Source organism: Paraburkholderia kirstenboschensis (assembly GCF_032806925.1).
GTDB classification, from domain to species: domain Bacteria; phylum Pseudomonadota; class Gammaproteobacteria; order Burkholderiales; family Burkholderiaceae; genus Paraburkholderia; species Paraburkholderia kirstenboschensis.
Map to the genome: position 1 here is coordinate 1,783,410 of NZ_CP136513.1, position 230,686 is coordinate 2,014,095.

Annotated in this window: 204 protein-coding genes, 3 tRNA genes and 5 pseudogenes (1 of these 212 running past the window's edge); 102 read left to right on the top strand and 110 right to left on the bottom strand. The window is 62.0% G+C overall.

Annotated features, from left to right (window positions below; translation table 11 throughout):
- The 3 genes from uvrA to RW095_RS30565 all read right to left on the bottom strand — a co-directional run.
- Positions 1-1,006 carry the start of an excinuclease ABC subunit UvrA gene (gene uvrA, locus RW095_RS30555; RefSeq protein WP_317022436.1) on the bottom strand. It extends 4,910 nt beyond the left edge of the window, so only the first 1,006 of its 5,916 coding nucleotides appear in the window; the start codon lies at positions 1,004-1,006; its stop codon lies beyond the left edge, outside the window.
- A 226-nt stretch (positions 1,007-1,232) separates the two neighbouring features.
- On the bottom strand, positions 1,233-1,550 hold the full coding sequence (locus RW095_RS30560) for a single-stranded DNA-binding protein (protein ID WP_317022437.1): 318 nt from the start codon (positions 1,548-1,550) through the stop codon (positions 1,233-1,235).
- A 78-nt stretch (positions 1,551-1,628) separates the two neighbouring features.
- On the bottom strand, positions 1,629-2,525 hold the full coding sequence (locus RW095_RS30565; protein WP_317022438.1) for a LysR family transcriptional regulator: 897 nt from the start codon (positions 2,523-2,525) through the stop codon (positions 1,629-1,631).
- A 115-nt stretch (positions 2,526-2,640) separates the two neighbouring features.
- On the opposite strand from RW095_RS30565, the gene RW095_RS30570 reads away from it, so the two are divergent.
- Entirely contained in the window at positions 2,641-3,384 is a 744-nt protein-coding gene (locus tag RW095_RS30570; protein ID WP_317022439.1) for an SDR family oxidoreductase, read from the top strand.
- Positions 3,385-3,519: 135 nt separating this feature from the next.
- Here RW095_RS30570 and RW095_RS30575 read toward each other — a convergent pair whose 3' ends face one another.
- From RW095_RS30575 to RW095_RS30585, 3 genes are all read right to left on the bottom strand, one after another.
- Positions 3,520-4,545, bottom strand: a complete 1,026-nt coding sequence (locus tag RW095_RS30575; RefSeq protein WP_317022440.1) for an aldo/keto reductase — start codon at positions 4,543-4,545, stop codon at positions 3,520-3,522.
- 40 nt (positions 4,546-4,585) lie between these two features.
- Positions 4,586-6,310 (bottom strand): tetratricopeptide repeat-containing glycosyltransferase family protein, encoded by a 1,725-nt coding sequence (locus RW095_RS30580; protein ID WP_317022441.1) that lies wholly within the window; start codon positions 6,308-6,310, stop codon positions 4,586-4,588.
- Positions 6,311-6,378: 68 nt separating this feature from the next.
- Positions 6,379-6,939: a DUF4142 domain-containing protein gene (locus RW095_RS30585; protein ID WP_317022442.1), complete on the bottom strand. Its 561-nt coding sequence runs from the start codon at positions 6,937-6,939 to the stop codon at positions 6,379-6,381.
- A 313-nt stretch (positions 6,940-7,252) separates the two neighbouring features.
- On the opposite strand from RW095_RS30585, the gene RW095_RS30590 reads away from it, so the two are divergent.
- Complete coding sequence (locus RW095_RS30590) at positions 7,253-8,227, top strand: chemotaxis protein CheV (RefSeq protein ID WP_128589974.1); 975 nt, start codon at positions 7,253-7,255, stop codon at positions 8,225-8,227.
- Positions 8,228-8,266: 39 nt separating this feature from the next.
- On the opposite strand, the gene RW095_RS30595 is transcribed toward RW095_RS30590, so the two are convergent.
- The 6 genes from RW095_RS30595 to RW095_RS30620 form a co-directional block, all read right to left on the bottom strand.
- Complete coding sequence (locus tag RW095_RS30595; protein ID WP_317022443.1) at positions 8,267-9,355, bottom strand: asparaginase; 1,089 nt, start codon at positions 9,353-9,355, stop codon at positions 8,267-8,269.
- A gap of 122 nt (positions 9,356-9,477) precedes the next feature.
- The gene (locus RW095_RS30600) at positions 9,478-10,725 is read right to left on the bottom strand and encodes a metal-dependent hydrolase family protein (RefSeq protein WP_317022444.1); all 1,248 of its coding nucleotides are present in this window, start codon (positions 10,723-10,725) and stop codon (positions 9,478-9,480) included.
- 73 nt (positions 10,726-10,798) lie between these two features.
- Entirely contained in the window at positions 10,799-12,100 is a 1,302-nt protein-coding gene (locus RW095_RS30605) for an MFS transporter (RefSeq protein WP_317022445.1), read from the bottom strand.
- A 163-nt stretch (positions 12,101-12,263) separates the two neighbouring features.
- A complete protein-coding gene (locus tag RW095_RS30610) occupies positions 12,264-13,181 on the bottom strand; it encodes a LysR substrate-binding domain-containing protein (protein WP_317022446.1) in 918 nt (305 codons plus the stop codon).
- Positions 13,182-13,269: 88 nt separating this feature from the next.
- Positions 13,270-13,914: a pyridoxamine 5'-phosphate oxidase family protein gene (locus RW095_RS30615; protein WP_317022447.1), complete on the bottom strand. Its 645-nt coding sequence runs from the start codon at positions 13,912-13,914 to the stop codon at positions 13,270-13,272.
- A 120-nt stretch (positions 13,915-14,034) separates the two neighbouring features.
- Complete coding sequence (locus RW095_RS30620) at positions 14,035-15,306, bottom strand: MFS transporter (RefSeq protein ID WP_317022448.1); 1,272 nt, start codon at positions 15,304-15,306, stop codon at positions 14,035-14,037.
- Between the two features lie 366 nt (positions 15,307-15,672).
- Here RW095_RS30620 and RW095_RS30625 point away from each other — a divergent pair, with 366 nt between their 5' ends.
- Positions 15,673-17,733 carry a TonB-dependent siderophore receptor gene (locus tag RW095_RS30625; RefSeq protein ID WP_394365225.1) on the top strand — a complete coding sequence of 687 codons (2,061 nt, stop codon included), beginning with the start codon at positions 15,673-15,675 and terminating at the stop codon, positions 17,731-17,733.
- A 127-nt stretch (positions 17,734-17,860) separates the two neighbouring features.
- On the opposite strand, the gene RW095_RS30630 is transcribed toward RW095_RS30625, so the two are convergent.
- On the bottom strand, positions 17,861-18,496 hold the full coding sequence (locus RW095_RS30630; RefSeq protein WP_317022449.1) for an iron chelate uptake ABC transporter family permease subunit: 636 nt from the start codon (positions 18,494-18,496) through the stop codon (positions 17,861-17,863).
- Between the two features lie 88 nt (positions 18,497-18,584).
- On the opposite strand from RW095_RS30630, the gene RW095_RS30635 reads away from it, so the two are divergent.
- Positions 18,585-19,100, top strand: coding sequence for a BLUF domain-containing protein (locus RW095_RS30635; protein ID WP_317022450.1), 516 nt, complete (start codon positions 18,585-18,587; stop codon positions 19,098-19,100).
- 53 nt (positions 19,101-19,153) lie between these two features.
- Here RW095_RS30635 and RW095_RS30640 read toward each other — a convergent pair whose 3' ends face one another.
- From RW095_RS30640 to RW095_RS30655, 4 genes are all read right to left on the bottom strand, one after another.
- Positions 19,154-20,806: a D-alanyl-D-alanine carboxypeptidase/D-alanyl-D-alanine-endopeptidase gene (locus RW095_RS30640; RefSeq protein WP_394365209.1), complete on the bottom strand. Its 1,653-nt coding sequence runs from the start codon at positions 20,804-20,806 to the stop codon at positions 19,154-19,156.
- A 312-nt stretch (positions 20,807-21,118) separates the two neighbouring features.
- Positions 21,119-22,594, bottom strand: a complete 1,476-nt coding sequence (locus RW095_RS30645; RefSeq protein ID WP_317022451.1) for an efflux transporter outer membrane subunit — start codon at positions 22,592-22,594, stop codon at positions 21,119-21,121.
- A 16-nt stretch (positions 22,595-22,610) separates the two neighbouring features.
- The gene (locus tag RW095_RS30650; protein ID WP_394365210.1) at positions 22,611-24,203 is read right to left on the bottom strand and encodes an MDR family MFS transporter; all 1,593 of its coding nucleotides are present in this window, start codon (positions 24,201-24,203) and stop codon (positions 22,611-22,613) included.
- Positions 24,196-25,338: an HlyD family secretion protein gene (locus tag RW095_RS30655; RefSeq protein WP_317022453.1), complete on the bottom strand. Its 1,143-nt coding sequence runs from the start codon at positions 25,336-25,338 to the stop codon at positions 24,196-24,198. Before RW095_RS30655 ends, RW095_RS30650 begins: the two co-directional genes overlap by 8 nt.
- Before the next feature lie 95 nt (positions 25,339-25,433).
- Here RW095_RS30655 and RW095_RS30660 point away from each other — a divergent pair, with 95 nt between their 5' ends.
- Positions 25,434-26,195 (top strand): CerR family C-terminal domain-containing protein, encoded by a 762-nt coding sequence (locus tag RW095_RS30660; RefSeq protein WP_317022454.1) that lies wholly within the window; start codon positions 25,434-25,436, stop codon positions 26,193-26,195.
- Positions 26,196-26,353: 158 nt separating this feature from the next.
- Here RW095_RS30660 and argE read toward each other — a convergent pair whose 3' ends face one another.
- The 4 genes from argE to RW095_RS30680 are packed head-to-tail and all read right to left on the bottom strand — an operon-like array spanning position 26,354 to position 30,058.
- Positions 26,354-27,517 (bottom strand): acetylornithine deacetylase, encoded by a 1,164-nt coding sequence (gene argE, locus RW095_RS30665; protein ID WP_317022455.1) that lies wholly within the window; start codon positions 27,515-27,517, stop codon positions 26,354-26,356.
- On the bottom strand, positions 27,510-28,187 hold the full coding sequence (locus RW095_RS30670; RefSeq protein ID WP_317022456.1) for a DUF1028 domain-containing protein: 678 nt from the start codon (positions 28,185-28,187) through the stop codon (positions 27,510-27,512). Before RW095_RS30670 ends, argE begins: the two co-directional genes overlap by 8 nt.
- Before the next feature lie 10 nt (positions 28,188-28,197).
- Positions 28,198-28,635, bottom strand: coding sequence for a RidA family protein (locus tag RW095_RS30675; RefSeq protein ID WP_128595269.1), 438 nt, complete (start codon positions 28,633-28,635; stop codon positions 28,198-28,200).
- A gap of 55 nt (positions 28,636-28,690) precedes the next feature.
- The gene (locus tag RW095_RS30680; protein WP_317022457.1) at positions 28,691-30,058 is read right to left on the bottom strand and encodes a flavin-containing monooxygenase; all 1,368 of its coding nucleotides are present in this window, start codon (positions 30,056-30,058) and stop codon (positions 28,691-28,693) included.
- A gap of 208 nt (positions 30,059-30,266) precedes the next feature.
- Between RW095_RS30680 and RW095_RS30685 the strand changes: the two genes are divergently transcribed.
- From RW095_RS30685 to RW095_RS30710, 6 genes are all read left to right on the top strand, one after another.
- Positions 30,267-31,193, top strand: a complete 927-nt coding sequence (locus tag RW095_RS30685; protein WP_128595268.1) for a LysR family transcriptional regulator — start codon at positions 30,267-30,269, stop codon at positions 31,191-31,193.
- 181 nt (positions 31,194-31,374) lie between these two features.
- Positions 31,375-32,538, top strand: a complete 1,164-nt coding sequence (locus tag RW095_RS30690; RefSeq protein ID WP_317022458.1) for an SRPBCC family protein — start codon at positions 31,375-31,377, stop codon at positions 32,536-32,538.
- Between the two features lie 32 nt (positions 32,539-32,570).
- A complete protein-coding gene (locus tag RW095_RS30695) occupies positions 32,571-33,752 on the top strand; it encodes an ABC transporter ATP-binding protein (protein ID WP_317022459.1) in 1,182 nt (393 codons plus the stop codon).
- 1 nt (position 33,753) lies between these two features.
- On the top strand, positions 33,754-34,800 hold the full coding sequence (locus RW095_RS30700) for an ABC transporter substrate-binding protein (protein ID WP_317022460.1): 1,047 nt from the start codon (positions 33,754-33,756) through the stop codon (positions 34,798-34,800).
- 37 nt (positions 34,801-34,837) lie between these two features.
- The gene (locus RW095_RS30705; RefSeq protein WP_317022737.1) at positions 34,838-36,091 is read left to right on the top strand and encodes an ABC transporter permease; all 1,254 of its coding nucleotides are present in this window, start codon (positions 34,838-34,840) and stop codon (positions 36,089-36,091) included.
- A gap of 58 nt (positions 36,092-36,149) precedes the next feature.
- On the top strand, positions 36,150-36,977 hold the full coding sequence (locus RW095_RS30710) for an ABC transporter permease (RefSeq protein WP_317022461.1): 828 nt from the start codon (positions 36,150-36,152) through the stop codon (positions 36,975-36,977).
- 533 nt (positions 36,978-37,510) lie between these two features.
- On the opposite strand, the gene RW095_RS30715 is transcribed toward RW095_RS30710, so the two are convergent.
- The 11 genes and pseudogenes from RW095_RS30715 to RW095_RS30765 all read right to left on the bottom strand — a co-directional run bounded on the left by RW095_RS30715 (position 37,511) and on the right by RW095_RS30765 (position 47,676).
- Entirely contained in the window at positions 37,511-38,023 is a 513-nt protein-coding gene (locus RW095_RS30715) for an antimicrobial peptide resistance and lipid A acylation PagP (RefSeq protein ID WP_317022462.1), read from the bottom strand.
- Positions 38,024-38,088: 65 nt separating this feature from the next.
- A pseudogene (locus tag RW095_RS30720) lies at positions 38,089-38,837 on the bottom strand (carbonic anhydrase family protein).
- A 106-nt stretch (positions 38,838-38,943) separates the two neighbouring features.
- Complete coding sequence (locus RW095_RS30725; protein ID WP_317022463.1) at positions 38,944-39,333, bottom strand: BON domain-containing protein; 390 nt, start codon at positions 39,331-39,333, stop codon at positions 38,944-38,946.
- A gap of 28 nt (positions 39,334-39,361) precedes the next feature.
- A complete protein-coding gene (locus RW095_RS30730) occupies positions 39,362-40,507 on the bottom strand; it encodes a porin (protein WP_317022464.1) in 1,146 nt (381 codons plus the stop codon).
- A gap of 85 nt (positions 40,508-40,592) precedes the next feature.
- Positions 40,593-42,221, bottom strand: a complete 1,629-nt coding sequence (locus RW095_RS30735) for a 3-(methylthio)propionyl-CoA ligase (protein ID WP_317022465.1) — start codon at positions 42,219-42,221, stop codon at positions 40,593-40,595.
- Between the two features lie 59 nt (positions 42,222-42,280).
- On the bottom strand, positions 42,281-42,673 hold the full coding sequence (locus tag RW095_RS30740; RefSeq protein ID WP_394365211.1) for a Rieske (2Fe-2S) protein: 393 nt from the start codon (positions 42,671-42,673) through the stop codon (positions 42,281-42,283).
- Positions 42,660-43,220: an RBBP9/YdeN family alpha/beta hydrolase gene (locus tag RW095_RS30745; protein ID WP_317022466.1), complete on the bottom strand. Its 561-nt coding sequence runs from the start codon at positions 43,218-43,220 to the stop codon at positions 42,660-42,662. Before RW095_RS30745 ends, RW095_RS30740 begins: the two co-directional genes overlap by 14 nt.
- A 17-nt stretch (positions 43,221-43,237) precedes the next feature.
- A complete protein-coding gene (locus RW095_RS30750) occupies positions 43,238-44,086 on the bottom strand; it encodes a TauD/TfdA dioxygenase family protein (RefSeq protein WP_317022467.1) in 849 nt (282 codons plus the stop codon).
- 10 nt (positions 44,087-44,096) lie between these two features.
- Positions 44,097-45,077, bottom strand: coding sequence for a quinone oxidoreductase family protein (locus tag RW095_RS30755; RefSeq protein ID WP_317022468.1), 981 nt, complete (start codon positions 45,075-45,077; stop codon positions 44,097-44,099).
- A gap of 68 nt (positions 45,078-45,145) precedes the next feature.
- On the bottom strand, positions 45,146-46,468 hold the full coding sequence (locus RW095_RS30760) for an MFS transporter (RefSeq protein ID WP_317022469.1): 1,323 nt from the start codon (positions 46,466-46,468) through the stop codon (positions 45,146-45,148).
- Between the two features lie 152 nt (positions 46,469-46,620).
- Positions 46,621-47,676: a BKACE family enzyme gene (locus RW095_RS30765; RefSeq protein ID WP_317022470.1), complete on the bottom strand. Its 1,056-nt coding sequence runs from the start codon at positions 47,674-47,676 to the stop codon at positions 46,621-46,623.
- A gap of 234 nt (positions 47,677-47,910) precedes the next feature.
- Between RW095_RS30765 and RW095_RS30770 the strand changes: the two genes are divergently transcribed.
- The 7 genes from RW095_RS30770 to RW095_RS30800 all read left to right on the top strand — a co-directional run bounded on the left by RW095_RS30770 (position 47,911) and on the right by RW095_RS30800 (position 55,910).
- Positions 47,911-48,921, top strand: coding sequence for an AraC family transcriptional regulator (locus RW095_RS30770; protein WP_128584396.1), 1,011 nt, complete (start codon positions 47,911-47,913; stop codon positions 48,919-48,921).
- A gap of 299 nt (positions 48,922-49,220) precedes the next feature.
- The gene (locus RW095_RS30775; RefSeq protein WP_317022471.1) at positions 49,221-50,156 is read left to right on the top strand and encodes a methyltransferase domain-containing protein; all 936 of its coding nucleotides are present in this window, start codon (positions 49,221-49,223) and stop codon (positions 50,154-50,156) included.
- 268 nt (positions 50,157-50,424) lie between these two features.
- Entirely contained in the window at positions 50,425-51,717 is a 1,293-nt protein-coding gene (locus RW095_RS30780; protein WP_317022472.1) for a DUF2142 domain-containing protein, read from the top strand.
- A gap of 991 nt (positions 51,718-52,708) precedes the next feature.
- A complete protein-coding gene (locus tag RW095_RS30785) occupies positions 52,709-53,782 on the top strand; it encodes a phytanoyl-CoA dioxygenase family protein (RefSeq protein ID WP_317022473.1) in 1,074 nt (357 codons plus the stop codon).
- Between the two features lie 100 nt (positions 53,783-53,882).
- Positions 53,883-54,167: a hypothetical protein gene (locus RW095_RS30790; RefSeq protein ID WP_317022474.1), complete on the top strand. Its 285-nt coding sequence runs from the start codon at positions 53,883-53,885 to the stop codon at positions 54,165-54,167.
- Positions 54,168-54,206: 39 nt separating this feature from the next.
- A complete protein-coding gene (locus RW095_RS30795; protein ID WP_317022475.1) occupies positions 54,207-55,316 on the top strand; it encodes a class I SAM-dependent methyltransferase in 1,110 nt (369 codons plus the stop codon).
- A 420-nt stretch (positions 55,317-55,736) separates the two neighbouring features.
- A complete protein-coding gene (locus RW095_RS30800) occupies positions 55,737-55,910 on the top strand; it encodes a hypothetical protein (protein ID WP_317022476.1) in 174 nt (57 codons plus the stop codon).
- Positions 55,911-56,000: 90 nt separating this feature from the next.
- On the opposite strand, the gene RW095_RS30805 is transcribed toward RW095_RS30800, so the two are convergent.
- From RW095_RS30805 to acs, 4 genes are all read right to left on the bottom strand, one after another.
- Positions 56,001-56,091: transfer RNA gene (locus tag RW095_RS30805), tRNA-Ser, on the bottom strand.
- Positions 56,092-56,151: 60 nt separating this feature from the next.
- Entirely contained in the window at positions 56,152-58,170 is a 2,019-nt protein-coding gene (locus tag RW095_RS30810; RefSeq protein WP_317022477.1) for a sodium:solute symporter family protein, read from the bottom strand.
- Positions 58,171-58,174: 4 nt separating this feature from the next.
- Complete coding sequence (locus RW095_RS30815; protein WP_317022478.1) at positions 58,175-58,594, bottom strand: DUF4212 domain-containing protein; 420 nt, start codon at positions 58,592-58,594, stop codon at positions 58,175-58,177.
- A 138-nt stretch (positions 58,595-58,732) separates the two neighbouring features.
- The gene (gene acs / locus RW095_RS30820) at positions 58,733-60,715 is read right to left on the bottom strand and encodes an acetate--CoA ligase (protein WP_317022479.1); all 1,983 of its coding nucleotides are present in this window, start codon (positions 60,713-60,715) and stop codon (positions 58,733-58,735) included.
- A gap of 434 nt (positions 60,716-61,149) precedes the next feature.
- On the opposite strand from acs, the gene RW095_RS30825 reads away from it, so the two are divergent.
- The 9 genes from RW095_RS30825 to RW095_RS30865 all read left to right on the top strand — a co-directional run bounded on the left by RW095_RS30825 (position 61,150) and on the right by RW095_RS30865 (position 68,986).
- On the top strand, positions 61,150-62,043 hold the full coding sequence (locus RW095_RS30825; protein ID WP_317022480.1) for a DMT family transporter: 894 nt from the start codon (positions 61,150-61,152) through the stop codon (positions 62,041-62,043).
- Between the two features lie 402 nt (positions 62,044-62,445).
- Positions 62,446-63,054, top strand: a complete 609-nt coding sequence (locus tag RW095_RS30830; RefSeq protein ID WP_317022481.1) for a TIGR00645 family protein — start codon at positions 62,446-62,448, stop codon at positions 63,052-63,054.
- Positions 63,055-63,106: 52 nt separating this feature from the next.
- A complete protein-coding gene (locus RW095_RS30835; protein ID WP_128584388.1) occupies positions 63,107-64,630 on the top strand; it encodes a fumarate hydratase in 1,524 nt (507 codons plus the stop codon).
- Between the two features lie 183 nt (positions 64,631-64,813).
- Positions 64,814-65,293, top strand: coding sequence for a bacterioferritin (gene bfr, locus RW095_RS30840; RefSeq protein WP_020069969.1), 480 nt, complete (start codon positions 64,814-64,816; stop codon positions 65,291-65,293).
- 137 nt (positions 65,294-65,430) lie between these two features.
- Positions 65,431-66,318 (top strand): glutamate racemase, encoded by an 888-nt coding sequence (gene murI, locus RW095_RS30845; RefSeq protein WP_317022482.1) that lies wholly within the window; start codon positions 65,431-65,433, stop codon positions 66,316-66,318.
- A gap of 217 nt (positions 66,319-66,535) precedes the next feature.
- Positions 66,536-66,772, top strand: a complete 237-nt coding sequence (locus tag RW095_RS30850) for a (2Fe-2S)-binding protein (RefSeq protein WP_128584386.1) — start codon at positions 66,536-66,538, stop codon at positions 66,770-66,772.
- A 282-nt stretch (positions 66,773-67,054) separates the two neighbouring features.
- Positions 67,055-67,783, top strand: coding sequence for an energy transducer TonB (locus RW095_RS30855; protein WP_317022483.1), 729 nt, complete (start codon positions 67,055-67,057; stop codon positions 67,781-67,783).
- Positions 67,784-67,809: 26 nt separating this feature from the next.
- Positions 67,810-68,541: a MotA/TolQ/ExbB proton channel family protein gene (locus tag RW095_RS30860; RefSeq protein ID WP_027779251.1), complete on the top strand. Its 732-nt coding sequence runs from the start codon at positions 67,810-67,812 to the stop codon at positions 68,539-68,541.
- Between the two features lie 25 nt (positions 68,542-68,566).
- The gene (locus tag RW095_RS30865; RefSeq protein ID WP_020069974.1) at positions 68,567-68,986 is read left to right on the top strand and encodes an ExbD/TolR family protein; all 420 of its coding nucleotides are present in this window, start codon (positions 68,567-68,569) and stop codon (positions 68,984-68,986) included.
- A 384-nt stretch (positions 68,987-69,370) separates the two neighbouring features.
- Here the strand turns inward: RW095_RS30865 and RW095_RS30870 are convergent, their stop codons facing one another.
- The gene (locus RW095_RS30870; protein ID WP_317022484.1) at positions 69,371-70,366 is read right to left on the bottom strand and encodes a LysR family transcriptional regulator; all 996 of its coding nucleotides are present in this window, start codon (positions 70,364-70,366) and stop codon (positions 69,371-69,373) included.
- Between the two features lie 122 nt (positions 70,367-70,488).
- Between RW095_RS30870 and RW095_RS30875 the strand changes: the two genes are divergently transcribed.
- The 4 genes from RW095_RS30875 to hemP all read left to right on the top strand — a co-directional run bounded on the left by RW095_RS30875 (position 70,489) and on the right by hemP (position 73,025).
- A complete protein-coding gene (locus RW095_RS30875; RefSeq protein WP_317022485.1) occupies positions 70,489-71,367 on the top strand; it encodes a pirin family protein in 879 nt (292 codons plus the stop codon).
- A 202-nt stretch (positions 71,368-71,569) separates the two neighbouring features.
- Positions 71,570-71,968 (top strand): OsmC family protein, encoded by a 399-nt coding sequence (locus RW095_RS30880; RefSeq protein ID WP_128585443.1) that lies wholly within the window; start codon positions 71,570-71,572, stop codon positions 71,966-71,968.
- An 85-nt stretch (positions 71,969-72,053) separates the two neighbouring features.
- Positions 72,054-72,536 carry an SRPBCC family protein gene (locus RW095_RS30885; RefSeq protein ID WP_317022486.1) on the top strand — a complete coding sequence of 161 codons (483 nt, stop codon included), beginning with the start codon at positions 72,054-72,056 and terminating at the stop codon, positions 72,534-72,536.
- A 219-nt stretch (positions 72,537-72,755) separates the two neighbouring features.
- The gene (hemP, locus tag RW095_RS30890) at positions 72,756-73,025 is read left to right on the top strand and encodes a hemin uptake protein HemP (RefSeq protein WP_317022487.1); all 270 of its coding nucleotides are present in this window, start codon (positions 72,756-72,758) and stop codon (positions 73,023-73,025) included.
- Positions 73,026-73,335: 310 nt separating this feature from the next.
- Here hemP and RW095_RS30895 read toward each other — a convergent pair whose 3' ends face one another.
- From RW095_RS30895 to uvrB, 5 genes are all read right to left on the bottom strand, one after another.
- A complete protein-coding gene (locus RW095_RS30895) occupies positions 73,336-74,742 on the bottom strand; it encodes a 4Fe-4S binding protein (RefSeq protein ID WP_317022488.1) in 1,407 nt (468 codons plus the stop codon).
- On the bottom strand, positions 74,739-75,584 hold the full coding sequence (locus RW095_RS30900) for an FTR1 family iron permease (RefSeq protein WP_317022489.1): 846 nt from the start codon (positions 75,582-75,584) through the stop codon (positions 74,739-74,741). The genes RW095_RS30895 and RW095_RS30900 overlap by 4 nt, the downstream gene beginning before the upstream one ends.
- Before the next feature lie 80 nt (positions 75,585-75,664).
- A complete protein-coding gene (locus RW095_RS30905; protein ID WP_128585438.1) occupies positions 75,665-75,997 on the bottom strand; it encodes a cupredoxin domain-containing protein in 333 nt (110 codons plus the stop codon).
- 118 nt (positions 75,998-76,115) lie between these two features.
- Complete coding sequence (locus RW095_RS30910; RefSeq protein WP_317022490.1) at positions 76,116-76,664, bottom strand: iron transporter; 549 nt, start codon at positions 76,662-76,664, stop codon at positions 76,116-76,118.
- 355 nt (positions 76,665-77,019) lie between these two features.
- A complete protein-coding gene (uvrB, locus tag RW095_RS30915; RefSeq protein ID WP_317022491.1) occupies positions 77,020-79,113 on the bottom strand; it encodes an excinuclease ABC subunit UvrB in 2,094 nt (697 codons plus the stop codon).
- A 335-nt stretch (positions 79,114-79,448) separates the two neighbouring features.
- Between uvrB and RW095_RS30920 the strand changes: the two genes are divergently transcribed.
- A complete protein-coding gene (locus tag RW095_RS30920) occupies positions 79,449-80,648 on the top strand; it encodes an amino acid aminotransferase (protein WP_317022492.1) in 1,200 nt (399 codons plus the stop codon).
- 120 nt (positions 80,649-80,768) lie between these two features.
- On the opposite strand, the gene RW095_RS30925 is transcribed toward RW095_RS30920, so the two are convergent.
- Together RW095_RS30925 and RW095_RS30930 are read right to left on the bottom strand one after the other, a co-directional pair.
- Positions 80,769-82,007: a patatin-like phospholipase family protein gene (locus RW095_RS30925; RefSeq protein ID WP_317022493.1), complete on the bottom strand. Its 1,239-nt coding sequence runs from the start codon at positions 82,005-82,007 to the stop codon at positions 80,769-80,771.
- A 10-nt stretch (positions 82,008-82,017) separates the two neighbouring features.
- Complete coding sequence (locus RW095_RS30930) at positions 82,018-82,815, bottom strand: 3-hydroxybutyrate dehydrogenase (protein WP_317022494.1); 798 nt, start codon at positions 82,813-82,815, stop codon at positions 82,018-82,020.
- A 243-nt stretch (positions 82,816-83,058) separates the two neighbouring features.
- Between RW095_RS30930 and RW095_RS30935 the strand changes: the two genes are divergently transcribed.
- Positions 83,059-84,030 (top strand): potassium channel beta subunit family protein, encoded by a 972-nt coding sequence (locus RW095_RS30935; RefSeq protein WP_317022495.1) that lies wholly within the window; start codon positions 83,059-83,061, stop codon positions 84,028-84,030.
- Positions 84,031-84,265: 235 nt separating this feature from the next.
- Positions 84,266-85,111, top strand: a complete 846-nt coding sequence (locus RW095_RS30940; protein WP_128585432.1) for a 23S rRNA (adenine(2030)-N(6))-methyltransferase RlmJ — start codon at positions 84,266-84,268, stop codon at positions 85,109-85,111.
- Positions 85,112-85,159: 48 nt separating this feature from the next.
- Here the strand turns inward: RW095_RS30940 and RW095_RS30945 are convergent, their stop codons facing one another.
- The 4 genes from RW095_RS30945 to cueR all read right to left on the bottom strand — a co-directional run bounded on the left by RW095_RS30945 (position 85,160) and on the right by cueR (position 87,870).
- Entirely contained in the window at positions 85,160-86,197 is a 1,038-nt protein-coding gene (locus RW095_RS30945; protein WP_317022496.1) for an ABC transporter substrate-binding protein, read from the bottom strand.
- 223 nt (positions 86,198-86,420) lie between these two features.
- On the bottom strand, positions 86,421-86,780 hold the full coding sequence (locus tag RW095_RS30950) for a hypothetical protein (RefSeq protein WP_317022497.1): 360 nt from the start codon (positions 86,778-86,780) through the stop codon (positions 86,421-86,423).
- Positions 86,781-86,998: 218 nt separating this feature from the next.
- The gene (locus RW095_RS30955) at positions 86,999-87,145 is read right to left on the bottom strand and encodes a DUF3563 family protein (protein WP_020069992.1); all 147 of its coding nucleotides are present in this window, start codon (positions 87,143-87,145) and stop codon (positions 86,999-87,001) included.
- Between the two features lie 272 nt (positions 87,146-87,417).
- Positions 87,418-87,870, bottom strand: coding sequence for a Cu(I)-responsive transcriptional regulator (gene cueR / locus RW095_RS30960; RefSeq protein ID WP_317022498.1), 453 nt, complete (start codon positions 87,868-87,870; stop codon positions 87,418-87,420).
- 123 nt (positions 87,871-87,993) lie between these two features.
- Between cueR and RW095_RS30965 the strand changes: the two genes are divergently transcribed.
- Both RW095_RS30965 and RW095_RS30970 read left to right on the top strand, forming a co-directional pair.
- Positions 87,994-88,212: a heavy-metal-associated domain-containing protein gene (locus RW095_RS30965; RefSeq protein WP_317022499.1), complete on the top strand. Its 219-nt coding sequence runs from the start codon at positions 87,994-87,996 to the stop codon at positions 88,210-88,212.
- Positions 88,213-88,226: 14 nt separating this feature from the next.
- Positions 88,227-89,147, top strand: coding sequence for a dTDP-4-dehydrorhamnose reductase family protein (locus RW095_RS30970; protein ID WP_317022500.1), 921 nt, complete (start codon positions 88,227-88,229; stop codon positions 89,145-89,147).
- A 70-nt stretch (positions 89,148-89,217) separates the two neighbouring features.
- On the opposite strand, the gene RW095_RS30975 is transcribed toward RW095_RS30970, so the two are convergent.
- The 7 genes and pseudogenes from RW095_RS30975 to RW095_RS31005 all read right to left on the bottom strand — a co-directional run bounded on the left by RW095_RS30975 (position 89,218) and on the right by RW095_RS31005 (position 100,289).
- Complete coding sequence (locus RW095_RS30975) at positions 89,218-92,367, bottom strand: error-prone DNA polymerase (protein WP_317022501.1); 3,150 nt, start codon at positions 92,365-92,367, stop codon at positions 89,218-89,220.
- A gap of 6 nt (positions 92,368-92,373) precedes the next feature.
- On the bottom strand, positions 92,374-93,855 hold the full coding sequence (locus tag RW095_RS30980; protein ID WP_317022502.1) for a Y-family DNA polymerase: 1,482 nt from the start codon (positions 93,853-93,855) through the stop codon (positions 92,374-92,376).
- A complete protein-coding gene (imuA, locus tag RW095_RS30985) occupies positions 93,785-94,492 on the bottom strand; it encodes a translesion DNA synthesis-associated protein ImuA (RefSeq protein ID WP_128590946.1) in 708 nt (235 codons plus the stop codon). Before imuA ends, RW095_RS30980 begins: the two co-directional genes overlap by 71 nt.
- A gap of 322 nt (positions 94,493-94,814) precedes the next feature.
- A complete protein-coding gene (locus RW095_RS30990) occupies positions 94,815-95,726 on the bottom strand; it encodes a ketopantoate reductase family protein (protein ID WP_317022503.1) in 912 nt (303 codons plus the stop codon).
- A 142-nt stretch (positions 95,727-95,868) separates the two neighbouring features.
- Positions 95,869-96,851: pseudogene (locus RW095_RS30995) on the bottom strand (sensor histidine kinase).
- A 522-nt stretch (positions 96,852-97,373) separates the two neighbouring features.
- Positions 97,374-98,882 (bottom strand): M81 family metallopeptidase, encoded by a 1,509-nt coding sequence (locus RW095_RS31000; RefSeq protein ID WP_317022504.1) that lies wholly within the window; start codon positions 98,880-98,882, stop codon positions 97,374-97,376.
- 117 nt (positions 98,883-98,999) lie between these two features.
- Complete coding sequence (locus tag RW095_RS31005; protein ID WP_317022505.1) at positions 99,000-100,289, bottom strand: MFS transporter; 1,290 nt, start codon at positions 100,287-100,289, stop codon at positions 99,000-99,002.
- Positions 100,290-100,442: 153 nt separating this feature from the next.
- Between RW095_RS31005 and RW095_RS31010 the strand changes: the two genes are divergently transcribed.
- Both RW095_RS31010 and RW095_RS31015 read left to right on the top strand, forming a co-directional pair.
- The gene (locus RW095_RS31010) at positions 100,443-101,411 is read left to right on the top strand and encodes a LysR family transcriptional regulator (RefSeq protein ID WP_317022506.1); all 969 of its coding nucleotides are present in this window, start codon (positions 100,443-100,445) and stop codon (positions 101,409-101,411) included.
- 63 nt (positions 101,412-101,474) lie between these two features.
- Positions 101,475-102,062, top strand: coding sequence for a TetR/AcrR family transcriptional regulator (locus RW095_RS31015; RefSeq protein ID WP_317022507.1), 588 nt, complete (start codon positions 101,475-101,477; stop codon positions 102,060-102,062).
- Positions 102,063-102,304: 242 nt separating this feature from the next.
- On the opposite strand, the gene RW095_RS31020 is transcribed toward RW095_RS31015, so the two are convergent.
- The 4 genes from RW095_RS31020 to RW095_RS31035 all read right to left on the bottom strand — a co-directional run bounded on the left by RW095_RS31020 (position 102,305) and on the right by RW095_RS31035 (position 104,861).
- Positions 102,305-102,814, bottom strand: a complete 510-nt coding sequence (locus RW095_RS31020) for a cytochrome P460 family protein (protein WP_317022508.1) — start codon at positions 102,812-102,814, stop codon at positions 102,305-102,307.
- Between the two features lie 397 nt (positions 102,815-103,211).
- Positions 103,212-103,538, bottom strand: coding sequence for a flagellar transcriptional regulator FlhD (locus RW095_RS31025; RefSeq protein ID WP_317022509.1), 327 nt, complete (start codon positions 103,536-103,538; stop codon positions 103,212-103,214).
- Between the two features lie 205 nt (positions 103,539-103,743).
- Positions 103,744-104,013 (bottom strand): hypothetical protein, encoded by a 270-nt coding sequence (locus RW095_RS31030; protein ID WP_317022510.1) that lies wholly within the window; start codon positions 104,011-104,013, stop codon positions 103,744-103,746.
- Between the two features lie 581 nt (positions 104,014-104,594).
- Positions 104,595-104,861 (bottom strand): hypothetical protein, encoded by a 267-nt coding sequence (locus RW095_RS31035; RefSeq protein WP_317022511.1) that lies wholly within the window; start codon positions 104,859-104,861, stop codon positions 104,595-104,597.
- Between the two features lie 22 nt (positions 104,862-104,883).
- Here RW095_RS31035 and RW095_RS31040 point away from each other — a divergent pair, with 22 nt between their 5' ends.
- The 6 genes from RW095_RS31040 to RW095_RS31065 all read left to right on the top strand — a co-directional run bounded on the left by RW095_RS31040 (position 104,884) and on the right by RW095_RS31065 (position 110,388).
- Positions 104,884-105,432 carry a hypothetical protein gene (locus tag RW095_RS31040; protein WP_317022512.1) on the top strand — a complete coding sequence of 183 codons (549 nt, stop codon included), beginning with the start codon at positions 104,884-104,886 and terminating at the stop codon, positions 105,430-105,432.
- Positions 105,433-105,486: 54 nt separating this feature from the next.
- Complete coding sequence (locus RW095_RS31045) at positions 105,487-106,398, top strand: hypothetical protein (protein ID WP_317022513.1); 912 nt, start codon at positions 105,487-105,489, stop codon at positions 106,396-106,398.
- A 499-nt stretch (positions 106,399-106,897) separates the two neighbouring features.
- On the top strand, positions 106,898-108,034 hold the full coding sequence (gene ribBA / locus RW095_RS31050) for a bifunctional 3,4-dihydroxy-2-butanone-4-phosphate synthase/GTP cyclohydrolase II (RefSeq protein ID WP_317022514.1): 1,137 nt from the start codon (positions 106,898-106,900) through the stop codon (positions 108,032-108,034).
- A gap of 51 nt (positions 108,035-108,085) precedes the next feature.
- Positions 108,086-108,589, top strand: coding sequence for a 6,7-dimethyl-8-ribityllumazine synthase (ribH, locus tag RW095_RS31055; protein ID WP_020069066.1), 504 nt, complete (start codon positions 108,086-108,088; stop codon positions 108,587-108,589).
- Positions 108,586-109,020, top strand: coding sequence for a transcription antitermination factor NusB (nusB, locus tag RW095_RS31060; protein ID WP_128585888.1), 435 nt, complete (start codon positions 108,586-108,588; stop codon positions 109,018-109,020). The genes ribH and nusB overlap by 4 nt, the downstream gene beginning before the upstream one ends.
- Before the next feature lie 168 nt (positions 109,021-109,188).
- Positions 109,189-110,388 (top strand): pyridoxal phosphate-dependent aminotransferase, encoded by a 1,200-nt coding sequence (locus RW095_RS31065; RefSeq protein WP_317022515.1) that lies wholly within the window; start codon positions 109,189-109,191, stop codon positions 110,386-110,388.
- 198 nt (positions 110,389-110,586) lie between these two features.
- On the opposite strand, the gene RW095_RS31070 is transcribed toward RW095_RS31065, so the two are convergent.
- Positions 110,587-111,789, bottom strand: a complete 1,203-nt coding sequence (locus RW095_RS31070) for a lytic transglycosylase domain-containing protein (RefSeq protein WP_317022516.1) — start codon at positions 111,787-111,789, stop codon at positions 110,587-110,589.
- 604 nt (positions 111,790-112,393) lie between these two features.
- Between RW095_RS31070 and RW095_RS31075 the strand changes: the two genes are divergently transcribed.
- Together RW095_RS31075 and RW095_RS31080 are read left to right on the top strand one after the other, a co-directional pair.
- Entirely contained in the window at positions 112,394-113,962 is a 1,569-nt protein-coding gene (locus tag RW095_RS31075) for a UbiD family decarboxylase (protein WP_317022517.1), read from the top strand.
- 49 nt (positions 113,963-114,011) lie between these two features.
- Positions 114,012-114,707 carry a LysE family translocator gene (locus RW095_RS31080; RefSeq protein WP_317022518.1) on the top strand — a complete coding sequence of 232 codons (696 nt, stop codon included), beginning with the start codon at positions 114,012-114,014 and terminating at the stop codon, positions 114,705-114,707.
- A 73-nt stretch (positions 114,708-114,780) separates the two neighbouring features.
- On the opposite strand, the gene RW095_RS31085 is transcribed toward RW095_RS31080, so the two are convergent.
- From RW095_RS31085 to RW095_RS31095, 3 genes are all read right to left on the bottom strand, one after another.
- A complete protein-coding gene (locus RW095_RS31085; RefSeq protein WP_128585901.1) occupies positions 114,781-115,746 on the bottom strand; it encodes a threo-3-hydroxy-L-aspartate ammonia-lyase in 966 nt (321 codons plus the stop codon).
- A gap of 194 nt (positions 115,747-115,940) precedes the next feature.
- Positions 115,941-116,261 (bottom strand): hypothetical protein, encoded by a 321-nt coding sequence (locus RW095_RS31090; protein ID WP_317022519.1) that lies wholly within the window; start codon positions 116,259-116,261, stop codon positions 115,941-115,943.
- A 369-nt stretch (positions 116,262-116,630) separates the two neighbouring features.
- On the bottom strand, positions 116,631-116,792 hold the full coding sequence (locus RW095_RS31095; protein ID WP_164701921.1) for a hypothetical protein: 162 nt from the start codon (positions 116,790-116,792) through the stop codon (positions 116,631-116,633).
- A 246-nt stretch (positions 116,793-117,038) separates the two neighbouring features.
- Between RW095_RS31095 and RW095_RS31100 the strand changes: the two genes are divergently transcribed.
- The 3 genes from RW095_RS31100 to RW095_RS31110 all read left to right on the top strand — a co-directional run bounded on the left by RW095_RS31100 (position 117,039) and on the right by RW095_RS31110 (position 119,152).
- Positions 117,039-117,968, top strand: a complete 930-nt coding sequence (locus RW095_RS31100; RefSeq protein WP_317022520.1) for a Rossmann-like and DUF2520 domain-containing protein — start codon at positions 117,039-117,041, stop codon at positions 117,966-117,968.
- 77 nt (positions 117,969-118,045) lie between these two features.
- Positions 118,046-118,366: an EthD family reductase gene (locus tag RW095_RS31105; protein WP_020069078.1), complete on the top strand. Its 321-nt coding sequence runs from the start codon at positions 118,046-118,048 to the stop codon at positions 118,364-118,366.
- Positions 118,367-118,588: 222 nt separating this feature from the next.
- Positions 118,589-119,152, top strand: coding sequence for a YggT family protein (locus tag RW095_RS31110; protein WP_027776334.1), 564 nt, complete (start codon positions 118,589-118,591; stop codon positions 119,150-119,152).
- 329 nt (positions 119,153-119,481) lie between these two features.
- Here the strand turns inward: RW095_RS31110 and RW095_RS31115 are convergent, their stop codons facing one another.
- The gene (locus RW095_RS31115; protein ID WP_317022521.1) at positions 119,482-120,678 is read right to left on the bottom strand and encodes a reverse transcriptase domain-containing protein; all 1,197 of its coding nucleotides are present in this window, start codon (positions 120,676-120,678) and stop codon (positions 119,482-119,484) included.
- Positions 120,679-121,655: 977 nt separating this feature from the next.
- Between RW095_RS31115 and RW095_RS31120 the strand changes: the two genes are divergently transcribed.
- Positions 121,656-122,051 (top strand): hypothetical protein, encoded by a 396-nt coding sequence (locus RW095_RS31120; protein ID WP_317022522.1) that lies wholly within the window; start codon positions 121,656-121,658, stop codon positions 122,049-122,051.
- Positions 122,052-122,695: 644 nt separating this feature from the next.
- Here RW095_RS31120 and RW095_RS31125 read toward each other — a convergent pair.
- Positions 122,696-122,902 (bottom strand): annotated as a pseudogene (locus tag RW095_RS31125) (hypothetical protein); the annotation flags it as partial.
- A 23-nt stretch (positions 122,903-122,925) separates the two neighbouring features.
- On the opposite strand from RW095_RS31125, the gene RW095_RS31130 reads away from it, so the two are divergent.
- Positions 122,926-123,423, top strand: coding sequence for a hypothetical protein (locus tag RW095_RS31130; protein ID WP_317022870.1), 498 nt, complete (start codon positions 122,926-122,928; stop codon positions 123,421-123,423).
- 44 nt (positions 123,424-123,467) lie between these two features.
- On the opposite strand, the gene RW095_RS31135 is transcribed toward RW095_RS31130, so the two are convergent.
- A complete protein-coding gene (locus tag RW095_RS31135) occupies positions 123,468-124,259 on the bottom strand; it encodes a hypothetical protein (RefSeq protein WP_317022523.1) in 792 nt (263 codons plus the stop codon).
- A 506-nt stretch (positions 124,260-124,765) separates the two neighbouring features.
- Here RW095_RS31135 and RW095_RS31140 point away from each other — a divergent pair.
- Positions 124,766-124,839, top strand: a tRNA-Gly gene (locus RW095_RS31140).
- Between the two features lie 121 nt (positions 124,840-124,960).
- Here RW095_RS31140 and RW095_RS31145 read toward each other — a convergent pair.
- Positions 124,961-125,233: an aggregation-promoting factor C-terminal-like domain-containing protein gene (locus tag RW095_RS31145; RefSeq protein ID WP_317022524.1), complete on the bottom strand. Its 273-nt coding sequence runs from the start codon at positions 125,231-125,233 to the stop codon at positions 124,961-124,963.
- Positions 125,234-125,742: 509 nt separating this feature from the next.
- Here RW095_RS31145 and trmB point away from each other — a divergent pair.
- Complete coding sequence (gene trmB / locus RW095_RS31150; RefSeq protein WP_317022525.1) at positions 125,743-126,525, top strand: tRNA (guanosine(46)-N7)-methyltransferase TrmB; 783 nt, start codon at positions 125,743-125,745, stop codon at positions 126,523-126,525.
- Between the two features lie 103 nt (positions 126,526-126,628).
- Here trmB and RW095_RS31155 read toward each other — a convergent pair whose 3' ends face one another.
- The 3 genes from RW095_RS31155 to RW095_RS31165 all read right to left on the bottom strand — a co-directional run bounded on the left by RW095_RS31155 (position 126,629) and on the right by RW095_RS31165 (position 128,535).
- The gene (locus tag RW095_RS31155; protein WP_128595695.1) at positions 126,629-127,480 is read right to left on the bottom strand and encodes an undecaprenyl-diphosphate phosphatase; all 852 of its coding nucleotides are present in this window, start codon (positions 127,478-127,480) and stop codon (positions 126,629-126,631) included.
- 87 nt (positions 127,481-127,567) lie between these two features.
- Positions 127,568-128,158, bottom strand: coding sequence for a DUF1439 domain-containing protein (locus RW095_RS31160; RefSeq protein ID WP_317022526.1), 591 nt, complete (start codon positions 128,156-128,158; stop codon positions 127,568-127,570).
- A gap of 56 nt (positions 128,159-128,214) precedes the next feature.
- Positions 128,215-128,535, bottom strand: coding sequence for a YkgJ family cysteine cluster protein (locus RW095_RS31165; protein ID WP_317022527.1), 321 nt, complete (start codon positions 128,533-128,535; stop codon positions 128,215-128,217).
- Between the two features lie 220 nt (positions 128,536-128,755).
- Here RW095_RS31165 and hemN point away from each other — a divergent pair, with 220 nt between their 5' ends.
- Complete coding sequence (hemN, locus tag RW095_RS31170; protein ID WP_317022528.1) at positions 128,756-130,141, top strand: oxygen-independent coproporphyrinogen III oxidase; 1,386 nt, start codon at positions 128,756-128,758, stop codon at positions 130,139-130,141.
- A 106-nt stretch (positions 130,142-130,247) separates the two neighbouring features.
- Positions 130,248-130,332, top strand: a tRNA-Leu gene (locus RW095_RS31175).
- 153 nt (positions 130,333-130,485) lie between these two features.
- On the opposite strand, the gene RW095_RS31180 is transcribed toward RW095_RS31175, so the two are convergent.
- Positions 130,486-131,871, bottom strand: coding sequence for an amino acid permease (locus RW095_RS31180; RefSeq protein WP_317022529.1), 1,386 nt, complete (start codon positions 131,869-131,871; stop codon positions 130,486-130,488).
- A 213-nt stretch (positions 131,872-132,084) separates the two neighbouring features.
- Here RW095_RS31180 and RW095_RS31185 point away from each other — a divergent pair, with 213 nt between their 5' ends.
- Positions 132,085-133,062: an alpha/beta fold hydrolase gene (locus RW095_RS31185; protein ID WP_317022530.1), complete on the top strand. Its 978-nt coding sequence runs from the start codon at positions 132,085-132,087 to the stop codon at positions 133,060-133,062.
- 74 nt (positions 133,063-133,136) lie between these two features.
- Here the strand turns inward: RW095_RS31185 and RW095_RS31190 are convergent, their stop codons facing one another.
- The 9 genes from RW095_RS31190 to RW095_RS31230 all read right to left on the bottom strand — a co-directional run bounded on the left by RW095_RS31190 (position 133,137) and on the right by RW095_RS31230 (position 144,178).
- Positions 133,137-133,970: a M55 family metallopeptidase gene (locus tag RW095_RS31190; protein WP_317022531.1), complete on the bottom strand. Its 834-nt coding sequence runs from the start codon at positions 133,968-133,970 to the stop codon at positions 133,137-133,139.
- On the bottom strand, positions 133,970-135,082 hold the full coding sequence (locus RW095_RS31195; protein ID WP_317022532.1) for a DmpA family aminopeptidase: 1,113 nt from the start codon (positions 135,080-135,082) through the stop codon (positions 133,970-133,972). The genes RW095_RS31190 and RW095_RS31195 overlap by 1 nt, the downstream gene beginning before the upstream one ends.
- Positions 135,079-135,984, bottom strand: a complete 906-nt coding sequence (gene gsiD / locus RW095_RS31200) for a glutathione ABC transporter permease GsiD (protein WP_317022533.1) — start codon at positions 135,982-135,984, stop codon at positions 135,079-135,081. The genes RW095_RS31195 and gsiD overlap by 4 nt, the downstream gene beginning before the upstream one ends.
- A 7-nt stretch (positions 135,985-135,991) precedes the next feature.
- Positions 135,992-136,912, bottom strand: coding sequence for a glutathione ABC transporter permease GsiC (gene gsiC / locus RW095_RS31205; protein WP_317022534.1), 921 nt, complete (start codon positions 136,910-136,912; stop codon positions 135,992-135,994).
- 111 nt (positions 136,913-137,023) lie between these two features.
- The gene (gene gsiB / locus RW095_RS31210) at positions 137,024-138,586 is read right to left on the bottom strand and encodes a glutathione ABC transporter substrate-binding protein GsiB (protein WP_317022535.1); all 1,563 of its coding nucleotides are present in this window, start codon (positions 138,584-138,586) and stop codon (positions 137,024-137,026) included.
- A gap of 119 nt (positions 138,587-138,705) precedes the next feature.
- Complete coding sequence (locus RW095_RS31215; protein WP_317022536.1) at positions 138,706-140,628, bottom strand: dipeptide ABC transporter ATP-binding protein; 1,923 nt, start codon at positions 140,626-140,628, stop codon at positions 138,706-138,708.
- A 58-nt stretch (positions 140,629-140,686) separates the two neighbouring features.
- Positions 140,687-141,682: an isoaspartyl peptidase/L-asparaginase family protein gene (locus RW095_RS31220; protein ID WP_317022537.1), complete on the bottom strand. Its 996-nt coding sequence runs from the start codon at positions 141,680-141,682 to the stop codon at positions 140,687-140,689.
- Positions 141,679-142,761: a MurR/RpiR family transcriptional regulator gene (locus RW095_RS31225; RefSeq protein WP_317022538.1), complete on the bottom strand. Its 1,083-nt coding sequence runs from the start codon at positions 142,759-142,761 to the stop codon at positions 141,679-141,681. The genes RW095_RS31220 and RW095_RS31225 overlap by 4 nt, the downstream gene beginning before the upstream one ends.
- A gap of 166 nt (positions 142,762-142,927) precedes the next feature.
- Positions 142,928-144,178, bottom strand: coding sequence for an MFS transporter (locus RW095_RS31230; protein WP_317022539.1), 1,251 nt, complete (start codon positions 144,176-144,178; stop codon positions 142,928-142,930).
- 92 nt (positions 144,179-144,270) lie between these two features.
- On the opposite strand from RW095_RS31230, the gene RW095_RS31235 reads away from it, so the two are divergent.
- Together RW095_RS31235 and RW095_RS31240 are read left to right on the top strand one after the other, a co-directional pair.
- The gene (locus RW095_RS31235) at positions 144,271-144,981 is read left to right on the top strand and encodes a pseudouridine synthase (RefSeq protein WP_317022540.1); all 711 of its coding nucleotides are present in this window, start codon (positions 144,271-144,273) and stop codon (positions 144,979-144,981) included.
- Between the two features lie 164 nt (positions 144,982-145,145).
- Positions 145,146-145,334 (top strand): hypothetical protein, encoded by a 189-nt coding sequence (locus RW095_RS31240; protein WP_027776314.1) that lies wholly within the window; start codon positions 145,146-145,148, stop codon positions 145,332-145,334.
- Between the two features lie 130 nt (positions 145,335-145,464).
- Here RW095_RS31240 and RW095_RS31245 read toward each other — a convergent pair whose 3' ends face one another.
- Positions 145,465-146,553, bottom strand: a complete 1,089-nt coding sequence (locus tag RW095_RS31245; RefSeq protein ID WP_317022541.1) for an NAD-dependent epimerase/dehydratase family protein — start codon at positions 146,551-146,553, stop codon at positions 145,465-145,467.
- A 126-nt stretch (positions 146,554-146,679) separates the two neighbouring features.
- Here RW095_RS31245 and RW095_RS31250 point away from each other — a divergent pair, with 126 nt between their 5' ends.
- The 3 genes from RW095_RS31250 to RW095_RS31260 all read left to right on the top strand — a co-directional run bounded on the left by RW095_RS31250 (position 146,680) and on the right by RW095_RS31260 (position 149,779).
- Positions 146,680-147,711, top strand: coding sequence for a CDP-6-deoxy-delta-3,4-glucoseen reductase (locus tag RW095_RS31250; RefSeq protein ID WP_317022542.1), 1,032 nt, complete (start codon positions 146,680-146,682; stop codon positions 147,709-147,711).
- Between the two features lie 391 nt (positions 147,712-148,102).
- Entirely contained in the window at positions 148,103-149,290 is a 1,188-nt protein-coding gene (locus RW095_RS31255) for an acetylornithine transaminase (protein WP_317022543.1), read from the top strand.
- Positions 149,291-149,302: 12 nt separating this feature from the next.
- Positions 149,303-149,779 carry a GNAT family acetyltransferase gene (locus RW095_RS31260; RefSeq protein WP_317022544.1) on the top strand — a complete coding sequence of 159 codons (477 nt, stop codon included), beginning with the start codon at positions 149,303-149,305 and terminating at the stop codon, positions 149,777-149,779.
- Positions 149,780-149,897: 118 nt separating this feature from the next.
- Here the strand turns inward: RW095_RS31260 and RW095_RS31265 are convergent, their stop codons facing one another.
- The 7 genes from RW095_RS31265 to RW095_RS31295 all read right to left on the bottom strand — a co-directional run bounded on the left by RW095_RS31265 (position 149,898) and on the right by RW095_RS31295 (position 156,943).
- Positions 149,898-150,602 (bottom strand): ABC transporter ATP-binding protein, encoded by a 705-nt coding sequence (locus tag RW095_RS31265; RefSeq protein ID WP_128595715.1) that lies wholly within the window; start codon positions 150,600-150,602, stop codon positions 149,898-149,900.
- Between the two features lie 17 nt (positions 150,603-150,619).
- Positions 150,620-151,393, bottom strand: a complete 774-nt coding sequence (locus tag RW095_RS31270; protein ID WP_128595707.1) for an ABC transporter ATP-binding protein — start codon at positions 151,391-151,393, stop codon at positions 150,620-150,622.
- 18 nt (positions 151,394-151,411) lie between these two features.
- Positions 151,412-152,581 carry an ABC transporter permease subunit gene (locus tag RW095_RS31275; RefSeq protein ID WP_128585761.1) on the bottom strand — a complete coding sequence of 390 codons (1,170 nt, stop codon included), beginning with the start codon at positions 152,579-152,581 and terminating at the stop codon, positions 151,412-151,414.
- 22 nt (positions 152,582-152,603) lie between these two features.
- Positions 152,604-153,554, bottom strand: coding sequence for a branched-chain amino acid ABC transporter permease (locus RW095_RS31280; protein ID WP_013340266.1), 951 nt, complete (start codon positions 153,552-153,554; stop codon positions 152,604-152,606).
- 229 nt (positions 153,555-153,783) lie between these two features.
- Positions 153,784-154,986 carry a branched-chain amino acid ABC transporter substrate-binding protein gene (locus tag RW095_RS31285; protein WP_020069106.1) on the bottom strand — a complete coding sequence of 401 codons (1,203 nt, stop codon included), beginning with the start codon at positions 154,984-154,986 and terminating at the stop codon, positions 153,784-153,786.
- Positions 154,987-155,525: 539 nt separating this feature from the next.
- Positions 155,526-156,485, bottom strand: a complete 960-nt coding sequence (gene ispH / locus RW095_RS31290) for a 4-hydroxy-3-methylbut-2-enyl diphosphate reductase (RefSeq protein ID WP_317022545.1) — start codon at positions 156,483-156,485, stop codon at positions 155,526-155,528.
- Between the two features lie 2 nt (positions 156,486-156,487).
- The gene (locus RW095_RS31295) at positions 156,488-156,943 is read right to left on the bottom strand and encodes an FKBP-type peptidyl-prolyl cis-trans isomerase (protein WP_128585763.1); all 456 of its coding nucleotides are present in this window, start codon (positions 156,941-156,943) and stop codon (positions 156,488-156,490) included.
- A 178-nt stretch (positions 156,944-157,121) separates the two neighbouring features.
- Here RW095_RS31295 and radC point away from each other — a divergent pair, with 178 nt between their 5' ends.
- From radC to nadB, 4 genes are all read left to right on the top strand, one after another.
- Positions 157,122-157,886: a RadC family protein gene (gene radC / locus RW095_RS31300; RefSeq protein WP_317022546.1), complete on the top strand. Its 765-nt coding sequence runs from the start codon at positions 157,122-157,124 to the stop codon at positions 157,884-157,886.
- Between the two features lie 276 nt (positions 157,887-158,162).
- Positions 158,163-158,396 carry a 50S ribosomal protein L28 gene (gene rpmB / locus RW095_RS31305; protein WP_006050117.1) on the top strand — a complete coding sequence of 78 codons (234 nt, stop codon included), beginning with the start codon at positions 158,163-158,165 and terminating at the stop codon, positions 158,394-158,396.
- Between the two features lie 10 nt (positions 158,397-158,406).
- Positions 158,407-158,574, top strand: a complete 168-nt coding sequence (gene rpmG / locus RW095_RS31310; protein ID WP_007180630.1) for a 50S ribosomal protein L33 — start codon at positions 158,407-158,409, stop codon at positions 158,572-158,574.
- A gap of 239 nt (positions 158,575-158,813) precedes the next feature.
- On the top strand, positions 158,814-160,412 hold the full coding sequence (gene nadB / locus RW095_RS31315; RefSeq protein WP_317022547.1) for an L-aspartate oxidase: 1,599 nt from the start codon (positions 158,814-158,816) through the stop codon (positions 160,410-160,412).
- A gap of 73 nt (positions 160,413-160,485) precedes the next feature.
- On the opposite strand, the gene nadC is transcribed toward nadB, so the two are convergent.
- The 6 genes from nadC to purN form a co-directional block, all read right to left on the bottom strand.
- Entirely contained in the window at positions 160,486-161,415 is a 930-nt protein-coding gene (gene nadC / locus RW095_RS31320; RefSeq protein ID WP_317022548.1) for a carboxylating nicotinate-nucleotide diphosphorylase, read from the bottom strand.
- Positions 161,415-162,554, bottom strand: coding sequence for a quinolinate synthase NadA (gene nadA / locus RW095_RS31325; protein WP_317022741.1), 1,140 nt, complete (start codon positions 162,552-162,554; stop codon positions 161,415-161,417). The genes nadC and nadA overlap by 1 nt, the downstream gene beginning before the upstream one ends.
- Positions 162,555-162,681: 127 nt before the next feature.
- Positions 162,682-163,878, bottom strand: coding sequence for a DesA family fatty acid desaturase (locus tag RW095_RS31330; protein WP_027778980.1), 1,197 nt, complete (start codon positions 163,876-163,878; stop codon positions 162,682-162,684).
- Positions 163,879-164,079: 201 nt separating this feature from the next.
- Positions 164,080-165,453, bottom strand: coding sequence for a mechanosensitive ion channel family protein (locus RW095_RS31335; RefSeq protein ID WP_317022549.1), 1,374 nt, complete (start codon positions 165,451-165,453; stop codon positions 164,080-164,082).
- An 80-nt stretch (positions 165,454-165,533) separates the two neighbouring features.
- Positions 165,534-166,793, bottom strand: coding sequence for an RsmB/NOP family class I SAM-dependent RNA methyltransferase (locus RW095_RS31340; RefSeq protein ID WP_317022550.1), 1,260 nt, complete (start codon positions 166,791-166,793; stop codon positions 165,534-165,536).
- Complete coding sequence (gene purN, locus RW095_RS31345) at positions 166,790-167,443, bottom strand: phosphoribosylglycinamide formyltransferase (protein ID WP_317022551.1); 654 nt, start codon at positions 167,441-167,443, stop codon at positions 166,790-166,792. Before purN ends, RW095_RS31340 begins: the two co-directional genes overlap by 4 nt.
- Before the next feature lie 116 nt (positions 167,444-167,559).
- On the opposite strand from purN, the gene RW095_RS31350 reads away from it, so the two are divergent.
- The 6 genes from RW095_RS31350 to dut all read left to right on the top strand — a co-directional run bounded on the left by RW095_RS31350 (position 167,560) and on the right by dut (position 175,012).
- Positions 167,560-168,555 carry a bifunctional riboflavin kinase/FAD synthetase gene (locus tag RW095_RS31350; protein WP_317022552.1) on the top strand — a complete coding sequence of 332 codons (996 nt, stop codon included), beginning with the start codon at positions 167,560-167,562 and terminating at the stop codon, positions 168,553-168,555.
- Between the two features lie 165 nt (positions 168,556-168,720).
- Positions 168,721-171,558: an isoleucine--tRNA ligase gene (ileS, locus tag RW095_RS31355; protein WP_317022553.1), complete on the top strand. Its 2,838-nt coding sequence runs from the start codon at positions 168,721-168,723 to the stop codon at positions 171,556-171,558.
- Between the two features lie 11 nt (positions 171,559-171,569).
- A complete protein-coding gene (lspA, locus tag RW095_RS31360) occupies positions 171,570-172,076 on the top strand; it encodes a signal peptidase II (protein ID WP_128585872.1) in 507 nt (168 codons plus the stop codon).
- Positions 172,077-172,238: 162 nt separating this feature from the next.
- Positions 172,239-173,444: a bifunctional phosphopantothenoylcysteine decarboxylase/phosphopantothenate--cysteine ligase CoaBC gene (gene coaBC / locus RW095_RS31365; RefSeq protein ID WP_317022554.1), complete on the top strand. Its 1,206-nt coding sequence runs from the start codon at positions 172,239-172,241 to the stop codon at positions 173,442-173,444.
- Positions 173,445-173,531: 87 nt separating this feature from the next.
- Positions 173,532-174,551, top strand: coding sequence for an LLM class flavin-dependent oxidoreductase (locus tag RW095_RS31370; RefSeq protein ID WP_317022555.1), 1,020 nt, complete (start codon positions 173,532-173,534; stop codon positions 174,549-174,551).
- Positions 174,552-174,565: 14 nt separating this feature from the next.
- On the top strand, positions 174,566-175,012 hold the full coding sequence (gene dut, locus RW095_RS31375; RefSeq protein WP_317022556.1) for a dUTP diphosphatase: 447 nt from the start codon (positions 174,566-174,568) through the stop codon (positions 175,010-175,012).
- Between the two features lie 73 nt (positions 175,013-175,085).
- Here the strand turns inward: dut and clpA are convergent, their stop codons facing one another.
- Positions 175,086-177,383, bottom strand: a complete 2,298-nt coding sequence (gene clpA, locus RW095_RS31380; protein WP_317022557.1) for an ATP-dependent Clp protease ATP-binding subunit ClpA — start codon at positions 177,381-177,383, stop codon at positions 175,086-175,088.
- A complete protein-coding gene (gene clpS, locus RW095_RS31385) occupies positions 177,380-177,694 on the bottom strand; it encodes an ATP-dependent Clp protease adapter ClpS (protein WP_006050100.1) in 315 nt (104 codons plus the stop codon). The genes clpA and clpS overlap by 4 nt, the downstream gene beginning before the upstream one ends.
- Before the next feature lie 550 nt (positions 177,695-178,244).
- Here clpS and RW095_RS31390 point away from each other — a divergent pair.
- Positions 178,245-178,451 carry a cold-shock protein gene (locus tag RW095_RS31390; protein ID WP_007180614.1) on the top strand — a complete coding sequence of 69 codons (207 nt, stop codon included), beginning with the start codon at positions 178,245-178,247 and terminating at the stop codon, positions 178,449-178,451.
- Positions 178,452-178,679: 228 nt separating this feature from the next.
- On the opposite strand, the gene icd is transcribed toward RW095_RS31390, so the two are convergent.
- Positions 178,680-179,936, bottom strand: a complete 1,257-nt coding sequence (gene icd, locus RW095_RS31395; RefSeq protein WP_317022558.1) for an NADP-dependent isocitrate dehydrogenase — start codon at positions 179,934-179,936, stop codon at positions 178,680-178,682.
- A gap of 328 nt (positions 179,937-180,264) precedes the next feature.
- Between icd and RW095_RS31400 the strand changes: the two genes are divergently transcribed.
- The 11 genes from RW095_RS31400 (at position 180,265) to RW095_RS31450 (ending at position 193,198) form a co-directional block, all read left to right on the top strand.
- Positions 180,265-180,834: a pseudouridine synthase gene (locus RW095_RS31400; protein WP_317022559.1), complete on the top strand. Its 570-nt coding sequence runs from the start codon at positions 180,265-180,267 to the stop codon at positions 180,832-180,834.
- Between the two features lie 387 nt (positions 180,835-181,221).
- A complete protein-coding gene (locus tag RW095_RS31405) occupies positions 181,222-181,416 on the top strand; it encodes a hypothetical protein (protein WP_011489640.1) in 195 nt (64 codons plus the stop codon).
- Positions 181,417-181,560: 144 nt separating this feature from the next.
- A complete protein-coding gene (locus RW095_RS31410; protein ID WP_317022560.1) occupies positions 181,561-182,067 on the top strand; it encodes a DUF192 domain-containing protein in 507 nt (168 codons plus the stop codon).
- 365 nt (positions 182,068-182,432) lie between these two features.
- A complete protein-coding gene (gene fusA, locus RW095_RS31415) occupies positions 182,433-184,538 on the top strand; it encodes an elongation factor G (protein WP_317022561.1) in 2,106 nt (701 codons plus the stop codon).
- Between the two features lie 214 nt (positions 184,539-184,752).
- Positions 184,753-185,277, top strand: coding sequence for a cupin domain-containing protein (locus tag RW095_RS31420; RefSeq protein ID WP_128595724.1), 525 nt, complete (start codon positions 184,753-184,755; stop codon positions 185,275-185,277).
- A gap of 17 nt (positions 185,278-185,294) precedes the next feature.
- On the top strand, positions 185,295-186,323 hold the full coding sequence (locus tag RW095_RS31425) for a HoxN/HupN/NixA family nickel/cobalt transporter (RefSeq protein WP_317022562.1): 1,029 nt from the start codon (positions 185,295-185,297) through the stop codon (positions 186,321-186,323).
- Between the two features lie 351 nt (positions 186,324-186,674).
- Positions 186,675-188,348 carry an ABC transporter substrate-binding protein gene (locus RW095_RS31430; protein WP_317022563.1) on the top strand — a complete coding sequence of 558 codons (1,674 nt, stop codon included), beginning with the start codon at positions 186,675-186,677 and terminating at the stop codon, positions 188,346-188,348.
- A 41-nt stretch (positions 188,349-188,389) separates the two neighbouring features.
- Complete coding sequence (locus RW095_RS31435; protein WP_201701306.1) at positions 188,390-189,397, top strand: ABC transporter permease; 1,008 nt, start codon at positions 188,390-188,392, stop codon at positions 189,395-189,397.
- On the top strand, positions 189,394-190,263 hold the full coding sequence (locus RW095_RS31440) for an ABC transporter permease (protein ID WP_317022565.1): 870 nt from the start codon (positions 189,394-189,396) through the stop codon (positions 190,261-190,263). Before RW095_RS31435 ends, RW095_RS31440 begins: the two co-directional genes overlap by 4 nt.
- Positions 190,260-192,470, top strand: coding sequence for an ABC transporter ATP-binding protein (locus RW095_RS31445; RefSeq protein ID WP_317022566.1), 2,211 nt, complete (start codon positions 190,260-190,262; stop codon positions 192,468-192,470). Before RW095_RS31440 ends, RW095_RS31445 begins: the two co-directional genes overlap by 4 nt.
- A gap of 245 nt (positions 192,471-192,715) precedes the next feature.
- On the top strand, positions 192,716-193,198 hold the full coding sequence (locus RW095_RS31450; protein WP_317022567.1) for a hypothetical protein: 483 nt from the start codon (positions 192,716-192,718) through the stop codon (positions 193,196-193,198).
- Between the two features lie 159 nt (positions 193,199-193,357).
- Here the strand turns inward: RW095_RS31450 and RW095_RS31455 are convergent, their stop codons facing one another.
- Positions 193,358-194,203, bottom strand: a complete 846-nt coding sequence (locus RW095_RS31455; RefSeq protein ID WP_317022568.1) for an aldo/keto reductase — start codon at positions 194,201-194,203, stop codon at positions 193,358-193,360.
- Between the two features lie 207 nt (positions 194,204-194,410).
- Here RW095_RS31455 and RW095_RS31460 point away from each other — a divergent pair, with 207 nt between their 5' ends.
- The gene (locus tag RW095_RS31460) at positions 194,411-195,157 is read left to right on the top strand and encodes a GntR family transcriptional regulator (RefSeq protein ID WP_128590219.1); all 747 of its coding nucleotides are present in this window, start codon (positions 194,411-194,413) and stop codon (positions 195,155-195,157) included.
- A 42-nt stretch (positions 195,158-195,199) separates the two neighbouring features.
- On the opposite strand, the gene RW095_RS31465 is transcribed toward RW095_RS31460, so the two are convergent.
- On the bottom strand, positions 195,200-196,618 hold the full coding sequence (locus tag RW095_RS31465; RefSeq protein WP_317022569.1) for a CoA transferase: 1,419 nt from the start codon (positions 196,616-196,618) through the stop codon (positions 195,200-195,202).
- Between the two features lie 127 nt (positions 196,619-196,745).
- On the opposite strand from RW095_RS31465, the gene RW095_RS31470 reads away from it, so the two are divergent.
- A complete protein-coding gene (locus tag RW095_RS31470; protein WP_317022570.1) occupies positions 196,746-197,975 on the top strand; it encodes a citrate synthase family protein in 1,230 nt (409 codons plus the stop codon).
- Positions 197,976-198,023: 48 nt separating this feature from the next.
- On the opposite strand, the gene RW095_RS31475 is transcribed toward RW095_RS31470, so the two are convergent.
- Positions 198,024-198,329, bottom strand: coding sequence for a DUF2917 domain-containing protein (locus RW095_RS31475; RefSeq protein ID WP_317022571.1), 306 nt, complete (start codon positions 198,327-198,329; stop codon positions 198,024-198,026).
- Positions 198,330-198,499: 170 nt separating this feature from the next.
- Here RW095_RS31475 and RW095_RS31480 point away from each other — a divergent pair, with 170 nt between their 5' ends.
- The 3 genes from RW095_RS31480 (at position 198,500) to RW095_RS31490 (ending at position 203,500) form a co-directional block, all read left to right on the top strand.
- Positions 198,500-199,912 carry an aminotransferase-like domain-containing protein gene (locus RW095_RS31480; RefSeq protein WP_317022572.1) on the top strand — a complete coding sequence of 471 codons (1,413 nt, stop codon included), beginning with the start codon at positions 198,500-198,502 and terminating at the stop codon, positions 199,910-199,912.
- A 390-nt stretch (positions 199,913-200,302) separates the two neighbouring features.
- A complete protein-coding gene (gene mdtD, locus RW095_RS31485; protein WP_317022573.1) occupies positions 200,303-201,763 on the top strand; it encodes a multidrug transporter subunit MdtD in 1,461 nt (486 codons plus the stop codon).
- A 462-nt stretch (positions 201,764-202,225) separates the two neighbouring features.
- Positions 202,226-203,500, top strand: coding sequence for an EAL domain-containing protein (locus tag RW095_RS31490; RefSeq protein WP_317022743.1), 1,275 nt, complete (start codon positions 202,226-202,228; stop codon positions 203,498-203,500).
- Here RW095_RS31490 and RW095_RS31495 read toward each other — a convergent pair.
- Positions 203,456-204,631, bottom strand: a complete 1,176-nt coding sequence (locus RW095_RS31495; RefSeq protein WP_317022574.1) for a sigma-70 family RNA polymerase sigma factor — start codon at positions 204,629-204,631, stop codon at positions 203,456-203,458. The genes RW095_RS31490 and RW095_RS31495 overlap by 45 nt on opposite strands.
- Before the next feature lie 201 nt (positions 204,632-204,832).
- Here RW095_RS31495 and clpP point away from each other — a divergent pair, with 201 nt between their 5' ends.
- Together clpP and RW095_RS31505 are read left to right on the top strand one after the other, a co-directional pair.
- Positions 204,833-205,492, top strand: a complete 660-nt coding sequence (gene clpP / locus RW095_RS31500) for an ATP-dependent Clp endopeptidase proteolytic subunit ClpP (RefSeq protein WP_317022744.1) — start codon at positions 204,833-204,835, stop codon at positions 205,490-205,492.
- A gap of 105 nt (positions 205,493-205,597) precedes the next feature.
- On the top strand, positions 205,598-207,088 hold the full coding sequence (locus tag RW095_RS31505; RefSeq protein WP_317022575.1) for an NYN domain-containing protein: 1,491 nt from the start codon (positions 205,598-205,600) through the stop codon (positions 207,086-207,088).
- 73 nt (positions 207,089-207,161) lie between these two features.
- Here the strand turns inward: RW095_RS31505 and RW095_RS31510 are convergent, their stop codons facing one another.
- Positions 207,162-207,737, bottom strand: a complete 576-nt coding sequence (locus RW095_RS31510; RefSeq protein WP_317022577.1) for a glycine zipper family protein — start codon at positions 207,735-207,737, stop codon at positions 207,162-207,164.
- Between the two features lie 692 nt (positions 207,738-208,429).
- Complete coding sequence (locus tag RW095_RS31515; protein ID WP_317022578.1) at positions 208,430-210,064, bottom strand: hypothetical protein; 1,635 nt, start codon at positions 210,062-210,064, stop codon at positions 208,430-208,432.
- 1,023 nt (positions 210,065-211,087) lie between these two features.
- On the opposite strand from RW095_RS31515, the gene RW095_RS31520 reads away from it, so the two are divergent.
- The 4 genes and pseudogenes from RW095_RS31520 to RW095_RS31535 all read left to right on the top strand — a co-directional run bounded on the left by RW095_RS31520 (position 211,088) and on the right by RW095_RS31535 (position 215,421).
- A complete protein-coding gene (locus tag RW095_RS31520; RefSeq protein ID WP_317022580.1) occupies positions 211,088-212,107 on the top strand; it encodes a glycosyltransferase in 1,020 nt (339 codons plus the stop codon).
- A gap of 47 nt (positions 212,108-212,154) precedes the next feature.
- Positions 212,155-213,118: pseudogene (locus RW095_RS31525) on the top strand (glycosyltransferase family 2 protein).
- A gap of 142 nt (positions 213,119-213,260) precedes the next feature.
- Positions 213,261-214,337 (top strand): glycosyltransferase family 2 protein, encoded by a 1,077-nt coding sequence (locus tag RW095_RS31530; RefSeq protein ID WP_317022581.1) that lies wholly within the window; start codon positions 213,261-213,263, stop codon positions 214,335-214,337.
- A gap of 277 nt (positions 214,338-214,614) precedes the next feature.
- Entirely contained in the window at positions 214,615-215,421 is an 807-nt protein-coding gene (locus RW095_RS31535; RefSeq protein ID WP_317022582.1) for an FkbM family methyltransferase, read from the top strand.
- A gap of 757 nt (positions 215,422-216,178) precedes the next feature.
- Here RW095_RS31535 and RW095_RS31540 read toward each other — a convergent pair.
- Together RW095_RS31540 and RW095_RS31545 are read right to left on the bottom strand one after the other, a co-directional pair.
- Positions 216,179-216,882, bottom strand: a pseudogene (locus tag RW095_RS31540) (chemotaxis protein CheB); the annotation flags it as partial.
- A 71-nt stretch (positions 216,883-216,953) separates the two neighbouring features.
- Positions 216,954-217,142 (bottom strand): chemotaxis protein CheB, encoded by a 189-nt coding sequence (locus RW095_RS31545; RefSeq protein ID WP_317022746.1) that lies wholly within the window; start codon positions 217,140-217,142, stop codon positions 216,954-216,956.
- A gap of 363 nt (positions 217,143-217,505) precedes the next feature.
- Here RW095_RS31545 and RW095_RS31550 point away from each other — a divergent pair, with 363 nt between their 5' ends.
- Complete coding sequence (locus RW095_RS31550) at positions 217,506-217,925, top strand: ester cyclase (protein WP_317022583.1); 420 nt, start codon at positions 217,506-217,508, stop codon at positions 217,923-217,925.
- A 623-nt stretch (positions 217,926-218,548) separates the two neighbouring features.
- Here the strand turns inward: RW095_RS31550 and sodB are convergent.
- Both sodB and xseA read right to left on the bottom strand, forming a co-directional pair.
- A complete protein-coding gene (gene sodB / locus RW095_RS31555; protein WP_128592567.1) occupies positions 218,549-219,127 on the bottom strand; it encodes a superoxide dismutase [Fe] in 579 nt (192 codons plus the stop codon).
- 218 nt (positions 219,128-219,345) lie between these two features.
- Positions 219,346-220,725, bottom strand: coding sequence for an exodeoxyribonuclease VII large subunit (gene xseA, locus RW095_RS31560; RefSeq protein WP_317022584.1), 1,380 nt, complete (start codon positions 220,723-220,725; stop codon positions 219,346-219,348).
- Positions 220,726-221,272: 547 nt separating this feature from the next.
- Here xseA and lpxK point away from each other — a divergent pair.
- The 5 genes from lpxK (at position 221,273) to RW095_RS31585 (ending at position 225,375) form a co-directional block, all read left to right on the top strand.
- The gene (gene lpxK / locus RW095_RS31565; RefSeq protein ID WP_317022585.1) at positions 221,273-222,289 is read left to right on the top strand and encodes a tetraacyldisaccharide 4'-kinase; all 1,017 of its coding nucleotides are present in this window, start codon (positions 221,273-221,275) and stop codon (positions 222,287-222,289) included.
- Positions 222,270-222,473, top strand: a complete 204-nt coding sequence (locus RW095_RS31570) for a Trm112 family protein (protein ID WP_007180583.1) — start codon at positions 222,270-222,272, stop codon at positions 222,471-222,473. The genes lpxK and RW095_RS31570 overlap by 20 nt, the downstream gene beginning before the upstream one ends.
- Before the next feature lie 297 nt (positions 222,474-222,770).
- Entirely contained in the window at positions 222,771-223,571 is an 801-nt protein-coding gene (kdsB, locus tag RW095_RS31575) for a 3-deoxy-manno-octulosonate cytidylyltransferase (protein ID WP_317022591.1), read from the top strand.
- Positions 223,572-223,778: 207 nt separating this feature from the next.
- On the top strand, positions 223,779-224,444 hold the full coding sequence (adk, locus tag RW095_RS31580) for an adenylate kinase (protein ID WP_317022593.1): 666 nt from the start codon (positions 223,779-223,781) through the stop codon (positions 224,442-224,444).
- Between the two features lie 172 nt (positions 224,445-224,616).
- On the top strand, positions 224,617-225,375 hold the full coding sequence (locus tag RW095_RS31585) for a 3-hydroxyacyl-CoA dehydrogenase (RefSeq protein WP_317022594.1): 759 nt from the start codon (positions 224,617-224,619) through the stop codon (positions 225,373-225,375).
- Positions 225,376-225,529: 154 nt separating this feature from the next.
- On the opposite strand, the gene RW095_RS31590 is transcribed toward RW095_RS31585, so the two are convergent.
- Together RW095_RS31590 and murJ are read right to left on the bottom strand one after the other, a co-directional pair.
- Positions 225,530-226,372 (bottom strand): SirB1 family protein, encoded by an 843-nt coding sequence (locus tag RW095_RS31590; protein ID WP_128595743.1) that lies wholly within the window; start codon positions 226,370-226,372, stop codon positions 225,530-225,532.
- A 5-nt stretch (positions 226,373-226,377) separates the two neighbouring features.
- On the bottom strand, positions 226,378-227,928 hold the full coding sequence (gene murJ, locus RW095_RS31595) for a murein biosynthesis integral membrane protein MurJ (RefSeq protein ID WP_317022595.1): 1,551 nt from the start codon (positions 227,926-227,928) through the stop codon (positions 226,378-226,380).
- A gap of 503 nt (positions 227,929-228,431) precedes the next feature.
- Here murJ and rpsT point away from each other — a divergent pair.
- Positions 228,432-228,710 (top strand): 30S ribosomal protein S20, encoded by a 279-nt coding sequence (rpsT, locus tag RW095_RS31600; protein WP_020069158.1) that lies wholly within the window; start codon positions 228,432-228,434, stop codon positions 228,708-228,710.
- 181 nt (positions 228,711-228,891) lie between these two features.
- On the opposite strand, the gene RW095_RS31605 is transcribed toward rpsT, so the two are convergent.
- Positions 228,892-229,239, bottom strand: a complete 348-nt coding sequence (locus RW095_RS31605) for a DUF3579 domain-containing protein (RefSeq protein WP_128585165.1) — start codon at positions 229,237-229,239, stop codon at positions 228,892-228,894.
- A gap of 449 nt (positions 229,240-229,688) precedes the next feature.
- Between RW095_RS31605 and argF the strand changes: the two genes are divergently transcribed.
- Complete coding sequence (gene argF / locus RW095_RS31610; protein WP_128585164.1) at positions 229,689-230,618, top strand: ornithine carbamoyltransferase; 930 nt, start codon at positions 229,689-229,691, stop codon at positions 230,616-230,618.
- Positions 230,619-230,686 lie beyond the last annotated feature (68 nt).

The window sequence follows — 230,686 nt, forward strand, 5'->3', positions numbered from 1 at the left end:
CGTAGCGCATCAGATCGTCCTGACACTCCTTCCACGCCGGTGTTTGCATGGGCTTGATCGCGCCGTCGCGCAGCGTCTTGCGCGCGTCTGGAATCACGAGACCCAGGTCGACGCCGATCACGCGGCCGAATCCGCGGCAGACCTCGCACGCGCCGTAGGCCGAGTTGAACGAGAACAGCGCCGGTTGCGGGTCAGCGTAGCGCAGATCGCTCTCCGGACTATGCAGGCCCGTGGAGAAGCGCCAGATTCGCGGCTCGGGCTGCTGCGCCTCGGGCGCCTGCTGGACTTCGGGAGCCGGCGGCAGCACGTAAATATTCACGCGCCCGCCGCCGCGCTTGAGCGACGCCTCGATCGCCTCGACTACGCGCTGCTTGTCCGCCTGGCGGAGCCGGAAGCGGTCCGCGACGACATCCAGCAGTTTGCGCTTACCGGTAGGCGAATCGACCTCGCGCTGCGCCTGCACGCGCGTGTAGCCGCTTGCCGACAGCCATTGCTCCACTTCTTGCTCAGACGCCGACTCCGGCAACTCGACCGGAAACGTGACGACGAGCCGCGGATCGTCCTGCTCCGTGCGTTCGAGCAGATCGGCGTAGATCGTTTCGGGCGTGTCGTGACGCACCTGATGCGCCGTCTTGCGGTCGAACAGTTCGGCCGCGCGCGCGTAGAGCAGCTTCAGGTGGTCGTTGAGCTCCGTCATGGTGCCGACGGTGGAGCGCGAACTACGCACCGGATTGGTCTGGTCGATCGCGATGGCGGGCGGCACGCCGTCGACCCGGTCGACTTGCGGCCGGTCCATGCGATCGAGGAACTGCCGCGCGTAGGCGCTAAACGTTTCGACGTAGCGCCGCTGCCCTTCCGCGTAAAGCGTGTCGAACACGAGGCTCGACTTGCCAGACCCGGACGGGCCGGTAACGACCGTCATTTCGCCGGTTTTCACGTCGAGATCGACGTTTTTGAGGTTGTGCTGGCGCGCGCCGCGAATCTTGATGATGCCGTTGGATGACAATTTTCCGACCGTCTGAATGAGTGGGCCACCTCTTACGGACGCCTCGCGACCGCGCAAGTTCAGTGCAAGCGGGCGCTAAGGCGCTAATGCCGCGCCCCGCTTGCAGTTGAACACTATACTGTATATTTATACAGTTTTCCACGAGGCGCACCGGCCGTGTTTGTCGCACGTCGGGTCGGGGCGCCGCGCCGCCGTCAGCGCCACGCCGTGTCATGCCGGCGCAGTGTCAGGCGTCGCCGTCCTTGCGCCCTTCATAGGCCGTCAGGAGCTTGTGAGCGACCATGTCCACGGCCGGCTTGACCAGGCCGTTCTTGTCGGTCCAAACCTTGGGCGTGAGCGCCCCGCTCAGCGCGACGCTGTCCGCGTCGCTCAACGCGAGCAGCGCGGTTTGCACGCCGTTATCGAACGCAATCACGTTGACGAAAATCGTGTCGCCGTCATTGGTGACCGCGCGCACCTTGCAGGTCACGAAGCGCGTACCGTTTTGCCCCGTGCGAAGCTGCGCCTCGCCATACAGACGCCCGCTCACCAGTCCATCGATCATCTTGCTGCTCCCTTGTTTGCAGGTCCCGCACCCGATGTGCGGCGCACATCATCCCACGAGACCCGCGCCGGCGCGCGCTTACGCCGTGCCCGCCGCCTCGAAGATATCGCGCAGCCACGTCGCAAACACGCGCACCCGCGACGACAGTTGCCGACTCTGCGGATACAGCACGGACACCGGCATCGGCGGCGGCGGAAAATCCGCGAGAATGATCTTCAGACGCCCGCTTGCGAGTTCATCCGACACCCGATAGCGCGGCACCTGGACGATGCCGAGCCCCGCCACCGCCGAGCCCGTATGGAGTTCGACGCCCGTCACCGACACCGCGCCGGGCAATAGCATCGGCGTATTGCGGCCCTCGATGTCGAACTCGAGCGGCACCGGCTTGCCCGTTGCGCTCGACACGTAGTTGACCGCGCGGTGTGTGGCGAGCACCGACGGATCGGCGGGCTCCCCATACTTCTCCAGATAGGCCGGGCTGGCCACCGTCACTTGCTGCAGTTGCGCGACGCGCCGCCCGACCATCGACGAATCCTGCAGCGTGCCGGCCCGCAGCACGCAGTCGATGCCCTCGCGCACCAGGTCGACCAGGCGGTCGTCTTCGCCGATTGTCAGTTCGATATCGGGGTAGCGTGCAAGGAACGCCGGCAGCGTCGGCACGACGAAGTGCCGTGCAAGCGTGCCTTGCAGATTCACGCGCAACAGGCCTTTCGGCGCCAGGTTCGAGAACGAGCCCTCGGCCTCTTCCATATCGGCGATCAGCCGCACACAGCGGCCGTAATACGCCTGCCCGTCGGGCGTCAGGCGAACCGTTCGCGTGGTGCGCTCCAGCAGTCGCGCGCGGAGCCGCTCCTCCATGCGCTTGATGAGGTTCGTGACAGTGGCGCGCGGTATCTGCAAGTCGTCGGACGCACGCGTGAAGCTTTGCCGCTCGGCGACCCGCACGAACACCCGCATTTCTTCGAAACGGTCCATATAGCCGAGATTGTTAAAGAGAATCGAATGATGATAGCGAGTTTAACCCGATTATATCGAAGCGCAAAGCGTCCATCATTCACCCACCAACCCAATACCGAAAAGGAAACGCACCATGAACACGATCAGAAACGCACAAGTCGCTATCGTTACCGGGGCATCGCGCGGCATTGGCGCCGCCATTGCGCGACGGCTCTCGACCGATGGTCTTGCGGTCGTCGTCAACTACGCGTCCAGTTCCAGCGAGGCCGACGCGCTCGTCGCCGAACTCAACGCGGCCGGTGGGCGGGCGGTCGCCGTGAAGGCCGATGTGTCGAAGGCTGCGGACGTGCGCCGCATGTTCGAAACCGCCGAGCAGCAACTGGGCAAAGTGGACGTGCTGATCAACAACGCAGGCGTGATCAAGCCGACGCCGCTCGCAGACACGAGCGACGAGTTGTACGACCGCACGTTCGACATCAACGTGCGGGGCACCTTTAATACGTTGCGCGAAGCGGCGGGCCGCATGAACGACGGTGGACGCATCATCAACTTTTCGAGCACGACCGTCGCGCTGAACATGCCCGGCTACGCGATCTACAGCGGGAGCAAGGCAGCGGTGGAAACGTTCACGCACGTGTTCGCGAAGGAATTGCGCGGGCGCAACATCACCGTGAACGCGGTGGCGCCGGGACCGGTTGCGACTGCGCTGTTCTTCGACGGCAAGACCGACGAGCAGATTCAACACTTTGCAAAGATGCCGCCGCTGGAGCGCCTCGGGCAACCGGAAGACATTGCGTCTGTGGTGGCGTTCCTCGTGAGCCGGGAAGCCGGGTGGGTCAACGGCCAGGTGCTGCGGGCGAACGGCGGATTGGCTTGAGGTGGGCCGGGCGCGGCTCCAGCGGCCTGAAGCGGCTCAGACCAGCGGCCTGAACGGATTTGCGGCGCGCGTTAGTCCGGGCACTCGTAACGAGCCGCCGAACTAACGCGCTAGAACGCGCAGCGAACGGTCCGCCTAAACCGCTTTCGGATTGCGCTCGGCGAATCCTTCCTGATGCCAGTACGGATAAGCCGGCCGCACGGCGCTCGCCGCATCGAGCCGTGCAACCTGCTCCGGCGTCAGGTTCCAGCCGATCGCGCCCAGGTTCTGCCGCAACTGCTCTTCATTGCGTGCGCCGATCAGCACCGTCGACACCGTCGGACGCTGCAACAGCCAGTTCAGCGCGATCTGCGGCACGGTCTTGCCGGTTTCCACGGCGATCTCGTCGATTGCGTCGAGCACGCGGTACAAGTACTCGTCCGGCACTGGCGGCCCCATGTCGGCGGTCTTATGCAAACGGCTCGTATCGGGCAACGGCTGACCGCGCTTGATCTTGCCGGTCAGACGTCCCCAGCCGAGCGGGCTCCACACCACGGCGCCCACGCCCTGATCGACGCCGAGCGGCATCAGTTCCCACTCGTAATCGCGCCCCACGAGCGAGTAGTACGTCTGGTTCGCGACATAACGCGGATAGCCATAGCGGTCCGCCGTGTCCAGCGACTTCATCAGATGCCAGCCGGAAAAGTTCGACACACCCGTGTAGCGGATCTTGCCTGCGCGCACCAGGTCGTCGAGCGTGGACAGCACTTCCGCGACCGGCGTTCTGGCGTCGAAACCATGCAACTGGAAGAGGTCGATGTAATCGGTTTGCAAGCGCTTGAGCGCTGCGTCCACTGCCTGAATCAGATGAAAGCGCGATGAGCCGACGTTGTTCGGACCGTCGTCGAAACGGAAGGTCGCCTTGGTCGAGATGATCGCCTTGTCGCGCTTGCCCTTCAGTGCTTCGCCGAGCACCGACTCGGAAGCGCCGCGCGAATAGATGTCGGCAGTGTCGAACATCGTCACGCCCGCATCGAGGCAGATGTCGATCAGACGCCGTGCTTCATCGACGTCGGTCGAGCCCCACGCCTGAAAAAAATCGCCCTTGCCGCCGAACGTGCCCGTGCCGAAACTCAGCACCGGCACCTTGAAACCGGATGCACCCAGATGTCTGTATTCCATTGATGAATCTCCGTGGCATAGCCGTCGTTTAAACGGAGGTTCAGTCTACGCCGGTCCGCGCGAGCGCGTGGTCGGCGAGCGCTGCGCGCACGGTTTCCATCACGCTGTCCCAATCGCCCAGCGAGGGTTGCCTGAAGAGCCTTGCGCGCGGATACCAGGGCGCGTCGCTGCGTTCGAGCATCCAGCGCCAGCAGGTGTCGAAGCGGTTCAGGATCCACACCGGCTTGTCGAGTGCGCCGGCGAGATGCGCGGTGGACGTGTCGACGGAAATGACCAGATCCAGGTTCGCGACGAGCGCTGCAGTGTCGGCGAAATCGTGCAGCTCGCCGGTGTGGTCCACGACATGCGCGGCCCATTCGCTCGCAGACAATTGTTGCGCCGCCGGTCCTTTTTGCAGACTGAAGAACTGCACGTTGGGCACATCGAGAAGCGGCGCGAAGCGCGCGAATGTGAGCGAACGGCGCGCGTCGTTCTTGCGAAGCTCCGCCACGTGCGGGCGGCTTCCGCCGGCCCACACGAGGCCGACCTTGAGGCGGCCTTGTGCGTCGGCGTCGACACGCTCACCCCATGCGCGCGCCGCAGCGGGCTCCGCAAAAAGATAAGGTGTGGACGATGGAATGGTGCCGGGCGACGTGCCGAGCGCGAGCGGCAAGCTCAACAGAGGACAGTGGCAATCGAACGGCGGCAGCGGCTCGCCGGCTTCGACGATCTGATCGGCGCCGTCGAGCGTGGACATTAGCCGTCGCAACTCGGGCTGCACTTCGAGTATGACCTTCGCGCCAAGCTTCGCCACCATTCCCGCATAGCGGCAGAACTGCAGCGTGTCGCCAAGCCCCTGCTCGGCGTGCAACAGAATCGTCTTGCCCGCGAGCGAGAAGTCGCCGAGCCAAAGCGGTTGCGCCATGACGCGCCGGCTCGCCTTGATACGGCTACGCTCCCAGCGCCATTCATACTTCCGCCAGCCCGCTTCGAGCTGCCCCAGTTGCAGCAGACACAGCGCTTCGTTCCAATGGGTCTCGGCGGCCTCGGGATCGAGCGCGAGCGCGCGCTGATAGCTGGCAAGCGCCTGCGCATGGCGGCCCTGATCGATCTGCGTAAGGCCGAGGTTGTTCCATGCGTCGACGAAGCCCGGCGCAAGTTCAAGCGCGCGCTGGTAGCTGCGCTCGGCTTCCTGCGGCTCGTTCATGTCGGACAGCGCATTGCCGCGATTGCTCCATGCTTCGGCGTAACCCGGCTGCAACGCTAGCGCGCGATCGCAGCTAGCCAGTGCATCTTCAGGACGGCCCAGATCGCGCAGCACGCATGCGCGGTTGTTCCAGGCCTGTGCGAAATCGGCGGCAAGCGCGATCGCCCGGTCGAAACTCGCCAGCGCGTCGAGCGGCTGATCGAGGCCCGCCTGCGCGTTGCCGCGATTGTTCAGCGCGTCGGGAAATTGCGGCTGCAAGGCGAGCGCGCGGTTGGCACTGGCCAACGCTTCATCGAAACGATGCAGCGCGTTTAGCGCGTACGCCAGATTGGAATGAACCGCGGCCTGTTTGGAATTGACCGCAAGCGCCTTGGAGAGCAGATCGACGCCCTCTTCGATGCGGCCGCCCTGCAACGCCAACGCGCCCAGCAGTTGCAGCGCGTCGACATGACGAGGCTTGAGTTCGAGAATCTCGCGATAGAGTTCCTGCGCCTCGGCGAATGCGCCGTTCTGTTGAAGCGCGACGGCTTGCCTAAGCATATGGTCCAGCTGTTGCGCCAGATTGGCAGGTTTCTTCATGCGATGAATCCGGAAAAAACGCGTGCCGCGCCGCTTTTCCTCCAGCGAGGCGGCACGCGTGCAGTGCTTTACTGGGCCGCCGCCGACAGATGCTTGCGTTTGGCCAGTTCCTGCGCCATCGCGTAATGCTCCTGAATGGTCGGTAGCGCCTTTTTCGCCGCATCCTTCAACTGCGGATCGCGGCCCGAAGCGATTTCGGCCTGGAACGCCGACAGCGCCTTCCGCTCGCCGGCGAGCGCGACCTGCTCGATATAAGCCTTGTCGAACTCGGCGCCACGCAGATTGTTGATGCTCGCGAGCATGGCCGTGTCAGGGTCGTTCTTCGGCACGTCGACGCCGCGCGGGCTCGCCGCGCGAAGCGCGTCCGAGATCTTAGCGTTATCGGTCGAGACGCGCTCGGCGAATGCCTTGACGTCGCGGTCCGTGGAACGCGAGTTGGCGATGCGCGCGGCATCGCGTTGGGTGGCGACGGCCTTGGTGCCGTCGGCGATGAACGTCTGGTCGGCGGCATGCAGACGGCCCGCGTCCGGCGCGGCGGCCGGCGCCGTCTGGGCGCTGGCTGCCGTGGCGACGGCCAGCAGGCTCGCCATAGCGGCGCTGACGATAGTGGCGAGAGGCAAGCGGATCATACGTTCTCCTTGGATTGAAAGCGAAACGGCAACGAAGCGCGGCGCCGCGCGGCACCGCCGTTCATCGCGGGGAGATTCTAGAAGCGGGACCCAGCGCCGTGTGATACGACGCTGTGGCTTGTGTAACCTTAGGTAACCTTCACACGAATGACGCCGTCTCGTGAATGAGATGGAGCGGCCCACCCAGGGATTGCCAGCAGAAATCCGGCAAAGCGCTGAATTTTTCGGCAACTGCGCCGATAACAAAAAGTAAGAGGCGCGTCGGCATCGATCCACGCGAGCGCGCCACGCACCGCAATCCTGGAGAGATTCGATGGCAGCAGATAACCGCGCGCACGACGAACGCAGCAACCTGACGAGTTCCAACAAATTCGAACTGCTGCTGTATCGGCTGGGCTCCGTCCCCGGCAGTGACGCGCATGAGCTTTACGGCATCAACGTGTTCAAGGTCCGGGAAATTTCGACGATGCCTCCGGTCACGCCGATCGCCGGTTCGTCTCCGTTCGTGATGGGCGCCGTCGACATTCGCGGGCAGATCATTCCCGTGATCGACTTGCCGCGGCTGATGGGCTGCGAGCCCACGCGCGGCCTGAATATCCTGCTCGTCACCGAATTCGCGCGCTCCACCCAGGCGTTCGCGGTCGAGGAAGTGGACGACATCGTGCGCCTCGAGTGGAATCAGGTGCTCTCCGCGGAAGGCGCGGCAGGCGGCAATCTGGTGACGAGCATTGCGCGGATCGACGGCAATACGGGCGATTCGCGGCTCGCGCAGGTGATCGACGTCGAGCAGGTGTTGCGCGACGTGTTCCCCTCGCAGCATCCGAGCGTGGACCCGACCTCCGTGGGCGACGCACTCGGCATTCGCCCGGGCGCGAAGATTCTTGCCGCCGACGACTCCGGCTTCGCCCGCAAGCTGATCGAGCAGGCATTGACCGCGATCGGCGCCGAATACGTGATGACCAAGACCGGCGAAGAGGCGTGGCAGACCTTGCAGCAAGTCGCCGACGAAGCACAGAGCAACGGCGCGCGCGTCAAGGACAGCATCGCGCTCGTCCTGACCGACCTTGAAATGCCCGAGATGGACGGCTTCATGCTGACTCGCCAGATCAAGGCCGACGAGCGGACCCGCGACATTCCGGTGATCATCCATTCGTCATTGACCGGCGCAGCCAACGAGGCGCATGTGAAGAACGCCGGCGCAAACGGCTATGTCGCGAAGTTTCAGGCCAGTGAACTGGCGAGCGCGATACGTAGCGCGTTGATGTCCGCCGCAGAAGCCGCGGCCTGACGAAATCGCGTGAGCGCCGGGCGCTGCCCGGCACGCGTCCTATCGGGACGCGGCGAGCGCAACGGAGAAGACCCGCCGGCTCGTTGCGACGCCCATGGTGTTGAGCATCCTGGGCGCATGGAAAGAGTCGAGCTTCGCGCGCTGTTCGGCGGTCCCAATGTCGAGTAGCGCCAGCACTTCGGCAACCACCGCGTACAGCACGCCGACATTGCCGTCCTCGATTTTCACGGCGATGCCGAGCGCGCCTTGTACGCCCGCTTTGGCCGTGTGCGCGGCAGTCTGACTTGATGCGCGCACGCCGATCCCATAACTGCCGTCTGCACCGAGCTTGCCGACGAGCGCGCCGTCGAACGCGTTCATCAACATCGTGCAGAAGCGGCCCTCGCCCCCGACCAGCTCCGGATAAGCCGTCATCGCGCGATAGATGCGCGCGAGCGCCGCTGTCCGCGCAGTGGGCGCTGCCACGGACGACGAGACCTCGTCCTGCGCGGCGGCCAGCTTCGCAAATAGGCGTGCGAGACGATCGAGCGGAAACGCCGGCGTGGGCAGATTGCAACCATCAGTGGCCCATTGCACGCCGTCGTCCGGTAGATCGCAGACGTCGGCGACCGTGTGCTTCACGCGGATCTGCAACGGATGCTCGGGCTGTTCATAACCGCTCAGCGCCGCGCCGATCGAACGCGCGCCGGCGAGCATGCCCGCATGCTTGCCCGAACAATTGCTGCATACGGCGCCCGGTTTGAAATCGCGCTTGATCCAGTCGACATACACCGCATCGGACAGCGGCGGGTGCCCACCGCAGCGCAGGTCGGTTTCGCTCGCCTGCACTTTGGCGAGCATCTGTCGCGCACGTTCGATATGACGCGGCTCGCTGCTATGCGAGGCGCACATCAGCGCGAGGTCCGCTTCGTCGAAACCGAAGCGCTCGAGCGCCCCCGTTTCGAGCACGGCCAGCGCTTGCGCGGGCTTGGCGGCGGAGCGCGCCAGCGTCACGCGCGACGGGTCGCCGAACGAATACAACAGGCGGCCATTCGAATCGACGACCGCAACATGCGCGCGGTGCGTGTTTTCTACCGAACCGCCGCGATAGACGGTCGCCGCAATCGGCCCGGCCGTGTGCAAAGTCATGCCCGTTCTCCTCGTGATCGCGCAAGTGGTTGCGCTGGCAATCAAGCGTTGTGCGCCACGATTCTACGTAACGAGCGCACGGGCATCAATTGCACGGATCGGGCAGACATCGGCACGCTGCCTCAGCGCGAGACGACCACGCCGCGCTCGCTCACTACTTCACCGCGCTGCAACACATACGCGAGACGCTCGCCCTGCCCGGTCAGCGCGCCGATATCGTCGAGCGGATTGCCGTCGACCACCAGTACATCGGCGATTGCGCCCGCGTCGATCGCGCCGAGCTTGCCCTTCTGCGCAACGATCTCAGCGGCGATCGTGGTTGCCGAGCGCAGCGCTTCGAGATTGCCGAGCACTTCCGCGCGAATGCGCAGCTCGTCGCTCTGGAACGTGTGCATTTCGCCGAGCAGGTCGGAGCCGAAACCCATCGGCACGCCGGCGTTCGCGTAGATCTGCAGCGAATCGCGTCCTGCTTGACGGACCGTTTCGACCTTCGCGATGGAATCGGGCGGCAACCCGTAGTCGGCACCGTGCTTCGCGAGCGCGTCGTAGGTGACGAGCGTCGGCACGACGAACGCGCCGTGCTCGTGCATCAGTTTCGCGGCGGCTTCGTCGACGAGATTGCCGTGCTCGATAGTCCGCACGCCGCAGCGAATCGCCCGCGAAATCGCGCGGCCGGTGTACGCATGCGCCATCACATAGGTGTTCGCTGCTTGCGCTTCGGCGACGATCGCGCGGATCTCGTCCTCGGAATACTGCGTGTTGCCGATCGGATCGGTTGGCGATGCCACGCCGCCCGAGGCCATGATCTTGATCTGCGTCGCGCCCTTCTGGATTTCTTCTCGCACGGCGAGACGCACGGCATCCACGCCGTCGACCACGCGTGCAATTGCGCCGGCCCGGAAACAGCACGAGCACGGCTCCAGCATATCGCCCCGCGGACGGAAATCGCCGTGGCCGCCCGTCTGCGAAAGCGCCTTGCCCGACGGAAAAATGCGCGGCCCCGGAATCAGGCCGTTTTCGAGTGCCTGCGTCAAACCCCAATCCGCGCCGCCCGCATCGCGCACGGTCGTGAAGCCGCGGCCTAGCATCGCCTTGAGGATCGGCAGCGCGCGGATCGCTGTGAGGATGTTCGGCTGCGTTGCGTTCGTACCGAGGTTCGCACGCGAAGCGAGCACGTGTACGTGACAATCGATCAAACCGGGCATCACCGTCTTGCCGCGCGCGTCGATCACGCGTGCGTTCGGCAGATCGACGGGAAGATCGGTGACTTCGACGATATGGCCGTCTTCGATCACGACATGGTGATGTTCGAGCAGAATGCCCTGCTTCAGATCGAGTACGTTGCCGCCATTGATTACCGTAATGCTCATGGAGATAGTCCTGACTTGCTGACTTGATGAGAATTCCGTGCGGCCGCAAGCGCACCGCACGCGCTACCCGGATTCAGTGCCGCTGCGGATCGCGCACGAAGAACGTGCCCGTCAGACTGATTGCGGCGGCGATCATCACGTAGAACGCGGGTGCCATATTGCTGCCGGTCGACGCAATCAGCCATGTAATGAAGAACGGTGCGAAGCCGCCGAAAATCGTCACGGCGAAGTTGTAGGCGACCGACAGTCCCGTTGACAGCACCTTGGTCGGAAACAGCTCGGAGAAGGCCGCGAGAATGGGGCCGGTGTATGCGGCGATCAGCAGACCGAACACGCCTTGAAAAACTATCAGCGAAGCAAGGCCCGGCGCCCGGTTGATGTAGGCGAACATCGGCCACGCCAGCAGGAGAATCAGCGCGGCAGCGCCCGACAGAAAACGGCGGCGCCCATAGCCGTCGGCGAGTTTGCCGACCACCGGAGCAAAACACATGATCATCGAGCCGCCGAACATGCCCGCGAGAAATCCGGTGGATTGCGGCAGATGCAACGTGCGGACCGAATACGTCGGCATGTAGAACAGCAGCACGTAGGTGCAAACGGTCCACAGAATCACCATCGAAAAGCTCGCGAAGGTTTCGCGCGGGAAGCGCCGGAACACCTCGGCGAGCGGTGAATCCTGCTTCGCTTCTTCGGCCACTGCGCTGAAGGCGGGCGTTTCGTCCATGCGGCTGCGAATGAAATAGCCGACAGGTCCGATCAGAATGCCGATCAGGAACGGCATTCTCCAGCCCCACGAATGAAGCGCTTCGGTGCTCAGACTGCTGGTCACGAACGTGCCGACCGCTGCGCCCAATAACACCGCAAAGCCGATGCTCGACTGAATCCAGCTCGAGTAGTACGCGCGCTTGTCAGCGGGTGCGTACTCGGTGAGGAACGCCGTCGCGCTGCCCATCTCGCCGCCCGCCGAAAAACCTTGCAGCAATCGCGCGATCACGATCAGCACGGGCGCCCACAGGCCGATCTGCTCATAAGTCGGCGCGATGCCGATGAGCGCCGTGCCGCCCGCCATCAGCAGAATGGTCAGCGACAGGGCGGCCTTGCGCCCGACCTTGTCGGCATACACGCCGAGCACGATGCCGCCCACCGGACGCATGAAAAAGCCGACGCCGAACGTGGCGACGGCAAGCAGGAGCGAGCTCAGGTCATTGCCGGTCGGAAAGAACAGCTTCGCGATAATGACCGCGAAAAAGCTGTAGACGGTGAAGTCGAACCATTCGAGTCCGTTGCCGAGCACGGTCGCGATAATGGCGTGCCGCCGCTGACGCGCGAGCGTGTCCACGGAGAGCGGGACGTTGGATGAAAGCGTTCCTTGCATGGTCTCTTTCCTCATCTGGCTGCCTGTCAGGCAAAGTGTCGGCAATGCGCCACGCCGTCGTCGCGGCGCTTTCGCATGCATAACGCCGATCGTAGAGAGACCTGAATTGTTTTCGAAACGAAAGATTCGCATGCACGCATGCGTGCAGCGCATGCGAACCCATTCAGGCCGCCGCCCTGCCCGTCTGCGCTTCAGCCTGCTCGAAGAGCCACCGCGTGAACACGCGCGCGGCCTGGTTCTGTGAGCGGTCGTTCGGCGACACCACGTAATAGCCGCCGCCGTGACTTGCGGATGCGTGCGTAGCGCGCACCAGCAGCCCTTCTTCGAGACATCGGTCGATCATGTGCCGCCAGCCGAGCACCACGCCCTGGCCGAGAATCGCCATTTGCACGAGCTGCGGATAGTGATTGACCATGACTGCCTGCGGTGCGGCAGGCATTTGCACGCCGTTGATGCGAAACCATTCCGGCCACGACATCCATTGACGCTGGCCGTCTTCCTGAATCAGCAGTGTTTCCTGCGCAAGATCGGCGGGCTCCAGCACGCGGCCGGCGAGATAGGCGGGCGAGCAAACCGGGTACACCTCCTCGTCGAAAATGCGGCGGGCGGTGTAATGCGGCTCGGCATGCTGGCGTATGTAGTACAGGCCCACGTCGAATTCGGCGGGCGACATCGAGGCGAGTCCGTCGCGCACGATCATTCTGATTTTCACGTTCGGGTAAGCGGCACGAAACGCACCGAGCCGCGGTGTCAACCACAACACCGCGACGCCCGACGAACACGCGATCGTCAACTCCTGGTCGCCGTAACGTTTCATGACGTCGAGCGTCGCTTCGGAACAGTTCGCGAGCAGCCATTGGACGCGCTTTGCGTAACCCTCGCCGGCGATGGTCAGACGCAACGCGCGATGCTCGCGCACGAACAGCGACCGGCCGAGAAATTCCTCGAGTTGCTGGATTTGCCGGCTGACCGCGCTTTGCGTCAGATGCAATTCCGCGGCGGCCTTGGTGAAGCTTGCATGCCGCACGGCCGATTCGAACGCGACCAGACATTGGAGCGGTGGTAAGGGAGCAATGCGCATGATGAAATGAGCCGAGTCGCGATCGCACCATGATAGCGGGTGCCGCTCGGGCTCAGATCACCCTCAGATCACCACCCGCCATCCGCTATCAAGCGCCAGACGCACCTGAAAGGCGCTTGAGTTCCGCCACTTGCGCTTCCAGTTCCTTGATGCGCTCGTCGCGCTCCTCCAACGCGGCAGCCACGTCCGCAGCCTCGAAACGCTGCGGAATATGCTTAGGGCAATTGACGTCCCACGCATGCACGCTCATCACGACCACGCGTTCTCCGCGTGCCTTGTAACCCTGCGGCATCAGCTTCGCGAGCAGCGCGGGATCGTCGTCGATCACGCGCGCCTCGCCCCATATCTTGATGCGCCGGCGATGCGCATAGTCGACGAGAAAGAGATGCGCTTTCGGGTTGTCCGCCAGATTGCCCGCCGTAAGGTACTGACGATTGCCCGCGAAGTCGGCGAAGGCAATGGTGTGGTCGTCGAGCATGTGCAGGAAACCCGCAGGACCGCCGCGATGCTGGATGTACGGCTGACCTTGCGCGCTTGCGGTCGCGAAGAACACACTGGTCTGCTGCTCGATGAAACGGGCGACGTCCGGCGTCAGGCGCGTTTGCCAGCCGTGCTCTTCTTCCATGCGCGCATACGCGTCGCGCGAACCGTTGCGGCTTTGCAATGCCTTGACGGTGGGCGTGAAAGCAATGTCGCTCGGATAAGTGTGCGGTTGCGACTCGAGGCGTGTCATGAAGCGGCTCCTTCGCGGGCTGTCCCGCAGGTGACGCGTCAACCTTAACCGTTAAAGCCTTTCTGGAGAACCCGGCCGGATCGAGAACCGGGTTTCCATCAATTGAGAATAGCGCGCCGCTCAGGTGCTCGGCACCAGTTCCTCTTCGCGTTCGAGCGAACGCGTGTTCCTCAGTTCCGGGAAGAGCTTCATCCACAGCAAGGCAACCGTGATCGTTGCGATGCCGCCTACCAGTACAGCCGTTCGCGCGCCCCACCAGCCGGCCGTCACGCCGGATTCGAATTCGCCCAATTGATTCGACGTCCCAATGAAAAGCGAGTTGACGGCGCTCACGCGTCCGAGCATTTCATCCGGCGTGCGAAGCTGCACGAGCGACAGACGCACGACCACGCTGATGGTGTCGGACGCGCCCAGGGCCATCAACGCAAGCAGCGAAACGATGAACTGATGCGACATGCCGAACACGAGCGTGGCGATGCCGAACGCGATCACGCCGCCGAACATGGCCGCGCCGGGCCGGTTGCGCAGCGGGAAATGCGCCAGCCAGATGGTCCCGGCGAGCGCGCCGATGGCCGTGCCCGAGCGCAACAGGCCGAGCCCGAGCGGCCCCGTATGCAGAACGTCCCGCGCGAACACCGGCAGCAACGCGGTAGCGCCGCCGAATAGCACCGCGAACAGATCGAGCGACAGCGCGCCCAGTATGACCGGCTCCTTGCGAATGAACGCAATGCCGGAGAACACCGATTCGAGCGTGACAGGCGCGCGGCTCGCCGGCTTCGCGCGTAGCGGAATGCTCCACACGGCTGTGGCTGCGGCAGCGAACGACAGCATGCATGCGAGATAAGCGGCGCCCGGCCCGATGCCGTAAAGCAGGCCGCCGAGCGCGGGACCGGCGATCTGCGCGGTCTGGTTCGCAGAAGTGGCCCATGCCGTCGCTTTCGGCAACTGCGCGCGCGGCACGACGCCCGGCAGCAGCGAAGCAACGGCCGGCGATTCGAACGCGCGCGCCGCGCCCACGCATGCGGCCAGCGCATAGATGACCGGGGCGCTGATCCATCCGCCAAAGGTGCCGCACGCGAACAGCAATGCGGCGACGCTTTCGAGGCTCTGGCAGATGGCCGCGATGCGCCGACGATCGTAGCGGTCCGCAAAATGGCCGACCACGAGCGTGAGCAGGAACATCGGCAGGAATTGCGCGAGACCGACGAGGCCGAGCGCGAAGGCGCTGTGCGTCAGCGCATAGATGTGCCAACCCATCGCGACCGCGAGCATCTGGAAGGACAGCGACGAAAGAATGCGCGTGCACCAGAAGCGTTGAAACGCCGGTTGCTTCGGCAGGCTGACGGTCGGGGAATCGTTGGATTCTTTGGAATCGGCGGGGACTGGAGGCATCGAGGTCGCAGTGTCTGATTGGGCTGGGCGCGGGCGGCAGCTAGTTTAGAGCAAGCATGCTGGCTTTGCTGGCGCGTGCCTTCGACGCCGCCGCGCAAGCAAGGCCGGCCCATTGGCCCTTCCACCGTTGTCTTGACGTTTTCATGCTTTTCATTTGATAACAATTCTCATTTACATTATCCTCTCGCATCCTTAATAAAAACTGACGCCGCCGGGCATTCTCGACCGCTTCGGTGCGGGCGTGCCGCGTCGGCCGGACCATCCATGCGCTTCGTAAAAACTTCCGCACCACCCGGCCGCTATCGCCGTTCCGGCATCGGCCTGCCTCTTTCGATGTTGATGTACATGGCGGCCGCGCCCGCCGCGATGGCCGCCGCTTCCTCCGACGCCGCGAGCGCCCAGCCCACCGCTTCGACCGAATTGCCGGCGGTCGCCGTGCAAGGCACAGCGCTCGCTGATCCGACCGTCGGTTATCGTCCGCGCACGAGCGAAACGGCGAGCGGCATCGCGACAAAGATCGGCGACATCCCGCAGTCCGTCGCGGTGGTCAGTTCGAGCGTGATGCAGGACCAGCAGGCCCGCACACTCGACGACGTACTAAGTAACGTAAGCGGGATCACGCAGACCAACACGCTTGGCGGCACGCGCGACGCGTTCATCAAACGCGGCTTCGGCTCGAACGACGACGGCTCGATCCTCGTCGACGGAATCCGCTCGCCGGTCCCGCACAACTATCTGGCGACGATTGACCGCGTCGAAGTTCTCAAAGGCCCCGCCTCGCTGCTCTACGGCATTCAGGAACCGGGCGGCGTGATCAACCTGATCACGCGCAAACCGGAAGACACATTCCACGGCTCGGTGTCGGCTAACTATACGAGCCACCACGGCAGCGGCACGGGCTTCGACCTGACCGGGCCCATCGGCCAGCCGGGACAGGTCGCGGGCGGTACGCTTGCCTTTCGCCTGACCGGCGAGTACAACACGGCGCGCTACTGGCGCAGCTTCGGACGTCAGCGCGATTCGCTGATCGCACCGTCGCTGTCATGGCACGACGCCAATACGTCGATCGACGTGAGCTACCAGTACGTCGATTACACGACGCCCTTCGACCGAGGCACCGTGCTCGTCAACGGCCATCTCGACGATGCGTTGCGCTACACGCGCTACGAGGAACCTTGGGCGCAAAGCTCGGGCGAGCAGGAAACGCTACGGGCCAAGATCGAACATCGCTTCTCCGACGAATGGCGCGTGCGCGCGACTTACGGATGGAGCCGCGACCGCTACGACCAGTACATTACGCGCGCGACGGCGTTCAACAGCAGGACCGGCATCATGAGCCGCTCGTCGGATGCGAACCTGCAGCGCAACGACTCGGACGAGATCGCGACCGTGGGCGCGATCGGCGATCTGAATCTCGCGGGCATGCGTCACGAGCTGTATGTGGGCGGCGAGTACGAACGCCAGCGCAGCTTTCGCGGCGACACGATTCGCGGCAAGGCAGTGTCCGGCTTCGATCTGTACGAACCCGTCTATGGAACGCTGTCTCCGGGCGGCACGCCGAGCGCGACGCAAAGCGACAGCTTGTCGAAGGTCCACACCTACTCGGTCGTCACGCAGGACACCGTTCATCTGACCGACAGGCTGATCGCTGTCGGCGGCGTGCGCTGGGAGAACTGGCAGCAACTGTCGGGCATGGGCCGTCCGTTCGTGATCGCCGATCACTCGCATGGACAGGTATGGCTTCCGCAATTCGGCCTTGCGTACCGGCTGACGCCGGCGCTTTCCGCGTATGCCAACTTCAGCAAGTCGTTCGTGCCGAACGTCGCCACGCAAGTGAACGAGCCGCTCGCGCCGGAGCGTGGGCGCGTCTTCGAGACGGGCCTGAAATTCGACGCGCACGGTATCACCGGCACGCTTGCGGTTTATCAGATCGACAAGCAGAACGTCGCGGTAACCGTCGGCGATACGACCGAGACAGTGGGCAGCGCCAGGTCGCGCGGGATCGAACTCGACGTTGCCGGACGGCTCACGCAGCACGTGAGCGTGATCGGCAGCTATGCGTATACGAACGCGACGGACCGCGACGACGGCACGCGTCTCGCGAACGCGGCACGTCATACGGGCAGTCTCTTCGCCGTCTACGACACGATGCTGCCGTACCTGCCGGGGCAATGGCGCTTTGGCGGCGGCGCACGGCTCGTGAGCAAGCGGCCGGGCGATACGGCGAACAGCTTCACGCTGCCGGGATATGTGGTTGCGGACCTGTTTGCCGCGTACGACACGAAGATCGGCAAGATTCCCACGCATGTGCAACTGAACGTGAAGAACGTGTTCGACAAGACGTACTACCCGTCGAGCAACAGCAATCTGATCATCGCCGTCGGCGAGTCGCGGCTCGTGATGCTGAATACGACGTTTTCGTTCTAAGGCGGCATTCGTCGCGATTCACGAGGCCGCACAATGGCGTGCGGCCGGCGTGCAAAAAGTCAGGGAGTCATCGGCTCCCTGACTTCTTCCCGGTTTTCGTCGGGATCGGCCCGACCGAACCGATGCATCAACGACGCAACAGCCACATCAGATATGGCCCGCCCAGAAGCGTCGCAATCACGCCGGCCGGCATCTGTTGCGGGAAGATCATGTTGCGCCCGAGCCAGTCCGACAGCACCATCAGCAAGGCGCCAATGAGCGCCGCGACGAGCATCTGCGAACGTGCGCGCGGAAAGCCGAGCAGCCGCGCGAGATGCGGCGCCATCAAGCCGACGAACGACATCGGGCCGATCACGACCGTCGCTCCCGCCGTGAGCATCGCGGCGACCGCGAGCAGCAGCAGCCGCGCGCGCTGTGCGCCGACGCCGAGCGCATTCGCGACGTTGGCGCCGAGCGGCAGAATCTCCAGCCAACGCGCGCCGGGATACGCGACGAGCACGGCGGCGACCGTGCACACGCCGACGGCGACAGCGGTCGCGGGCACGATCAGGTAGGTCGAACCGTACTGCAGCGGACGCAGCAGGGGGCGCGCATCGGTGTGAAGATCTCGACAGCGATTGAACCTACCGCCCTGCTTCACCAGCAACTCAGCGAAACGCGACAGCAAGTGCAATTCCTCAGCAAGCTTTGAAGCACGCGACGCGATCGGCGCCTGCACGATTCGGACAAACGCATAACGTATGCCGTCAATTTCCGCCCGCATGGGCGCAGCCGGCTAATGTTGGTCGATCTTGGACAGCCGGCCCTGTACTAAAGTGGGAAACGCGCAATGTCTTTGCAGAGGTCTCGCTATGTTCTCAGACGAATCCGGACGTCTCGAAACGCGGGACAAGGACGAGACGTTATTCGGCGCGGTATATATCAGCAATGTCGCGTCGGGCGTAGGCATATCGGACGTGGAAGCTATTGTGTCGGTGTCTCGCGTTCTCAATCGCGCCGATGCGCTGACCGGCTTTCTCGTGCACGCGGGCCGCAATTTTGTCCAGTACCTCGAAGGCGATCCGGTGGCAGTGAGGGAATGCCTGCGCCGCATCGGCAACGACAGCCGTCACTACGACATGAGGATCGTCGCAATCGGTTCGCTGGAGAACAGGCATTTTGCCGAGTGGTCGATGGGATATTTCACCGGCGACATTCACGGCTCCGAGCGCATTGAGAATGTGCTGACGAGCTGGTCAGGTACGGATCGCTCGCTTCTCGAGGAAGTCTGGCGCATCACCCAGGCTGCGAAAACGTTGCCGGAAGTGAGCGAATCGCATCTCGTAGCAGGCCGGTTCGACGTTCTGCTGCGGCGCGGCGCGAAATGAACGGCGCCTGCTTTACGCCTGGCATTGTCTGTTCGAAGTACTGACAAGCTCCGTCATTGCATTTTCCATAGCATGGCAGCGATCGTGCCCTCGTCCTGGAACGCGGTCAGCACGTCAGGAATGCCCGTGATCGGCACATTGTTGACCGTCAGGAAGAATACGATGCGGCGGCCGCTCTTTGCGTAGATATAGCCGGCGAGCGCCTGCCCTTTCAGGAGCGGCATGCCCGGCGCGGCCGGATTTTCGGCGACGTACGTGCCCGTCTTCGCGTGCACCTGGCCTTTCGCTCCCGCTAATGTCGAGTCGGCTTCGAAGTTTGTGATGGTGGCGAGCGATCCGTCCACGCCGAGCACCGGCATCGAATCGAAGTACGGCACAAACGCAGGCTTCACGCTCATACCGCGCAGCATCGCGATGACGGCTTTGCCGTTGGCCGTGGTCTCGCCCCCGCCGCTGCCGTCGATGAAACGATATTGGGCCGGCGAAATGTTGAACGCGGTGGACAGCTCGCTCTGTTCCGCCGCAAGCGAACCGGCCATGGTGGTCGATCCGTTGTGCGCGAGGCCGAACTGCATCAGCGTCACGTCAGCGCCAATGTTGTAGCTGATTTTATTGACGTATCGGACGTGCTGCGCATACGGCGCCGATGTCAGTTGCGCCACCTGTTGCGCGCTCGAATACGAGCCCTTCGCGGGCAGCAACTGCACAGGATTCACCGCGACAGGCGCAGCCGTTACCGTCACGCCCGAGCGCGCGAGTGCTTCGATAAAGATCGTGCGCGCGTAGTTCGAAGGCTCGCTCACGCGGAACGTGCGGATCAGCGGATACGCGTTGGTCAGAATGGGCACGTAAGCCGCCGGCACGGTCCCGCTGACAATGCCCACACAATTAGCCGCGCCGATGCACTGCGGCGGCTCGGGTCGGAGCCCGATGGCGAGCGTCGACGTCGCGCTGCCGGTCTTCAGCGTCGATTGCACGGAGAACGCCGCCGACTTCGGCCGCCAGTCGAATGGAACGGCGGCGCCTTCCGCGCTCTGCGAAAGAGTGACGTCGACGAGGTCGTCATTGACGAAGATCGGCCGCACGTCGAATTCACCGCGGAAATTAAACGGCTCGAAAAGACGGTCGTCGATCACGACATTGCCATTGACCGCAGTGATGCCGGCGGCCGCTACCTGCGCCGCCAGCGCGTTGTATCCCGCGAGCGGGTCCGGCGCCGACAGCACTGCATTGCCGAGCGAGTTCGCTTCGTTGTGGTCGAAGTCGGTGAGCGCTATCGTTCCATCGGGATTGGCGCGCCCGCCCATCGTCAGATCGCCGCTCGCAACCAGGATCAGATTGCCGTTGAGCGTGCCGTTCGGCGCGACAGTGCCCTGCCGATAGACTGGCGTGACGAACTTGTGTTGTGCGCCGAGAGCGTTGAGCGCGTTGCCGGTCGAGAAGACTTTACGCACCGAGGCAATGAACATCTGCGAGTTGGAGTCGAGGTCGTAGATGACTTGCCCGGACTCGAGATCGACCACCAGCATCGACCAGCTCGCACTTTTATAGGCGGGCTTTTGCATCACCTGCATGATGGACGCAGGCACAGCCGTATTCGACTCGATAGACCCGCCGCACGAGGCCAGCAAAAATGCACCCGCAATCACGGCGCAGCGTTTGGACGCTCCACGGATTGTCCCCATTGTTGCGATCGTCGCGTTCATCGCAGGTCTCCAGATTCGATTTGTCTTTGCGAACTGAATGGCTCGGATCAACGCATTGCGCGCCGATGACGACGATTGTTCGCGCCGACAGACCCAAGACCCTGCCCACTATATTCCGCCGATAGCAGGCGCATTCGTCTTTTTGCAGCCAAAATCCAGAAAGCCGGCCCGGTCCGGCGTGAGGCGCTGCCGCTCGCGCGCGAACTGGGAAGCCAGGCAGCGCATCGCCCAACAGTGACGCACCGCAATAAAGACTCGTGCTTTGCGCCACTATGAAAGCCCCGCACCAACCAGGCGAGTCGCGCGGCCGCGCTACCCCTGCGGCGCTCGCCACCCAATGCCAAGGCTCTTCTGCAAAGACACGAAGTCCTTCAGCAACTCGGCTTGCCCTGCCACGACATTCTGCTGCGCGCTGAATTCCTGGCGCTGCGTGTCGAGCAAATCGATCAACGTCGCGACACCCGCCGAGTAGCGCTGCCGCATCAGCGTGGCTGAGTGGGTCGCGGACGCCTCCACTTTCAGCAACGTCACGACATGCTCACGCTGATGCCCATAACGCGATAACGAAGAGTTCGCGTCCTGTAGCGCGCCGAGCACCGTCTTCGTGTAACGAGCCTCGGCTTCGTCTCGCGACGCCTCCGCTGCGTGTACGCTGCCGAGCGTGCGACCAAAATCGAATGCGTTCCATTGCAGATACGGTGCAGTAATCCAGCTGAAGTTGCTCTTGCGTATGAGATGGCCCGGATCGCTCGCGCTGAAGCCGATATCGCCGAACAACGTCACTTTCGGGAAAAAATCCGCCACGTGTTCGCCGATTTGCGCGTTGCTCGATGCAAGGCGCCGCTCCGCGGCTCGAATGTCCGGACGCCGCTGCAACATCGTGGAGGGATCGCCAATGGGCACCGTCTCAGGCATAGCCGGCAGCGGCCGGGCGGGCGCCAGTTGCTGATCCAGCGCGCCGGGTGCGCGCCCGGTCAACACCGCGAGGCGGTCGAGCGAATCGCTCATTTGCGCGTCGAGCGGAATCAGCGTCGAACGCGTGTTTTCGACCTGCGTGGTTAGACGTTCGACATCGATATCCGCAGCCGTGCCGCGCTCACGCCGCTGCTGCGTCAGCGCCAACATTTTTTGTTCGGTGTCCGCCTGGCGCCGCGCGAGTTCAAGCCGCGTCTGCTGGTCGCGCAGATCGATGTACGTTTGCGCCACTTCCGCGGCAAGCGACACCTGGGTGTCGGCGAGATCCGCGTCGACAGCTTCAGTATTGGCCGATGCCGCTTCGATCGCGCGCCGCGTGCCGCCGAACAGGTCGATTTCCCATGTGGCGTCGAAACCCGCCGTGTAAAGCTGCAGCGGCCCCCTTCCCGACGACGCCGAACTGCTACCGGACGAGCCTGCCGAATTGAGTGCGGTCAGATCGGGTTCGCGCATGCGCAGCGCAGCCGCGTTGGCCGAAACCTTCGGCAGAGCGTCTGCGCGCTGCGACTGCAGCTGCGCGCGCGACTCGCGCAGGCGCGCCTGCGCAATATGCACGTCCGGGCTATGTGCGAGCGCGGCGGCGATCAGATCGTTCAGTTGCGGGTCGTTCAGTGCGCGCCACCATTCACGAGGCGCCGGCGTCGCGGTCGTGCCGGCCGTAGGCGTGCGCACGAACGCGGCGCCGCGAGCATCCTCCGCGAGCGGCGGCGCACCGTGATAGTCGGGACCGACTGTGCAGCCCGGCAAGACGGAGAACGAAGATAGAAGCGCCGCGGCGGCCAGGGCGAAACTCGAGGGACGGTCGAACATCATGTGAGATCAGAAAACATTAGTGTCCGGCGGACGGAGGCGCCGGCGCGTTCCTGCGGGGCGTCTTCAGAAGCAACGCAAGCGGAATGCAGGCGACGAGCGCGATGGCGAGCAGATAGAAAGTTTCCGAATAGGTCATCACGATCGCCTGCTGCTGGATCTGCACGCCGAGCTGCCCGAGCGCGCGCATCCGCGAGTACGCCATGTCCCCGGTATGGGTGAACCAGTTCGCCGCATTGGCCGCAATGCTGTCCTGACCGATCAGTGAATTCGCGCTGACCGATTCACGCATCATTGCCGTATGAAACGTCGTGCGCCGGTCGATCACGGTGCCGATGATCGCAAGACCGATCGACCCGCCGAGATTGCGTGCCATGTTGTAGAGCCCCGCGGCGTCGCCGGAATCTTCACGCGACACGGCAGCCATGGACGCCTGATTGAGCGGCATCATCGCAAGCATCTGTGCGGTGCCGCGTATCAGTTGCGACCAGACGAAATCGTGCCCGACGCTTTGCGCGGTCAGGCTGATGTCGAGCATGCAACTGATCGCATACAACACGAGCCCGGTGATGACCAGAAGACGGAAATCGAATTTGCCAAGCAGGCGCGGCAGCACCGGCATGATCAGAAAAGCCGGCAGCCCCGAGAGCAGCATGATCGCGCCGGACTGCTCCGCGTTATAGCCCGCGACCACGCCAAGAAACTGCGGCAGCAGATACGACACGCCATAGAGCGCGGCGCCGACCGCCGACACGATCACGATCACGCTCGCATAGTTAGGATTGCGCATCAGACCGAGGCGCACGATCGGCTTCTTTGCCGTCATTTGCGAAGCTGCGATCAGGATCATGCCCAGAACCGATACACAGGTGAGCGCGACGATTGTCGACGACTCGAACCAGCGCTCACGCTGCCCTTCCTCCAGCACCACCGTGAGCGAACTGAGCCCGATCGCGAGCCCGACGATGCCGAGCCAGTCCGCCTTGAAAAAAGCGTCCCAGTGCGGCTTGTCCGACGGCAGGCCGACGATCAGCAGGGTCATCAGCGCAAGGCAGATCGGCAGGTTCATGAAGAAGCACCAGCTCCAGCTGACGTTCTCCGCGAGCCAGCCGCCGACCACCGGACCCAGCAGCGGCCCGAGCAGCACGATCAGGCCGAACATCGTCATGCCTACCGGCAACTGCGAAAGCGGCAGCCGCGTGCGGATGATGGTCTGAGCAGTGGGAATCAGCGCGCCGCCGGTGAAGCCCTGGCCGATGCGGCCGGCGGTCATCATGGGCAGCGTGTGCGACCAGCCGCACATCATCGAAAATGCAATGAAGAGCGCTGAGTTGGTGAGCAGGAAGTTGCGCAGGCCGAAGACGCGCGTGAGCCACGCCGCGAGCGGAATCATTACGATCTCGGACATCAGGTAGCCGGTGGAAATCCACGTGCCCTCCGTTCCCGTCGCGCCGATTTCGCCCTGGATTTGCGGCAGCGCGGAGTTGGTGATGGAGATGTCGAGCGTCGCCATCAATGCGCCGAGCGCGCCGGCGGCGACGGCGATCCAGTCGCCGACGCTAGCCCGCTCTTCACCGTGCGATGCGGCAGGCGCCGCAGTCGAGTCAGCCACGATGGTTCTCGGCATCGATGCGTGCATCGCGCTCACGCGCAGACCGCGTGTCGACATCGGCCGTCACGGACAGGCCGGGCAACAACACGCTGCGCGTCTCCGCCCCCGTGTCGATACGAATCCGCACGGGCACACGCTGCACGATCTTCGTGAAGTTGCCGGTCGCATTCTCCGGCGGCAGCAATGCGAACTGTGAGCCGGTGCCCGGCGAAAAACTGTCGATCACACCATGCAGCGTATGGCCGGGCAACGCGTCGACATGCATTTCCACGGGCTGGCCGACGCGCATCCGGCCCACCTGCGTTTCCTTGAAATTGGCCAGCAAATAGGTGCTTTGTACGGGAACGACCGTCAGCATCCGCGTGCCCGGTTGCACGTATTGACCGACGCGCACGGTGCGGTCCCCGACCTTGCCGCCCAGCGCGCTGCGCACCACCGTGTTCTCGAGATCGAGCCGCGATTGTTGTGCGCTTGCCTCGGCGGCTTCGAGTTGCGCGCGCGCCTGTGCGAGCTGCGCGGTGGCAGAACCGATCTGCGAACGTGCGGCGTCGACCGCGGCTGCGTTTGCGGCAAGCGTGGCATTCGCCTGATCGCGCGTGCTGGTCAGCTCGGCCATGCGTTCACTGCTTTCAGCGCCGGTCGCGATGAGCGGAGCGTAACGCCGCACTTCGTCGCTCGCATGCTGTGCACTCACGCGAGCCACCCGCTCTTGCGCCTGTGCCTGCGCAATGTTGGACTGCTGCTGTTTGATCTCGGCTTGTGCGCGTTCTATGTCCGCCTTGCGTGCGTCGATGGTGGCAAGCGCCTGGTCGAGCGCAACCTGGTACTGGCGCACGTCGAGATGCACGAGCGGGTCTCCCGGCTTCACCATCTGATTGTCCGCGACATAAACTTCCGTCACATAGCCGGACACCTTGGGAGCGACCGTGACGCTGTCGGCCTGCAGATAGGCGTCGTCGGTGCTTTCGATAAAGCGGCCCACGGTCCACCAGCGCGCGAGCCAGAGACCTCCGGCAAGCAGCGCGACGATGCCGAGCGCGATCAATACCGTGCGCCTGCTGGGACGGCGCGTGCCTGAAGGCTGCGACTCTTCAGCGGGTCGGGGACGGGAGGGGGAACCTGCGGTCGTTGACATCTCAATGGTCCAATTATTTCCAGTTGGCAGAATTATTCCAGTCGATAGAATTGTGTCAAGTGATATATTTGTGTGGAAGTAATGGAGAGAAATGCATGAACCCCGCACAGAAAGTGCGTCGGTCGCCGGAAGGCGGCTACGCGCGCGGTGACGAGACGCGTCAGCGAATCATCGAAGCAGCGATCCAGCTGTTCGGCGAACACGGATTCGAGGGCGCGTCGACGCGCGAGATCGCGGCTTGCGCCGGCGTCAACGCGCCCGCGCTGCAGTACTACTTCGAGAACAAGGAAGGGCTGTATCGCGCGTGCGTCGAAGCACTCGCCGACGACGCATGGAGCACCTTCGGCCCGGCCATCGAACATGCACAAGCCGTGTTGCGCGAAAACGCCGAGACCGCAGTGTTGATCGACGCTTTCATCCGCATTCAGGAAGCAACGGCGGACGGCGCGTTCACGAAAGCAAGCAAACCAGGCCGGCGGATGTTCTTTGCACGCGAGCAGGCCGGCTACGAGCCCGAAAGCGCCACGCAGATTCTGGCGTGCCGGATCCGTCAGCCTTTGAACGACGCGAGCGCCGCGCTGGTGGCGCGCATCTGCGGGCTAGCCGCCGACGACCCCGTCACGCAGATTCGCACTTTCAGTCTGCATGGGCAGCTGGTGGTGTTTCATCTCGCACATCGCTCGACGCTGTCGGTCCTCGGTTGGAAAAGCATCGATGCAGAGAAGGCCGAGCAGTTGAAGTCCACGGTACGCGATCAGACACGCATATTGCTCGAACACTGGAGCCGGGAACGCGACGCGCGGCAAGCGACAGGGGCGAAAACCGCGAGCAAAGCGCGATCGCGCAAGGAGGTCTGAGGCGATGGCGATGGCAACTGAAGCGCGGCCCGCGAATCAACCCGAGCCGGGATATGACGCGGCGAGCGTCGCAAGTCCTCTGTACGACTGAGACCGAGGCTTCAGCGCCAGGAACGAAGGCCCGCATCGCGACGCGCGCCCTCCCCGGTGCATCCGTTTCAACCAGTAGCCGAAAGGTAATCCGCCAGACGAGCGAGCATTGCATCGCAATCGCTCAATTGCTCGCTGGTGAGAAACTCATCCGGCTTATGCCCCTGGTCCATACTGCCTGGTCCGCAGACCACGGTGGGAATGCCGGCCTGCTCGAAGAGCCCGCCTTCGGTGCCGAACGCCACCGTGCCGAACTCGTTTGAACCGGTCAGCAACGTCAGAAGACGCGCCGCTTCGCTGTCGGGCGACGTAGCCAGTCCCGGATAGGCGGAGAGCGACTGAAAACGGATGTCGGCGTCGGACTTCACGGCGCGCATCCTGGGCAGCAGCTCGGCTTCGGCATACGCTTGCAAGTCGTCGGCCACCTGACCGGCGTTGAAACCCGGCAGCGCCCGCACTTCGAAATCGAACTCACATTCTGCGGGCACGATGTTCAGCGCACGGCCGCCTCTGATCACCCCGGTCTGCACGGTCGAAAACGGAGGATCGAACCGTTCGTCGCGATACTCGCGCTGCGCGAGATGTTCGCCAATCTCTTCCAGACGGCTGATCATGCGCGCCGCGTACTGAATGGCGTTCACACCATACGGAGCATAGGCCGAATGGCAGGGAGCACCCCTGACCTGACAGCGCATCGCCAGTTTGCCTTTGTGTCCGAGCACCGGCCTGAGTTCGGTCGGCTCACCGATCAGACACAGCACCGGCTTATGCGGACGCCGTTCCAGTTCAGCGAGCATAGGCCGCACGCCGAGGCACCCGACTTCCTCGTCGTATGAAAAGGCGAGATGCACCGGGAGCTTCAAATCGCGTTCGACGAAGCTCGGCACCGCCGCGAGCACCGATGCAATAAAGCCCTTCATGTCGGCCGTACCGCGGCCATACAGCCGCCCGTCGCGTTCGGTGAGACGGAATGCGTCGACGCTCCACGCCTGGCCTTCGACCGGCACCACGTCGGTATGGCCTGACAGCACAATGCCGCCTCGCTCACGCGGACCGATGGTCGCAAACAGATTCGCCTTGGTACGCTCGGCGTTGTAGAACAGTTCGCTCTCCACACCCAGTTCGTTCAGGTAATGTCGAATGAACTCGATCATGTCCAGATTCGACTCGCGGCTGACCGTGGCAAAGCCGATCAACGTGGCGAGCAGCGCGCGGCTGGACCTGTCACTCATTGCCGGGCACCCCGTAGCTGGGCGCGGCGGTCGGATTCAATGCGCGCGTCAGATAGTCCTGCATCTGCGGCTGATACGCGCGCCACAAACCGTCGAGTTGGCCGATGGGATCGTCGTCCTCCCAATCGACCCGCAAATCGACGATCGGCCAGCTCACGTCACCCACGATCCTGAGCGCCGCCGAATGCACGGGCCCGACCTCACCGCCCGCGGCCATCGCCGCATGCATGGCCGCGAGGAGCCGATCGGCAAGCGGGCCTGCGGCCTGCTCGAACGCAGGGACCATTGCCTCGATCACTTCGGCGCCGGCGAGCATATTGCCCGCTGCCACGCATTGCCTGCCCGCGACGGCGTGATACGTGGCCAACGCTTCCTTGCCGCTGAAGAACGCCGTGCGGCCCTGGCTATCGACCACCGTGACCTGCCGATATTCGCTCCACTCGTTCGCGCCCAGCGCGCGGTCCAACGCTGCGGCGGGATCGAATTGCCCGCTTTCGAGAAGATCGAGAATCTGCGGGCCCAGTGCTGGCAGTGTGACGTTTTGCGTCGCGACCACGCCGACGCCTGCACGCACCCAGGGGCAGCGGGCGCCCACTGCAATGCTCGAAGAACTGATCGCAATACCAAGCTGCCCCGACTGCGCGCAGCGTCCGACAATAGAGAATGTCATGTCCCGCTCCTCAGGCTTGCGGCCGCGTCCATCCATCCGGAATGACGGCGATCACGTCGATCTCCATCAGCCATTGAGGCTGACCCAGCGCAACCACGACCAGGCCGGTGGAAATCGGAAATACGCCCTTTAGCCACTTGCCGACTTCCTGATAAACGGGCTCACGATAACGGACGTCGGTCAGATACGTCGTCGTCTTGACGACGTGAGACAAGTCGCTGCCCGCCTCTTCGAGCAATTGCTTGAGGTTCTTCATCGCCTGCTCGGCCTGGGCGCGCGGATCGCCCAGGCCGACCAGACGGCCATCGAAATCGGTCCCCACCTGACCGCGTACATACACCGTATTGCCTGCTCGCACGGCCTGACAGAGGTCGTTGTCGAGCGTCTGGTTTGGATACGTGTCCTTCGTGTTGAACATGCGAATACGGGTATGCGTAGGTTGGCTCATCAGTGCACCTTTTAATACGGGGAGAAGTGGATCGCGGATCGAAGAGACGCGTGAATCAGTTCACGCCCATTTCGCTGACCTTATGAACCCTGGAACCGGCGGATGCGCCGTCGACGCTTTCAGTACTTGCTGTGCTTTGGTCGCCGCGGCTCGCTGCGTCGGACTGCGATCCATCGTAATACGCCAGATATTTGCGCTGGGTGACGATGTGATCGGCGACGTGCTTCGCGTCGTGCCACACCCCCCAGATAAACGCAGAGCCGCGACGCGACAACCAGGGCAGTCCGAGAAAATAGATGCCCGGCTCCTTCGATACGCCGCGCTGATGCGCCGGCTTACCTTTTTCGTCGAAGGCGTTCACGTTCAGCCAGCCGAAATCGACTGCATAACCGGTTGCCCAGACAATCGACGTCACGCCGGCTTCTGCCAGGTCGAGATCGCGAAGCGGATGCGTGACGCACTCGGGGTCGGCGGGAATGACCCGCGCCTCGGGCTCTTGCGGAAGATCGAGACCGTTGCGCTCGGCATACGCGTCGGCCGCGTCCAGCAGCGACAGATAGTTCTCGTCGCCGCGCGCGATGTTCGCCGCCAGATCGTCTTCAAAGACAGCGACGCCATTGTCGAAAGACTTCGTGAGACCCACGAGCGTAATGCCCTGATGCGCGAGACGACGGAAGTCCACCGTATGACCGCCGCGCGAGCCGCTTACCGCAATCGTCACGTGTTCCCTGCCCGGCTTCATGACCTCCGCGTCCCATTCGCCGAGCACGCCGAGCCACCAGCAAAAATCGCGACCGCGATAAGCCCGTGGCGGACGATCGTGCGCGCCGACCGACAGATAAACGCGCTTGCCCGCGCGTTGCAATTCGTCCGCGATCTGCACACCGGACGATCCCGCACCCACCACCAGCACGCCTCCTTCAGGCAATTGCCCCGGATTGCGATAGTCGGCGGAATGAATTTGCGTGAGACGCGTGTCTTGCGGCGCGATCGGCGGAATGACGGGGCGCTGGAAAGGCCCCGTTGCGACGACCACGCGATTAGCTTCGATCTTGCCCTCCGACGTTTCGACCGTGAAGCCCGGCCGCCCCGCATTGCGCACGACGTGCTTCACCTCGACGCCAGTGCGGATCGGCGCATCGAACTTCCTTGCGTAGGCGACGAAATAATCCGCGACCTGCTCCTTCGGCGCGAACGCGTCCGGGTGGACGTCCGCGAACTCGAGGTTGGGAAAACGATCGTGCCATGCGGGACCGTTTGCAACCAGCGAATCCCAGCGCCCGGTACGCCAGCGCTCGGCGATACGGGCGCGCTCCAGCACGAGGTGCGGCACGCCGAGCCTCGTCAGGTGTTCGCTCATGGCGACGCCGGCCTGGCCTGCGCCGACCACCAGCGTATCGATCGACGTTGTTTCGAGTGTCATGACGGTGTCCTTCAGAAGAGGCTATAGCGAATCGAGCTTGCCGATGGCGTGTGCCGCCGGGCCGTTCGTCTCCCGTCAAAATCTACCCGCCCGTTCCGAATCCGAAAAACATATTAAAAAAATGCAGCGCATCGGTTTTTCCTATGCAGCGCTTTTTGACCGCCTCACAATGCCGCCCATTGAAGACCTTGAAGATGGAGCGTCGTCGATGGAAAGTCACCCGTTGCGCTACTCATTGCGCCAGTTGCGCTATTTCGTCGTCACGGCGGAAGCGCTGTCTTTCACGGCGGCCGCAAAGCGTCTGCATATTTCGCAACCGTCGATCTCGACGGCGCTTGCGGATCTCGAAGTCTCGTTCGGCGTGCAACTCTTCATACGACATCACGCGAGCGGTCTTTCGCTCACGCAGGCCGGACGCGATCTGCTCGGCCAGGCGCGCAATCTGCTGAAGATCGCGGAGGAACTGCAAACGACCGCGAAGGAAATGGACGGCGGCATGACGGGCGCCATTGCGCTCGGCTGTCTCGTCTCGCTCGCGCCGCCGCTCATGCCGGGTCTGATCAGCCGCTTCACGGGCGAGAACGCGGGCATTTCGTTTCGCACCGTCGAAGCGCATCAGGACGGCCTTTTGCGCGGCCTGCACGATGGCTCGCTCGACATCGCCCTCACCTACAGCCTCGACCTCACCGAAGACATCGCCTTCACGCCGCTGCTCTCGCTGCCGCCTTACGCGATCCTCCCGCGGACGCATCGGCTCGCCCGCGCGCGCAAGGTATCGCTCGCCGACCTTTTGCCCGAGCCTTATGTCATGCTCGACTTGCCGCACAGCCGCGAGTATTTCGCCGCGCTCTTCGACGCAGTGGGCAGCCGGCCGGTGCCCGCGTTTCGTTCGTCGCAGCCGGAGGTCGTGCGCGGCATGGTCGCGAACGGTCTCGGCTATAGCCTGCTCAACTTTCCGCTCAAGTCCAATCGCACGGTGGATGGCGAAGAGTTCGTCATTAAACGCTTCAAAGACAACGTCAACGCAACGATGCTAGGCATCGCGCAATCGCGCACGATGAAGCCTCGCCAGGTGGTGCATCGTTTTGCGTCGTTCTGCGAGAACTACATCCGGCGGCTGCACATCGACGCATGATTCAGAGCGGTCAATCGTCTGCTTTCAGATTGCGTTCGCTGCATAGACAAAAGCTTTGCTTTGTATCTGAAAACAATATTTTGGCTTGCAAATTGGCTTGATAGATTGGTGGCCATGTTGAGCGCTACGTCGCGAGGCTTCACGCCGGCTCGCTCTTACCGTCACGAATCGAGGGGGACGCATGACCGACCTGCCAACGACGAGCGCAGTGCATGCACTGGTCGAAGACCTGCAGACGGGTTGCGAACGGCCATTCGGCGATGCGCATGCAATGCCGCCCGGTGTCTACACGTCGCCCGAATTCCTCGCGCTGGAAGAGCGCACGATCTTCGCGCGGGAATGGCAATGCGTCGGCCGCGCGAGCGCGCTCAAGGCACCCGGCGATTACCTGAGCGCGCGCATCGGCGCGCAACCCGTCGTGGTTCTGCGCGACGAACAGATGCAGCTCAGGGCGATGTCGAACGTGTGCCTGCATCGCATGTCGGTGTTACTCGAAGGACGCGGCAACGTGCGCCGCATCGTCTGCCCGTATCACGCGTGGAATTATTCACTGGACGGCGCACTGCAAGGCGCGCCGCTCATGGACAGGCAACAGGGCTTCTGCAAGGAAAACTACCGGCTGCCCACAGTGCGTTGCGAAGAATGGCAAGGCTGGCTCTACGTGACGCTCGACCAAAACGCGCCGCCCGTGCGCGAGCAGCTTGCCGATTTGAGCAAGCTGATCGGCGCATACGGCATGTCGGACTACATCGAAACGTTCTATGAAGAGCACGTGTGGGACACGAACTGGAAGATCCTCGCGGAAAACTTCATGGAAAGCTATCACCTGCCCATGCTGCATCGTGCGACGGTAGGACCGCATTCGCGGCTCGAAGAAATGGAATGCCCGCCGGGTTATCCCGCGTTCAACTATCACTGGATCACGAAGGAACCGTCTTTGCCGATCGGCAACGCGCATCCGGAGAACACGCGTCTTACCGGGCATTGGCGCAAGACCACCGCGCTGCTCGCTATCTATCCGACGCATCTGGTCACGCTTACCCCAGGTTACTTCTGGTATCTCGTGCTGCAACCTCAGGGCGTGGGGCGCGTGCATATCCGCTTCGGCGGAGGGCTTGCGCCGGAGTTCATCGCGGACCCCGAGGCGAACGCGCACATGGCGACGCTGAAGAAACTTCTGGACGACGTGAACGCCGAAGATAAACGCGGCGTGGAAGCGGTCTTTCGCGGCGTGCACGCGCCGCTCGCGAAACCGGGCCATTTGAGCCATCTCGAACGCCCCAACTATGACTTCGCGCGCTACCTTGCCAGCAAGATCGCCGCGACGCAGCCCGGTACACATTGATTACGACGCATCATCGACAGGACGCGATCACGATGTCAAACCCCTCCTTCATTTCGCTCTCGCGCGTGAGCAAATCGTATGACGGCGCCCAATATGTCGTCGATGACTTGAATCTCGAGGTGGGCAAGGGAGAATTTCTGTCGCTGCTCGGGCCCTCCGGCTCGGGCAAGACAACCACGCTGATGATGCTCGCGGGATTCGAAACGCCCACTCACGGCGAGATCCGCCTCGACGGCCGCCGCCTCGACGACAAGCCGCCGCATCAGCGCGACATCGGCATGGTGTTTCAAAACTACGCGCTCTTTCCGCATCTGACCATTGCGGAGAACGTCGCCTTTCCGCTTTCGGTGCGGCACGTGAGCCGCTCCGAGCAGAAGGCGCGAGTGAAGCGCGCGCTCGACATGATCGAACTGCCGCATCTGGCGAACCGGCGCCCTGCGCAACTCTCCGGCGGACAGCAGCAGCGCGTCGCGCTCGCACGTGCGCTCGTGTTCGAGCCGAGTGTCGTGCTAATGGACGAGCCGCTCGGCGCGCTCGACAAGCGCCTGCGCGAAACCATGCAGTACGAAATCATGCGCCTGCATCGTGAACTGTCGCTCACGATCGTCTACGTGACGCACGATCAGGCTGAGGCGCTGACCATGTCCAACCGTGTGGCCGTGTTTTCCGATGGCCGTATCCAGCAGGCCGCCACACCGAGCGAGCTCTACGAAAACGCACAGAACGCGTTCGTCGCCAACTTCGTCGGCGAGAACAATGGACTGACGGGGCGCGTCGCGAAAACGGGCGAAGGTTCGGCAACGCTTGCGCTTTCGGACGGCAGCATGATTCGAGGCCGTTGCGAAGAAGGCCTGCGCGCCGGCGACGAAGCGATGCTCGCGTTGCGCCCAGAACGCGCGCATATCCCGAGCGCGGAAGGCACGCTCGCCGCCGAACACGACAACGTAGTGCGTGCGCGCGTCGACGAACTGGTGTATTGCGGCGATCATCACCGTGTACACCTGACGCTCGGCTCGCGCGATTCGATCGTCGTGAAAGTGCCCAACACCCAGCGCCATGCGCTGCCCTCACCCGGCAGCACCATCGACGTCGCGTGGCGCCACGACGACTGCAAGATCCTCGCCGCACCTGCGCCCCGAAGCGCGCCCGCAATCAACGTAACCGCACCGCCCTCACCTTCCATAATCACGACCGCACCAGCAGGAGCCAACTGACATGCGCACCCTCATCAAAGCACAATGCGCTGCACTCGCCGTAGCCGCCTTCGCCACCGTGACCACCCAGGCAGCGGAGACCCTCTCCGTCGTGACCTTCGGCGGCGCGTACGAAGCGGCGGCCAAAAAGGCCTACTTCGAACCGTTCACGCAGGCCACGGGGATCGGCTTCTCGACCGAATCGTATGACGGCGGTCTCGCCAAGCTGTCCGCGATGGAGCAGGCCAAAAACACCACGTGGGACCTGATCGACCTCGAAACCAACGATGCGATCACCGCATGCGACGAAGGCCTTCTGCAGAAGTTCGACAAGAAGACGCTCGGGAAGACGAGCGACTTCATTCCCGGTTCGATCAGCGATTGCGCGGTCGCGAGCATGGTCTGGTCGACAGTCTATGCATACGACGCGAGCAAGCTCAAGACAGCGCCTTCCACCGTCAACGACTTCTTCGATCTGCAGAAATTCCCGGGCAAGCGCGGCTTGCGCAAGTCGCCGAAGGTGTCGATGGAATGGGCGTTGATCGCGGACGGCGTCGATCCGAAGGATGTCTACAAGGTGCTCGGCACGCCCGCCGGCGTGGACCGCGCGTTCAAGAAGCTCGACACGATCAAGAAGAGCATTGTGTGGTGGGAGTCGGGCGCGCAGGCGCCGCAGTTGCTCGCGGACGGCGCGGTCGTCATGACGCAGGCCTACAACGGCCGTATCTCCGATGCCGCGAAGAAGGACAACAAGCCATTCAAGGCGGTCTGGGACGCGCAGGTCTACGACTTCGACTGGTGGGGCGTTCCGACGGGCGCGAAGCACGCGGACGCCGCGGCGAAATTCATCGTCTCCGCTTCGCAGCCCAAAGCCTACGCGGACCTGTCGAAGTACATCGCGTACGCGCCGCCGCGCAAGGACGCGATTGCGCTCATCGACAAGCAGCGTCTTGCCGATCTGCCGACCGCACCCGAGAACTTCAAGCGCGCGCTGCAGATCAACGCGAACTTCTGGGCCGACAACGCGGACCAGATCAACAAGCGCTTCCAGGTGTGGCTGACGCAGTAACGCCATCGTTCGACGAGAGCCCAACTTGACTACCAGCATGCCCGCTTCCGCCCAAGGCACGGTCCCGGGCTCTCCGACGAGAGCCGAAGGCCGCGCGTCGTTTCAGAAGGCGCGCCGCCGCGCATCCTTGCAGGCGCTGCTGCTTGCGCTGCCGCTGCTCGTGTTTCTGCTATCGACGTTCATCGCGCCGATCATGTTGCTGCTCGCGCGCAGCGTCGAGAACCGCGAAGTGCCGGACAGCATGCCCGCGCTCACGCGCGCGCTCGATGCATGGGACGGTCGCGGCGTGCCGGACGAAGCCACGTTCGCGCTGCTCGCCGCGGGGCTCAAAGAGGCGCAGCAAAGCGGACAACTCGGCACCGTGGCGCGGCGGCTGAACTTCGCCCAGCCCGAGTTTCGCAGCCTGCTCATGCGCACCGCGCGCCAGCTGTCCGCCGATGCCCCGCCCGCGTGGAAGCCGGCGCTCGTCGAACTCGACGAACGCTGGAACTCGCCCGAGACCTGGCGCTTGCTGAAGCGAGCCGCAGCGTCGCCGACGCCTGACTATCTGCTCGCCGCGGTCGATGCGCAGGTGACGCCCCAGGGCACGCTCTCGTTCGTCGCGGACAACGCTTCGGTCTATCGGCAAGCGTTCGTGCGGACCATCTTCATCAGCGCGACGGTCACGTTGCTGTGCCTCGTGCTCGGCTACCCTGTCGCGTGGCTGCTTGCGAACTTGCCCGCGAAAAGCAGCAACCGGCTGATGCTTCTCGTGATCGTGCCGTTCTGGACTTCGCTGCTCGTGCGCACGACAGCATGGTATGTGTTGCTGCAACCGGGCGGCGTCATCAATAGCCTGGTGATGGGTCTCGGCCTCGCCACGCATCCGCTGCCGCTCATCTTCAATCGTGCAGGCGTTCTGATCGGCATGACACACGTGCTGCTGCCGTACATGATTCTCGCGATCTACTCGGTCATGAAAAGCGTGTCGCCTGTGTACATGCGCGCCGCGCAATCGCTCGGCGCACATCCGTTCACCGCGTTCGTGCGGATCTATGTGCCGCAGACGTTGCCGGGCGTCGGCGCAGGCTGCTTCCTCGTATTTGTGCTCGCGCTCGGCTACTACATCACGCCTGCGCTGCTCGGTGGCGCCGGCGACGAGATGATCAGCCAGCTCATTGCCATGCAGACGAACACGCAGCTCAACTGGGGCCTCGCCGGCGCGCTCTCGGCCTATCTCGTGATCTTTACGGCGATCTTCTATTTCCTCTTTAACCGCGTCGTCGGCATCGACCGCTTGCGCTTCGGTTGAGCACCGTTCGAACACGCACGCGACGAAACACGACGAAAGGATACGACGAAGGAACGATATGCAAGATCAACGCAACAAGATGCTGACCGAACGCGTGGCATCGCGCTGGGTGCGGCTGCATACCGCGCTCGTGCTGTTCTTCCTGATTGCGCCGATCCTCGCGATCATCCCGCTCTCGTTCAATTCGGGTTCCTACTTTTCGTACCCGATGCAAGGATTTTCGCTGCGCTGGTATGAGCAGGCGCTCACGAGCGCGGACTGGCAACGCTCGCTGCTGAATAGCCTCGGCATCGGCGCGGCTTCGACGGTGATCGCGACATGTCTCGGCACTCTCGCCGCACTGGGGCTCTCGCGCTCGCAGTTTCCGCTGCGCTCGCTGATCATGCCGCTCATCATCTCGCCGATGATCGTCCCCATCGTCGTGGTCGCCGCAGGCTTCTATCTGATCTTCGCGCCGCTCGGACTCGTGAACTCGTATCCCGGCGTGGTGCTCGCGCACGCCGCTCTCGGCACGCCATTCGTCGTGATCACCGTGACCGCGTCGTTGCTTTCGTTCGACCACAGCCTGTTGCGTGCCGCTTCAGGGCTCGGCGCGCCGCCGTGGGTGACATTCAGGCGCGTGACCTTGCCGCTCATCATGCCGGCGATCGCCACCGGCAGCGTCTTCGCTTTCGCGACGTCATTCGACGAGGTGATTGTCATTCTGTTCATCGGCGGCCCGGATCAGACAACCGTGCCGCGACAGATGTGGAGCGGAATTCGCGACTCGATCGACCCGTCGATCCTCGCCGTCGCGACAATGCTGATCGTGTTCGCGGTGCTGCTCTTTGCGAGCATCACCTGGCTGCGCGGCCGCGCGGCCGCCGCCAGCAATGCGCTTGTTTGACGCAATGGAAGCGGCGCACGCCGTCCGTCGAAATGTTCGCGAGGATAGAACATGAGACGCCGCGATGGTATTGGACCAAAGGCTCATTGCCTGCAGTGATGCGCCCGCATACTCTGGTTATTCAACTGATGTGGCCGTGGCGGCGCTCGCTTTTCGAGCGGGCTACCCTAAGCCGCACCATCGGCGATGGGGATAGCGATGCGTTATAAGGCGAGTACTTTGCGCTCGCTGGTCGAAAAGTGGCTTTCGCCGGTACCGATCATGCCGGTCCAGGTCACGCGATTCGGAGCGGCGGGAAAAGGCCAACACCGCTACGTGTATGTGAAAACAGGCGACGCGGTCTGCTCTCACGCGTTGTTCTTCTTTCGAAGCTATGACGGATCGTGGAGTGTGTTTCCTCCTCACGACCTTCGACCACCCGCGCTGCAAATCCGAAGCGATGAACGGCAAGACTCTGCTGATGCAGCGACTCATTGACACTATTACCGAAAGGGCTCCATAGCGCTCATGCGGTGTAGGCAGAAGAGTGGCACTCAGAACTGGTAGCGCGCCCAAAAGAACACGACGTCGCCCTTGCTGACTCCGGGAACACGGGGAATAAATGTGGCCATGATCGACGCCTTCTGATAACGCAGCGACCCTATCGGCAACACCAGCGGAACGGGCACATAGTGCGCGATGTCTTCACGCGCGGTGAATCCCGCGAAGAACCCGCCGCCAATAGACAATCCACCTAGAACCGGATCTGTGAACCATTGCCGGGCGTACCCGCCAAGCGGTTCAAGACGCTTGTGCGAGTCGAGAAAGACCACCAGGAACAGGTTGTCCTCGTTGCCGTTGCGATCCGTGAAATGCTTCCCTGCGCCGCCTCCCCATGAATTGGAATTGATCTCGCTCTCCGAATAACCATCGACATGCCATCCGTATCCTGTGAGATACATATCCCACGTGCCGTACGTCGTGATATTGGTTATCCGTGTGCAGAAGGAGGTCATCCATTGCGATGAAAAATCGCAATTCGCCGATGCGGCGTGCAGCGACGCCATCACCGTACACAACGCGAGAAGATTCTTCAGAGCGCCATTTTTCATGGTTCAGGCAAGACCGGCAATCAGCCCAAGAACTCCACTTCGCCGGTCTTCAGGTTATACATCGCGCCCGCTATCCTGATCGCCCCTTGGTTTCAAGCTCTGCCAGCACCGGGCTACCGCTACGAATGTTCGCTAAAGTCATCGCGACGTTCTTGCGTGCGACGGCGTCCACGAACGTGTAATTCGATGCTGAGCGCTCGCCGTTGTAGGCCGTTGCCTCCACCGCCGGCTTGATCTTGCCCAGCAATCCGGTCAGATTGCCCAACTCTGCGTTGTCAATCGCTCCCTTGATCGCGCCACAGGAGGTGTGGCCCATCACGAGTACTACCTTGGCACCGGACAGTGCACACGCGAACTCCATGCTGCCGAGGATATCGTCGTTCGCGACGTTGCCTGCCACACGACAATTGAAAATATCGCCGATGCCGAGATCCATGATCACCTCGGCCGGCGCGCGCGAGTCGATACAGCTAAGCAGTACCGCCGCGGGATACTGACCACTCGCGCTTGCCTTCTGCTCGCCCAGGTAATTACGGGCTTTCCGCTCGCCCCTCCGGAAACGCGCGTTACCTCGCTTCATCGCCTCGATGATCTGGTCCGGCGTCATGCTGTCGCGCTGCTCTTTGGTCAGCGCGCCGGCGCGTGCCGGACTCGCGACGAGCGCGCCGCCCGCAGCCGACCCAAGCATGGCCGCAGCGCTGGTCAATTTAAGGAAGAGGCGACGACCTGCACCGTTGCCTCGCCGGGCAGATTCACATGTTTCGCACATGACCCGAGTTCCTCTTTTTTGAGTGGAACGAGATCCTTTCCGATAGCTTATTCGTCGTGAGGTTCTTGCGGTATCGGACTTTGGTCCAATACCGCAGGACGGCGACTTACATGCCGCCAAACGGTTTCTTGACCACCAGTTTGTTGGTTACTGAAGCAACTCCAGAAACGCTCTTTGCGATGTCCGCTACTGCATCGATCTGGGCGGCGTCCGTAACCGTCCCATTGAGCGTCACTGCACCGTCTTTCGCGATCACACTGATATTTCCCGCGTCGATTTCCTTGTGCTTTGCAATCGCCGCGTAGACCTTGCGGCGCAGCGCGCGATCTGCTTTCCTGCCAGTCGTCGGCGACGTTGCGCTCGACGCTGTCGTCGCGGATGAACCCGTTGCACCGGCGGGCGCGCTGGCCATGCCGCTCGTCTGCGACCATGCGCTCATAGACGTCGCGATGATCGCCGCTGCCACGGCGAATTGAAATACCGGATTGATTTTCATGAATTGTTCTACTCGATGATTGACGGAATCAGAAGGTATGGCGAATGCCGACCATGGCGGCAGTCGTGGACACGCCGGGCGCGACCGGTGCGCCATAAATGATCGTCTGGTTCATGGTCCCCTTGTTGTCGACATACCCGACTTGCGCATACGCACGGGTTCTCTGCGACACGTTGTATTCGGCGCCCACCGCAAATTCGGTCGAATGATTAGCCGAACGATTCCGGTCCTTCAAATAGTAGACGCCGGACGTGATCTTGAAACGCGGATTGAATTGATAACCGATGCCGCCCGATGCCATTTCGAAATCCGCAGTGTTGCTATTGGCCGGATTCTTGCCGATGCCGTATGAGCCGGACACCGAAAAGCCGGCGATCGTGTACATCGCGCCAAGGTAATAGAAACGATTGTTCGCCACACCTGTCGCGGGCGCCGCCGGTGCTGCCGGGTAGTTGATCGGAAACGGATTGGTGTCGTGTCCGTTGTAGTACACGGCGGACACATTCAGGCCGTAATTCGAATACTTGAGCACCGCCGATTCGCGCGTGCCGCCCTGGAAGTGGCCGGCGACGCCGCCCGGCGCGTACTCGAGCGCAAGCGATGCGCCGTAGAATTTCGGCGAGTTGTAGACGAGCGCGTTGCTGTCGTACAGGGCACCGATCGGCGCGTTCGTGCTGGTGCCGGGCCAGCCCGCTGCCTGATTCATGCCGAGCCACGCGGTCAGGATACTGCCGAAATACTGCGCACTGCGGACGTCTGTTTCCGCCATCGCGTAGATCATCGGAATGATCTGCCGGCCGGCATCGACCGAACCGAACGGTCCGGACGCTCCGATCGTCGCGAACTGGTTGAAGATCGCGGTAGTACCCGGCGTGTCCGACAGGCCGAACTTGCCGTTAGTGACGTTGAAGGTTCCTTGCAGCTTGAAGTTGATCCTATATCCGCCGCCGATGTCTTCGCTTCCCTTGAGGCCCCAGAAGCTGGAATAGATGCCGCCGTCCTTCAACTGATAGACATGTCCCAGGTTCGGCGCCGTGCGCTGGAACGTTGCTGCGGAGGTGCTCTGATACAACAGCCCATTATCGAGCACGCCATACAGCGTGACCGACGATTGGCCGTGGGCGGCGGCGGCGAACATCAGCAGCACCGCGGTGCCGCTCAACTTCAGTTTCATTCTGTGTCTCCAATGTGTACCGGGCGAGCCGGCGTTTCTTTTCTCTTTTTTGCTTCGATTAAGCTCTTTGCTGCGCGTCGGCGTGTCAGGCCGAGAGATAGTGGTTTCCGAACTGCTCGCGCAACTGGTGCTTGAGCACCTTGCCGGTCGCGCCAAGCGGAACCGATTCGACGAAGATCACCGCATCGGGCTTCCACCACTTCGCGATCCGGCCGTCGATGAAGTCAAGCAGCTCAACACCTGTTAGCTCGCTGTCCGGCTTTTTCACGATCAGCAACAGCGGCCGTTCGTCCCATTTCGGATGCCGCGCTGCGATGCAAACCGCGGCCGTGACGTCCGGATGCAGATATGCGATGTTTTCGATGTCGGTGGAACTGATCCATTCGCCGCCGGACTTGATGACGTCCTTGCTGCGATCGGTGATCTGCATGAAGCCATCGGGATCGATCTTCGCCACGTCGCCGGTCGGGAACCAGCCGTCGCGCAACGGCGACGTGTCGTCGTTACCGAAGTACTGCCGCGTAACCCAGTGACCACGCACCAGCAGGTCGCCCGCCACATTGCCGTCCCACGGCAACTCGGCTCCGTTAGCGTCCACGATCTTCATGTCGACGCCGAAGAGCGCCCGCCCCTGCTTCGCCTGAACCGCATATTGGTCGGTCATGGGAAGCGACAACTGAGCCGTTTTGAAACTGCAGACAGTGCCGACCGGGCTCAACTCCGTCATGCCCCATGCGTGCAGCACGTCGACCCGATGGCGCTGCTGGAACGCTGCCGTCATCGCCGTGGGACAGGGAGCGCCGCCGATCACCGTGTGCCGCATCGACGAAAACGTCCCGCCGGTCGCGTCCGCATGCGTAAGCAATCCCTGCCACACAGTCGGAACGCCAGCCGACAGCGTCACCTGTTCCGCCTCGATCAATTCGTAGAGCGACCTGCCGTCGAGCGCCGGCCCCGGAAACACCAGCTTGGCGCCGACCATGCAGGCGATATACGGCAGCCCCCACGCGTTCACATGGAACATGGGTACGACGGGCAAAATCACGTCGCGCGCCGAACAGTTCAGCGAATCGGGCAGCGCTGCACCATAGGTATGCAACACCGTCGAGCGGTGGCTATACAGCACACCTTTCGGATTTCCCGTGGTGCCCGACGTGTAGCACAGCGACGATGCACTGTTCTCGTCGAGCAGCGGCCAGTCGAAAACATCGTCGTGAAGATCAATAAGATCCTCGTAGCACATCAACTCGACAGACAGGCCGTGAACCTGCGGCATGTGCGCTCGATCCGTCATCGCCACGAAAACCTTCGGGCTTTTAACGCGCGGCGCCACGCTCTCGATCAGCGGCAGAAACGTGAGATCGAAGAACACGACGCGATCCTGCGCGTGCTCGATGATGTATGCCAACTGGTCGACGTGCAGCCGGGGATTGAGCGTATGCAGCACAGACCCGGACCCCGACACCGCGAAGTACAACTCCATGTGCCGATAACCATTCCATGCCAGCGTCCCTACGCGCTCGCCCTTTCCTATGCCAAGGCCGGCGAGCGCGTTTGCCATGCGGCGCGCGCGCTGCGCAAGGTCGCGGTAGCGATACCGGTGAATGTCCCCTTCGACTCGCCGTGAAACGATTTCCTGAGTGCCGTGATGGCGCTCGGCGTGCATGAGCAATGAAGCTACCAGCAGCGGTTGCTGCATCATCAAACCTTCCATCTTTAATTCTCCTGAATCGTTGCTGGGCGCAGCGGGCTGCATGACGTCGTTGAACCGGTCTACGCGCCTGCGGAATTTGCGGACAGGCTCTCAAGGCTGACAAGCAGATTCCCGTCGACTGTCTGGACCGGGATAGTCGTCAAATGCAACCCGTGGCCTCCCGGCATGCAACCGGTTCGCACGTCGAAGCGCAGCCCGTGCGCCGGACAGCGCAGCACGCACCCTTCCAGCTGACCGCTGGCGAGCGATGCGCCGTTGTGCGGACATGAGTTTTCAATTGCGTGGACCATGCCGTCGATGTTGAACAGCACAATGCTGCGGCCGCCGATAAAGACCAGCTTGCGCTGACCGGGTGTGAGCTCACCGGCGGCGCCGACCGCGATCCAATGCGATGTCGCGGTTCCCGCTCTATCGGATCGACCCGGGCCGCGTGCGAAGTCAGAACAGCTCACGAATTAGCCGCTCGGCCATCGGCCATTCACCGAAACCAGAGGTCGGATTCAGGTGCCCCACTTCGCCCAGGTCGACGAGGCGGCTGCGCCAGTCTTGCGCCATTGCGGACACACGGTGGAAGCGCGCCAGCGGATCGTTGCGGCTCGCACCGACGATGCTGCGAAACGGCAACGGATCGCGCGGGGCCGGAAGCCAGCCGTTGCGCGCGAGCAAATCGATGCTCGGGTAGCCTGCGGGCAGGGGCGTATCGAGGTCGGCCGGAGTCACGAGCAGCGCGCCATGAATCTTGCGCTTGTGGCGCCTTGCCCAGTGCACGGTGATCATCACGCCAGCGCTGTGCGCGACCAGAATCACAGGGCCGTCGATCGTCGCGAGAGCGGCATCGAGCGCCGCAACGCGTGCCGCGCAACTGAGCTTGTCGTTCTCCAGCGGCGGCACGGAGGCGGCTTTGGGCAGCTTATCCTGCAGCAGGGTTTGCCAGTGCTGTGCAACGTGGTCGCGCAAGCCGGGCACCATCAGAATGGTCGGATTTGTATCGAGAGTCACGACGGTTTCCTGAGCGGTTAATACGGCTTGCTGCCGACAATGCCCGCACGTTCCATCTTGCGGTGGCACGGTGGGTAGTCCATGACCGCGTAGTGCTGCGTGCTCCGGTTATCCCAGATCGCGATGCTGTTCTTCTGCCAGCGCCAGCGCACCTGATACTCAGGGATATACGCCTGGCTGATGAGATAGCGCAGCAGATCGCCGGCGCCGGGATTGGCGTCCTGTCCGAAGCGCACCCGAGCCGGCGTGTGATAGTTGGTGAAATGGGTGGTGAAGGCGCTCACGAACAACACTTTCTCGCCGGTCTCCGGATGCGTGCGCACCACCGGGTGCTCCGCGTCCGGAAACTGAGCCTTCAGCGCGAGACGTTTCTCGATATGCATCGCCGCGCCAAAGCTCGCCTCGATACTATGGCGGCCGCGCAGATCGGCAATCTGGGCCTTGACATGCTCCGGCAGGTTCTCGTACGCGAGGACCATGTTCGCCCACATCGTGTCGCCTCCAACCGCCGGGCACTCCACGCAGCGCAGAACCGCGCCGAACTGCGGCACTTCGCGCCAGGTCGCATCCGCGTGCCACGCGTTCTCGTACCGGTCGTTGGGCTGATCCGGGGTCTTGTAGATGCGCACGAGCCCCGGATGTTCCGGATCGCTGCCCGCCACCGGATGATCTTCCAGTTCCCCGAAGCGGCGCGCAAATGCCACATGCTCGGCGCGCGAGATCTCCTGGTCGCGCAGGAACAGCACGCGGTGCTGAAGCAGTGCCGTCCGGATCTCGCTAAAGAGGCCATCGTCGTGAATTGCATCGGCCAGATTCACGCCGATCAGTTCAGCGCCGAGCGCACACGTCAATTGTTCGACTCGCATGGCTTGCTCCTCAGATGACGAAGACCGACGAACCGGTCGTCTTGCGCGATTCCAGATCGCGGTGCGCTTGCACCGCATCCTCGAGTGCATAACGCTGGTTCAATTCGATTTTGATTCGACCCGCCGCTACATGCCCGAATATCTCGTCGGCCAGTTCTTTTTTCTCGGCGGGGTCGGCGACGTAGTCCGCGAGCGCCGGACGCGTCAGGTAAAGCGAGCCCTTCATCGCGAGAACCTGCGGATTGAACGGAGGCACCGGACCTGACGCCGTGCCGACGCAGACCATCAGGCCGCGGCGCTTGAGCGAGTCGAGCGACGCATCGAAGGTGTCCTTGCCCACGCTGTCGAACACCACATTCACGCCAACCCCGTCGGTCAATTCGCGCACGCGCTTCGCAACGTCTTCGCGGCTGTAATAGATGATGTGATCGCAGCCATGCGCGCGCGCCACTTCGCCCTTGGCTTCGCTCGAAACCGTGCCGATCACGGTGAGACCGAGCAGCTTCGCCCATTGCGACACGATCAAACCGACGCCGCCGGCGGCTGCATGCAGAAGCAGTGTGTCGCCCTTTTTGAAGTCGTAAATACGCCGCATCAGATAGGACGAGGTCAAGCCCCGCATGGTCATGCCCGCCGCCGTTTCGCACGAGATCGCATCGGGCAGCTTGATGAGCGGCGCGGCGGGAATCAGACGTTCGGTGCTGTATGCGCCCAGCGTGTTGACGAAGCCGGTGTAGGTCACGCGGTCGCCGGAGGCGACGTTCGTGACATCCGGGCCGATTGCCTCGACGACGCCCGCGGCCTCGACGCCGATGCCTGCAGGCATCGGGATCGGGTACAAGCCGCTGCGAAAATACGTGTCCGCAAAGTTCAGCCCGACTGCCTCATGGCGCAGGCGGACCTGACCGGGCCCCGGGTTGCCCACTTCGACGTCCTCGTAACGCAACACGTCGGGACCGCCCGTTTCGTGGAAGCGAACTGCTTTGGCCATGTCAAATCTCCTATCCGTTACTCAAACTGCAAAATTGATTGGGTGTGCTGCGGAGTTGTTATCCGCGCTCAACGCATAGCCTGCTCGCGCAGCGCGTTCAGACGATCGAGGTCGCCGGCGTAGTTCCGCTTGCCGATCACAAACGCGATAGCCGCGATGAGTGGAGCGAAAGGCACAAGTTGCAACGCGCCGAGCAAGTCGATCCGGTCGGCGATGATCCCCGTCAGAACGGCAGCGGGCGCGAGCCCTAGCAGATTATTTGCGAGCGTCAGGGTTGCAAACGCCGACGCGTGGATCGATGGCGGCGTCAGGTTCGCGACCATCGCACCCGAGGGACCGCTTGCGCCAGCGCTAAAAAACATGCCGGCGCCGATCACGATGAGTTGCAGCGGACCCGCCGGCATGCGCAAACCAACTGCAAGCAGCACGAAGCAAAGCAGGCAGAAGGCGATTGCGCTGCCCCATTTTCTTTCGCGTGCATTTTTGCTGAGCCGGTCGGCGAGATTCCCGCACACCACCATGCCGAGGCCCGTCACCAGCACGAACACTGCTCCGCCCATGGCCGCCTTGCCGGGAGCCATGCCGTAGTAGCGATTAAGGAAGCTCGGCATCCACGCCCAGATCGCTGCCGGTACCAGCAGATGAATACCGCTGCCGACGTACGCACAGACGACGGACTTCGTCGAAAAGAGCCCTCTCATCAGCGCCCGCAGTGTCATGCGTACACCGAGTCCCTCTGCGTGCTTGCCGGCATGTGCCGGTTGCAGCGGCGCGAGACGCTTCTCGGTCACCACGAGCCGGTAAAGGATCACCAGCACGAGCCCGACAGCCGCCATTGCGCCAAACGCCGGACGCCAGCCGAGGCGAGTGGCGATCGCACCGCCAAGCGCCATGCCCAGCACCGAGCCAAGCGCTCCTCCTGCCATGAAGCTGCCGGCGAGCGTCGAGCGCAGGCGCGCCGGAAAAATGCTCAGGACAACTGCGATGCCGACGCTGCCGTACGCCGCTTCGCCGATGCCGACGAACGCACGCGCGAGCAGCATCTCGCCGTAATTCGTCGCGATCGCGCAGCCGAGCGTCGCAACACTCCACATCGCCGCCATCAGCACGATGCTCTTTACACGGCCCCAACGGTCGGCGAGCACGGACAGAGGAAAGGTCAGCACGCCGACCATCAACGCGACGACACTGCTAAGCGATCCCAGGCGTGTGTCGGAAAGACCCCATGCGGATTTGAGCAGCGGAAACACTGCATTGAGCACCTGACGCGACATGTAATCGGACAGAAGCAGCCCAACCGTCAATGCAAACACGACCCAGGCATAGGGGCGCACGTCCGCTTGGGTCACCGCGACGTTGCCCGTCGCGGGCTCGGCATGCTGCATCAACATAATTGGTCTCCTTCACGTCTCATTTGTTAGCGCTGGTCTTTCCCGCGCGGCAATGGCAGATCATGGTTAGCTCATCACCGTTTCCCGGCGCACGCCGGTCAACATCACTTTCGAAGCCCGGCGCAGTCGCAGCGTCGACCGGGCTCGTTGATTCACGCCGCGCGAAGCGGCAGATTCCTGACACCGGCCTGACGGTTCGGCGCCATACCGTTGGCGGCTAGCGTTTCGTCGACCGTGTCATACTGCGCACCGATACGGTAGATCTCGCGTGCTTCTTTCCCGGTGGCAATTTCCCGGCCGAGTTCGCGCGCGAGACGCACGCATTGTTCGATCTGCTGCACCGACGTGAAGCGAGCGCCGCGCTGGTCGATGATCGTGTCCTCGATGCCGCAACGCGGATGCAGGCCCATTGCCATCGCCATCATGTTGAACGGCAGCACGTTCTTGAGCAGCGATTCCGCCGTGAGCGTGCAGCCGTCCGGCGCGCGATGGACGAAGTTGAAGAAGTTAAACGGATTCGGGCCGTCAAAGCCCCCGCCAATACCGATCCACGTCAGATTCAACGGGCCCTTGTAGGCACCCTTGCGCACCAGGCGGTCCAGCGTTTCCAGTGCGTGAATGCCTGTCAGCTGAAAGTGCGGCTGGATGCCCGCGGCCTGCAGGCGGCGCAGATGCTCTTCGACCCAGGCCGGTCCCGCGGGCACCGTCATTTCACTATAGGCCGCCATGAACGCGGGATTGGATAAAGAGGTGCCTTCCAGGTATTCCGGATAGAGCAGCTCCATGATGTTCATCTGCGTGGTGTTGATCGCAACTGTCACCTGATCGGGCTTCGGTTGCAGGTCGGCCAGCATGTGACGCGTGTCATCGGAGAGCCATTTCGCGCTCTGGCCGTCGTCTTCCGGTGCAAACGAAATCGAGCCGCCGACCTGGATGATCATGTCGGGCACAGCGGCGCGCACGCCGGCGATCAGTTCGTTGAATTTCGACAGGCGTTTCGATCCCTTGCCGTCCAGTTCGCGCACGTGCAGGTGCAGCACGGTGGCGCCTGCGTTATAGCAGTCGACGGCCTTCTGGATCTGCTCGTCCATGGTCACAGGAATGTCCGCGGGGAAGTCTTCCGGCATCCATTCGGGGCCGTACGGGGCGGTCGTGATGACGACCTTGTCCTGGTTCTCGGGGTGCAGCGAATCGTCGAGAAATTGCATGTTTGTCTCCGGCGGGGGTGATGGTGTTGCGGGCCGCGAGTTCGCGTGAGAACTCGAGGCAAGATAACGAATCGTTGGTCGCACGATACGGCAATCGCGCGCTACACTTTTGTGATTGGGCGCCTTTCTTTTAGCAATCCATGCCACTGCGTGTTAACACCAGGATTTGTGCGCGGTAGGCGTTTCATTAGCGGAAGGCGGCGGCGTCCTTATGGAACCTGAGAAGGGCTTGCGATGGAAACGATGCTGCGATCAGTAGCCATGAGCGGCTATTTCGATGTGACGCGGCGGCTCGGACTCAATCCGGCCGCGCTTGCGCAGCAAGCCGGAATAGATGCCGCTGCATTAGCGAATTCCGACGATCGCGTGCCGGCCGCCGCTTGTTGCCGGCTGCTCGAACTCACCGCCGAAAAGGCGGCGTGCCCGACTTTTGCGTTGCTCATGGCAGAGACGCGTCAGAAGTTCGGGACCGGCGTGGTGAACGTGCTGCTTGCACATAAGCGGACTCTGCGCGAGGTGTTGCTGGCCGCAGTCGAATACCGGCATCTGCTTAACGAAGCCCTGGCCGTCTACGTGGAAAACGCCGGGGAGACCGTCACCATTCGCGAGGAACTCGTGGTTGAGCCTGGTACTCCTACGAAGCAGGCAATCGAACTTGCGCTCGGCGTCCTCGCGCGCCACTCGAGTGCCCTGCTCGCCGATCACTGGAAGCCGCGCGCGGTCCATTTCACTCATGCGGCGCATGCGGACCTGACGTTTCATCGGCGTTTTTTCGGCTGTCCGTTGGAGTTCGGCAGCGATTTCAACGGCTTCGTTTGCGCAGCGGCGGATCTCGACTACCCGAATCCCGCCGCCGACCCCGAACTGGTTCGCTATGCCGAGAGTCTTGTCGCCCCACTCGATCCGATGGGTACGGATTCGACCGCGCTCGAAGTGCGCAAGGCGATCTATCTGCTGCTGCCCCTTGAACAGGCCACGGTCGAGCCCGTAGCGCGCCATTTGCGACTGAGCGTGCGCACCATGCAGCGCCAGCTCGAGTTGGCCGATACGAGCTTCTCGGCGCTGGTCGAGGAAGTCCGGCGTGAACTTGCCGTGCGCTATATGAGCAACCCGCGTTATCCGATTGGAAGGGTCGCGGCACTATTGGGCTACGCGCAGCAGGGGTCGTTCACAAACTGGTTCGCGTTGCGATTCGGCATGACGCCGCGCGATTGGCGCAATTCGGTTGGACGGCGGGGTAAGTAGGTGGATTTTTGCTGCTGATGGTTCGGGGGGTTATCGGGGATGTGCGGGATTGGATGCGGATTGCAATTCCACTAACGAGAAACTGGCGTGACGGGATCTTTGCGCGCTCGGTTAGAACACGGAATGGCGGATGCCTCGCTCGTTGTCGCTCTGTACCTATACGCGCCGATCGGAGCCGAGGAAGGGAAGAACGTTCCCGCTGGCATCAAGGGCGAGTGGGTGCTTTCCCTAAATTACAAGTTCTAGGCTAGAATCCAACGCCTGAAAGATGGTGTAACTACTTGGGGCAGATAAACACCGTGAAACATGCAATCGATCGACTACGCACCCTTCCGTCGAAAGTTTTATGTGAAGGGTGGTTTTCCGGACTAGAACATCCAAATGGCGGAATCCAGATCGTCATTGATGGAGAGCGTTTTACTGCCGATGTAAAAACGGTCTTGCGCCCCGATCTCGCCGCTTCATTCGGTCGCAATGCCGAAAAATGGGGATTTCAACTGACTTGCGACGTTCGTCCGTCCCGCACCGACTGGTATGGATCGGTCCAAGTCCTGCTTAATGACGGCGAGCGCGAGTATCTTGTCGACGATCCCGTGCGCATTCAATACGAGGCGCAACGTCGAGAAGCATCGGCCGCCGAGCTGGAATTCTTTAGGCTAATTGATGAGGCTTCGGCGCCGACAGTTTTGGAAATCGGGTCTCGAAAGCGCAGCGGGAACGCGAAAACTGATCGCATCCCCGATCATGCGCAGTACACCGGGTTTGACATCGCAGCAGGAGACAATGTTGACGTCATAGGTGATGCTCATGTTATGTCCCATCACCTTCCTAAGAACCATTTCGATTTCGTGTTTTCCATCTCAACGTTTGAGCATCTGCTCATGCCATGGAAAGCGGCGGTGGAACTAAACGCTGTGATGAAGCAAGGCGGTGTCGCATTTATCCATTCGCACCAAGCATGGCCTGTCCATGATGCTCCATGGGATTTTTATAGGTTTTCCAAGTTCGGCTGGCATGGCATCTTCAACCGCTATAGCGGGTTTGAGGTTATAGCAAGTGAACATGCCGAGCCTGCAACGATCATCCCTGAAACGCAGATGAACAACCCCGCAACTTTCCTATCCAGAGAAACAGGGTATCTGATGAGCGTGTGCCTGATACGGAAGATTGGAGGTACTGATCTGCAGTGGGATGCCGATCCGATGTCTATCATATCTACGGCTTACCCGGCCTGATCACATCTCAACAACGGAGGTCATATGCATTCGTTGAAGAAGTGCCGTTATTGCGATCACGTTGGTACGTTCATGTGTGAAGGAATTGGGCCACGGATGGGCTGCGATATGCCTGTATCGCACACTGCTCCGACGCAACCTGGATTCATTCATAAGCTATTGACTCTTCTCGGGATCTAGATCCGGCAATAGCGCCACCCGCCCACTTGGTGATGCGGTGAAATGATTCAGAAAACAGGACCATATGCGTTCTCTCAAACAGCGGGCGATGGCATTTTTCGCTATAGCCATCCTTGGCAGTGTTCTGTCCGCGCTCATTCCACCGTTGCAGTCTCCCGATGAGCCGGAGCACATAAATCGGGCATATCTTCTGGCGCACATGTCCGAGACCTACAACGTGCCAGGCCACTCCACGGGCGGTGAGATCGACAGCGGTCTGAGCCGGTACGAAATGCTATTCGCGGGCAAGTTGACCGCGAAGCCAGACGCGCGGTACACCGCACGACTCGCGCGAGAGGCGGCGGCGATCCGGTGGAGCGGTGAGCATGTATTCAGTGACATGGCCGGCTCGGCGCCCTACCTTCCGCTCGACTACGTGCCGCAGGCAATCGGATTGCGCATCGGGGAGGCGCTCGATCTGTCTGTCGGTGCGTCGTATCGCGTCGCGCGCGTCGCCGCGCTTTTCACCATTGCGCTAATCATTGCGGTCGCATTTGCGATCTGGCCTCCAAATGCACTGCTTATCTGCGTGCTCGCGCTACCCATGACGATGTTCCAGATTGCCAGCGCGTCATCGGACGGCTTGTCGTTTGCCTGGCTGGTTCTGGCGGCGAGCCTGTTCATGCTCGGCAGTGACCGCAGCGCCAGCTTCCGCGCGTGGCACCCGGTGCTGCTCATGCTTGCCGTCTTCATGGTCGTGACAGCGCGCCCGCAAATGCTGCCGGTGCTGGCGCTTCCGGCCTCGGTGTTCTTTATGCGCAAGGAATGGCGCTGGCTCGCAGCGTGGGCGGTCGTCGCCGGTGCGGCGTTCATGTGGCTCAATACCGCAGCACACATCGTCGATCTGCGCATGCCGCGATCCGTGACCACTGGGCAGGCGACCGCGCTGTATCTTTGGCACCCATTGGGCTTCGCCGCAGTGCTCGCCCGCACGCTTTCGAGTGAGATCAACCTGATCTTCTACTGGCGGAGCTTCATCGGCATATTGGGCTGGTTAGACCGCCCGATGCCCAGCTACGTGTATTCCATATGCGGGGTTGGCCTGGCACTAGCCGCCGCGCTGTCAGTGGCGCGCATATCAATTAAGCATAGAGTGCTGCTGATTGGCTGTGCAGCCGTCGCGATTCTACTCACGTTCTTTGCGATGCTTATCACGTGGACGGATCAGCCGGCCAAGTTCATCGTTGGTGTGCAGGGACGGTATTTCATCGCGCCAGCCGTTCTCCTGGCATACTCGTTTGGACCACCGAGGGGTGTATGGTGGATGATTATCTGCGGGGCATTCGTTGTATTCACTACCGCGATGACCGTCTCGACGCTTCTTTGGACGTATTATCTGTAGCAGAGATAAAGAACATGGTCTTGTTTGCGAGCAAACAAGTCGGCAGCAAAAGAAGTGGCCGACAGGCCATTCCACACATTACTGAGAACCGCCTTCGACAGTGTTGTTCATGCCGCTATTCGTCACGTTCGTTGTATTGTTAGTGTACGAATTCGACTGAAAGTTCACGAACTGTGATGTGGACTGCAGGCCGATGCCTAGCGTCAGCTTCGCGAACTGATTGCCGGTGATTACACCCGCGTAAGACGAATAGAGGCCAATCAGGATGCCGGTTTGATTTGTTCTTGGGCGAACTGCTGGGTTCCCTGCTGGGTTCCATGTGTTCCGGACGATGCTGAACTGGCTGTTTGCTGAAGCTAAATACCGACTGCATTGTTCTGACCAGAATGGCTCGACGCACATGACGAGCGATGCCGCACAAGATGCCGAAGACTTCACGTCTCAAGGTCGGACGGGCGGTTACGGCGCGACCACCAAGGGTGTGCTACGACAACAACTGCGGAGCTATCCGGAAATTCGATTCACTCGGCGACTTGCAACTTCTGGCGCTAACTGCCGAGCCGTAATGGCAGAAAGGTGCCTTGACGTTCGGCGTAGAGTTCGGGCCAACCCTGTTCAGGAGCGCCTGGACGTCTACCGCGACGTTCATTAGCGATACATCTCTTTGGGGGCCAAAGGGCAGCGACGTTCGTTAGCGATACATCGCTTTGGGGGCCAAAGGGCAGCGTGGAAGTGTTGCAGCATCAGCCGCATATTCAGGTCGGCACTATCGCCGGCGCTGCCGTCGCGTACAAAGCGTTCTCGCTGCGATACGCTTATGCCTTTTGCCCTGTCGGCAGGTCTTCCCCGCGGGGACGTGCGCGCTGGATTTTCAGGCGCGCATATGCTGACTTTGGGCTACGCTTGGTGGCTGCAAGGAGACGACGGCCAGCGGTGACCACAGTGCTAGAATCCCAGCTTTCAACGTGACGGTATTTCTCGCGCAATCAAAATGAATAATCGATTCGTCAATCCCTTGCCCGGCGTGCCTGATGTTGAGTCGCCTTTCTTTGACCAGTTGTTTGCCGCGAAGGAAGCTTCGGCTGAAGTCCTGTCCATAGCATCGCAGTTGCGGGATAACGGATATGCGATCATTGATTTCCCGGACGCGGAATTCGACGCGCGGGCCGAGCGGATCAAGACGAAGTTCTCCCCTACGTTCGATTTTGATCACTGGCGCGTGGAACTATGGCACAAGAACGACAGCCTCCGCGTCCAGGACGCATGGGAATCAGACGCGGATGTTCGGGCAATCGCCACGAGTCCCGCCGTTCTAAAACTGCTTAGCGATATATACGGCCGCCGCGCTATTCCTTTTCAGACACTAAATTTTCCGGTAGGCACACAGCAGCCCATCCACAACGACAGCATCCACTTTTCGAGCGTCCCTGAACGTTTCATGTGTGGCGTCTGGGTGGCGCTCGAGGACGTCGATGGGACCAACGGCGCGCTGGAGTATTACCCTGGCAGCCACAAGTTTCCAACTTACGCGAACGAACACATGGGCGTTTGCTCCGCGACACAGTACAAGCCGACTGGTCACTATCCGCAATACCTCGACCTGTGGCGTCAACTCATTGCTGCCGCTGGAATCGACGCGAAGACGTTTCACGCAAAGAAAGGACAAGCGCTCATTTGGGCGGCTAATTTGCTGCACGGCGGATCGAAGCAAACGGATCCCACGCGCACTCGCTGGAGCCAAGTCACGCATTACTACTTCGAGAACTGCGTCTACTACACGCCGGTATTTTCAGATCCGGCTTTCGGACGCACCTACTACCGGCAGATCAAGGATGCATTAACCGGGTTCATTCAGCCGAACGTTTATTCGGGCGTTGAAGTAGACCATGCCGTCATTGAGCGCAGTATGCCGAACGCGTTTGAGCGTTATGTCAAGCCGGCGCCGCCCGCCGACTTTGACCCTGCGGGTTACCTTCGTCTCAACCCGGATGTATCAGCTGCTGGAGTGGACCCTGCCGAACATTACCTCGAATTTGGCCGCAACGAGGGGCGGCGTTGGTCATGACAGCCGAATGGGAGCGTCGTTGTACCCATTGATCACAGCGAGACGGACCTGAGTTGCCTGCGCTGTTCGGGCAAATTCATTGAAATCGGAGCGATTAGACATGAACGACGAACAGATGCAGAGCGCTGCGAAAGCTCAATTGGAACGAATAGTCGTTGCGGCTGGCGCATTGCTGCGCAGAAAGCCGGAGATTCTTTCTGGCATGGCCCGGGAAGGAAAGCCGCCCGAGCAATGCGAAGCCGCCTTCGGGCACGAAATGAACTTCTTTCTGACAGACGCGCGCCGTGCCGCGATGATGGCGGGCATGCCGCAACGGAACATTGAGGCCGCACTGTTTCAGTTCGAACAACGTGGTGCGAAAACTAATGACCCACGTGTCAATTGAATCGCTACAAACGCCCATCATCCTTTCCAGAGAAGACGCATGAGCAAGTACATAAACGATCCGCAAGCGAAACTCACGCTCGACGAGCGGAGGGCCATTTTGCTCGCCGGCCTCGACACTAAAAACATGCTTGGCCTGGAGATCGGCGCGTTGTGCCGGCCGTTAGTCAGACGTGAAGAGGGTGAGCCGGTGATTTATGTTGATCACGCTGACACGCCCACGCTTAGGAAGAAGTACGAGAGCGACAGGAACGTCACTGTTGACCACATTGTTGACGTCGACGCTGTGTGGGGACAAAACACGTTGCGTGAAGCAACGCGCGGACGACTGGTCGACTATGCCGTCGCATCGCACGTCGTCGAACACGTCCCGGACCTGATCGCCTGGCTCAACGAACTCGCGTCAGTGCTCCGTCCGACGGGCGAGCTTCGCTTGATCGTTCCGGACAAGCGTTTCCTGTTTGACATTTTCCGGAGGGAAACAAGTCTGGCTGACGTGCTACTGAGCTATATCAACAAGGCCCGGGTTCCGCAGCCGCATTCAATGCTCGACTTCACGCTTGGAGTGGTAAAAGCCCGGCGGGAACAGATCTGGCGAGACGAGGTACCGGCCGTGCCCGAGCGTCACTATGATTGGCAAGGCGCCGTAGCATTGGCTCGTGACATCATCAAGAACGGAACCTATCACGATATTCACTGCTGGGCATTTACGCCCAAGTCCTTCGCCGAGCTTCTCCGGGACATGACCGACACTGGATTGGTCGACTTCGCCTGCGAAGGTTTTCTGGACACTCAAGAGGAGGACTTCGAGTTCTACGTCTCGATGCGACGTTCCAGCGACAAGGAGTACATTCGGTCAAGCTGGGAGCGCATGGCTGCCGCAGCATCGACCATTGGTCCCGGCGAGCCGAACTGGCAAGAGCGTCGGCGTGAAGACGTCGCGCGCCGCCGAGACCTAGGTGGCCGATATTCCAGTCGGGTCGTCGGTCAGCATAGTCCGCTCGATGCATCCGCCGCCGCCGTACTACCGAACGATTTCGATAAGGACGCTTATCTGTCCGCAAATCCAGATGTCGCAGCCGCTGGAATAGACGCGGCTGAGCACTATTTGCGTCATGGCCAGTATGAGAATCGCCCCCTTAAGCCGTAGACCCTGATAGAGACTCGATCCCCCTACGTTCTCAGTTGCTAATCCGGAACCGGCAGCCCGCCGGCGTCCGGAAGGCTATCGTGAAAGGTCTTGTATCGCGGGTCAGAAGTAGTCACCGTGCCTAGGTTTTCAAAAACATCTGGGGCCTCTGGACCACCGAAGGAGGTGATGATCGCTGTCTCACTGCTGTCGGAGAATCGAACATTGACTGTCGTCCTAACTAGAACTCCTAGTCAGTGATAGCAAAGTTTGCCGCGAACGAAGAATTGCTGCTCGATGTGTAATACAGAGTCTGCGCCGTCAGCACGGGCATGTGGGGAATGCCGGTAAAGCCGTGCGCCCTGTCCCGATCTCGCCCTAGCTGTTTTGCAACCGGCGAGGCGAATGCTACTTCAACGAGCAGACCGGTCGCGCCGGCGGGTGGAACACGAAGTGGCGCATTTCATGACGCATGTCCTGAAGGAAACGAAGCCGAAAGAAGCCTTCACCGAGCATGACATGCGGGCCAAATGCGCGAGCGATGCTGAGACGCTCGAACGCACGCAGACAACAAAATTACGGAACGAATTTATCGACGCAAACCAAAGCGAGTAATGCCGCTTCGATAGGTCAGCCAAGGCTACAACTGGCTTTCAAGGGTACAGCGGCGGAAATTGAATCGGCCGCAAAGCCTTGCTGGAATTCTGGCGGAGAGACGGGGATTCGAACCCCGGATAGGCTATTAACCTATACACGCTTTCCAGGCGTGCGACTTAAACCGCTCATCCATCTCTCCGGCGGGGAGCCGAATTATAGCAAACTTCGAGCCGTTCGCTACACCCTCGCGCAAACCCCTCTATGGATGCCGGATATAGTCCACCAGCGCCACCGTATAAGCATCCGGTTTGCGGTCGAAAAGGCTCACGCCGATCGCCACCAGAAAGCCCGCCGGCACGCCGAACACGCCCGAACTGATCGGCTCGATGCCGAACCACCGCGGCCCCGCGAAGCCCGTCATCTGCGTGAAGAAGGGATAGGTCGAGACGATGTAGTAGATGCACACGAGTAGCCCCGCCAGCATGCCGGCCACCGCGCCGAGCCGCGTCGTGCGCTTCCAGAACACGCCCAGCACCAGCACCGGAAACAGGCTCGACGCCGCTAGCGAAAACGCCGCGCCGACCAGGAACAGAATGTTGCCCGTGTTGAGCGACGCCACATACGACGCAAACAGCGCCACCCCGAGCAGCAGAATCTTCGAAATGGTCACGCGCCGCTGACTCGACGCTCCCGGGTCGACCATGTGGTAATACACGTCGTGCGATAAGGCGTTCGCAATCGTGAGCAGCAGACCGTCAGCCGTGGAAAGTGCCGCGGCCAATGCGCCCGCCGCGATCAGGCCTGACATCACGTACGGTAGTCCCGCAATCTCCGGCGCGGCAAGCACCACCATGTCGGGCTGCATCTGAATCTCGCTCCATCGCACGATGCCGTCGCCGTTGGTGTCCGCCAGAGTGATCAGGCTCGGCTCCACCTTGCGCCATTGCGTGAGCCATTGCGGTAAATCGGAAAAGTGATGACCGACCAGGTTCGTCAAGATCTCGTATTTGATCAGCACCGCGAGCACCGGCACGGTCACATAAAACAGTGCGACGAAAAAGAGCGTCCAGCCGACTGAGCGTCGCGCGGAAGCCACCGACGTCGTCGTGTTATAGCGCGTCAAAATATGCGGCAAGCTCGCCGTGCCGAGCGACAGGCACAGCAGCAGCGAAAGAAAGTTGCGCTCGTGCATGCGCCGGTCTTCGTCGCTCGCTGTGGGGAACGGCTCGTGCATCGGCACCGGCGCGGCGGCACGCATCAGCATCTCGTCGCGCTGCTGCGACCAAACGATCTGCGCGGCGGCGGCATCGCGCGGAAACTGCTCAAGCGCTTTCTCGCGCTCCTTGATCTCGCGCAGCGGACCATTGCGCCGGCGCAAATCGGCCACTTCCTGTGTGAGCCTCAGCTTCTGCGCGACGAACGAATGCGGCAGCATGTCGAGCCGCTGCTGCATCAGCGCGGCTCGGCGGCGATAATCGTCGCGCACGGTCTGCTCGAGCGGCTCGTCGCGCACCTGCTTCTCGAGGCTTTCCATACGCTCCATCAAACGGCCGTAACTCAATTGCGGCACCCAGCCGAGGCCGTCCCTATGCGCGATCATCGAAACAGGAATCAGGATCGCCGCAATCAGGATGATGTATTGCGCAACCTGAGTCCACGTCACCGCGCGCATGCCGCCAAGAAACGAGCACACCAGAATGCCCGCGAGTCCGCAGAAAATGCCGACGGCAAAGTCGACACCAATGAAGCGCGTTGCAATCAGGCCGACGCCCTGAATCTGCGCGACCAGATAAACGAACGAACACAGAATCGCCGACAACGCCGCGAGGCCGCGCACGGCGTTGCTCGAAAAACGTGTGCCGAGGAAATCGGGAATCGTGTAGCGGGCTAGCTTGCGCACGTATGGCGCGAGCAAAAACGCAACCAGGCAATAACCACCGGTCCAGCCCATCAGATAGGCCAGGCCATCGTAGCCGGTTGCGTAGATCGAACCAGCCAGGCCGATGAACGAAGCCGCCGAAAGCCAGTCCGCCGCCGTCGCCATGCCGTTGAACGCGGACGGCACGCGCCGTCCCGCCACATAGTATTCGACGAGATCCGAAGTGCGCGACAGCAAGCCGATCACCGCGTACACGGCAATCGGCACGAACAGGAACACATAGCCGATCCACATGCCCGGCCCGGTCGTGCGCTCGATGCGCCACATCACATAGATGAAAAGCAGGAAGCCGAGCGTGTAAAACGCATATGAGCGGATCAGCCTGTTCGTGAGCTTCATCGGCTCAGGTTCCGCGCACGCCGGCATCGGCGGCGGCAGTCGGGCTTGCAGCCGCACTTGCGCTCAAAGCGGCGTCGGTATCGGCAGCGGTATGAGTGTCGGCCTCGAACGCGCGTTGCAAGTGGCGGTCGGCGCGCTGCATCGACACGATGTACACGACGATCAGCGCGAGATAGATCAGGATCGCGCCCTGTGCGCCGAAGTAAAACGGCAATCTGAAGCCGGCAAAACGCAGATGCGCGAGAGCAGGTGCCGCGAGCGGCAACAGGAACGATACCGCGAAGCCCACCGTCATCAACGCCGCGATGAGCGCGAGATTGAAGCGCCAGTACTTTCGATGTGCGCGAGCCAGCGCCGCCGACACCGCCGGCGGTTCGGGCGCGGGATTCTGCGTAGCGTGAGAGGAGTGGTGAGGCGCGGCCATGCGCCTATGTATCAAAAAGGCACCGGGCAAGCAATCGGGATTGTCCGTGCGAGGGCCGAAACTGGCATCCGGCGAGGAGCGCATCGTTCGATACGCTCCCGCCTTTTCACCTGCAACGCGCAGGCAAACGCATGCCTTTTAGAGCGACTCGCCAAGCTGATCGAGGATCGCCGGGTTCTCCAGCGTCGACACGTCTTGCGTGATGGCCTCGCCCTTTGCAAGCGAACGCAACAGACGGCGCATGATCTTGCCCGAACGCGTCTTCGGCAGATTCTCGCCAAAGCGGATGTCCTTCGGCTTCGCGATCGGACCGATTTCCTTGCCGACCCAGTTGCGCAATTCGTTCGCGAGCTTGACCGCCTCTTCGCCTTCCGGACGCGCGCGCTTCAACACGACGAACGCGCATACCGCTTCACCGGTCGTTGCATCGGGACGCCCCACCACCGCCGCCTCGGCGACGATCGGGTTCGATACCAGCGCCGACTCGATCTCCATCGTGCCGAGACGGTGACCCGACACATTGAGCACGTCGTCAATGCGGCCCATGATCGTGAAGTAGCCGGTTTCCTTGTCGCGCACCGCCCCGTCACCGGCGAGATACAGCTTGCCGCCGAGTTCCTCGGGGAAGTAGCTCTTCTTGTAACGGTCCGGATCGCCCCACACGTTACGCAACATGGAAGGCCAAGGCCGCTTCACCACCAGAATGCCGCCCTGCCCGTTGGGCACGTCCTGGCCGGTTTCGTCGACGACCGCCGCCATGATGCCCGGCAAGGGCAGCGTGCACGAGCCCGGCACGAGCGGCGTTGCGCCCGGCAGCGGCGTGATCATGTGGCCGCCGGTTTCCGTCTGCCACCACGTATCGACAATCGGGCAGCGCCCGCCGCCGACGTTCTCGTAGTACCACACCCACGCTTCGGGATTGATCGGCTCGCCGACCGTACCGATGATGCGCAGCGTCGACAGGTCGTAGCTCTTTGGATGCACTTTCGCATCGGCTTCCGCGGCCTTGATCAGCGAGCGGATCGCGGTCGGCGCGGTATAGAAGAGCGTTACCTTGTGCTTCGCGATCATGTCCCAGAAGCGGCCGGCGTTCGGATAGGTCGGCACGCCTTCGAACACGACCTGGGTGCCGCCGAGCGTCAGCGGACCATAAGTAATGTAGCTGTGACCCGTGATCCAGCCGATGTCTGCGGTACACCAGAACACGTCGGTGGACTTCCAGTCGAAGGTCCACTTCATGGTCTGCGCGGCCCACAACAGATAGCCGCCCGTGCTGTGCTGAACGCCCTTCGGCTTGCCCGTCGAACCCGATGTATAGAGGATGAAAAGCGGATGCTCGGCACCGACCCACTCCGGCACGCATTGATCCGGTTCGGCTTGCGCGATCTCGTGCATCCACAGATCGCGGCCTTCGTTCCACGCAATCTTGCCGCCGGTGCGCTGGTAGACGATCACGCTCTTGACCGCGTCGCAGCCGCCCATTGCGAGCGCTTCGTCGGCGATGTTCTTCAACGGCAGCGCCTTGCCGCCGCGCATCTGTTCGTCCGAAGTGACGAGCGCGACCGCGCCCACGTCGACGAGCCGCTCGTTGAGCGACTTCGACGAGAAGCCGCCGAACACCACCGAGTGCGTCGCGCCGATCCGCGCGCATGCCTGCATTGCGACAATGCCTTCAATCGACATCGGCATATAGATCACCACGCGGTCGCCCTTCTTCACGCCGCGCGTTTTCAGCGCGTTCGCAAAGCGCGACACACGTTGCAGCAGATCCTGATAGGTGACGTTGGTGACGGTGCCGTCGTCGGCTTCGAACACGATCGCGACGCGCTCGCCGTTGCCCGCCTCCACGTGACGGTCGATGCTGTTGTACGACGCATTCAGCTGGCCGTCCTCGAACCACGTGTAGAACGGCGCTTTCGATTCGTCGAGCACCTTCGTGAAGGGCTTGTTCCAGCTTAGCGTCTCGCGAGCGAGGCGCCCCCAGAAGCCTTCGTAGTCTCGTTCCGCCTCGGCGGTCAGCGCATGGTAAGCGTCCATGCCGGAGATCGTGGCACCGGCCGCTGCTTCGGCGGAGGGCGGGAAAACACGGCGTTCCTGAAGAACCGATTCAATCGCAGACATCGACAACCCCTTGGTGAAGATGAAACGTAAAACCTGTGCCGGCGCACCGTTGGCGCGCCATGTCATGTTGACGCCGCAATCGGACGCGATTGCAGGCGCGTGTCTCCCGCCTCGCGCACCGGCCGTTCGAGGCCGCTGCGTCGCGGACCGTGCCGTCAACCTGTGCTCATGCCGCAATGCAACATAATCACAGGCGAGACAACGTCCGCTCTCGTGTTCAACCATAAGCGGTGCAACTTACCGGCCACTTACGCGAGCGGCATCGGCTTGCCCGCACAAACCCTTACGCGATTCGTACGACGCTTTCAACGAGCCACGCAGTGCTGCGCCATTTCGCGCACGTTACGCAGGTTACGCTCGTTGAGCCCGTTGCCCTTACGCCGCGGTGCGGGCCCTAATACAATGCTAACTGAACTAGCTGCCCGGATTCCAGTTTGAATCGCTACGCCCTGCTTCTTATTACCTCGATGCTGCTCGTCGGCAGCAATGTCGGTATCGGTAAATCGATTGTCGAGTACGTCCCTGTTCCGCTGTTCGCGCTGCTGCGCTTCGTGATCGCAATGGCCGTGCTGTGGCCGCTTCTGCGCATCGCGAAACTGCGTCGCGTCAAGCGCGATGAATGGCTCAATCTGTTTTTGCAGGCGCTCTTCGGGACCTTCGGGTTTACGCTGTTGATGCTCAACGGCGTGCAGCGCACGAGTGCGGTGGCGGCAGGCGTCATCACGAGCACGATTCCGGCGGTCGTCGCGCTGCTGTCGTGGCTCATTCTCAAGGAGCGTCCCAATGGGCGCGCGCTTGCGTCGATCGCATTGGCCATTGCGGGCGTGGTCGTCATCGATCTCGCACATGTCGATGCGAGCGCGCGCGGCGAAACATCGTTCACCGGCAATCTGATGGTGCTCGGCGCCGTGTGCTGCGAGTCGCTCTACATCATTCTTTCGCGGCGCCTCACGCAAACGCTCGCACCTATCGACATCTGTGCTTACACGCATATGTTCGGCCTGCTGTTGATGCTGCCGTTGGGCGCGACCGCGCTCGTCGATTTCGACTATCGCGCGGTGCCGCCCGGCGTGTGGACGCTGGTGCTGTGGTACGGACTGTCCGCAAGCATCTTCTCCTTCTGGCTCTGGATGAAGGGCATCCGCCACGTCCCGGGCAGTCTTGCGGGCGTATTCAGCGCCGTGCTGCCGGTCGCGGCGGCCATCTACGGCATTGCGTTTCTCGGTGAGCGCCCGACGCTTGCGCACGGCGTCGCGCTTGCGTGCGTGATTGCGGGCATTGGACTCGCGAGTTTGAAAGTGAAGCGCGTACCGCCGGTCGCATCGTAAGCGTTGTGTTTATACGCTGGCGGCTGCGGCACGCGGTGATGCACCGGGCTCACGCAGCCGTTGCGTTGCGCAGGCTAGCGGTTGCTCCCGCGCGCAATCGCCACCGGCTATGCTGCGCGGCCGCCCGTGCGTCTATGCTGGCGCCGCGGCCCCGCCCACGGGCATTGACGCTCGCGCCTCGACCTTGCCCGCCGCGCCGCAGCAAATCCGCCCAACGCTGTACAATAGCGCGCGCTGATGCGTGCGTTGCCGGCCCGCTGCCGACCCATGATGGGCTTGCTTCGCGCCCGTGCCGCGCCTTCCGCACCTCGCTTTGCGTGCCCGATCCGCGCGCGTGATTCGCACGCTGTCCGGCGCATTTGGTCCACGTTCCGTCACCTGCGTTCGATCCGATTCCTGCCTATGTCCGCTTCGCGAACCGATTCCCCGCGCCAACGCCGCCCCATGCGTCCGCTGCCCGTCATCATCTTCATGAGTCGCTGGCTGCAGGTGCCGCTCTATCTCGGGTTGATTGTCGCGCAGGCCGTGTACGTGGTGCTGTTCCTGAAGGAAGTCTGGCATCTCGTCACAGCGTCGATGACGCTCGACGAAACCAACATCATGCTTGTCGTGCTCGGTCTGATCGACGTGGTCATGATCTCGAACCTGCTGATCATGGTGATCATCGGCGGGTATGAAACGTTCGTGTCGCGCCTCGGTGTGGAGGGCCATCCCGACGAGCCGGAATGGCTCGACCACGTGAACGCCGGCGTGCTGAAAGTGAAGCTCTCCATGGCACTCATCAGCATCTCGTCGATCCATCTGCTGAAAACGTTTATCAGCCCGGACCAGAACTCGACGCACACCATCATGTGGCAGGTCATCATCCACGTCGCGTTCCTCCTCTCGGCACTGATCATGGCCTTCGTCGACCGGCTGACCACGCACACGCATCCGACTCATTTTCAGGAACCCGCGGATTTGCAGCCGCTGGGTTCCAGCGGTTCCACTCCCCTGAAAGCGCACGACTGACCGCACAGCCTGCGAACAGAAAAAAGCGCTACCGTCCCCACCGAGCTTAGCCATGACCGTCATCAAACAGGAAGATCTGATTCAGAGCATTGCTGATTCGTTGCAATACATCAGCTATTACCATCCGCTCGACTACATCCAGGCCTTGGGCCGCGCGTACGAACTCGAACAGAGTCCGGCCGCGAAAGATGCGATTGCGCAGATTCTCACCAACAGCCGCATGTGCGCTGAAGGCAAGCGTCCGATCTGTCAGGACACGGGCATCGTCACGGTGTTCGTGAAGGTCGGCATGGACGTGCGTTGGGACGGTGCGACGATGGGCGTCACCGACATGATCAACGAAGGCGTGCGCCGCGGTTACCTGAACCCGGACAACGTGCTGCGGGCGTCGATCGTGAGCCCGCCGGAAGGTGCGCGCAAGAATACGAAAGACAACACGCCGGCCGTGATTCATTACGAGATCGTGCCGGGCGATAAAGTCGACGTGCAAGTCGCGGCCAAGGGCGGCGGCTCGGAAAACAAGTCGAAGTTCGCGATGCTGAATCCGTCGGACTCGATCGTCGACTGGATTCTGAAGACCGTGCCGACTATGGGCGCGGGCTGGTGCCCGCCGGGCATGCTCGGCATCGGCATCGGCGGCACGGCTGAGAAAGCGATGGTGATGGCGAAAGAGTCGCTGATGGACCCGATCGACATTCAGGACGTAATCGCACGCGGTCCGAAAGACTGGATCGAGGAACTGCGCGTCGAACTGCACGAGAAGGTCAACGCGCTCGGCATCGGCGCTCAAGGTTTGGGTGGCCTCGCCACCGTGCTCGACGTGAAGATCATGGCCGCCCCGACGCACGCCGCGTCCAAGCCGATCGCGATCATCCCGAACTGCGCGGCCACGCGTCACGCGCACTTCACGCTCGACGGCTCGGGCGTCGCCAAGCTCGAAGCGCCGTCGCTCGACGCATGGCCGAAGGTGCAATGGGAACCGAACACGGAGACCAGCAAGCGCGTCGATCTGAACACGCTGACGCCGGAAGAAGTCGCTGCGTGGAAGCCGGGCCAGACGCTGCTGTTGTCGGGCAAGATGTTGACGGGCCGCGACGCCGCACACAAGCGCATCGCGGACATGCTGGCCAAGGGCGAGAAGTTGCCGGTCGACTTCACGAACCGCGTGATCTACTACGTCGGCCCGGTCGATCCGGTGCGCGACGAAGCTGTCGGCCCCGCAGGCCCGACCACCGCAACGCGCATGGACAAGTTCACCGAGACCATGCTGTCGCAAACGGGGCTGATCTCGATGATCGGCAAGGCCGAGCGCGGACCGGTCGCGATCGAGGCGATCAGGAAGCACAAGGCCGCGTATCTGATGGCCGTGGGCGGTGCGGCCTACCTCGTGTCGAAGGCAATTCGCAGCGCAAAGGTTCTTGCATTCGAAGACCTCGGCATGGAAGCGATCTACGAGTTCGACGTGCAGGACATGCCGGTCACGGTGGCGGTCGATTCGAGCGGCACCTCGGTGCACCAGACTGGCCCGAAGGAATGGCAGGCAAAGATCGGCAAGATTCCGGTCGCGACCGTCTGATTCGCCGCTGACGCGCATAGCGTGTCTTGAGAAGCCGGGGCCACGGTCCCGGCTTTTTTCATGGATGGCGCGCATTACGCGCATGCCCGGACCGACGTCGAAAGATGTTCTGTTCTCTTGGCTTTTTAAGGCATGGCGTTTATTGTTGTTGGAAATTTGAAGTCCCCCCAAAAAGGAAAGATCATGCAAGGCGACAAGAAAGTTATCGAGTATCTCAACGCGCAGTTGAAAAACGAACTGACCGCGATCAACCAATACTTCCTGCACGCGCGGATGTATAAGCATTGGGGCCTCGAGAAACTCGGCAAGCATGAATACGATGAGTCGATCGGCGAAATGAAGCACGCCGACTGGCTGATCGAACGCGTTTTCATGCTCGACGGTCTGCCGAACCTGCAAGACTTGCACAAGCTGCTGATCGGCGAGGAAACGAAAGAAATTCTGGAATGCGATTTGAAACTGGAGCAGATTTCGCAGAGCACCTGCAAGGAAGCCATTGCGTATTGCGAATCGGTTCGCGATTTCATCTCGCGTGAAATCTTCGTGAAGATTCTCGACGACACTGAAGAGCACATCGACTGGCTCGAAACGCAACTGGACCTGATCGACAAGGTCGGCATTCAAAACTACCAGCAAACGGCCATGGGCTCGGTGGAGTCCTGAGCGGATCGCACGGGAACGCTCACGCGCTGGCGCACGTCCCGGCTCATACGAGATAGCATGCGCCGCCCTGACGATATACTTGCTCGCTCGCTTTCCTCAGCTTTTCCTGCACGCCGCGCCGCCTGCTCCGATCGCTTATGCCCGAAGAATCGTCGTCTCTCAATGCATCAATTGGCTCCCTGAGTGCGGATTCGCGCGCGCCGGTCGGCATTTTCGACTCGGGCCTCGGCGGGCTGTCGGTGTTGCGAGCGGTTCGGGCGCAGTTGCCTAACGAGGCGTTGCTATACGTTGCCGATTCGCTTTATGCGCCGTACGGCGAACGCGACGACGACTTCATCGCCGACCGCACGCTGGCTATCGGCGAGTGGCTCGTCAAACGGGGCGCGAAAGCGCTCGTCGTGGCCTGTAACACGGCGACCGCGCAGTCCATCGCGCTGGTGCGCGAGAAACTGCCCATTCCGCTCGTCGGCGTCGAGCCGGGCATCAAGCCCGCCGCGCTGCAATCGAAAACGCGGGTCGCCGGCGTACTCGCCACGCAAGTCACATTACGCAGCGCGCGCTTTCAGGCGCTGCTCGAACGCTACGCCGCGGATTGCCGCTTTCTGTGCCAGCCCGGACACGGGCTCGTGCAGGCTGTCGAGCGCTGCGACGTGGGTTCAGCGGAGCTGCGCGCGCTGCTGCGCGGCTATCTTCAGCCCATGCTGGACGCGGGCGCCGATACGCTCGTGCTTGGCTGCACGCACTATCCATTCTTCGACGCCGCGATTCGCGACATCGTCGGCGACCGGCTTGCGCTTATAGACACTAGCGTGGCTATTGCGCGCCAGCTGGAGCGCGTGCTCGAACAACACGGCATGCGCGCAGCGCGGCAGATGGCGGACGCAGCGTTGCCGCGCTTCTATTCCACGGGCGACGGCACGCATCTGCGGCAACTTGTCGCCACCCTGCTGCACATTGACGCAGACGTCGAGCGCGTGCTAATTCCCTCGCGCCGTACGGCGGCGCTGTCCTCGCAACCGGCCTGAAAGCCTCCCCGGGCCCATTCCAGAGCCTTCCGCGCGCTTTTTCGCGCCGCCTCGACGCGTGTTTGGCTCCGCCGCACGCCCCTCAGCGGCCGCCATTTGCATAGTTGAAACCCTTCTAAGAGTCTGGTTTTGTTACAAAAAACCGTTGGTGACGCTTGCCAAACGGCCCAAACAAAATGATAATAATTCGCATTAACGTTAGCTATGACGCCCTGCCATGATTGTCTGTGTCTGCAAGTCTGTTTCTGACCGAAAGATCCGTGCCTCGATCGCGGAAGGCGTCGATTCGTTCGACGAATTGCAATTCGAACTCGGCGTCGCGTCCTGCTGCGGCAAGTGCGCGGATTCGGTGCGCGACGTGATGATGCAAAGCGGCGTGTGCGCAAGCCGCTGCGGCTTCGAGCACCAGCCGCAAGCCATGCCGATGACGTTTTACGAGCGCAAGGCGGCGTAACGTACCATTCCGAGCGCGGCGCGGGCCATCTATCGGTGCCTGCGCCGCGTCGTTAGCCACTGCTCTCCCTGTTTCCGCTGCGGATCCAGCGCTTTTGGTTAATCCCACTGCCGTCAGCAAGCCAGTATCCCTGCCAGCCAGCTACCCGCTCACCCATCAATGGAGTTCGAGATGGAATTGCTGATTGGTTTCGTGACCACATTGTGTATTTCGCTGGTGATCTTCCGACCATGACGATGTTTTGTCAGAAGCGCTGCCTCGACAGCGCGCCGTCACGCTAACATGCAGGCTTCGCATACCGCTTTAGCCGGTGCCGCACCGGCTTCGTCCATCCGAATGAATTCCCGCGTCCTGACGGCGACCGCCGTGGTTGCGGCGGTTCACGTCGCGTTGCTGGCCGTCATCCTGACGCTGCGTCACGCCCCGGTCGAGGCAACCATCGAGTCGCACGTGATGACCGCCCAGTTGCTGCCGCCTGCGCCTGTTGCCGCGCCGGTCGCGATGCAATCGGTCGCGCCGCCCCCGCCCACGCCGGCGCCGCCGGTTCGCACCAAGCCGAAGGTGCAGCCTAAGCCGAAGCCAACGCCGCTGCACGACGCGCCCGCGCCGTCGCAGACGCCCGTGGCGGCTGCCGAACCGACGCCCGCCGCACCGCCAGCTCCGGCGGCGCCGCCAACGCCGGCCGCACCGGCCGCGCCAGCAATCGGCCGTCAGACGATGGAAATCTCCGCGCCGAAAAACGTCTCGCACCTCGACTGCAACATCGCCAAGCCGGACTACCCGGCCCTCTCGCGGCGCCGCGGCGAAGCAGGCACCGCGTATGTCAGGTTCGTGGTGGGCCTGACCGGCAAGCTTGAGAACATCGAGTTGAAGAAAAGCAGCGGTTTCAGCCGGCTCGACGACGCCGCGCTAGCCGCCGCGCATTCGAGCGCGTGCAAACCCTATCTCGAAGACGGCCAGCCGGTTCGGGCCGCGTACACCCAGCCTTACAACTTCAATCTCGAAGATTGAAGCGGATTTCAAAAAAAGGAATTGCAATGCAAAACTACGGATTGGCGCACGTGTGGGCGCAAGGGGATTTCGTCACGCGCGGCATCGCGCTCGCGCTGCTGGTGATGTCGGTGATGTCGTGGAGCGTGATCGTCATCAAGGGCTGGAACGTGATGCGTTTGAACCGCCTCACGAAAAACGCCGAGCAGGCGTTCTGGCATTCCGACGATCTCGCTGACGGCGTGAAGAAGCTCGGCGCCGGATCGTCGACGCCGCATGACAATCCGTTCCTCGCGCTCGCGCTGTCGGGCCAGGAAGCGGCCGATCATCATCACCAGACGCAGCCGCACCTGCACGACCGCATGGACGTGTCCGATTGGGTCACGCGCTGTTTGAAGGACACGATGGACGAGAGCGTCGCGCGCATGCAGAGCGGACTCGCGATTCTCGCGTCGATCGGCAGCACGGCGCCGTTCGTTGGTCTCTTCGGCACGGTGTGGGGCATTTATCATGCGCTGCTGGCAATCGGCGCGAGCGGCCAGTCGTCGATCGACCAGGTGGCGGGCCCGGTCGGCGAAGCGCTGATCATGACCGCATTCGGTCTCTTCGTTGCAATTCCGGCCGTGCTGGGCTACAACGCACTGACGCGTGCGAACAAGGCGATCGTCGCCAAGCTGAGCCGTTTCGCGCACGGCCTGCACGCATTCTTCGTGACGGGCGCACGCCTGTCGTCGTCCAAGCGCGGCGACGGCCTGCGTCTCGCTACTCGCGCGAACTGAAGCGCCAACTGAACGAGGCATACAGATGGCAATGAGCCCCTTCGCCGGCGACGATGACGACGGCCTGATGAACGAAATCAACATGACGCCGCTCGTCGACGTGATGTTGGTTCTCCTGATCGTTTTCATGGTGACGATTCCGGTGATCCGTCATGCGGTGAAAATCGATCTGCCGCATGCAAGCAGTCAGAAGGAAGACACCAAGCCTGCTCAGGTCACGGTCGCAGTCGACGCTGACGGTAATGTGCTGTGGAACGACAAGAAAGTCGACGAGGCCGAACTGAGCGCGAAAATTGCAGAGGCCGCGCAGGCGAATCCGCAACCCGAATTGCATCTCGATGCAGATCGTAAAGTGCCTTACGAAAAGGTCGCGCAGGTAATGTCCGCAGCGCAGGCCGGTGGCCTGACGAAAATCGGTTTTGTCACGCAACCCAAAGGCAAGTGAACGTTCTGGGTTCGGTGGGCGGGCAGCATCCGGAAGTGAAGAAAAGCCCTTGAAACAAGGGCTGAAAAGTAAAAGGCCTTCATCGTCTGATGAAGGCCTTTTTTGTGCGCGCTCGGCGCCTTCGGGCGGCGGGATTATTTGCCATCGGTCGAAGACTGCTGACTAGAATCACCGCATGCGACAGCCGTGCTCGACACGGACAGCGCGGTCAGCCCTATCAGGCCGGCTATCATAGCGGCCATGAGTTTTCGCATAAGAGACTCCTTAGCGAAGGGATTTCAATATAGCCCCATGAGCTCGCGCGCACAAGCAAACGGCCATTGAAAGTACTCATGACAGCCCGCGCTTCAATGCTAAAAGCGATGCCCCGAAGCCCGCGCTCTGCTAGGACGCCACAGCGGCCGTCGCGCGCGCGGGCGCGGGCTGCGGGCGCGTTTCGGACGCCGGGCATTCCGCCATGATGTGCTTGCCTTCATCGGGATCGAGCATCTCGACCAGATAATCGACGAAAGCGCGTACGGCCGGCACCATTCCCTGGCGCGACACGAATACGGCATACAACTGCGGCATCGGAAAAGTCCAGCCGGGCATCACCGGCGACAACTGGCCCGCGCGCAACGCGGCGCCGTACATCATCTCAGGCAATGCGGCGATACCCACGCCGCGGAGCACGGCTTCGCGAATCGTCAGCAGATCGGCGGTCACGAGACGCGGCTCGTGTTCATGTGCGTGACGCGTGCCGTCCGGCGCGATCAGGTTAAAGACGTGCCGCCCGTCGCCCGTCGGCACGTCGAGCGTTTCGAAGCGCGATAGATCGTTCGGTTGTAGAGGCGGCGCATTCTGCTGCAACAGACTCGGCGCGCCGACCAGCATCTGCTGCGTGCGCCACAGCGGCCGAACGACAATATTGGCGTTCTCCGGTGGATCGGAGCGCACGCGCAACGCGACGTCGATCGAATCTTCGAACAGATCGACCACGCGGTTGGTCACGCGCATGACTACGCGCACTTCCGGATAGCGATGCATGAATTCCGGCAGGATGGTCGACAGTATCGTCTGCGAAATCGTGACCGGCACGCTCACGCGCACCGTGCCGCGCGGCGACGAACGCAGTTGCTGCACGACGTTGACGGCCGCCTGCGCCTCGCTCAACATCGCCTGGCAATGCTGGTAGAAAAGCTGGCCAGCCTCGGTGAGCGCGAGCTTGCGTGTCGAGCGCTGCAACAGCCGCACGCCGAGCGACGCTTCGAGCTCCGTCAAGCGGCGCGACAGGCGCGACTTGGAGATACCCAGCACGCGTTCGGCGGCGGAAAAACCGCCATGTTCCACGACCTGCGAGAAATACATCAGGTCATTCAGATTGTGTGAATCGATCTTCATCTCATCGTTCCAGTAATAGAACAATCCATTGCGAGACAGCGGCTGGCACCCGAAAAAACGGTCCCTATAATAGCTCCACGTTTCAAAAATAACGCTATTCCCCATTTTTCGAGGTGACATTGATGACCGCGACACGCACGATCGAACGCACCTATCCCGCCGTTCGCACGACCGAAGGCGGCGGTTTCGTCGTCCACCGCCCGTTTCCCACGCGCATGCTGATGGACTTCGATCCGTTCCTGTTGCTCGACGAAATGGGACCGGTCGACTACGCGCCCGGCGAGGCCAAGGGCGCGCCCGACCATCCGCATCGCGGCTTTGAAACGGTCACCTATGTGCTCGAAGGCCAGTTCGGCCACAAGGATTCGGCGGGCCACTCCGGCACCCTGCATGCCGGCGACGTTCAATGGATGACCGCCGGCGCGGGCGTCGTGCATAGCGAGATGCCCGACCCGTCGTTCGTGCGTACAGGCGGACGCGTGCACGGCTTGCAACTGTGGGTGAATCTGCCGCGGCGCGACAAGATGATCGCGCCGCGCTATCAGGAGATGCCGTCGTCGCAAATTCCGGTGGCGACCTCGACCGACGGCAAGGTTCGCGTGAAGGTGATCGCCGGCGAGGCGCTCGGCGTGAAAGCCGCTGTCGAAACACGCACGCCGATTCTGTACCAGCACTTTTCGTTGCAGCCAGGCGCGACGATCCGGCAGCCGGTGCCGGCCGACTATCGCGTGTTTGCATATGGCCTGTCGGGCAAAGGCTTTTACGGCGAAGGCGACGCCCGCGAGGAAATCGACCCGCGCAACATGGTCGTGTTCAACAACGACGGCGACTCGGTGACGCTCACGGCCGGCGCCGAGCCGCTCGAGGTACTGCTGCTTGGCGGCGTGCCGTTGAAGGAACCCGTTGTGCGCTACGGTCCGTTCGTCATGAATACAGAAGACGAAATCCGCCAGGCGGTCGTCGACTATCAGGCTGGCCGCATGGGTTCGATCACCCACTGAGCAGATTGCTGAGCGAGCGCGCCGGCCAGCAGACATTTGCTGGACCGCGCGCGATCCCAGGTTGGCGCCACCCGCAAACCTGCGCGCACACGCGGCGCAAATGCCGCCGACTTCGTTCACAATAGCAATTCCTGCCACGCCCTCGTCTTGACGCTGTCGAGCCGCAGCGCGTGGCGATTTCCGTCCCAGCTCAGGAGCCCGCATGGCAGAAGCCACCGTCACCGCGAATATTGGTTCGACGAATTACCAGGTCCATTTCGACGACGGAAAGCACACGTGGCTCGCCGACGAACCCGAATCGCTCGGCGGCGGCGACCGCGGCCCGACTCCAGTTTCGCTGCTGCTGTCGAGCCTCGGTGCGTGCACGTCGGTCACGCTTAAAATGTACGCGCAGCGCAAGGGCTGGCCGCTCGAAGGAGTGCATGTGACCCTCGGCATGGAACAGGGCGACGAAGGCTCGACCATCGACCGCAAAATCACGCTGCACGGCGAGTTGTCAGATGAACAACGGGAACGGCTCTTGCAAATTGCCAATGCATGCCCAGTTCACAAGATTCTCACGGGCTCCATCACGATCCGCTCGGGCTTGACCGTCGCGTGACGTGGTGAACGGCCCGGCAAGCGGGCGAAGCTGTCCGGGCCGCGTTACTGCACCACTTGCAACGCTTTCATAGGATGCCGTCGTCTTGAATTTCGAACACCTTATCCAGATCAACGACCCGTTGAATCCGTTTGTCGACTCCATGACCCGCGAGCAATTGTGGGAAGGACTCGTGCTGCGCGCCGAACAGCCGCAGCTGTTCGTGATTGGGCTCGACAGCTGCACGATTCTCTCGCGCGAAGGCAACACGCTCGAGCGGGAGTTGCACTATGGCCAGGCCACCGTGCGCGATCGCGTGACGCTGCACGAAAGCCGGGCCGTGCGCTACGACATCCTGCCGACAGCGGACTATGTGGGCGGCTCGCTGACGATGACCATCGAACAGCCGGATGAACTGCAACTCTTCCTGCGCTTCGAGTACGCGACCACGCTGCCCGTCTCCGACGACCAGGACGCCGTGCAGACGCAGGAGATCGTCAAGTCGGCTTATCGCGAGAACGACATCGATACAGTGCGCCTGATTCGCCAGTACGTGCAGGCGAAACAGGAGCCGGGCTCGCTGCACTGAGCTTCCTCTAGCCGCCGCCCCGCCGCCCGGGTGAATCATGACCGGGCGGGTGCAGGTTCGCTGCGCGCAACAGGCGGCCGTCTTTCATGCGTCGCTGCGTCCTCCACCTCTGATCTGGTCCGCCTATCGAAAGTTTGAATCGATGAATTTCCTTCTCTTGTAAATAGGAATGGTTATCATTTAGAATTCGTCCATCGAATCAAACAACAGCAAAGACGAATGACCGATACCACTCGCACCTCCACGCTCAGCCTGCGCCGCCCGGCCGCCGCGTTGACGAGCCGCCAGAAGCCTTCGGTAGCCACGGCATCGGCAACGACCGCCGCAAAGCCTGCGGCCGACCGTGCGAACGGATCCGGCGAAACGGCCGAACGGGTGGTGCGCAGCGACGCTTTGCTGCAAGGACATAGTCACATCAGCATTATGCATAACGGGGAAACGTATCAACTGCGCGCCACCCGTTTAGGCAAGCTGATCCTGACCAAGTAACGACGAACGAGATTTCAGTACCGGGTATTGTGGGGACCACCTCCCAGAGAGGTGTTGGGCATTAGCCAGCCACGACGGCTTGCACGTGAGAACTAGACCCCTTCGTGCAGACACCAAGCCAGCCGTCGCAGCCAGCCAGGCCGCTTTTTTGGTTCCCGCCCATGCGGACACGAAACGCCGTGTACCGTCATGCCAATGAAAAAGCCGTGGAGACGATGTCGTCTCCACGGCTTCTGTTTTTGTGTCGGGCGGTGTCCGGTGGTGTTGGGCAAGCGAGTGCCCCGAAAGGAGTAGTCGCCCGTTCGCGCGCCTACTTCGAGGCCCAGCCCCAGAACATCAGCCACCAGGCGCTGTCGACCACGGCGAGCGCAGCGGCAAACCACAGCATTGCGAGGCCGCGTTGAACGAAGCGCTCGCTGTAGCGCCGCGTGACGAGCCACGCAAGCCATGCGCTCCAGAGATTGGCGATCGCCAGAATCGCGATGCGCAGATCGGAAGCCCACCACAGCGGCACATGCTCTGCGCGCAACAGCGACAGCGTAGTGGCCGACAAGCCAAGGAACACGCCCGCGCCTGCAATCGGAATCAGCCCTTGCGTCAGGTGATGCAGACGCACGCTGCTAAAGCGCCCGAGCATGCGCGTCGCGCCCGTCATCAGGACGAGCAGCGCAGTGCCATAGACGAGCGCCGTCGCGAGGATGTAGCCGATCACCATCGTGCCGTCGAGCCACGAGAAGACGTCGTTCTGTTCAGGGTAATGCGTGAACAGGAACCATGGCGCGTTCGTATCCAGCGGCCAGGTGATGTCGTGATCGACGAGCCACGTGGCGAAGAACATCTTCAGGTCGATGAACCAGCGCGAAGCCGTCCAGTGGAATGCGCCAATCGCGATACCGAGCAGGCCGTACAGGATCAGCGCGGTGTCCCACACGTTCGCCTGCTTGTCGCCGAGCTGCACGACTTCCGACGACGGCGCGCGCCACGTGAGCGCAATCGCGTCGCGGTGGCCGCTGCAACGGCCGCACATATGGCAGTCGGACGCTCCCTTCATGTTGCGCAACGGCACGAGCGGTGCGCAATTGATCGGAATCACGCGATGCCCGTGTTCGCCGTTCTTGTACGAGCGGCGCCACGCGTCTTCATCGACTTTGTAGTGGAACGGCGCGAGGCGCGCCAGAAGCGAAAAAACCCCGTTCACGGGGCAGAGGTATTTGCACCAGACGCGCTTCTCCCGCCCGTACAGCAGACCGATGACAATGGCCGCCAACGTCGATCCGCCGAGCACCAGCAGCACCGCTTTCGGGTACTGGTAGACGCTCACCATCTGGCCGTAGATGGTCGTGATGCCGAACGCGACGAAAGGCCAGCCGCCCCAGCGCATCCAGTGCGGAATCGCTTTGCCGCGACCGTGCTTGCTGGCAAATTCCGCGAGCGCGCCTTCGGGGCACAGCACGCCGCACCAGACGCGGCCCAGCATCACCATCGACAGCAGCACGAACGGCCACCAGATGCCCCAGAACACGAATTGGGCCGCAAGCGTCAGGTTGTTCCACAAATGCGCGCTGTCGTCCGGCAGCGGCATCACGGCCGGAACGAGGATCAGCAACGCATACACCGTCACCACGACCCACTGGATACCGCGGATTGCGGAACCGTGACGCTGCATCCACTGCCCGGCCGCGGCGAGACGCCCCGGGCGGGTCATCAGCGTACTCATGCTGCGCGCCCTGCCGCTTGTTGCGCCGGCTTGCGGTTGGCACGGCGCAGCAGCAGATAAACCACCGCCCAGTACACTGCATACGCAATCAGGTTCATCAGCGCGGGATGCGCGCGATAGCCGGTGAGCGTCGCGACGAGCGAGCCGAAGGTGCTCGAATCATCGAGCACGGCCGACGTGTTCCACATCTGGTCGACGATGGTGGGCAGGAATTCCTTGTCGATCAGCTTATCGACGCCCGTTTGAAAGAGCCCCGCGCCGAGGAACAGCAGCATGATTTCCGTGACGCGGAAAAAGAGCCGCCACGAGAAGAACTTGCCGCCCAGCTGCAGCATGTAGAACGTGAGCAATGCGAGAGCGAGGCCGATCGCGACCGCGAGCATCTGGCTGGTATCCACGTGACCGGACTGACCGAAGCCGAGGCCGTACAGGAAAATCACAGTCTCGCTGCCTTCGCGGGCGATCGCGAGAGCCACGAGCACCGCCACGCCCCACCAGTTCGAGTCACGCTGGCTCTGTTGCAGCGACCGTTCCATGTCGCGTTTCAGCGAGCGGCCGTGCTGCTTCATCCACAGAACCATTTGCACGATCAGCACGCAGGCGACCAGCACCATTGCGGTCTGGAAATAGTCCTGCGCGTCGCCGGAGAGCACCTCGGTAAAGCCGACGAGCGCCGCGCCGAGCGCTACCGCTGCAATCAGGCCCGCCACGACGCCGCCCCACAGGTACGGCAAACCGCGGCGCGCATCGTCGTCGCCATTTTTCAGCCACGCGTACAGGATGCCGACGACCAGCAATGCCTCGACACTTTCCCGCCACACGATGAATAGAATCTGACCCATCAAGGACTCCCTTCTGCTCTGCAACTGCTCTTGCGAGTGCGAGCGGCCCGAGGCCTTCGCGCCCGCCTCAAAAACCACTGCTACTTCGCGACGATCACGCCCTGCGCCTGCTGGTGAAAATCGTCGAAAAACTTGTACTCGCCGGGTTCCAGCGGAGCGATCACGACGAAAGAATCCGCGCCTGGCGCGAGGACTTTTTCCTTGCGCAACTGGACGCTTTCGAACTCGGCCGCGCCCTTGCCCGTATTGCGCACCTCGATCTTGATACGCTGCCCCGCCGGCACTTCGATGCGCGCGGGAGTCAGCTTGCCGTCGTTCATTTCGAGCTTGAAAGTGGGCAGATCGGCTGCATGCGCCGCGCCCGCCAGCAAAATCGACGAGGCAAGCACAGCGATCTTTCGATTAATTCTCATTGGCGTTTCCAGAAAACGCGGCGCGAGGCGTGGAGTCCGCGCGCCGCCTGCTGCATTCATTCACCTGTCACGCGTTGCTCGCATACTGCCAGGTGACGAGCTGCGACGATCGTGGAGATCAGTACCCGCCCTTCTTGCCGATGCCGGCGAACGTGAAGTCGTATTCAAGCGTGATCGGCTTGAACCACGGACCCACGCCGGTTTCCTTGTCGACGTGGCGGCCAAACGCCATGTGGCCGGTTTGCATCGGCGCTTCGACGATCATCTTCAGGTGATATTTGCCAGGGCCTTGCAGCTTGACGTTGTCGCCGTAGTGCGGGCCGTCGTTGGCGACCATCGCCATCATGTCGCCCTTTTGTGTCTCTTTCGAACCGGCTTTCGTCAGTTCGTAGCGCACTTGCAGATACGGCATCCAGTCGCCTTCCGCGAAGCCTGTCGGATTGTTCTTGACTGCGTGGATGTCTGCTTCGAGGTGGATGTCCGAATCCGACGCCTTGCGCATCATGCCTTCCGGCTCCATCGTGATCGGCTGCAGATACACCGCGCCGATTTCCATGCCGCCCTGAATCTGCTGCTTGCCGATCGGATATTCGGCGGCCGTTGCCGAAAGAGCCGCCACAGCCGCAGCCGCGGCAACGCCGCCACGCACAAATGAAGAAATCCGCATTGAAACTCCTTGTTTTTATCAGACTCGATTTGATCCCATTGGAACAGTGCGTCGGGCGACAAACCGAAGCAGATCGCATAGTTGAACGTTAATGCGAACCATTCTCATATTGGTCGAGTTTATCATCTCTCGCCTGCCGGAACAAATACGAACGCACGCCAAGCCTTATGCCAGCAGGGTCTTAAGGGCGTCTTAAGAAACGAGGTGTGGGGATGAGGCGGCAGATGGCCGGCGGTTTTGTCGGCGGTTCCCTTGGCGGTTTTGGCGGCGTGTCGGCGTGTCGGCGAAAATAAGGCGCGGCATTGCCGCGCCCTTGCGTTGGAACCACACTGCTTCGCTGCATAGTCCTGCCGTTTTAATCGACGCCGGATACGTGATCGCCGACGTTCGCCCCGAACACGCGCTGACGCAGCAACGCCAGCTGGTCGCGCGTTTGAGCGGCCTTCTCGAACTCGAGGTTCTTCGCGTGCTCCATCATCTGTTTTTCGAGGCGCTTGAGTTCCCTGGCAAGCTGCTTCTCGGACATGTCCTCGAATTTCGCGCGCGTTTGCTGTTCCTTCAACTCGGCGCGGGCGTCGTCGACGTTGTACACGCCGTCGATAATGTCGCGGATGCGCTTCACCACGCCGCGCGGCGTAATACCGCGTTCGAGGTTGAACGCAATCTGCTTGGCGCGCCGCCGCTCGGTTTCGTCGATGGCGCGGCGCATTGAATCCGTCACCTTGTCCGCATACAGAATGGCTTTGCCGTTCACGTTGCGCGCCGCCCGGCCGATGGTCTGAATCAGCGAGCGCTCGGCGCGCAGAAAGCCTTCCTTGTCCGCGTCGAGAATCGCGACGAGCGACACCTCCGGAATATCCAGACCTTCGCGCAGCAGATTGATACCGACGAGCACGTCGAAAGTGCCCAACCGTAAGTCGCGGATGATCTCGACGCGCTCAACCGTGTCGATGTCGCTATGCAGATAGCGCACCTTGACGCCGTGGTCGCTGAGAAACTCAGTCAGTTGCTCGGCCATGCGCTTGGTCAGCACGGTCACCAGCACGCGGTCGCCCGCCTTCACGCGCTCGTTGATCTCGGCGAGCACGTCGTCAACCTGGCTGCGCGCGGGACGCACCTCGATCTCCGGATCGACGAGCCCGGTCGGACGCACCAGTTGCTCCGCCACCTGGCCCGAGGTCTTCTTTTCATAGTCTGCCGGCGTGGCCGACACGAACACGACCTGGCGCATCTTGCGCTCGAATTCGTTGAACTTCAGCGGCCGGTTGTCGAGCGCCGAAGGCAGACGGAAACCGTAGTCCACCAGGTTTTCCTTGCGCGCCCGGTCGCCGTTGTACATGCCGTTCAACTGGCCGATCAGCACGTGCGATTCGTCGAGCAGCATGAGCGCGTCCGACGGCAAGTAATCGACCAGCGTGGGCGGCGGTTCGCCGGGCGCCGCGCCCGAAAAGTGCCGCGAATAATTTTCGATGCCTTTGCAGAAACCCAGCTCCTGCAGCATCTCCAGGTCGAACCGGGTGCGCTGTTCGAGCCGTTGCGCTTCGACCAGCTTGCCTTCGCTATAGAAGAATTCCAGCCGCTCGCGCAGCTCGGCCTTGATCGTTTCGACCGCGCGCACGACGGTGTCGCGCGGCGTCACATAGTGCGACGACGGATAGACGGTGAAACGCGGAATTTTCTGACGCACCCGCCCGGTGAGCGGATCGAAGAGTTGCAGCGTTTCGACTTCGTCGTCGAACAATTCGACGCGCACCGCCATTTCCGCATGTTCGGCCGGGAAGATGTCGATGGTATCGCCTCGTACGCGGAACGAGCCGCGCTGGAAGTCCGCCTCGTTGCGGTTGTACTGCATCGCGATGAGCCGCGCGATGATGTCGCGCTGGCCGAGCTTGTCGCCCGTGCGCAGCGTGAGAATCATCTGGTGGTATTCGGACGGATTACCGATACCGTAAATTGCCGACACGGTCGCGACGATCACCACGTCGCGCCGCTCCATCAGGCTCTTCGTCGCCGACAGGCGCATCTGCTCGATGTGTTCGTTGATCGACGAGTCTTTCTCGATGAACAGGTCGCGCTGCGGTACGTATGCTTCCGGCTGATAGTAGTCGTAGTACGAAACGAAGTACTCGACCGCATTGCGCGGAAAGAACTCGCGGAATTCCGAGTAAAGCTGCGCGGCGAGCGTTTTGTTCGGCGCGAACACGATGGCCGGACGGCCGAGCCGCGCGATCGTGTTGGCCATCGTGAAGGTCTTACCCGACCCCGTCACGCCGAGCAGCGTCTGGAACGAGAGGCCGTCCTCGACGCCTTCGACGAGCGTCTCGATCGCCGTTGGCTGGTCGCCGGCGGGCGGATAGGGCTGATAGAGCTGGAACGGCGAGCCTTCGAAGCGGACGAACCTGGATTCGTCGAGCGTGTCGTCGGCTTCGGTCAAATGTTGTTCGGACATGGGGCGGCAGCGGCCTTAGGCAAAAAACTATTCTAACGGGTTGCATGGAGATGGACCGGCGACGGACTAAGCGGATCTGCGTAGGATGGCAGCGCTGTGTGATGCGGTCGGCTTCAGTCATTTAGCGACGGCCTGCCCGTTTTTCAAGCAAACAAGTCCGCCAAGGGGCGTTCTCCTCCGAAAAACGTTCGTAGATTCGTTACAATGCGAAGTTGCGCTCGCTTGCGGCTGTCCGCGTTCTGCATCATCCGGCGTTTGCGTTTTGCATTAAACGCAGCCGGCACGGTCGCGCATGCTCGTAGCTGCCCTCTTTTCACTACTGCTGCCCACCCACCATGTCTCTGTTCTCCGCCGTCGAACTTGCTCCCCGCGACCCGATTCTGGGCCTGAACGAAGCCTTCAACGCCGACACGCGTCCCACCAAAGTCAACCTCGGCGTTGGCGTGTATTTCAACGAAGAAGGCAAGATTCCGCTGCTGCGCGCCGTGCGTGATGCGGAAAAGGCACGTGTTGAAGCCGCGTTGCCGCGCGGCTATCTGCCGATCGAAGGCATTGCCGCCTACGACGCAGCCGTGCAAAAGCTGCTGCTCGGCAACGATTCGCCGCTGATCGCCGCGGGCCGCGTCGTGACGGCGCAAGCACTGGGCGGCACGGGCGCGCTGAAAATCGGCGCGGACTTCCTGAAGCGTCTGAGCCCGAGCGCCAAGGTCGCGATCAGCGACCCGAGCTGGGAAAACCACCGCGCACTGTTCGAAGCCGCCGGCTTCGAAGTCGTGTCGTATCCGTATTACGACGCGCATACTCACGGCGTGAATTTCGACGGCATGTTGAGCGCGCTGAACAGCTACGCAGCGGGCACGGTTGTCGTGTTGCACGCGTGCTGCCACAACCCGACCGGCGTGGACCTGACCGTCGACCAGTGGAAGCAGATCGTCGAGGTCGTCAAGGCGCGCAATCTGGTGCCGTTCCTCGACATCGCCTATCAGGGCTTTGGCGACAACATTGAAGCCGACGCTGCGGCCGTGCGACTCTTCGCGGCCTCCGAACTGAACGTGTTCGTTTCGTCGTCGTTCTCGAAATCGTTCTCGCTGTACGGCGAGCGTATCGGCGCACTGTCCATCATCACGGGCAGCAAGGAAGAAGCCACTCGCGTGTTGTCGCAACTCAAGCGCGTGATCCGCACGAACTACTCGAACCCGCCGACGCATGGCGGTTCGGTGGTCGCCGCGGTGCTCGCGTCGCCGGAACTGCGCGCCACGTGGGAAACGGAACTGGCGGAAATGCGTGACCGGATTCGCGCAATGCGCAATGGCCTCGTCGAACGCCTGAAGGCAAGCGGCGTGGATCGCGACTTCAGCTTCGTGAATGCGCAGCGCGGCATGTTCTCGTACTCGGGCCTGACCGCGCCGCAAGTGGACCGTCTGCGCGAAGAGTTCGGCATTTATGCCGTCGGCACGGGCCGCATTTGCGTCGCTGCGTTGAATACGCGCAACCTCGACGTGGTGGCCAACGCGGTTGCCCACGTGTTGAAGTAAAGCGTTTTGCAAGGCGCCCGGTGACGTGCGCTTTGGTTGGTCTGGTTGAAGCTTGATGTAAGAACGGCGTCCCTTCGAGGGCGCCGTTCTTGTTTGGGGACCCCGCGTTGGCGGATGATGTCAGCGCGAGTCGCGATGAATGTCGTGCGTGACGAAGCCCGCGTCGTTATCCGGCATGGCGAGCCAATCCGGCTGCGAGAGCGAATGGCGGATGTCTTCCAGTCCGCTTTCCCAGTGCTCCCGCATGGTCGAGAGGCCAAACTGGAAGTCCTTGTAGTGCCCTTCGTATTCCTTCTGCCGGTAGATGAGATGGATCACGTTGTAGCGCTTCGAGCACGAAAGGTCTTCAGCCAGCTTGCACCATGGATCGTCGCGCTGGTCCGGCGAGACCCGATCCAGCACCTCGCGCAGCACATGCCGGAAACGCTGCGAGCGTTGCAGCATGTCGGTCACAAGACGGGTGCGGCTCGAATACTGGATGTCTTTCATGCGCCCCTGCACGTCGGTGATGTTGTCGGGCACCGGCCCGATCGCGCTCCACAGATCGACCTGGAACGCCAGCGTGTCGCGCCGCGGCGTGGTTTGAATCACCTCGTAGAGCGGCGTGTTCGACATCAAGCCGCCGTCCCAGTAATACTGGCCGTCGATTTCCACAGCTGCGAACCCCGGCGGCAAAGCACCGGACGCCATGAAGTGCTCGGCCCTCAGCGTGGTCTGCGTGTTGTCGAAGTACGCAAAATTCCCCGTGCCGCAATTAACTGCGCCAACGGACACGCGCATTTCCCGTGAGTTGATGCGGTCGAAGTCGCACAGACTTTCCAACGTCGCTTTCAGCGGCGCGGTGTCGTAGTAGCTGGCCGTTTGAGGCGGCCCCGACACCGTCGGCAAGGGCGGCGGGAAGCGCGGCACAAAGAAGCCCTTTTGCCCTTCGACCAGCGCACCAATGGCCTGCGTTGCCGTGAAAGCTTTTCGCACGGCGTCGCTCGAATTGAAGAACGCGTGCTCGATAAACGCGGGCAGCGGCAGACCGAATGCCGGCTGGCAGATGGTCTCCCAGAATTGCAGCAGCCGTTCGACCCGCTTTTCCGGCGGATTGCCGGCGATGATCGCCGTATTCAACGCGCCGATAGAAATGCCCGCCAGCCAGTTCGGCTCGACGCCGGCTTCCTGAAGCCCCTGAAAAACGCCAGCCTGATATGCGCCCAGCGCGCCGCCACCTTGCAGTGTAAGCGCGATGGTTTCGTAGGCCGGCACTTGCACGCGCTTGCCGCGAGCGGAGGCCGACGCCGCGCTGGCGCCTGCGCCTTCCTCATTGCCGGTCGCACCGAGGCGCGCCCGTTTCAGATTGCGTTGCGCCATGCGCACCTCCTTATTGCATGTACCAGCCGTGACTCACGATGAACGATTGGCCCGTCAGTGCGGCCGTGGGGAAAGTCGACAGGAACAGGACGGTTTGCGCGACGTCTTCCACGGTGGTGAAAATGCCGTCCACAGTACCGCCCAGCATGACGCGCTTAACCACTTCTTCTTCGCTGATGTTCAGTTCCTTTGCCTGCTCCGGAATCTGCTTGTCGACGAGCGGCGTACGCACGAATCCCGGACACACGACATGCGAGCGCACATTGTGCCTGGCGCCTTCTTTGGCGAGCACGCGAGCGAGGCCGAGCAGCGCATGCTTGGCCGTCACGTAGGCGGACTTGAGCGGCGACGCCTCGTGCGAATGAACCGAGCCCATGTAGATCACGATGCCGCCGCGATCGTCCTTGTACATGTGCTTGAGCGCCGCCTTCGTGGTCAGGAACGCACCGTCCACGTGAATGGCTTGCATCTTCTTCCAGTCGGAAAACGAGTAGTTTTCAATCGGGTTCACGATCTGAATGCCGGCATTGGAAATGAGGATGTCGACCGAACCGAGCTCCGCCGCCACTTTGTCGATGCCCTGGTTCACCGCGTCTTCGTTCGTGACGTCCATTGCGATGCCGATCGCCTTGCCCCCGCCCTTCGTAATTTCTTCCGCGACGGCATTCGCGCCGTCCTGGTTCAGGTCGGCAATTGCGACAGCCGCGCCCGCAGCCGAAAGAGTCAACGCAATCTGCTTGCCGATTCCGCTCGCCGCGCCGGTGACGACCGCGACCTTGCCATTCAGATTTGTGTTCAGTGACGACATCCAGAACCTCCATGCAGTTGATGAGCAATGAGACCACGAGCCGCGCGCAGCGAGAAGTCGACCGAATGGCATAGGCGCGCATAGGCACTGTCCTATATCGTTCAGCCGATGTTGCACTGCGGCCGATGCTGCTATTGTGCATGAACCGTGTGGAATCGATCGGTAAAAAGCACGCCCCGGCTTATCTATTTAAACTAGGCGTTCTCGCAGGATTCCGGTCGCTTCACTATCGAGGAGAATTGCATGAATTATCGGCGTCTAGGCCGCTCGGGCTTGCAGGTCAGCGAGTTGTCCATCGGCTCATGGGTCACGTACGGCAATCAGGTCGACCATCGAGCGGCGCGTGAATCGCTCGCGGCCGCGCGCGATGCGGGCGTGAATTTCTTCGACAACGCGGAGGTGTACGCAGGCGGCAAGTCGGAAGAAATCATGGGCCAGGCGCTCAAGGAACTGGCGTGGCCACGCGTGAGCTATGTCGTGTCGACGAAATTCTTCTGGGGCCTGGAAGAAGCGCCCAATCAATACCACACGCTGAACCGAAAATATCTGCTGAACGCAATCGACTCGTCGCTCGAGCGTCTCCAACTCGACTATGTCGATCTGGTCTTCTGCCATCGCCCGGATCCGAACACACCCGTCGAGGAAACGGTATGGGCAATGAGCGACATGATCGCGCGCGGCAAGGCCTTGTACTGGGGCACGTCCGAGTGGAGCGCCGACGAGATCCGCGCCGCTTATGACATTGCGGAGCGGCACCATCTGCACAAGCCGGTCATGGAGCAGCCGCAGTACAACCTGTTTCACCGCAAGCGCGTGGAACAGGAATATAAGCGTCTCTACGAAGATATCGGTCTTGGGCTGACTACCTGGAGCCCGCTCGCGTCCGGCCTGCTCACCGGCAAGTATCGCGACGGCGTGCCGGCGGACAGCCGCGCGCAGTTGCAGGGCTACGACTGGCTGCGCAAACAGGTTACCGACGCAAGCAAAAACAATGTAGTCGGCAAGCTAGGCGAAGTGGCCGACGAGCTGGGCTGCACCGTCGGTCAGCTTGCGATTGCATGGATTCTCAAGAATCCGCATGTCAGCACCGTGATTACGGGCGCATCGCGCGTCGAGCAGATTAGCGAGAACATGAAATCCGCTGAAGTCGCCGAGCAGATCACGCCGGAGATCAAGGAGCGGATCGAAGGCATTTTCGGCGACGTGTACGACTAACGCCGCTGTGTCGGACTTCTGCGTGCGGCCGCAGCAGGATCGCGGTCGCGCAGGGAGCCGCGCATTCGACAGCGGGCACTTCAACGCCGCCGCAACTCACTGCGCCGCGCGCGGCGTCGCGTACAATACGCGACCGCGCTGCACATCGGCGCTCTGTGCCGCCGTGCCGCCGCAATGCATCCGCATCGCCGACTCCAGCCTGGAACGGCGCGCCCTCTTTCTGCATCTCCTCATCATGCTCAGCTATCGCCACGCCTTTCATGCAGGCAACCACGCCGACGTTCTCAAACACGCGGTCTTGTTGCAGCTATTGCGCTATCTCGGTCAGAAGGACAAAGCCTACTGGTATATCGACACGCATGCCGGCGCGGGCGTCTATTCGCTGAAGGAAGGCTATGCCGTCAAGACCGGCGAGTTTCAGACAGGCATCGCTAAACTGTGGGAGCGCAACGATTTGCCGCCGCTCTTCTCCGACTATGTCGACGAAGTCGCCGCACTCAATTCCGACGGTCAGCTGCGCTTCTACCCCGGCTCGCCCTACATCGCCTGGCGGCAGATGCGCGAGCAGGACCGGATGCGTTTGTTCGAGTTGCACACCACCGAAATCGACGTGCTGCGTCACAATTTTCGCGATGCGGGCCGTCGCGCGATGCTGTACGCGGGCGACGGCTTCGACGGCATTCTCGCGCTGCTTCCGCCGGCGCCGCGCCGCGCGCTGGTGCTGCTCGATCCGTCCTATGAGGACAAGCGCGACTACACACGCACGCTGCGTTGCGTCGAAGAAAGCCTCAAGCGCTTTCCGACCGGCACTTACGCGGTCTGGTATCCGCAGGTGAAGCGCCCGGAATCGCAACGCTTTCCCGAGCAGCTGAAAAAACTGCAGGAGCGCAACTGGCTGCACGTCAGCCTCACGGTGAGCAATCCGCCGGCGGACGGCTTTGGGCTTTTTGGCAGCGGCATGTTTATCCTGAATCCGCCGTACACGCTGCCGAAGATGCTGAAGGATCAGATGCCCTGGCTGGTGAAGGCGCTGGGTGAGGACAACGCCGCGCAGTTCAAGGTCGAATACCGCGGCGATTGAATCCGGGCGAGGGCGCGCAAAGTCGAACGGCGCGCCCTCGCCGCGCTGTTACTTCAGTTGCGCCGCGGCCTTGCGGGCGAAATCGTTGGTATAGGTCGCGTTCAGGTCGATCTTTTTAGGATCGAGCCGGTTGTCGAACGACGCCAACGCGCGCAACGAAGTCGCCGGACCGTCGGCGGGCATCAGGCCATCCGGCGAATAGGCGTCGCGCACATTGTGGAAAGCCTCGACATAGAGCGAGGAGTCGTTGAGCAGATATGCCGGCGGCACCATCTTCAGCAGATCGGCATCGCTCGCGGTCTGCAGCCAATGATCAGCGCGCACGATGGCATTGGCGAGCGCCTGCGTCGTCTTTGGATATTTCTGAATGAAACTCTCCGACGCATAGAGCGTGGCCGCCGGCATCGTTCCGCCGAACACGTCCTCGGTGCCCTTCACGGTGCGCGTGTCCACGAGCACCTTGATCGCGCCGCTGCGCGTGAGCTTCGTCATCATCGGGTCGACGTTGGATAGCGCGTCGATCTGACCGTTGCTCACCGCCGCGAGCACCGTTGCGCCGCTGCCTACACCGATCGCCGCAATGTCGCTTCTTTGCACGCCGGCCTTGCGTAGAGCGACGGTCAGCACGAGATCGGTCGATGACCCCGGCGCGCTCACGCCGACCCTTGCGCCTTTGAAATCCGCGAGCGTCTTGATCTTGTCCGCCTTCGACGTCAATACGGCGACGACAATCTGCGGCGCGCGGCCCATCAACGCAATGGCCCGGTAGCGTTGCCCCTTCGCCTGCATGAAGAGCGTGTGCTCGAATGCCCCGGCGCCGATATCCGCGCTGCCGCCCACCACCGCTTCGAGTGCTTTGGAGCCGCCCGCGAAGTCTTCGAGCGTGACCTCGAGACCCTCGTCCTTGAAATAGCCCAACTGCTGCGCCGTTAGCACCGGCAAATAGTAAAGACCTGGCAGACCGCCAACGGCCATTGTCAGCGCCGGCTTTTCAGGGACGTCTTTCGCGGACGCCACGCCGTGCAGTGCGACAACGGCGAACATCGCGGCGCAAACGGCGGCTCGCCGCATCCAGTGGTTGGGCATTTGACGTCTCCTTTTTGTATGTTCTCGTTCAATCTGTTGCCGGGCCGCCCCTTGTGGGGTTATCGGCTAGGCTTTGCGGCAGAGACCGCCTGAGGATTGTCGTCGCCCGGCTGGAGGCGCGCCATGCGCCCAAACCCGAATGACCAGGCGCGGGCGCGCGAATCCGCCGCGCCGCGCGCGGACTTCCGGGCAACAAGCTACGAGAAGGATCGGTGCGAGTCAGTTATTGCGGACGCGGCGCCGGCCGAGGCCAGGGGTGCGGTTGGGGCTGCGGTTGCGGTGCGACACCACCGCCGCCGGCGGGGAACTGGATATACGGCGCGACGACGATCGGCACAGACGAATTCGGCGCCAGTTCGGTGGGCGTAGCGATGGGTTGTGCTTCGACGATGGGTTGCCGCGATAGCGGCGCTGTCTGCAGGACGGTGCCGCTCTGCCCGTCGCTGATCCCATTCTGCGAGTCGAGGATCACAGGTTTGCGGCTATTGCTCGACGCAGCAGACACGCTCGACACGGCGCAGGCCGTGGCAAACAAAACTGCAACGGCGGCCAGAGAGGGTTTGAACGAATGGATCGAAGACATGGGGCGGACCGGTTGAGCCGGGAAGGCCGGATTGCGCTGAAAACGCTTTACCTTACCGCGACGCGGGCTTTGTAGCTAGTCGATATTCGCCATCTCAAGTTTTTCGACGCCTCGCGGACACGTGGCGCCAGATGTGACAAAGCCCCGCAAGGACGGGGCTCACACTTAACAGCTACTGCTGAACTACGCTGGCGGCATGAGACGTGCGCCGATGAAACTTACAGCGAATAGCCGTTGGCTTCGAGCGAGCGGATGCGCTGTTCGAGCTGGACGATATCCGACGACGAAGCCAGATATGCTTCACGGCGGTCGCGCTCTGCAGTTTCAAACCAGGTGCTCAGCTTTTCAAGGACGTATGCAAACATGATGTTCTCCAAGGATCAGATTGAATCCCCGGTGGATTGGGCATCAGGGATTTCCCGTAAAAGGGTTAACCCGGATTATATGCCGATGGTGCAACCGCGCCAGTGAAATGCTCGCATGATGTGCATTCCAATTTGGAATGCTGCACATAGTCAGTGCATGAAATGTATTGATTTAATTGGAGAGCCGCACGGCCGGTAGACCAAAAAGTCCATTATAGACCGACGTTATGCACAAATCAGGTGCATACAGCAACGGGTCGCGACCCGCCGCCCTACGGGTTGACGCTCGCCCTCGAAAACCCCTTGCAAGCGCCCCCGCTCTGCGGTGAAACCATGCCTGCGTCCGCGAGCCCCTCGATGATCGGACACTCCGGACGGTCGTCGCCGTGACAATGGTCGGCAAGGTGCGCCAGTGTGTCGCGCATATCGGTGAGTTCGGCGATGCGTCGATCGAGTTCGGCCACGTGGTCCAGCGCGATTGCCTTCACTTCGGCGCTCGCGCGCGAGCGGTCGTGCCACAGCGCGAGCAGCCGACGGATGTCTTCCACGAGGAAGCCGAGCCGACGCGCCTGGCGAATGAAGCGCAGTGAATGCACCTCCTGCGGACCGTAGACGCGATAGCCGGCAGTCGTACGGGATTTTGCCGCGAGCAAACCGACGCTTTCGTAGTAGCGAATCATTTTCGCCGTGACGCCCGACGCGCGGGCCGCTTCACCAATGTTCATCACTGTTTCCCCACTGAGTGCGTCGATCGTACACCTTCCCATGATGGGAAGGTCAGCTACTTAAATCTGGTCGGGGAGGCATAATTCAATCATCTCAACCGTCATTTCCCCGAGGCACTTCCGATGAAAACCGAATTCCAGGTTGAAGGCATGAGCTGCCAGCATTGCGTGGCGGCAGTCACCAACGCTATCCGCGAGCACGACGATGCTGCGCAAGTGCAGGTGGATCTCGCGGCGGGCCGGGTCGCGGTCGAGTCGACGCAATCTGTCGACGCATTGAAGGCCGCCATCGACGAGGCCGGCTACACGGTCAAAGGCGTGTCGTCCGACGCGGCGCGCTAGGGAGAATGCGGATCATGTTCAAGGTCGCTGTCATAGGAGCTTCTGGCCTGCTCGGTCGCGCTGTCGTCGACGAACTGGCGGCTCAGCCGGCCTGGCAAGTCGTCGGCACCGCCTTCAGCCGGCCAGCGCCGAACACCGTCGCGCTCGACGTCCGCGATCCGCGGGCAATCGAACAGTTTGTCGAGCGCGAAGCGCCGGATGCGCTCGTGATTGCCGCCGCTGAGCGTCGGCCCGACGTGTGCGAGCGTCAACCGGAACTGGCCCGCGCGCTCAATGTGGATGCCGTGCGCGCGATCGCCGTCGCCGCGCATCGGCGCGGCGCGTGGACGCTGTCCATTTCCACCGATTACGTTTTCGACGGCACTCATCCGCCCTATCAGCCAGATTCCGCACCGGCGCCGCTCAATGCATATGGGCGCAGCAAGCTGGACGGCGAGCAGGCATTGACCGACACGACCGACCTGGGCTGTGTGCTGCGCTTGCCGCTGCTGTATGGGCCGATTGTCGATTGGGCGGAATCCGCCGTGACGAGTCTCGTGCCGGCCATTGCCGCGTCGGCATCGGTGCAGGGCAAAGCGGCCAACATGGACGCATGGGCGATCCGCTATCCGACCTTCACGCCGGACGTCGCGTTCGTGATCCGGCAGATGCTCGAGCGTCACGCCGCGGGCAACGCAATTCGCGGCATTGTCCAATGGTCGGGCGACGAACCGATGACCAAGTACGAGATCGCCATGCGCCTCGGGCGAGCGCTGCAACTCGACGCGCGGCTCGTGCCGCAACACGCGCCGACCGATGCGACGCCGCGTCCGCACAATTGCCACCTGGCCTCGGACCGGCTGGAGCAACTCGGGATCGACCGCCGCACGCCGTTCGATACGGCGATACGCCAGGTGTTGGCCGCGTTTCCGTGGCGCGGCGATACGTCCGCCTGAAGCGGATCGCGATTTTGTTCTCTGCAGGCATGCGGTCAACGTTGAGGGCCGCTCGAAGCGCACAATCCTCTCAGCAAAAATCCCTGCTAACGGAATGCAGGCCGCCCAGCAGATGCGACATATCGACGAGCCGCTGTGCCACCAGATGCCGGACCTCACCCTGGCATTGCCATACTCCATAGACAGCCAGCAGCGACGCACTGAGCGCTTCCTTGCGTTGCTTCTCGAGCAGGCTTGGCCACACGATGACGTTCACGTTGCCCGTTTCGTCTTCGATCGTCACGAATACCACGCCTTTCGCGGTGCCGGGACGCTGCCGCACGGTGACAAGACCGCAGCCTCGCGCAAGCCGGCCGTCGCGATAAGTGCGCAGCGTCGCAGCCGGCATCAACCGGTTTGCCAGCAACTGCGGGCGCAAAAGTTCCAGCGGATGGCGGCCGAGCGTCAGACCCACTGAGCGGTAGTCCGCCACGATGTCGTGTGCTTCGGAGGGCGCGCCGAGTTCGGGCGTTTCATCCTCGACGGCCGCGACTGCGAGCATGTCCTTGTCGGGCACGGCAGCGACCGACTGCCACAGCGCCTCGCGCCGGTTGCCGGCAAGCGAGACCAGCGCATTGGCGTCCGCCAGGATATGCAGGTCCCGGCGATCGAGCGCCGCGCGACGCGCGAGGTCTTTCGCGCTTGCGAACGGACGCACCGCACGCGCATTCTCAATCCGCTCTGCCGTGCCTTCCTTCATGCCACGCAGCAGCGACAGACCCAGGCGCACCGCAGGCCGTCCGGCATCCTCAATACGCTCAAGAGACGAGTTCCACCCACTGATGGTCACATCGACTGGCAGTACGCTGACACCATGCCGCTGCGCATCCTGCACGAGTTGCGAAGGCGAGTAGAAGCCCATGGGCTGGCTGTTGAGCATCGCTGCCAGAAATGCCTCGGGCTCATGGCATTTGAGCCAGCTGCTCGCATACACGAGCAGCGCGAAACTCGCGGCATGACTCTCCGGAAAACCATATTCGCCAAAACCTTTTATCTGCTCGAAGATGGCTTCCGCAAACGCAAGGTCATAGCCCCGCTCCTGCATGCCGAGCACAATGCGGTCATAGTATTTGCCGAGACCACCCTTGCGTTTCCACGCCGCCATCGCGCGCCGCAACTGGTCGGCTTCGCCCGCCGTGAAACCCGCGGCGAGAATCGCGACCTGCATCACCTGCTCCTGGAAAATCGGCACGCCGAGCGTGCGGCCCAGTGCGGTCTTCAAATCGTCGCTCGGATAGGTGACCGGCTCAAAGCCCTGGCGACGGCGCAGATAAGGATGAACCGCACCACCCTGAATCGGACCCGGCCGCACGATGGCCACTTCGATCACCAGGTCGTAGAACGTTCGGGGCCGCATGCGCGGCAACATCGACATCTGTGCGCGCGACTCAATCTGGAAGACGCCCACCGTGTCGGCGGCGGAAATCATGTCGTACGTTGCATCGTCTTCTGAGGGAATGTCCTGCATCTCGAAGCGCTCGCCGCGCTGCTCCGACACGAGGTCGAGCGTGCGCCGAATGGCCGACAGCATGCCGAGCGCGAGCACGTCGATCTTGAGCAGCCCCAGCGATTCGAGGTCGTCCTTGTCCCATTGGATGACGCTGCGCTCTGCCATCGCGGCGTTCTCAACGGGGACGAGGCGCGTGAGCTTGCCACGGCTGATGACGAACCCGCCCGAGTGCTGCGACAGATGCCGCGGAAAACCATACAGTTGCGCGGCGAGCGTGGCCCACGCGCGGATGAGCGGCGTTTGCGGGTTCAGCCCGCATTCCTCGAAGCGCTTCAGCAGGTCCGCACTGTTATCGAACCAGTGATGCGACTTGGCGACCGCATCGACTATCTGCATATCGACGCCGAGCGCCTTACCCGTTTCGCGCAAGACGCCACGCGCACGATACGTCGAGACCGCCGCGGCAATCGCCGCGCGGTCGCGACCGTACTTGCGATAGATGTACTGAATCACTTCTTCGCGCCGCTGATGCTCGAAGTCGACGTCGATATCAGGCGGCTCCCCGCGCTCTTTCGAGATGAAGCGCTCGAAAAGCATGTTGCCGCGCGCGGGGTCCACTTCCGTCACGCCGAGGCAATAGCAGACTGCCGAATTGGCCGCCGACCCGCGTCCCTGACACAGGATGTGCTGACTCCGCGCAAAGCGGACCAGGTCGTAGACCGTCAGGAAATACGGCTCATACTGCAGGTCGGCAATCAGATCGAGCTCGTGCTCGATCTGCTCCTGCACGTGGTGCGGAATGCCTGACGGAAAGCGCCGCTGCGCGCCGATGTACGTCTCCTGCCGGAGATAGGCGGTCGGCGTGAAGCCGGGCGGTATCAGTTCGTCGGGATACTCGTAGCGCAGTTCGTCGAGCGAGAAGGTGCAGCGCGCGGCAATGTCGACGGTCGCGGCGAGCGCCTCCGGCGGATACAGATTGGCCAGCCGCAGCCGCGAGCGCAGGTGCTGCTCCGCATTCGGCGCAAGCTCGTATCCGCATTCATGAACCGGCTTGCCGACGCGAATGGCGGTTATCGTGTCCTGCAGCGGTTTTCTTGAACGCACGTGCATGACCACTTCGCCGAGTGCGACCACCGGCACGTCCCGGTTGCGCGCGACGAATTCGACCGCGCCGCGGTGAATGTCGTCCATCGCCCGCTGATGGAGCACCAGGCCAACCCACGCGCGTGCGGGAAACGTCTCGTCCAGCCATTCGACCTGAGCATCGAGCACATCCTCTTTTGCCGGGAAGGTCGGCACGAGAATGGCCAGGCAGTCCGGTAGGCCCAGCAGGTGGCGGTATTCCTTCTCCGGTCGCGACAGATCCTGCGGCGTGAGCCGGTATTCGCCCTTCGGCGCGCGTGTGCGTGCCAGCGTGATGAGTTCGGACAGATTGCCGTAGCCCTCGCGATTTTTCGCCAGCAGGATGAGCCCGAATGCCGGCGAGCCATCGGCGTTCACCAGACGAAAGTAGGAGCCGACGATAAACGGCAGCTTCGCTTCTTTCGCCGCGACGTGCGCGCGCACCACACCGGCAAGCGAGCACTCGTCGGTAATGGCAAGCGCCGAGTAGCCCAGTTGCGCGGCGCGCTCAGCGAGTTCCTCGGCGTGCGACGCGCCACGCAGAAACGAAAAATTGGAGAGGCAGAAAAGCTCGGCATACGCCGGCAGCATGCTGAAGGTGGTGTCCATAGCGCGTCATCCGAAAAGGCCATGAAGGAACCACCGCTGATCTTCTTCGGCGTCGCGGCTGCTGACACGTTCGCGGTAAATCCAGTAGCAGCTCTGGTCGTCGGCCTGAGCGACGAAGTAGTCGCGCGTCACGAGTTCGCCGTCGAACCAGCCTGCTTCGATACGCTCGCCCGGCGACACCATGCGCAGCGGCGAGCCATAGAACGGACGATGCTGGCGCATGATTAAGCGCACCGGCGTATCGAGCATCCACGTGGGCCTCGGCAAACCTTCCGGTATGACTGCGGGCTTCACCGGTTGCGTCACCGGCACCCAGCAGTTGGCGACTTCCGGCCGATGGTCGGGGCTCGGCGCGGGCCGCAGCACGTTCTCGTCACCCAGCCGGGCGACCAGCAGTTCGAGCAGCCGTGCATGATCTTCCTTCGAGCCGCCGGGCTCGGGAAAAAGCGTGTCGGAAGCCGGCACAGCGGACTCCACTTTCGAGGCATCCAGACGCAATGCGATAACCGGCGCGGTGAGTTCGATGCGATGCAGGCGCTCCTTCAGCAGCCTCACCAGGTGTTCTTCGCGCCACGTTGGCTCGCCGAGAGCAATGTCGATGGTGGTGGGTTCGATGGCGTCGCGCCCCCGCTCGTGCTCCAGCAACAAACGTATTGCGGTGACCGCGAACTGCTTTGCGCAGAGCCAGCCGCACAACTGCACGATAAGCCGATGCGCGCCGAACACGGCGCCGTCCGCATGTTCGAGCCGGTCCGGCATTTCGATGCGCGCGGAAAACGTGGGCGGCAGTTCGAGCCAGTCGAAGAGTTCCGGCGCGGTGCCAAATGCGCGGTCGAGCGAATCGAGCAGATGTTCGCCGCAGCGCCGCTGCAACCCGGCGCGCGGCAGCCGGCGGATGTCGGCGATGGTTTCGCAGCCGAGCCCCGCGAACCAGTCGGCGAACTCACGCACCTCGGGGACCGCGACCATTGGCAGCGCGGCGAGCCGCTGTTCGAGCGTGGACAGCTTCAGCACGCGCCGTGCGCCCCGCCCCTTCGCATATCGCGCCAGCAGCCACGCGCCCTGGCCGGTCGGCGCGGCGCTCACGCGCGCGGTGAGACCGAGCGTGGCAAGCAGCGCCTTCGCCTCGCGGCACAGCGCAAGCAGTCCGCCAAAGAGGCGCAGGCTCGCGCCTATTTCCACGACGACAGTCGCTTCATCGAGCAGCGCGACTTCGGGCGAAAAGCGCATTAGCGCCATGCCGACTTCGCGTTGTGCGGACTGCTCGCGGGCGAAGTCGCGTTCGTGCATGTCTGTCTCCGGCGACAGCGTGAGAACGCCACCGCGTTTCATGCCGAGCCGCACTCCGGCCGCGCGCGCGACGCTGTCCGCAATCACGACCTTGTCCTTCTCGAGCACGACACTGCCGTGAGCGGGCTCAGGCGACCACTTCGGTCTGAAAACTTCGAGCGGCAACTTCGGCAGGTGAACGGCGAGGAAGACGCGCATGTCGTGACAGCAAAACAGGAGTGGGTTGAAGGGGAATCGACAGGGGCTCCGCGCGCGTGGGCCCTCGTCGTTTCACGATGTCGACGGTCAGGCCGTCGGCAGATGGTTTGAGCGCCAGCCGCAACAGCGCCGGCGACGCGTCCTGAGCGCTCGCGAGCGGCCGCACCATGACGAAAAGCGTCTCCGACGACTGCGCCGCCAGATGCAGGCGCCGAAGTGACGAAGCCTGCGCATACTGCGCCCAGAAAATCAGCGCGCCGCAACTGCCGGCACGCAGAATCTGTTCTGCCGACCAGAGCGCGTCCGCCGTTTTCTGCGCCTTGACGCGCAGCACCTGCTCAAGCGACAGGCCGATGTAGCTGAGCCCGAGGCCGTCCGGTGTATGCGGGGGCTGGACGAACGCGATGGGCCGGTTGCCCGCGGCACTGAGTGCGGGTCGTAGCAGCCGCAGCTCGCCTACACCCGGCTGCTGCACGAGCAGGTCGACCAGTGCGCCCACCGGCCAGCCGCCACCCGGCAGTTCAGCCGATAGCGCCGGGTAGCCGGTGTCGACCACCCGCCCCCGACCGCGCGCAAGCTGGGACGCCCGCCACAGGGACGGGTGTATCGCTTCGGGCGGTGGAGAAGACGCGGTCATAAACGAAAATACCTGTATGGATGTACAGTATCCTACACGCATTTTCGCGACGGGGAACAGGCACTTTTTTCGGGAGCAAACGGAGGGACAGGTGTGGGCCCAGGCTCGTGGGCCATCCATTTCAAAGAAAACGCCATCAACGCGGGCACTTCCCGACGCACACCGTCATCGCGACGGTGTGCGGTCTGAATCCCAATGAAAGGACTCGAAGGATGCGATCATGAGCGCGTTGCGGCTGCGCTCATGACGCGTCGACGCGAACGAATGCGAGGACGTTCGAGCACCGTCAGCGCCTTCTCCGCGTTCAGGCGCTGTCGCCACATCACAAGCCCGCGCTTTGCCGATTGTCCAGCACCTGAACGAGCATCAGCAGAAGATGATTCACTGGCGTCGGAATGCCGAGCGCGCGTCCGCGACGCACGATGTGGCCGTTAAGATGATCGATTTCGCTGCGCCGGTTGCGCGCGACGTCTTGCGCTGTCGACGAATACTGTCCCGCCGGAATCGTGCTCATGATGCTTTGCACTGTAGCGTTCACATCGTCCGGCATGGCGACGCCGTCCGCACGCCCCACGGCAATGCACTCGGCGACGATATCGCGCATGGCTGTTTCCACGCCCGCGCCGCCCAGCCGGCGCAACTCGCCTAACGGCAACTGCACTAGCGCCGAGATAGCGTTGTATGCGCAGTTCAGTACGAGCTTCTCCCATAGCGCGCCGCGCACGTTGGGCGATAGCGCCGTCTGGATGCCGGCGGCATTGGCCACGCGCGCCATGCGCCCGGCGGCGTCGCCCGGTTCGACGATCAGTTCGCCGCGCCCGTGATGCCGCACGTGCCCCGGCCCGGCCATCTCACACGCGACATAGACCACCGCCGCGCAAACTTCCTGCGTCACGACGCTACGCACGCGCTCCGCGTTGTCGACGCCGTTTTGCAACGTGACGATCAGCGCATCGCCGCGAAGATGCGGTTTCATGGCAGCCGCGGCCGTCTCGGTGTCGGACGATTTCACGCACAAGAACACCAGTTCCGCGCCCGCGACGCCGCTCGCCTCCGTGCTCGCCGATACGGCAATCGCCTCGTCGAAAAACGGCGTCTGCAGACGCAGCCCTTCCCGCCCGATCGCGCGAACATGATCCGGCCGTCCGATCAGCACCACGTCGTGCCCGGCTCGCGCGAGCATTCCGCCATAAAAGCAACCCACGGCGCCAGCGCCCATCACTGCAACTTTCATTCACATCCTCGAAAGAGATTTATCAATGCCTTGCATCAACTTCGTTCTGTCCCGCACATGAAGCTCCAGCTACAACACGCGAAACTGCTCGCTTATTCCGCGAATTCGCGTGGGCGGTTTTCCATCTCGCGCTGCCTGAAGATCACGCTACTGCGAGAGGCAGCGTCAACCTTGCTTCGAGTCCGCCGTTACGGCGGTTTTCCAGTTGCAGTTCGCCGCGCATCGCGAGCGTGAGACGCCGCGCGAGCGTCAGGCCCAAGCCGGAATCCGGCGCTCGCGCTGCCGTGCGCGGCGCACGATACCAAGGCGCGAACACGGTTTCCATTTCGGCCGGCACGATACCGGGCCCTGAGTCGACCACTGCGAGTACCACGCGCCGTGCATCGACGCGCACGCACAAACGCACGGCGCTGTCATAGCGCAACGCGTTGTCGATCAGATTGACGAGCACGCAGCGCAGCGCATGCGGGCACGTCACAACCGGATAACCCACCTCGCCTTCGAGTTCTACCGAGCGGCCGGCGTCCCTGTAGTTTTATCGACGAGCGCGCCGAGCAGTCCATCCGCATCCAAGCACTGCAACGGTTGTCCCGCCCAGCATTGCATTCGCGCGCAAGCGAGGCTTGCCTCGACCAGTTCGCCCATCTCGGCGAGATCGCGCTCGATCGCGTCGCGCACTTCGCCGTCGTCGAGCCGCTCACACCGCAAAGCCATGCGTGTCAGCGGCGTGCGCAGGTCGTGCGCATAAGCTGCGAGCACGTCGAGCACCTGGGCGACGCGTTCGGCGTCGTAGCGCTGCGCGCCGTTGATCGCGCGTGCCAGACGCGCGACCGTGGGCGGCCCGAACTCGGCCAACGTTTGCGGCAACGTGTCCGTGCTGCTGCGCTGCTCGATCGTGGCGGCGAGGCGCGCGATGCTCGAACGCTGCTCGTACGCATACACCCACAGCGCCGCCGCGAGCAGCCCGAAGCCGGTCGCGAGGAGACAGGCGATCGGCAGAAGGTTGCTGTCGGCGCGGCACGGCCGCGTGTAGAGCATCGCCGCGTGCGCAGCGGGTGCGCTCATCGTGACGAATAGCGCGACGAGCAGCGCGACGAGCAGCGCGAACAGCGCGATCGCGCTCATACGCTGCGATTGCACGCCGGTGCGAATGGCGTGGATGGCCCGAGCGGTCCTCGCCGCATGACTGGGCGGGTTCGCGCGAACGATCCGAAACAAGGAGTATCTTGCCGCCCGGATGCGGATTCGCAGCACGGATTCCTGCAAGGCCTCGCGCGACACGGTCGAATGGATGAAGGTCATCGTCGTTCTCCTGGCGCCGCCACGTCGGACGGCATAGGAGAGATGAGATCATGCGGCGTAGCGTTCGCACCATCAAACGAGTGGTCGCCTACCCCCTACGAAGGTTTGCCCCCGCCATGCACTGGTGTCGCTTTTGCTAGTTTTGCTGGCCGTGTCCCAGCGCGCGGCGAATCCACGACTCGAATTCGTTCGCGTCGATGGGCTTCTCGATCACGCACAACGCGGAGCTGGCCCCTACCCGGGCGCGCGTGCGCGCGGAAATGTTTTCGCGAGCCGGTTTAATGCAAGCGCGTTTATCCCGGCACGGCCTGGATACACTGCGATACAAAACCGCAGTGAAGCGAGTCAGCCGGCTACCGTATTGAAATCACTGAACGACGGCCCGAGTGGCCGCACCCGCATTTCCGGATCGAGACGCACCCAAGGCAGATCCGCCGGATCGGCGGCCATGGGGCCCGGTGCTTTGGCGACGAGAATCGCCTCCGCGATTGCTTCGAAATCCGCGCGAAAATGTACGGAGCTCTTGTTGACCAGAATCTTCATTCGCTCGGGTTCAATGCCCGCCACGCGGAACAGATTGCGGTCGAAGACCTGCATTTTCACGGAGCTCACCGCGATCCGCACGCCTTCGATCCGCAAGCACGCGACCGGTCCCAACTCGCCTTCCATGCCGTTGAGCATTGGCCCGTCGAAACGGAAGCGTCCGTCCGACAGGTGCTCGACTTCAAACTCGGCTTCGAGCGGCGCATCGCCTTTCACGCCGGAACCGCCGCCGAGCCGCAGCGCAATGCGCGCCCCGACGCCCGCGCGATGTGCCGCGGCCGCCGCCTGCGCGTCCCAGATCACGCCGACTGCGGCATCCGTCGCGCCGTTACGCAACAGCGCGCGCACCATGCCCATGGTGTTCGAGTCGCCGCCCACGCCCGGGTTGTCCTGCGTATCCGCGATGATGACCGGGCGCGATGCGGATGCGCTCACGCGAATGGCTTCGAGCGCGGCTTCGTCGGGCGAGAGAAACGGCACGTCCCAGCGCGCTTCCTCGCCGACGATCCCGGCGAACAATGCGTCGGCGGCCTGCGTCGCCTCGTCTTCGTCGAACGAATAGGCCCAGATAGTCGGACCGCATTCGGGAAAGTCCGCCGCCGGGAAGCCGGGCGCGAACGATACCGATACGACCGGACGCTTCTCCAGCTCGGCGAGCATCCGGTACATGTCGTTCGCCGGCTCGACCAGCGTGCACATGCCGTTCACCGGAATCAGAAAAGGCACCCGGCGTACCGCGCAATGCAACGGGCGCTGCTCCCACATCAGGTCTTCGAGAATCCGCGCGGCGCGCTCGCCGGTTTCTGCCATGTCGACGTGTGGATACGTGCGGTACGCGACGAGCGCACTAGCATGAGCGAACATGCGGGCCGTGACGTTCGCATGCAGATCGAGCGATACGACCACGGGCATGCGATCGCCGACGATCCGCCGCACGCGTTCGAGCAACTCTCCCTCGCCGTCGTCGTGCTGCTCGGTCACCATTGCGCCGTGCAGGTCCAGATAGATCGCGTCGAAGCCGCCTTGCTCGACGGCAGCGATGATCTCGCCGCCGATCCGCTCGAATGCATCCGTGGTGACATGTGCGGACGCACTCGCGCCCGCCCAGATCACCAGCTTCAGTTCGCGGCCGTTCGCTTCCATGACCTTGATGAAGCCGCCGATCGGCACGTTGACGTCGCGCAGGCTGAACACATCTGCGCCGCGAACCATCGGCGGGAAGCCCTCGCCCTGGACGAAGCTCTCATAAGATGCCTTGGTCGGTGCGAACGTATTGGTTTCATGCTGGAAACCGGCGATAAGAATTTTCATGTGTTCACCTTGATGTGTTCCACTGCTGCGCGGATGCAAGACGCAGCATCGATAAATTAATTCGGATGCCTATTTGTTATGCCGCGATAGAGAGCGGTGACTTTCGCTTCAAGGCCGCTATTGCTGCTTCAACGTCAACTTACCTTTCAGGATCAGGATGGCGGCCAGCGCGGCGGCGCAAGCCATGACGAAGAGTCCCGCATGCATGCTGCCGGTCCCCGCCTTGGTCCAGCCGACCACCGCCGGCCCCCAGAATCCGCCGGACAGTCCAACGGTATTGATGAGCGCGATGCCGCCGGCCGCCGCCGTCCCTGCGACGAGTTGCGACGGGATCGCCCAGAACACCGTGTAGGCCATCCACAGGCACGCTGTGCCAAGCGTCAGTGCGAGAAGCGTGAGCGGCAGATTGCCGTCGGCAAAAATCGCGGCGATCAGACAGACCGCGGCGCCCAGCGCGGGAATCGCGCAGTGATAGCGGCGCTCGCCGAAGCGGTCAGAACTGCGGCCCGCGAGATACATGCAGACGGCGGCCGCCACGTACGGAATCGCCGTGTACCAGCCGAGGCGCACCGTGTCCGTCACGCCTTGCTCCTTGAGCAATGTGGGCAGCCAGAAACTGATCGCGTAGATCGGAAAGATGACGCTGAAGTAAGCCAGTGCGAGCACATACACTCGCGGGCTTTTCAGCACCGCCTTGAACGAATCCGCGCGATGCTGGGTCGGCGCGGTTTCGCCGTCGAGCAGCGCTTTTTCGCGGTCGTCGAGCCAGCGGGCGTCGGCGGGTCGATCGGATATCACGCGCAGCGTCAGCAGACCCAGCACGATGCACGGCAGCCCCTCGACGAGAAACATCCATTGCCAGCCGGCGAGGCCGCCGACGCCGGCAAGGCTCGTCATCAGCCACGCCGACACCGGTCCGCCGACAATGCCGCCCAGCGGTCCCGCGACGAACACCAGCGCAATGGCGCGCGCCATGCGTGCCGGTCCATACCAGCACGACAGGTAATAGATCATGCCCGGCGCGAAACCCGCTTCGAAGACGCCCAGCAAAAAGCGCATCGCGTAAAACGCCGGTACGCTTCGCACGAACAGCATGCACGCCGACGTGATACCCCACAGCACCAGAATGCGGCTGAACGTCTTGCGAGCGCCGACTTTCGGCAGCATCAGATTGCTCGGCAGTTCGAACAACACATAGCCGATGAAGAAAATGCCCGCCCCCACGCCGTATGCGGCGTCGGAGAAACCGAGGTCGGTCTGCATCTGCAATTTCGCAAAACCGACGTTGACGCGGTCGAGATACGCGAACATGTAGCAGGCCACCAGAAACGGCAGCAGCCGCCAGTTAAGCTTGCTGTAGAGCGCGGCGGCGGGATCGCCGGCGGCCGAGGGGTGGATTGCTGACATGGTTGTCTCCGGATGCCTTGCTGGCCCGTTGCAGGGGTTGAGTCGATGGTGGCAGCGCAAAAACGGACTAGCAAGAGCAACTAAGTTCACATATCGTTGTCTTATGGGCAACGCAGGGCTGTCTGAGTGGCATCCGGCGTTCGGAGCGATGAAATGCGAGAAATCAACCAGCAGCGGCTACGCTATTTCCACGAAGTGCTCAGTCACGGCACGATTCGCGGCGCCGCCGAACACATCAATACGTCGCCGTCCGTCATCACGCGGCAGATCAAACTGCTCGAAGACGAACTCGGTGCCGTGCTGTTCGAGCGCCAGGCGCGGGGCGTCAAGCCGACCGAAGCCGCCATGCATCTGCTCGAGTTCTGGCGCGGCTACCGCTCGCAACAGGAAAAGCTGGAAGACCAGCTGCACGCGCTAAAGGGTCTGCGCACCGGGCAGATTCAACTGGCCGTCAGCGAAGGTTTCGTCGACACCTTCGTCGACGACGTGCTGGCGCCGTTCTGCACGTGCTATCCTGGTCTCGAAGTCAGCATGACGATGCTGGCGGTAGACGCGATTCTCGACGAGGTCGCCGAGAATCGCGCCCACATCGGTCTCGCCTATAATCCACCGCCGCACGCGCGCATCGCGTATCGGGCGAGTTCCGCGCAGCCGGTTGTGTTGCTGCTGAGAAAGGACCATCCTCTGGTCAAGCGTGGCGGCCCGGCGAGTCTCGACGATCTGCAGGCTTATCCGCTCGCGCTCATGCCGTCTACGTTCGGCATCGGTCATGTCGTGTCGATGGCGCAGGTGGACGCGAACGTGTCGATCCGTCCCACTTTGACCACCAACTCGTTGAGCGCGCTCAAGCGCTTCGTAACGGCGGAGAATTTCATGACGTTGATCGGAGAATTCGCCGCGTACCGCGAACTCGCCAGCGACGAGTTCACCACCGTTCCGGTCGCCCATCCTCTCTTCGAAAGCGCACAGGCAAGAGTGCTGGTCAAAACCGACCGGCCGCTCGCCGCCGGGCCGCTCGAACTGTTGAAATGGATCGAGGAGCGCATGCCGATGTTCGCGCGCGCAAAAGCACAAAGGCACAGGCCGAAAAAACGCGAGTCCAGCCGCGCAAGCGACGGCTAGCCGCAGCACACCCAGCGAAACCTTGTTACTGACTTATCAGTCCACAACTACCAGGCTGAAAATATGGTGAGACCACGTGAATTCGATCGGGACGAAGCGCTGGATCGCGCCATGCGCGTGTTCTGGTCCAAGGGTTATTCCGCGACGTCCACGGACGACCTGCTCGCGGCAATGGAAATTGGCCGGCAGAGTCTGTACAACGCATTCGGCGACAAGCGCAAGCTCTATCTGGAAGCGCTCGACCGTTATCAGCAGCACAGCATCTCGGCGCACGTCGAGCGGCTCACACGCGGCGCGTCGGCGCTAGCCGGCATCAAGGCGATGTTGCTTGGCGTGATTGCCGCCGACGCCGCCGAGCGCGCAAACGGCTGCATGGGCGTCAACAGTGCCGCCGAATTCGGCGCGGGCGATGCCGATGTCGTCGCGATCCGCTCAGCGGGTGCGAAGCGCCTGAAGCAGCACCTGCTGGCTCGTATCGAGCAAGCGCAACGCGAGGGCGAGATCGATCCACGAATGGACGCGGAAGAAGTCGCGCTGTTCATCGGCAGCACCATGCAAAGCATTCAGTTGAATGCACGCGGAGGCATGACGCCGGCTGCGCTGCGGCGCCTTGCGAAATTCGCGGTCGAGCGGCTGGTCGTGCGTTCATAGCGCGGGCCACGTCGACGAAATCGCCCGCGCTCGTATCGTTCCTCGCGAACGGTGAAGCCACCTACATGACCGGCGCGAGTCTGACGATCGACGGCGCTTTGTCGCTCTGAAGCTCATTGCCCCGGCACGGCGTCGAAACGGAGAACGCCGCAACGTTCGAACGGGCCGCAGCGATGTTTTTGCATCGCTGCGGCCCGCCCTCCTGAACGACTCACACGCGTCTGGTGCGCACGCCGTCCCGGCTACGGCGCGAATCGCGTGAACACATAATCGCGATCCTTTACCTTCGCCGCGTGACACGCGATGCACGTCTCGTGCTGCGCCGCGTCCACCGGCTGCCCGTTGACGAAACGCCCGAAACCCCAGCCGCCCGTCGACGCATAACGGCGCGAGTCCTTGACCATCACCTGAACGGTAGTGGGCGCTCCGGGGATGGTCGCCGTCGCGAACTCGGGCGACTGCTTGCGCTTGTACGCAAGCTTGACCAGGATGGTGCCGTCGGGATACGGCAACGTCGACTTCTCGATTGCCCTGATCGCCACGGGATTGCCGAGCACCACGCGCAGTTCGTCGAGCGGCGCGGCTTCCTCCGCAGGCGCGATCATCTGCCACTTGCGGTAGCCTTCGGGAATCGTCACCCCGTAGATCGGCGACGGCGCGGACTTCGCGGGCTCCGCCAGCGCATGATTTGCCACCGCGCCAAGCAGAAGCGCCGCATTCAGCGCAACGTGTGCAAGCCGGATCTTTCGCATTGCGTGTCTCCCGTTCGTCCGCTCAGAAACGGGCGACGTCGATTCAATGAGTAGGCCAAACGCGCACGCAAGCAATACAAACATGCGGTTGCTTTCGGTGAGGCGCTGTCAACTTGGTGAGAGTGTGACGCAACGATGCGTAGTCGTATGAAGTGAGGCGTGCGCCGAATTGGTCACGCCTGGACCGGATCACCTAGTAGCTCACAACCACACCGCGCTCGAACAGCAAGTCCTCGACGTTGTGCCAGCTCAAGTGGACGCGGATGCGCGAGCGCGCTGCGCAACTGATAATGCCAGCTGAGAAACGACGACGGTCATAGAGCGATTTCGTTTTTTTCATAGAACAGTTTTACGCCGCGGATCAATTAACCTGACAATACCCCACCTGCCGCACCGCTCAAAAACCGAACGAAAGTTGTGTATAACGGGATACGTCTACCGACTGGCCAACTCCGTTGGCTGTGACGAGTGATGCGGTCGTCTTCGCAGTGCTACCCTTATCCGAGATAGCGGACAGAATGACGTGATCGTTGAAGCCAAGCCGGCACAGCAACTGACTCGATGCGGCAAGTCTTTCAGCTTGCTCTGTCGTGAGATTCAAGATGACATCCGCCAGCTTCCCCGAGATGCTCATGTTCGACATGCCCATTGCCTTATCTTTGCGCAACAGACGTTGCGCAAGCAACAAATACGACAGGTTGACGTTTTTGACCTCCGCCAGCATTTTCGATCACTCCCTCATGTATTGCCGCGCTTTAAGACAAGCGCTCAGAGCGCTTCTCGTCATTCGTCGCTCTCGCTGCCGCGTTTATGTTGACCTGCTGATTGTCAACACGCTAGCGTCATCCTGACGTTGCGCGAACTGCAAATGCGCACAGCTCCATTTCATGTCGTGGACTAAGCGAACAGGTGATGCACTGATTTCGCGCTTAGACCGGCTCGGCCGCAGTCCACCGAGTCCAGCCGGTTTGTCCACTTGCCTCGGCGACGCGCAAGGCGCGGGAACCATCGGCGAACGTCAGGCATTCAACGCGAAGACGCCGGTCTGCGGCAATATTGTTCGCGTGGACGTCGCCGCCTTCATGCCTGAAATGCAGCTTGCCTTCCTGCAAGAGTTCCAGCGGTGGCGGGTCTCCTGGGTGCGCACGCTTACGGTGCCACCGGTTCAGGAGTGTCGCGGCAATTTCGGCGTCGAACATGTAGCACTTTTCTCAGCGAGAGTTGGTAAGGATCCCAGCCCCCAGCAAGTAGCGGCCGTCTTAAAGCCTGCGATCACGATGGGACACCGCGCTCTCTTCATTCCATGCACCTGGTGCAACAACCATGCGTCGACGCCCTTGATCGCAATCGAACCGACAAGGCTCGCGGGTAATTGCAGCCACAGCAATTGAGCAAACGTTTGCCTTTCCATGTCCGGCCTGCCGCCGCGTATAAGTTAAATCCGCCTGTATTACGGCGTCCCGCCTCGACAATTGCATTGGGGCAAACCCTATGTTCGCCAACCGCCCACCCGGGGAGCGAGGCAGTACAGTCAGGTGCGCCAATCAGGTGCTGGCGTAGTCTTCCGGATGGCCCGACTCCGCCGGGCGATGTGCCGTGTCGGCTTTTTTTCGAGGCGCGACCGTATAAGCTGGCGGGTTGATATCACGGATGATCCGGATAACGCCCAATTACGACACTGACTGCCGCTCGCCAGGCGCGCACGGTCTTTAGTTCCAACTGCGCGGACCTTGGCTGCTCGAACAAAAGTCATACGGTGTGCGGTTAAAACGACGACTGGCTATGCAGCGTGATGGATATCTGCCCTGTCCGCGGGCAGTGCCCTGGCAGACTCCAGCATCCGCCTGTTCGCCTTCTCCACGACATGAAACGGAGCGGAGCGCATTTGCAGTTCATGCAGCGTCAGGAGGTCAGCCAGGAGGCTGCCATTGAGAGCGCGAACCTTAACAAAGCGGTGATGGACGTGCTTGAAGGAACGACGCCGGCGTTCGATAACCGGCGCGACAAATACCATCAGTAATTGAGTGCGAAGAATCGCGACCGTCATTCGCAGAACGTTGGATCTAGATATGTATAGAAAAACACGTCGCCCCGAACTGGTATTTAAAGATGCGTTGAGTGCCTTCATTGCGACGGAGGGTGAGTCGCTGTTAGCAGACGTCAGCGAGCGCCATACCTGCGGGCGTTTGTCGCTCTACCTGGAGCGCCAGCTCCAGGCAGATGGATTCTGCGGCTACTATGCCGACGTCGAATACAACCGCAAGCAGCAGGGCCAAGTGAAAACGATCATCAACGAACAACTGGAGGTCGTTCAAATCACGCCGGACATCATCGTCCACACTCGCGGAGAAAAGCCTCCACCGCACGACAATCTAATCGCCGTTGAGGTAAAGAAAGCGGCTAGACCGGAACGTGAGAAGAACGACGACCGAGCCCGGTTGAGAGCAATGACAACGACGCCGTATGAGGGCGTGTGGCCTTGGGACGGGTGTCACCCAGAGCACGTTTGCGGCTACGCGGTGGGTGTCTTTTTGGAGATTGACTTAAAGCGGCGACACCTCTACCTAGAATTCTTCAAGAAAGGTGCTCTGACCAAACAGAAACAACGCACATTCTGAACTGACCCAGCACAATTGTCGCAGCTATGCTCCTTTAAGATCGGTATCGAACGCGTGAAAATTATCCAATCAGGCACATCAAACACTTTATGCCCATATTTGGCGAAACCGCTGTCAGACGGCTTCGATACAAACAAAGAGCATATTCTGCCAGTCGCACTGGGTGCCCCAGAATCCTTCTTCATCGTCGCGTCGGCGTCGGAGAATACTCGACTGAACGATCTCGTTGATGCTCCCATGATTAATGACCCAGCTATTAAGATGCTTTCAGTCCTGGCGGAAGTCAAAACTCGGTCGGGCCGCAAAATAGCTAACATGCATGGCACGACAGCTTTTGGCGATGAGTTCATTGCGGACGTAACGAAAGATTCAGTGGCACTGCGATTCCGTAGCCCCGTCATCAAGGATGAGAAGACGGGCGAAATAATAGGCGTGAAGGGGTTCGGGGATAGCGTCTTTGAGGAAGCGAGGAAAATTAGCGACCGAATGATCTCGAGAGGCCGCGAAGTGCAAATTGGAGGACCTATAGTTATGCTGGAAGACAAGTCCCCCGTTGAGATGTCCATCGTAAGCGATCAGTCGCTCATGCGGCGTGAATCGATTAAAGCTGCCTACCTGCTTACTGTTAAAGCCTACGGCGACGCGGCGATAACTTCTAAAAGCGGTCAAATTTTCAGAGCAGCGATTGAAGCAGACACTGAGGAGGCACTGACTATGTCAGGCCTTCACTGGAGAAATCTGCCCGCTGATCACTACAAGCTCGAACCGGCGCTGAAAGCGAAGCACCACATGCTTTTCACTAGTTTGAAGGACGATTGGCTATTTTCTCAAGTCGTGCTATTCGGTGGAATATCGTTCGCGTTCTGGACTCCCCGAGATGATATCGATCAGAGCAACTGTTTCTATGGCAAGATTATTGACGCTTCTAGAGGACGCTTCATTAATCGACCGGAGGAACAGGAATAATACACATTCTCAGCCGCGACATGTCTCCCATTGACCGAGTTTCCATTTGTCTTTTTGTATTGCGATATTAGAGCACCGTCGCCTACTGTCTATTGACGTCTCGTCACAGCCACCATCAAGCGACGGTATTTCTGACGGTATACGAGCAGCTTTTCGCTACGCCGTTTATACAGGCTAAGCGTTTTCGGCCAGACTCAACATAATTGCGCGCTACGTGGAGCGAATGCTCAACGCACCGAAGTAGTTGCCGGAAACACCAACTGCAACGCCAGCAAGAGGTCCGCAACAACTCACGGCAACAACCGGAGTCCGCCGGCCACGCATGGGGCGATTGCGGCCCCTTGCCGCTTCCGGCCAGTTCATGCGTCTATCGTTTTGCCGAGCATATCAACGGCTGATGGCGCATCGCCAGTCGGCCAAACGGCATATGCCGTTCGGCGGAGGCGACTTGGGACCGTGCGTGGCGTAAAATACGCGCTTTCCCGAAAAACTCGCCAACATGACGCTCGCCTCCACTCCAGAGATCATCGCCGAACTCAAAGCCGGCCGCATGGTGATCCTCGTCGACGAAGAAGATCGCGAAAACGAGGGCGACCTCGTGCTCGCCGCCGAATTCGTCACGCCGGAAGCGATCAACTTCATGGCGCGCTACGGCCGCGGCCTCATCTGTCTCACGCTCACGCAGGAACGCTGCAAGCTGCTCAACCTGCCGCTCATGACTTACCGCAACGGCACGCAGTACGGAACCGCGTTCACCGTCAGCATCGAGGCGGCGGAAGGCGTGACGACCGGCATTTCGGCCGCCGACCGCGCCCGCACGATCGCTGCGGCGGTAGCGCCAGACGCGAAGGCGGAGCACATCGTGCAGCCGGGCCACGTGTTTCCGATCATGGCCCAGCCGGGCGGCGTACTCGTGCGCGCCGGCCACACGGAGGCGGGCTGCGACTTCACCGCGTTGGCAGGCCTCACGCCGGCTGCGGTGATCTGCGAAGTCATCAACGACGACGGCACCATGGCGCGCCTGCCCGACCTGATGGAGTTCGCAAAAGAGCACGATCTGAAGGTCGGCACGATCGCGGATCTGATCCACTATCGCAGCCGCACGGAGTCGATCGTCGAGCGCATTTGCGAGCGCACCATGCAGACGGCGCACGGCGCTTTCCGCGCGGTCATGTATCTTGACCAGCCGAGCGGCCAGCCGCACATCGCCCTCGTGCGCGGCACGCCGAACCCGGAACAGGACACACCCGTGCGCGTGCACGAGCCGCTGTCGGTGCTCGACCTGCTCGAAGTCGGCGAATCCACTCATTCGTGGACGCTCGACGCAGCCATGAAAGAGATCGCCTCGCGCGAAGTCGGCGTGATCGTGCTGCTCAATTGCGGCGACTCGAAAGAGCATCTGATCGACGTCTTCAAGGCGTTCGATTCGAAGGAAAGAGCGGACGCACTCAAGCGCCGGCCCGTCGACTTCAAGACCTACGGCATCGGCGCGCAGATTCTGCGCGAGCTGGGCGTCGGCAAAATGCAGGTGCTGTCGAACCCGCGCAAGCTGGGCAGCATGTCGGGTTACGGTCTCGAAGTCACCGGCTTCATACCCATGCCAGGCAGTGCCGCGCAGCCTCCGCAACAAGGCTGATCCGGTCATTTCACGCGCCTCGCGCTCACTCAAAAACACTACGGAATTCACATGGAAATCGGACAATACCAACCGAACCTCGACGGCGACGGACTGCGCATCGGCATCGTCCAGGCGCGTTTTAACGAACCCGTCTGCAATGGCCTCGCCGACTCGTGCATCGAAGAACTCGAACGCCTCGGCGTCACGGGCGAAGACGTGCTGCTCGTCACTGTGCCTGGCGCGCTTGAAATCCCGCTGGCGCTTCAGAAGCTTGCTGAGAGCGCGCAGTTCGACGCGCTGATCGCGCTCGGCGCGGTCATTCGCGGCGAAACGTACCACTTCGAACTGGTGTCGAACGAAAGCGGTGCGGGCATCACGCGCATCGGACTCGACTTCGGCATTCCTGTTGCAAACGCCGTGCTGACCACCGAGAACGACGAGCAAGCCGTGGCTCGCATGACCGAGAAAGGTCGTGACGCGGCGCGCGTGGCGGTCGAAATGGCGAACCTCGCGGTCGCGCTCGAACAACTCGGTGGCGACGAAGAAGAAGACGAAGAAGAGGAAGAGGCATGAAGAGCGCACGCCGACGCTCCCGCGAACTGGCCACGCAGGGGCTTTATCAGTGGCTGCTGTCGGGTTCGCCCGGCGGTGAGATCGACGCGCAACTGCGCGGCGCGCAGGGCTTCGACAAAGCGGACCATGAGCATCTGGACGCCGTTCTGCACGGTGTAATCCGCGATTCGGAGGCGCTGTCCGCCGATATCGCGCCGTGCCTCGACCGTCCGATCGAGCAGCTTTCGCCGGTCGAGCGCGCCGTCCTGCTCGTCGCCGCGTTTGAACTGAAGAATCACCTCGATATTCCTTATCGCGTGGTGATCAACGAAGCGGTGGAACTGGCCAAGACGTTTGGCGGCGCCGACGGCTACAAGTACGTGAATGGCGTGCTCGACAAGCTGGCGGCAAAGCTGCGCGTCGCGGAAATCGAAGCCGCTCGCAAGCGCTAGGCATGGCTGTGGCCGGCTCGTCAACACCGCGGCAACTCCGCGGCAATGCCGTCGCTATCCTGCGCGACATTGGCGCAACGGACCGCATTGCTTGTAATACGCCGCCGCGCGCATGAGAAACAGCGCGGTGCGCCGTCGCGCTTTCGCTTTTGAACTGGATTTAACCGTATGAACTCCGTGACCGAACCTCTTATGCGGCTCGCCGCACGCGTCGACTCCATCCAGCCGTTCTACGTGATGGAGCTGGCGAAAGAGGCCGCGCTTCTTGAGCGCGACGGGCGCGACATCATCCACATGGGAATCGGCGAGCCGGATTTCACCGCGCCCGAACCGGTCATCGAGGCAGCGGCGAACGCGCTGCGCCGCGGCGTCACGCAATACACCAGTGCGCTCGGCCTGCACGCACTGCGCGAGGCGATTTCGACGCACTACGCAGAGGTCTACGGCGTCAACGTGGATCCCGCCCGGATCGTGGTGACCGCGGGCGCGTCGGCAGCTTTGCTGCTGGCGTGCGCGGCATTGGTGGATCGCGACGACGAAGTGCTGATGCCGGACCCATGCTACCCGTGCAACCGCCATTTCGTGATCGCGGCCGAAGGCAAGCCGGTGATGGTGCCAAGCGGCCCTGCCGAGCGCTTCCAACTGACTGCCGCCGACGTCGAGCGGCTCTGGAACGAACACACGCGCGGCGTGCTGCTCGCGTCGCCGTCCAACCCGACCGGCACGTCCATCGAGCCGGCGGAACTCGAACGCATTGTCAAAGCGGTGCGCTCGCGTGGCGGCTTCACGATTGTCGACGAGATCTACCAGGGCTTGAGCTACAACACGAAGCCGGTGTCGGCCCTGTCCTATGGCGACGACGTCATCACGGTCAACAGCTTCTCGAAGTACTTCAACATGACGGGCTGGCGCCTCGGCTGGCTGGTAGTGCCGCCGGGCATGGTGAGTGCGTTCGAGAAACTGGCGCAGAATCTTTTCATCTGCGCGTCAGCCCTCGCCCAGCACGCGGCGCTCGCGTGCTTCGAACCGCAAACCATCGCCACGTACGAGGCGCGCCGTCTCGAGTTCAAACGCCGCCGCGACTTCATTGCGCCGGCGCTCGAATCGTTGGGCTTCACAGTGCCCGTCATGCCCGACGGCGCGTTCTACGTCTACGCCGACTGCCGCAGCGTCGCTCATCCTGCCGCTGGCGACAGCTCGGCACTGACGAAAGCGATGCTGCACGAAGCGGGCGTCGTGCTCGTACCAGGAATGGACTTCGGCAGCCACGCACCGAAACAATATATCCGGCTGTCGTACGCAACCGCCTATGAGAAGCTGGAAGAGGCCGTGGAGCGTTTGGCGCGGCTTTTCGGCCGAGGGCAGTAGGAGCACGAAGCGCAGCCGGGCTGGCGAGCGCCTCATGCGCTGCGAGGGTCTTTGCCGCCCGGAACTCCCGCCGGCAAGCCGCTGCCATCGCATAGCCGCGCGGCCTCCCAAAAAGCAAAAAAGGACACCCGCAAAGGTGTCCTTTTTCTTGCCGTTCGCACTCGCGTCAGGCCATCAACATAACGTTACGCGAGCGACTCAGGCGCCCAGTTCCGCGGCAGACGCCACGTGTTTGGGACCATTCGCGCTGGCATCGTCCTGTTCCGAAACCGGCGTCTTGCCCGGCGCAGCAGCGCTCAACGGGTGGCTTCCTTCCAGCGTGACCTGCACCCGCTTGCCGTTGCTGTTGTTCGCAGCAGCAGCCGACGTGGACGACGACGACGCATTGTTTGATGCAGTGATAACCGGCGCCTGCGGTGCGTTGATCGGCACCTTGCGGCCGCGCGCCACGTCGCGCAGACGCGCGCGCTCGGCCATCACCTTGGCGCCGTAGCCGCCATCGTCCTGCGACGTCGAGCCGACATACAGCCGCAGGCCGCCCGGCAGCGAACCGCCGCGCGCAATGCAATCCTTCAGAACCAGCGCGCCGACCTTGATATTCGCGACCGGCTCCAGCGCCGCGCTCTCGCCGCCGAAATACTGGAATTTGTCCGAATGAACCTTGGACATCACCTGCATCAGGCCTTGGGCGCCCACGCCGCTCTCGGCGTACGGGTTGAAGCCGGATTCGATCGCCATGACCGACAGCAGCAGCAGCGGGTCGAGACCGACTTCGCGGCCGGTGTCGAAAGCAGCCTTTACGAGCTCTCCGACGGGCTCCTGGGCGACGCGGTAGCGACGGGCCAGGTACGACGCCACGAGCGCCTGTTCACGCGACGAAATGAGCACGCGATCGTCGCGCGCGTCGGCGGACACGCGTTGCGCAGGAATCAGCCGGGCCAACGCGGAAACGCTTTGCATGGTGCGCGGATCGAGACCGTTGAGCGCCGCGATACCCATGCCGGCCGAGCCGGAACCGTCGAACGCGCCGTCATAGCTGGTATTGCTGACGCTCACGCCCGCGCTATTGCCGCCGCTCGCTGCGTCAGCGCTGTTCGGGTTGGAGTTCGCGGACAGCGTTTCGTCCGGCGAGTTGCGCCCCGGCGGCCCGAAAGCAGGTAGCGGGTTGCCTTGCAGCAGGCGCGCGGGGCCTGCTTGCACGGCTGCGGAAAGGACCGGCATCAGCTTGGCCGCGAGTGTGCCGCGCCACGTGGGCATCAGCCACAGCGCGATTGCCAGCACGACGGCAATGCCGCCGACAATGCTGAACAGGTGATGACTCAATTGCGTCCCGCGACGCACTGCACCGCGCACAACTTGCGCGATACGTTCGTCGGGACGCCACGATAACCAGGCGTTCATTCAGATCTCCCATGTTGCATGATCCGCGAACCCCGCCGGAAAAAAACAGGCGGTACCACACATTCGCAGAGTCAAGACATCGCGCGCTCTGTCTGGTTAGGGCAGCAGCGACGTCGGGAAAACGGCAAATACCGTTTGTGGGGAGCCTTCCTGAAAAGCGGTCCGCGGCATGCCGAAAACATGCGGGCGGTGGCTCCCACGCGAAAAACCAGCGTCAGTTGGCGCTGGCGAGGACATCGACAAGACCGACGGATACCGTGCAGGGCTTCGGTAAGCGGTGACGCGTTGCGTCAAATGGGACCGGGGCAGTGGTAAAAGGTTCACGCCCTGCAACCAACGTGGACGGATTCTAGGGCACTGTTTTATAGATCGTCAACACTATAAACGGGCGAAAGTATAACTAATTGTAATAATGAACCGGGTTCCGACCGCTCAAACGGCCGTGCCGAGCGGTTTTTCGGCATTTTGGGGACTGCCGTTCGTCCTATGACGTTCGGCCGATCTACGTGCGCTAGCCAACGCAGGTAAAATCGACAATCGTTCTGGCGCCTCCTTCGCCGTTGCGCCTTCCTCTTTCGCCGCTCGCGGCACAGAACCGCATCAGATGAAATACAAAGACCTGCGTGACTTCATCGGCCGTCTCGAGACGATTGGAGAACTGCGCCGTATCCCGCAAAAGGTATCGCCTGTCCTTGAAATGACCGAAGTGTGCGACCGAGTGCTGCGCGCCGGCGGGCCGGCTTTGCTATTTGAAAACCAGGAGCGGCATGCGTTCCCGGTGCTTGGCAACCTCTTCGGCACGCCGCGCCGCGTAGCGCTCGGCATGGGCATCGACGCGGCAGCCGGCGAAGGCGACGGCGCCGCGCTGGATTCTCTGCGCGACGTCGGCCGGCTGCTCTCGGCCTTGAAAGAGCCGGAGCCGCCAAAAGGGCTGAAGGACGCGGGCAAACTGTTCTCGCTTGCAAAGGCCGTGTGGGACATGGCGCCACGAACCGTCAGCGCGCCGCCCTGCCAGGAAATCGTGTGGGAGGGCAATGACGTCGACCTGGAAAAGCTGCCTGTCCAGACCTGCTGGCCGGGCGACGCCGGCCCGCTGATCACTTGGGGCCTGACCGTCACGAGAGGCCCGAACAAGAGCCGACAAAATCTCGGCATCTATCGCCAGCAATTAATCGGACGCAACAAGCTGATCATGCGCTGGCTCGCGCATCGCGGAGGTGCGCTCGACTTCCGCGAGTTCGCGCTCAAGAATCCCGGCCAGCCGTATCCGGTAGCGGTCGTGCTGGGTGCGGATCCGGCAACCATCCTCGGCGCGGTCACGCCGGTGCCGGACACGCTCTCCGAATATCAGTTCGCCGGCTTGCTGCGCGGCGGGCGGACGGAGTTGGCCAAATGCATTACGCCCGGCGTCGACAGTTTGCAGGTGCCCGCGCGCGCGGAAATCGTGCTCGAAGGTTTTATCTATCCGCAGGAAGGCGCGCCCTCGCCCGCTCCTGCGGGCGCACCGCCGCGGCCGGCCAAGGGCGCCTCCGCCGCCTATGAACACGCGCTGGAAGGCCCGTATGGCGACCATACCGGCTACTACAACGAACAGGAGTGGTTCCCGGTGTTCACCGTCGAGCGCATCACCATGCGCCGCGACGCGATCTACCATTCCACGTACACCGGCAAGCCGCCCGACGAGCCCGCCGTGCTAGGCGTCGCGCTCAACGAAGTGTTCGTGCCGCTTCTCCAGAAGCAGTTCAGCGAGATCACAGATTTCTATCTGCCGCCCGAGGGATGCAGCTACCGCATGGCGATCGTGCAGATGAAGAAAAGCTACCCGGGCCACGCCAAGCGCGTGATGTTCGGCGTCTGGAGCTTCCTGCGACAGTTCATGTATACGAAGTTCATCGTTGTCGTGGACGAAGACGTCAACATTCGCGACTGGAAAGAAGTGATCTGGGCGATCACCACGCGCGTCGACCCGACGCGCGATACGGTGCTCGTCGATCGCACGCCGATCGACTATCTCGACTTCGCCTCACCGGTCGCGGGACTGGGTTCCAAGATGGGACTCGACGCAACCAATAAATGGCCTGGCGAAACCGATCGCGAATGGGGACGGCCTATCGAAATGGACGCGGCGGTGAAACAGCGAATCGACAGCTTGTGGAACGAGCTGGGCCTGTGAGCGCGCCGAGCGCGTGACCGAATAACAAACAGATGGAGCAGTTGCGGGCATGCATGCCTTTTCGATGATGTCGGACGGGTTCTTCCTGTCTTTGTCGTTGTGTCTCGACATCGGTCTTGTGAACGTCGCGATGATTTCGCTGGCACTGTCACACGGATTCAAGCCGGGCTTCTGGCTCGGCCTTGGCTCGTGCGTCGGCGACCTGATTTATGCGGCCCTCGCGCTAGCCGGCATGGCTGCGCTGCTGCAGTTCGAGTCGGTGCGCTGGGTCGTGTGGATCGGCGGCGCGGCCGTCCTGCTGTTCCTTACCTGGAAGATGGCGCGCGAAGCGATGTTTCCGGCGTCGGCACCCCCTGTCGCCGGCGAGGCGGACGCCAGTTCTCCGCATCTGTCGGCGTGGCGCGGCTTCCTGCGCGGTGTGTTGCTGGCGGTGTCGTCGCCTTCGGCGATTCTGTGGTTCGCCGCAGTGGGTGGCGCACTGATTGCCAAAGCCGGCGCGACGAGTGCCACCACGGCGCCGGTATTTCTCGGCGGTTTCTTTCTTGGCGGCTTGTGCTGGACGGTGTTTATCTGCGGCCTCGGCAGCCACGGCCGCAAGCGCGCCGGCACTGGTTTGCTGCGCGCATGCCACGTGCTGTCGGCGCTGCTGTTCGCCTACTTCTCATATACCGTGATCGTGAACGGGTACCGCGATCTGATTCTGCAAACGGCAGAGGGCTCGCCGGCTGCACAAACGGCGAGCTGACAGGCAACGGCCCGCCCCATGAACTGGGGCGCCGTCTTCCGACACATCAAGCCGGCTTCACGCCGGAAAGTGATCAGGCGAGGTACTGCGCGAGCTTCGCGAGATCGACGTTACCGCCGCTCACCACCACGCCCACGCGCTTGCCCTTCACGGGCACCGCGCCGTTCAGCACGGCCGCCGCCGCGAGGCAGCCGGTCGGTTCGACGACGATCTTCATGCGCTGGGCGAAAAAGCGCATGGTCTCGATCAACTGCTCGTCGGTCACCGTTTCGATCCGCGCGACCAGCTTGCGGATAATCGCGAACGTGTAGTCGCCTAGATGCGTCGAGGCCGCGCCATCGGCGATAGTGCGCGGCGTGTCGATATGCACGATCTCGCCGCGCGCAAGAGATTGCTGACCGTCATTGCCGGCTTGCGGCTCCACGCCGATTACCGTGCAGTCCGGGCTCAACGCCGCCGCCGACAACGCACTGCCGCTAATCAGCCCGCCACCGCCCAGGCACACGAACAGCATGTCGAGCGGCCCCGTTTCGTCGATCAATTCCTTCACCGCTGTGCCCTGCCCCGCGATCACATGGGGATGGTCATATGGCGGAATCAGCGTCATGCCGCGCTCCTCGGCGAGCCTTCGGCCGATTTCCTCGCGGTTCTCCTTATAGCGGTCGTAGGTGATGACTTCGCCGCCATAGCCCTTGGTGGCGGCCACTTTGGCCGCGGGCGCGTCGTGCGGCATGATGATCGTCGCGCGGATGCCGGCAAGACGCGCCGACAGCGCGATGGCCTGCGCATGGTTGCCGGACGAATAGGTCAGCACGCCGGCCTTGCGCTGCTCCGCGTCGAAATGCGAGATCGCGTTATAGGCGCCGCGAAACTTGAAGGCCCCCATCCGCTGAAAGTTCTCACACTTGAAGAATACCGACGCTCCGGTGCGCTCGTTGAACGTGCTCGAGGTCAGAACTGGCGTGCGGTGCGCGACGCCCTCGAGTCGTGCGGCGGCGTCGAGTACGTCGTCGAACGTGGGAGCGGGGAGTGGGTGCATTGGCTGCATCGGCGGAGTCCTCCAGAGCGGTGGCGAAACAGCCATTCTCCCAGCTTCGCCGACGCTTTGAAACGTCCGCAACAACTCACTCGATGCTGCAAAAACAAAACGGCGTCACCCGGCGATCAAGCCGGCGTTACGCCGTTCAGACTTTCTGTCCGCCTACAACCAGGCAACTGTCGATCAAGCCGAAATCAGCGCCGATAGTAGCCGTGGCCACCACCATAGTAGCCGTGGCCATAACCACCGCCATAGTAGCCGTGGCGATAATAGGGGCGACCGTACCCGTAATACCCACCTACGACGACGGGCGGCGGCGCATAAACCACAGGCGGCGGCGCATAGACGACGGGCGGCGGCGGCGCATAGTACACCGGCGGCGGCGCGGCATACAAAGGATAAGCCGGCGCAACCGGTACGCCGATACCGATACCCACAGAGACGTGTGCCTGCGCGGTGGAGGCAAGCCCCACGCCGAGTGCGGCGGCAACGACAAACGGAACGATCTTTTTCACTTTTGTTCTCCAGGCGCGGCCCATTGAAGGTCGCCGACTTCGCATGCCAGGCATGCTACAAAATTAATTTATCCAAAAAGCCGAGGCGACGCTGTTCGCATTTGTTGCAAATTGCAATACGCGAAAAGGATTTACGCCGGTGCCCAGCAAGCAGCATCGCCCAAGGAGCGCGAACGGCCTGAGGAATCAACGGATTGGGGCCGTCTGCGGTGCACACGCTGGTGCCGCGAAGAGGCTGCGAGTTAAACGGACGCGGAGTCGGTAATCTTTAATTACAAATTAGCTTCAATACTGACGGCGTGGAGCAACAGCCAAATAAAAAACCCGGCACGTAGGCCGGGTTTTTCTCAAGTGCAAAGCGGGTGTTGGTCAGCCGACCTTCACATACGCAAATTCGCGTGAGACGTTGGGTGGCACGTAGGCGGCGCTGATTCGCACGCGCGGGCTCAGTCGCTTCTTCTGATCCCACCAGCGACGCCGCTGCGCGTGGGTCAAGAACCGCAAGTGCTTCCGGTAAGAAAAAATGTTCATCGTAGCCTCCCCGAATCCGATTGCGAAATTGCGAAGCCAAGTACCCAAAGACAGCCACGGCCGATCGGCCATGCGGAAATTGTGAGCAGTTTTCAAGCCCGTAGGGCGCGCGCGGCGCCATGACCAACAGCTGGCGTCATATCGCCGGCAAACTCATCTGACGACCGATGCATAGGCCGCGCCATGCGCCGGCCGATGCGCGATACTGCTGCTTCCCCTCTCACGCCCCGTCTGGAGCACGTCGACATGTCCCAGTCCCCTCTGCCGCGCCTTGGCTTTATCGGTGCGGGTCGCCTCGCGCGATGCCTCGCGCTGGGTTTTTCCCGCGCAGGCTATCCGGTAACGGCAGTGGCGAGCCGCACGCCGGCTTCCGCTAGTCGGCTCGCCAGTCAAATTCCGCAATGCATGGCGCTCGACGATCCTCAGCAAGTCGTCGACAGCGCCGATGTTGTCTTTTTAGCCGTTCCTGACGACAGCATCGGTACGTCAGCGCACACACTCCGTTTCGCCGCCGATGCTGCCTATGGCAAGGCGCTCGTGCATTGCAGCGGCGCGTCGCCGGTCGAGTTGCTGGCGAGCGCGCGCGACCAGGGCGCGGCGATCGGCGGCTTTCACCCGCTCTACCTTTTCAGCGGCGAGCTGGCCGATCTCGACCGTATCGCCGGCTGTTCGGTGACGATCGAGGCCGACGGCGACCTGAAAGACACGCTGACGGCATTGGCCGTCGCGCTAGGCTGCCATCCGTTGTCGATCCCGCCGGGCGGCCGCATGCTGTACCACGGCGCCGCGCACTATGCGGCGAGTTTCGCGCTGTGCAGCCTTGCCGAATGCGTCGCACTGTGGCGCACGCTCGGTTTCGCCGAGGACGAAGCGCTGCGCGCCCTTTTGCCGATGCTCGCGGGCACCATTCAGACCGCTCGCGACAAGGGCCTGCCCAACGCGCTCGCCGGCCCGGTCTCGCGCGGCGACACGGGTGTCGTGCAGAAGCAGTTGGCGTTGCTGGAAACCCTCGGCGGCGATCACGCCGCGTTGTATGGTTTGCTGTCACGGCGCGCAGTCGCGCTGGCGCAACGCCGCGCCGCGCCCCCTGCGGCAATCGCCGCAATCGCCGATGCGGTGGAAGATTCGTTGAGCCGATCGCTGAATCAGGCGGCAGCAGGTGCAAGCGTCAAGTAAGCCGTGATAATGTGACGTCCGGCGCCGCGCGCAATCCGCCGGCGCCCCGCTTCGGGACCAACAGACGAGAACGCACAATGATCAAGGTCAGCATCCTCTATCCGTACCGGGAAAACGGCCACTTCGACGTGGACTATTACTGCGTCACCCACATGCCGCTCGCGGCCGAACTGTTCGGCCCGTCGCTGAAGGGCTGGTCCGTCGACGTGGGCATCAACGCGGGCCCGCCGGGCACGCCGCCGCCGTATGTGGCCGCGGGCCACTTCCTCTTCGATAGCACGGACGACTTCTACAAGGTTTTCAAGCCGGCGTCCGAACGCCTTCTGGCCGACATTCCGAATTACACCGACGGCGGCAACGGCGCCATTCTGATCAGCGAAATCAAGGTTTCCGTGTGACTGGCCGCAGTTGATGCGAATCGGGGCGGCGCAGCCAGGCGAGAGTCTCTCCTCGTCCGGCGTTGAAAGTGCAGGCCTTGCACTACTCGCATCATCCGCTTTTCAATGCATGCGGCCGCGTCGGCGGCCCATGCCACATAACTGAACCGCCGGTGCACGAGACCGAAAAGCGCCGGCGCCCATGCCGTTCCACGGCTGTCATCAGAAGCATAAGGACACAAGATGTTTGGCGATATCGCCCGTTTTCTGCTCAATACCGTCTTCACGCTCTTCGGCGCGGCGTTGCTGCTGCGCGCCTGGCTGCAGGTCGTTCGCATGCCGCCGTACAACCCGGTCACGAACGCCGTGCTGCAAGCCACGAACTGGATCGTTCTGCCGCTGCGCCGAATTCTGCCGAGCACGCGCAACGTCGACTGGGCGAGCCTCGTCGCGGCGCTGATCGCCGCGATCGTCTATGTGGTGCTGATGGTGGTCCTCACCGGCGCCGACCCGCTCACGCTGGTGCCGACGCTGCTGATCGTCGCGGTGCTGACCGTGATCAAGTGGGCGCTGAATCTGATTATCTGGATGACGATCCTGATGGCGCTGCTGTCGTGGCTCAACCCGCGTTCGCCGGCGATGCCGATCCTGTATCAGCTGACCGCGCCGTTTCTGAATCCGCTGCGACGCGTCGTGCCGCACCTGGGCGGCATCGACCTTTCGCCGATTCTTCTGTTCGTGATCGTGCAGGTGCTGCTGATGGTGGTCACGCGCGCCGCCGTCCAGCTCACTTACTTCGTGATCTGAAGCCGACCGGAATGCCGGACGATGTAGCCGCGCACAGCGCGGCATAAGGAAAAGCAGCGGCGCAGTTTGCGCTCGCTGCCCTTTCGCGAGTAAAATAGCGCGCTCTGCGGGCGTCGTATAATGGTAATACCCTAGCTTCCCAAGCTGCAACGGCTTGAGCAAACCCACTATTCCTGCGGGTTTTGAACGTAGTTTGCTGGCGGGCACCATTGAAAACCACGTGTCATGCGGGTTTGACGGCGACGCCAGTTTTCACCCCAGCACATCAAGTCGGAAGCCGCAGACGTGGCGCTGCGTATGGCCGGCAACCGTAAGCGGCAACGGGCACATTATTCAAGGCCGAGGAACGTGCGAGCTGCGCCTGACAGCTTCGCTAGATTGATCCCAATCCCATCGCTGTAAATTCTTCGCAATACTCGCTGCTCTATCTTTCCCAGTTCGCGCTCAAGATCTGCAACGTTGTGACATACATCGTACGCCGCCAAGTATCCGTTCCGCCGCAGCGACAAAACTTGGCCCAATTTCGGTAATGTTATTTTTCGCGAAACGAGCTCCGGCACCGAACCCAGCTTGAGCAGGTCATCACGGATAGCGGCAATTTGCTCTGACGTGAGTTCAACTCGATACGACGAATGGTGCCGAACGAGGCTCACCCCGAGGAACTCCGCAGGTTGTTCGGGTTCGTAGATCACCGACTTTGATCCGGGCTCAATCGGCGGCACCGTCAGCCCCAGTTGCATCAGGTGCTCCGAGCAAAACCGCGCCAAGTCTTCGCACTCGTCACGAGAAGATGCGAAAAAAATCAGATCGTCTGCGTAACGAACCGCCCGAAAGCCGCGCTGTTCGATTGTTCGATCGAAGCCGCCCAGCATGATATTGGAAAAGAATGGCGACAGCGGCATCCCTTGCCGCACGCCCTCACCTCGCTTAATGCCGAGTCGATGAATCCGCGTAGCTGCACTACCTTTTACCGGGGCGATCTCGCAGGCAATGGCTTGTCCGAGTAAGGCGTGTAGCGATCGTTCGCGGATGACGGATTTCAACGCCCGTTGTAGCAGCGCCCGATCGATTTTGTCAAAAAAGGAGGCAATATCAGTCTTGTAGACCCATCCGTGCTTGGCACGTAGATCGCACGCATCCTTCACAGCCTTCTTTACACCCCGCTCCTTCACAAAGCCGTAGCTCACCTTATTCGCCAGTCGGTCGGCATACCGGTTGGAAAGGAAATCGAGAAGCGCACGCTGCACAATCCGATCCTGGACAGTCGGGACGCAAATTAAGCGGTACTTGTCCGCCGACTTGGGAATCAGATGAGGTCGAAGGTCCGAAAATTGGAAGCTCTTGCGATGTAAGTCACGGAACAATCGATTTAATCGAGCTCTCTCGTCACCACGATAATCGTTGATCGAAATGTCATCGACGCCTGTAGTATTCCGTGAACGGGGAGACGCTTTTTTAAAAAGATTCACCCATGCATCGCGCAGGGCGTCGAGCGACAGAGCGGAAGAATACGCGTTCTTTCCCATATATCAGGTGCTTCGCTGGCGTTGAACAGCATCCCTAGACCAGCGGCTGAAAGCCCCTTCGGCATCCTCGTTGCGGACCGCATCTTGCGATTCGGACCCGCCCCTGATTCCGCCGGTCACGCTCACGCGATCGCTCGCCTGTGCGCAGGTTGCCGATTGGTAACGTGCAGCGCAACCCGCAGAGATGCCAGAGGGAGCCGCACTTCGACCGAAGCGGCCGCCGAGATGTAAACGCTTCTCATTTTCACTTCCATTACGCTGGGTTTGACTCCGGTTGCGACGGCAATGGCGGCCAAAGCCGCGCATGCCAGCTTCCTCCAGGCGCAACGGGGGCGTTTTTTCGAAGAGATTCGCCGCGACGTTGCTGGCGCGCCCGCCTCCCTGCCTCGGGGGTGCCCCGCACGTTTCGTAATCGCCTTCCCAACAGTTCTAGGGATAGAAGGCGACCCGATCGCCCCTTCGGCATCCTCGTTGCGGACCGCATCTTGCGATTCGGACCCGCCCCTGATTCCGCCGGTCACGCTCACGCGATCGCTCGCCTGGGCGCCAGAGGGCCGATTGGTAACGTGCAGCGCAACCCGCAGAGATGCCAGAGGGCGCTACCTAACCGTCCCATTTTGCCTGAGGATTGAGTCGGTAACAACTCCTTCCATGTGCGCAACCCCGCACTTATTACTTGAGTATGACGATACTACGAGCTATCTTTGTACGACGATTATTGAATATGCGAAGGTGGCGGTGGCTGAGAAACAAACAACGGCAAAAAATCTTGCAAGCAACGCCGCTTGCGCCCTCAACACCGACAGCGCTGGGCTCCCCCTTGCCACCCAGCCTCGGCCATATCGCAAATCGTTCGAGCTATACTCTTTCACTCCCCATCAAGTCTGAGAATTTGCATGAGTCGCGCTCGTATATCGCCAGAAGTACAAGCACGCGTTCTCGCCGAGAGCCGAAGACGATGCGCAGTGTGTTACGGATTGAACAACGATGCCTCCAGGAAAAAGGGGCAAATTGCTCACCTAGATCAAGATGCCGCGAACAACTCCGAAGGCAATTTGATCTTCTTGTGCTTCGATCATCATGACGAATACGACTCGACCACTCGGCAGGCGAAAGGGCTCACTCAGCTCGAGCTGGTGGAATACAGAAGCCAATTGATTGCGGAGCTGGAACGGCGATGGGCGTCCGGCGACCTAGATGCTTCACCGTCTCAAAGCCCAATCTCGATTGTTCTTAATGTATCGGCCAGTGGCGGAGCAGGAGGTGCAGGCGGGATGTTCGGCGGCGGAGGTGGTGGAGGGGGCGCACCGCTAGGAGGCGGCGGAGCTGGCGGTCAAGGATTCGGCACCACGGAAACACCGTCAGACCAGTGACCTACTCGCTCCGCGTGTCGACTGAAGGGCGCTTGCTATTCGAGTCCCCTATCAATCAGATGTATGGGCGAATACTTGCGCTATTCGCACTCACGTTTCCCGAAAGAATCGCTCAGCGGGCGGGAGATGCACCCATCCTCATTGGAAAGATAGCGCAGACGATCGAGGATGCGCTTCAGGAAAGCCCCGCCGCGCATACGGCTTGGGTCGCCCTATACGACCTAACCGACTCCGCCCCAGTGGTGGTCGAGCTTGTCGGCGCACCGGCGAACGGGGTGGATGCCGTTAGCCAACACGACGGCGGCGGCGGTGGTCAAGGAGCTTGGCCGGGCGCTGGCGGAGGCGGAGGCGGATACGGTGGAGTCGGAGCTTCAGGTGGTAACGGAGCAGACGGAGCACTGGTAGTGTTCGAATATTCAGCGCAGCAAGCGTTGATTGACGTAGAAGCGTTCGTTACCCCCGGCCAATACGACTGGATCTGCCCCAAAGGCGTCGCGTCGGTGGATGTTATTGCGATTGGCGGGGGTGGTGGCGGGGCGGGCGGGGGCCCGAGACTCCACTCTGCTGCCCCCGACGCGCCTCAAGACAATGCTGATTGCACATTGGCATGACCGGCCGGAGCGGAGTCCGGAGCAGCAGCCGCATCACTTCTTTATCATTGGCTCGTGCTTGTCCTTGATCATCTGGTAGTAGGTGCTCGCACCAGCCTTCGTCAATTTCACCTCGGCGATGAACTTCTCGATGATGTCTTTCCTCGTCACATCCTTAACAGTCCGCATCCGCTTGTAGATTTCGGTTGCCAGTTCCATCTTCGTCGGCGTAGCTGGTTCAGGCTTCGCAGCTGTATCGGTCGCCGTCGCAGTATCTGGACATCGTGCGGAAAGCCTTTCGCGCCTGGGACAAGGCTGACACCGAAGAAAAGCGCCGCTACGTCGCAAACCTCGTGACGAACGCTGCTGGGACGCGTCTGTGTTCGGATGATGTGGTTCGTCTTTTCATCGACTGGCTAGACGGTTACCACGAGTCCCACCTCGCGGTAATCCGGGAAATCTACAGCAATCCCGGCGTGACACGGTTTGACATCTGGACCGCAATTTACGGCGATCTTGTTCGCGAAGACTCGGCGGAAGCCGACCTATACAAGTTGCTGATCCGTGACCTGAGTACAGGTGGCGTCATCCGGCAAGCACGTGACACTAATGCCGATGGGCAATTCCTGCGCAAGCAGACAGCGCGGAAGCCGCCGGGGCCAGTCAACTCCACCGTCGAATCAGCCTTCGAGAGCAGCAAACAATATGTGCTAACCGAGCTAGGCAAGCAGTTCGTTCACTACTCGATGAACGAGGTGGTACAGCGCGTATCAGGCGAATGACGGTGCACGCACCACAGATGGTGGGTAGTCAGGCCTAATCCAGATTAGGCTTGCTGCGGCCCGTTAACTTTCACTCGCGCGGCCATCTTGTCTCTAAGAGACTGTACGACTGAGGCAAGCCGCGCTGCTGCTGCGACGAGATCTGCGGCCTTCTTGGGGTCGGCCACAATCAGCGAAGCTCGGAACGATTTTTTCTTCAAATCGCCCTCCCAAGGCGCGGCCTCGGGAAGCCTATCCAACTCCTCCAGCAGCCCCGCAGCGATGCATTCTTGGGTTTCCACGGTATTAAGTTTGCTGAATAGCTTGTCGGCCTTTGCATCCCACTCAACCAATTTGTCAACCGCTCCGTTGAACGTTTTAAGGTCGATCGTCCGACTCGGGAGATTTGGCTCCGAAATCACCACGCGAATGACATCAAGTTCACCGAGCAACGCGTCTACACGACCAAACACGCCCTTTCGCTTCTCAATACTAATCCGGTCGCAGTATGCTGTCCGCGTCCTGAAAATCAATTCCTGGTTCGCGCTTTGCGCCAACATCGTGGCGTCTTTCGATATCTGGTCTACGCCCGAACGGAACGAACCGTAGGCTGAAACGCCTGCAACAATGGTTGATGCAGCGGCACCGAGGACAATTATCCGGGTCTTAAGGCTTCCCTCTTCAAACTCCACCTTCACGCGTACGTCGTCGCCCAAGAAGAAGAACTTCGCACGCTCCTCCATGAAGGAGGTGAGGTCGTGTTTCAGCTTCGAAAGCTTGACTTTGTCGTCAAAAACATCAATCTCAAGGTGTGTGTACGCTTCACAGAGAATTTCTTCGTCGATGTAGTTTGCCAACTTTCGCCCCGTCCGGTTCGCAGCGTTCCCGCGCTTTACAGCGCTTTCCGCATTTTGAATTCATGTTATTGACCGGCAAGATACCACAAAGACACATACCAGCGGGGCCGCCAACACTGTCCTAGGCCGCCGCATCGCTTTACTCCCCACTCAAGTAGAGTTGATTCTTGCAACGCCCTCCGCCAAGACATCGTCTGCTGAGGACCAACTAGTAGACATGCTGCACCGCAACCGTCCAATGCTTCGCCAGAGCCCTAGATCGATCGATTCTGGAATGTGCGTGGGTGGTGTTCGAAATGGAACTTTAGTCGGCGTCGTCTTTGGTCGCCTCTGGGAATAGACGCAGGGGCCATACGCCGAACTCCGAACCGGTTCCTTCTGCGCAGGCGACACGTTGTTCGACGGGCGCTGCCAGCAAGAATTTCCGAAGTGCATACACTTTTCACGCCACTGAACACGATCCCGCCTCCCCAAATCCCTCAAACCCCTGTAAAATAGGGCGCTCTGCGGGCGTCGTATAATGGTAATACCCTAGCTTCCCAAGCTAGAGCCGTGGGTTCGATTCCCATCGCCCGCTCCAGATACTTTCCGGCAGTTTTGCGACCCGTTCGCAACTGGTTCGAAGAAAAACTGCTTCGAAGAAAGTATCTGCATTCACCGCGCTGAGTTTGCGTCACGCGCAGCAAAACATTCCTAACACGTCAAATCCACTGATTGGCTTTCCACGCCAAACGCGCGGACGCCGCATCGTGATAGCGGCCGAGAATGTATCGAATCCCGCCGCGGCATTCTTCCTCTGCATTGCCAAATGACTTGACGCCATCCGGATTCAATTCATATTGCGATGGCAGCAATTGAAACAGCCCACGCGCGCCGGACTTCGGATTGCGCAGATTCACCGCACCGCCTGACTCCTGCGCCATCAGCCACAGCAGATCGTTGAATTGAGTCAGCGGCACACGTTCAGTCGACATCGCTTCCCGAAGCGCATTCCTGGAAGTTGCGGGAACACTGCTCAGCTCAATTGGAGTCCAGCCGGTTTTCGCTGCTTTTGCTTCGCGGTGATTGTGTGCGTGCTTACTCATAGCGGTATTCGCGTGGATTAATCGTTGGAAAAAACTGGCTTACAGAACGATTGAATCATACAAAAACCTGCACCGTTATTAAAACGTAATGTGCGGTGTCTGCCGAGGCGGCAATGCGCGCACCTGTCTGGACGCACCCTTTTGCGTTGTGCTACCTTACGCGCACTTGCAACGCCCGCTCCACCTTACTGCCGAGCCTTCGGTAGAAACCAAGCACGAGCCGCCTCGACGAAGGCGGCTTTTTTATAGCGACGGCTGGCCCGCGCGGCAACTGATCGCAATCCGCTTGCCGACATGACAACCGGCGCGGGCTGAACGCGGTGCGCCGCGTCGTTGTCCGCGAGCGCGAACAAGCGCCACGCAAGCAGCGAAGCCTTTACCCTTGTAGCAGCATGACGATGATCCACGATCCCAACGACGCCGGCTTGACCGACGACCTTCCCACGCCCTCCAACGAAACCGACGCTCCGGCCGTCGACGACGCAGCGCCGCACGACGAAGCCGTGCATCGCCGCCGCATCCGCAGCTTTGTCACGCGCGCCGGCCGTGTGTCGACCGGTCAGCGCCGGGCGATGGACGAGCTCGGCCCGCGCTTCGTCGTGCCGTTCGCGCCGCAGCAGCCGGACTGGAACAGCGTATTCGGCCGTGAAGCGCCGCGCGTGCTGGAGATCGGCTTCGGCATGGGCGCGACCACCGCGGAAATCGCCTCGCACCGTCCCGATGACGATTTTCTCGGCGTCGAAGTGCACGAACCGGGTGTCGGCGCATTGTTGAAGTTGATGGGCGAGCAGGCGCTGACCAACATCCGCATCATTCAGCACGACGCCGTCGAGGTGCTCGAACAGATGATCGCGCCGGACAGCCTCGACGGCGTGCACATCTTTTTTCCCGACCCCTGGCACAAGGCTCGTCATCACAAGCGTCGCCTGATTCAGCCGAAGTTCGTCGCGCTGCTCGCATCGCGCCTGAAGCCCGGCGCCTATCTGCATTGCGCGACCGACTGGCAGAACTACGCCGAACAGATGCTCGAAGTGCTGAACGCCGAGCCGGCATTGCACAACACGGTCGACGGCTATGCGCCGCGCCCTGAATATCGTCCGGTAACGAAGTTCGAGCGACGCGGCCTGCGCCTCGGCCACGGAGTGTGGGATCTCGTGTTCCGCAAACGCGACGTCGCATGAAGGCCGAGACGTTTTCCGCCGACACATCGGCCGCACAAACAAAAAGGTCCGCCAACTCGAGTGACGGACCTTTTTTCATGGCCTGCGAAAAAGCGCGGGAGACCTACTCCGTCCAGCTCAGCGCGCCGCTATAGCCGACTAGCAAGATCAGCAATCCAAAGCCGATGCGATACCACGCGAACGCCGTGAAATCGTGTCCGGCGATGTAGCGAAGCAACCAGCGCACGCACAGAAAAGCACTGACAAACGCCGCCACGAAGCCGATCGCGAAAACGCCGAGCGCGTCGACAGACAACAGATGCCAGTCCTTATACAACTCGTAGGCAGTCGCGCCGAACATGATCGGGATCGCGAGGAAAAACGAAAACTCCGTGGCCACGCGCCGGTCGAGTCCGAACAACATCCCGCCGATGATCGTCGAGCCCGAGCGCGATGTGCCCGGGATCAACGCGAAACATTGAGCGAGGCCGACTTTCAGCGCGTCCATTGCGCTCAGGTCGTCCACGTCGGTCACGCGCGCGACCTTGGCTTGCCCGCCTTCCCGGGCTTGAGCGCGCTGGCGCGCTTCTGCCCACAAGATGACGACGCCGCCCACCACCAGCGCGAACGCCACGGGCACCGGCGAAAACAGCGCGGCCTTGATCGACTTCTCCAGCAGCAGGCCGAGCACGACCGCCGGAATGGTCGCGATGATCACGTTCAACGTAAAGCGCCGCGCTTCCGGACGGCTCGGCAGGCCGGTCACCACGCTGCCGATGCGGCGGCGAAACTCCCAGCACACCGCGAGAATCGCGCCGAGCTGAATGACGACGTCGAAGGTCTTCGCATGTTCGTCGGTGAAGTTGAGGAGACTCCCCGCGACGATCAGGTGCCCTGTGCTCGACACCGGCAAAAACTCCGTCAAGCCTTCGACGATGCCCAGAATCAACGCCTTGCAAGCCAATAACCAGTCCATCCGTGCCCCTCACCGTTATAGATTGTCGATTGTCGGAACCGGCACGACCGGCACGACGACGCACGGCCCTGCCGGCCGCGCGCAGCGTCATTTTTCGACGATTTGCACGCGCATACCGTTTGTAAGGACGGTGATTGTACCGGGTTCGTAATTAACTCCGGCAAATTGAAGTTGTTCCGGCTTGAATGTGTAGATGGGGTAATTGCTCAGCAACTGTGTGGCGAGCACGGCGGCGGCGGCGTTGATCTGTTGCGTATAAGCCTGCGCCTGGCCACTCACGCTGACGTTGTCGACGTTGGGCGATTTCAGCACGACGGATTTGCTCGCGGCGTCGTATGCGAGTTCGCTCGTCAACGTGAAGACGCCGTCGACCGGCTGCGCCATGAAGGGGCTCGCGAGGTGCGCATCAAGCTTCACCGAGACGCGGTTCGCGTCGGGCAGCAAGCCGACCACCGGATGGCTCAGCGCAACGTCGAACACTTGCGAGACGGTGCGCTGATAAGGAAACTTGCGCTGCACGGCGTCCTGCACCTGCTGCTGCGAGAACGTGTAGTGCGACGGAATGAACGGGAAGGTCGGCGTGGCGCACGCCGCGAGCGAAACAATGCCAAGCGCGCTGGCGCTTGCCAGCGCTGCGATTAAGAAACGGCGCCTGCTGGGCGCGACAAGTCGAGTCATACACGATCTCCGATCAACCACAATTGAGGGCCTGCCCCTCGGTCAAAGCACTTGCTTCATTCAACTTCCGGCCGGGTCTGCGCTTCGAGCAGCGTGAGCCATGCAAGCGCTCTTCCTCTATCCGGCCCACACATTTCCAACTCCGGCTGCAGCCCCGAGCAGCACGCCGGCCGTTCCGGCCGACCGAAGATCGCGCATCGCAAATCTTCGCCTAGTTGCACGCAGCGCACACCCGCTGGCTTGCCGTTCGGCATGCCTGGGATCGGACTCGAAATCGACGGCGCGATGCAGCACGCGCCGCAATCGGGGCGGCACGCATGATCTGCCACACCAAACGGAGAGTCGCGTTTCGTAACGCGATCGCGCACATCACTCACTACAGATTGTCCTCAAACCGAAGAGCGGCGCATCGCCACCAGACCCGCATTGTGCCACCGTGTCGCGTGCGACCTTTTTACACAATCCGGCGCGAGACCGCTCACGTAAACTCGACTGAACCTCAAGGCCACGCTCGTGAGGCGCCCGTGCTCCGTTCATCAATGCGGAAGCAACAGGGCTCCCGCCTCTTTGCCGGTGGCCAATTAACAAGAGCCCGTCATGACCACCGCCAATCCGCTGTTTCGCCCGGACCTGCTCGCCAAGTACAGCGCGAACGGCCCACGCTATACGTCCTATCCCACTGCCCTTCAGTTCCGCGACGACTTCCCAATTACCGACTATTTTCGCGCCGCAGCTGACCCTGGCGCATCGGCCACAGACCTGTCCCTGTACTTCCATATTCCCTTCTGCGACACGGTTTGCTTCTACTGCGGCTGCAATAAGATCGCGACGAAAAACCGCGCGCATGCCCGTCCCTACCTCGAACAGCTGAAGCGCGAAATGGCCTTGCAGGCCGCGTGTTTCGATACGCGCCGGCCCGTATCGCAATTGCATCTGGGCGGCGGCACGCCCACTTTCATGTCGAACGAAGAACTGACCGAGTTGATGAGCGCGACCCGTGAGCACTTCACGTTGCTGCCCGACGACGAAGCCGAATATTCAATCGAGGTCGATCCGCGCGAGGCATCGCCCGAGACCATCGCGCATCTGCGCAAGCTCGGCTTCAATCGCCTGAGTCTCGGCGTGCAGGATTTCGATCCGCTCGTGCAGCGGGCCATCAACCGGATTCAGCCGCTCGATATGACCGCCTCTGTCATGCAGGCCGCGCGGCATACGGGCTTTCATTCGATCGGCGTCGATCTGATCTACGGGCTGCCGCATCAAACGGTGGAAAGCTTCACTCGCACGCTGGATACGATGATCGAACTCGCGCCTGATCGCCTCTCCGTGTTCGCGTATGCGCATATGCCGCAGCTCTTCAAAATGCAACGTCAGATGGACGCGGCCACGCTGCCCTCGCCTGCAATGCGGCTCGCTATTTTGCAACGGGTAGTCGAACGTCTGACCGCCGCGGGCTATGTCTACATCGGCATGGATCACTTCGCGCTGCCCACCGACGAACTGGCGCGCGCGCAGGCACAGCGAACCTTGCACCGCAACTTCCAGGGTTACAGCACGCGTGCGGAATGCGACCTGATCGGCTTCGGCGCGTCGTCGATCGGCAAGGTCGGCGACGTCTACGCGCAGAACGCGAAAGACCTGCCCGCATATGACGCGGCGATCGACGCCGGCAAACTTGCGATCACACGCGGCGTACGCCTCACCGCCGACGACCGTCTGCGCCGCGACATCATCACCCAGTTGATGTGCAACCTGGAATTGCGTTTCGACGAATTCGAAGCGATGTACGGCATCCGCTTCGGCGATACGTTCGAGCGGGAACTCGAACGCTTGCGCGGCTTCGAGCGGGACGGCCTCGTGTCACTGACCGACCGCAAACTGGAAGTGCAGACGGCCGGGCGCATGCTCGTGCGCAACATCGCAATGGTGTTCGACCGCTATCTCGGCCAACAGACGCTCGAACGGTTCTCGCGCACTGTTTGACGGCATGCCGGACGGCGGCTGCAACCGGCTTGCCCGTCGTCGAATTTTCGGCCATAATCTGCGTCTTCGCCGCGCGCCAGCTTCTCGCGCGTGCGCTGCAAGATCTGCCCAGGTGGTGAAATTGGTAGACGCAGGGGACTCAAAATCCCCCGCCGCAAGGCGTGCCGGTTCGATTCCGGCCCTGGGCACCAAACATTTTCTGTAGTCGGCCTGTGGTCGGCCTGTAGTTAGCCGCAAATATTAGCCGCAAATCAGCCGCAAGATGCATCGCAAACCCGCGCAAGCCGAACGCTTCGCGGGTTTTTGCTTTCCGGCGACGGCTTTCGCCGTGCGCCTTTCACCTACTAGCGCCCCACCACCCGCGCGGCGCCATGCAGCGCTGCCCGACGGCGCTTGAACACATAGCCCGCCCACATCACCACGAGCCACACTGGCACGAGCAACACGGAAACCGACAGGCCAGGGGTCATCGCGAGAACCACGAGGATCAGCGCCATGAACGCGAGGCAAATCCAATTGCTGACGGGAAACCAGAACGACTTGAAGACGAGTGTCTCGCCGGCTGCGACCATCGCCCGGCGCGACTTCAGATGCGTCAGGCTGATCAACGCCCAGTTCAGCACGAGTGCAGCGACGACGAGCGCCATCAGCAAGCCGAGCGCCTCGGCGGGAATCAGATAGTTCACGATCACGCAGGTGAACGTGGCCAGCGCCGATAAACCGATCGCCATATACGGCACACCGCGCCGGTCGACTTTCATCAGCGCGCGCGGCGCATTGCCCTGTTCCGCGAGACCGTACAGCATGCGGCTATTCGCATAGACGCCGCTGTTGTACACAGACAGCGCCGCGGTCAACACCACCACGTTCAGCACGTTGGCGGTCAGCGTCGAACCGATCTGCGAGAAGATCATCACGAACGGGCTGCCGCCGGCCGCGACTTCGTTCCACGGATACAGCGACAGCAGCACCGCGAGCGAGCAGATATAAAAAATCAAAATGCGGTAGATGACCTGATTCACGGCCTTCGGAATGCTCTTTTGCGGCTCGTCGGCTTCCGCCGCCGTGATGCCGATCAGTTCCAGCCCGCCGAACGAAAACATGATGACCGCGAGCATCGTGAAGAGTCCATGGAACCCATGCGGGAAAAATCCGCCATGGCTCCAGAGATTGCTGATCGACGCCTGCGGTCCGCCATGGCCGCTCAGGAGCAGATAGCCGCCGAACAGAATCATGCCGATCACCGCCACGACCTTGATGATCGCAAACCAGAATTCCGTCTCGCCGTAAGCTTTGACGTTCGCGAGGTTGATCGCGTTGATGCCCGCGAAGCAAACCAGCGCCGACACCCACGTCGGCACACCGGGCCACCAGTAATGAACGTATGTGCCGACCGCCGTCAATTCGGCCATGCTGACGAGCACGTATAGCACCCAGTAGTTCCAGCCAGACAGAAAGCCGGGAAAGTCGCCCCAATACTTGTACGCGAAGTGGCTAAACGAGCCGGCCACCGGTTCCTGCGCAACCATTTCGCCCAACTGCCGCATGATCATGAACGCGATGACGCCGCCAATTGCATAGCCGAGAATCATCGACGGGCCCGCGGCCTGCAATACGCTCGCCGAGCCGAGAAAGAGGCCAGTGCCGATCGCGCCGCCCAATGCGATGAGCTGGATATGGCGGTTCTTCAGCCCGCGCTTCAGGCCGTCTTGCTGTAGTGCATTGTCCAAATTGCGCCCCAGTGTATGGATTTTCGATCGCCCGATTGGACTTGTGGTCCGCCCCGGCAGAACCGGAAATTTTACCCCGGCCGATATTACCCAAATACTGGTAGCAACCCGCGTCTGATTCCGCGCCACACCGACACGGGAGATAGCGATTGTCACTGCCGCGCCGCTTCTGTATGTTGCCCTAGTCCGGTTCGATGCCTCAGGAGATGCAACATGTCGCCCAAACACCTGTTTTGCGCCGCCGTCCTTTGTCTCGGTTTTGAAAGCCTCGGCGCATTTGCGCAGAACGTTGCACAGAACACAGCGCCTGCAGCCACGCCACCTGCGGCACCGGCTGCGGTGCGCACGCCCGAACCCGCTGCCGAACCGGCCCAGCCGGCCCAACCGGTTGCTTCGCCGGCCGCCGAAGCCAGCCCCGCCGCAGTGCCTTCCGCAGCCTCCGGGGCGACCGCGGCACCCTCCGCTGCCAAGCCCGCCATCGCGCCGATGACAGGGCCTGTGCGCAACGTCGTGCTGGTTCACGGCGCATTCGTCGACGGTTCGAGCTGGAACGGCGTCGTCGCTAAACTGCAGCAGAAGGGCTATCGCGTGAGCTCGGTGCAAAACCCGCTGACCTCGCTCGCCGACGACGTCGCCGCGACACGTCGCGTGCTTGCTCGCCAGGAAGGCCCAACGATGCTCGTCGGCCACTCCTGGGGGGGCGTCGTGATAACCGAGGCAGGGGCGAATGCGCCGAACGTCGCGGGGCTCGTGTATATCGCGGCAATCGCACCGGATCTGCACGAGTCGACGATGGACCTGTTGAAACGCGGCGCGCCCGCGCCCGCAGGCCAGAGCATCGTCAAGGATGCGAGCGGTTTTCTGTGGTTGGACCGCGCCAGATACCACGCCGACTTCGCCGCCGACGTCCCAGAAAATCTGACGCGCGTGCTGTCCGCCGCGCAAGTACCGATCGCCGCCAAGGCTTTCGGCGAAACGGTGAGCCAGGTCGCGTGGAAAGAGAAGCCGTCGTGGTATGTCGTGACGACGAAGGACCGGGCGGTGTCGCCGGATGTCGAGAGATTCATGGCCGAGCGGATGGGCGCGAAGATCGTGCCGATGGCGTCGAGCCATCTCGCGCCGGTGTCGCATGCGGGCGCGATTGCCGACGTGATAGACCGCGCCGCCCGCGAGTTGAGCAGGCACCAGTAGCAAAGCCGTTGAACTACTCGCGGCGCGTCCTGCAAGCGTGAACGCAAACGCGAACGCAAGCGCGAACGCAAAACCTACCGCAGCATGAACGACATCGCGGACAAACAGTTGAGCATGCGCACCGCATGTTCAGCCGATGCCGCGCCAAAGCGCAACGTGACGGAATCGACACGCGTGATTGTCGGCCATTGGCAAAACAGATCGGCGAGTGCGCTCGTCTGCACGCGCAATTCGCACTCGACAGGCTTTGCGGCGCCGCGCGTGGCTTGCGACGGCTGACCGTTGGCGAGATGCTGCCGCACCACCTCGCGCGCAGCGCTTTCGATGGCCGCGCGAGCGCTTGCCGGCGACTGCGTGACACCGCTCGCGTGTCCGGTCGCGCTCTTCGTCACGACAAAGCGCGCGCCCGGAAAGCGCGGCGCGGTTTCCTCGGCGAAAACGTCGTCGCCGGATAAAAGCGCTACCTGTGCGCCATATTCTTCCGCCAGCGTGCCGTAGAGCCCCGCCTCGCCCACTTCCACGCCGTTCAGCGACACGCGTGTAAACGCGAAACTGTTGATGGTATGCGCGAGGATGCCGCGCGTTTGCGACATTGCGTGATACCCAATCATGAAGACGAGCGCGGCGCCGTATTCCAGACCGGCCATCATGCCGAGCGTGCGCGGTTTGCCGAGCACGATCCGGGCTCGCGGGTCTAGCAGGTCGGGCAGCAGATTGCGAAAGCCGCCGTGCGAATCGTTGACCCACACCTGAGTCGCACCGCCGGCGAACGCGCCTTCAATGGCTGCGTTCGCTTCGAGCGTCATCCAGCGGCGCGCAGCTTCGTATTCGCCGTTGCCCGAGCGCGTTTGTTCGGGATGAAACACGCCGGCAATCCCTTCGATGTCGGCGGAAATAAGGACTTTCATCAGGACTTTTTCTTCAGTAAATGCGCGAGGTCGGGAACGCTCTCGCGCAGTGATAGACGCCTATGCCCATCGCGGCCGGTCACGGACTCCGCGCTCCACAACGCATCAAGAATCGCCTGTTCGACGCTGTCGGCGCAGGCGCGAAAGAGCGGGTCCATGTGTTGATCGGCGAGCAGAGGCGCCACCGCGATGAATTCGGCCATATGCGGCACCGTGTAGGCCGTTGAAAAGGCGAGCGCAATATCGCCGCTACCGTGACCATAGACAGAACCCGTGCGCGCAAGGCCCGCGGCCGCGCGCAAAGAAAGGCGCTTGAGTTGACGCGCGTCGAGCGGTGCATCGGTTGCCACGATCATGATGATCGAGCCTTGCTCCGGCTTCGCGAGGTCCGCAGGTTTGCCCGCCGATTCCGCCTTCGCTGTTGCCGCACGCTCGGCAAGAATGCGTCCGAGCGGAGTTCCGTCGACGATCAGCATCGGCAAACGGCCGAAGTTGGCGAGCACCAGCGCGCCCACCGTGTATTCACGTTCACCGATCCGCGCGACACGCGAAGCGTTGCCAATGCCGCCCTTCAGATCGAAGCACGACATGCCGCGCCCCGCTCCGACCGACCCGCTCGCGACGCTCGTACTCGCCGCGTCGTATGCCTCGTTGAAATGCTGCTCGTTGATGGCTAACGCCTGGATATCGTTCAGATATCCATCGTTGCATTCGAACACCAGCGGATTGACGGTCGACCACTCGCGGCCAATGCGCGGATTGGCGCTAATGCCCGCGCGGATCTGCGCCTGCGCCACAGCAGGCACGCTGAAGGTATTGGTCAACGCAATCGGCGTTTCGAGCGTGCCCAGTTCGTCCACCTGCACGAGCCCCACACTCTTGCCGAACCCATTGATCACCGCCGCCGCCGCCGGCACCTTGTCGAGAAACGGATCGCCCGCATGCGGACGGATCACGGTCACGCCGGTTTGCAGTGCGCCTTCATCGAGCGTGCAGTGTCCGACGCTCACGCCATGCACGTCGGCAATCGTGCCCAGCGGGCCACAACGCAAGTCGCCGATATGCGGCACATCCGGCAAGTTGTGCAACTCCGGCAACTGTGTCGAACTCATGGGCGATCGAGCTTCGGGTCGAGCGCATCGCGCAAACCGTCGCCGAGCAGGTTGAATGCGAGCACGGTCAGGAAGATCGCGAGACTCGGAAACAGCGCAATATGCGGAGCAGTGACCATGTCCGCGCGGGCTTCGTTCAGCATTGCGCCCCACTCGGGCGTTGGCGGTTGAGCGCCCAGTCCGAGAAACGACAAACTAGCGGCGGTGATGATCGACGTGCCGATGCGCATCGTGAAATACACGACCACCGACGAGATCGTGCCCGGCAAAATATGACGCACGATGATGGTCCAATCCGACGCACCGATACTGCGCGCCGCTTCGATATACGTGAGCTGCTTGAGCATCAGCGTATTGCCACGCACGAGCCGCGCGAAGGCTGGAATGCTGAAGATCGCCACCGCGCAGATCACATTGATCATGCCGTTTCCCAGAATCGCGACCACGCCGATTGCAAGCAGAATGCCGGGAAAAGCAAACAGCACGTCGGCCACGCGCATGGTGATGCGATCCCACCATCCTTCGTAGTAACCTGCGAGCAGCCCGAAGAAAGTGCCGATCACCGCACCGATCGCAACCGACAAAAAGCCGGCTTCGAGTGAAATGCGCGAGCCCGCGAGAATGCGGCTGAAAATATCGCGGCCCAATGAATCGACGCCGAACCAGTGCGCGGCTGATGGCCCTGCATTCAACGCGTCGTAGTCGAAGAAATTCTCAGGGTCGTAGGGCACGATATGCGGAGCGGCAATCGCGACCACGACCAGCAGCAGCACGAAAATGCCTGCGGCGAGCGCCACGTGCTGCTTGCGAAACTTGCGCCAGAATTCGCTCCAAGGTGTGCGGATCGCGCGCTCTGTGCCGGGCGGTTTGGCCGCATCCGGCCCGGTGGCTGTCGTGCTCATGCAGGCCTCACTTGAAACGGATAGTCGGATTGATCACGGCGTACAGCACGTCGACGACCAGATTGATGATGATGAATTCGAGCGAGAACAACAGCACCTCCGCCTGAATCACCGGATAGTCGCGCATGGACACCGCATCCACCAGCAAGCGCCCGAGCCCTGGCCAGTTGAAGACGACCTCGACCACGATCGAGCCGCCGAGCAGAAAGCCGAATTGCAGACCCATCATCGTGACGACGGGGATCATTGCGTTACGCAGACAATGTTTGACGATCACGAGCCGCTCGGGCACGCCCTTCGCGCGCGCGGTGCGCACGAAATCCTCATTCATCACCTCGACGAACGATGCGCGCGTGAAGCGCGCCATCACCGCAGCGACGGCCGCGCCGAGCGTGAGCGAAGGAAGTATGTAGCTCTGCCACGAGCCGTCGCCGACAATCGGCAGCCAGCCGAGCTTCACGGAGAAAACCTCCATGAGCAACATGCCGAGCGCGAAAGCGGGAAACGAAATACCCGACACCGCGAGCGTCATGCCGAGCCGGTCGGGCCAGCGATTACGCCAGACCGCCGACACGATGCCGATGCCCATGCCCAGCACAACCGCCCACACCATGCTCGCGAGCGTGAGCAGCAGCGTCGGCATGAAGCGCTCGCCGATCTCCTGGCTAACGGGCCGCTTGCTACGCGTGGAGGTTCCGAAATCGCCGTGCGCGATCTTCACGAAGAAGTGCGCGAACTGCTGCGGTATCGGCCTGTCGAGTCCGAGGTCCGCGCGCACCAGTGCGACGGTCGCTTCGTCGGCATCGGGACCGGCGGCGAGCCGCGCCGGATCGCCCGGCAACAGATGCACGAACAGAAAGACCAGCACCGCGACGATAAAGAGCGTCGGCAGCAGGCCGAAGAGACGTTTGACGAGGAAGGTCAGCATTGAAGCTCAATCAGGCAATGAAGCGGGCAACGGGGTGTCATGTGCGGCAGCGATGCGAGCGCGCGACGCTCCATGTTCTGATGCAACATGCAGCGTCGCACGGTCAACTCATCACTTGACCGCGATCTCGTCGAAATTGAACGAGCCGTCCGGCGCGACATAAGCGCCCGACAGACGCTTGCTGCGCGCATACACGACCTTTTCCTTGACGAGGAAAATCCACGGCGCGTCGGCCCAGATGCGTTTTTGCGCGTCCGAGTAGAGCGCGGCCTTCTGCGTGCGATCTGTGGTTTCGAGCGCCTGCTTCAGGTCGCCGTCGACGGTATCGTTCTTGTAGTAAGCGGTGTTGACCATCTTCGGCGGGAACGAGACCGACGCGAGCAGCGGCGTGATCGCCCAGTCGGCTTCGCCCGTCGACGACGACCAGCCCGCGTAGTACATGCGCACCGGCGCGGTAGTCGCGTCTTGCGCGCTTTCCACCTTGGCCACACGCTGGCCGGCCTCGAGCGCCTCGACCTGCGCCTTGATGCCGACTTGCGCCAGTTGCTGCTGCACGAACTGAATGACCTTCTGCGCGGTCGAGTAGTTATACGCGGACCACAGCGTGGTTTCGAAACCGTTCGGATAACCCGCTTCCTTCAGCAACGCGCGAGCTTTCGCAGGATCGTACGGCCAGGGCCCGAGCTTTACCGCATAGTCGACGCCTTGCGGCACCACGCCGTCAGCCGGCGTTGCATATCCGGCGAACACGACTTTCGTGAGCGCCTCCTTGTTGACCGCATAATTCAGCGCCTCACGCACCTTCGGATTGTCGAACGGCTTCTGATTCACGTTCAGGCTGATGTAGCGCTGAATGATCGACGGCGATGCGATCAGATCGACCTTCGGGCTCGACTGCAATTGCGCGGCCTGCTCGAACGGCACCTGAAACGCGAAGTCCGCTTCGCCCGTGCGCATCAGCGCGGCGCGCGTGTTGTTGTCGACCACCGGCTTCCAGTCGATCGCATCGATCTTCGGATAGCCCTTCTTCCAGTAGCCGCCGAACTTCTTCACCGTCAGGTCCCCTGCCGGGTCCCACTTCACGAGTTCGAACGGCCCGGTGCCGACCGGATGGAACGCGATGTCCTTGCCGTACTTCTTCAGCGCGTCCGGCGAAATCATCACCGCCGACGGATGCGCAAGCACGTTGACGAATGCCGAGAACGGCGCCTTCAGCGTGATCTTCACCGTGTACGGATCGACCACTTCCGTCTTCTCGATGCGGTTAAACATGTTGTAGCGCTTCAGCTTGTTCGCCGGATCGGTCACGCGGTCGAAGTTCGCTTTGACTGCGGCGGCATTGAAGTCGGTACCGTCCTGGAACTTCACGCCGTGACGCAGCTTGAAGGTGTAGACGCGCGCGTCCGGGCTCGCTTCGTAGCTATCGGCGAGCACGTTGACGAGCTTCATGTCCTTGTCGAAGCCGAAAAGCCCTTGGTAGAACGACTTCGCGACGGCTTGCGACAGCGTGTCGTTGGCATCGTACGGATCGAGCGTCGTGAAGGTGGAGGCGACGGCCATCACCGCGGTGGTTTCGGCGTGCGCCGCATTGCCCGCGAGCATCGCGAACATTACCGCGCCGCCGCCGATCAGCGCGCGCAAACGAAACGTGGAAGACGGGACCAGCAGGTTCATGAGTTGGCTCCAGGCTGCGAAATGGAATGGTTTTTAAGTTGCTGCGAGACGATTTGCTTTGCGTTGTTGCATCGGGTCTTTGGGTCTGGTTTTGTGCCTATGACTGCGCTCGTCGCCGTTCAATACGCGCCGCCGACGCGATGTTGTGCGACGAAGTGACCCGGCCCCACGGCGACGAGCGGCGCGACGGCCGGTTCATCGTTCAAGGAGCGGATCGGGCTCGGGATTTCATCGGCGGCGAGCATCCGTTTCGCGTGACGCCGCGCGGGATCGGCAACGGGCACCGCGCCCATCAGCTTTCTCGTGTACGGATGCTGCGGCGCTTCAAACACCGCGCGGCGCGGACCGATCTCGACGATCTGGCCCAGGTACATGACGGCAACGCGATGACTGACGCGCTCGACCACCGCCATGTCGTGCGAGATGAACAGATAGGCGACGCCGAGTTCGCGTTGCAGATCGAGCATCAGGTTGACGATCTGCGCCTGCACGGAGACGTCGAGAGCGGAAACGGATTCGTCTGCAATCACGACTTTCGGATTCAACGCGAGCGCGCGCGCAATTGCGATGCGTTGCCGCTGGCCGCCGGAGAATTCATGCGGATAACGGCGCGCGGCTTCGGGCGGCAAGCCCACTTTTTCGAGCAGCCACGCGACGCGCGCCTGCGCCTCTGTGCCTTGCGCGACACCATGCACGAGGAGCGGCTCCATGATCGAGAAGCCGACCGTCAGGCGCGGATTGAGCGACGCAAACGGGTCCTGAAAAATAAACTGGATGTCGCGGCGCAGTGCCTGCAAAGCAGGTCCTGTCAGCGAACTGATTTCCTTGCCGTCGAACTCGATCGACCCGCTCCGGCTTTCCACAAGCCGCAACAGCGAGCGGCCCGTGGTCGACTTGCCGCAGCCCGACTCGCCGACGAGCGCGAGCGTTTCGCCTGGCCGAAGATCGAAACTGACTTTCTCGACTGCATGCACGCGACCCGTCAGGCGGCCAAAAAGCCCGGTTCTGACCGGAAAGCGCGTGACCAGATCGTGCACGCGCAGAATGGGCGGCGTGTTTTCGTCGACATGCGGTTGGGCTTCCTTCGCGACGGCGGCTGCCGGGCGCACGGGTTCATCGGCGCCGCTCGCGCCCGCCTGCTCGACCGTCAGGATCGGAAATTTCGCGGGTTGATCGGTGCCTTGCATTGCGCCCAAACGCGGCACTGCGGCGAGCAGCGCCTTCGTATAAGGATGCGACGGCGCCGCGAAGAGCGCATCTGACGCACCCTCTTCCACCTTTTCGCCGCGATACATCACCAGCACGCGGTCCGCGACTTCCGCGACCACGCCCATGTCGTGCGTGATGAAGATCACGCCCATGTTCATCTCGTCCTGCAAGCCGCGAATCAGTTGCAGGATCTGCGCCTGAATGGTCACGTCGAGCGCGGTGGTCGGTTCGTCGGCGATCAGCAAGGCGGGCTTGCACGACAGCGCCATCGCGATCATCACGCGCTGGCGCATGCCGCCCGACAGTTGATGCGGAAACCGCGCCGCCACGCGCCGCGCCTCGGGAATGCGCACGAGTTCGAGCAGACGCAGCGTTTCCGCGAATGCCGCCGAGCGGCTCTTGCCCTGATGCAGCGAGATCGCCTCACTGATCTGGTCGCCGACCGTGAAGACCGGATTGAGCGAGGTCATCGGCTCCTGAAAAATCATCGCGATGTCGGCGCCGCGAATCGAACGCATCGTGCCGGACGACGCTTTCGCGAGGTCGAGCACGCTGCCGTCGCGGCGCCGGAATGCGATGCTGCCGCCGGCAAGGCGCCCACCGCCATGCTCGATCAGCCGCATCAACGCGAGCGATGTCACCGATTTACCGGAACCCGATTCGCCCACTATCGCGAGCGTCTCGCCGCGCTCGACCGTCAGCGACAGATTGCGCACCGCGTTGAAGGTGGTCTCGCCGCTGCGAAACGCGACCGACAGGTTGTCGACTGCGAGCACGCGTTGCGGCGGCAGGCTTCCAATAATCGGGCTGGCGGTGTGCGATGAAGTCGGCACAATGGTTCCTTTGAATTCGAACGCGCTAGCGGTGTTCAACAATGTTCAGGGTAACGAACTAACGGTAGATCGCCGTCGTCGGCGCTTCGCCAAGGCGCGCGAAACCGCGGTACATGCCCTCGGTATTGAACGGCAGCGCGATGTTACCGCGTGCGTCGACGGCGATCAGGCCGCCGCGGCCGTCGATCTTTGGCAGGCGGTTCATCACGACGTCGTGCGCGGCTTCCTGCAACGACACGTTGCGGTAGGCCATTTGCGCGGCGACGTCGTAAGCCGCGACCATGCGCATGAACATTTCGCCCGAGCCGGTGGTCGAGACCGCGCAGGTTGCGTCGTCCGCATAGCAGCCCGCGCCGATCAGCGGCGTATCGCCCACGCGCCCGACCTGCTTGTTGGTGACGCCGCCCGTCGACGTCGCCGCCGCTACGTGACCGTGCCTATCGAATGCGACCGCGCCGACAGTGCCGAACTTGCGGTTCGGATCGATCGGCTCGTGCGGCGTGGGATCGGTTTTGTCTGTAGCCGACGGCGAAGCGGCGAGCGTCGCGCCGTCGTGATCGAGCATCGCGCGTTGTTGATCCCGCGCGAGCAGCCATTGACGATGACGCGCTTCGGTATCGAAGTACTGCGGTTCGACGAGTTCAAGTCCCTGCGCGGCCGCGAAGCTTTCCGCGCCTTCGCCGGTAAAGAGCACGTGTTCGCTGCACTCGAGCACGCGGCGCGCCGCCAGAATCGGATTGCGCACGCGCTTCACGCAGCAGATCGCGCCGGCCTCGAGCGTGCTGCCGTCCATGATCGCCGCGTCGAGTTCATGCGTGCCCGCTGCCGTGTAGACCGCACCCCGGCCCGCGTTGAATAGCGGACAGTCTTCGAGCAGCCGCACGGCCTCGCTGACTGCGTCGAGCGCGCTGCCGCCGTCTGCAAGCACGCGTTGGCCGGCGGCCAGCACCCCGTGCAGAGCCGCGTGGTATTCAGCCTCGGCACTGGCCGACAGCGACGCGCGCAGGATCGTGCCCGCGCCGCCATGAATGGCAATGACTGCGTTGTCGTTCATCGTTTGAGTTTGGGTTTTGCCTGGGTGGTGCGGGGGTTTGCAACTGCGCTTGTTACTGTGGTCTCAACCGTGGGCCTTAGCGCGGGATCGCGCTTGGCCCCCCGCGCGGCGCCCGTCTTTGCGCGCACTGACGCACGCGCGCTGCGCGCCGGTTCGCGCGCGGCTTCACCGGCCCCACTCGCGGATGCGGACAGCGGGTCAGTGAGCCACGGCAATACGAACTCAGTAACTTCGGCGGCAGCCTTCACCGAGCGCTTAGCTCGATAAGCGACCGCGTCGCATAGCGCTTCGATCACAGCAAGAACAGCGGCGTCGGCGTTCGCCGCGAGGCGGCGTTCGGAGCGCACGTACAGCGAGAGATCGGCGAATTGCGCGAGCGGCGAGCGCGGTCCGTCGGTCAGCGCGAGCACGCGTGCGCCGCGAGTTGCCGCACGGCGCGCGAGTTCGATGGTGTCGTCGACATAACGCGGGAAGGCAATGCCGATCACGAGGTCACCCTTGCCGCAATTGAACAGGCGCCGCGCGGCATGCGACGGTCCGCCGATGAACGCGAGCGACTGAACGTTGTCGTGATACGCCATCAGGCCGTGCTCCATCAACCCGGCCAGGAACGCGCTCGTGCCCGCGCCGAGCACGAACACGCGCCGCGCGGCAAGGATCGCTTCGACCGCGGCCTCGGCGGCGGCGCTGTCGATCGCCGTGCGGGTCAAGTGCAGATTGTTGGCCGCCTGTTCAAGCGACGCGTCGACCACGTCGTCGCCCGCAGCGAGCGACTCCTGCGCGCTGCGCAGCCGTTCGACCGGCGCGAGCGTCGCCTCGAAGCCGCGCACGAGCGCCTCACGGAACTGCGGATAGCCGTCGAAACCGAGCGCGCGGGCAAAGCGATTCGCCGTCGCCACCGAAGCGCCGACCACGCTCGCCAGTTCGTCGATCCGCATGGTGGCCGCGCGAAACAGATTGGCCAGCACATACTCGCCCATGCGCCGATGAATGGGCGTGAGCGTAGGCATGGCCGCCTCGATGCGCGCGGCGATGGCCTGCTCGGCCGGATTGGATGCTACGGACGGTTGATGAATCATGCGAGCGAAGCGGCGCAGTAAGCGCGGTAGTTGTCTCCGAAGACCAATCGCGTCGAGGTGTAAGCGAATTGGATGAAAGTATATTTACATGGAAATAGTCCGAGAAAAAATTCATTTTCATTTTTTGGGGTTTGCCCTAGCGCTCATCGTGCAGTGAAGTTGATCTTCAGCAAGCCGTGGCGCGTTCCTCGGGAATGCGCGCGAGCCGCGCCGCAGGCGACATTGCGATGATCAACGCCTGCACGAGAAAGGCCGCTGCGGCGGCGACCAGGCAGGCGTCCATGTTCCAGCGCGCACTGATCGCCGCGCCGAGCAGTGCGCCCGCCGGCCGCGCGCCATAGGTGGCCGTGCTGTTAAGCGCGGAGACGCGGCCCATCATCCGCTGCGGCGTGATCGCCTGACGCAGCGTGGTCGAGCCGACCACCCACAGGATCGGTCCGGCGCCGAGCAGAAAGAAACTCAGCAGCGCAAGCCAGAAGGACGGCGCGACGAGCGTCCCCACCATCACGAGCGACGCGAGCAGCCCGCACGACGGCCCGATCAGGAGCACGCGCCCAAACGCGAGGCGTCGCGCGATGGCGGGTGCGGCCAACGCGCCGCACACCATGCCGACGCCATAAGCGCCAAGCGTGATGCCTACCGCCGAGGCGCTCAAGCCCAGCCGATGCACCGCGTACGGCACATACACCGCTTGCAGCACGAAGAAGCCGAGGTTGAAAAATACGGCCGTCGCGAGCATGGGAAACAGTAGTGAATCGCGCAACACGAAGCGCGTGCCTTCGCGCAACTCCAGCATGAAGTGGCGCGCGGGTGCGGCCGCGCGCGACGGTTCGCGCAGTCCCGCGAGCAAGCCCACCGCGAGCGCCGACAACGCGGCCGCGCAGCCGTATGCCCAGCCCGCGCCGATCCACCCGACCAGCAGGCCGCCTAGCGCCGGCCCAGCTGAATACGCAACGCTGCGTGCAAGTTCGAGACGGCCGTTCGCGCTGGCGTACGCTTCGCGCGAGACGATCGACGGCACGAGCGAAGGCGCCGCGACGTTGTAGGCCACCGTGCCGGTCGCGGCCACGAAGCCGAGTGCGGCGAGAAACGGCAGGCTGAGCGCATGGGTCATTAGAAGCATGAGCACGCATAGCATTGCGACGACGCGCACGCTTTCGGCGAACGCCATCAAGGTGCGGCGCGAGCGGCGGTCGGCCCATACGCCGAGCGGGATCGACAGCAACAGGAAAGGCAACGTCTGCGCTGTCTGCAGGAGGCCAGTGCCGCGTGCGTCGGCGCCGAGCGCGAAGACTGCGACGAGCGGCGCGGCGGCGAGGCTGATCTGCTCGGCGGATTGAGCGACGAGGTTAGACCATGCGAGCCGCTGGAAAGCGGCCGGTAAACGGACACGGGATGAAGACGACGTGGCGTGCATCGATGGCTCCGGCAACGAAACAGGAGCCACCATCGTGGCCGCGATAACACCGCGGGACGCCCCGCTTCTTGCGGTGTTATTCTTCGCTCGCCATGAATCTCGAAAGCATTCTCTTTACCCAGGGCTTCGGCTCGCGCCGCCAATGCCGGGCGCTGATAGGCGACGCTCGCGTGAGCATCGGCGGCACCGTATGCACCGACGCCGACGCCGATTTCCCCACCGACGATGCGTCGTTCTGCTTCAGCGTCGACGGCGTGGTTTGGCCATATCGCGAGCGCGCATATCTGCTGCTCAACAAGCCGGCCGGCTACGAGTGCTCGCGCGATCCGCAGCATCATCTGAGCGTATTCAGTCTGTTGCCGCCGCAGTTCGCCGAGCGCGGCGTGCAATGCGTCGGGCGGCTCGACCAGGACACCACCGGCTTGCTGCTGCTCTCCGACGACGGCAAGTTCGTCCACATGTTCACGTCGCCGAAACGCAAGGTTCCGAAGGTGTACGTCGCCACAACCCGTCATGCGATCGACGACGCGCAGTTGAGCGCGCTGCGCAATGGCGTGCTGCTGCACGGCGAGTCGAAGCCGGTCGCGGCGGTAGAGGCCGATGCTCGCGGCGAGCACGCGTTGGCGCTCACGGTGATGGAAGGCAAGTATCACCAGGTCAAGCGGATGATCGCGGCGGCCGGCAACCGTTGCGAAGGGCTGCATCGCGAGCGCGTTGGCGGACTCGCTTTGCCCGCGACCCTCGCGCCGGGCGCGTGGCAATGGCTCGACCAGACCGACCTCGGATCTTTACGGAGCGGGTAAACCGGTAGGACGCACGCAACCGTCTGACAATTAGGAAACCCCTGTGCGCATCCGCACATTCGCGCGACCGCGCGTGCGATCGACGCTGCGCCGCAGCATGCTCTTCATCAGGCCACGCCCTATACTCGTTTAAACAAAGACTACAAAGAGTTCAAGGAGCGGCCATGATCGTCCATAACGGAGTCATGCTCTCGTACGTGTTGCCGGCGTTCGTGTGTGTCGGGTTGCTGCTGATCGGCGGACTGCTGATCGCCATGCGGCTGCGGCACAAATACGATCCGAATCTGATCGGCGCGTTGATCGGCGGAATGTTGTGTTTCCTGCTGCTCGAAGCGCTGCCCGCGCTGACCTGAGGGACGAGGCGCGCTGCTGTGTGGTGCTGCGCGGCGACGCTTCACGAAGTTATCCGGCCGATGTCCGGCGGACCTTCTTTGCCGCTGCGTCGCCGGGCTTCTGCGGCAATCTGATGCGGCTAGCGGGGCTTCATGGCCTGCTTGCAACGTCCTTAGCAGCGTCCTTAGCCACTTCCTCAGCGCCTGCCGCTTCGCGCAGGAAATCTTCGACGCTCGGATAGCGCAGGCGCACGCCTAGCTCTTCTTTCAAGCGGCGATTAACGAGCCGTCTCGACTCGCGCATGAACGACAGCAAGGTCGGCTCGATCTGCTCCTCAGCTTGCGCTCGCGTGATGCGCGGCGCACGAGCCAAACCGAATGCATCGGCGACGAGATCGAAGTACTCACCCATTTTCAGCGACGAGTCGTCGGACGCGTGAATCACGCGCGCCGGCCTGCCGTGAGTGGCGAGGCGCACGAGAATCGCGGCGAGGTCGTCCGCATGAATGTGGTTGGTGTAGACGTCGTCGGCATCGACGAGCGCCGGTGTGAGTTTTTCAAGCCGCGCGAGCGGCAGGCGGTTGGCTGCATAAATGCCCGGAATTCGCGCGATGCTCGCGACAATCGTCCCGCGAGCGGTCGCGCGTCGCAATTGCTGCTCGGCCGACACGCGGCGTTTCGCACGCGCATTGGCCGGTTCGGTGACGCGCGTCTCGTCGATCCACGCTCCGCCACAATCGCCGTAGACGCCCGTCGTGCTCGCATACACGAAGCGCAGCGGCGCGCGTGAAGCGGCGGCGCGGCGAAGGCCGTCGGGTACAATATTGGCTAGTCTCGCGAGTGACCGTGCTTGTGCCCATGAAGCGCGCGCGCGGCGCAAGCGCCCGACCGGTGCGATGGTGGCGGGGGTCCCACGTATGCCAGGCAACGCTTGGGCGCGGCGCATCGCCAGGGCTGATAGCAACGCGCGGGTGCGGCGGTCGTCGTCGCCGGTTTTCTGCGGCGGCGCCAGATGCAGCACCGTGGGCGCGAGTCCCGCGAGCCGTTTCAGGCTGCGGCGTTCGTCGAGATCGCCGACCAGCGGCGAAACGCCCGCGGCACGCAATTCGGCGCTGCGCTCCGCATGGCTTGTCAGTGCAAAGACGTGGGCGTGCTGCAGCAGGGGTACGCAGCGCATGCCGACATCGCCGCAACCTACGATCAGCACGCGCGGACGGCGGAAGTTTCGGGTCGCTTTCATGGTGCACGCATTGTAGCCGTCAAGCGCGGCGTGCACCGGGCGACAATACCGCTGGTTCGGGCGATCCCGGTTATCCGCCCCCGTCTCTCCGTTAACGATTACCGACTTTTCGACTTCGAACACTTTATGGCATTTAACGTCACGCTCCGGCAAAGCGGCCGGCAGTTTCAGGTAGAACAGGACGAGCCGGTGCTGAACGCCGCCTTGCGTCAAGGCATCGGTCTGCCGTACGGCTGCAAGAACGGCGCGTGCGGTTCGTGCAAAGGCGCTGTGGTCAGCGGCCAGGTTGAGCAGCGCGCGCATTCGTCGTCGGCTTTGTCGAACGAGGAAAAAACGCGCGGCATGGCGCTCTTCTGCTGCGCGACGGCGTGCTCCGATCTCGAGATCGATATCCGCGAAGTGGCGGGCGTGGGCGACGTGCAGGTGAAGAAACTGCCGTGCCGCGTGAATGCGATCGAGCGCAAGGCCGACGACGTCGTCGTGCTCAAGCTGCAATTGCCCGCTAATGAACGTCTGCAATATCTGGCCGGTCAGTACCTGGAATTCATTCTGAAGGACGGCAAGCGCCGCAGCTATTCGATGGCGAATGCGCCGCACGCCGAAGGCCCCATCGAGCTGCACATTCGCCACATGCCTGGCGGCGCGTTCACCGACCACGTGTTCAACGCGATGAAAGAGCGCGATATCCTGCGCTTCGAAGCGCCGCTCGGCACGTTCTTCCTGCGTGAAGAGTCGGACAAGCCGATCGTGCTGCTTGCTTCGGGCACCGGCTTTGCGCCGCTGAAGGCGATCGTCGAGCATGCGGTGTTCAAGAACCTGAACCGCCCAATGACGCTGTACTGGGGCGCGCGTCGCAAGAAAGATCTGTATCTGCTGGAACTGGCCGAACAATGGACGCGCGAGATTCCGAACTTCAAGTTCGTGCCGGTACTCTCTGAGCCGGACGCGAGCGATGCGTGGACCGGCCGTGTCGGCTTCGTGCATCGCGCAGTGATCGAAGACCTGCCCGACCTGTCTGCGTATCAGGTATATGCGTGCGGCGCGCCGGTCATGGTCGAATCGGCACAGCGCGATTTCACGCAGCATCACAGCCTGCCCGAAGACGAGTTCTACGCGGACTCGTTCACGAGCGCGGCAGACCTGGCGAACGCGGTTTGACTCGAAACCCGCTGCAAAAACCGGCCCGCTCGTTGCGACGAGCGGGCCGTACCTCAAACAACGTGTCAGCATCAAGACGGGCGCGCAAAAACTGGTAGGCGTGCCCGTCGTCATGAATTCGTGCAAATTCAAGGTTTACACCAGCGCTTTTCTTGTCGTATTCTTTCGCGCATGAACCGCATCCAGTCCGAACTCCGACGTCGCCGCTCGCCGCTTCCCTAGGGACGCCGCCGGCTTCGTCACGGATTCGCGCTACAACAAAGCGCAAGCTGTTCGAATCATGAAAGCCACGGCATGCCGTGGCTTTTTTGTTTTTCCGGCCCGTTAGCTCATCGGCTGACGTGCGCCAACGCCTTATCCACCTCTTACCCGCTGTCTGGAGCCTGCCGTCATGAATTTCAAGGAATATCCGATCGAGTCGCTGATGTACATCACCAACCGGCCCGAAATCGTTTTCACGCACGGCAAGGGCTCGTGGCTCTACGACAACAACGGCAAGCGATACCTGGACTTCATTCAGGGCTGGGCGGTCAATTGCCTCGGTCATTGCAACGAAGGCATGATCGAAGCGCTGAACCAGCAGGCGAAGCTGCTCTTCAATCCGTCACCGGCTTTCTACAACGAGCCGATGGCGAGGCTCGCGGCGCTGCTCACGCAGCATAGCTGCTTCGACAAGGTGTTCTTCGCGAACAGCGGTGCCGAAGCGAACGAAGGCGCGATCAAGCTCGCGCGCAAGTGGGGCAAGAAGTTCAAAGACGGCGCATTCGAAATCATCACGTTCGATCATAGTTTCCACGGCCGCACGCTCGCCACGATGTCGGCAAGCGGCAAGCCGGGCTGGGACACGATCTACGCGCCGCAAGTGCCGGGCTTCCCGAAAGCGGATCTGAACGACATCGCGTCGGTGGAAAAGCTCATCAACGCGAAGACGGTCGCAGTGATGCTCGAACCGATCCAGGGCGAAGGCGGCGTGATTCCGGCTACGCGCGAGTTCATGCAGCAACTGCGCGAGCTGACCCGCAAGCACAATGTGCTGCTGATCGTCGACGAAGTGCAAAGCGGCTGCGGTCGTGCAGGTACGCTGTTCGCCTACGAGTTGTCGGGGATCGAGCCGGACATCATGACGCTCGGCAAAGGTATCGGCGGCGGCGTGCCGCTCGCGGCGCTGCTCGCGAAAGCCGAAGTCGCCGTGTTCGAAGCGGGCGACCAGGGCGGCACGTACAACGGCAACCCGTTGATGACCGCGGTCGGTTACTCGGTGATCTCGCAACTCACCGCGCCGGGTTTCCTCGAAGGCGTGCGTGCGCGCGGCGAGTATCTGCGCGCGAAGCTGCTCGAGTTGTCGGAAGAGCGCGGCTTTAAGGGCGAGCGCGGCGAAGGTCTGTTGCGTGCACTGCTGCTCGGCAAGGACATCGGCAACCAGATCGTCGAAAAGGCGCGTGACATGCAGCCCGACGGTCTCCTGCTGAACGCGGCGCGCCCGAACCTGCTGCGCTTCATGCCTGCACTGAACGTCACGAACGAAGAGATCGACCAGATGATGGCGATGCTGCGTTCGATCCTCGACACGCTGAACTGAACCAGGACGCGTATGACGACGACCGCGACCGCAACGCTCTTCGCTATCCGCCGCTTCGACGCGCGCGACACCGGCGCGGTGGTCGCGCTGTGGCAGCAGGCCTTCCCTGAGTACAGGGAGGTGACGAAGCCGCAGCGCAACCCGCATCTGTCGATTGCGAACAAGCTCGCAACGCAGCCCGAGCTGTTCTTTGTGGCGATGCTGGATGAGCGAGTCGTCGGCACCGTGATGGGCGGCTATGACGGCCACCGCGGCTGGCTTTACTCGCTCGCGGTGGACGAGTCGTTGCGGCGGCATGGCATCGGCTCGCGTCTGGTCTCGCACGTCGAAGACGCGCTGACGGCGCTTGGCTGTCCGAAGCTGAACCTGCAGGTGTTGTCCGCGAAGAGCGACGTCCGCGCGTTTTACGAGGCGCTCGGTTATCGCGCGGATGCGGTGGTCAGTTTCGGCAAACGTCTTGGTGAGTTGGCGGATTCGACGCCGGTTTAGTATTCAGGCGCGTCATGCGTCGCAAAACAAAAGGCCGCATGCGTTTGACTCACGCATGCGGCCTTTTTTCATCGGCAGTTCAGCTTGAAGGGTTACTCACCCAATTCATTCACCCAACTCATTCACCCAGATAAGCTGCCCGCACCTTCGGATCATCCAGCATCTGCTTCGCGTCGCCGGACATTGTGACGAGACCCGAGTCCATCACATAGCCGCGGTTCGCCGCCTGCAGCGCGAGACGCGCGTTCTGCTCGACGAGCAGCACGGTCATGCCTTCGCCGGAAATTGCGCGCACCACTTCGAAGATCTTCTCGACCATGATCGGCGACAAGCCCATCGACGGTTCATCCAGCAGCAACAGCTTGGGACGAGAGATGATCGCTCGCGCCATCGCCAGCATCTGCTGTTCGCCGCCCGAGAGCGTGCCCGCGTATTGCGTGGCGCGTTCTTTCAGACGCGGAAAGAAGCCGAACATGCGGTCGACGTCGGCCTTGATGCCGTCGTTGTCGCTGCGCAGATACGCGCCCATCTGCATGTTCTCGACGATCGACATGCGCGCGAAGATACCGCGACCTTCCGGCACCATCGCGAGGCCGCGCTTCAGAAGCTCATGCGGCGGCACGCCCTTGATCGACTGACCCATGTACTCGATGTCGCCTGCGGCATACGGCTTGAGCCCCGTGATCGCCTTCATCGTCGTGGTCTTGCCCGCGCCGTTCGCGCCGATCAGCGTGACCAGTTCGCCCTGCCCAACCTCGAGGTCAATGCCCTTGACTGCCTGGATGCCGCCGTAATTGACCTGCAGGCCCTTGATTTTCAACATTGCTTGCGTCGTGGACATCAGTGGACTCCTGCACCCAGATAAGCTTCGATCACCTTCGGATCCTTCTGCACGTCTTGCGGCAGCCCTTGCGCAATCACCTTGCCGTAGTCGAGCACCGTCATCTGGTTGCACAGACCCATCACGAGCTTCACGTCGTGTTCGATCAGCAGGATCGTCTTGCCGTCGGCGCGGATCTTGTCGAGCAGTCGCGTGAGTTCGACTTTTTCCGTTGCGTTCATGCCGGCAGCGGGTTCGTCGAGCGCGAGCAGCTTAGGATCGGTTGCAAGCGCGCGCGCAATTTCAAGGCGGCGCTGATGGCCATACGAGAGATTGCGCGACGTGTAGTCCGCGTACTGCGCAATGCCGACGTACTCCAGCAGTTCGACCGCGCGTTCCTTGATCTCACGCTCTTCCTTGCGCTCGGCCGGCGTCTGGAACACCGCGCCCAGGAGGCCGTGCTTCGTGCGCACATGGCGGCCGACCATCACGTTTTCGAGAGCGGTCATGCCGCCAAAGAGACGGATGTTCTGGAACGTACGGGCAATGCCCGCCTTCGCCACCTGATACACCGCGGTCGGCGTGTAGTTCTGGCCGTCGAGTTTGAAGTCGCCCGAGTCGGGCGTGTACAGGCCCGTGATCACGTTGAAGAAGGTTGTCTTGCCGGCGCCGTTCGGGCCGATCAGACCATAAATCTGGCCGGCCTTGATTTCCAGGCCGACGTCGGACAGTGCCTGCAAACCGCCGAAGCGCTTGTTGACGCCCTTCACCGACAGTCGAATGTTATCGCTCATGTTTTTTCTCCCTGTCCGTCAGGCGCGCACCGGCTTCTTGCCGCCACGCTTCGACAGTTTCGCAATCTTGTCTTCGTGCTTCGGCGACGGCCACAGGCCTTCCGAGCGATACAGCATGATCAGCACCATCGCGAGTGCGTAGACCAGCTGACGGATCACTTCCGTGTCGACGATTTCATGGCCGAAGAGCATGTGCTGCAGCGGACCCATCGTCGAGCGCAGGAATTCCGGCAGGACGGCGAGCAGCACCGCGCCGAGAATCACGCCCGGGATGTGGCCCATGCCGCCCAACACCACGCACGCCAGCACGACGATCGACTCCGGCAGCGTGAACGATTCCGGCGACACGAAGCCCTGGAACGCGCCGAACATCGCGCCCGACAGGCCGCCGAACGACGCACCCATCGCGAACGCGAGCAGCTTGACGTTACGCGTGTTGATGCCCATCGCCTTGGCGGCGATTTCGTCTTCGCGAATCGCGGCCCATGCGCGGCCGATACGCGAGTGCTGCAAACGCGTACACACCCAGATCACGAGAAGCGCAGCAAGCACGAACAGGTAGTAGTACGAGTACACCGACGGGAACTGGAAGCCGAACAGCGAGTGCGTCTGCGCGAGACTGAAGTCGCCGAAGTGCACCGAATCGATCCCGGTAATGCCTTTCGGGCCGTTGGTGATATTCACCGGACGGTCGAGGTTGTTCAGGAAGATCCGGACGATTTCCCCGAAGCCCAACGTCACGATAGCGAGGTAGTCGCCTCGCAGACGCAGCGTCGGCGCCCCGAGTATCACGCCGAAGAACGCCGCCACCCCCATCGCGCATGGCACGATGAGCAGGAACGGCAGGTGCAGCCCGTTCGGCGCGAGATGCGCGATCCACTCGAACTGCGACGTCAGATGCGGCGAGGACAACAGCGCCGCGGTGTAGGCGCCAACCGCGTAAAAGGCGATATAACCCAGGTCGAGCAGGCCGGCAAAGCCGACCACGACATTGAGACCGAGTGCCAGCATCACGTACAGCATCGCGAAGTCGAGCACGCGAACCCAGTAGTTGCCGCCGGCGGTGCCGATGATCATCGGCGCGGCGATCACGAAGAACGCGGTGATGATGCCGACCGTCAGCGTCTTCGCCAGGTTCTTCTCGGGAATGAGCGTCGTGGACGGCTCGATCGGTTGAATTGAGGTCATTTGATTTACTCCTTGGCCTGGATCAAGCGCGATCCGCAACGCGTTCGCCGAGCAGACCCGACGGACGGAACACCAGCACGATGATCAGCACGATGAACGCGAACACGTCCTGATAGTTACTGCCGAACACACCACCGGTCAGGTTGCCGATATAGCCGGCGCCCAACTGTTCGATCAGTCCCAGAATCACGCCGCCGACCATCGCGCCGCCGAGATTGCCGATACCGCCGAGCACCGCCGCGGTAAAGGCCTTCAGGCCGGGGATGAAGCCCATGTAGAAGTGCGCGTTGCCGTATTCGGATGCGATCATCACGCCGGCGAGCGCAGCAAGCGCCGAGCCGATCATGAAGGTGGCCGAGATCACGAAGTTCGGGTTCACGCCCATCAGCGAAGCAACGCCCGGGTTCTCGGCGATTGCGCGCATCGCGCGGCCGAGCTTGGTCTTGTGCACGAGCAGCAGCAGGCCTGCCATGACGAGGAACGCGACGACGATGATCACGATTTCAGTCATCGAGATCACGGCGCCAGGCGTCGTGTCGGTGGCCTTGATCACGTTCAGCGGATCGGTGGGCAGAAGCTGCGGGAAAGGCAGCGGGTTGCGCGACCAGATCATCATGGCGAGCGTTTGCAGCAGGATCGACACGCCGATCGCGGTGATCAGCGGAGCGAGACGCGGCGCCTTGCGCAGCGGCCGGTAAGCCACGCGCTCGATCGTGTAGCCCACCACCGCGCATACCACGGCGGCGATTGCCAGCGCGATGCACAGCGTGGGCACATTCCCCAGGCCGGGGAAGTGGTTTTGCAGCACGCCTATGGCGGAGAGCGCGACCATCGCGCCGACCATCAACACATCGCCGTGAGCGAAGTTGATGATGCCAAGAATGCCGTAAACCATCGTATAGCCCAGTGCGATGATGGCATAAACGCTGCCCAGCACCAGTCCGTTTAGGATCTGCTGGATGAAGATATCCATTTAATGCTCCTTAGCCCGTGCGACTGGATTCGCGCTCTTCATCAGCCGGTGGGCGGTGATGCGTTACGGAATCTCAACGGCACTGCGGGTACTGATGTAAAAGACCGGTAAGGGTTTATCCGCCGCCGGTTTGCCCAGACGACTGGGTCACAGTCGCAGGCTCGCCTTCAGCGGATGCAAAAACGGCACCGTTGGGTGGTTCGGTGCCGTCAGGCTGAACGTCCCGTCATCACATCTTCACGACGTCGAGAACCGCTTTCTTGCCGTCCTTGAAGTCGTAAAGCGTAATGGCGCCCTCTTTCAAATCACCCTTGTCGTCGAACGCGATGCGGCCGATTACCCCGTTGTAATCGGTGGACGGCATCGCAGCCAGCACCTTGGGCGCCTCGATCGAATTAGCGCGCTTCATTGCATCGACAATCACGTACACAGCGTCATACGTGAACGGTGCGTAAATCTGCACCGGCGTGTGGAAGCGGTCCACGTACTTCTTCTCGAAGTCCGCTCCCCTGTCCATTTTCGAAAGCGCGAGTCCCGCTTCCGAACAGACCAGGTTTTGCACGGCGGTTCCCGCCAGCTCCCCCACCTTGTCGGTACACACGCCGTCGCCGCCAAGGATTTTTGCCCTGATACCGAGCGCCGCCGCCTGTTTGGCAAACGGCCCGCCCGTCGCGTCCATGCCGCCGAACATGATGGCGTCCGGATGAACACTCTTGATCTTTGTGAGGATGGCCCGGAAGTCCGTGGCCCGGTCGTTCGTCGCTTCCCGCGCGACGATCTTCGCTCCGCTCGCCTCGACGGTCTTCGCGAATTCGTCCGCGAGCCCCTTACCGTAGGCGGTTGCATCGTCCACTACGGCGATGCGTTTGGCGCCCAACGCCTTCGTGGCGTAATTGGCGAGCGCCGGACCTTGCTGCGCGTCGGTCGCGACGACGCGGTAGGTCGTCTTGAAACCTTGCTGCGTGTACGCCGGGTTCGTCGACGAGGGCGAGATCTGCACGATGCTTGCGTCGCTATAAATCTTCGAAGCCGGAATCGAAACACCCGAATTCAGATGCCCGACAACGGCCACCACGTGATCGTCCACCAGCTTCTGAGCGACCGCCGTACCGGCCTTCGGATCGGCCGCGTCGTCTTGCGCGTCGAGCTGCAAGTCGATCTTGTGGCCGTCGATCGTCAGGCCTTGTGCATTGATTTCCTCGACCGCGAGACGCGCGCCGTTTTCATTGTCCTTGCCCAGATGCGCGATGCCGCCCGTCAGCGGGGCTGCATGGCCGATCTTCACGACGATTGCTTCGCTCGCCGGCGCAGCGGACGCCGCCACTGCCGCCGATGCTCCTGCTCCCGCCTCGCCATCCTGTTTTTTGCCGCACGCGGTCAACATCGCAACCGCGGCCGCGATGGACACGGCGTAAGCAAACTTGACTCGCATTAAATAGGTCTCCCGCGCCTTGCAAAATCTATTGTTCGGGACCCTAAGGCCTTGAGAACGCGCGCATTGTAACTCCAATTTTGCGACGGGCAATATTGTTGAACCGGCAGGGTTTTCCTGCATTGCAACCGCATTTCAAGACAGCACTAACGCTAAAGGAGCAACCCGGTTGCGACTGATTTTCGTGCATCAGTTGCACCAGCGTGGGACCCAATGGCATCAAGTGTTGTAGACGCTTCGTCCGAGGCCCGCCTGCACTGCGGTTTGGCTTAAGTCATATCTGAGCCGCGATGTTTCGCTGTCGGCACCATGTTAGTGCGTCAAAATAGTTTGCGGCCGGTTCAAGCCTCATAAAACGGGGCCACATGCATCGAAACTCAATTAAATACCGGATCGGATTTGCGAATATTTATCGAAGCGGACGCCCGGAAAGCGGGTGTTTCCATCGATATGGCACCAATTAACCGCCGGCACTCGCTGTCTATGGGCAAAAAAAAAGCGCGCCCATGGGCGCGCGACATTAGATCGATACAGAACTGTCAGGCTGGCAGACCCAAGCCGCGAGGCAACGGGAACGCGATGTTTTCCTCGATGCCCTCGAGCGCGCGCACGTTGCTCACGCCAAGCTCGCGCAGGCGAGCAATCACAGCCTGCGCCAGCACTTCGGGAGCCGAGGCACCGGCAGTCACGCCGATCCGGCGCTTGCCCTCGACCCATGCCGGATCGATCTGGTCGGGTGAATCCACCATATAGGAAGGCACGCCGAGCTTTTCGGCCAGTTCGCGCAGCCGGTTGGAGTTCGAACTGTTGGGGCTGCCGACCACGATCACCAGGTCGCACTGCGGCGCCATGAATTTCACGGCGTCCTGGCGGTTTTGCGTGGCGTAACAGATGTCCTGCTTTTTCGGCTCGCGAATGGACGGATATTTCGCCTTGAGCGCGCCGATGATCTCCGCTGCGTCGTCGACGGAAAGCGTGGTTTGCGTGACGAACGCGATCCGCTCCGGGTGGGCCAGTTGCAGTGCCTGCACGTCTTCGATGTCTTCGACGAGGTACATGCCCTCGCCCGCCTGGCCCATCGTGCCTTCCACTTCCGGATGGCCTTTGTGGCCGATCATGACAATGTCGAAGCCGTCTTGCCGCATCTTCGCGACCTCGATGTGCACCTTGGTGACGAGCGGACAGGTCGCGTCGTAGACGCGCAGCCCGCGCGACTCGGCCTCGCTGCGCACCGCTTTCGAGACACCGTGCGCGCTGAAGATGACCGTATTGCCGGAGGGCACCTCTTCCAGACGCTCGATGAAAATAGCGCCCTTCTTGCGCAGATCTTCGACGACGTAGGCGTTATGGACGATTTCGTGACGCACGTAGATCGGCGAGCCGTGCAGCTTGATGGCGCGTTCGACGATCTCGATAGCCCGATCTACGCCGGCACAGAACCCGCGCGGCTGAGCCAGCAGGATCTCCGTTTCGGCAAGGGTCGTATCCGCGATGGTCATGTTTAGAGAATCCCGATGATTTTCACTTCGAATGCCAGCGCCTGGCCAGCAAGCGGGTGGTTGAAATCGAATAGGGCCGACGTTTCGTTCACTTCTTTCAGAACGCCAGCGTAGCGGCCGCCGCCCGGAGCGTTGAATTCGACCAGGTCGCCTGGCGAAAAATCCTCGCCGATCATGCTGTTTTCCCGCAGCGTGGCCAGAGACACGCGCTGGATCAACTCCGGATTGCGCGGACCAAATGCGGCCCCGGGGGCTAGCTGAAAGGTCGAATGGTGGCCGACCTTCAAACCCATCAGAATGTCTTCCAGCGGCGGTGCGAGTTGTCCCGCACCGAGCAGCAGCGTGGCAGGCTTGTCGTTGAAGGTGTTGATGACTTCGGCGCCATCGGCAAGGGAAAGCCGGTAGTGAAGCGTCACATGTGAACCGGGCTTCACTTCGGAAATGTCGATGATGCTCATGCAATGCTCGCTCAGTCGTAGCGCGCTCTCACGCGTGCGCCGCGGGGCGCAGCCGACGCGTGCGGCAAACCGTCGGCGTGCCGTGCGCAAAGTGTCTATTGTAAGCCACATGGCGGGCCTCGGCTTGCGTCCGTCGCGCGCACCGGGCCTGAACCCCAAGCGAAGGAATTGTCTGTATATGTCTGATTATGCGTCGACGATCGACGAACCAATGTTGGATGACGCTCGTTCGCCGCAGGTTGCTCCGGCTCCCGCGGCGGGCAGATTGCGTCGAAGGCGCAAATGGCCCAAACGTGACATGCCGCGTGAGCGGCTAGTCGACCAGGGCCCCGGCGTGCTGTCGGACACCGAGATGATCGTGCTGGTTCTCGGCTCCGGCCTGCCGGGCCACGATGTGTTCAGCGTGGCTCACGAACTGCTAGACCGTTTCGGCTCGCTGCGCGCGATGCTCGATGCGACTTACACGGACTTCGACGGGCTGCGCGGCATCGGGCCCGCGAAAAAAGCGCAACTGCTCGCCATCATGGAAATGGCGCGCCGCTCGCTCGTCGACAAAATGCGCCGCCGTTCGCTCATGAATTCTCCTCAGGCCGTCGAAAACTATCTGCGCCTTCTGATAGGCGGCCGTCCGCACGAAGTATTCGTGTCGCTGTTTCTCGACGCGCGGCACCGGCTGATCCGCAGCGAGGAAAGCGCGCGCGGCACGCTCACGCGCATGGCGGTGTATCCGCGCGAGATCGTGCGGCGCGCGTTGACGCTCAATGCCGCGAGCCTGATCGTCGCGCATAATCATCCGTCCGGCGCTGTGCGGCCGAGCGCGAGCGACTGCAGCCTGACGCGCACGCTGCGCGAAGCGCTGGCGTTAATCGACGTTCAACTGGTCGATCATCTGGTAATCGGCTCCGACAGCGTATACTCCTTTGCCCGGGACGGCTGGCCCTGACGCTGGGCCATGCGAAGGCGCCCGCAAGCTCGCCTTGAAACAGTATGAAAAAGCGCGAACGGCAACGCAAAAGGCGCTGCGCGGTGTCTTGCCGTCGCAAATAAGGTTTGATTTTGCGGCTTTTTTTCTGCTAGAATTCCGGTTTGCCTATTTCCAACCCCCTGTTCCGAAGCCACCAAGGCGTTCCGGAAAGGATGCGTGTCTGATTCAGCGCGACTCTTTTCGGGAAACTTTCACGGCGTTCGAACTCAGAATTAGCGTATTAGGAGTGCTCTCATGGCACGCGTATGCCAAGTAACTGGGAAAGCGCCGATGAGCGGCAACAACGTTTCCCACGCGAACAACAAAACCAAGCGCCGGTTCCTGCCGAACCTGCAAAGCCGCCGCATTTGGGTGGAAAGCGAAAACCGTTGGGTGCGTCTGCGTATTTCGAACGCCGGCCTGCGCCTGATCGACAAGAACGGTATCGACGCTGTGCTCGCAGATCTGCGCGCACGCGGTGAAGCCTAAGGAGTAAATCATGGCGAAAGGCGCACGCGACAAGATCAAGCTGGAATCGACCGCAGGCACGGGTCACTTCTACACGACGACGAAGAACAAACGCAACATGCCGGAAAAGATGCTGATCAAGAAGTTTGATCCGGTCGTCCGTAAGCATGTTGAGTACAAGGAAACCAAGATTAAATAAGTCTTGGCTCCTGCCGCCTGACGACGGCAAGACATACACAAGAAGCCTCGCATTCGTGCGAGGCTTTTTTGTTTTCGCTTACCAAAACAGCCAACCTTGGATCGCCATCTTCCGCGATAACAGATTCCTATACCGTTCAGCCAGCTTTCCCTCGACCGTCGCGGCGCGTATCCTTTCCCGTTTTAGCAGCGCGTAAATGGCACGCTGCCACGGCAAAACGAAAGACGGAGATGCGAGCAATGGAATTCGATGTGGCGATTGTCGGTAGCGGTCTGGCGGGGCTGAGCGTCGCGCTCAATCTCGCGCAGACGCGGCGGGTCGCGGTGATCGCCAAGCGGTCGATAACCGAGGGTGCGAGCGATTGGGCGCAAGGCGGCATTGCCGCGGTGCTCGATTCTGCGGACAGCATCGAGAATCACGTGCGCGATACGCTCGTTGCAGGCGCCGGCCTATGTGATGAAGCCGCGACGCGCTTCATCGTCGAGCACGGGCGCGCTGCGATCGAATGGCTGATCGAACAGGGCGTGCCATTCACCAAAGACGACTCGGCGGAGCTCGGCTTCCATCTGACTCGGGAAGGCGGCCATAGCCATCGGCGGATCATTCATGCGGCGGATGCGACGGGCCATGCGGTAGTCGCCACGCTGAGCGAGCGTGTGCGGCAGCATCCGAACATCACGCTGCTGGAAGATCACTACGCAATCGACCTGATCACGTCCGACCGGCTGGGACTGCCCGGCCGCCGTTGCCATGGTCTTTACGCGCTGGACGTGCAAAACGGACGCACCGTCACGATCGAGGCGCCGCACACCGTGCTCGCCACCGGCGGCGCCGGCAAGGTGTATCTGTACACGACAAATCCCGATACCGCGACGGGCGACGGCATCGCAATGGCATGGCGTGCAGGCTGCCGGGTGTCGAACATGGAGTTCATCCAGTTCCACCCCACCTGCCTCTTCCATCCGTACGCGAAGTCGTTTCTGATCTCTGAAGCGGTGCGCGGCGAAGGCGGCGTCCTGAAGCTGCCGGACGGCACGCGGTTCATGCCGAATCACGATGAACGCGCTGAGCTCGCGCCGCGCGACATCGTGGCGCGCGCGATCGACTTCGAGATCAAGAAACGCGGCATCGATTGCGTGTATCTCGACATCAGCCATCAGCCGGCGGATTTTCTTCGCGAACATTTTCCGACGATCCTCGCTCGGTGCCTCGAATTCGGCATCGACATCACGAAGCAACCGATCCCCGTAGTACCGGCGGCGCACTACACGTGTGGTGGCGTGGTAACCGACCTAGCCGGCCGCACGGATCTTGCGGGCCTCTATGCAGTCGGCGAAACATCTTGCACTGGATTGCACGGCGCCAACCGCCTTGCCAGCAATTCATTGCTCGAGTGTCTCGTGCTTGGCCGCTCGGCAGCGCGCGCGATCGACGAAGAAGGATTCTGCGGCGCCGTCCACGCGCCTTTGCCAGACTGGGATGAGAGCCGCGTTTCGGACCCCGACGAAGAAGTGGTCGTCGCGCACAATTGGGATGAGGTTCGCCGGCTCATGTGGAACTACGTCGGCATCGTGCGCACGGACAAACGCCTCGCGCGAGCCAAACACCGGCTGGCACTATTGCGCGACGAGATCCACGAGTACTACGCGAACTTCAAGGTGAGCCGCGATTTGCTCGAGTTGCGCAATCTCGTGGACGTAGCCTCGTTGATCGTGGACGGCGCTCGCTCGCGGCGCGAAAGCCGCGGCCTGCATTTCAGCCGCGACTGGCCGGCAACCCTGCCCAAAGCGCTGCCAACTGTGCTCTCGCCCGAACACGTACGCAACCGCAACGTGTGATGGAAGTTAAAACGCCATCACCGGCCCCAGGCCGGCGATGGCGTTTTATGAACACGACGGAGGCAAACTTCCGTCAGACGATACGCAACGAGTAATCGGTTGCTCGGACGTCTTTTGTCAGAGCGCCGATCGACACGCGGTCGACGCCCGTTTCCGCGATAGTCCGCACCGTCTCGAAGTTCACTCCGCCCGACACTTCCAGTACGGCGCGCCCGGCGGTGATACGCACTGCTTCGCGCATTGCATCGAACGAGAAATTGTCGAGCAGAATGGACTGCGCGCGATGCGCCAATGCCGTTTCCAACTGCTCGAGCGTCTCGACTTCGATCTGGATAGAGACGCCCGCGTTGAGCGCAAGCGCCGCGCCCATGGCCGCTCCTACTCCGCCAGCGGCGGCAATGTGGTTTTCCTTGATCAGAATGCCGTCATACAAAGCGAGCCGTTGATTCGCTCCGCCGCCCACGCGCACCGCGTATTTCTGCGCCAGCCGCAAGCCGGGCAACGTCTTCCGCGTATCGAGAATGCGGGTACGCGTATGGGCGATCGCATCCACATACCGGCGCGTGGCGCTCGCCACGCCTGATAGAAGCTGAAGGAAGTTAAGCGCGTTGCGCTCGGCAGTGAGCAGCGCACGGACCGGTCCACGCAGTTCGCACACGGGAGTGTCCGCCATCATCCGGTCGCCTTCACGGTAAAGCCACTGCACCTCGATCCGCGAGTCCACTTGCCGCAAGACCGCGTTGAACCACGGCACGCCGCACAACACCGCATGCTCACGGACGACGACGCGCGCGTGGCGCACTTCATCGGCGGGGACGAGGCGGCCGGTCTGGTCACCCGTGCCGACGTCCTCCGCGAGTGCGTCGGCGACGTTGCGCGCGAGCGCTGCGTCGAACGCCGCGCCGTATTGCGCATGGATCTCGGCGAAGAGCGGCGACACGGCTTCGGCTTGGCTATATGAGGCCGAACGGGGCTCTGCTGAACTCTGCGTTGCCGCGTTCATCAGGCGGCCCCCACGTTCGAATACAACTGCGCGTCGCGCGCCAGATCGCCGCTTGCCTGCACGCGTTTCTTGTGACGCGCCGCAAAGTCGAGCATGCGGTCGATTGGCACACGCGCCCGCTCGCCAACAGCGCGCCCGACGAAAATCTCGTTATGAGCGCGCTCAAGGACGTCGGCGAGATTCGCGAGGCCGTTCATAGCCATCCACGGGCAATGCGCGCAGCTCTTGCATGTCGCGCTGTTGCCGGCCGTAGGCGCGGCGATCAACGTCTTGCCAGGCGCGGCGAGCTGCATCTTATGCAGGATGCCGAGGTCCGTTGCCACGATGAAGTGCGTCGCATCCAGCTCCTGCGCGGCAGCGATCAACTGCGTCGTGGAACCGACGACGTCCGCTTGCGCAACCACGTTGGCAGGAGACTCCGGATGAACCAGGACTTTCGCGCCCGGATATTCGGCGCGCAGCAAATCGAGTTCGATGCCTTTGAATTCGTCGTGCACGAGACACGAGCCCTGCCACATCAACATGTCCGCGCCGGTCTTGCTCTGGATGTAACCGCCGAGGTGCCGGTCCGGTGCCCAAATGATCTTTTCGCCGCGCGCGTGAAGGTCAGCAACGATCTCGAGCCCAATCGACGAAGTCACCATCCAGTCTGCGCGGGCTTTAACGGCCGCACTCGTATTCGCATAAACGACCACCGTGCGGTCCGGATGCGCGTCGCAGAAAGCCGAAAATTCATCTACCGGACAGCCGAGGTCCAGCGAGCATGTTGCGTCGAGATCCGGCATCAAGATGCGCTTGTCCGGGCTCAAAATCTTCGCTGTCTCGCCCATGAAGCGCACTCCCGCCACCACGAGGGTTTGCGCCTCGTGGTCGCGCCCGAAGCGGGCCATTTCGAGTGAATCGGCCACGCAGCCGCCGGTTTCGTCGGCTAGCTCCTGCAATTCAGCGTCGACATAGTAGTGGGCGACGAGCACGGCCTTCTCGCGTTTGAGCAATGCGCGAATGCGCTCTTTCAGCGCCACTTTCTCCTGCGCCGACGGCACGTCGGGCACCTTCGCCCACGCCTGCCCGATCCCACAGGATGTGCCCTGTGACTGCGGCCGGTCGTATTCGACGGCCTTGATCGCCTGCTGATCCATGATCTTCTCTGCCCTCGCTTTGCCGCCGTGGAATACCCATCGCGTCATGCAAATTCCGCGGCCCAAAAAGCAAAACCCCGCCAACGCGGGGTTTTGTGACGTAACGAAATTTTAATGGATTTCGTGGCTAAGCATAACGGCGCAGTCGCATTGCGAACTCCTGCAGCGCTTTAATGCCGCTCGCTTCGGCGCGATGACACCAGTCCTGCAATTGCACCAGCAACTGATCGCGCGACGCGTTCGAGCGCTCCCACATCGACGCAAGTTCGTTGCGCATGTCGATGTACGTCTTCAATTTCTGGCTGTTCGCGAAGATTTGCGGCAACAGACGCTTCTGCGGCTCGTCGAGCCCCGCTTCTTCTTTGTGGAACCAGCTGCGCGCACCGCGCATGACCTGATACTTCTCGCGCGCGCCCACTTCCTTCAGATGCGCGAGTTCCTGACGATACGCGCGCTTGAGCGCCTTGCCGTAACGTGCCATCACTTCGTAACGGTTAGCCAGCACGGCCTGCAACGTGTCCTGATCGAGCACCATCTTGCCCGTGGTTAGACGCGGCGTAGGCGCGACCTTCTTCACCTTGGCGAGGCGGAATGCCGACATGATGCGGATGTACATCCAGCCGATGTCGAACTCGTACCACTTGTTCGACAGCTTCGCCGACGTGGCGTACGTGTGGTGATTATTGTGCAGCTCTTCACCGCCGATGATGATGCCCCACGGGAAGATGTTCGTGCTTGCGTCCGACGAGTTGAAGTTGCGATAACCCCAGAAGTGCGCGAGACCGTTGACCACGCCGGCTGCCCAGAACGGAATCCACACCATTTGTACGGCCCAGATGGTCAGGCCGACAACGCCGAACAGCGCGACGTTCAGCACCATCATCAGGCTCACGCCCAGAATCGGGTATTTCGTGTAGACGTTGCGTTCCATCCAGTCGTTCGGCGTGCCGTGACTGAACTTGCGCATCGTCTCTTCGTTTTTCGCTTCCGTGCGGTAAAGTTCCGCGCCTTCGAGCAGCACCTTCCAGATGCCGCGCGTTTGCGGGCTGTGCGGATCTTCTTCCGTTTCGCACTTGGCGTGGTGCTTACGGTGGATGGCCGCCCATTGGCCGGTCAGCATGCCCGTGGTCATCCACAGCCAGAACCGGAAAAAATGACTGACGACAGGATGCAACTCCAGCGCGCGATGCGCCTGGCAGCGATGCAGATACACCGTCACGCCGATAATTGTGACGTGCGTCACGGCGAGCGTGTACAGAACAAGTTGCCACCACGAGAAGCGCATCAGACCGTGGGCAAGAAAATCGAGCAAAGAATTCAACAAGGCAATTTACCTGTGGAACGAGAGACACGAGACACCCGCGAACTGCGCGTGTCAAGAAAGTGAAAGCATACAGCGGGATTGGACGACATTCTACTTGAAGCGTTCCAAGTGTTTGTAACAAATAGGGATTTTTTGTGCAGCATCAACGCCAGCACGCCCGCAGCAAGACCGTTAGACTCTTCAGTGCCTCGCGAGTGCCCGCTAAATAGCGCCACCTGCCTGATTCGCCGCAGCGGCGGTCACAGTTACCGTTTTGGAGAACACGCCGCCGACATTTGCCGCGTCAGCAGCATTGCCGATGATCCGGACTTCGCGTTGCGCGAAAGGAATGGAGATGCCGTGTGCGGAAAAAAGCTGCCAGATGCTGCGATTGACTGCCGAGCGGACGGCAGATGTGCCCGTTGCCGCATCTGCAATCCAGAAGCCCAGTTCCAGGTTGATGCCATCGGCGCCAAAGCCCACGAGATAAGGCGTGGGCGCCGGGTCCGTCAGTACGCGGGGCACGCCTTCCGCTGCTTGGGCGAGGAGCGCCATGGCTTGCTCGACATCGGCGGTGTAGGCGATCTGCACGGCCGCCTTCGCATAGCCACGCGTCAGATACGACGACTGGTTCTGCACTACGTCGGTAATCAGTTTTTCGTTGGGAATCGGTGTTTCGATGCCGTCAAGCCCGCGCACAACCGTATATCGGGTGCGGATCTGCGTGACCATGCCTTGCAGGCCGCTCACGTTGATCGTGTCGCCGATCCGCAGCGACCGGTCGATCAGGATAATGAAGCCCGACACATAGTTGCTGGCGATCTTCTGCAAACCAAAACCCAGCCCCACGCCCAGAGCACCGCCGAATACGCCGAGCACGGTGATGTCGATGCCCACCAGCGACAGGCTGATCAACACCGCCGCCAGCACGAAGGCCGCGCGGCCGAGACGCGCCGCTACGACTTTCAGATTCGCGTCGAGCGTCGCGGCGCGCATCAGACGGTCTTCGAACGCCGAGCCGAGCCACATTGCGACGATCATCGTCACGCAGACCCACAGCAGGCCCGTGACGAGCGAGAGCAGCGTCATGTGCGCATTCGCGACGCGAAAGTGCACGCTCGCCATCCACGCGATCACGTCGTCCTGAATGCCCATCACGGTGAGCACCATGGCGACCCAGACGCCCAGAGAAACGATTTTTTCGACGAGGAAAAGCCACGGGTGCGTCTCCCCGTCATGGCTGAAGACGCGCCGCGCGAAGAAAAACACGATGTAAATCAAGCCGATGCCGAAGAGCGGCACCAACGCGAGATCGAGCAGCGACGTGTGGATGAACTGGCCCGCGATCGCCCGCGCGACCCAGACCAGCACGGCGCCGATCAGCGGGAAAAACGCGCGGTTCAGGCTTTCCGCGCCAAAGCGCAGCGTCTGATAGCGGGTCTGACGGCGCAAATCGAGCGCGCGGCGCAACAGCCGGGCGAGCAACCAGGCGAGCGCGAGCGTGGCGACCAGCACGCCCACTTGCCAGAGCATGACTGGCTGGCCGAAGTCGCGCGCGAGATCGCCGAACAGATGAGAAAAGATACGGTTTTGCATGATGTCGCCGGAATGACCGGCTCGCGGTTCGGCTCGCGGTTCGGATAATCGATCCGCGAGCCGGCTGGCTTACTGCGAGCTCAACTCTGGCGTTCGAGAACGGCCGCGAAAAAGCCGTCGGTCGCGTGGCGGTGCGGCCAGAGCGACAGGTAATCGTCCATTTCGAGATCGATGCGCTGCTCGGCCAGCACCTCGCGCGCGGGGACGAGCGCAAAGTCCGGATGATCGGCGAGGAACTGCTGAACGACCGCTTCGTTTTCCGCTTCCAGGATCGAGCAGGTCGCATACACGAGGCGGCCGCCCTTCTTCACCAGACGCGACGCGCTCGCCAGAATCGACGCCTGCTTGGGCGCGAGTTCGGCGACAGACTCCGGCGACTGGCGCCATTTCAGGTCCGGATTGCGGCGCAGCGTGCCCAAACCGCTGCACGGCGCGTCGACCAGCACGCGGTCGATCTTGCCTGCAAGCCGCTTGATCTTGGCGTCGTGCTCACTGTCGATCAACACCGGATTCACGTTCGACAGACCGCTGCGAGCAAGCCGCGGTTTGAGCTTGGCGAGGCGCCGCTCGGAGATGTCGAACGCGTACAGACGCCCGGTCGAGCGCATCGCCGCGCCGAGCGCGAGGGTCTTGCCGCCTGCGCCCGCGCAGAAGTCGACGATCATCTCGCCGCGCTTGGGCGCAACCAGCGAGCACAGCAACTGGCTGCCCTCGTCCTGCACCTCGACCCAACCCTGCTGGAACGCGTCGAGCTTGGTGAGCGGCGGCTTGCCCACCACCCGCACGCCGAACGGCGCGAACGGCGTTGCGCCGCCTTCGATGCCGGCTTTCGACAGCGCGTTCAGCACGTCGTCGCGGCTCGCCTTGATGGGGTTCGCGCGCAGATCCAAAGGCGCCGGGTAGTTCAGCGCGGCAGCCAGCTGCGCCAGTTCGGCGGGTTCAAAACGCTTGGCGAGCGCCTGATAGATCCAGTCGGGCAGGTTCAGGCGAATCCGCAGCGGCAAGCTTTCCGGGTCGATCATCGCGACGTGTTCGAGCCATTTCGACTCCGCGTCCGACACGAACGGCTTGAGCGCCGTGCGGCCGGCCGTCTGCATGAGGCCGAGCAAGGCCATGCGGCGGGCGGGGCTGCCCGCGCCGCTTTCGGCCAGGTGCGCGAACTCCATCCGGCGACGCAACACCGCGAAGACCGCCTCGGCAATTACGCCGCGCTCGCCGTGCCCGAGCTTCGGATGCGCGCGGAAAAAACGGCTCGTGGTAGCGTCGGCAGGGCCGTTCAGTCGTAGGACTTCGGCCAGCAAAGTCTCAGTTTGTCCAATCAGAAAACCATGTAATCTCATGCGCCCTCTCCGGCGGTGTGACCGGCAAAGAGCCATTGCGGCTCCGGCGGCGTAAGCGTGACACGCAGGCCATCCAGGGCGAGACGCCCTTCGACGAACCAGCGCACCGCGCGTGGATAAATAATGTGTTCGGTCGCGAGCACGCGCTCGGCAAGCATGGCCGGCGTATCGCCGGCTTCGACGGGCACCGCCGACTGCGCGACGATCGGCCCGTGATCGAGCTGCGAAGTAACGAAATGCACCGACGCGCCGTGCAGGCGCACGCCGGCGTCGAGCGCCTGCTGATGCGTTTTCAGTCCCGGAAAGCTCGGCAGCAGCGACGGGTGCACGTTCAACATGCGCCCCGCATAACGATCGACGAAATCGTCTGTCAGCACGCGCATGAAGCCTGCGAGCGCTACGAGATCGGGCGAGAAGCGATCGATTTGTTCAGCGAGCGCGCAGTCGAAGCTGTCGCGATCGGGAAACTGGCGGTGATCGACCACCGCCGTGGCAATGCCGTGCGACGCCGCGAACGCAAGGCCCGCGGCATCCGGACGGTTGGCAATCACGGCGGCGGCCTGCGCCGGCCAGCCTTCGTTTGAGCAGGCTCGAACGATGGCTTCCATGTTGCTTCCCCGCCCTGAAATCAGGATGACGAGTTTTTTCATGCGCGGATTTTATCATTCGGGGGCACCCAAACCGCGACGCGCCGCCGTCCGGTGCGCCGAGCGTTTATAATCGTTTGTTTTGCGGCACCTCGCCCGCTCTATCCCGACGCGCTATCGTGAGAGTCTTCCGCGGTCTTCCCAATGCTGAAAGCCGTGCGCCCTGCGCACTGACCATCGGCAACTTCGACGGTGTCCACCGCGGCCATCAGGCTTTGCTCGCGCACGTGCGCGCGGCGGCGGACGCGCGCGGCCTGCCCGTCTGCGTGATGACCTTCGAGCCGCACCCGCGCGAGTTCTTCAATCCTGCCGGCGCGCCGCCGCGCATCGCGATGCTGCGCGACAAGCTGGAGGCGCTGCGCACTAACGGCGTGGACCGCGTCGTCGTCGAGCACTTCAATCACACGTTCGCGAGCCAGTCGCCGGATGCGTTCGTCGAACGGATCATCGTCAACGGGCTGCACGCCCGCTGGGTGATGATCGGCGACGACTTCCGCTATGGCGCAAAGCGCGCGGGCGACTTCGCGTCGCTGAAAGCCGCGGGGCAGCTCTACGGTTTCGAAGTCGAACAAATGGCAACGGTCGCCGATCCGTCCGGCGCGCGTATCTCCAGCTCAGGGGTGCGCGCGGCGCTGGTGGCGGGCGATCTCGACGCGGCGCGCGCCGCGCTGGGCCGCGATTATCTGATCAGCGGTCACGTCGTGCACGGCATGAAGCTCGGCCGCGATCTCGGCTTTCCCACGCTAAACCTGCCGATCGCGCACAAGCGCCCGGCGCTCGCAGGCATTTTCGTCGTGCGCGTGCATGGCGTGGCGGACGAACCGCTGCCGGGCGTCGCAAGCCTCGGTCTGCGCCCGACCGTCGACGATTCCGGCCGCGTGCTGCTCGAAGTGCATCTGCTCGACTGGCACGGCGACGCATACGGCAAGCTCGTGCGCGTCGAATTCCTGAAGAAGCTGCGTGACGAGGAAAAGTACGTCGACCTCGAATCGCTCACGGCCGCCATTGCGCGCGACGTCGCCAACGCGCGCGCATGGTTCGCGGCCGTCGGCGCGGGCTCGCCGGGCAGCCGTTCCACCGGTTTCGCCACGTCGGCCACCGACCGAATTAGATAGCCGCCGCGGTCCATGCGCGCTGATTGCCGCACGGACCGTCGCTCTCGCGCATCGAATGGCGTCCGTGCATCGCGCGAAATGCCTGCCGGGCGCGCCCCACGCTCTCGCGCATCGTGCGCAACCCGCGCCCCGCTGCGCTTATAAAGAATTCACCGCGACCACATCATGAGCAACAAGAAAGCCGATTCGAAACCGCCGTCACGTTATCCCGTGAACCTGCTCGACACGCCGTTCCCGATGCGCGGCGACCTTCCCAAGCGCGAGCCGCAATGGGTCAAGGAGTGGCAGGAACACAAGATCTACGAGAAGATCCGCGCCGCCAGCAAGGGCCGCAAGAAGTTCATCCTGCACGACGGTCCTCCGTATGCGAACGGCGACATCCACCTCGGCCACGCGGTGAACAAGATCCTGAAGGACATGATCGTCAAGGCGCGCAACATGGCCGGCTTCGACGCGGTCTACGTGCCGGGCTGGGACTGCCACGGCATGCCGATCGAAATCCAGATCGAAAAGCAGTTCGGCAAGTCGCTGCCCGCCGCTGAAGTAATGCAGAAGGCGCGTGCCTACGCGACCGAGCAAATCGAAAAACAGAAGGTCGGCTTCCGGCGTCTGGGCGTGCTCGGTGAGTGGGACAACCCGTACAAGACGATGAACTTCACGAACGAAGCCGGCGAAATCCGCGCACTCGCGAAGATCATGGAAAAGGGCTACGTGTTCCGCGGCCTGAAGCCGGTCAACTGGTGTTTCGATTGCGGCTCGGCGCTCGCTGAAGCTGAAGTCGAGTACAAGGACAAGACAGACCCGACCATCGACGTGCTGTTCAGCTTCGCCGAGCCGGAAAAGACCGCGCAGGCGTTCGGCCTCACCGCGCTGCCGCGCAATGAAGGCGGCATCGTGATCTGGACCACCACGCCGTGGACCATCCCCGCCAACCAGGCGCTGAACCTGCACCCGGAAATCGTCTATGCGCTCGTCGACACGCCGCGCGGGCTGCTGATCCTCGCCGAAGAGCGCGTCGAAGCATGCCTGAGGACATACGGCCTGGAAGGCTCGGTCATCGCCACCACGCCCGGCGCGAAGCTCGTCAATCTGCGCTTTAACCATCCGCTCGCGTCAGCGCATCCTGGCTACAAGCGTACAGCGCCGGTCTATCTCGGCGATTACGTCACGACGGAAACCGGTACGGGTGTCGTGCATTCGTCGCCCGCCTATGGCGTAGAAGACTTCGTGTCTTGCAAGGCGCACGGCATGGCTGACTCGGACATCATCAATCCGGTGATGGGTGACGGACGTTACATCGAATCGCTCGCGCTGTTCGGCGGCCTGTCGATCTGGGCGGCCAATCCGCAGATCGTCGAGGCGCTGCAAGGCGCCGGATCGCTGTTGCGCACCGAGAAGTACACGCACAGCTACATGCACTGCTGGCGCCACAAGACGCCGATCATCTACCGCGCCACGTCGCAATGGTTCGCCGGCATGGACGTGAAGCCGAACGATACCGACAAGACTCTGCGCGAAACCGCACTCGAAGGTATCGAAAACACGGCGTTTTATCCGTCGTGGGGCAAGCAGCGGCTCTTCAGCATGATCGCGAACCGTCCGGACTGGACATTGTCGCGTCAGCGCCAGTGGGGTGTGCCGATGGCGTTCTTCGTGCACAAGGAAACCGGCGAACTGCATCCGCGCACGCTGGAGTTGCTCGAGGAAGTCGCGAAGCGTGTCGAAGAGGCCGGTATCGAGGCCTGGCAAACGCTCGACCCGCGCGAATTGATCGGCGACGACGCCAACATGTACGAAAAGAACCGCGACACGCTCGACGTGTGGTTCGATTCCGGCACCACGCATTGGCATGTGCTGCGCGGCTCGCACAAAGACGAACTGCAATTCCCGGCCGACCTGTATCTGGAAGGCTCGGACCAGCATCGCGGCTGGTTCCACTCGTCGCTTCTGACCGCGTCGATGCTCGACGGCCGTCCGCCGTACAACGCGCTGCTCACACACGGCTTCACCGTCGACGGCGAAGGCCGCAAGATGAGCAAGTCGCTCGGCAACGGTATCGATCCGCACGAAGTGGCGAACCGGCTCGGCGCGGAAATCATCCGCTTGTGGATCGCGTCGACCGATTACTCGGGCGAGCTCGCCATCTCAGAAGAAATCCTGAAGCGCGTGACCGAAGGCTATCGCCGCATTCGCAACACGCTGCGCTTCCTGCTCGCGAATCTGTCGGACTTCGACTTCGAGAAGAACGCGCGCCCGGTTGAAGACTGGCTTGAGATCGACCGCTATGCGGTGGCGCTGTCGGCGAATCTGCAAAACGACATCCTCTCGCATTACGACAAGTACGAGTTCCACCCGGTCGTCGCCAAGCTGCAAACGTTCTGCTCCGAAGACCTCGGCGGCTTCTATCTGGACGTGCTGAAAGACCGCCTGTACACCACGGCCGCAGATTCCGTCGCGCGCCGCTCCGCTCAAACCGCGCTGTATCACATCGCGCAAGGCCTGTTGCGTCTGATGGCGCCGTTCCTGTCGTTCACAGCCGAAGAAGCGTGGAAGGTGTTCCAGCCGAACAGCGAGACCATCTTCACCGAGACGTACCACGCGTTCCCGGCGGTGCCGGACGCCGGCGCGCTGCTCGATAAATGGACGCTGTTGCGCGCTGCGCGCGGCGACGTGACGAAGGCGCTGGAAGAAGCGCGCGTTGCGAACCTGATCGGCTCGTCGCTGCAGGCGGAAGTGGAGATCCGCGCGAGCGGCGCACGTTACGACGCGCTGACAAGTCTCGGCGACGACCTGAAGTTCGTGCTGATCACGTCGGCTGCGAGCGTTGTCAAGGTCGAGAGCGAAGCGAAAGAAGGCGTCGAAGTAATCACGTCGAAGTATCTGAAGTGCGAGCGCTGCTGGCACTATCGCGCGGACGTGGGCGCGGACGCGGAACACCCCACGCTGTGCGGCCGCTGTGTCAGCAACCTGTTCGGAAACGGTGAAGCGAGGAGCGCGGCATAATGGCGAGAACCATGGCGAAAACCACATCGAAAGCTTCCGCCGGAAACAGTTCGCTGGCGCCCTGGCTGGGCGTCGCACTGATCGTGATCCTGTTCGATCAGTTGACGAAAATCGCGGTGCAGAAGGTGTTTGCCTACGGCGTCGCGCATGAGGTCACGTCGTTCTTCAATCTGATTCTCGTGTACAACCGCGGCGCCGCATTCAGCTTCCTCGCAATGGCAGGCGGCTGGCAACGCTGGGCATTCACCGCGCTCGGCGTGGTTGCCGCGCTGGTGATCTGCTATCTGCTCAAGCGCCACGGCGCGCAAAAAATGTTCTGCACCGCGCTCGCGCTGATACTCGGCGGCGCGCTCGGCAACGTGATAGACCGGCTCGCGTACGGCCACGTGATCGACTTCCTCGATTTCCACGTGCGTGCGTGGCACTGGCCGGCCTTCAACCTGGCCGACAGCGCGATCACGGTCGGCGCGATCCTGCTCGTGGTCGACGAGTTGCGGCGCGTACGCGGCTCGCGTTAACGTCGCGTTAAGGTCGCGCTAACGTCGAGTTAACGTCGCCTCGCCGCGCGAGGCCGGGAGGTCCGTTTTCGACCGCTCGCCTCGCGCCAGAAGTCCGCTTTGACGGCCGGCAACGGTGCAAGCGCGCCGCGCCCGGACACCACGCTTTGTCGGAGGCTTTAGTTGGCAACCGCAGAACTCGCAGGAAAACACCTCGTCCTCGGCATGACGGGCGGCATTGCCTGCTACAAGATCGCCGAACTCACGCGCCTGCTGACCAAGGCCGGCGTAACCGTGCAGGTCGTAATGACCGAAGCGGCCACGCAGTTCATCACGCCGGTCACCATGCAGGCACTATCGGGCCGGCCGGTCTACACGAGCCAGTGGGACGCGCGCATCGCGAACAACATGGCGCATATCGATCTGTCGCGTGAAGCCGACGCGATCGTGATCGCGCCCGCCTCCACCGACTTCCTCGCCAAACTCGCGCACGGCATGGCCGATGACCTGCTCGCCACGCTGTGCGTCGCGCGCGATTGCCCGCTGCTCGTCGTGCCCGCGATGAACCGGCAGATGTGGCAAAACCCGGCCACGCAGCGCAACGTCGCACAACTGCGCGCGGACGGAATCGCAGTGCTCGGGCCGGACTCCGGTCCTCAGGCTTGCGGCGAAATCGGCGACGGCCGCATGCTTGAAGCCGCGGCAACCTACGAGGCGATCGCATCGTTCTTCGCGCCGAAAATTCTCTCCGGCCGGCGCGTGTTGCTGACCGCGGGGCCGACTTTCGAACCGCTGGATCCGGTGCGCGGCATTACCAATCGGTCGAGTGGCAAGATGGGTTTCGCGCTGGCCCGCGCCGCGCAACAGGCGGGTGCCAATGTGCATCTCGTGGCGGGCCCTGTCGCGCTCGAAACGCCGTGGGGCGTGGTCCGTGAAGCCGTGCAAACCGCCCAGCAGATGCACGATGCGGTCATGCGCGCGGTCACGGATGCGGACATTTTCATCGGCGTGGCCGCGGTCGCTGACTGGCGCGTCGATCACCCGAGCGAGCACAAGATCAAGAAGAGCGCGGATCGCGCGCTGCCCACTTTTTCGTTCGTCGAAAATCCGGATATTCTGGCCTCGGTCGCGAAGCTGCCACATCCGCCGTTCACCGTCGGCTTCGCTGCGGAAAGCGGTGATCTCGAAGTGCATGGCGAGGAGAAGCGCGTGCGCAAAAACGTGCCGCTTCTGATCGGCAATCTCGGGCCGCTCACTTTCGGCATGGACGACAACGAGGTCGTCCTGTTCGAAGCGGGCGGCGCTACCAGACTACCGCGCGCCGACAAGCAGACGCTCGCGCGCGCGCTGATCGCGGAAATCGCGAAGCGTCTGCCCGACACAGTTTGATTCGCTGAGTGGACAGTCCGGCACCGGCATGCAACCGGCACAAGCCACGTCGGCAAAGCGAATGGAACCCATCTGGAGCGCACTGACATGACGCTACTTTCCGTGCTGGATCAAACGCCCGTCATATCGGGGCACTCGGTGGCGGACGCGATTGCCGCCACCGTGGAACTCGCGCAACTCGCCGACGATCTCGGCTACACGCGCTACTGGTGCGCCGAGCATCACGGCTTGCGCGGCGTGTCGAACCCATGTCCCGAAGTGATGCTCGCGCGCCTTGGCAGCGTCACGCGACGCATCCGGCTGGGCTCCGGCGGCATCATGCTGCCGTACTACAGCCCGTTCAAGGTCGCCGAGCAATTCATGATGCTGGAGGCGCTGTTCCCTAACCGCATCGATCTCGGCGTGGGACGCGCGCCCGGCGGCGACATGCGCACAGCCCAGGCGGTTGCCGCGGGCGACTACAACCGCGGCGAAATTTTCCCGCAACAGGTGGCCGATCTGCTCGGCCTGATGCACGGCACGCTGCCTGCCGATCACGTCGCGAAGGGCGTACTGCTGCAACCGCAAGTTGCCACGCGTCCGCAGCTGTGGATGCTCGGTTCAAGCGAGTTTGGCGGCTTGCTCGCCGCGCAGCTCGGCATCCGCTTCGCGTTTGCGCATTTCATCAACGCGCATTTCGGGCATCAGGTCGCGCATGCGTATCGCGAGCGTTTCAAGCCGAGCGAGGAAACGCAGCAATCGTATCTGGCCGCCGCCGTGTTCGTGATTTGCGCGGACACCGAACAGGAAGCCGCTGATCTGGCGAAAGCCGTCGATCTGCGGCGCGTGCAAATGGCTTATGGCCTGAACGAGCCGATTCCAACTATCGAACAGGGCGTCGCGCAGGAGTATGGCGAGCGCGAGAGACTGGTGATCGACCGCGAGAAACCGCGCAGTATCATCGGCACGCCAGAAGTTGTGACCGAGCGCCTCCATGCATTGCAGGAACAATTCCAGGCCGACGAATTGATCGTGCTCACCGTCGCAGGCAGCTATCGCGCGCGCTTGCGTTCCTACGAACTCCTTGCCGATGCGTTCGATCTCGGGCGCCCGGCTTCAACTTCTTAAACCTTCGAACCTGCATGAAACTCGACCTGAAGATTCTTGATGCGCGCATGCGCGACCAGCTTCCTGCCTACGCGACGAGCGGTAGCGCGGGGCTCGATCTGCGCGCGTGTCTCAAAGAGCCGTTGACCCTCGAACCTGGCGGAACCGCACTCGTGCCGACGGGGCTCGCGATCCACGTGAGAGATCCTGGCTATGCCGCGCTGATTCTGCCGCGCTCGGGTCTCGGACATAAGCACGGAATCGTGCTCGGTAATCTGGTCGGCCTGATCGACTCCGATTATCAAGGCGAACTGATGATCTCGACATGGAACCGCGGCGAGACCACGTTCGTGCTCAATCCGATGGAGCGTCTCGCGCAACTCGTGATCGTGCCGGTCGTCCAGGCCAAGTTCAATATCGTCGATGAGTTCGAGCAAAGCGACCGTGGCGCGGGCGGCTTCGGCAGCACCGGCAAGCACTGAATTGAACAGCGCAAATAAAAACGGCGTGGACCCTGGGGTCCACGCCGTTTTTTGTGCTGAGTACGCTTGAGGCTTACTCGACTTCGACCGCTTCCGGATTCGGATTGCGCGGCGCCGGATGCTCGTCGAAGGTCAACTGCACCTTGTCTTCCGCATCGACGTCGACCGATACACGGCCGCCGCTCATCAGCTTGCCGAACAGCAGCTCGTCGGCCAGCGCGCGACGGATCGTGTCCTGAATCAGACGCTGCATTGGCCGCGCGCCCATCAGCGGATCGAAACCGTGCTTGGCGAGGTGCTTGCGCAGCGCGTCGGTGAAGAGCGCATCGACCTTCTTCTCGTGCAACTGATCTTCCAGTTGCATCAGGAACTTGTCGACCACGCGCATGATGATTTCTTCATCGAGCGCACGGAAGCTGATCGTCGCGTCCAGACGGTTACGGAACTCCGGCGTGAACATGCGCTTGATGTCGACCATTTCGTCGCCGGTTTCCCGACGATTCGTGAAGCCGATCACCGACTTGCCCATTGCCTCGGCGCCCGCATTCGTCGTCATGATGATGATGACGTTGCGGAAATCCGCCTTGCGGCCGTTGTTGTCCGTCAGCGTGCCGTGGTCCATGACCTGCAGCAGCACGTTGTAAATATCCGGATGCGCCTTCTCGATTTCGTCGAGCAGCAGCACGCAGTGCGGCTTCTTGGTGACAGCCTCGGTCAGCAGGCCGCCCTGGTCGAAACCGACATAGCCCGGAGGCGCGCCGATCAAACGGCTGACCGCGTGGCGTTCCATGTACTCGGACATGTCAAAGCGGATCAACTCGATACCGAGCGTGAACGCCAGCTGCTTGGCCACTTCTGTCTTGCCGACGCCCGTGGGGCCGGAGAACAGGAACGCGCCGATCGGCTTATCCAGCTTGCCGAGACCCGCACGCGCCATCTTGATCGCGGCCGACAGCGCGTCGATAGCCGGGTCTTGCCCGAACACCACGCTCTTCAGATCGCGATCCAGCCTTTGCAGCTTGCTCCGATCGTCTTGCGACACGCTTTGCGGCGGGACGCGGGCGATCTTCGAGATGATTTCCTCGATCTCGTTCTTGCCGATCGTCTTCTTCTGCTTCGACTTCGGCAGGATGCGTTGTGCCGCGCCCGCTTCGTCGATCACGTCGATCGCCTTGTCCGGCAGATGACGATCCGTAATGAAGCGTGCCGACAACTCAGCCGCCGCCGACAGCGCGCCCGAGGAATACTTCACGCCGTGATGCTCTTCGAAACGCGACTTCAGGCCGCGCAGAATCGCCACTGTCTGTTCGACGGACGGTTCCGTCACGTCGACCTTCTGGAAACGGCGCGACAATGCCGCGTCTTTTTCGAAGATGCCGCGATATTCGGTGAACGTAGTCGCGCCGATGCACTTGAGCGTGCCAGACGACAACGCCGGCTTCAGCAGATTCGACGCGTCCAGCGTGCCGCCCGACGCGGCGCCCGCGCCGATCAGCGTATGAATTTCGTCGATGAACAGAATCGCGTGCGGGCGTTCCTTCAATTCCTTGAGGACCGTCTTCAGGCGTTGTTCGAAATCGCCGCGATACTTGGTGCCGGCCAGGAGCGCGCCCATGTCGAGCGAATACACCTGAGCGTCGGCCAGAATATCCGGCACTTCGCCGCGCGTAATTCGCCAGGCAAGCCCTTCGGCGATCGCCGTCTTGCCGACCCCCGCCTCGCCGACCAGCAGCGGATTGTTCTTGCGACGGCGGCACAGCACCTGGACCACGCGCTCGACTTCCGACTCGCGCCCGATCAGCGGATCGATGCGGCCGTCTTTCGCCATCTGGTTCAGGTTTTGCGTGAACTGGGCGAGCGGAGTTTCTTTCTGTGCAGCGGCTTCGTCAGACTCGGCGTTCGCGTCGCTCGCTTTCGCGGCGTCGGTGCTGCTCGTCTTGGCGATGCCGTGCGAGATGAAATTCACCACGTCCAGACGTGTCACGCCCTGCTGTTGCAGGTAGTAGACCGCATGCGAGTCCTTCTCGCCGAAGATCGCAACCAGCACGTTCGCGCCGGTCACTTCCTTCTTGCCATTCGAGGTGGACTGCACATGCATGATCGCGCGCTGAATCACACGCTGGAAACCCAGCGTGGGCTGCGTGTCGACGTCATCCGTGCCGGGCACGGTAGGCGTGTTGTCATGAATGAAGTTGCGCAGGTTCTGGCGCAGATCCTCGATATTGGCCGCGCATGCACGCAACACTTCCGCCGCTGTCGGATTGTCCAACAGTGCCAGCAAAAGATGTTCGACCGTTATGAACTCGTGCCGCGCCTGGCGTGCTTCCATGAACGCCATGTGCAGGCTGACTTCCAGTTCCTGGGCAATCATGCTTCCTCCATCACACACTGCAGCGGATGCCCGGCCTGCCGTGCGTGGGTAACGACTTGCTCGACTTTGGTCGACGCGATGTCCCGCGTATAGACCCCACAAACTCCCCTGCCTTCGCGATGCACCTTCAACATAACCTGTGTTGCGGTTTCACGATCTTTATTGAAATATTCCTGCACGATCATCACGACAAATTCCATTGGCGTGAAGTCGTCATTCAGCAGCACCACCTTGTACATGGATGGCGGCTTGAGCTTTTTCTCCTGCCGCTCCAGTACGGTGCCGTCCTGCTTGTCCGGGATAATCGCCATACACCCATTCTAAACATCTAGGACAGGCCCGCAATCCTGTCAAAACCCGGCCAACTGGCCGGTTCACCCGAACGCCGCCGCGCGGCGGAAATTCACCGCCTGCAAGCGCCATTCGACGAGCCGATTGCGGAGCCGGCCCCCTGTTCAGATCATGCGTCGCGGCCGTGCTGCGCCGCAGTCGGATCGAGTATCGCACAACCTGCCGGAGCTAGCTGACCGGCACTCGTTCGCCCAACTGACGGCGAGCGACCCGCAGAACAGCAAGTGAGTCGATTATGCGACTTTTCAAGACGCCCCGCTTGCGCAACCGCACATAACAAAAGCGGGAAAAACCCTGGAAACCGCCTGTTTGCAACGCGTGTAACGACGTCTCAAAATTTTCTTGACACTCGAATAAAGAGCCTCAACAATCAAGCTGGCACTTTTTTCACTGCGCCAAATTTCGAAAAAATGCCGATGGTGAGCTTGTGAGGAGGGAGCGGCTGCATCCCGCGGTCGTCGAGCTTTTCGAGGGCTCGTGGTAGTGACATGAGTTACAGGGGAAGTTGGAATGGCAACTGGTACGGTCAAATGGTTCAATGACGCAAAAGGTTTCGGATTCATCACGCCTGACGAAGGTGGTGAGGATCTGTTTGCACACTTCTCGGCCATCCAGATGAATGGGTTCAAGACCCTCAAGGAAGGCCAAAAAGTGACCTTCGAGGTCGTGCAAGGCCCGAAAGGCAAGCAGGCATCGAACATCCAGGCACCCGCCTGATACCTGTTCGGTACCCGTCCTTTTGAAACCCGGCTTCGCGCCGGGTTTCTTTTTGGGCGTCGCTTTCGTGTTGATCCGGAGTCCGTTGCAGATGCATCGACGTCCCAAATAACGGGCAGAGCGTCGCGCAGGCGATCTAACAGACGGCAAGCATAAAAAAACCCGGCCGCCTCAGAAGCGCAACCGGGATTTTCGACGATGCAAGCCGGGGCAATCCCGGCGCGCCGCTTACATGTTTTCGATCATCACCTGGCCGAATCCCGAGCACGAGACCTGCGTCGCGCCTTCCATCAGACGCGCGAAGTCGTAAGTGACGCGCTTTTGCAGGATGGACGTTTCCATCGACTTGATGATGAGATCCGCCGCTTCGAACCAGCCCATGTGGCGCAGCATCATTTCGGCCGAGAGAATTTCCGAGCCCGGATTCACGTAGTCCTTGCCCGCATATTTCGGCGCCGTACCGTGCGTGGCCTCGAACATTGCGACCGAATCCGACATGTTCGCACCCGGCGCGATGCCGATTCCGCCGACCTGCGCGGCCAGCGCGTCCGACACGTAGTCGCCGTTCAGATTGAGCGTCGCGATCACGTCGTATTCGGCCGGGCGCAACAGGATCTGCTGCAGGAACGCGTCGGCGATCACGTCCTTCACGACGACGTCGCCGCCCGTTTTCGGATTCTTGACCTTCATCCACGGACCGCCGTCGATCAGCTCGGCGTTGAACTCCTTCTGCGCGAGCGCATAACCGTAGTCACGGAACGCGCCTTCCGTGTACTTCATGATGTTGCCTTTGTGCACGAGCGTGACCGAACGGCGATCGTTGTCGATTGCATACTGGATCGCCTTGCGCACGAGACGCTCCGTCCCCTCGCGCGACACCGGCTTGATACCGATTCCCGATGTTTCGGGGAAGCGGATCTTCTTCACGCCCATCTCTTCCCTCAGGAATTTGATGACCTTCTTCGCCTCTTCGGATTCGGCCGGCCATTCGATACCCGCGTAGATGTCTTCCGAGTTCTCGCGGAAGATCACCATGTTGGTTTTCTCCGGCTCGCGCACGGGCGAAGGGACGCCCTTGAAATACTGAACCGGACGCAAGCACACATACAGGTCGAGTTCCTGACGCAGCGCGACGTTCAACGAACGGATGCCGCCACCTACGGGCGTGGTGAGCGGCCCCTTGATCGACACCACATATTCCTTCAGCACCTGAAGCGTTTCTTCCGGCAGCCATACGTCCGGACCGTAGACCTTGGTCGACTTCTCGCCCGCGTAGATTTCCATCCAGTGGATTTTCTTTTTGCCCGCGTAGGCTTTTTCCACTGCGGCGTCCACGACCTTGATCATGACCGGCGTGATGTCGAGACCGGTGCCGTCGCCTTCGATAAACGGAATGATCGGCTGGTCGGAAACGTTGAGCGAGAAATCCGCATTGACGGTGATCTTGTCACCACCGGTCGGAACCTTGATGTGCTGATACGGCATGATCGGACTCCAGTGAAGGCTGTGCTGAAAGCTGATGGGAGACTGCGAAAATGGGCGCTCCTCGCTACGCGCAATGCCGGACGCCCGCAAGCGGCCTGGCCGTTATTCTAGCCCACGCGGCCGCTGCACCGAGGCGAGAGCGGCTCGGGGTTTTCCAACATAAAACGCCCATGGCCGCCACGGCCGAGCGTAGTGTCTTATATAGGACTCAGCGCTTTCGGACACGCGCTATGCTTTATGATCGCGCCATCGACTACAGGCCCGGCGCATTCTGTTTGCGCATCGGCGCTTCACGCCGCGACGGGCGTCGCACGACTCCATCATTCTTATGCGCCTTCTCGCCCTGAACAAGCCGTTTGGCACGATCTGCCAGTTTTCCGCGCACGAGACGCGCGCTTCGCTGGCAGACTGGGTCAAGGTGCCCGGTGTTTATCCAGCCGGGCGTCTCGACTCGGACAGCGAGGGCCTGCTGCTTCTCACCGACGACGGCGCGCTGCAAGCGCGTATCGCCGAACCGCGTCACAAGCTCGTTAAGCGCTATTGGGCGCAAGTGGAAGGCGCCGTCGATTCCGTCGCGTTGAAAAAACTCGCGCGCGGAATCGATCTGGGCGACTACGTGACGCAGCCCTGCCGCGCCGACTATGTCGAGCCGGCCGATACGCTTTGGGCCCGCACGCCGCCGATCCGCTATCGCGCCGCGATTCCGACCACGTGGATCGAGTTGTCGATCACCGAGGGCAAGAATCGCCAGGTGCGCCGCATGACGGCCGCGGTCGGCTTTCCGACGCTGCGTCTCGTGCGTGTCGGCATCGGCGCGCTCGATATTTTTTCGCTTGGTCTGCAGCCGGGAGAAAGCGTCGATCTGCCGCTGAAAGCACCGTGGGAAGGCTTCGCCTGAATCGCTAAGTCATTGTCTGCGCGAGCAAAACGGCGCGTGAAACTCGCGAATGAAAAGCCGTGAAACAGCGACATTCGCGCAACTCGTCCAAAGCCTGGTTCACCTCAACGTCCCACATCGAAACTTTCCGGAAAATTCACGTCAACCGGCGCGCGAGCTCACGCGTTATTCGACGCAGATGCCGCTCGAAGCTGTCCGGCATTCAGCCTTAAGGGCCTTTTGTACAAGCCGCATGCGCGGTCAGTGCAGGCAGTCTGAGCGCTAGGCAGGCGCGTCGAAAATTTGTTCGATGCACCTGTCAACCGAAAGGTGGATGGCACGTTTACCGACATGACTCAAACATAACCGGGTCATTTGGTTAATTAACTAATGCTGAGGATTTTCAAAATGAACAAACTGATCGCCGCTCTGGTCGCTGGCCTCTTCGCAACGGCAGCATTCGCACAAGCTTCGGCACCGGCAGCAGCTTCGGCAGCTCCGGCAGCTGCTGCTTCGTCGGCAAAGAAGACCACGAAGCACGCTCACAAGAAGTCGCACAAGAAGGCAGCAGCAGCTGCTGCAGCTTCGGGCGCTTCGGAGTAAGTTTGTTGTAAAGACGCAGTCAAAAACTAGCTTCATTGCCGTTCTTACGGCGTTGAAAGGCAGATCACCGCAAGGCGATCTGCCTTTTTGTTTTTGACGCGCTCGCGTAACATTCCCCGGTTAATTTCAGCAAGGAGTCATGCCGTGCGATTTCCCATGCGCTCGTTGATGGCGCGTTTCGCCGTTGCCGCAATCCTGCCGTTCGCGGCGGTGTCGTTCGTCGCTCTCAATGCGGCCCCCGCTCATGCGCAGCAAATGCCGGCCGGCGCGAAACAGCCTGGCGAATTTCCGCGCGCGAAGCTCACCGCCGGCATGTTCGTGATCGACGCGGCCGTCGCCGCGAACGACGCGGATCGCGAGCAAGGTCTGATGTATCGCACGAAGCTGGCGCCGAACGAAGGCATGTTGTTCGTGTTCAACGAGAACGCCGTGCATTGCTTCTGGATGAAGAACACGCTGATCCCGTTGTCGATTGCGTTCATCCGGGCGGACGGCACCGTGACCGACATCGACGAAATGCAGGCGGAAACGACCAACAACCACTGCCCGAAGAACAACGGTGTCTACGCGCTCGAGATGAGCAAGGGCTGGTTCACGTCAAAAGGTATCAAGCCCGGAATGAAGATTCAGGGGCTGCCGGCTGCGCAGTAATTCGCGCACGACTTTGCGCGGCGGTTCGTGGGTAGATCGCGCAGTGCTCCGCCGCACACACCGCCTCATTTCGCAGCGGCAGCGCTCCTGAAAAGCCAGCCGCTTCGTCAGATCGATCACCGCAAAGCCGTTGCCTTCTCAGAGGCACCGGCTTTCGTCATTCTCGCCGCGCGTTGCCAGTCATTCCTGCATCACAGCACCGCCGCCCCCCGCCCCGCCGGGCCAGCCCTCGCCTGGCAAGATTCCTGCAAAAGACGGGCCGACGCGCTATCCTAGTATTCTTAGCAACGCAGCATCCCGCGGTCAGGGCGGCACAGACTGCCGCCCGCCAACCGTTTCAGGCGCGCTATTCCAAGGAGGTTCACGTGCCCCGCAAGACTCCCATCGAGCGCTACCGGAATATCGGCATCAGCGCTCACATCGATGCCGGCAAAACCACCACCACCGAACGCATCCTGTTCTACACCGGCGTGACCCACAAGATCGGTGAGGTTCACGACGGTGCGGCGACGATGGACTGGATGGAACAGGAGCAGGAGCGCGGCATCACGATTACGTCGGCGGCCACCACTGCCTTCTGGAAAGGCATGGCCGGCAACTATCCCGAGCATCGGATCAACATCATCGACACGCCGGGGCACGTCGACTTCACGATCGAAGTCGAGCGCTCCATGCGCGTGCTCGACGGCGCCTGCATGGTCTACGACTCGGTAGGCGGCGTGCAGCCGCAATCTGAAACCGTCTGGCGTCAGGCGAACAAGTACAAGGTGCCGCGCATCGCGTTCGTCAACAAGATGGACCGCGTCGGTGCAGACTTTTTCCGCGTGCAGCGGCAGATCGGCGAGCGCCTGAAGGGCGTCGCGGTGCCGATCCAGATTCCAATCGGCGCGGAAGAACACTTCCAGGGCGTGGTCGATCTGGTCAAGATGAAGGCGATTTTCTGGGACGAAGAGAACCAGGGCATCAAGTTCGAATACCGTGACATCCCGGCGGAGCTCGCTGACACCGCGAAGGAATGGCACGACAAGATGATCGAGGCCGCCGCCGAGGCGAACGAAGAACTGCTCGACAAATACCTGGGCGGCGAAGCGCTGACCGAAGAGGAAATCAAGCACGGCATTCGCGCGCGCTGCATCGCCAATGAAATCGTGCCGATGCTGTGCGGCAGCGCGTTCAAGAACAAGGGCGTGCAGGCAATGCTCGACGCGGTGATCGACTATCTGCCGTCGCCCGTCGACGTGCCGGCAATTACCGGTCACGACGAACACGACAAGGAGATCGAGCGTCACCCGAACGACACCGATCCGTTCTCCGCGCTCGCCTTCAAGATCATGACGGACCCGTTCGTCGGCCAGCTGATTTTCTTCCGCGTGTACTCGGGCGTCGTGAATTCGGGCGACACGGTCTACAACGCGATCAAGGAAAAGAAGGAGCGCCTCGGCCGGATCCTGCAGATGCATGCGAACGAGCGCAAGGAAATCAAGGAGGTCTACGCGGGCGACATCGCCGCGGCAGTCGGCCTGAAAGAAGCGACTACCGGCGACACGCTGTGCGATCCGAACCACGTGATCATCCTCGAAAAGATGATCTTCCCCGAGCCGGTGATCTCGCAGGCCGTGGAGCCGAAGACCAAGGTCGACCAGGAAAAGATGGGCATCGCGCTCAATCGTCTCGCGCAGGAAGACCCGTCGTTCCGCGTGCAAACGGACGAAGAATCCGGCCAGACGATCATCTCCGGCATGGGCGAGCTGCACCTGGAAATTCTCGTCGACCGGATGAAGCGCGAGTTCGGCGTGGAAGCGACCGTCGGTAAGCCGCAGGTCGCCTATCGCGAAACGGTGCGCAACAAGGTCGAAGACGTCGAGGGCAAGTTCGTCAAGCAATCGGGTGGCCGCGGTCAGTACGGCCACGCGGTGCTCACGCTCGAGCCGGCGCCGCAGGGCAAGGGCTACGAGTTCGTCGACGCGATCAAGGGCGGCGTGATTCCGCGCGAATACATTCCTGCCGTCGACAAGGGCATCCAGGAAACGCTGAAAGCCGGTGTGCTCGCGGGCTATCCGGTGGTCGACGTGAAGGTGACGCTGACCTTCGGCTCGTACCACGACGTCGACTCGAACGAGAACGCGTTCCGCATGGCCGGTTCGATGGCCTTCAAGGAAGCAATGCGCAAGGCGAAGCCCGTGCTGCTCGAGCCGATGATGGCCGTCGAGGTGGAAACGCCCGAAGACTTCATGGGCAACGTGATGGGCGATCTGTCGAGCCGCCGCGGCCTCGTGCAGGGCATGGAAGACATTGCGGGCGGCGGCGGCAAGCTCGTGCGCGCCGAAGTGCCGCTCGCGGAAATGTTCGGCTACTCCACGTCGCTGCGCTCGGCCACGCAAGGCCGCGCGACCTACACGATGGAGTTCAAGCACTATGCTGAAACGCCGAACAACGTCGCCGAAGCCGTGATCAACGCAAAGCACAAGTAGGCGCTCGCGCCGATGAAAAAAGCCTGCGTGCCGCAGCAAGGCCACTCAGGCTGACCGGTCAAAGCCCGTCCTTCATGGACGGGCTTTTTTTCGTCCATGAACGACGCAGGCGGTCGCTCGCCCCACGCACGTTTTTTAACGTGTAAAAATGCCGAACGGCGCCGCGACCATTGCCACGACGAATGTCAAACGCAAGCCCACGAGGAGACATGCGATGAGCCAGGATCACGAACATCCGCATTACAACGACGAGCACGACAAGCAGGAGTCCGCACCTGTCGATTGGCGCGAGCACGGCGTGAAGGTGATTCGAGGCGATCAGCTCGACACCAACACCGCGCAGACGCCAGGCATGAATCGCGCGGCCGCGATCAATGCTGCACGCGTCGGCGCGCAGAAAATCTGGGCCGGCACGGTGACGATCCATCCGAATGCGAAGACCGGCGCTCATCATCACGGCGCGCTCGAAAGCGTGATCTACGTGGTGCGCGGCCAGGCGCGGATGCGCTGGGGCGAGCACCTGGAGTTCACCGCCGAAGCCGGTCCTGGCGACTTCATCTTCGTGCCGCCGTATGTGCCGCATCAGGAAATCAATGCGAGCACCGACGACCCGCTCGAATGCGTGCTCGTGCGCAGCGACAACGAAGCGGTGGTGGTCAATCTGAATATCGACGCCGTCGAACAACCCGAAGCGGTGTATTGGGTCGATCCGATTCACAAACATCCGCACGATCACTAACCAATTTCACGCGACTCATGACGCCGACTGCTTCGCTGCGCCCTCGCCTTCTCACGCTGTACGCGGTTCTGATCGCGGCCAATCTGGGCGCATGGGCATGGGCGCTGATCGCGTTTCGCCACTATCCGCTGCTGCTCGGCACGGCGTTGCTCGCATACGGTTTCGGTCTGCGCCATGCAGTCGACGCGGACCACATTGCCGCTATCGACGCCGTCACGCGCAAACTGATGCAGACCGGCAAGCGGCCGCTCGGCGTGGGCCTGTCGTTCTCGCTCGGACATTCGAGCATCGTGATTCTGGCGACGCTCGGCATCGCGTGGACCGCGCATTCGCTGCACGGCCGCTTCGAGACCTTCAAGGCCGTGGGCGGCACGATCGGCACGCTCGTTTCCGCAACCTTCCTGCTCGTGCTCGCGGCCGTGAACCTCGTCATTCTGCGCGACGTGTGGCGGCGTTATCGTCATGTCCAACGTGACGGCGAACTGGCTGCTGCCGCGTTGGACACTGACCACGCAGCAGGTCCGGGAGGTCTCTTGTCCCGCGCATTGCGGCCGCTGTTCCGGCTTGTGACAAAAAGCTGGCATATGTACCCGGTCGGCGTACTGTTCGGGCTCGGCTTCGACACAGCGACCGAGATCGGCTTGCTTGCGATTGCTGCGTCCGAAGCCGGCAAGGGCCTGCCGTTGTATTCGATCCTGGTGTTTCCAGCGCTTTTCACCGCTGGCATGACGCTCGTCGATTCGACGGATAACGTGCTGATGGTCCACGCATACGGCTGGGCCATGGACGACCCCAAACGCAAGCTCTACTACAACGCGAGCATTACGTTCGTGTCGGCTGTCGTCGCGATCGTGATCGGCGGCGTGGAGGCGTTGGGACTGCTGTCGGACAAGCTCGGTCTGAACGGCGGGATATGGGACGCGGTGACGAACGCCAATGAGCAGTTCGGCGTGCTCGGCTACGGCATCGTCGCTGCGTTCATGGCGTGCTGGATCGGCTCGGTGCTGTTTCATCGCTGGAAGCGCCCTGCCATCGCGGCGCGGTAAATGCGTCCACGTCGACGCGCGCGTGAGCCGCGGGCGGTAAGCTTTCCATAGCTGCCACGCCGGTTCGTCCGCTGTAGCGCCGCGAGCGGCAGCGCGTCGCGCGCGAGGCGCCGAACGTGCCACAGCAATGTCGCGCCGACCGTTGTGATGCCGACACACACCGGCCCTTTTATCCACGGATCGCCAACACGACGCCGCAGCAAGCGCTCCAATCCGCGAGCAATCGCTTAAACTGAAGCCGCCTCATATCGCCACAAGCATCGCCGCAATCGTGCCGCCTGGCAGTCTGCCTGTCGCGCATCCGGCGCGGCTTCTCAGAACCGGCAACCGAACGGACTGGACATTCCATCGATGAAGACTCCCGCTGACCGATTCCCCGCTCTCGACCTCGCGCGCAGCACCGCCGACGCGTACGGCAATCATGCAATCGACGAATTTCTCGCCGGCCGCATCACTCGCCGCGATCTGCTGCGCCATGCGAGTGTGATCGGTTTGTCGCTCGTTGGCGGCGGCGTGCTGAATGCACCGGGAGCGCGGGCACAAGGTCAGGCGGGCGCAGGTGCTCCTTCGAACCAGACGATTCGCGTCGCGCATCTGACGCCTGCGGGCGCCGTCGACCCGCTCACCGTGACCGATGCCGCGAGCCTCGCGCTGCTGAACCAGACCGGCGAATTCCTGATCGACGACGACGGCGAAAAGCTCATGCTGAAGCCGGCCCTCGCACTGTCCTGGAAGCCTAACGACAACGGCGACGTGTGGACGTTCAAGCTGCGCGAGAACGTCAAATTCCACGACGGCCAACCCTTCACAGCGAAAGACGTGGTCGCGACATTCGACCGTCTCGCCGACCCTGCGAGCGGCTCGGCGGCGCTCTCGGTATTGAAGGGCGTGCTGTCCAAAGGCGGTGCGAAGGTGGTTGACGAGCACACCGTCGCGTTCCATCTCGACGCGCCGAACGGCAATTTCCCGTACTACGTTTCCTCGGACAATTACAACGCCGTGATCTTGCCCGCGAACTACGCGGGCGGTTATGAAAAGAGCTTCATCGGTACCGGTCCGTTCAGGTTCGAGAAGTATCAGCCGAAGGTCGGCGCATCGTTCGTGCGCAACCCCGATTACTGGGGCGAAAAAGCGTTACCGCAACGCGTACAGTTTTCCTTCTACGCGGACCAGCAAGCGCAACTGCTCGCATTGCAAGGCCGTCAGGCCGACGTGATGGGCACCTTCACCGTGCAAGGCGGCGCGGCCATTCTGAACAATCCCGACTACAAGGCAATCGGCGTGAAGTCGAGCGCGCATCGGCAGATTCACATGCGCAACGACAACCCGCTCTTCAAGGACAAACGCGTGCGTCAGGCGCTCGCGCTATCGATCGATCGCGAAGTGCTGGTGCGCGGCCTCTTCAAGGGGCGCGCGCAACTCGGCAACGACAGTCCCTTTGCGCCGGTGTTTCCGTCGTCCGATGCTGGTGTCGCGCAGCGCAAAATCGACGTGGCGAAAGCGAAGCAACTGCTCGCGCAAGCGGGCGTGCCCAACGGTTTCGACGTGACGCTGACCACCGAAAAGTACATGGAGATTCCAGATCTCGCGGTCGTCGTGCAGAACGCGGCGAAGGCGATCGGCGTGCGGATCAATCTGAAGGTGGAGAGCCAGTCGCTGTATTACGGCGCGGGCACACCGGGCAAATCCGACTGGCTCGACTCGCCGCTGGGCATCACAGACTACGGTCATCGCGGCGTGCCGAACGTGTTTCTCAATGCGCCGCTCACGAGCAGCGGCACGTGGAATGCCGCGCACTTCAAGAACCCGCAATACGATCAACTGGTTGCGCAATTCGTCGCGGCCATCGACCTCGCATCGCAGAAGAAAATCTCCGGCCAGATCCAGACGCTGCTGCTCGACGAGACGCCGATCATCATTCCGTTCTTCTACGATCAGCTGATCGCAATGCGCAAGGGCCTGAACGGCGTGCGCTTCACCGCGCTCGCGCAGCTCTATTTCGACCGCGCGGTGTTGAGCGCGTAAGCGTCTCACATCGGCGCGCAATTCTTCGGCAAGCGTTCACGATGTCGACCACAGTGAGTCCTCCCGCCTCGGCCCCGAACGGCAACGCCGGGCGCGTCGTGCGTTTTCTTGCAACGCGCGTCGGGCTGTCGCTGATCACGCTATGGCTGTTGTCCGTGATCGTGTTCGCGGGCGGACAATTGTTGCCCGGCGATATCGGTCGCGCGGTGCTGGGGCCGCTCGCCGACGCGCGTGCGGTTGCGGCGCTCAATCATCAACTCGGCGCCGACCGTCCGCTAATGACGCAATACGTCGAGTGGATTTCGCATTTCGTGCGCGGCGACATGGGGCTTTCGTACGCTTATCGCGAGCCGGTGCGACCGTTTATCGCCGACGCACTTGCGCATTCCGCGAAGCTCGGCCTGCTCGCGTTCATCGTCGTGGTGCCGCTGGGGATTGCGGGTGGCGTGTGGTCCGCGATGCATGCGGGACGCTGGCTGGATCGCACGATCAGCATTGCGGGTTTGTCGGCGACCGTCGTGCCGGAATTCGTGTCGTCGATCGTGCTGATTCTCGTGTTCGGCGTGTGGCTGCGCTGGCTGCCTATCGAAGCTTCGTATCCGCCCGACGCCGGCGCGCTCGAACAACTGCGTCATCTGATCCTGCCGGTGCTGCCACTCGTGCTCGTGTTCTTCGGCTACATCGCGCGGATGGCGCGCGCCGGCACCGTCGAAGCGCTCGACGCCGACTACACGCGCACCGCGATCCTCAAGGGCTTGCCGCGTCACACCGTGATCTGGCGGCACGTGTTGCGCAACGCGCTGCTGCCGACCATCACCGTGGCCGCAACCCAACTCGGTTACATGATTGGCGGGCTCGTGGTGGTCGAGACGCTGTTCCACTATCAGGGAATCGGCTCGCTGATCTACAACGCCGCCAAGGCGAAGGACTTTCCGATGCTGGAGGCAGGCGTACTGACCATCGGCGTGGTGTACACCGTTGCCAATCTCGTTGCGGATGCGTTGCACGTGCTGCTCAATCCGCGCCTTCGCGTAAGGAGCGCCGAATGAGCACCATTGTTCCGCCGGCCGCGCCGCGCGCCGCCAGCGAGCCGCGCTTCGATCAGTTGCGTGTGCTGCTGCGCTCGCCGACATTCGTGGTGGGCCTGCTCATCGTCGTGTGGTGGATCGTGTGCGCGATAGCCGGGCAATGGTTCGTGCCTGTCGATCCGTATGCGTCCGACCCGCTCAATTCGCTGACGCCGCCCGACCGCGCGCACTGGTTCGGCACCGATCAATTGGGCCGCGATGTGTTCTCACGCGTGATCGTCGGCGCGCGCGACATTCTCACGATTGCGCCGCTCGCCACACTACTCGGCACGGTAGCGGGTACGGCGCTAGGTCTCGTCGTCGGTTACTTCGACGGTTGGGTCGATAACGTAATGGGCCGCGCGATCGACGCGGTACTCGCGCTGCCGCTCGTGATCGTCGCGCTGCTCGCGCTTGCTGCGGTGGGCGCGTCGAACTTCACCGTGATACTCGTGATCGGCATCACGTTCACGCCGATTACCGCGCGCACCGTGCGCGCCGCCGTGTTCGCCGAGCGGCATCTCGACTACGTTGCCGCCGCGCAACTGCGGGGCGAACGCGCGCCCTACATCATGTTCGCGGAAATTCTGCCGAACGTGCTGCCGCCGATCATCGTCGAGGCGACGGTGCGGCTCGGTTATGCGATCTTCGCGGTAGCCACACTGTCGTTTCTTGGCTTCGGCATTCAGCCGCCCTCGGCCGACTGGGGCCTCGCGCTTTCCGAGTCGTACACGCTTATGGCGGGCGGCGCGTGGTGGACCGTCGTATTCGCGGCCGGCGCAATTGCCACGCTGGTCGTAGGTGTGAATCTCATCGCCGACGGCGTACAAGGCGTGCTCGACCGATGAACGGACCTCCGCCCTCCTCGTTCCCCGCCTTCGACGTGTCGAAGAGCGACCGCACGGATGCGCTGACCGTCGTCGGCTTGACGGTCACATACCGGATGCGCGGTCGCGATCGCGAAGTGTTGCAGGACGTATCGTTTCGTGTATGGCGCGGCGAAGCATACGGGCTCGTCGGCGAATCGGGCTGCGGCAAGTCTACGGTCGCGATGGCGGCGCTGCGCTATCTGCCGCGCAACGGCAAGGTGAAGGCGGGCAAGATCGTCATCGCCGGCGCCGATGTCAACAAGCTCGACGCCGACGCTTTGCGCACGATGCGCGCCAACACCATTTCAATGGTCTATCAGGACCCGGGGCGCGCGCTGAATCCGTCGTTGACCATCGCGCGGCAAGTGTCCGAAGCTTTCGAAGCCGCCGGCGTCGCGACCGGTGAAGCATTGCAACGCTCGCTTGAGATGCTGCAGCGCGTGCGCATTGCATCGCCGGAACGGGTGATGGACAGCTATCCTCATCAATTGTCGGGCGGCATGCAGCAGCGCGTGGTGATCGCGATGGCGCTCGCGTCGAACCCGGCGCTGCTGATTCTCGATGAGCCGACCACCGGGCTCGACGCCACCGTAGAAGCGGAAGTGCTCGACCTGGTCGCGCAACTGCGCGCGGAACTCGGCACCGCCGTGCTGTTCATCAGTCACAACCTCGCGGTGATCGGGCGAATGTGCGAGCGCGTCGGCGTGCTTTACGCGGGCAAGCTCGTCGAGGAAGGCGCGACGCAAGACGTTTTCACGCGGCCGCGTCATCCGTACACCGTGGGGCTGTTGCGCTGTCTGCCCACCACGGGCCGCAGCAAGGATACCGAGCGGCTCGATACCATTGCGGGCGGGCTGCCCTCGCCGGGCTCGGTGACGCAAGGCTGCATTTATGCGGAGCGCTGCCGTCTCGCCGACGACCGTTGCCGCCGCGAAGCGCCGCCGCCGTACCGCGTGAGCGCGGCGCATGGCGATCAGATGTCGCGCTGTCACTATCACGAGCGCGCCGTCGAGTTGCCGCGCGCGCTCGCGCAAGCGTTGCCCGAGCATAGCCTTGCGGCTGCAGACGAAAACCCGCGAGAGCTCGTCTTGCGCGCCGAGAATCTATCGAAGACTTTCCATGTGTCCAGCACAGCGCTGCGCGCGGTCGACAAGGTTTCGCTCGATCTCGCGGCCGGCGAAACCTTGGGGCTCGTCGGCGAATCGGGCAGCGGCAAGACGACGCTCGCGAAACTGATGCTCGGCCTTCTGACGCCGGACGCGGGCAGCGTGCTCGAACTGGACGGCGCGCCGCTCGCCGCACGCGTCACACGGCGCAACGACGAGCAGGTCAAGTCGTTGCAGATCGTGTTTCAGAACCCGGACTCGGCGCTTAACCGCGCGCATTCCGTGAAGCGGCTGATCGGCCGCGCGTTGTCACGCCTCGCCGCATTGCGCGGTGCCGCCATCGACGAGCGGCTTGCGACGTTGACGGCCGCCGTGCGTTTGCCGGAGCGCTATCTCGGCTCGCGCACGCGCCAGCTTTCCGGCGGACTCAAGCAGCGCGTGGCAATTGCCCGCGCGTTTGCCGGCGAGCCGCGCGTGGTGGTGTGCGACGAACCGACTTCCGCGCTCGACGTCTCCGTGCAGGCGGCGATCCTTAATCTGCTTGCCGATCTGCAGCACGAGCGTGGCGTCAGCTACGTGTTCATCTCGCACGATCTGCATGTCGTACGGTATTTGTCCGATCGCATCGCCGTGCTCTATCTCGGCAGACTGCTGGAGATCGGACCGGCTGCGGCAGTATTCGGCGGACCACAGCATCCTTATACGGAAGCGCTGCTGTCTTCCGTGCCGACACTCGAAGGCCACGCGAGCGGGGCCCGCATCCGCCTGTCGGGCGACCTGCCGAGCGCCGCGTCGCCGCCGTCCGGCTGCGTGTTTCATACGCGTTGTCCACGCAAGCTCGGCGCGATCTGCGAACAGCAAGACCCGCCGTTTGCCGATGCGGCCGATTCAGCCGATTCAGCCGGTTCAGCCGGTTCAGCCCGCGAGGCCGCGAACGGCATGGGCCGCAAGCATCTGATCCGTTGCCACATTCCCGCCGAGGAACTGCGTGCATTGCAAACCGCGTCGCGCGATCAAGCGAGCGACGTTGCTCGTGACAATCCCGCGAGTCCCGCCAACGGTGCCAGGCGCGACTCTTAGCGCCACCTCACAAACGTTGCTTGCGGCCCGGCTGTTGCCCACTGTTGAAGCTCACGCATTGCGGCTTTCTGCGTCTGCTTCTAAGTAACGCACCGCGGCGAGTGCGCTAATGCGGCTTCCGCTTTATCGCATGCATGCGGGCACGCGCGACAACAGCCGCAAGCCAGCGCGACGCGTACGCCCGGAACCAAAGCGCGGCAATTGCCTCATATCAGATTCAACGTTCGATATGAGGGCACCACAACATGCAACAAAACGTCCGCTACTCCGCGGCACGCACGGTCGTCGGCCTCGCGGCGGCCGCTGCTCTGAGCTTCGCCTCGCTCGCCCATGCGCAAACCGGCGCGCAAAGCCCCGCACCGACGGCCCAGCCGTTGTCGCCCACGTTGTCGCAAGCCGCGCCGCCTGTGGACCCCAGCTTCTCCGCATACTCGCTCGCGCAAACCTGCAAGCAGAAGAACGACAACGTCGCGCACGGTCAATGCGTCGGCGCGATCCGCGGCATCATCCACGGTTATCAGTACGGCGTGCTGTTCCTCGGCCAGCGCGCGTCGTTGCCGGCCAACGAAACACAGCGCGTGTCACTGTGTCTGCGCAATACAGCGGTTTCTTCGATCGTCGACGAGTTCGTCGGGGACGCGGGCCAGGTCAACGAAGAATCGCTCAAGCACACGCCCGCCGAAGTCGCGGTGCTGGGCTCTGTACACATGCACCACAGTTGCAATTAACGACGTGCGGCACCTGAGCGGCGCCCGAGCCGCGCCGCCGCGCATGGCGTGACGATTTCTTGTTGCGACTTCGCGTCCGTGGTACGCGGCGCGCCAGGAATGCCCAGAACGGCGCCGGGCGCTCACTGTCGCGCGATACCTGTGCGGCGCGCGCCGGGCTCAGAGCATTTCGAGCGGGCGCTTGCCGCGCGGCGGCTTGAAATAGCTGTCGATGGCCGCGAGTTCCTGAGCGTCGAGCCGCAATTGCAGCGCACGGTGGTTGTCGCGCACGTGCTCGACGCGGCCCGTCTTCGGAATGGCGCACACGCCCGGCTGCTGAAGCACCCACGCGAGCGCCACCTGAAACACGGAGACGCCGCGCGCGCCGGCTATGTCGTCGAGCGGCGAGCGCTTCGGCAGACGCGCGTGATCGACGGGACTGTAGGCCATTGCCGGCATATTGCGTTCGGCGAGCCACGGCAGGAGGTCGAACTCGGGCCCGCGCCGCGCGACGTTGTAGAGAATCTGGTTCGTCGCGCACGCCGCGCCGCCGGGCGTGGCAATGAGTTCTTCCATGTCCTCGGTATCGAAGTTGCTCACGCCCCAGTGGCGGATCTTCCCCGCGTCGCGTAGTGCTTCAAAGCCGGCGACCGTTTCTTCGAGCGGTATCGAACCGCGCCAATGCAGCAGATAGAGATCGAGCCGATCGGTCTTCAGACGTTTGAGGCTCTGCTCGCAAGCAGCGATCACACCGCGCCGGCTCGCATTATGCGGATACACCTTGCTGACGAGGAACACCCGATCGCGCAGCCCCGCGAGCGCTTCGCCCAGCAGCGATTCGGTCGCGCCGTCGCCATACATTTCCGCGGTATCGATCAGCGTCATGCCAAGCTCGACGCCTGAGCGAATCGCGTCGATCTCGGCCGCGCGGCGCACCGGCTGCTCGCCCATTTCCCACGTGCCTTGCCCGAGTTTGGGGATGCGCTCGCCGTCGGGCAGGCTCACGCTTGCGATATCGGTCGTCATGCTGACTCCTGAATTGACTGACTGTGGACTGTGGCCAAATGTGTGACCACGCGCCGGCGCAAAACCAATGCACGGCGGCGCTGCAAGAAAGCGTATCGACGAGTTTAGCCGCTGCAAGACCATCCGGCAGGCCATCAGGCAAAAGCCCGCTATAACGTAGCGCGCCAATGTCTTAGAATTGCTCCTCGCCCTTCTAGCGTAAGCCCCATGACCTCTGCCTCGGAAGACCGCTGGCGCGACCTGCGCCCGGACCCGGAAAACGACACACCGCTTTATCTGCAACTTGCCCGCAAGCTTGGCACGGCCATTCACGAGAACCGCTGGAACGCCGGCGAGGCACTGCCGTCGGAGCGCGTGCTTTCCGAGGCGCTCGGCGTCTCGCGAATCACTTCACGCAAGGCTATCGCGCTACTCGTCGAACAGGGATTGATTCGACGCACGCAAGGCGCCGGCAGTTTCATCACACCACGCTATGAAGATCCGCTGTCGCGTCTGTCGAGCTTCAGCGAAATGTTGCGGCGGCGAGGCTTTACGCCGAGTTCGAAGTGGCTGTCGCGCGAGATTCAGCCGGCCAATCGCGAAGAAGTGATCCAACTCGGGCTTTCGCCGGCTGCGGCCGTGACGCGTCTGCGGCGCTTGCGTCTCGCTGACGGCATCGTGATGGCTGTCGAAAATTCGACGTTCCCCGCTGCGGTGATTCCCGATCCGCAGGCAATTGGCGATTCGTTGTACACCTATCTGGAGAACCGCGGACTGACGATCGTCCGCGCGCTGCAGCATTTCCGCGCGGTGAATGCGAGCGAAGAAATCGCGCAGCAAATGAGCATCGCGCCGAACGAAGCGCTGCTGCTGATTACGCGCGTCGGCTACACGGCCGACCAGCGCGCTATCGAATTGACCGATACATACTGCCGCAACGATTACTACGATTTCGTCGCGGAGCTGCGCAAATAGGCGGACCTGTCAGGGCCGGTCCGATGCAGCGAAGTGGTTCCGTTAAAGCCACTTCGCGTCATGCGCGCCGATGCGCGATGGCGGCAGCGCAAGAAAAGCCGGCGTCTCTTCCAGTTGTTCGGCCGGTTGCACGGCCTGTACGCGACCGAATTCCGAATCGCCTGTGACAAGGCAATCGCGCACGTCATCGAGCGAAACATCGGGTGCTTGCCACCCGTCGGCAATCTCGCCGAACGATTGCAGCCACCGGCCTGTCTGTGCGAGCGAAACTTTGACGTGCCAGCTTCCGCCTTCGGTGGCGCGTCGGGCCAAGGCAGCCATGGCACCGAAAGCGGCGAGATAGCCAGTCGCGTGATCGAGCGCCTGACACGGCAGATGTCTCGGCTCGGGCGATCCGGCCGCGCGCTGCTCGGTCATCGCAATGCCGCTCGCGGACTGCACGAGACTATCGAAACCGCGCCGTGAGGCCCATGGTCCTTCGTATCCATACGCGCATACCGATACATAGACGATGCCGGGCCTCAAGCGCGCCACGTCCTCGGGACTGAATCCGCGCCCGGCGAGCGCTCCAGGCCGATACGCCTGCAGAAAGACGTCGGCGTCGCGCGTCAGACCGCGCAGAGTCCCGCGTCCTGCCGCGTCGCGAAGATCGACCACAGCCGAGCGTTTGCCGCGCCCGTTGTCGATGACGAGCGGCGCAATGTTCGGCAGATGCGGCCCGTTGATCATCAGCACCTGAGCGCCATGCTGCGCGAGCGCTCGCCCGGCCACCGGTCCCGCGATGATGCGCGACAGGTCTAGCACCCGCACGCCGGACAGCGGCCGGTTTCCAATATTGCGCGATGGCGACTCGAACGGCGGCTGGGGCTTGGGCAGTGCCGGCGGCGCATCGCCGATCCGCTCTATTTCAAAGAGCGGCACATCCGCGATTGCTTTTGCCTGGTCGAGCGCGGCCCACTCGCCGGGCGTGCGGATCAGCGCGGCGCAAAGGCCCGCATCGGCGAGAGTCTGATCGAGCGTGGCGCCCTCCCAGCCGCGAATGGCCGCCGCGACCGCGACGCGTTCGTTCTGGCAACCGAGCACCTTCAACACACCGTTCAGGTGATGCGCGAAATTCGTATGCAACTGGATCCAGCGGCCGTCTCCCGTCTCGTAGAAACCCGTCACCGGATCGCGCAGCGCGGGCGGCGGCCCGTCGTCGACGCGCAGGTAACGTTCGCTGCGGAAAGAAGCCAGCGCGCGCCGCATGTCCACCGTTACGCGCTGCCCGTGCCTTGTGCGCAACCTATGGTACTCAGCCGCCGCCAACCCCGTCGCCGCGATGGTCGCGGACGCCAGCGCGCCGACCCGAAACACCGACGGCAAGCCCGGCTCCGAGCCGGTGAAATGCACGGAACGGAGCGCGGCTGGCTCGCAGTTCGCAAGGGTCCAGATGTGGTGGAGCGCGAGTTCAGGCGTCATGTCGTTCACATTCGAGTAACGGGGATGCGATCGAGTCTAGAATTGCGCCTTGTGTTAATCAATCTTGATTATGATAATCAACATATATTGATTTCTTTGGTTAATCTCTACTTTGCCGCGCATTCCAATGCCTTTGTCCGACTCGTTGACCGCCCGCGAAGCCGCCGCCGAACTCGGCATCAGCCTCGCCACGCTTTATGCGTATGTGAGCCGCGGGTTGCTGAACTCGTCGCCGCACACACAAGGCAAGCATCGCCGCTACGACGCGCGCGAAGTGCGGCGGCTCGCGCGGCGCAAGGAAGACGGCAAACGCGCGGGCAAAGTCGCGCAGAAAGTGTTGGACTGGGGCGTGCCGGTGCTCGAATCGTCGATCACGCTGGTCGCGCAGGGCCGCCTGCTGTATCGCGGGCACGATGCGACGGCGCTCGCGCGCACCCAATCGCTCGAAGACGTCGCCGCGTTGCTATGGGAGTGCAGCGCGGCGCGCATTGCTGACGCGCCGGCCGTTCCGATCGCCGCTGCTCAATGGGCCGCGTGGCTGAAGCTGTGGGGCGACAGTACGCCGCTCGATCGCGCGCTGGTGCTGCTGCCTGCGGCCGCCGCGCAAATGCCGCGGGTGTGGGCGCTCGGTCGCGATGCGCAGCTGGACAGCGCCTGCGCCGTGATGCGGCTGCTGGCCGCCGCCATGATCTCGGCGGCGCCGTCGAATGCGCCGCTGCATCGGCAACTGGCATCGGCCTGGCAGGTGCGCAGCCGCCAGCAAGCGGGGCTGCTGCGCGCTGCGCTTGTTGCGTGCGCGGATCACGAACTGAACGCGTCGACGTTCACGGTTCGCTGCATCACGTCGACGGGCACTCATCTGTTCGGCGCGGTCGCGGGCGGTCTGGCCGCGCTTGCGGGCCCGCGTCACGGCGGAGAAACCGTGCGCATTGCCGCACTATTGGACGAAGCTTCGCGCGCCGCCGACCTCGATCGTTACCTTGCTACCCGTTTGTCGCGTCACGAGCACGGCATGCAAGGGCCGGTGCTGTCGGGCTTCGGGCATCCGCTTTATCCGGAAGGCGACCCGCGCGCCCGGCTCCTGCTGGAGTTGCTGCAAGACTGTGCGCCGGCCCGCTCGCCGCTCCCTCAGGTGCTGGCGCTGGCGCGAGCGGTGCGCGATACGACCGGCGCGGAGCCGACCGTCGACTTCGCGCTTGCGGCCATCGAGCGTGTGCTCGGCTTGCCGGCGAGCGCCGCCTTCACGCTCTTCGCAGTGGGGCGAGTGGTCGGATGGATCGCGCACGCAATGGAACAGGCGCGCGACGGCAGGCTGATCCGGCCGCGGGCGCGCTATGTTGGGGAGCTCGAGGCGTGAGCCGGCGGGCAAGCGCCCCTCGCGCCGGCACTCCCGCCGGCACTCTTGTCACGCCGCGCCAAGCCAGCGCGGCAGCCAGTTCGGTGCCGGCACGCCGAGCATCGGCTTCATGGTTCCGCGTTCCGATCCGCTTGCAAGCGCGAAACGCGCACCGTCACGCCCCGCGCTGACCCACGCCACTGCCCGGCGCGGGAGTTCGATAGATTCACCCGTGGCGAGCCAGTAGTCCTCGCTGTCGCCTTCGACCGTCAGCCAGATCTCACCCGAGATCACTTTGAAGGTGGACGGGCGCGCGACATGCCAGGCCGCGGCAGGCTCATCATGTTCAAGTTCGAAAATCCGCACTTCACGCATTGCCGTTCTCCTTCAAAGGGCTTCTCTGTTGTATCGATTATTGACGTGCGATGATCGAATACCCATGCACAGTTCCGAACACTTTCATCGGAACTGTGCAGCTGAAAAACCGAACAGTTGACGCGCGACGGCTCTGTTGGCCCGCACAACGCGTTAGGGGAGGAAACCGTATGCGACTCGAAATTCAGCTCGACCGGGACAATGGTGTGCCGCTGACCGAGCAGATCGTCGCGGGCGTGACCGCGTGGATCCGCTCGCGCACCGCGCATCCCGGCTCGAAATTGCCGTCGATCCGTCAGTTCGCAGCCGACTACGGCGTGAGCCGCTTTCCGGCGATCGAGGCTTATGACCGGCTGGTGTGGCTTGGTTACGTCGACTCGCGCCACGGCTCGGGCTTCTACGTGGCCGACCGGCCGCCGGGCGGCGCGCAGTGCGACGGCACGTCGGACCCGCGCCGCGCCGAGGACGAGTCCGACCACCTCCTCCAGCAGTTCAACCATCCCGGCGAAACGCTGAAGCTTGGCAGCGGCTTCATTCCCGAGGCGTGGCGGGACACCGACGGCATCGCCCAGGCGATACGGCACGTGCTGCGCACCGATCCCGCGAGCATGGTCGACTACGCGACGCCGCTCGGCAACCTGAGCTTGCGCGAACATTTGCAGGCACGAATCGCACAACTGGGGATCCGCGCGGACACTTCGCAGATTCTGATTACGAACGGCGCAAGCCAGGCGTTCGATCTGCTGATGCGTTACATGCTGAAGGCGGGCGACACGATCTTCGTCGAGGATCCAGGGTACTACAACCTGTATGGCCTGCTGAAGTTGCACGGCGTCCGGCTGATCGGCATTCCACGCACGCGGAGCGGCCCGGACCTCGACGTCATGCAGGCGCAGTTGAAGCTGCATAGGCCGAAGCTGTTCTTCATCAACACCGTGTTCCACAATCCGACCGGAACGACCGTTGCCCCGCCGGTGGCGTTCCGGCTGCTGCAACTCGCGCGCGAGCACAACTTCACGATTATCGAAGACGACATTTACGCCGACTTTCAAACCGATATCACGGACCGCCTCGCAACCCTCGATCAGTTGGAACACGTGATTTATATCGGCGGACTGTCGAAGACGCTGTCGTCGTCGTTGCGGATTGGCTGTGTGGTGGCGAGCCACGCGATCATCAAGGATCTAGTCGATATCAAGATGCTGACGAGCATCGGCGGGTCGCTCTTTGCGGAGACGGTGACAGCGTCGCTGCTCGAGCGCGGCGCATACCGCAAATATCTCGAGCGACTGCGCCGCCGCATGCGCGATGCTTTGGGCTCGACGATACAAACGCTCGAAGATGCCGGCTGGGAGGTGTTCGAAAAGCCGGTCGGAGGGAAATTTCTGTGGGTTCGCGTGCCGCATGTGGACAACGCTGAGCGGCTGGTGGAGTGCGGTGCGCCCCTGGGCGTGACCGTTGCGCCGGGCAGCTACTTCCGGCCGGGAATGGAGCAGAGCCCGTGGATCCGGATTCACGCCGCGTTGGGGAACGAGCCGAGGGCGCAAGCGTTTTTTCGCGCGGCGGCGGGGTTGCGGGGGTAGGGGTGGTGGTGCCGGGGTGGGTGGTCGCGGGGGTGGGTGGTCGCGGTTAGTGGTCGCGGGGGTGGGTGGTCGCGGTTAGTGGTCGCGGGGGTGGGTGGTCGCGGTTAGTGGTCGCGGGGGTGGGAGTTGGAGGCTTGGGTTGGTGGGCGTGGTTCGCATGGTTGGCGTGGTTCGCGTGGTTGGCGTGGTTGGCGTGGTTGGCGTGGTTGACCCCGTTCTGTCCGCGCCTGACTTCGCGGCTTCACCGCGTTGCATCTACCCCCGCCGCGCGCATCAGCTCCTCACGACCTGTCTGCCTCGCGCGGCTTGCGGCTTTGGCCTTCCTGCGTCGCCGGCTGCTTTTCCCTAGAATAGCGGGTCCCTGCCGTCCTTGCGCCTAGCCGCCACTTCATGTCCACGCCGCCAAGTCCGCCCGCCTCGGCAACCGTCGCACCCAGCGCTCCTTCCGCCCGCTCGCTCACGGTGATGCTATGGCTCGTCGCGACCGGCTTTTTCATGCAGACGCTCGATTCGACGATCGTCAACACAGCCCTCCCCGCGATGGCAACGAGCCTCGGCGAACTCCCGCTGCGCATGCAGTCGGTCGTAATCGCTTATTCGCTGACGATGGCCGTGATGATCCCCGTGTCCGGCTGGCTCGCCGACAAACTCGGTACGCGGCGCGTGTTGTTCAGCGCGATCCTGGTCTTCGCGGTCGGCTCGTTGCTGTGCGCGAACGCTCATACCCTGAACCAGCTGGTGGTGTTCCGTATCGTGCAAGGCGTGGGCGGCGCAATGCTGTTGCCGGTCGGGCGGCTCGCAGTATTGCGGACGTTTCCCGCGGAACGCTACCTGCCGGCGCTGTCATTCGTTGCCATACCCGGACTGATCGGTCCGTTGATCGGTCCGACGCTTGGCGGCTGGCTCGTGAAAATCGCATCGTGGCACTGGATCTTTCTGATCAACGTGCCCGTGGGCGTCGCCGGATGCATCGCCACATTCATATTCATGCCGGATAGCCGTAACGAACAGGTCGGCAAGTTCGACGTCAAAGGCTATCTTCTTCTCGTCGTCGGCATGGTGGCGATTTCGTCCGCGCTCGACGGCCGTACGGAATTCGGCATTCAACACGCGACCGTGCTTGTGCTGCTGATCCTAAGCCTGGCGTGTTTTGTCGCCTACGGTTTGCACGCGGTGCGCGAGCCATCGCCTATTTTTCCGCTCGATCTGTTCAAGATCCACACCTTCAGCGTCGGACTGCTTGGCAATCTATTCGCGCGGATCGGCAGCGGCGCGATGCCGTATCTGATTCCGTTGCTATTGCAGGTGAGTCTCGGCTATAGCGCATTCGAAGCCGGCATGATGATGCTGCCCGTCGCGGCTGCGGGCATGGCGTCCAAGCGCCTCGTGACAAAGCTGATCGTCAAGTACAGCTATCGCCGCGTATTGATGACCAACACGATTCTTGTCGGCTTGATGATGGCGAGTTTCTCCCTCACCAGCGCGGGCCAGCCGTTATGGTTGAGGCTCGTGCAACTGGCATTGTTCGGCGCAGTCAACTCGATGCAATTCACCGCGATGAACACCTTGACGCTCAAGGACCTCGGCACCGGCGGCGCAAGCAGCGGCAACAGTTTGTTCTCCCTTGTCCAGATGCTGTCGATGAGCCTCGGCGTGACAGTGGCCGGCGCCCTGCTCGCCACATTCACGGGCCTGTTGCCGCGTGTGACAGCCGCAAACTCGCTGCCCGCCTTTCATGCGACTTTCCTGTGCGTTGGCATCATCACCGCAGGTTCGGCGTGGATCTTCGCGCAGTTGTCGCCGGATATCCGGACGCCCGCCAAAAAGACCGATCCTTCTGAGCGCACCTGAATCTTCCTAGTTCGCTTGCGGCGGGTTGCGTTGGTTGGGGGCGCCGCGTTGGTTTGCGCGTTGGTTTGCGCGTTGGTTTGCGCGTTGGTTTGCGCGTTGGTTTGCGCGTTGGTTGGCGGCGGGGGTCGACCGTTGGTGCCAGTGGAAGACGTTAGCTGTCAGTCTTCGACGGGAGTTCCAGCACCTGCTACCACTTCACGCGCTCCTACGGGCTTTTCCTGAAAGATCGTCGCCGCCAACGTGGGCTCTGCCGCGGGGCGCCGCCCGCACCAGCAAAGTGCGAACTACCGCGAGAGCGCCCGGGTTGGCGCACAATGTTTACGATCCCTCGTGGCAACGGCGCGCGCACGCAGCATCTCTGCATGCGCATAAATCTTGCTCTTCTATCCTGTAAACTTACGTATCCCGCATGCACATCTGCATCGAGCATGCAATCGCGCCGCCCCTCACACGACTGACATGATGAGCATGATCGAACTCGATCCTCCCGGTTTCCAGCCTCCCCGCCCGATGGCCGGCGACGAAGGCTCCCGGCGCACCGTTCTATACGGCGGCTACACCGTCTTCAGCGTGTTCCAGCCGGTTTTTTCGGTGTCGCACCGGCGCGCAATAGGTTATCACGCATCGCTGCGCGCCCACGACGAGCATGCGTTGCAAGTACCCTCGCACGAGGTCTTCACCCAAGCCGCGCGCCGCGGCGACCTGCTAGAACTGGGTCGGCTGGCGGAATCGCTCCACCTCGGCAACTTCAACGCGTTCGACAGTCACGATGAATGGCTCTTTCTGAGCCTTCACCCGGCCGCACTGATGGACACCAGTTATGGCGACGCACTCCTGGCCGGCCTCAAGGCGTTGGGCTTGCCGCCACAACGCGTGGTCCTGGAAGTGTCCGAACAGGCGGGCGGCGAAACAACCCGTTTTGCGGAGATCGTCGACGCACTCCGCAAGTCAGGCTTTCTGATTGCGCTCGATGGCTTTGGCGCCAAGCATTCGAACATTGACCGAGTCTGGAACCTGCGCCCCGACATTGTCACGCTCGATCGCTGCATTCTCGCCCAGGCCAGCGAACATTCGCACATTGAACGCGTGCTGCCCGGCCTCGTCTCGCTGCTGCATGAGTCCGGCCAATTAGTGCTGATGGGTGGCCTCAGTACCGAACGCGATGCGCTGATCGCCCTCGAATGCAACGTCGACTTCGTGCAGGGCGCCTTCTTTGCGGGTCCGAGCGTCGAGGCGGTCAAGCCGCAAACCGCTGCTGGTTTGATGGACTCGCTCTCGGCAGCGTTGCGCGAACGCGTTGCAGCGCGTGAGCGCGCGCAGGCTACGCGGCTCGCGCCGTACGTGACTGCGCTCCAAACGGCAGCCGCAGAGCTTGTTGCGGGGCGGCCTGCTGCTGAGGCGACCGCTCCGCTGCTGAAGCTCGGCGAAACGGCACGCTGCTTCATTCTCGACGGCTCGGGACGGCAGATCGGCGACAACGTGCTGCCTCCGGGGCGCGCCTCGCAACGCGCCAAACGCTTTCGCCCGCTGTTGCATTCCGAGGGCGCAAGCTGGGAGCGCCGGCCGTATTTCATTCAGGCGATGCGTGTGCCGGGCCAGGTGCATCTAACACCTCCCTATCTTTCGATCAACGAAGCGCATTTGTGTGTGACTGCCTCTATCGCCGCGCATACGCCGAGGGGTACACAAGTGCTATGCGTAGACATCAACTGGGAAGTCGCGGCCCATCGCAATTGACTGCACCGGGTTCCGCGTAATTCGCGCCAGCAACTCAGTGACCACCGCGCGGCCTAAAACGCGGTTGGCGGCCTGCAGCCGCGCCGCGCTCGTTACCGCGCGCAACGACACGATCTTCTGAGCGCCGCTGGTCGCGCTGCAGACCGGGCCGTGCATCTGCCCGTGCATCTGACCATGCCTCTCGCCGCTTGTCCGGCCGTTGTGCGAACCTTCCGTAGAGACGTCGATCAACGCGACGACCTCGCCTTCGATAAGGAAAGCGATGGACGGCGCTCCGCCCACCGACACCAGTTCGACATGACTCGCCTGCCCTGCCAGCGACGTGACCTTCTCGATCCAATCGCCGAACGTGGAGCCGAGCGTAGATTCTTGCTTGCAGGCAGGTGCTTGGGCGAGCGCCTGTGCCGGTAGTCCCGGCGGGTTTGTTACCGCTTCCGCATCGACACGCGCGACTGAAGGTGCGGGCGAACGTGCCACCACATTCAGCGGCCCGAACACCGGCTCGTCGCTAACGACTTCCGGCGTGTCGCTAAACAGGTCGAGCAAGCTTGCCCGGTCTTGCGCCTCCAGCGCGCTGCGCAAACGTTCGACGATCCGCGCGTGCGCCTGCGCATCCGGCCTTTGCAACGGCGCGCCCGCGCGCTGCAAACGAACTCTCGCTCGATGGACAATCTGCCTGCAACTTGCTGGCGTACGCTGCAGGATCTTGCCGATCTCGGCATAGTCACAGTCAAACGCTTCGTGCAGCACGAACGCCGCACGCTCGTCGGGTTTGAGACGCTCCAGCAATAGCATCACGCCATACGACATTTCCGCGGCGCGCAAGGCGAGTTCTTCGGCCGATGGCGCGACTTCGTCGAGCCAGGGCTCCGGCAACCAGCCGGTGGCCTGCGATTCCCGCTCGCGCTGCACATTTCGCAGACGGTCGATCGCCGTGCGCGTGGTCAGTGTGGTGAGCCAGGCGGCCGGCGTCTGCACCTCACGCGTATCGGCAAGATGCCACTTCAGCCAGACGTCCTGCACAATGTCTTCCGCCTCCGCGCGGCTGCCTAGCATGCGGTACGCCAACGCGATGAGGCGGGCGCGCACCGCACCGAAGCTGGATGCCTTGTCGATTTCGTGTTCTGTCATGCCTTGACCTCCAGATCGTGCGTGATGAAAAGCGCGTGCGCTGATATGCAGGATTCTCCAGCGGCACGCCGCAAAAGGCATCCATTGCAGCTTGACGGTTGGGCGATCCGTTGCGTGACAGGCGCGCCAAAAAAATATTTACGTCACGCGGCCGACGGCGGGATCGTCATAGGGACAGCAACCCACTTCCGCGAGGCAAAAATGCATCCCAGTTATCCACCCGTCACAGGTCTCGGCCTCGTGCCAACCGTCATAGAGCAGTCCGGTCGCGGAGAGCGCGCCTACGACATTTATTCCCGTTTGTTGCGCGAGCGCATCGTGTTTCTAGTCGGGCCCGTCAATGAGCAGTCGGCCAGTCTCATCGTGGCGCAATTGCTGTTTCTGGAATCCGAGAACCCCGATAAGGATATTTCGTTTTACATCAATTCGCCGGGCGGCTCGGTTTACGACGGCCTCGCAATTTACGACACCATGCAGTTCATCAAGCCCGAAGTCTCGACGTTATGCACCGGCTTTGCTGCAAGCATGGGCACGTTCCTGTTGTGCGCCGGCCAACGCGGCAAGCGGTACGCATTGCCCAACGCGCGCATCATGATTCACCAGCCCTCGGGCGGTAGCCAGGGCACGGCGGCAGACATCGACATTCAGGCGAAGGAAGTACTCTATCTGCGCGAACGCCTAAATGCGATGATGGCCGAACGGACAGGGCGAAGCATCGAGGAAATCGCGCGCGACACAGACCGCGACAATTTCATGTCTGCCCTCGCGGCAAAAACCTATGGCCTCGTGGACGAGGTATTGGAAACGCGTGCGGCGCTAGGCCTGTCTCCGGTCGTGCCAGACAGACGCCATGACCTGTAGGGGGCCCGTTGGACTGTTGTCTCGACAAAAGCTGATCAGCTTCGCTGGAATCGCTATCATGGTCGCGATTCGTCGACATCGACGAGCGCTTCAATGGAGATATACATGGCGTCATCCAATGAAACCGTCAGCATGGCGCTCTTCTGCGACTTTGAAAATGTCGCGCTGGGCGTGCGCGATGCAAAGTACGACAAGTTCGATATCAAGCTGGTGCTCGAACGTCTGCTGCTCAAGGGCAGCATTGTCGTAAAGAAAGCGTATTGCGACTGGGATCGCTATAAAAGTTTCAAAGGCGCAATGCACGAGGCCAACTTCGAATTGATCGAAATTCCGCACGTGCGCCAATCGGGCAAGAACTCGGCGGATATCCGGCTGGTCGTCGACGCGCTCGACCTCTGCTACACCAAGTCACACGTCAATACGTTTGTGATCATCAGCGGCGACTCGGATTTTTCACCGTTGGTCTCGAAACTTCGTGAAAACGCGAAACAGGTGATCGGCGTCGGCGTGCAGCAATCCACGTCGGACCTGCTAATCGCAAACTGTGACGAGTTCTTTTTTTACGACGACCTCGTCAGGGAAAGTCAACGGACGGTTGCGAAGCGGGAGTCGTCGCGGCCGCAAAAGGCGGCTCAGCCGACCGGCAAGCCATCGCAGGAAGAAGATAAAAGCCGCAGCAAGGAAGACCTCGAAAAGCGTCGCACTAAAGCCGTCGAGATTGCGGTGCAAACGTTCGACGCGCTCGCTTCCGAGCGCGGCGACAGCGGAAAAATCTGGGCGTCAGTGTTGAAAAATGCGATCAAGCGTCGCAAGCCTGATTTCAACGAGACATATTATGGCTTTCGCGCGTTCGGTAATCTGCTGGAGGAGGCGCACGCACGCGGACTGCTGGAATTCGGCCGCGACGAGAAGTCAGGCGCCTATGTGTACCGGAGCACGGTCTCAAACGTGCTCGGAGAAAGTGCGGGCGAGCAGGTGGCCGAACATGCGAGCGAACGTGTCTATACCGCAGAGGTGGCCGAACAGTTTGTTGAGCCGCAGACGGTTGAAACGGTGACAGCCGAGACAGGCGGTAAGCACGATCAGCGTCGTCGGGGCCGTGGCAACCGGAAAGGAGGCGCGAGTCAGCAAGTCGCGCGCGAAGTCGCACAAGAAAGCCTGCAAGAATCGGCAAAGACCGCTGATCCACAAGACGACTACGGCGCGACCGGTCAAAGCGATCCGGACACTGGATTGGAGCAGGCGCCTGCGCAGGCAAGCACGGATTCCTCGTCAGAGTTGCGTCAGGCACCCGCCGCGCAACCGGACAACACTACTAGTGAAGCTGACGCAGCCGCGAGCGCCGAGGCAGAGCAGGCAGACGACACGCAGCCTCAACGTCGTAGGCAGCGCCAACCGCGCAAGCCAGCCGCGAAGAAAGCCAGAAAGACGGCAGCACAAACATCGGATAACGCCGCGGAGACCGCGCCGCCAGACGCAGAATCGTCAGCGGACGTGGAGGAAACGCCTGCACCAAAGAAGCGAGCCGCGCGAAAGACGACGTCATCACGCAACCGCCGGCCGCGCAAGACGGCGGGAAGCAGCGACGCGGAATAGGACTAGGTCGCGCCACTCATCCATCTGCGCGTGTGCCGGACGTGGCTCATGCGCGCGTATGCATGACGTACAGTCAGTAGTACGGATAAGGCGAGTACATGACCGGCGGCGGCCCGTAATAACGCGGCGGCGGAGCGACATAGACCGGCTGCGGCGCATACACGGGCTGCGGCGCGTACACCGGCACTTGCGGCTGCGAGATGGTGTTGCCTTTCGACGTCATGCACTGCGCGTACGCGGCGTCATACCGTGCCTGGAGGCTGTTCGCCGAGTACTGCGCGCCATTCGCGCCGGCAGCGCCGCCGATCAGCAAACCGCTGCCCGCGCCGATGGCCGCGCCCGCGCCGGGGTTGCCCGCCGCCGCGCCCAGAAGCGCGCCGACGGCCGCGCCGCCAAACGTGCCGATCGCTGCACTGTTAACACTGCTCGTGGTCGCGCTCTGCGAGGCGCCGGATGCATCGGACGAATGGAACGCATAGTCACGGCACGTGTAATCGTCCTGCTGGAACTGACTGAGCGGCTCGCCGCTGCGCGGCATGGCCACCACCGAGGGACCGCTCGGCGGCACGACGGCGCAGCCGCCCAGCAGCGCGAGCGCAACGGCCCCGAGAGGCAGCGCGGCGCGCACTGGTTTTAGACTTGAAATCATGATGGCGCGTGTAGCAGGGGATGGGAGAACACACGTTAGACCAATTCGCGCGCGCTATGTTTACGGGATAGTTACCGTATGTTTTGCGCTGACACACAAAGCCGCGCAGGCGGCTTGAGCAGCGCGCGTTACCTGTTCGCGCGGTTACGAAAGGTGACAAACTTGTGTAAGCATGCGGACCATGAATATGACCCGACGCGACAAAAGCAAAAGCCCTCACGTGGAGGGCTTTTCTTTCTGCTTACGCTTTAGGCTCAGTTTCCGGCCAGCACAAGAAAGCGCCGATTGAGACCGGAGTACACGAGATCATCAACCTTGTTCGTTTATGTCTCGAAGGTACGCACAAGTTGACGGATCGGGAGATCTCGAACCCAGCGTCATAGCCCTGACAGGCGACCCGGTGGCCGGCCGTGGAGAACTCGCCAGGGCGCATGACGTCTTCCTAGATGTGAGCTGAGCTGCTTTCGACGATGGGCAAGATCGCCCGCCTCGCCTGTTCGTTCCTTACGAACCGCGTGCCGGAAACCACTCACTAACGACAAGGCACGCCAGCGAGAACATCGTCTCCGGCTTGTCGCTCCTCTTCTAGGCCTTGATTCTCAACCGAAGGCGCGCGCGGGCCAGGAAACGTCGGATAAAGCGGCGGTCACTGCCGCTATCTATGTCCGGCATCTCCGTCTGCCATCGCTCATTCACTGTTGCGGATCATCTGACGCAAAGACGCAGAGTTTGCCCGACCGGTAGACCGGCACATAGCTGCCCGTGACGCCACAATCATCCACCACCATGCCGATGGCATTACTGCGGGCGTAGGCCACGCGTTCAGGCAGGCTTGCGGCAAGGAGACTGCCCACCATCCGCTCATGCCAAATAGGGTAGTAGCTGGGCAGCCATAGCGCTGCCGCGCCATATTTGCCGGTTACCCATACTTGGCGGTGAGACATCGTGGGAAACACCTCGCTGCCGACCAGCAGATCCGCCATGCGTGCAGGTGCTGCCGGCAGGGGGCTGCGATTGTAAAGCGGCATCACCGGCAAAAGGAAGACCGTATCAGGAGGCGTGTTGCCTTTGGCCCAGCCAGCCAGGGCCAGCCAGTCCGCGCGTTGTGCGGCGGCGTATGAATCCCAGCGATATTGCTGAACGATCCGGGCCACAGTTCCCGCGCTACTCAGCGTTAGAAGCAGTGCGGCCACGATCGGGCTGGCGAGCCGCGCGCCGGGACGCCAGGCCTTCCGCACCACTAGCACCGGAAACAGCGCCGCGGCGCCGACGGTGACCACCACCGAAAACACCAAGATAGGCGCCCATAACAAGCGATCGGCCTCATTCACTGAGGTCAGCCACCGCGTGATGAGGGCGGCGAGCGCAAGTCCGGCCAGTATTTGCAAATACGTCGTCGAGCGCAGCAAGTGAAGGTTGAACAGGGTGGGCGAGGGAGTAAGTAGGGGCAGCAGCGCGCCGATTGCCCAAATTGCCAGCATCACACCCGTCAGCGTACATATCACCCGCGCCTGCTCGCGCGGCAACTGCAATGCGGAGACGATGGCCGTGGCGATAACGATCACAAAGCCGACATATTGTCTGACCGCCAAGTGCATCGCCAAAAAGTGATCGGGCCAGTGCTCAAGCAGAAACACCCGATAATCGTAATCCGGCCTTCTTCCCAATTCGGGGTTGTGCGCGAGATCGGCCAACACCGGCAGGGCCAGCACGACACAGGCTAGCAAGCCGGGCCAACTTCTCCGCACCAGGCGGCCGAGGGACAGCCCGTGTTCTCGCCATTGCAGCAAGACCATCGTCACCATCAGCGGCGCAAGCCACACGGCCATGAAGATGTTGAGGAAAAACACTAGCCCCGCTGAGGCCAACGCCCAACCATAGCGGCGGCGCCACACTAGCGAGAGCGCGATCATGCCTAAGCCGTTGCCCAGTTCCGAGTGGCTGAAAAAACTAACCGCGATTCCGCCATATCCAGCGAAAGAGACGCCGCGCAGCAAGCCGATGACCGCGCTCAGCAGCATGAAAATCAGCGTCTGCGTCCGCCCCTTCAGCCCTAGGACCGCAATCCAGGAGCCGATGCCAGCGAAAAAGAGCAGTCGAGAAACAAACAGCCACGGCAGGAAGAATTTGAGCACATTGCTGTCGTCAGCGATCCCCACCTGCATCAGCCAGAAACCGGAAGAATAATAACGTAGCGACTGAATGAAGGCATCGTGCGCGAATTGAGGTTCGCGCCACAAACCCTCCAGGATTGGCAAATGGAAGATGTTGTTATTGTCGATCGTGAAACCGGTAATCGCCAGGGACAGCAGACTGAGCCCCGTCAACAAGGCCGCCCAGCCGCGCCGATCGAGCCCTACTTGCGCCGACAGAGGCTCACCGCTGCTCACCTTTGCGCTATCTCCGCTTGTTCTACCGGCATTATTTTCTCGTTGCAGAAACGGCCATCCTCGCCGACGCGGCCCGCCTGCAACGTGCCGACACTTTCTTCCATTGTCGAGTTGTATCCTGCCCTAGTTCCTGACTGTCGAACGGAATCGTCATGGTTTGCGCCATCTTGCACCTCTGTACTACAGAAAGTTATCGACCAAGACAACGAAGAAAACTCTACCAAAGCACGATAACCGCGATCGGACCCGATTCCCGCAACTTCATTGTCATTTGAGGAAGCCAGGCGACCAAATTGGACAGACTGACTCACGCATCTGCCACCCCTATATATGTGTTAACGTCCCTCATTAAATATAGATCGGCGGAAAAACGACCATCGAGGCGCAAGCGGTTCAAGTCCCGGCCAACCCGGGACGTGTCCCTTTGTAAAAAGCAACCTTCATCGATTACCTCGAACTGATAGCTGCCACATTGGCAATCGTCGTCGCCGGATCAAACTGAGACGCGAACTACCGACCCGCCCTCAGGAGTGTCAAACCACGGCCAATAAGATCGGACGATTGGCTGTCCGGCGTCGGTACGTTGCGATCAGACGGTTAGCAATACGGTTGTCCTGCTTCCGAAAAGCAAGTCGCGAGACATTCAGGTTCGCAGCTCGAATTCCGCTTTTCCTATTATCAAGCAGTCCTATCATCTGCTGAATAACTCACATCTCAACCTTTTGCGCCTTTATCGCCCGATTTTAGGCCGCTATCTCGTACCTTTGAACCGTTGAACTTAAATAGTGGCAACTAGGCCTTCACAAACGGCCCGACACAGCGCCCTAAGCCGACCAACTTTGCGAGCAGATAATTAGTCACTTACTGCTTCTGATCGGCGCAGCATGTCCTGCACGTCCAAGGCGCTCAATTCATTAGCTAGGCCGGAGGCAGTCGATGAACGCTGGACGGAGCGCATCTATGGCTAGAGAGGACCTGATTTTCTCAATCGTCATCGCCAACTACAACTACGGGCATTTTCTTCGACAAGCTATTGAAAGTGCCTTGGCGCAAGACTGGGATCAGCGAGAGATTATCGTTGTGGATGACGGCTCGACAGACCACTCCGCCGATGTCATTCATTCGTATGGCGAAAGAATCAAGGCCATCTTCGAAAAAAATGGGGGACAGCGGGATGCCAACAACGTGGGCTTCGAGAGAAGTGTTGGCGACGTCGTTATTTTCCTCGATGCTGATGACGTGCTGATGCCGGGTGCGTTGCGCGCCATTGCCTCCGTATGGCGACCCGGCCTCAGCAAGGTACAGGTATTAATGGAGCGCGTCGACGCGAAGGGCCGTCCCATAAACAATGCGATACCCAAGATTCGAAATGTCATCCCGAAGATCCCACCTGGATTATCGTCGGAAGCGATCCGTCACTGGGCTTATGAAACGTCCGAGTATCCGACGCCGCCCGGCTCAGGGAATGCCTACGCACGCAGTTTTCTCGAACAGATTTTTCCATTGGATGCGAGTTACGATTCATTCACGGATTCAACGTGCATCGCCATGGCCCCCTACCTCGGTGACGTAGAAACAATCGCTGCGCCGTTAGTTCTTTATCGCATGCATGGCGCCAATGATAGCGCCATGAGCGCGAGCACAAGCAACTTCGGGCGAGAGATCGCGCGTGCACTCAAGCGTCACAGCGCCGCATGCAAGGCGTGCGCAATGATTGGCAGACCGGCACCGCCGCTCAGCACACTTTTCTGTGCGCCTCACTTGTTGCAGTTGCGCGTTGCTTCTTTGCGGCTCACACCGAGACAGCATCCCCTGCCCGGTGACAGCAGAATCAGGGCGCTGCGCGACGCCCTTTTTATCCCTTTCCGCGCAAGCTTCGAGCGCCCAGCCTTCCGCTGCCTTATCGCCGGCTGGAGCATTGCCACCTTGCTCGCTCCGAAAAACATTGCCAGCACGCTGATCCGCCGACGCTTCATATAAGCTGTTCCAGCCATCAGATGGCTTCTTATCCTCGCGAGTAACACATCATGAAGGACATGACAGTCATCATATGCAACCATAACTATGCGCAGTTCCTGGAAGAGGCAATCGATTTCGCGCTTGCGCAGGACTATATCGGCACTGACGTCATGGTGATCGACGACGGATCAACAGACGGGTCTCGCGCAATTATCGAACGCTATGGCGCTCGCGTTCGCCCCGTCTTCAAAAACAATGGCGGGCAAGTGTCAGCCTACAATCTTGGGTTGCACCTGGCCAGAACGGATTACGTGCTGTTTCTCGATGCTAATGACCTGCTTAATCAGGGCGCAGTGACAGAAGTGATGCAGCGCTTCGAGAGCGGAAATCTCGCAAAAGTGCAGTTTCAGCTAGACGTGATCGATCAGGCGAGCAAGCGCATGGGTGCTCATGTACCGCATTCTCGAATCGACGGTGATTGTCGGGAGCTTCTGCTCGATGGATGGCTTTATCCGTCACCGCCAGCGTCCGGAAACGCCTACAGCGTTAGTGCTCTTAAAAGGAGCTTTCCTGTTCCGGAAACGATCAAGGACCGATATGGCGCAGATTTCTACGCAATCTATGGGGCTGCTCTAGTTGGACCAGTATCAAGTATCCCGGTGTCGCTCGGCGGATATCGCGTAAATGCCAGTTCCGGGACAGACGCATTGTTTGCTAACTCTGATCAGCAGGAGAAGGCTCCCAAGGCATTTCCGTCCCGCTGGATAACCCTTCGGGAGCTAACGTGTCGCATGGGAATGCAGTTGCCGGCACAATTTCACGACTTCGCATACGAAAGAGCTTACTTCTACTCCAGTGTCTACCATGCTCCGTTGACGACCCGTTGGCGTTGGATGCTAAGAGACTCACACCGGTATCTCCATGCGATTGTGGCGAACCCTTTCTGGAGCATGAAAAAAAGTGGGGACGCTCGCGCTGTCCAGCTTGTGTCTGTTTCCCTACTCCCCTATCGCAGACTACGCGGTTCGTTAAATCTGTAATCCACTGGCCCGGTGCAGTGCCCGCTAGGAACCCACTAAAACCCATCATGCAAGCTTTATGCATAACGAAGAGTTGAACACAAACTTCCTCCTTAGACGCTTAATCAGCATGACCAACTTCCAGCGGTGTTGAAATGCCTCGTCATCAGTTACAGTCGACCGTCGGCGCGTCTAGCACCGAATACATGGCGGCCCAAGGCCCTGCCCGGGGGCCATCCTTCACGGATCGCACGCATGCAGACAAAGCTGTCACACCGGTAACCGATGCGCCGGCTGCGTCTGTCACTGTCGTCATGGCGAACTTCAACGGCGAACGCTGGATTGGCGAAGCCATCCGCTCGGTTCAGAGACAGAGCCTCGAAGACTGGGAACTGATCGTCGCGGACGACGCGTCGACTGACGCTAGCGTGGAAATTGTCCGCGCCTTCGCCCGTGACGACTTCCGTATCAGGCTTCTGACCGCGCGCATCAACGCGGGGCCGTCGACTGCGCGTAATCGTGCTTTGGAATGCGCACGAGGACGCTGGATCACGTTTCTGGACAGTGATGACGTCCTCGCAGAGGGACGCCTGGAGTCGCTAATGCAGCTCGCAGAGACTTCCGATCAAGGGTTCGTAGCGGACGATTTACTCATCATGGACGAGAACGGCTTGCTAACTGGACATTCGTTGCTGGGCCTCGAAGGCTTCAGAAGTTTCGATGCAGTTTCGCTGGTCAGAGCGCCACGCCTGGCGTATCTCAAGCCTATGATAAGTGCTGGACTTATGACCCAGCTCAGGTATGAAGAGCGACTTCGATCCGGCGAGGACTTCGATATGCTCTTGCGCTTATTGGTCAAGTACGATGCAAGAATAAGCGTCTATCCGCCTATGGGGTACCGCTATCGGCGCCGCAGCGGTTCACTTTCGACTGACAGGTCAGCGGATCGGCAGGCGCTACGAGGCATGCTCGACGCAAATACATGCTTCCGCGCATCGCATACACTTTCCGGCAGCTTAGCCACCGCGTGTGCGCGCCGGGATCGATCTCTTAAGGCGTCGCTTCAGTGGGTCGATGTCACTGAGGCGATCCGTGAGAAGCGTTTCGTGGCCGCCCTTAGACACGTAGTCGGTCACCCGGCAGTTCTCACCTGCGTTATGCAGTTCTTCCAGAAACGATTTTCGCGACTCATATTTCGGCACAAGCGCCGCGCTAGAACATATGGACTATGAACTGAGCGACTTGACGACGACAGACGCACACTACGTCGATTGCATGATAGCCGCAAGGTAGCCGTCGAAGTCCCGGCAGACAGGCAGCTATAGTATGACGGCAAGCAGCTTAGAAAGGCGTCTCATTTTTCAGACACGGTCGCCGCATCATGCAGACAGGACACCAAATGCAACTCCTGAGAGGTGACCTCACTCCTTCGGACAGTTTTCTGAATTTTTTTAGTGGAACGTCCGAGGCAATCATGCCTCCTCGGCAAAAACCACGCGGAGATTCGAAATGCACGACCTTGTGAAGTCCACCCTGAAGGAAATATTGCCGCCGGGGCTCGTACGATTGCTGCAGCCCAAAGATCGGTCTCTCGATGCTTGGGGAACCCCTCGTTACGGTCTGCATGGATTGAAGCTTCCCGGCGGGCAGCGCTTCGATTTCCGACCGTCAGTACCGGACCGGGCGGTGTGCAGACAGATCTTTTTTCGACGCGACTATGCAACGGACCATCTTCTCCGGGCGCAAGAGATAGTCGACTTTTATCAGGCCTGTTCGGATCCGATGATCGTCGACGCAGGAGCCAACATCGGGGCTAGCGCGGTCTGGTTTGCGCTCACGTATCCGAAGGCGAAGATTCTAGCTATCGAACCGGACGTATCGAACTTCGAACTTCTCAAGAGCAACTCGATTCCGTTCGCATCTGTAGTCCCGCTGAATGCCGCCATTGCATCGACCAGTGGTACGCTTTATCTGGACGATCCCGGGGGGGGCGCCTGGGCATATCGTACGGCTGAGCAGCCCACCGATCACTCGTACCCCGTCGAAGCGATGACGTTGGAACAGGTGATGGCGAAATCGAGCGGAACGCCATTCATCCTGAAGATTGACATCGAGGGTGCAGAGGAGGACCTCTTTTCGCGCCCCTCCGAGGACATAAACAGATTTCCGCTGGTGATCATTGAACTGCACGACTGGATGATTCCACGGAAATCGAACAGTCGGAACTTCTTGAAGTGGCATGTCGACATGCAACGTGACTTTGTATATTCAGGCGAGAACGTTTTTTCGATTTCCAATGCGATTCGAGGGGTGTGAATTGACGCCAAGTGTTGCGGGTCGTTACTGCGCTTCGCTAACCGGCACGATCGTCCCCAGCCGGCGATTCGGGTACGAAAATCCCCGAGGTCTCGACCGGAGTCCCCCTATCTGCTCAGGGCCCGGATGGCGCCATTCGAAGTCGCTTTCCGGAATTTATTCGGGCGACGGCGATTGCGCTAGGGGGTGAAATGACAAGCGCCAAGTTCGGCAAACATGAATTGCCACCGTTGCTCTAGCAGAGCTGTAGCACACGAAAATTCACTTTCAGAGCATTAGCCGACCGCTACTCAAATGGCGGAGAAGGGCTGAGATGTTTCCTTGAGTGGCTAACGCATTCGGCACCGAATGTATGCCGGTGGGCACACTCATGCCCCACTTGTCGCTCCGGCTGTCGGACCATCAGTCGTGCATGATGGGGCGGCAGACGGCTTCCAGTTGATAAGACGGTAGCGCCCCCACCCCGGACTTTTCCTTTGGGAAATTCTTTGCTCGTGTGCGCCTGGTGCGCGCATCAATCGACGACGATGACATGGACGGTGAAATGTACATCGAGCGTAATCTTTCCTGGTTCGATACGGAGGAAGAAGCGGTCGAGGTCGCACAGCAGTGGGCGTTTGAATGGATTTACAGGCGCGATGGCTGCTTTGCTCGGAGGCAGACCGGAACAACGACGACCCGAAGTACCATGTCTGCCCAAACCCAGGCCAGGTGAAACGCTGGACATACAACGCCGCGACGTTATGCAACCACACGGCTATTGCTGAACTTCCGTGCGCTCCGCTGCACTACCGTGAATGGCGGCGCCCACTGCCTTGCGCAACAGGTCAGCCAGTTTCTGGTTTTCATCGATGCGAGCCTGTTCGATCGCGACGTCCTGCTCCTGACCCGCGCGCTGCGCCCACTGCTGACGCTCACGTGCAAAGATCATCCGCTCATGTACTGCGCGGATGGCACCCCAGATGGCGTCTTCCGGGCTCTGCGTACCCGCGTCCTCAAGCGAGAGGCTAGAGAAAGCATGTCCGGTGTGGCAGCGGTAACGCAGCGGGTGTTCATCATACATTCGCCAGAGCGCGCCATTGCAACTCGGGCAGGTAAGCGCCGAGCGCTCACCGATCTCATCAAGCTCCTTTTGGGGAAACGAGCCCGCTTTCTCCAATCTGTGCTTCTTGATCAAGGTCTGGCCGGGTTGTCATCTGACTCGCCCCCTCGCGCCGCTTTGCGCCTCTGACTGCCGCGCGCAGGACCTGAGGAAGATCTTGCACCCTTGCGACTGCATCAGCGCCTGCCGCGGCAAGCGCGCTTTTGGGCATTGAAGGTGCCTCACAATCGTCGGGGTCCTGCACGACTCCCGTATCCGCCGCGCGCTCGAATTGCGGCAAGTCCAGCAGATCCATCATCCAGATCGCCGCTTAGCACGACTCCGACGACGCGTGCCCGATACTCGCGGGCGGCGGAGCGGACAGTACGATACCAATCGCCCGCCGCTCATGCGCGTCGGCGAGCGTTCTGAAAAAATGATCGATCGGCAGCTAGGGGCGACCCGACCACTCGCGTTCAATGGCGTGCAGGCAGCCGTCGGACATTTCCAGTTGCTTTCCCGGGGCAATCACGTAGATGTGATTCTTTTCGACCGGCATTGTGGCGGTTACCTGATGCACCGGCATACCGGTCGAGCGCTGGAGGATGTCGCCGACATGACTTGCATGGTCTGGCGCCAGGTGAACGGGTGTTGCGGCGGGTGGTGCAAATCATCGGTCCTTGTCGGTTTGCAGGATGGCGGCTCGTCGCGCGTTAAAAGACATTCACCAATCCACTGCCAAAGACCGTTGATGGCCGTTCGGCCAATCTATGGACCAGCCGGTTGAACGTCGGCTCCTGCCCGGATAGCTGACGGCTACCCGCGTCCGAGAACTGGCCGCTTGCGCCGTTCGACGTGCTACCCCGCGCGGCTTCAATTCGAGCCCACTAAAATTGGATTCGTCGGGTGTCTGCCGTATGCAGAAACATCAACACTGCGGCCCACCCGGGACCGGCTAGGCTCGGTCCATTTATTCCACCGACAGGCAGGAGGCCATCATTCTATGCACGAGATCAGCGGTGTTGTTCGCGAGTTTGTTGAGGAGGTCCTGAACCAGGGGCGGATCGATGCCGCCGACCGGCTTGTCTGGGATGACATGGTCGAGCACGTCCCCTTCCCCGGCCAAGGTCCCGGTCTCCAAGGTCTCAAGGATGTCCTGCGAGGGATGCGGGCCGCGTTCCCGGACATGCACTGGCACATCGAGGAACAGCTCACCGAGGGTGACCGCGTGCTGACCCGCTTCGTGTGGACAGGCACTCACCGGGGAGAGTTCCTCAGCGTGCCTGCTACGGGGCAGTTGGTAAGGGTGTGGGGCATGGTCATCGACCGCATTCAGGACGGCAGGATTAAGGAAACCCGCATCATCATGGACATGCTCGGACTGATGATACAACTCGGCGCGGTTCTCCCACCGGGCCAATGAAACCGAGATAGACGAGCACGCGCCGGCCGGCACACTGGCACCGATGACCGCAGGTATCCTGGAAGCTGTCGTCTAGGGGGCGGGTGCGAATGACGGGAGTGGGTCCGACAAGCGACGGTCGCGATCTTATCCCGACCCGATCGTTATCCGCGGGCGGCCGGGGCACCGCCACGCCTAGTCGCCCCAGACATGACGGGAAGCGGCTGATCGTGATCCTACGCACCATAAAAAACATGCTTTCCGGGCAGTTCAGTCCCCCCACATTCGAGGCCAGCGAACTACGCGGTAGCCAGCGTATTCTGTTTCCCGGCAGCATCAAGTTTCATCGACGTATCAATTGCCCTTTGGTTTGTGGATATCCATCGAGTCCCGAAACGCAGTGGGGCAAACCTCGGCAATGGCCCAGATTCGCGGGCACGAGCTTTCACTGCGAACGCTTCCCGGCGCATCAACTTAGAAGCTACGTCAGTTCTGGCGCCCCAAACGCAGATGGCCCCAGTTTTCGCAAACTGGGGCCATCTGCCGGAAGACTTGTCACAGCTATATTGTTGCCGAGTCCGCCTGTTGTCACAACTTTACTGTTTCTGTCACGGCTTTATTACGACCGAACACTCACTGTCGACTCACGCGAAGTTCTTCGACGCGAATTCCCAGTTGACGATGTTCCAGTAAGCTTCAACAAACTTCGGACGTGCGTTGCGGTAGTCGATGTAGTACGCGTGTTCCCACACGTCGATCGTGATCAGCGCTTTAGCGTCCGTGGTCAGCGGCGTAGCTGCGTTGCTCGTCGACACGAGGTCGAGCGAACCGTCCGCCTTCTTGACGAGCCATGCCCAGCCGGAGCCGAACGTGCCGATAGCGGTCTTCGCGAACTCTTCCTTGAATTTGTCGAACGAGCCCCACTTGGCGTTGATCGCGTCGGCCAGCGCGCCGGTCGGAGCGCCGCCACCTTGCGGCGACAGGCTGTTCCAGAAGAACGTGTGATTCCACACTTGAGCCGAGTTATTGAACACGCCACCCGACGACTTCTTCACGATTTCTTCGAGCGACAGGTTCTCGAACTCCGTGCCCTTGATCAGATTATTCAGGTTGGTCACATAGGTCTGGTGGTGCTTGCCATAGTGAAACTCGAGCGTCTCTTCCGACATGTGCGGAGCGAGTGCGTTTTTCGCGAACGGCAGCGGCGGGAGCGTATGTTCCATGGTGCTTTCCTTCAGTCTGTATCTGTTGTGGGGAGTCTGCGGATAACGCTTCAGAGCACTCGATTGTAGGCGACTTGGAATAACCCCGCAAACAAACGGCCTTTATGTCCGGCATCGGCGAATTGCCCGCAACACCGCGTAATTACTGCTCGCGTTCGACCTGAACGCGCTGCACAGAACAGTCAAAAGTACGCGCGCCGCACCATGTCAGCGCAATGTCAGAAACCGTCCGCAAGACGCTGTTGCACATCGGCGAGCGCGACATCAGCCGCGCCTTCCGCGAGATGCACGGTCAGGCGGCGGCCAGGTTTCAACGACGACGGCGCACGCACCGCGCGACCGGATTGCGCATCGAGCACCGCCGCATAGCCACGCTCCAGCGTGCGCTGCGGACTCAGCACTTCGAGCCGTGCCGCCAGCGTCGCGATACGGGCGACCTGACGCTCATGTTGGCGCAACAACGCGGCGTCGAGCCGTTGCGTGAGATTGTCGAGTTTCGCCTGATGCGCGGCGAGGTCGGGACGCCAGCGCTGCCAACGCATGTGCAGCAGCGAAAAACGCGCTCGAGCGTCACGCACTGGCCGCGCACCGGCCGACGAGAGCCGCGCGCTCAACTGCTGCAGGTGCATGCGTTGCCGCGCAAGACGCTCGGCCGGCGACACGAGCCGGCGCGCGAGCCAGTCGAGTTGCTGGGCGCGCCGCTCCATCATCCGGCCGAAGCCGCGAGCGAGCGCGGCGTGCCGATGATCGAGTTCGCGCAACAACAGCACGCGTTGCGGGCTTACCAGTTCGGCAGCACCTGTGGGTGTCGGCGCCCGCATATCGGCGGCGAAATCAGCAATCGTGAAATCGGTCTCGTGACCGACGCCGCTCACCACCGGAATCGCGCTCTCTGCAATCGCGCGGGCCAGCACTTCTTCGTTGAAGGCCCACAGATCTTCAATCGAACCGCCGCCACGGCATACGATCAACACGTCCACTTCGCGCCGCGCGCTGGCCGCATCGACCATCGCCGCCAGCTTCGCGCTCGCGCCCACACCTTGCACTGGCGCCGGGTAGACGATCACCGGAATGTGCGGCGCGCGGCGCAACAGCGTTGTAAGGACATCACGCAGCGCCGCCGCCTGCAACGAGGTGACAATGCCGATTGCTCGCGGATGCGACGGCAGCGCGCGCTTGCGTTCCGCGGCAAAGAGTCCCTCGGCCTCCAGTTGCGCCTTGAGCCGCAGAAATGCTTCGTAAAGACGCCCCTGACCGGTCCGCCGCACCGCTTCCACGTTGAGCTGCAACTCGCCTCGCGGCTCGTACATCGTGACGAGCGCTCGCACCTCGATACGGTCGCCCTCCTTTGGCGTGAACTCCGCGTACTGCGCGCGGCCGCGGAACATCACGCAGCGCATTTGCGCCTGCGCATCCTTGATAGAAAAGTACCAATGACCGCTCGCGGCGCGCGTGAAGTTCGACACTTCTCCCGCGACCCACACGAGCGGAAACGAGCGTTCGAGCATGCTGCCGATCGCTCGGTTTAAAGCGGAAACCGGAACGACGACTTCGCCGCCGGGCATCGTCGGCGAATTAAAAGGACTATCGGAATTCATGCGAGGGACCTGTAGGACTGGCCGGACAGACGATAGACCGAGCGGCCATCGGCGTCCAGCGGGCCGCGCAAATTGTCAAAAGTGTCCACATGTCGGGACTTATCAGGGCCGATGCGGTCAACGGGGCCGCAGCGCTACGGAAAACCGAACCATCCCGTTGATTTATATGAATTTTACTGATGGGCAATGAGAATGATTGCCGATGCGAAGCGCTTGCAACGGCCCTCGCGGCCCGTCGGCGGGCCAGTTCTCCACAAAGTTATCCACAAGCCGCAAACGGCTGGCGAAACGAAACCCGGGCATAGACGCAATGCCCGCGACTTGCGGGCCAGGACGCGTGCGCGCTAGAGTGGCGGGTTCGACAGCACAGCAAAGCCGCGCGGCGCCTGAGTATGGTTTCGGCCCGCTTGCGCCTTTTCGTGCTCCACACTTCGATCGTCCGGAGAATCGCGTTCATGTCTGTCCCGCGTATTGCCCCTGGCGCCTTCACGCCGCTGCACGTGTACCGACTCGCGAGCGGTGCACCGCTCGCTTACCCGGTTTGCCGATGAGCGGAATTCTCGATCGTCTGGAAACGCGCGTTGCCCGCGAGTGGCAACACCGCGGACCGCTCGCATGGTCGCTGACGCCTCTTGCCTGCGTGTTCGGCGCAGTCGCCGCGATGCGCCGCGCCGCATTCTCGCTCGGCTGGTTGAAGTCGGTGCGCGTGGGCGTGCCTGTGGTGGTGGTAGGCAACGTGACCATCGGCGGCACGGGCAAGACGCCGACCGTGATCGCGCTGGTCGAAGCGTTGCGCGGCGCCGGCTTCAATCCTGGCGTCGTGTCGCGCGGTTACGGCGCGCGCGTGAAGACGCCGACGCCGGTGACGCCCGCATCGGCGGCAAGTGTCGGCGGCGACGAACCGCTGCTGATCTCCCGCCGCACTGGCGCGCCGGTCTGGGTGTGCCCGAACCGCGTCGCGGCTGCGCAGGCACTGTGCGCGGCGCACCGGGACGTCGACGTGATTGTCAGCGACGACGGCCTTCAGCACTACCGGCTCGCACGCGACGCCGAACTGGTCGTTTTCGATCACCGGCTCGGCGGCAACGGTTTTCTTCTGCCGGCAGGTCCGCTGCGTGAGCCGCTCTCCCGTCATCGCGACGCCACGCTGATCAACGACCCGTACGCAAAAACGCTGCCTGCGTGGCCGAACACATTCGCATTGCAACTTGCACCCGCCGACGCGTGGCATCTCGAGAATCCCGCGCTGCGCCGTCCGCTCGCGCAGTTCAGCGGCGAGCGGGTGCTGGCCGCCGCGGGCATCGGTGCGCCCGAACGTTTTTTCGCCACGCTGCGCGCCGCGGGCCTCGCGCCCGAGACTCGCGCGCTGCCGGATCACTATGCTTTCGAGCGCAATCCTTTTACCGAGGCTGACGCCGATGCCATCCTGATAACCGAAAAGGATGCGGTAAAATTAGGGTCCTGGCGCGACGCGCGCATCTGGGTTGTTCCGGTGGAAGCCGCGCTCGATCATCGCCTCATTGCATTAGTTGTGGAGAAAGTCCGTGGACGCTCGCCTGCTTGAAATTCTCGTCTGCCCCATCTGCAAGGGCCCGCTCAGCTACGACCGTGCCGCGCAGGAACTGATCTGCAACGCCGACAAGCTCGCGTATCCGATCCGCGACGGCATTCCGGTCATGCTGGTCGACGAGGCGCGGCAGACTGTCGAAGGCACGCCGGTCGACCTGAATCCGGGTTCGGTCGCCTAACGCAGGTCAGGCTGGCGACGGGCGTATCACGCAAACCGCATTCGGGTACCGCCAGGCAGCGCGTCGGCGGCAACCGCTTCGTAAGCGTGGATGCCTGGTGCGCTGGCTTCTGTGCCGGTTGCGTTGTTGATCTGCCGCCGGCGATGGTGGCTACGCGTTATTGGCCCTGCCCTTGCGTTGGTCCTGGCGTTCATCTTCTTCGTTAGCCAGGTTGCCGGCCCCGATGTCTCCCGATTGCTGGCTCACTCCCACTGCCTCCCTGCTCCCGTCCTCCTCACCCTCCCGCGCATCTCTCCGATGAATCACACGAACCCCGCCACGCCCCCGTTCATTGCCGTCGTGCCCGCGCGTCTGGCGTCGAGCCGATTGCCCAACAAGCCCCTCGCCGATATCGGTGGAAAGCCGATGGTGGTGCGGGTCGCCGAGCGCGCACGCGAGTCGGGCGCGCAGCAGGTGTTGATCGCGTCGGACGCGCAGTCCGTGCTCGACGCGGCCCGCGAGCATGGGTTCGAAGCCGTGTTGACGCGCGCCGACCATCCGTCGGGCACGGACCGCCTTGCCGAGGTCGCGTCGCAATTTGGCTGGAGCGACGAGACGATCGTCGTCAATGTGCAAGGCGATGAACCGCTGATCGATCCGGCTCTCGTGTGCGGCGTCGCGTCGCACCTCGCGGCAAGAAACGACTGCGCGATCGCCACTGCCGCGCATCCGATCGTCGACCCTGCGGAGATTTTCAATCCTAACGTGGTCAAGGTCGTGCTCGATGCGCGCGGCGTGGCGCTCTACTTCTCGCGCGCGCCGATTCCATGGGCGCGCGACGCTTATCAGCCGCACTGGCCCGACGTCGCGTCGATGCCCGTGCCGCCCGCGCCGGCGGTGGTTCATCGGCACATCGGGCTGTATGCGTATCGCGCCAAGTTCCTGCGCACGTATCCCGATCTCGCGATCTCTCCTATCGAACAGGTCGAAGCGCTCGAGCAATTGCGTGCAATGTGGCACGGCGAGCGTATCGCGGTCCTGATCACGCCCGAGGTGCCGCTTCCGGGCGTAGACACGCCCGCGGATCTGGCGCGCGTGCGGGCTTTATTCGGGTCTTGAGCGCAAAAACCCATGGCATAATCGGACGCTTGTGCGCGCCTCCCGTTATTCACGAGAGCCTGGGTTTGCCCGGTCGCGCCGTGTGTGTTTCTTGCAGCGCCGTCGTCGACGTGCAGCGCGAGACCAGACGGTAGCCGACGCGGGTCCCTCGCCCCTCGTGGGATGGCTGCAGCGCCCCAAAGAATTCACATAGATCTGGAGATACACATGCGTTTGATCCTTTTGGGTGCGCCCGGCGCGGGTAAAGGCACTCAGGCAAACTTCATCAAGGAAAAATTCGGCATTCCGCAAATTTCCACCGGTGACATGCTGCGCGCGGCCGTCAAGGCCGGCACCCCGCTCGGCCTGGAAGCAAAGCGCTTCATGGACGCAGGCGAACTCGTCACAGACGAACTGATCATCAACCTGGTGAAAGAGCGTCTCCAACAGCCGGACTGCGCGAACGGCTATCTGTTCGACGGCTTTCCGCGCACCATTCCGCAAGCTGAGGCGATGAAGCAGGCAGGCGTCGCGATCGACTACGTGCTGGAAATCGACGTGCCGTTCGACGAGATCATCGCGCGTATGAGCGGCCGCCGCTCGCACGCAGCATCGGGCCGTACGTATCACGTCAAGTTCAACCCGCCAAAGGTCGAAGGAATCGACGACGTAACCGGCGAGCCGCTGATCCAGCGCGAGGACGACAAGGAAGAAACGGTCAAGAAGCGTTTGCAAGTGTATGAAGCGCAGACCAAGCCGTTGATCGACTATTACAACGGCTGGGCGAAAAACGGCGACCCAACGACGCCGCTGCAAGCGCCGCAATACCGTCGCATATCGGGCCTGGGCACGGTCGAGGAAATTCGCGACCGCGTGTTCGACGCGTTGAAGTAATCGGCCTCGTAGTATTCGCTGGCAAAGAAAGCCCGCCCTGTTCCGGCGGGTTTTTTATTGCGTTTCGGCACGGACGTTTTTATTCGATCTTCGGCCATGGCGTTGTGGGATTATCAATAATCGAAAGCCGATTCGATCTGACTTACTTACCGTATCAAGCAAAGGAGGAAACATGGAGATTCGTGACAACGTATTCCTGATCACCGGCGGCGCATCCGGTCTTGGAGCCGCCACCGCGCGCCTTCTCGCGGAGAACGGCGGCAAGGTCGTGCTGGCAGACCTCAACCAGGATGCCGGCGAGGCGCTTGCCAAAGAACTCGGCGGCATCTTCGTCAAATGCGACGTGAGCCGCGAAGACGACGCGACGCAAGCGGTTGCGGCCGCAACGAAGCTCGGCACGCTGCGCGGCCTCGTCAATTGCGCGGGCGTTGCGCCCGCTGTCAAAACGGTCGGCAAAGATGGCCCGCATCCGCTCGACTCGTTCATGCGCACGATCTCGATCAACCTGATCGGCACGTTCAACATGATCCGGCTCGCGGCTACGGCCATGTCGAAGAACGAGCCGAACGCGAACGGCGAGCGCGGCGTGATCATCAATACGGCCTCGGTCGCCGCATACGACGGTCAGATCGGTCAGGCGGCTTACGCGGCGTCGAAGGGCGGCGTGGTCGGCATGACATTGCCTATCGCACGCGACCTGTCGCGCAATGCGATCCGCGTCATGACGATCGCGCCGGGCATCTTCGAAACGCCGATGCTGCTCGGCATGCCGCAAGAGGTGCAGGACGCGCTCGGTGCAATGGTGCCGTTCCCGCCGCGCCTCGGAAAGCCGGCGGAATACGCAATGCTCGCCAAGCAGATTTTCGATAATCCGATGCTCAATGGCGAAGTGATCCGTCTTGACGGCGCCATTCGGATGCAGCCGAAGTAGTAACCGTCTGCGCCGGACGTCGCTTCGCGGCGGCGTACGCAGCGTCGCAAATTCCGGCGGCAACAACGAAAAACGCCTGCACATGAAGCATATGCAGGCGTTCTCTTTTTGAAGCGCTCGCGAGCGCCGTTCGCTATTTGCTCGCTGCTATCCGCTAGTCGCGATCGTTATGTTGAGTGCGCTGACGCAGTTCCTGCAACTGCGACTCGACGACCGTCGCGTCTTCGGCGTCCGGGCGCTCGCCCAGATAACGCTCGAGGTCTTCGAGCGCCGGGCGCAGATAGTCGAGGCGCGCATACGCGAAGCCGCGGTCGCGGATCTCTTCGATACTGTCGGGCAGGAGTATCGCGAGGCGCTGCTGGACGGCAAGCAGGCGCTGCCAGCGTTCCGTCTGCAGATACGTGGACTTCAGATTGCGCAACATACGCGCGATGATTTCGCGCCGCGTGGCCGGCTGCAGCAGCATGCGCAGCGCCCTGCTCACCGATTCGCCGGCTGAAGCGACATACGGCTCCAGCATGTCGACCATTTCCGACTCCGACAGCGAATGTCCGCTGGTCGGATCGAGCATCACGTCGCCGTCAGGCGTGGTTACGCGCAACAGGAAGTGTCCGGGAAACGACACGCCGCGTGCCGGAATGCCAACCTGCTCCGCCATCTCCAGATACAAAACGGCGAGCGAAATCGGAATGCCTCGGCGACGCTTGAGCACCGCGTTCAGATGGCTGTTGTCCGGGTCGTAATAGTCGTTCAGATTGCTAGCGAATCCGAGTTCGCGGAAGAAAAACCGATTCAGAACGCCGACCTTCTGACGGATGTCGGCGTCGTCCGGCATGCGCCGCTGCAGGCGCACCACCAGTTCGTCGATCTCGGCCAGCGTGCCTTGCAAATCGAGGTCGGGGTAAGCATCCTGCGCGAGCGAGAGCGCCGCCTCTGTCAGCGGCAAGCTTTCGTCTTCGGCGACGAGCGTGCTGAAATAGTCGAGAACCCGCGTCATCGTAATCACTTCACTCGCCTTTTGAAATACGCGTATTTGAAGCCCATCAGCCAAAGCATACCGAAATATAGCGCTGCAAACAGCACGAGGCAGGCGCCCAGCAGCGCAATACGGTCGACCGGCCGGTCATGCATGCCGATCCAATCGAAGCTCTGGGCGAGCCAATGCATCAGGCCGGCGAGCACAAGGCACGCGCCGAGCAACTGCACGAAAAACTTGAGCCACCCGCTCGACGGCATATAGATACCGCGCTTGCGCAATCCGAGAAACAACAGGAGCGCATTGCCGCAAGCCCCGAGCCCGACGCTCAGCGTGAGCCCTGCATGCGCGAAGATCGGCACGAACACATAGTTGCTCAACTGCGTGAGGACCAGCACGCCGATGCCGATTTTCACCGGCGTCTTGATGTCCTGCTTCGCGTAAAAGCCCGGCGCGAGAATCTTGATCAGAATCAGACCGATCAGGCCAACGCCGTAAGCGGCGAGCGCACGCCCCACCATGACGACCGAGTTGCCGTCGAACTTGCCGTAGTGAAAGAGCGTGGCCGTCAACGGCTCGGCGAAGAAGAAGAGCGCGACGGCGCTCGGCGCGGCCAGCAGGAACGTGACGCGCAGTCCCCAGTCGAGCAGCGACGAATATTCGTGAGGGTCGGCGTCGACATGCGCCTTCGAAAGACTCGGCAGCAGGATCGTCCCGAGCGCCACGCCGAGCAGCGCGGTCGGGAATTCCATCAGCCGGTCGGCGTAATTGATCCACGACACGGCGCCCGGGCCGATGCGCGACGCGATGTTCGTGTTAATGATGAGGCTGATTTGCGCGACGGACACGGCGAACATCGCCGGCACCATCTTCGAAAGCACGCGCTTCACGCCGCGATGCGCGAGCGCGCGAACCGGATTCAGGCCGATGCGCGGCACCATGTCGATCTTCTTCAGACCGGGCAGCTGCACGAGGAACTGCAACAGACCGCCCGCGATTACGGCCCACGCGAGCGCATAGACCGGCGTGTGCATTCGCGGCGCGACGAACACAGCGGCGACGATGAACGCGACGTTGAGCAAAACCGGCGCGAACGCGGGCAGCGAAAAGTTCTTGTACGTGTTCAGGACGCTCGACGCGAGAGACGTGAGCGAAATGAAGATGATGTACGGGAACATGATGCGGGTCATCGTGACCGCGAGCGCGTAGGCCTGGCCTTCGTGGGCGAGACCCGAGGCAACCACGAACACCACGCCCGATGCGCCCAGAACGCCGATCAGCGACAGCACCGCGAGCGCCCAGGCGAGCACCGTCGAAGTCGCGTCGACGAGCGCCTTGGTGGCGTCGTGCCCCTGCTGGTTCTTGAACTCAGCGAGGATCGGAACGAAGGCCTGCGAGAATGCGCCTTCGGCGGAAATGCGGCGCAGCAGATTTGGAATACGGAAGGCGACGTAAAACGCGTCGGTGTATTGACTGGCGCCGAACGCGCGGGCGATCAGCGTTTCGCGGGCCAGTCCGGTCACGCGCGACAGCAGCGTGAAGCCGCTGACCGTCAGCAGGGCTCGGAATAGATTCATGGGGCGCTTATTATAAGGGTGCCGCAGATGCGGACGACGAGCCGGAAGCGATTCGGACCGATTTACCTGGCAGACGTTCGCGGCGCGGCAGCGAATTGCCGCACTTTTTGTTGCGTCGCGCACGGGCGGCCGCAAATGACGTGGGTATGTGGACAGCGTTGGGGCTTTCGGGTCACGAGGTGCCCGTCGGCCTTGGCGCGGCAGAGAGGCGGTGCATTTCCGTTGCCACGTCCATGATTTTGTTGCTATAATCGCCGGTTTCGAAGCTCGCTCAGTTCTCGGACGGCTTCCGGATAGGGCTGAGGCTGGCACCAGGTTGTCTGCCGCAGGTCTGCAATACGCCGGAACATGGCGCCGCAAACACGGGCCCGCCTTCGCGTAGTTCGATCGTTTTTCGACACTTTTGCGCTCTTGGGCAATCGCTTCCAAGAGTTCGATCTAAAAGCAGCGCCTCACCACTTGAAGGTCAGGTACTGGAAACAGGAACAGGATAAGGAACCGTCATGGCTAACTCCGCACAAGCACGCAAGCGCGCCCGCCAGGCCGCCAAGGCAAACTCGCACAACTCGGCACTGCGCTCGAAGTTCCGCACGGCTATCAAGGCAGTGCGCAAGGCAATCGACGCCGGCGACAAGGCTAAGGCCGCTGAAATCTTCCAGGCATCGTCGAAGACCATCGACATCATCGCCGACAAGAAAATCGTTCACAAGAACAAGGCAGCTCGCCATAAGAGCCGCCTCGCCGCAGCCATCAAGGGTCTGCAGGCGTCCGCAGCACAGTAATTCCGGTCAGCCCGCTTCGGCGGGCTACCTCCTGTTTCCGCTGCGCATGAAAGCCCGCTTTGGCGGGCTTTTTTGTTTGCTGCGAAGACTAGAGGGCGGCTCGCCAATCGCCGTCACGCCGGCATAAAAAAACCCGCTGATCGCGGGTTGTTTGCCTTATGGGGAGCCTATGCGGCCCGCCTTAAATGAAGTGTCGCTTGGTTTGCGGCGGCGGAGCATGCTCAAGTTCGAGTTCGCACGCTTCGGTCACCACGAGGTCGTTGTCTTTCGCGAAGTTCATGACGAAGTCGAACGCCATGGGCTCGATGTCCCGCAAGCGCGAATCGAGAATCACGCACTTGAGGTCGCCAATCATGGTTGGCCGGACGTACACCGAGTACTGCATGTAGGCGTTCGGGCCTTTCCGAGCACCCGGCCCGAAGCATGACATCACACCCGCGAGCCGCTCCGACCAGTCGCTCGGCCGGAATTTTTTTCCCGTCGACGTGATGCCCTGAATGAAATATTCGGTTGGAGCTGCTTCGGCCATGTAGGAATACCTGTGTGACTGCCCAGCGGACGACGGCGACAGCAAGCGATAAAACGGATAACGAAACCCTGAGCCTCGCGTGTGAGCCGCTCCAGAGAGCCGCGCCGCCGGAGACCATGAAAGGCCGGCTGAGCCGCTGTGACGCACTGGAGACGGCGCACCGCGAACTGCCCTTCCGAACCGCGCGAGCCATACGAGCCGTGCCCCCGCCGAAGCGAAGCACCGGCCTGCTGGGCCTTGGAATAACCCGCAGATTATAGCGCAGCGGGTCTTTTTCCGCACTGCACACAAGCTTGTTCCGACAGCGCAACGAGGCTTTCAAACCGCTTTCCCGACGTCTTCGCCGACTCGTCAAATGAGGCGAAATCCTTTATGCTGCATTGAGTTACCACATAACGACGGCGGCGCCGTCCGGCAATCCTGCCGGGTGAGACCGCCGTATTTGTTTCATGACCGCCAAGAAAATTCGCCACTATCTGCAGTTCAAGGATTTCTCGCTAGACGACTACGAGTACGTGCTGGAGCGCGCGCGAATTCTGAAGCGCAAGTTCAAGAACTACGAGACTTACCATCCGCTGCACGACCGCACGCTGGCGATGATTTTCGAAAAGAATTCAACACGCACGCGCCTGTCGTTCGAAGCCGGCATTTTCCAGTTGGGCGGCCACGCCGTCTTCATGAGCACGCGCGACACGCAATTGGGTCGCGGTGAGCCCATCGAAGACGCAGCGCAGGTGATCTCGCGCATGGTCGACATCATCATGATTCGCACGTTCGGGCAGGACATTATTCAGCGTTTTGCCGAAAATTCGCGCGTGCCGGTGATCAACGGACTCACAAACGAATTTCACCCGTGCCAGGTACTCGCCGACATTTTCACGTACTTCGAGCATCGCGGTCCGATTCGCGGAAAAACGGTTGCGTGGGTTGGCGATGCCAACAATATGCTCTACACGTGGATTGAAGCCGCGCAGATTCTCGGCTTCAAGCTGCGCCTGTCCACGCCGCCCGGCTACAAGCTCGACCGCGCGTTGGTCGCCGCGGAAAGCGCGCCGTTCTACGAGGAATTCGACGACCCGAACGAAGCTTGCGCGGGGGCCGATCTCGTCACCACCGACGTGTGGACCAGCATGGGCTTCGAAGCGGAAAACGAAGCGCGCAAGAAGGCCTTTGCCGACTGGTGCGTCGACGCGGAGATGATGGCGCGCGCCAATGCCGATGCGCTCTTCATGCACTGCTTGCCCGCCCATCGCGGCGAAGAGGTGAGCGCGGAAGTGATCGACGGCCCGCAAAGCGTCGTGTGGGACGAGGCCGAAAACCGTCTGCACGTGCAGAAGGCGTTGATGGAATATCTGCTGCTGGGCAAGCTCAATCACTGAGCCCATCGCTCCGCAGCAACTGCGTGACGCGCGACGGGGCGTTGATTGCGAGGCAAGGCATCGGCGCC

Coding starts and splice junctions, on each gene's coding strand:
- clpP (WP_317022744.1), top strand. CDS start 204,833: ATGCATCCCAGTTATCCACCCGTCACAGGTCTCGGCCTCGTGCCAACC.
- RW095_RS31075 (WP_317022517.1), top strand. CDS start 112,394: ATGAAATACAAAGACCTGCGTGACTTCATCGGCCGTCTCGAGACGATT.
- RW095_RS30585 (WP_317022442.1), bottom strand. CDS start 6,939: ATGATCCGCTTGCCTCTCGCCACTATCGTCAGCGCCGCTATGGCGAGC.
- RW095_RS30920 (WP_317022492.1), top strand. CDS start 79,449: ATGTCTCTGTTCTCCGCCGTCGAACTTGCTCCCCGCGACCCGATTCTG.
- RW095_RS30635 (WP_317022450.1), top strand. CDS start 18,585: ATGTTCTCAGACGAATCCGGACGTCTCGAAACGCGGGACAAGGACGAG.
- RW095_RS30615 (WP_317022447.1), bottom strand. CDS start 13,914: ATGACACGCCTCGAGTCGCAACCGCACACTTATCCGAGCGACATTGCT.
- clpA (WP_317022557.1), bottom strand. CDS start 177,383: ATGATTGCCCAGGAACTGGAAGTCAGCCTGCACATGGCGTTCATGGAA.
- RW095_RS31065 (WP_317022515.1), top strand. CDS start 109,189: ATGAACTCCGTGACCGAACCTCTTATGCGGCTCGCCGCACGCGTCGAC.
- RW095_RS30830 (WP_317022481.1), top strand. CDS start 62,446: ATGTCCGCTTCGCGAACCGATTCCCCGCGCCAACGCCGCCCCATGCGT.
- ispH (WP_317022545.1), bottom strand. CDS start 156,485: ATGACCATCGCGGATACGACCCTTGCCGAAACGGAGATCCTGCTGGCT.
- ribH (WP_020069066.1), top strand. CDS start 108,086: ATGGAAATCGGACAATACCAACCGAACCTCGACGGCGACGGACTGCGC.
- RW095_RS30705 (WP_317022737.1), top strand. CDS start 34,838: ATGCCCGCTTCCGCCCAAGGCACGGTCCCGGGCTCTCCGACGAGAGCC.
- RW095_RS30900 (WP_317022489.1), bottom strand. CDS start 75,584: ATGGGTCAGATTCTATTCATCGTGTGGCGGGAAAGTGTCGAGGCATTG.
- RW095_RS30965 (WP_317022499.1), top strand. CDS start 87,994: ATGAAAACCGAATTCCAGGTTGAAGGCATGAGCTGCCAGCATTGCGTG.
- RW095_RS31510 (WP_317022577.1), bottom strand. CDS start 207,737: ATGATTTCAAGTCTAAAACCAGTGCGCGCCGCGCTGCCTCTCGGGGCC.
- gsiD (WP_317022533.1), bottom strand. CDS start 135,984: ATGAGCACGACAGCCACCGGGCCGGATGCGGCCAAACCGCCCGGCACA.
- imuA (WP_128590946.1), bottom strand. CDS start 94,492: ATGACCGCGTCTTCTCCACCGCCCGAAGCGATACACCCGTCCCTGTGG.
- RW095_RS31030 (WP_317022510.1), bottom strand. CDS start 104,013: ATGTTCGACGCCGAAATTGCCGCGACACTCCTGAACCGGTGGCACCGT.
- rpmG (WP_007180630.1), top strand. CDS start 158,407: ATGGCGAAAGGCGCACGCGACAAGATCAAGCTGGAATCGACCGCAGGC.
- RW095_RS31475 (WP_317022571.1), bottom strand. CDS start 198,329: ATGCGTGAAGTGCGGATTTTCGAACTTGAACATGATGAGCCTGCCGCG.
- RW095_RS30925 (WP_317022493.1), bottom strand. CDS start 82,007: ATGGCGCAACGCAATCTGAAACGGGCGCGCCTCGGTGCGACCGGCAAT.
- dut (WP_317022556.1), top strand. CDS start 174,566: ATGAAACTCGACCTGAAGATTCTTGATGCGCGCATGCGCGACCAGCTT.
- RW095_RS30700 (WP_317022460.1), top strand. CDS start 33,754: ATGCGCACCCTCATCAAAGCACAATGCGCTGCACTCGCCGTAGCCGCC.
- RW095_RS30690 (WP_317022458.1), top strand. CDS start 31,375: ATGACCGACCTGCCAACGACGAGCGCAGTGCATGCACTGGTCGAAGAC.
- RW095_RS31230 (WP_317022539.1), bottom strand. CDS start 144,178: ATGCACGCCACGTCGTCTTCATCCCGTGTCCGTTTACCGGCCGCTTTC.
- RW095_RS30640 (WP_394365209.1), bottom strand. CDS start 20,806: ATGAACGCGACGATCGCAACAATGGGGACAATCCGTGGAGCGTCCAAA.
- RW095_RS31155 (WP_128595695.1), bottom strand. CDS start 127,480: ATGGACTGGTTATTGGCTTGCAAGGCGTTGATTCTGGGCATCGTCGAA.
- RW095_RS30905 (WP_128585438.1), bottom strand. CDS start 75,997: ATGAGAATTAATCGAAAGATCGCTGTGCTTGCCTCGTCGATTTTGCTG.
- purN (WP_317022551.1), bottom strand. CDS start 167,443: ATGAAAAAACTCGTCATCCTGATTTCAGGGCGGGGAAGCAACATGGAA.
- RW095_RS31115 (WP_317022521.1), bottom strand. CDS start 120,678: ATGGGAAAGAACGCGTATTCTTCCGCTCTGTCGCTCGACGCCCTGCGC.
- RW095_RS30870 (WP_317022484.1), bottom strand. CDS start 70,366: ATGAAGATCGATTCACACAATCTGAATGACCTGATGTATTTCTCGCAG.
- RW095_RS30570 (WP_317022439.1), top strand. CDS start 2,641: ATGAACACGATCAGAAACGCACAAGTCGCTATCGTTACCGGGGCATCG.
- RW095_RS31470 (WP_317022570.1), top strand. CDS start 196,746: ATGCCTTTGTCCGACTCGTTGACCGCCCGCGAAGCCGCCGCCGAACTC.
- RW095_RS30715 (WP_317022462.1), bottom strand. CDS start 38,023: ATGGCGTCGCTGCACGCCGCATCGGCGAATTGCGATTTTTCATCGCAA.
- RW095_RS31225 (WP_317022538.1), bottom strand. CDS start 142,761: ATGATTCATCAACCGTCCGTAGCATCCAATCCGGCCGAGCAGGCCATC.
- RW095_RS30600 (WP_317022444.1), bottom strand. CDS start 10,725: ATGAGCATTACGGTAATCAATGGCGGCAACGTACTCGATCTGAAGCAG.
- RW095_RS31335 (WP_317022549.1), bottom strand. CDS start 165,453: ATGCAAAACCGTATCTTTTCTCATCTGTTCGGCGATCTCGCGCGCGAC.
- RW095_RS31440 (WP_317022565.1), top strand. CDS start 189,394: ATGAGCACCATTGTTCCGCCGGCCGCGCCGCGCGCCGCCAGCGAGCCG.
- RW095_RS30860 (WP_027779251.1), top strand. CDS start 67,810: ATGCAAAACTACGGATTGGCGCACGTGTGGGCGCAAGGGGATTTCGTC.
- RW095_RS31250 (WP_317022542.1), top strand. CDS start 146,680: ATGGCATTTAACGTCACGCTCCGGCAAAGCGGCCGGCAGTTTCAGGTA.
- RW095_RS30955 (WP_020069992.1), bottom strand. CDS start 87,145: ATGTTTGCATACGTCCTTGAAAAGCTGAGCACCTGGTTTGAAACTGCA.
- icd (WP_317022558.1), bottom strand. CDS start 179,936: ATGCCGTATCAGCACATCAAGGTTCCGACCGGTGGTGACAAGATCACC.
- RW095_RS31005 (WP_317022505.1), bottom strand. CDS start 100,289: ATGTCAGCAATCCACCCCTCGGCCGCCGGCGATCCCGCCGCCGCGCTC.
- gsiC (WP_317022534.1), bottom strand. CDS start 136,912: ATGCTGACCTTCCTCGTCAAACGTCTCTTCGGCCTGCTGCCGACGCTC.
- xseA (WP_317022584.1), bottom strand. CDS start 220,725: ATGAATTCCGATAGTCCTTTTAATTCGCCGACGATGCCCGGCGGCGAA.
- bfr (WP_020069969.1), top strand. CDS start 64,814: ATGCAAGGCGACAAGAAAGTTATCGAGTATCTCAACGCGCAGTTGAAA.
- RW095_RS31430 (WP_317022563.1), top strand. CDS start 186,675: ATGAAGACTCCCGCTGACCGATTCCCCGCTCTCGACCTCGCGCGCAGC.
- RW095_RS31445 (WP_317022566.1), top strand. CDS start 190,260: ATGAACGGACCTCCGCCCTCCTCGTTCCCCGCCTTCGACGTGTCGAAG.
- RW095_RS31535 (WP_317022582.1), top strand. CDS start 214,615: ATGCACGACCTTGTGAAGTCCACCCTGAAGGAAATATTGCCGCCGGGG.
- RW095_RS31465 (WP_317022569.1), bottom strand. CDS start 196,618: ATGACGCCTGAACTCGCGCTCCACCACATCTGGACCCTTGCGAACTGC.
- RW095_RS31405 (WP_011489640.1), top strand. CDS start 181,222: ATGAACAAACTGATCGCCGCTCTGGTCGCTGGCCTCTTCGCAACGGCA.
- RW095_RS30930 (WP_317022494.1), bottom strand. CDS start 82,815: ATGTCGTCACTGAACACAAATCTGAATGGCAAGGTCGCGGTCGTCACC.
- nusB (WP_128585888.1), top strand. CDS start 108,586: ATGAAGAGCGCACGCCGACGCTCCCGCGAACTGGCCACGCAGGGGCTT.
- RW095_RS31145 (WP_317022524.1), bottom strand. CDS start 125,233: ATGTCGACTGAACGTGTGCCGCTGACTCAATTCAACGATCTGCTGTGG.
- RW095_RS31295 (WP_128585763.1), bottom strand. CDS start 156,943: ATGAGCATCATCGACATTTCCGAAGTGAAGCCCGGTTCACATGTGACG.
- RW095_RS31190 (WP_317022531.1), bottom strand. CDS start 133,970: ATGAAAGTCCTTATTTCCGCCGACATCGAAGGGATTGCCGGCGTGTTT.
- RW095_RS30865 (WP_020069974.1), top strand. CDS start 68,567: ATGGCAATGAGCCCCTTCGCCGGCGACGATGACGACGGCCTGATGAAC.
- RW095_RS30590 (WP_128589974.1), top strand. CDS start 7,253: ATGGCAGCAGATAACCGCGCGCACGACGAACGCAGCAACCTGACGAGT.
- RW095_RS30785 (WP_317022473.1), top strand. CDS start 52,709: ATGAATAATCGATTCGTCAATCCCTTGCCCGGCGTGCCTGATGTTGAG.
- RW095_RS31455 (WP_317022568.1), bottom strand. CDS start 194,203: ATGACGACCGATATCGCAAGCGTGAGCCTGCCCGACGGCGAGCGCATC.
- RW095_RS30630 (WP_317022449.1), bottom strand. CDS start 18,496: ATGCGGGCGGAAATTGACGGCATACGTTATGCGTTTGTCCGAATCGTG.
- kdsB (WP_317022591.1), top strand. CDS start 222,771: ATGAATCACACGAACCCCGCCACGCCCCCGTTCATTGCCGTCGTGCCC.
- RW095_RS31095 (WP_164701921.1), bottom strand. CDS start 116,792: ATGAACATTTTTTCTTACCGGAAGCACTTGCGGTTCTTGACCCACGCG.
- RW095_RS31025 (WP_317022509.1), bottom strand. CDS start 103,538: ATGCTGGCGGAGGTCAAAAACGTCAACCTGTCGTATTTGTTGCTTGCG.
- RW095_RS31245 (WP_317022541.1), bottom strand. CDS start 146,553: ATGAAAGCGACCCGAAACTTCCGCCGTCCGCGCGTGCTGATCGTAGGT.
- RW095_RS30595 (WP_317022443.1), bottom strand. CDS start 9,355: ATGACTTTGCACACGGCCGGGCCGATTGCGGCGACCGTCTATCGCGGC.
- RW095_RS31070 (WP_317022516.1), bottom strand. CDS start 111,789: ATGAACGCCTGGTTATCGTGGCGTCCCGACGAACGTATCGCGCAAGTT.
- RW095_RS31400 (WP_317022559.1), top strand. CDS start 180,265: ATGCGCCTTCTCGCCCTGAACAAGCCGTTTGGCACGATCTGCCAGTTT.
- RW095_RS30750 (WP_317022467.1), bottom strand. CDS start 44,086: ATGCGAGTCGAACAATTGACGTGTGCGCTCGGCGCTGAACTGATCGGC.
- lpxK (WP_317022585.1), top strand. CDS start 221,273: ATGAGCGGAATTCTCGATCGTCTGGAAACGCGCGTTGCCCGCGAGTGG.
- RW095_RS30935 (WP_317022495.1), top strand. CDS start 83,059: ATGAATTATCGGCGTCTAGGCCGCTCGGGCTTGCAGGTCAGCGAGTTG.
- RW095_RS31590 (WP_128595743.1), bottom strand. CDS start 226,372: ATGACGCGGGTTCTCGACTATTTCAGCACGCTCGTCGCCGAAGACGAA.
- RW095_RS30980 (WP_317022502.1), bottom strand. CDS start 93,855: ATGCGCGTCTTCCTCGCCGTTCACCTGCCGAAGTTGCCGCTCGAAGTT.
- RW095_RS31340 (WP_317022550.1), bottom strand. CDS start 166,793: ATGAGATTACATGGTTTTCTGATTGGACAAACTGAGACTTTGCTGGCC.
- argF (WP_128585164.1), top strand. CDS start 229,689: ATGACCGCCAAGAAAATTCGCCACTATCTGCAGTTCAAGGATTTCTCG.
- RW095_RS31240 (WP_027776314.1), top strand. CDS start 145,146: ATGATCGTCCATAACGGAGTCATGCTCTCGTACGTGTTGCCGGCGTTC.
- RW095_RS31010 (WP_317022506.1), top strand. CDS start 100,443: ATGCGAGAAATCAACCAGCAGCGGCTACGCTATTTCCACGAAGTGCTC.
- RW095_RS30755 (WP_317022468.1), bottom strand. CDS start 45,077: ATGGCCAAAGCAGTTCGCTTCCACGAAACGGGCGGTCCCGACGTGTTG.
- RW095_RS30970 (WP_317022500.1), top strand. CDS start 88,227: ATGTTCAAGGTCGCTGTCATAGGAGCTTCTGGCCTGCTCGGTCGCGCT.
- RW095_RS30735 (WP_317022465.1), bottom strand. CDS start 42,221: ATGGAAGGTTTGATGATGCAGCAACCGCTGCTGGTAGCTTCATTGCTC.
- argE (WP_317022455.1), bottom strand. CDS start 27,517: ATGAGTGACAGGTCCAGCCGCGCGCTGCTCGCCACGTTGATCGGCTTT.
- RW095_RS30670 (WP_317022456.1), bottom strand. CDS start 28,187: ATGACATTCTCTATTGTCGGACGCTGCGCGCAGTCGGGGCAGCTTGGT.
- RW095_RS31265 (WP_128595715.1), bottom strand. CDS start 150,602: ATGTTGAAAATCAAGGGCCTGCAGGTCAATTACGGCGGCATCCAGGCA.
- trmB (WP_317022525.1), top strand. CDS start 125,743: ATGATCCACGATCCCAACGACGCCGGCTTGACCGACGACCTTCCCACG.
- RW095_RS30560 (WP_317022437.1), bottom strand. CDS start 1,550: ATGATCGATGGACTGGTGAGCGGGCGTCTGTATGGCGAGGCGCAGCTT.
- RW095_RS31110 (WP_027776334.1), top strand. CDS start 118,589: ATGTTTGGCGATATCGCCCGTTTTCTGCTCAATACCGTCTTCACGCTC.
- RW095_RS31185 (WP_317022530.1), top strand. CDS start 132,085: ATGTCGCCCAAACACCTGTTTTGCGCCGCCGTCCTTTGTCTCGGTTTT.
- RW095_RS30880 (WP_128585443.1), top strand. CDS start 71,570: ATGGCAGAAGCCACCGTCACCGCGAATATTGGTTCGACGAATTACCAG.
- RW095_RS31585 (WP_317022594.1), top strand. CDS start 224,617: ATGGAGATTCGTGACAACGTATTCCTGATCACCGGCGGCGCATCCGGT.
- rpmB (WP_006050117.1), top strand. CDS start 158,163: ATGGCACGCGTATGCCAAGTAACTGGGAAAGCGCCGATGAGCGGCAAC.
- RW095_RS30675 (WP_128595269.1), bottom strand. CDS start 28,635: ATGAGCCAACCTACGCATACCCGTATTCGCATGTTCAACACGAAGGAC.
- RW095_RS31000 (WP_317022504.1), bottom strand. CDS start 98,882: ATGAAAATTCTTATCGCCGGTTTCCAGCATGAAACCAATACGTTCGCA.
- RW095_RS30660 (WP_317022454.1), top strand. CDS start 25,434: ATGAACCCCGCACAGAAAGTGCGTCGGTCGCCGGAAGGCGGCTACGCG.
- RW095_RS31280 (WP_013340266.1), bottom strand. CDS start 153,554: ATGGATATCTTCATCCAGCAGATCCTAAACGGACTGGTGCTGGGCAGC.
- RW095_RS30850 (WP_128584386.1), top strand. CDS start 66,536: ATGATTGTCTGTGTCTGCAAGTCTGTTTCTGACCGAAAGATCCGTGCC.
- RW095_RS30580 (WP_317022441.1), bottom strand. CDS start 6,310: ATGAAGAAACCTGCCAATCTGGCGCAACAGCTGGACCATATGCTTAGG.
- RW095_RS31035 (WP_317022511.1), bottom strand. CDS start 104,861: ATGACGGTCGCGATTCTTCGCACTCAATTACTGATGGTATTTGTCGCG.
- murJ (WP_317022595.1), bottom strand. CDS start 227,928: ATGAATCTATTCCGAGCCCTGCTGACGGTCAGCGGCTTCACGCTGCTG.
- RW095_RS31100 (WP_317022520.1), top strand. CDS start 117,039: ATGTCCCAGTCCCCTCTGCCGCGCCTTGGCTTTATCGGTGCGGGTCGC.
- RW095_RS30810 (WP_317022477.1), bottom strand. CDS start 58,170: ATGAAGCTCACGAACAGGCTGATCCGCTCATATGCGTTTTACACGCTC.
- RW095_RS31390 (WP_007180614.1), top strand. CDS start 178,245: ATGGCAACTGGTACGGTCAAATGGTTCAATGACGCAAAAGGTTTCGGA.
- RW095_RS30610 (WP_317022446.1), bottom strand. CDS start 13,181: ATGCGCATTGCTCCCTTACCACCGCTCCAATGTCTGGTCGCGTTCGAA.
- adk (WP_317022593.1), top strand. CDS start 223,779: ATGCGTTTGATCCTTTTGGGTGCGCCCGGCGCGGGTAAAGGCACTCAG.
- RW095_RS31480 (WP_317022572.1), top strand. CDS start 198,500: ATGCGACTCGAAATTCAGCTCGACCGGGACAATGGTGTGCCGCTGACC.
- RW095_RS30655 (WP_317022453.1), bottom strand. CDS start 25,338: ATGTCAACGACCGCAGGTTCCCCCTCCCGTCCCCGACCCGCTGAAGAG.
- ileS (WP_317022553.1), top strand. CDS start 168,721: ATGAGCAACAAGAAAGCCGATTCGAAACCGCCGTCACGTTATCCCGTG.
- RW095_RS31490 (WP_317022743.1), top strand. CDS start 202,226: ATGAGCATGATCGAACTCGATCCTCCCGGTTTCCAGCCTCCCCGCCCG.
- RW095_RS31605 (WP_128585165.1), bottom strand. CDS start 229,239: ATGGCCGAAGCAGCTCCAACCGAATATTTCATTCAGGGCATCACGTCG.
- RW095_RS30855 (WP_317022483.1), top strand. CDS start 67,055: ATGCAGGCTTCGCATACCGCTTTAGCCGGTGCCGCACCGGCTTCGTCC.
- RW095_RS31270 (WP_128595707.1), bottom strand. CDS start 151,393: ATGAGCGATAACATTCGACTGTCGGTGAAGGGCGTCAACAAGCGCTTC.
- RW095_RS31460 (WP_128590219.1), top strand. CDS start 194,411: ATGACCTCTGCCTCGGAAGACCGCTGGCGCGACCTGCGCCCGGACCCG.
- RW095_RS30815 (WP_317022478.1), bottom strand. CDS start 58,594: ATGGCCGCGCCTCACCACTCCTCTCACGCTACGCAGAATCCCGCGCCC.
- RW095_RS31235 (WP_317022540.1), top strand. CDS start 144,271: ATGAATCTCGAAAGCATTCTCTTTACCCAGGGCTTCGGCTCGCGCCGC.
- RW095_RS31085 (WP_128585901.1), bottom strand. CDS start 115,746: ATGCACCCACTCCCCGCTCCCACGTTCGACGACGTACTCGACGCCGCC.
- RW095_RS30685 (WP_128595268.1), top strand. CDS start 30,267: ATGGAAAGTCACCCGTTGCGCTACTCATTGCGCCAGTTGCGCTATTTC.
- sodB (WP_128592567.1), bottom strand. CDS start 219,127: ATGGAACATACGCTCCCGCCGCTGCCGTTCGCGAAAAACGCACTCGCT.
- RW095_RS31020 (WP_317022508.1), bottom strand. CDS start 102,814: ATGCGAAAGATCCGGCTTGCACACGTTGCGCTGAATGCGGCGCTTCTG.
- RW095_RS30765 (WP_317022470.1), bottom strand. CDS start 47,676: ATGCAATTTCTCGACGATTCGCTGCACCCCGAGAACCAGGACAAGGTC.
- ribBA (WP_317022514.1), top strand. CDS start 106,898: ATGACGCTCGCCTCCACTCCAGAGATCATCGCCGAACTCAAAGCCGGC.
- RW095_RS30620 (WP_317022448.1), bottom strand. CDS start 15,306: ATGCCTCCAGTCCCCGCCGATTCCAAAGAATCCAACGATTCCCCGACC.
- RW095_RS30625 (WP_394365225.1), top strand. CDS start 15,673: ATGGCCGCCGCTTCCTCCGACGCCGCGAGCGCCCAGCCCACCGCTTCG.
- RW095_RS31285 (WP_020069106.1), bottom strand. CDS start 154,986: ATGCGAGTCAAGTTTGCTTACGCCGTGTCCATCGCGGCCGCGGTTGCG.
- RW095_RS31195 (WP_317022532.1), bottom strand. CDS start 135,082: ATGAGTTCGACACAGTTGCCGGAGTTGCACAACTTGCCGGATGTGCCG.
- RW095_RS31550 (WP_317022583.1), top strand. CDS start 217,506: ATGCACGAGATCAGCGGTGTTGTTCGCGAGTTTGTTGAGGAGGTCCTG.
- RW095_RS30725 (WP_317022463.1), bottom strand. CDS start 39,333: ATGAAAATCAATCCGGTATTTCAATTCGCCGTGGCAGCGGCGATCATC.
- RW095_RS30795 (WP_317022475.1), top strand. CDS start 54,207: ATGAGCAAGTACATAAACGATCCGCAAGCGAAACTCACGCTCGACGAG.
- RW095_RS30975 (WP_317022501.1), bottom strand. CDS start 92,367: ATGGACACCACCTTCAGCATGCTGCCGGCGTATGCCGAGCTTTTCTGC.
- RW095_RS31160 (WP_317022526.1), bottom strand. CDS start 128,158: ATGACTCGACTTGTCGCGCCCAGCAGGCGCCGTTTCTTAATCGCAGCG.
- RW095_RS31450 (WP_317022567.1), top strand. CDS start 192,716: ATGCAACAAAACGTCCGCTACTCCGCGGCACGCACGGTCGTCGGCCTC.
- RW095_RS30645 (WP_317022451.1), bottom strand. CDS start 22,594: ATGATGTTCGACCGTCCCTCGAGTTTCGCCCTGGCCGCCGCGGCGCTT.
- RW095_RS30565 (WP_317022438.1), bottom strand. CDS start 2,525: ATGGACCGTTTCGAAGAAATGCGGGTGTTCGTGCGGGTCGCCGAGCGG.
- nadB (WP_317022547.1), top strand. CDS start 158,814: ATGGAATTCGATGTGGCGATTGTCGGTAGCGGTCTGGCGGGGCTGAGC.
- RW095_RS30950 (WP_317022497.1), bottom strand. CDS start 86,780: ATGTCTTCGATCCATTCGTTCAAACCCTCTCTGGCCGCCGTTGCAGTT.
- RW095_RS31260 (WP_317022544.1), top strand. CDS start 149,303: ATGACGACGACCGCGACCGCAACGCTCTTCGCTATCCGCCGCTTCGAC.
- RW095_RS30575 (WP_317022440.1), bottom strand. CDS start 4,545: ATGGAATACAGACATCTGGGTGCATCCGGTTTCAAGGTGCCGGTGCTG.
- mdtD (WP_317022573.1), top strand. CDS start 200,303: ATGTCCACGCCGCCAAGTCCGCCCGCCTCGGCAACCGTCGCACCCAGC.
- hemN (WP_317022528.1), top strand. CDS start 128,756: ATGACCACCGCCAATCCGCTGTTTCGCCCGGACCTGCTCGCCAAGTAC.
- clpS (WP_006050100.1), bottom strand. CDS start 177,694: ATGGCGATTATCCCGGACAAGCAGGACGGCACCGTACTGGAGCGGCAG.
- RW095_RS31080 (WP_317022518.1), top strand. CDS start 114,012: ATGCATGCCTTTTCGATGATGTCGGACGGGTTCTTCCTGTCTTTGTCG.
- RW095_RS30790 (WP_317022474.1), top strand. CDS start 53,883: ATGAACGACGAACAGATGCAGAGCGCTGCGAAAGCTCAATTGGAACGA.
- cueR (WP_317022498.1), bottom strand. CDS start 87,870: ATGAACATTGGTGAAGCGGCCCGCGCGTCGGGCGTCACGGCGAAAATG.
- murI (WP_317022482.1), top strand. CDS start 65,431: ATGCCCGAAGAATCGTCGTCTCTCAATGCATCAATTGGCTCCCTGAGT.
- RW095_RS31420 (WP_128595724.1), top strand. CDS start 184,753: ATGAGCCAGGATCACGAACATCCGCATTACAACGACGAGCACGACAAG.
- RW095_RS31275 (WP_128585761.1), bottom strand. CDS start 152,581: ATGACCTCAATTCAACCGATCGAGCCGTCCACGACGCTCATTCCCGAG.
- RW095_RS30940 (WP_128585432.1), top strand. CDS start 84,266: ATGCTCAGCTATCGCCACGCCTTTCATGCAGGCAACCACGCCGACGTT.
- RW095_RS31040 (WP_317022512.1), top strand. CDS start 104,884: ATGTATAGAAAAACACGTCGCCCCGAACTGGTATTTAAAGATGCGTTG.
- lspA (WP_128585872.1), top strand. CDS start 171,570: ATGGCGAAAACCACATCGAAAGCTTCCGCCGGAAACAGTTCGCTGGCG.
- RW095_RS30680 (WP_317022457.1), bottom strand. CDS start 30,058: ATGACACTCGAAACAACGTCGATCGATACGCTGGTGGTCGGCGCAGGC.
- RW095_RS30895 (WP_317022488.1), bottom strand. CDS start 74,742: ATGAGTACGCTGATGACCCGCCCGGGGCGTCTCGCCGCGGCCGGGCAG.
- RW095_RS30780 (WP_317022472.1), top strand. CDS start 50,425: ATGGCATTTTTCGCTATAGCCATCCTTGGCAGTGTTCTGTCCGCGCTC.
- RW095_RS30695 (WP_317022459.1), top strand. CDS start 32,571: ATGTCAAACCCCTCCTTCATTTCGCTCTCGCGCGTGAGCAAATCGTAT.
- RW095_RS31435 (WP_201701306.1), top strand. CDS start 188,390: ATGTCGACCACAGTGAGTCCTCCCGCCTCGGCCCCGAACGGCAACGCC.
- rpsT (WP_020069158.1), top strand. CDS start 228,432: ATGGCTAACTCCGCACAAGCACGCAAGCGCGCCCGCCAGGCCGCCAAG.
- acs (WP_317022479.1), bottom strand. CDS start 60,715: ATGTCTGCGATTGAATCGGTTCTTCAGGAACGCCGTGTTTTCCCGCCC.
- RW095_RS31220 (WP_317022537.1), bottom strand. CDS start 141,682: ATGAACGACAACGCAGTCATTGCCATTCATGGCGGCGCGGGCACGATC.
- RW095_RS31530 (WP_317022581.1), top strand. CDS start 213,261: ATGCCTCGTCATCAGTTACAGTCGACCGTCGGCGCGTCTAGCACCGAA.
- RW095_RS31425 (WP_317022562.1), top strand. CDS start 185,295: ATGACGCCGACTGCTTCGCTGCGCCCTCGCCTTCTCACGCTGTACGCG.
- RW095_RS30945 (WP_317022496.1), bottom strand. CDS start 86,197: ATGCCCAACCACTGGATGCGGCGAGCCGCCGTTTGCGCCGCGATGTTC.
- RW095_RS31255 (WP_317022543.1), top strand. CDS start 148,103: ATGAATTTCAAGGAATATCCGATCGAGTCGCTGATGTACATCACCAAC.
- RW095_RS31105 (WP_020069078.1), top strand. CDS start 118,046: ATGATCAAGGTCAGCATCCTCTATCCGTACCGGGAAAACGGCCACTTC.
- gsiB (WP_317022535.1), bottom strand. CDS start 138,586: ATGAACCTGCTGGTCCCGTCTTCCACGTTTCGTTTGCGCGCGCTGATC.
- RW095_RS31015 (WP_317022507.1), top strand. CDS start 101,475: ATGGTGAGACCACGTGAATTCGATCGGGACGAAGCGCTGGATCGCGCC.
- RW095_RS30605 (WP_317022445.1), bottom strand. CDS start 12,100: ATGCAAGGAACGCTTTCATCCAACGTCCCGCTCTCCGTGGACACGCTC.
- nadC (WP_317022548.1), bottom strand. CDS start 161,415: ATGAACGCGGCAACGCAGAGTTCAGCAGAGCCCCGTTCGGCCTCATAT.
- RW095_RS31370 (WP_317022555.1), top strand. CDS start 173,532: ATGACGCTACTTTCCGTGCTGGATCAAACGCCCGTCATATCGGGGCAC.
- RW095_RS30710 (WP_317022461.1), top strand. CDS start 36,150: ATGCAAGATCAACGCAACAAGATGCTGACCGAACGCGTGGCATCGCGC.
- hemP (WP_317022487.1), top strand. CDS start 72,756: ATGACCGATACCACTCGCACCTCCACGCTCAGCCTGCGCCGCCCGGCC.
- RW095_RS30910 (WP_317022490.1), bottom strand. CDS start 76,664: ATGCGGATTTCTTCATTTGTGCGTGGCGGCGTTGCCGCGGCTGCGGCT.
- RW095_RS31495 (WP_317022574.1), bottom strand. CDS start 204,631: ATGACAGAACACGAAATCGACAAGGCATCCAGCTTCGGTGCGGTGCGC.
- RW095_RS31505 (WP_317022575.1), top strand. CDS start 205,598: ATGGCGTCATCCAATGAAACCGTCAGCATGGCGCTCTTCTGCGACTTT.
- RW095_RS30990 (WP_317022503.1), bottom strand. CDS start 95,726: ATGAAAGTTGCAGTGATGGGCGCTGGCGCCGTGGGTTGCTTTTATGGC.
- RW095_RS31520 (WP_317022580.1), top strand. CDS start 211,088: ATGGCTAGAGAGGACCTGATTTTCTCAATCGTCATCGCCAACTACAAC.
- radC (WP_317022546.1), top strand. CDS start 157,122: ATGTCTGATTATGCGTCGACGATCGACGAACCAATGTTGGATGACGCT.
- RW095_RS30835 (WP_128584388.1), top strand. CDS start 63,107: ATGACCGTCATCAAACAGGAAGATCTGATTCAGAGCATTGCTGATTCG.
- nadA (WP_317022741.1), bottom strand. CDS start 162,554: ATGGATCAGCAGGCGATCAAGGCCGTCGAATACGACCGGCCGCAGTCA.
- uvrB (WP_317022491.1), bottom strand. CDS start 79,113: ATGTCCGAACAACATTTGACCGAAGCCGACGACACGCTCGACGAATCC.
- RW095_RS30770 (WP_128584396.1), top strand. CDS start 47,911: ATGGAAACGATGCTGCGATCAGTAGCCATGAGCGGCTATTTCGATGTG.
- RW095_RS30875 (WP_317022485.1), top strand. CDS start 70,489: ATGACCGCGACACGCACGATCGAACGCACCTATCCCGCCGTTCGCACG.
- RW095_RS30760 (WP_317022469.1), bottom strand. CDS start 46,468: ATGTTGATGCAGCATGCCGAGCCCGCGACGGGCAACGTCGCGGTGACC.
- RW095_RS30730 (WP_317022464.1), bottom strand. CDS start 40,507: ATGAAACTGAAGTTGAGCGGCACCGCGGTGCTGCTGATGTTCGCCGCC.